The organism is Mesorhizobium sp. B2-4-19, from assembly GCF_006441315.1.
In the GTDB taxonomy this organism is placed as follows: Bacteria; Pseudomonadota; Alphaproteobacteria; order Rhizobiales; family Rhizobiaceae; genus Mesorhizobium.
In genome coordinates this window covers 1-173,792 of record NZ_VFUV01000014.1, presented here as the reverse complement: position 1 = coordinate 173,792, position 173,792 = coordinate 1, and the positions used below count along the sequence as shown (strand labels likewise).

Sequence of the window (173,792 nt, the reverse complement as noted above, 5' to 3'; positions counted from 1 at the left end):
GAGACGATCATCCTGCCGGACGTGCCGGAAATCATCTCGCCGATCATCTATGCGCTGCCGATCCAGATGCTGGCCTATTTCGCCGCCGTGTTCATGGGCACCGACGTCGACCAGCCGCGCAATCTGGCGAAGTCGGTTACGGTGGAGTGACGGCAACGTCGATGGCCGTCATCTCGTCGAAGGGACGATCGACAAGACCCGCAGTCACTATCAATGCCTGCGGGCTCGCTCGCGGCATCTCATAGGTTCTTGTTATGCCGCGGTCTGCATGGCCGCTCTCAGCAGCATGCCATAGAGGTCGCGCGGTTCGTCCGGATCGGCCAGCAGATCGAGCTCCTCGTAGAGGCCCGTTGCCTGCAGCTGATCGCGCACATAGCGCAGCGCCGAAAAGTCCTCGATGGCAAAGCCGACGGAATCGAACAGCGTGATCTGCTTGGCGTCCCGGCGGCCTAACACCTGGGCGGCGATGACTTGCCAGAGCTCGGTCACCGGATGGTCGGGATCAAGCTGTTGGATTTCACCCTCGATGCGTGTCTGCGGCGGGAACTCGACGAAAATGTCGGAGCGCAGCAGGATGTCCCTGTGCAGCTCGGTCTTGCCGGGGCAATCGCCGCCGACGGCGTTGATGTGGACGCCGGCGCCGACCATGTTGTCGGTGAGAATGGTGGCGCATTGCTTGTCGGCGGTAACGGTCGTGATGATCCCGGCCCCTTCGACCGCTTCCTGCCCGGTTTCGCAGATGGTGATGTCAAACCCCATGCCAGCCAGGTTCTTGGCGCATTTCAGCGAGGCGGATCGGTCGATGTCGTAGAGCCTGAGCCGGTCGACGCCGGTCAGCGCCTTGAAGGCGATCGCCTGGAATTCCGATTGGGCGCCATTACCGATGATGGCCATGGTGCGCGCGCCGCGCGGTGCCAGATATTTGGCCGCGACGGCGGATGTCGCGGCGGTGCGCAGCGCGGTGAGAATGGTCATTTCGGTGAGCAGCATCGGGTAGCCGCTGCCGACATCGGCAAGCACGCCGAACGCGGTGACCGTCTGCAAGCCCTGGCGCATGTTCTTGGGATGGCCGTTGACATACTTGAAGCCATAGAGCCGCCCGTCGCTCGTCGGCATCAGCTCGATGACGCCGTCATGGCTGTGTGATGCGATGCGAGGCGTCTTGTCGAAAAGCTCCCAGCGGCGGAAATCTTCCTCGATATAGCTGGCGAGCTCGGTCAGGAAGCGCTCGACGCCGATGGTGATCACCAGCTTCATCATCCGGTCGACGCTGACGAAGGGGACGATGTTCAGCTTTGCCGTGGTCATGATCAAAAGCTCCCGGAATGGCTGCGGGTCGGGCGGTCCATGATGCGGCGGCCCATCAGGCTCGCCGTCAGATCGACCATAAGCGTCGCGGTTCGGCCACGCTCGTCCAGAAAAGGATTCAGCTCGACCAGGTCGAGACTGGAGACGAGGCCGCTATCGGACAGCATCTCCATCACCAGATGCGCCTCGCGGAACGTCGCGCCGCCGGGAACCGTGGTGCCGACAGCCGGCGCAATCGAGGGGTCGAGAAAGTCAACGTCGAGACTGACATGCAGCAGCCCGTCTTCATCAGACACGCGCGCCAGGAAGGCGCGCAGCAGCGGCGCGATACCATGTTCATCGATGGCGCGCATGTCGTGCACGGTCACGCCCGCCCGGTTGAGCGCGCTGCGCTCGGCCGGGTCGACACTGCGCAGGCCCATGGTGCAGATGCGCTTGGGGTCCACCGCCGCCGGCAGGTCCGGGAAATAGCCGCTGAAACCCGGCTGGCCGCTGGCGTAGGCGAGCGGAACACCATGCAGATTGCCGCTGGCGGTGGTGTCCAGCGTGTGGAAATCCGGATGCGCGTCGAGCCACAGCACGAACAGCGGGCGCCCAGCCTCGGCGGCGCGGCGGGCGAGGCCCGACACGGTGCCGGCCGAGATCGAATGGTCGCCGCCGAGAAAGATCGGCATGGCATCCTCGCTCGCCGCATAGGCCGCCGCGGCAATGGCGGATGTCCAGGCCGATATTTCGGGCAGGGCCTTCAGCGCCAGATTGCCGTGCACGACGCGTCTCGCCGGCATTGGCTGGACGGCACCCATATCCTCGACGGTGTGGCCGAGGCCGGACAGCACCTCGGCAAGCCCTGCCGTCCTCAGCGCACTCGGCCCCATTTCGCAGCCCATTCTGCCGGCGCCGTCCTGTACCGGCGCCCCGACGATCTTGCAAAGCATTGTTTTTCCCGCGGCCAAAGTTCGAATGGGGAGAGGAGAACACGGCAAGCCGGCAACATGAACAGGTAGAATTGGCAATCCGAGATGCATAACCTATCATAATGGCGGCAAAATTTATCAAAATGGTAATCCCGATGGATGCTTTGGACGAACGGCTCGTAACCTTGCTGCGGCATGACGCCCGGCGCAGCGTGTCGGACCTCGCCGCCGATCTCGGCGTCTCGCGCGCCACGGTTCGGGCACGCATGGAGCGACTGGAACGGTTGGGCGACATCATCGGCTACACCGTGGTGCTACGCGCCGACGCCGTCGATCAGCGCATCCGCGGCATAATGCTCATCGAGATCGAAGGCCATGCCGCCGACCGCGTGGTGCGGGCGCTGGGCGGCTTCCCGGAAGTCTCGACCATCCATACCACCAACGGTCGCTGGGATCTGGTGGTCGAGCTCGGGACGGCATCACTGACCGATTTCGATGCGGTGCTACGGCGCATCCGATTGATTCCCGGCATAACGGGCAGCGAAACGAGCCTGCTCCTGGCGACGCCGCGCACGACGCGGGCACGACTGACGTAAGCACACCTTCAATGAAGTTCTGGCGGCCGAGGAAGTTCTCCCGACGAAGCCGAGGGGAATAGTGAGGATGTTGGCGCGGCTTATGACGGCGAGCACCTCCGCCAGACTGCGGCGTGGACGCGCTTGTATTCAGCGATCGCCTTAGCCTTCAGGCCGATACACAGTCCCATTCTTCGCATGGGCTGATCGTATCCGTTGCGATCGACGGCGAGCGTCAGCCGAGAAGCTCGGCGGCGACTTCGAGTGTGTTGCGGAACGACGTCTCGAGATGGTTCTCCATCGCTTGCGCGGCGCCCTCGGCGTCGTGTCGCTTCAGCGCGTCGAGAATGGCTTCATGCTGCTCGATCGTCTGTTCGCCATAGCCAGGCTTGGGGATGGCGAGATAGCGGCCGCGGTCCATCTGCGCCTTGGAGATGTCGACCGCCCGCCAGATCATCGGCAGGCCGCAGATCTCGGCAATGCTGCGATGGAAGACGTCGTCGAGCTGGATCGCGGTGGCATACCGGCCACGTGCTATGGCGAGCTTGTGCGCCGCCATATTGTCCTCCAGCAGTTCGGCGGACGCCGGCGTCAGCTTGGCGGCGGCGCGCCTGGCGCTTTCCATCTCGAGCGCCCGGCGGATGACATAGGCCTCTTCCAGGTCGGCGCGGCTGATCGGTGCGACATAGGTGCCGGTCTGCGCCAGGATTTTCACCAGGCCTTCGTCGCTGATGCGCTTGACCGCTTCCCGCACCGGGGTGCGCGATACGCCGAGCGCCTCGGCGATGGCCACCTCGTTGATGACTTCACCCGGTTTCAACTGGCCGACGACAATCAGATTGCGGATTTTGTGATAGATTTGATCGCGCAGCGGCAGCGCCCGATTGAGTGTCGAAGGATCCAGGTCCATGGCAAATCCGTATCTTCGTTCGCCTGAGACGGTCAATAGAATGTCAATGCACCAGGGACAAGGGGCCCAGGGTCCCCCCAACAACAACGCAATAGGTCAGCGCAGACCCCTCACCTTGGTCAGAATATCTTCCGACAGCGCCGAGACGAGCGCCCTGTCGGCGCCCTTGCTGGCTGTGGCACATGTTCTCGCTGCGCGACATCGCCGTGGTCGTTGTCGCCGACATGGTGCTGCTCGGCCTGGTGCTTGCGTTGACGACCAATGGCAGCCGGCTCCTCGGCTTCGACAGGGCCGACCAGATCACGATCACCTTCTGCGGTTCGAAGAAGAGCCTGGCGAGCGGCGTGCCGATGGCCAATGTGATCTTTGCCGGCCAGGGCGTCGGCGCGATCGTTCTGCCGCTGATGCTCTTCCACCAGATACAGCTCATGGTCTGCGCCATGATCGCCCAGAAATATGCCAAGGCGGCGCGCCGGCCCGCCGTACTGCAAGCCGAGCCGACGGCCTCGGTGGCTTAGTACTGTCGGGCGAAAGTCTCGGCGATCGCGAGGACCGCGGCATGAATCGGTCCCGCGGTGAGGTTGGGCATGATCGACGCGTCCACGACAAAAAGATTGTCGAGCGCCTTGAGCCGTAGATTTGCATCGACGACGGCGTCCGGGTCCTTGCCCATTCTGCAGGTGCCGCAGGGATGGTGATGCGTGATGACCGACCGCGCGATGAAGTCGTCCATCTCGGCCGCACTGTTCAGCGCGCCTGGCAGGAGTTCGCGCTCTCGCCAGCCGGCGAGTTCATCTCTGTGCCCGATGGTCCGTGCCGCCTCGAGTGCTCTGCGAAACCGCTCGCGGTCCCGGTCGGTTTGCAAGTATGCCGGGTCGATGATCAACCGATCGCCGAGCTCAGGCCCAGCTATGCGCACGCTGCCGCGGCTCGTCGGGTGGGTGATGCCGAACAGCAGCGAGTAGGCCGTGCCTGCGGCGGGTGCCTTGAAGCGTTCCGACACGATCGGCGCGACACCGCAGCCAACGACAATTTCAGGCTGCCCGGCGGCGGTGAAGCCGTCAGCGCGCATATAGGCCATCGATTCCGAATGCTGGAGGCGCGATGGCGGCACCGGCTTGCGGGCCGCGTAAAGGTTGCCGGCGCCGAGCAGGTGATCCTGAAGGTTTCGACCGATGTCAGGCATATCGATCAGGCAGCCGACGCCCGCCGCATCGAGCACTTCGCGCGGACCGATGCCCGAACGCATCAGCAAGGCCGGACTTTCCAGCGCTCCGGCACAAAGCACGATCTGATCCGCAAACACTTGGGCCGTACCCTGTCGCCCCACGACCTCAAGGCTGCGGACCTGATTGTCCTCCAGCTTGAGCCGCCGCACCCGGGTGCCCGTGAGGATGGTCAGGTTCTTGCGGCCTCGAACCGCCTTTGTGAGCCAGGCGTCCGCCGCCGTAACCCGGCGCCCGCCGCCAATGTTCAACGAGTTCGGGGTGACGCCGATCATCTCTCCGCTGTTGTGGCCTTCAAGGCGAGGCAGACCCAACGATGCGCCTGCCTCGATGAAGGCTCGAGCAAGCGGACTGACTTCGTCCGCCGGCAAATGGATCGGCAAAGGCCCGCCCTTGCCGTGAATGCCGTCGCCACCAAGCGGGTGGTCCTCGATAGCCTGGAAAACGGGCAGAAGTTCATCCCAACTCCATCGGCGATCCTCGGTCGCGTCAACCCAAGCCTGGAAGTCTGAGGGATGACCGCGCATATAGCCCATCGCGTGCAGGCAGCTCGAGCCGCCGATCAACCGCCCGCGCGCCCAATGATGCACCCGGCCCGCGGTGCCGGCTTGCGGCTCCGTGCGATAATCCCAATCGTAGCTGCGGCCCTGAAGCGCCGGCCAGGCAGCGGGGTTCCAGATGTCCGGGTCCGTCGGCTCCTCGCCGGCCTCGATCAGCAGAACGCGGCTGCCCGGATCTTCGCTCAGCCGTGCGGCGAGCAACGACCCGGCCGACCCGCCACCGACGATGACGATGTCGCAATTCGGTGCGTACTCAACATTGGCCCTGGTCATCGTCACTCCATCTGCCAATTGCCGGTTGCGATAGCCGTCATGTCTGACGCCGGCACGGAGAAACCCGGCGCATCGATCCGCGTTTGGCCAATCCGCAACGTCATGAAGGGCTTCGAGTCTTCAGACGGAACCTCAGTCCATCGAAGAACTCAAATCCCGTTGTCCATGGATATCTTCGCTGCCGCTTTCGCCCTCAAGACGTGCTGCTTCGAGGCTTTGCGGGCGGCTTTCTCGTCGCCGGCGGCGATGGATTCGAATATCTCCCTCATCTCCGCCAGGCTGCTTTGTGCTCTGCCCTCCAGGGACATCGATCGTCCTCGAAAGAAGCTGATCCGCGCCACCAGACCGCGGTGGACTTCCTCCAGGATCGGGTTGCCGCAATTGGCGAGTATGATCGAATAGAAATCCGCGGCGGTCATCACCTGCGCCAGGCTGTCATTGCTGGATGCCGCCTCTTCGAATGCGGAAAGCGATTTCTCGAGTTCACGCAACTGTTCCGGAGAGATCCTTAGCGCGCATCGTCCCGCGGCCTCGACTTCCAGCAACTCTCGAACTTCGTAGATGGCGGTTGCCACCTCCCAGGAAAGTGCCGGTATCGACGGCCCGCGGTTGGGTACGATTTCGATCAGGCGCTCGGCCTCGAGACTGCGCAAAGCCTCCCTCAGCGAGGGGCGGCTGATGCCGAGTTGTGTGCACAGTTGACTTTCGATGAGGCGGCTTCCCGGCTGAAACAACCCGGAGAAGATCGCCAGCCGTAACTTGTCGACGGTCTCCCGTTGCACTGTTCGTGGCGAAATTCGCAAATTCAAATCTGGGGGCATAGGTAACGTCTCATGGCCTTTGAGTCGCAAAACTGAAGCAGCATACGCCACGCCGCACAAATTTGACAGCAGGATAGCCAGATTGTCAAATATGAAGATTGTCAGACAATCGGCTTGACGTGACCCCGGTCTGTATGATCCTTTTGCAGGAGACGGGCAGCGAGGCGAGGATCCAAGGATCATGGACATGGCGGCAGAGATAGCTTCCGACCACTTCATCTCGCGACGCGTCGACATTGGCCGCATCACCTTGAACGTGCGCCAGAGGGGCAGCGGCCCCTTGATGCTGTTCTTCCACGGCATCACCTCCAACTCCGCCGTCTTCGAGCCGTTGATGGCTCGGCTCTCGGACCGGTTTACGACGATTGCGGTTGATCAGAGGGGGCATGGGCTCAGCGACAAGCCGGAAACCGGCTACGAGGCGAATGACTACGCGGACGATATCGCCGGCCTGATAAGCACGCTCGATCGCGGCCATGCCATCCTCGTCGGACATTCGCTTGGTGCTCGAAATTCGGTCACGGCCGCGGCTAAATACCCGGATCTGGTGCGATCGGTCGTCGCGATCGACTTTACGCCGTACATCGAGACAGACGCCTTGGACGCGTTGGAAGCGCGCGTGAACGCGGGGAGCCAGCTTTTCGAGGATGTGAGGGCCGTCGAAGCATACCTCGCCGGCCGCTATCCGAACATTCCCGCCGACGCCATCAAGATCAGGGCTGAAAGCGGCTATCAGCCGGTCGACGGCGGATTGCGTCCATTGGCATCGCCCGCGGCCATGGCGCAGACCGCCAAGGGCCTGCGATCGGATCTGGTGCCCGCCTACCGCGACGTGACGAAGCCCGTCCTCATCGTTCGGGGCGAAGCGAGCAAGTTGGTTTCGGCGGCGGCACTGGCGAAGACAAGCCGGCTGCGGCCTGACCTGCCCGTCGTCGTCGTGCCGGGCGCCGACCACTACGTCAACGAGGTATCTCCCGAGATCACGTTGAAAGCCATCACCAACTTCATAGACGCTTGACGGCCAAGCGCCGTCTTTCTTGCGCGCAGCATCAGGATAGAAAATGGCCAATGTAAACAAAACTCCGGGCAAAACGCGTCGTGCCGAGGTCGCCGGCGGCGGCTTTGCCGGCCTGACAGCCGCCATCGCTCTCAAGCAGAATGGCTGGGATGTCAGGCTGCACGAAAAGAGCTCGGAACTGCGGGCATTCGGCGCGGGCATCTATCTCTGGCATAATGGCCTTCGCGTGCTCGAAGGGCTGGGCGCCCTTGACGATGTTCTCCAGGGCTCGCACACGCCTCCGACCTACGAGACCTGGATGCACAACAAGTCCGTTTCCAAGGAGACGTTCAACGGTCTCCCCTGGCGCATCATGACCCGCAGCCACCTGCACGATGCGCTGGTCAACCGGGCCCGTGCCCTGGGTGTCGACATCCGCGTCAATTCCGAAGCGGTTGCCGCCGATCCGGAAGGGCGCTTGACCCTCCAGACCGACGAGGTTCTCGAAGCCGACTTGATCGTCGGCGCCGATGGCGTCGGCTCCAAGGTCAGGGATTCCATCGGCTTCAAACAGGATCGCTGGGTTTCGAAAGATGGTCTCATCCGGCTGATTGTCCCGCGCATGAAGAAAGAGCTCGGCCATGGCGAGTGGGACAACACCATCGACATGTGGAACTTCTGGCCGCGTGTTCAGCGGATTCTCTATTCGCCCTGCAATGAGAATGAACTCTATCTCGGCTTGATGGCTCCGGCCGCCGATCCTCGCGGATCGAGCGTGCCGATCGATCTTGAAGTTTGGGTCGAGATGTTTCCTTTCCTGGAGCCCTGCCTGATCGAGGCGGCCAAGCTGAAAACCGCCAGGTACGACAAGTACGAAACGACCAAGCTGGATAGCTGGACAAGAGGCAAGGTTGCCCTCGTGGGGGATGCCGCGCATGCCATGTGTCCGGCTCTTGCCCAGGGCGCCGGTTGCGCGATGGTCAACGCCTTCAGCCTTTCGCAGGACCTGGAAGAGGGCTCTTCGGTCGAAGATGCGCTTGTCGCATGGGAGACGCGCATTCGCCCGATCACGGATCGCTGCCAGGCCCTGTCTGGCGACTATGCGGCGAACCGCTCGCTCTCGAAGGGAAACATGTTCACGCCGGCGGCGCTTGAAGCCGCCCGCTACGACCCGCTGCGCCGTGTCTACTCATGGCCGCAGTAGCGTTGGGCGTGCCGGTCGAAGAATTAATCGGTGCGCGCGGAACGGCGCGCGCCTTTCAGGAGATAAAGATGAATTATTCCAGTGAAGTCGAAAGAGATTATGATGTCAGGGGATGGTACTCCTCGGTCCAGGAAAGCCGGCATGACGGCGGCACGCCTGGCGAAACCCTCGTCAAAGTCGCGACCGGCGTTGTCTTACGCAATCCCTTCGCCGGAAAGTTCGTCGCCGAACTGTCCGATCTGACCAATCCGAGTGCGGCGATCGGTCATGCGCTCGGAGAGAGGGCCGTGGCGCTGCTCGGCAACAGGCCGGTCGAAAGCTATGGCAAGGGCGGTATCGCGGGTACATCAGGCGAACAGGAACATGTCGTCGCCTGCATCACCACGGTGTTCGGAGATCCGCTGCGGCAGCAGGTGGGGGGCGGCAAGGCCTGGATCTCGTCGGTCAGCAAGGTCGCTGTCGCCGGCACGACCATCGATATCCCGCTTGCCCACAAGGACGAGCTCTACATTCGTTCCCACTACGATGCCGTCACCTTTTCCGTGCCGGATGCCCCGCGCCCGGACGAACTTCTGATCTGCGTCGCCGTCGCATCGGGTCCGCGCGTGCACCAGCGCGTCGGCGGCAAATCCGTCGCCGACCTCAAGGCCGGCGCCTAGTTCGATCGAATTGCTGAAAGGACGAAATCATGCCTCTGAACATCAAGGACCTCAAGATAACGTCAGCGGATTTCCAGCCGCTCGGGAAAATGCGAGACGAGCATGCCGGCGACAAGGGCAATGTAGTGCCCAGGCTGAGGGTCAGCGGCGTCCCGGCAGGGACGAAAGAGCTCGCGGTCATCTGCCACGATCCCGACGCGCCCTTGCCCCACGGCTTCACGCATTGGGTCGTCTACGGCATCGATCCGTCGACCACGGATCTTTCTGGAGCACAGGAAAAGTTCCGCGTGGGACCCAACGGCGCCGGCGGCAAGCAATATTACGGGCCTCAGCCGCCCGCTGGCCATGGAGAGCATCACTATTACTTCTGGGTCTACGCCCTGGACACGAAGGTCGAGGGGACGCCCACCAGGGAGGAGTTCCTGCAGAAATATGCCGGCAACATCATCGAGCAGAATCGGATCGTCGGCATCTACGAAAACAAGTGAAATCCGCGGCCCTGGCGACCGATAACAACAACAAGAATGGTCGCCATCGCCGCAATGGGAGAATTTGGAAATGACAGACAACAGCCCAGCACGTCAGAAGGTCTTCGAGGAACTCGTCACGGCAACGAAGATACTTCTGAACGAAGGTATCCTGGATACGTTCGGGCATATCAGTGCCCGTGACCCTGAGGATCCCCAGAGTTTCTTCCTGGCTCAGAAGCTTGCTCCGAGCCTGATAACGGTCGATGACATCCTGCGTTTCAACCTCGATGGCGAGACCTCGGACAACAGGCCGTCCTATCTGGAGCGTTATATTCACAGCGAGATCTACAAGGCGCGGCCGGACGTTCGGTGCGTGCTCCACAGCCATTCGCCGGCCGTCCTGCCCTATTGCTTCACCGACCAGCCGCTGCGGCCCGTGACCCATATGGGTGCTTTCCTTGGCGACGCCGTCCCGGTCTATGAGATACGCGACAAGCAGGGGGACGATACCGATCTTTTTGGCGGCAGCCGGAGCGTCTGCGGGGACATCGCCGAAAGCCTCGGGAACTATCCCGTCGTGCTCATGGCACGCCATGGCGTCGTGAATGTGGGCAATTCCGTCCGCGAGGTGGTCTTCCGGGCCTTCTATCTCGAACAGAACGCCGCGGCGCAGACAGCCGGCCTGCAGATCGGCAACATCAAATATCTGTCGCCGGGCGAGATCAAGACGGCGGGAAAACTCGTCGGCGCCCAGATCGATCGCGGGTGGGATCACTGGTCGCAGCGCCTCAGGCAAGCGGGTCTCGCCTGATGTCCATCGGGTTTTGAGCATCAGCTGGAAAAGCTTGGTGCCGGCCAGGCTTTTCCAGCGTCAATCGCAATAGTTATCTGACGCCGGGCGTCGGACGAAAGCAATGAAACCATGCCGCACGCGGAAAGTTACGATTACATCATCGTTGGAGCCGGATCGGCCGGTTGCGTGCTCGCCAACCGGCTGAGCGCCGATCCGAGATGTTCGGTTCTGCTGTTGGAGGCCGGCGGCTGGGACCGCGATCCGATGATCCACATTCCGCTTGGCTGGGGCAAAATCCTGACCGAGCGCCGCCATGACTGGATGTATTTCTGCGAGCCGGAAGACAATGTCGGCGGACGCAAGGTCGAGTGCGCGCGCGGAAAGGTCATTGGCGGATCATCGTCGACCAACGCCATGGCCTATGTGCGGGGAAATCGCGGCGACTACGATCGCTGGGCGGCCACGGGACTCAGCGACTGGTCGTACGACAAGGTGCTGCCGTATTTCCGCAAGCAGGAAAGCTGGGAAGGGGGTGCGGACCAGTATCGCGGCGGCAATGGCCCGGTCAGCACCCAGTTCTGCCGCTACAAGGACACGCTGATCGACGCCTTCGCGCAGGCGAGCGTGCAGGCAGGCTATGAGCAGACGAAGGACTACAATGGCGAGCGGCAGGAAGGTTTCGGCCGCCTCCAGATGACGATTTCGAAAGGTCGGCGCGCCTCGACCGCGTCAGCCTATCTGCGGCCGGTGCTGAAGCGGCCCAACCTGACCGTTCTGACGGAAGCGAGCGCAACCAGGATCGTGCTGGAGGGTGCGCGCGCCACCGGCGTCACCATCAACCATCGCGGCGGCGAGCGCACGATTGTCGCCCGCAAGGAAGTGCTGCTTTCCGGTGGCGTGATCAACACGCCGCAACTCATGATGCTGTCGGGTATCGGGGCGCAGGATGAGCTTGCCGCGCACGGTATCCGGACGCGGATCAACCTGCCGGCGGTCGGCAAGAACCTGCAGGATCACGTCTCGGTCATTCTCATGTACCGGCGCCGCGCTCCGGGCGGCCCTTTCCTGCGCAACATGCGTGCCGATCGGATCGGCTTCGATTTCGTCAAGACCTACCTGACGGGACGCGGTTTTTCCGGCGACGTACCCGGCGGGGTTGTCGCCTTCCTCAAGAGCGGTCCGGCGCGACCCTTGCCGGATGTGCAACTGCTCTTCACGGCGGCGCCGCTCGCGGCATGGCCATACTTCAAGCCGTTCAAGGCGCCGTTTGCGGACGGCTTCGCAACGCGCATCGTGGCGACACAGCCCGAAAGCCGGGGAGCGGTGAAACTGGCCTCGGCCGATCCTTCCGCGGCGCCCCTGATCCACCAGAATTTTCTCGCCTCGCCAAAGGATTGGGAGTCCCTGCGGGCCGGCTTCCGGGTGGCAAGGGATCTGGCCGCGCGGCCCTCCATGCGGCCCTTCATCGAGGCGGAGTTCTTTCCCGGTCCGAAGTGCCAGAGCGACGACGAGATCGACGAGCATATCCGCAAGACCTCCATCACCGTGCATCATCCGGCCGGGACCTGCCGGATGGGGGCCGATGCGGCCTCCGTCGTCGACCCGCAACTGCGGGTTCGCGGCGTCGACGGGCTTAGAGTGGTGGACGCTTCCGTCATGCCCGACCTGGTCTGCGGAAACATCAACGCGGCAGTGATCATGATTGCCGAAAAGGCCGCCGACCTCATCACGAGCTCAAAAGAAAGCAGGGCAGTGCAATGATCCGAAATATCGCCATCATCGGCCTGGGTACGATGGGACCGGGCATGGCCGCCCGGCTCGCCAGGGGCGGCCTGCAGGTGGTCGCCTACGATGTTGCCCCGGCAGCGATAGAGCGCGCGCGATCCATGCTGAGCGTGGCCGAGACCGTTCTCGACGCCTTGGGCATCGCGCCGCCGTCGGCCGGCGTCGGGACGGTTCGCTTCACCGATGATATCGGCGATGCGGTATCCGGCGCCGACCTCGTCATCGAGAACGTTCCTGAAAACATTTCGGTCAAGGCCGATGTCTATCGCACCATCGACAGCCTGATTGCCCCCGACACGATCGTCGCGTCCGACACGTCGGGTATCCCGATCACCAAGCTGCAGGCGCATATCTCGCATCCCGAGCGGATGGTCGGCATGCACTGGTCGAACCCGCCGCACATCATCCCGATGATCGAGGTGATCGCCGGCGAGAAGACCGCGCCGCAAACCGTGGCGACGATCCGCGACCTGATCCGCTCGATCGGCCTGCTGCCGGTGGTGGTGAAGAAGGATGTCCCCGGTTTCGTCGAAAACCGCGTGCTCTATGCGCTGCTTCGCGAGGCGGTCGACCTCGTCGAGCGCGGCGTCATCGATCCGGAAGATCTCGACACATGCGTGTCCTGGGGCATCGGCTACAAGATCGCCGTGATCGGGCCGATGGCGCTGCTCGATATGGCGGGGCTGGATATCTACAAGTCCGTCTCGTCCTTCCTCAACGCCGATCTCTCCAATCGCGACGATGTCGCGCCCATGGTGCTGGAAAAGACCAACGCGTCGAAGTTCGGCATCAAGTCCGGCGAGGGCATGTTCTCCTATACGCCCGAGCAGACCAAGGCGCTGCAAGGCGAAAGGGCGCGCAAACTCGTCGCGGTGCGACGCATCCTGGAAGGCCGGGAGTAGCCAATGGTTTATCGAGTTCACAAAGCCGGCTGGGTTGGGGAGGTCGTAACGGCGGCCGCTTGTGCCAAGGGCGCCTTCGCGGACCGGACGGTGCGGCTGCGGTTGACGCCAGCGCATGGGGTGGCAAGCCATGCGCGTTGAAACCATTCGAGCAGCCGGCGGCCGGCCCGCCCATATCCGTCATGACGACCTGATCTCCGCCAAGGGTATGTCGGTGGTCATGGCCAAGCAACTGGTTCTGCAGAATATCGATCTTTCGGTGCCGAAGGGGTCGTTTGTCTCCCTCATCGGTCCGTCCGGTTGCGGCAAGAGCACCTTGCTCAAGGTATTGGCCGGGCTTGTCAATCCGACGAGCGGCAGCGTTTCGATTGCCGGGCTTTCGCCTGTAGAAGCAGCGCGCAAGCGCATGATCGGCCTCGTCTTCCAGGACGCCAATTTGCTTCCCTGGAAGAACGCCGTCGACAACGCATCGATACTGCTCGGCATCGCCGACAAGTCGCTCTCGCGCGCTGAGTTGCGCGCGCGCGGCCAGGAGATGCTGGAGCTGGTGGGGTTGGGCGACAGCGCCCACAAGCGTCCCCATGAATTGTCCGGCGGCATGCGCCAGCGCGTCGCCATCGCGCGGGCCCTGGCGCTCGATCCGGCGGTGCTGCTGATGGACGAGCCGTTCGGCGCGCTCGACGCCATTACCCGCGATGCGATGGGCCAGTCGCTGCTGGAGATCTGGCAGCGCACCGGCAAGACCATCGTGCTTGTCACCCATTCGATAGATGAGGCCATTCACCTGTCGCGCCATGTCCACGTGCTGGGGATCAAGCCTGGGCGGATCACCGAAAGCCTCGACATTGGTCTGTCCTATCCGCGCGACCTGTCGGTCACCGAGGATCCGGAGTTCGTCAGGCTGGTGGTTCAACTGCGCACCATGCTGCGCGCCAGCCATCAACCGGGAGGTGCGTCGTGAGCGATCAACCCGTCACCAATTTCTCCGAGTCGCGGCCCGAGTCGCGGCTTGCCTCGAGCTGGGGCGCGGCGACCGGCAGCTGGCTTCCGGCGGTCATTCTTCTGCTGGCGACGATCGTGGTGTGGGAAGCCGTGGTGAGGATTTTCGCCATATCCGCCTTCATCATTCCCGCCCCGTCCGAGATCGCGCAATCGCTGGTCGCGCAATGGGGAACGCTGATGAAGGCGACGCTGGTGACGGCGGGCGAGATCCTGTTCGGCTTCCTTGTCTCTGTCGTGGTCGGCATTGCCATCGCGCTGGTCATCGTGCGTTTCGACTGGCTGGGGCGAGCGCTCTATCCGCTGGTGGTGCTGTTCCAGAACGTGCCCAAGGTGGCACTGGCGCCGATCTTCATCCTCTGGTTTGGCTATGGGCTCGCGCCCAAGATCGGCCTGATCCTTGTCATCGCCTTCTTCCCGGTGACATTGTCGATGCTGGCGGGCATGCAGTCGGTCGATCGCTCGCTGCTGTCGCTGATGAATTCGGTCGGCGCCAGCCGCACGCAGATCCTGTTCAGGATTCGCGTTCCGCATTCGCTGCCCAACCTGATGGCTGGAACCAAGATCGCCGCGACGCTCAGCGTCATCGGCGCCATCGTCGGCGAATTCGCCGGCGCCTCGGACGGGCTCGGCTACGTCATCCAGTTCGCCTCGACCCAGCTTGATACCGCGCTGGTCTTCGCTGCCCTGCTCCTCGTTTCGGTGTTGGGCATCGCCTTCTACTACGCGGCCGAAATTCTCGAACGCATCGTGGTGCCGTGGGCGCCGAAATTCAGCCAGTCCTAGGTCCGCTCTCAACCAACGAAAAAGGGAACAAAAATGCTCAGACGCTCACTCATCAAGGCAGCCGCGCTTGCGGCGTGTGTCGGGACACTCGGTTTCTCGAGCGTCGCCCTGGCGGCCGACAAGGTCAACGTTCAGCTCGACTGGGTGGTGCGCGGCAACCACGCCATGTTCTTCGTCGGCAAGGAGAAAGGCTTCTTCGCCAAGAACGACATCGACGTCGCAGAGATCCGCAAGGGGTCGGGCTCGCCGGACGCCATGCGGCTGGTGGGCAATGAGAACGCGGATTTCGGTTTCGGCGATCTTCCCACGCTCGCCGTGGCGCGGTCGCAGAATGTTCCCGTCGTGGCGCTGACGGCCGTCAACCAGCACTCGCCGCTGGCGATCATCTCGCTGGCGAAGACGACGAAGCTCACCAAGCCGGCGGATCTCAAGGGTCTCACCATCGGCATTCATCCAGCCGGTTCGACCTACATCTTCTTCAAGGGCTTCCTGGCGGCCAATGGCCTGACCGAGAAGGACATGACGCTGAACAGCGTTTCGCCGCCCTATGAAAGCTATCTGCTTCTGGGCCGGGTCCAGACGGTTGTCGGCTATGTCGACGCCGAGGTTCCCGAACTGGAGGCCAAGGCCGGCGGCCCCGGTTCGCTCAGCATCATGATGGGCTCGGACCATGGCTGGAAGGCCTATGGCTCGGGCCTGTTCACCTCGCAGACAATGATCAAGGACAAGCCCGAAATCGTCGCCCGCTTCGTCAAGGCCTACAGGGAGGCCTTCGACTATGTCGTGGCGCACCCCGAAGAGGCAGCCGAGATCACCGCCAAGGCCGCACCCGGCTACGCCGACAAGAAGGATGTGCTTCTGGCGCAGATCAACGCCGACATCGCGTCGACCTTCACCAGCCCGGACACCAAGGAACACGGCCTCGGCTGGATGACGAAGTCGCAGTGGGAGGAAACGCTGAAGACGCTCACCGATCAGGGCGTGCTCAAGGCGGCCTTGCCGGCGGACGACGTCTTCACCGACAAGTTCCTGGCCAAGGAATAGGCCGCGCCATGTCGCGGGCCAGCGGATCGACGAGCGCCTACCGGCAGGCCAGCGTGTCCTGCTCCACGCCGCAGGACACGGCGCGCGCTCCCTTGGCCGCGTCGGTGCGGTCAAGCGTGATCTGCACCCGGGTGGCGTATGCGCGGCCCGACAGGCCGCACCACAGCCGCTCGACCGGCAGGTTCTCGCGCTTGTCGTTGAGGATCGTGAACGTGCCGGTCTTGGCGTCGAACCAGAGATCGACGCGGGCGCTCTTGCCCGGCTCGACCGTCGCGATTCCTGCCGAATACCAGTGGGCGAAGTCGGCATTGCAGGACAGCCCTTCCTTGCCTGCATTCGAAATCGTCAACCGCACCATGTCGAGCCCGTCGGTGCCCTTGCGGACGATGACATGATGCAACTCGACCGCGTTGGCAAAGGATGTGAACGCCAGCGCCACAGGGAGAATGTAACGAATCTTCACTTTGCCTGAGCTCCATGGGTAAATTTTCTCAGGCAGTCTACCTCGCTCATGCGCAATAACAACAAGAATATTGATTGGCAAATCAACAGAGAGGGTAACATGTTAAAGATTCTTAAAAGCAGTGTAAGTGCAGTTATACTTAGCAGTATATTGATGGGTGGCGCCCTTGCCGGTGAAATCAAGTCGATCGCCATCCTGACGCCCGAAGAAGGCACCGACTACGGCTGGAACCAGCAAGGCATCGACGCCGCCAAGGCGGCTGGCAAGGCCGCCGGCGTCGAAGTGGTCGTGGCCCAGGGCCTCGGCTATGGCGATGTTCGTCCGACCTTGCGCGAACTTGCGTCAGACGGCGCCAGCCTGCTGATCGCCCACGCCAGCGGCTACAACACCTCGGCGCCTGAAATCGCCAAGGAGTTGAAGGTTGCGGTGGCGATCGTCGACACGCCGAACGGCCTGGAGAAGGGCCTCGTCGCCGATTACACGCTGAGCGGCCACCAGGGCGCCTATCTCGCCGGCCGTCTCGCCGCCAAGATGTCGCGTTCCAAGTCGGTCGGCATCGTCGTCTCGGGCGAACCGCCATCATGGAATTCGCAGTCGGCGGCGTTCGCGCAAGGCGTGAAGGCGGAAAACCCGGACGTCAAGATCACCTATGCGGTGATCGGACCGGCCGCCTACAGCGATGCGGCCGGCGGCAAGCGTGTCACGGAAAGCGTGATCGCGTCGGGCGCCGACATCATCTTCGGTCAGGGCAACGGTTCGAGCTTCGGCATGCTGCAGGCCGTCGAAACGACCAAGGCAGCGGATGGCGGCAAGGTCTATTTCATCGACGTCATCGGTGACAAATCGCCGATCGACAAGGGCTTCCTGCTGTCGTCGGTGGTGTGGAACATCGAGCCGGTCTATGCGGCGATGATCGCCGACATCAAGGCCGACACGTTCGGCACCAAGCACTACACGATCGGCCTCAAGGACGACTCGGTGAAGCTGCTGAAAACCGCTGCCATTCCGGACAATGTCTGGGCCGAAATCCAGACGCTGCGCGAAGATGTCATTTCCGGCAAAATCAAGGTCGAACCGGTCTATGACGCGGCCGCCGTCAGGGCGCTGATGACCAGCGTCGCCCAGTAAGGCGATCACGGGTCAGCCGCCGGAGGGGTGATCCATTCGCCCCTCCGGCCGATTACCATTCTTTGGTGCAGGGCTTTCATGAGCGGTTCTTCTTCCTCGTCCGTTGCCGGGCGCGACATCGTCGCGCTTGAAGGCGTGACCAAGCGGTTTCCCGGCATTGTCGCCAATGACAGCGTCGACCTGTCGATCCGTCCCGGCGAGGTGCATGTGCTGCTCGGCGAGAACGGCGCGGGAAAATCCACCTTGATCGGCATGCTGTCGGGCCTGCAGCAGCCGGACGAAGGGCGCATACTGGTCGACGGCAAGCCAACGCCGATCACATCGCCGCGCCATGCGCTGGCGCTGGGCATCGGCACCGTCTTCCAGCACATGATGCTGGTGCCGACGCTGACGGTGGCGGAAAACCTGTTGCTTGGCGGACCCTGGTGGCAACGCCCCAGGACCGAGGAGCTCGAAGCACGCGTCGCCGAGATCACCCGCAGTCTCGGCATCACGGTGAAGCTGCATGCCAAGGTGTCGGAGCTTTCGCTTGGCGAGCAGCAGCAGGTCGAAATCCTGCGCGCCATGGTGCGCAACAGCCGGCTGCTGATCCTCGACGAGTCCACCTCCATGTTGACGCCGCAAGGCATCGACGAACTTGGCGCGCTGATGCGTCGCCTTGTCGAGCAGGGCCTGGCCATCGTCTTCATCACCCACAAGCTCAAGGAGGCGGCGGCCTTCGGCGATCGCATCTCGGTGCTCAAGCTCGGCCGCAAGGTCGGCGAGATCCCACCCGAGCGGTTTCGCGCGCTGGGCGAACAGGCGATCATCTCGGAGATCGTGGAACTGATGTTCGGCAAGCAGAAGGACGATCCGGAAGCTGTCGAGCGTCCGGTCCGTACAGTCCAGGCCGAAGCGGCGCCGCTGCTTCAGGTCGCGGATCTGGCGGTCGCGCCGACGGACAATGCGCCGGGCCTGTCGTCGATCTCCTTCGACATCCGCCCGGGCGAGATCCTGGGCATCGCCGGCATCGACGGCAACGGGCAGAAGCAGCTGGCCGAAGCGCTGGCCGGCCAGCGCGCGGCGACCGGCGGTTCGGTGCGGCTGGAGGGTGTCGCCATCGAGGCGCTGAGCGTCGGCGAACGCCGTCGGCGCGGTCTGCGTTACCTGACCGACGACAGGCTCGGCGAAGGCACTGTCGGCATCTTCCCTGTCTCGATCAACTTCTTCCTCAAGCAGGTCGGCGCTGCGCCGTTCTGGCGCCACGGCGTCGAGCAGCGTGGCGAGATCGACGAGCGCGCCGCCCAGCTCGTGCGCGAATACGACGTGCGCACGCCGAGCCTGAAGACGCCGGTCGCCCGGCTGTCGGGCGGCAACATCCAGAAGGTGCTTCTGGCACGCGAACTGGCCGAAGGCGCCAAGGTGGTGATCTTCAACAAGCCGACCTATGGGCTCGATCTCGCCAACACATTGGCGTCGCGCCAACGCATCCGCGATACGGCGGCCCGCGGCCTTGCCGTGCTGCTCATCTCCACCGACCTCGAGGAGTTGCTGAGCATGTGCGACCGCGTCGCCGTCATCGCCAACGGAGCGCTCGTCGGCACGGTCGGGAACACCGACGACGCGCGCACCAGGATCGGCCGCCTGATGATCGGACTTGCCGCATGAGCATCGACACCGCCCCCACCGCCAGTGCCACCGCGCTCGATGCCACGAGCGCGGCGGCGACGCGTCGCGACATCCTGCATCGGCTGCTGATGACGCTCGGCCCGATCCTCATCGCTCTCGTCATAGCCGGCTGCATCCTGCTTGCCGTCGGCGTGGACCCGCTCGCCTATTACGGCTTCGTGCTGGAGAAAGGCCTGTTCTCTCCGCTCGGTATCCAGCAAACGCTGACGCGGATGGCGCCATTGCTGTTTCTTGCCGCCGGCCTGATCGTCGCCTTTCGCGCGGGCATGTGGAATCTCGGCGGCGACGGCCAGTTCCTGCTTGGCGCGGTGACGGCGGCGGCCAGCGCGCCCGTACTCGTTCAGATCATGCCGTCCTGGCTGGCGCTGACCTCTTCTTTCCTCATCGCCATGGCGGTGGCGATGATCTGGTCGCTGGTGCCGGCTCTGCTGCGTGCCTATCAGGGCGTCAACGAGATCATCACCACGCTGATGATGACGTTCCTGGGCACCTCGCTCGCCAATGTTCTGGTCAAACTGGTGTTTCGCGATCCCAGCACGACCGTGCCACAGACACGTACGCTGCCGGTGGAAGACCGGCTGCCGCGCCTGTTCGAAACGACCATCACCAGCGGCCTGCTGCTCGGCCTGGCGGCGATCATCATCGTGCATCTGGTGATGACGCGCACGGCGTTCGGGCTGAAGCTCCGGATCGTCGGCGCCAATCCGCGCGCCGCGGTCCATGCGGGGCTCGGCGTGTCTGGCCTGACCGTCGCTGTTTTCGCCATTTCGGCCGGGCTGGCCGGCCTTGCCGGCGCTGTCGACATCATCGGCGTCCAGGGCAATGTCCGCGCCGACTGGAATCCCGCCTACGGGCTGGCGGTCATTCCGGCCGTGTTCCTCGCCCGCATGAACGGCTTTGCCGCCATCGGTTTCGTGTTCCTGCTCTCGGTGCTGTCGATCGGCGGCGAGAGTGCGGCCCGGCGGCTCGGTGTGCCCAATCATTTCACGCTGGTGCTGGTCTCCATCGTGCTGATCGTGCTGGCGCTCGCCGAATATGTCGACCATCGCTACAACCAGTCGAGAAAGGCTTAGGGCATGACCGGGCTCTTCAGCGAAGTCTTTCTCAGCGCGCTGCTGTTCGGCGCCGTCACCGCGGCGATCCCGCTGCTGCTGGCCGGCCTCGGCGAGCAGATGTCGGAAAAAGCCGGCGTGCTCAACATCGGTATCGAAGGCATGATGCTGGCCGGCGCCTATCTCGGCTTCGTCGGCGCCTTCTATTCCGGGTCGTTGTGGCTGGGCTTCCTTACAGGTGCCGCCGGCGGCGTCGCGGTGGCGCTGATCATGGCGCTGCTGTGCGTGCGCATCGGGCTGAACCAGATCGTCATCGGCATCGCGCTGACGCTCGGTCTCGAAGGCCTGACGGCACTGCTTCATCATTTCCAATTCTCACGCAGCTATCCCCGCCTGCCGGCGGCGGACGCCACCGTCATTCCGCTGCTGTCGGATATCCCTGTCATCGGGCCCGCCTTCTTCAAACACCATCTGATCGTCTACCTGGCGGTCGCGCTGGTGTTCGGCATGGGCTACCTCTATCGGCGCACACAGCTCGGCCTCAATCTGCAGGCGGCCGGCGACAAGCCGGCAGCACTCGACGTCGCCGGTATCGACGTCATCAGGACCCGGACCATCGCGGTGCTGACGACCGGCGCGCTGGCCGGGCTCGGCGGCGCCTATCTCGCCAATGTCGGGGCCGGCCTGTTCATCCCGTTCATCACCAATGGCGCCGGCTTTCTCGGCATCGTGCTGGCCATGCTGGCGCGCGGCCGCCCGGTCTGGGTGCTGTTCGGCGCCCTGCTGTTCGGCGTCTGCCTGTCGCTGACGACGGCCATGCAGGTGGCCGGCATCAACATACCGACCGACATCATCCAGATGCTGCCGTTCCTGGCAGTGATGATCATGCTGGTGCTGTTCGGCCGGCGGGCCAGCCTGCCGGCGGCACTAGGCATTCCATACGAGCGCGGCGCGCGCTGACCACAATCAGATGCGCGGAAGGGAGCCGCGCCAAACAGGAGGCAAGAATGTCGGATACCAAGGTCTATCTGCTCGACGGCGGCTCGCTCGTTCTCGACGGCTATCACGTGTTCTGGAATCGCGGCCCCGGCGGCGAAGTGCGTTTCCCCGTCTATTCGATCCTGATCGAGCATGCCGAGGGCCGGTTCCTGATCGACACCGGCTACGACTACGATCACGTCATGAAGGTGCTGCCCTTCGAAAAGCCGATCCAGGAAAAGCACCAGACCGTCCCCGGCGCGCTTGCGCTGCTCGGGCTCGAACCCAGGGATATCGACGTCGTCGTCAACTCGCATTTCCATTTCGACCATTGCGGCGGCAATAAGTATTTTCCGCATGCCAAGAAGATCTGCCATCGCTCGGAGGTGCCGCAGGCCTGCAATCCGCAGCCCTTCGAACATCTCGGCTATTCGGACCTGAGTTTCTCGGCGGAGGCCGCCGAAGCGCGTGGCGTGACCGCGCAACTGCTGGAAGGCACGACGCGCGCCAACTCGACCTTCGAGGGCATCGACGGCGACGTCGATCTCGCCAAGGGCGTAAAGCTGATCTCGACACCAGGCCATTCGATCGGCCACTACAGCCTGCTGGTCGAATTTCCCAAGCGCAAGCCGATCCTATTCACCATCGACGCCGCCTACACCCAGAAGAGCCTGGAGACGCTGTGCCAGGCGGCTTTCCACATCGACCCGGTGGCGGGCGTCAATTCGATGCGCAAGGTGAAGAAGCTCGCCGAGGACCATGGCGCCGAGCTGATGTACTCGCACGACATGGACAACTTCAGGACCTATAGGACCGGCACGCAATTCTACGGCTGACCGCCGCCAATCCGGAGACAAGATGATGCGCTATCCCGAACACGCCGATCCGGTCATCACCCTGACCGCGGGACCGGTGAACGCCTATCCAGAAGTGCTGCGCGGCCTAGGCCGCACGGTGCTCTACGACTACGACCCGGCATTCCAGCTCTTCTACGAGCGTGTGGTCGACAAGGCGCAGAAGGCGATGCGGCTGTCGAACAAGCCGGTCATCCTGCATGGCGAACCGGTGCTCGGCCTCGAGGCGGCGGCGGCATCACTGATCGCGCCCAATGACGTCGTGCTCAACCTTGCCTCGGGCGTCTACGGCAAGGGCTTTGGCTATTGGGCGAAGCGGTACTCGCCGCATCTGCTCGAGATCGAGGTGCCCTACAATGAGGCGATCGATCCGCAGGCGGTCGCCGGCATGCTCAAGGCGCATCCGGAGATCACCATCGTCTCCGTCTGTCATCACGACACGCCGTCGGGCACCATCAATCCGATCGACGCCATCGGCGCGCTGGTTTCGGCGCATGGCGCCTATCTCATCGTTGACGCGGTATCGTCCTTTGGCGGCATGAAGACGCATCCAGAAGACTGCAAGGCCGATATCTATGTCACCGGCCCCAACAAATGCCTGGGCGCTCCTCCCGGCCTCACCATGATGGGCGTCAGCGAGCGGGCCTGGGCCAAGATGAAGGCCAATCCCCTGGCGCCGCGCGCATCGATGCTGAGCATCGTCGATTGGGAAAACGCCTGGTCGAGGGACAAGCCGTTTCCGTTCACGCCGTCGGTCTCGGAGATCAACGGGCTCGACATCGCGCTCGATCTCTACCTCAATGAGGGACCGGAGGCGGTGTGGGCGCGCCACGCGCTCACCGCCAGGGCCATGCGCGCGGGCGTCACCGCGATGGGCCTGTCGATCTGGGCCGCCAGCGACAGCATCGCGTCGCCAACGACCACCGCCGTCCGCACCCCCGAAGGTGTCGACGAGAAGGCGCTTCGCCAGGCCGCTCGCGCCCGCTACGGCGTGGTGTTTTCGTCGGGCCGCGGCGAGACATTGGGGAAGCTGACGCGCATCGGCCATATGGGGCCGACTGCCCAGCCGATCTATGCGATCGCGGCGCTGACGGCACTTGGCGGCGCCATGAATGCGGCCGGCCAGAAACTCGCGATCGGCAAAGGCATCGAGGCGGCGCTGGCTGTTGTCGACGCCGACGCCTGAACAGACATCACCAGATCACGGATTGAGGGAGCATTTTCATGACTGAACGGCTTGCGGGAAAGACGGCCCTGGTTACCGGCGCCGCACAGGGTATCGGCAAGGCGATCGCCGCGCGGCTTGCCGCCGACGGGGCAACCGTCATCCTCAGCGACATCAACGCCGAAGGCGCCAAGGCTGCCGCCGCGTCGATCGGCGGGAAGGCGAGGGCGATCGCCTCCGACATTTCCGATCCGGCCTCGGTCAAGGCACTCTTCGCCGAAATCCAGGCTCTGACCGGAGGGATCGATATCCTGGTCAACAACGCCAGCATCGTGCCGTTCGTCGCCTGGGACGACGTCGATCTCGACCATTGGCGCAAGATCATCGACGTCAATCTGACGGGGACCTTCATCGTCACACGCGCCGGCACGGACCAGATGCGCGCGGCAGGCAAGGCCGGGCGCGTGATCAGCATCGCCTCCAACACCTTCTTTGCCGGCACGCCGAACATGGCGGCCTATGTCGCGGCCAAGGGCGGCGTCATCGGGTTCACCCGGGCGCTGGCCACCGAACTCGGCAAGTACAACATCACCGCGAATGCGGTGACGCCCGGCCTGATCGAGAGCGATGGCGTCAAGGCGAGCCCGCACAACGAGGCGTTCGGCTTCGTCGAGATGCTGCAGGCGATGAAGGGCAAGGGGCAGCCGGAACATATCGCCGATGTGGTTTCGTTCCTGGCCTCCGACGACGCGCGCTGGATCACCGGCCAGACGCTGAACGTCGACGCCGGGATGGTCAGGCACTAAGTCTGACAGCGGCCGCTCAGCCCCGCAATGCAACGGGCGGCCACACTATGGCCGCCCGTCGCACTTGCCGGGCTCAGGCTGCAGACCTTGCAATCACGCCGGGTTGCCTCGACCATTGGGCATACCAGCTGTCGAACACTTTGAGCTGCGCCTCGGCGTAGCCGCGCTGGCTGTCGGTCAGGGCATCCGTGTCGTTGAAGTGCAGCAGGTACTCGGGATTACCCTTCTGCACCATCATGTGCTTGAAATAGAGCACCAGGTCTGGGCCTTCGTCGAAAGAGGACAGCACGGCGAGCGCGGCGTCCAGCTCCAGCGCGCGCTGGCGGGCCTCGGCGTCGCCCTTGGCTGCCGCCTGGCTCAAGCCCACAAGGTGCAGCACCTCCTTCGGCAGGACGTTGCCGATGCCGGTGATGGCGCCGGACGCGCCGCAATTGACGAAGCCGTGGAAGACGGCGGTGTCGACGCCGATCATCAGCGCGACCTCATCGTCGCGGCTGGTGATGTTTTCCGCCGCGTAGCGCAGATCCTGCGGGCCGCCGAACTCCTTGAAGCCGACCAGGTTCGGATGTTCGGCGCGCAGGGCGAAGAACAGGTCCGCACGTGTGGCAAAGCCGTAATAGGGGCTGTTGTAGATGACCGCCGGCAGGTCGGGCGCGGCGGCAAGAATTGCCTTGAAGTGATGGCGCTGCGCCGTCACCGAAGGCCCGCGCGACAAGACGCGCGGGATCACCATCAGGCCCCGCGCGCCGACCTTCTGGGCGTGCGCCGCATGCGCCACGGCCTTGGCGGTGTTGACCGCACCGGTGCCGACGATCACCGGCACGCCGGCCGTCACCAGGCGCTCGACGCCTTCCATGCGCTGCTCGTCGGTCAAGAGCGGCCAGTCGCCCATCGAGCCGCAATAGACGACAGCCGACATGCCGGCCGCGATCAGCTCTCGTCCCTTGCGCACCAGCGCGTCGAAGTCGGGCTGACGGTCCTGCGTGCATGGCGTCATCAACGCCGGCATGCAGCCGGAAAAAACATTGGAGGTCATTTCGGATTCTCCTTGAGGCTTGCGCGCGGATTGATCAGTTTGTCCCGAAGCGGCACGGCTTGCCAAGCAAAATAGTCGTGGCGCCAGGGACCAACGCAGGAACAGCAATGCGCAGCAAAACCAGCATTCGTGTCGTCGGCTGCCATGCCGAAGGTGAAGTCGGCGATGTCATCATCGGCGGTGTCCTGCCGCCGGCTGGCCGCACGATGATGGACAAGATGATCACAATGGAGCGCGACCATGACCATATCAGGCGCATGCTGATCTGCGAGCCGCGCGGAAGCGTCGCGCGCCACGTCAACCTGCTCGTTCCGTCGACGCGCGAGGATTGCGCCGCCGGCGCCATCATCATGGAGCCGACGGAATATCCGCCGATGTCCGGATCCAACACGATCTGCGTCGCCACGGTGCTGCTCGAGACCGGTATGGTGCCGATGCAGGAGCCCGAGACGCGCTTCAAGCTCGACATGCCGGGTGGCGTCATCGAGGTGCGCGCGCAATGCCGCGACGGCAAATGCGTCTCGATCACCTTACGCAACGCACCCGCCTTTGCCGAACGTCTCGACGCTGCCATCGAGGTCGAGGGGCTGGGCACGCTCATCGTCGATATCGCTTATGGCGGCATGTTCTACGCCATCGTCAATGCCAAGGCGCTCGGCTTCTCGGTCGCCCCCGACGAGGCGCGCGAACTGGCGGTGGCCGGCGAGAAGATCAGGCGGGCCGCGCGCGAACAGCTCGATGTCGTGCATCCGGAATTCGACCATGTGCTCGGCGTGTCGATCGTCCAGTTCGCCATGCCGTTCCAGGGGCCGGGCAATGTCACGCGTAACACCTGCATCGTCTCGCCGGGCCGCTCCGACCGCAGCCCGACCGGAACGGGTACGTCGGCCCGCATGGCCGTGCTGCAGGCGCGCGGCTTGATGGGCGTTGGCGACGTGTTGATCCACGAATCGATCATCGGCTCGCGCTTCACCGGCAGGATCGTGGAGCTGGCGGAAATTGCCGGGCGCAAGGCCATCGTTCCGGAGATCACCGGCCGGGCCTGGATTACAGGCGAGCACAGCTACTATCTCGATCCGACCGATCCCTATCCCCAAGGCTACGTGCTGTCGGATACCTGGGGCACCTCCACCTCGGTGAAGCAGTAGGTCGAAGCCGGCAATTCTCTGGACTGGCGGGTTCTCGCCAAGCCACAAGGCCTCAACGGCGGCATTGCCGTCATATCAGTATCTGGTGAGATTTCACGCATGAACATGGATGGTATCTGCGATCCGCGCTTTGGTGCCGTGCGCGCGGCGTTTGCCGAGTGTTTCGCCCAAGGGCTGGAACATGGCGGTGGCGTATCCGTCGTCGTCCACGGCAAGACTGTCGTTGACCTGTGGGGCGGTCATGCCGATGCCGCGCGAACCCGCCCGTGGCGGCAGGACACGCTGATCAATGTCTGGTCCTGCACCAAGGGCGTCGTGGCGCTGGCGATCGCAATGTTGGTGGAGCGCGGCAGGCTGGACTATGCCGCACCCATTGCCCGCTACTGGCCGGAATTCGCGGCCGGCGGCAAGGAGCGCATCACGCTTGACCAGGTGATGTCGCACCAGGCCGGGTTGAATGGTCTTGCCGTGCCGATGGACGAGGCGGGTATGTTCGCCTGGACGCCCTTTGTCGACGCGCTTGCGGCCATGCCGCCACTCTGGGAGCCCGGCAGCCGCTGCATCTATCACGCGCTTACCTACGGCCATCTTGCTGGCGAAGTGCTGCGACGCGTCGACGGACGAAGCATCGGCCGCTTCATCGGCGAAGAGATCGCAGGCCCGCTCGGAGCCGATTTTCATGTCGGTCTGCCGGACGGTGAGGATTCCAGGGTCGCCGAGATGATCGAAGGCCCCGGTGCCTCGGACTGGGTCGACTTTGTCCGCGCCTCGCCCTTTCCCCACGCAGCCGACAATCCAGCGCCCCGTGCATTGGCCCCCAACGACCGCGTCTGGCGCGCCGCCGAGGTGCCAGGCGGCAATGGTCAGTCGACGGCTCACGCACTGGCTCGTATTTACGGCATGATGGCAGCTGGTGGCGTCTGGGAGGGCCATCCAATGATCGGCCGCGCGGCAATCGAAGCGGCGGCGCGTCAACGTGTTCGCGGCATGGATGAAAGCTTTGCCGCACCCACCGCCTTCGCCGCCGGCTATCAGATGGAAGATCCGGTCTATGCCGGCCGTGCGTCGCCGCATACGTTCGGCCACACTGGCTGGGGCGGCGCCATCGGTTTTGCCGATCCCGGCGCCGGCGTCGGTTTCGGCTACGTCACCAATCGCATGCTGGGTTTTGACGACATGGACCCGCGCCGCAAGATCTTGATCGATGCCGTATACGACTCGCTCTGACTGAATGGCCGAAGGCCAGCCTGGTCGTTCGGCAGGCCGGAAGCGGTGCGCGTTCGGCGGAGCGAAAAGTGACCCTGGTTCGCGCCGGCGGCTTGCCGGCTTCGGGCCGTTCGGAATTATAGGCCTGCCTTCCGATGGAGGACACATAGTTCCTTCGCTATCCCTGGCGTTCCAACAAAAGCTGTGGCTAATCCCTCTCCTGCGCCTTCGCAAATATCCGCATCACACCACCATCTGTAGTAGTCTCGTCCTGAAACCCCGGCTGAGAATCAGCCGGGGCGGCGGGTGGTTGATTGTGGCGACATTCAACGCGCAGGTTCTGGATTTTTTCGACTGGTGGCTCGATGAGCTGCGAGGGGTCTGGATGCGGGTTGTTCCCAGGAAAGAACAATCTTCCACCAGCGACTGGATCGTCAGCCTGGCGGATGACGGCATTCGTGTGCGCGAGGCCAAGGCGCCGGAGTTCCAGTCGATCCCGCTGGCGCTGACGGCTTCCTCCGACGAGATACTGGCACTGCTCCAAGGCGGGTCTCGGCGCAGGCGGCCGAGCTTCGATATCAGCGTCCAGCCCGGCCTGTTCCTGACCCGCCATCTCGCGGCGCGGCGGCTGCCGGTTCGGCAGGCACGCGACATGGCCGAACTCGACCTTATGGCTTCGACGCCGATCGACCCAGCGCAGGTGCATGTCGTCGTCGCCGCGACGGCGGAACAGGACAGCGCCTACCATGTCGTCAAGGCCAAGACGCTTGCCGCCGTGCTGGACGCGGTCCGCCGGGCCGGCGGGTGCGTTCGCTGCCTGTCGCTGTCGCACCCGGCCGGCACGCTGCGCGCCGATCCGCTGAGCCTCGCCGCCATCTGGCCGCCGACAGCGCGCGACCGCCGTGCCAGGACCGCCTGGATTGCGGCCCTTTCGGTGCTGGCCGGTGCCGTGCTGGTGACCCTTGCGCATGCGCATTGGCGCGCCTGGCAGGCCGAGGCTGAACTGGATGCGCAGATCGCCGATGCGCAGGTGCTGGCCAAGGCGGCGCGCACCTCGCTGCAGAAGCGCCAGGCCGGCATCGAGCGGATCGAAAAGATCCGCCAGGAAAAGAAGACGACGGCGTCGCTGGTGCGCGTCTGGGCCGAACTGACGCATCTGCTGCCCGACACGGCCTGGCTGACCGATCTCTCGTCCAAGGGCGACGACCTGACCATTTCAGGCTTTTCCACCTCGGCCGCCGAACTGATCCAGCCGATCGACGCCTCGCCACTGTTTTCGGCACCCGAATTCGCCTCGCCGGTGGTCAAGGTTCCCGGTCAGGACGGCGAGCACTTCACCATTTCGGCCAAGATCGGGGCGCTCTGACGATGCTCTCCGCCATCCTCAACACGAGGCCGACGATCCGCCGCCTGATCGCGCTGGCGATCGCCGCGGTCACGGCCTGTGTGCTTGCCTGGCTGGTGTTCGCGTCCTTCGACAGCGTCGCCTCCGCACAGGCCGGGATCGAGGAAAAGCGCGAGCTTCTCGGCCAGCTGCAGAGCGTGGCCGCCCTGGCAAAGCGCCTCGACAGCGCCGCCAGTCCGGAAGCCGCGGCCAATCCCGAGTTTCTCACCGGCGGCAGCGAGGCCATCATTCGCGGCGGACTGCAGACCCGGCTGAACGCGATTGCCGCCGCCAATGGGGTCAGCGTGCTGTCTGCCGGCAATGCACCGGTGCTCAGCGAAGCCGGCGTCGATTTCATCGGGCTGCGGGCCAACCTTTCGGGGCCGCTGGAAGGCATCCACAACGCCATTCTCGCCATCGAGACCTCGCTGCCAGTGCTGTTCATCCGCGAAGCCACCTTGCGCACCACCGATGTCAGGCCGGCGGCGGGACGGACCGGCGACCCCGAGCTTTTCGCCGAGATCCTGTTTTACGGGCCTTTGCAAATGCAGATGGCGCCCGCCGGGGTCAAGCCATGACCGGGAAATTCACCGGCCTGGCGATTGCGGCGGTGATCGCGGCCCTCGCTTTGGTCAATGTCGCGCTTTACGACACGCCTGTCGACATTACACCCGTGGCCTCCGGCAAGGGGCATGATGGCGGCCCAACCTCGGTGGCGGGATCGCTGCAATTTCCCGAAGCCGGCGATTTCAGCGAGACGTTCCAGCGCCCGCTGTTCACGCCGACGCGCCGGAAATTCGTGCTCCCGCCAGTCGCGCCGTCGCCGGAGGTTGCCGTTGCTCCTGTCGAGCCGGCGCCCGCCCCGGCGCCACCCGAGGCCCCACCGGCCGTCGCCCCATCGCTGCTGGGCATCAGCATTCACGGCGGCGCCGCGAAGGCGCTGTTGCGCGTCGCCGGCAGCGAAGCCGCGGTCTGGTATGGTAGTGGCGACACTGTCGACGGTTGGAGGGTGTCGGCGATCGACAAGGATCAGGCCGTGCTGGAGCGAGATGGCAAGCTGGCGCGCATCCCGCTTTATCCGCCATGGAAGAATGCGCCGCCGCCGCCCCCGAGCGAACCGCAACTATGAGCGACCGCGCTCCCCATGACAGCGCGGGCACCAGCTCGCGGGATGAAAGCACCCGCAGCGGCTTTTCGCTGGTTGCCGTGCTGGTATTCATGCTGATCGTCTCGGCGATCGTCGTCCCCTTTGCCGTGACGGCCAAAACACGGTTGATGATCGCCAACAGCGAGGTCGAACAGGAGCGCCTGTCGCTGCTGGCCGAAGGCCTCGGCAATGTGGTCGCGAGCATGTTGACCAGCGCCTCCGGCCGGCAAAAGTTTCCGCTGGATTCCACGCCGGCATCATGCCGGTCGGGAGGGTTCAGTTTCACCGTGCGCGTCCAGGATCATGGCGGACTGATCGATCTCAATGCCGCGGATGACCGCCTGCTGGAGCTTGGCTTTGCGGCGCTCGGCTTCGAGCAGCAGGCATCGACCGAACTGGCCAAGGCCGCGATCCGGTTTCGCGACAACGCCAAGCTGTTCGCCGGCCTGCCGCAGTCGAGAAGCGCCGTCGGGCCGCCCGAGGACAAGCAGGCGCCGTTCGAATCCGTATCCGAACTGCAGGAGTTTTCGGCACTGTCGTCAATACCCCTGCGGACCTTGAATGGTGTTTTCACGGTCAACTCGAAGCGTGGCACGATCAGCGCCGACCGCGCGCCAGACCGTCTGCGCGCCGCCCTTGCTGGTGGCTCTAGTGCTTCGGTCGTTCAGGCGGTGGCCGATGCGTCCGCCTATACGGTCGACGTGGTGGTGAGGCGGGACGGTTCCGGCATCGCGGGCGAGGCCGGGTTCATCATCGAAAAATCTCCGACGGGCGCGGCATTCTCGCGCGTCTCCCGGAGCCCGGCCGCCGAAGCCGGTGCATTGCCGCCGGTCGCCGGCACCGCCGGCTGCGAAGTGCTTTTCGGCACTGAGGCGGCACAGATCCTGCGGGGGTGGAACTCATGAACGCTGCCGTCCAGACGAAGGAGATCGAGGCGTTTCTCGCCTTTCTCGAGGGCGAGAAAGTGCTGACCGCGCATGCCGCCCAACGCGCCTTGGGGGCATCGCGAACTTCGGGACATCCGTTCGATACGGTGATGACGGAACTTGGGCTGATCGGCGAGCAGGAGCTTGCCAGCAGCCTCAGCCGCTACCTCGAAGCACCGATGCAGGTCGAGATCCCCGAACAGGTCAGCCCCGAAATGCTGGCAAGCGTGCCGCTGGCCTATCTCAGGGAAAACGCCATCCTGCCGCTGCAGATGGACGCCGAACGGCTGGTCGTCGCCGTGGCGGATCCTTTCTCTTCGGCCACCATCGACGCACTGGCCTTCCACTATGAGCGGACCCTGGCGCTGCGCATCTTGCCAAGGCGCATGATCGCCGAATGCATCGACCGCATCGAGCAATCGGCGCTGGCTGCCGTTTCGAATGGCGGCGGCAGCGGTGAAATCCTGGATTTCGGCCCTGACGACCTCGAGCGCTTGAAGGATTTTGCCCGTGAGGCGCCGATCGTGCGCTTCGTCGCCGAGACCATCCACAAGGCGGTCGATGCGAGAGCCACCGACATCCACATCGAGCCGCTCGAGGACCATGTCCGCATCCGCTTCAGGCATGACGGCATGCTGTCCACCGTCGACACCGCGTCGATCGCGATGCTGTCCGGCATCTCCACCCGCATCAAGATCCTGTCGCGGCTCAACATCGCCGAACGGCGCCTGCCGCAGGACGGACGCATGCGTATTGCCGTGCGCGGCCGCGATGTCGACCTGCGCGTCTCGGTCATTCCGTCCATTCATGGCGAGGCCATCGTACTGCGCATTCTCGATCGCGCCGGCGTCGAACTGAAGTTGGAGAAGCTTGGCTTCGATGGTGCCGCGCAGGCCAAGATCCGCAACATGTCGCAAGCGGCCAATGGCATCGTGCTGATCACCGGGCCGACCGGCAGCGGCAAGACGACGACGCTCTACTCGATCCTGGCCGAGCGTTCGCGGCCGGACGTCAAGATTTTCACCGTCGAGGATCCGGTCGAGTACCGCATGGCCGGCATCACCCAGTTGCAGGTCAATCCCGCGATCGACCTCGACTTCGCCGCTGCCTTGCGCTCGATCCTGCGCCAGGATCCCGACATCATCCTGCTCGGGGAAATTCGTGATCGCGAGACGGCGCAGGTCGCGGTCCAGGCAGCCTTGACCGGCCATCTGGTGTTCTCGACATTGCACACCAACAGTGCCGCCGGCGCGCTGACGCGGCTGCGCGACATGGGCATCGACGGCTATCTGCTCGGCGCGACGATCCGCGGCGTCATCGCGCAGCGGCTGTTGCGCCGTATCTGCCCGACCTGCCGGGGCGCGGAACAGACCGGTCCGGCCTGCCGCACCTGCAACGGCTCCGGCTACAGCGGCCGTACCGTGACCTATGAAATGCTGCAGGTGTCGCCGCGCATCGCCGAGCTTATCGATCAGGGTGCCGGCGAAATGGAGATCGGCCGCATTGCCGCCGAGGACGACCTCGTGCCGATGTCGGTCCACGCAACCGCGCTTGCTCGATCGCAGGTCACCACGATGGACGAGGTCCGCCGTGTCATCGATCTCGCGGGAGGTGACTGATGCCGGCATTCGCCTATCGCGCCTACCTGGCCGACGGCTCGACCGAGGCCGGCGTTCTCGATGCGTCGACCAAACAGGACGCCGCCCGAAAATTGGCGCAGCAGGGCCGCCGGTCCTACCATCTTGCGCCCGTGAACAGCGAAGCGCCGCAGCTTCGCCTGCCGGGGCGCAGCGCGCTGATGCTGACTCGCAGGGTCGACCTCAGCCGACTGTTTTCCGAGCTTGCGGTGTTGCTGAACGCCGGCTTCACGGTCGACCGCGCCCTGGGTGCGGTCATTTCCGGCGAAGCCAACCGGCAGCGGCGCCAGCAACTGCAATCGGTGCTCGACCTGACGACCGGCGGCCGGCCGATCGCCGAAGCCTTTGCCGCCCTGTCCGGCATCACCCCGGACGTTGCCGCCTTGCTTGCCAGCGGCGAGCGCAGCGGCAAGATGGCCTTTATCTGCCAGCGGCTGGCGGACACGTTCGAGACGACGGCCAAGCGCCGCGCCGCGATCATCGAGGCGCTGGCCTATCCGGCCTTCCTGCTCATGGTCATGAGCGGGGCGCTGGTCATTCTGGCGACGGTCCTGGTGCCGGCGCTGGAACCGATCTTCGAGGGCTCATCGGCCCCCAAGCCGTTCACCATGACCATGCTTTCCGCCTTCGGCACGGTGTTCCGCGACTACCCCTTCATTTTCCCGCTGGCTGCGGTGCTTGGCCTGCTTGGTTATCTCCTGCTGTCCCGTTCCGCCGGCGCCAGAAGACAGCTTTCGCGCTGGCTGTTGAAGATCCCGCTGATCGGTGCGCTGGTCAGGGACGCCGTGATCGCGCGTTATCTCGAAACGCTTGCGCTGCTGCTCGGCAATGGCGTGACGATGACCGAGGCGCTTGGCCTTGCCGCCAATGTTTCCAGGCAGAGTTCGCTGGCGGCAAGCTTTGCATCGATCGAAGACACTGTCGCCAATGGCGCCCGCCTGCACGGCGCGATCGTCAAGGCGGGGATTTTCGACCACGCGACAATGTCGCTGGTCTCCCTTGGCGAAGAGGCCAATGCGCTTCCCGTGGTGCTGGATCGCGCCGCCAGGATGCTTCAGCTGACGCTGACGCGGCGGATCGACACCGTGCTGAAGCTGTTGACGCCGGCGCTGACGATTTCGCTTGGTTTTCTCGTCGGCAGCCTGGTCATTTCGGTGATGACGACGATCCTCAGCATCAACGATCTGGCGCTGCGATGACCGCCGCCCCCGCAGCCAACACGCAGGGACAGGCAACGGCAGGATTCACCCTGGTCGAGATGCTGGTGGTGCTGGCGATCATGGCGCTTGTCGCCGCCATCGCCGCACCGGGGCTGGTCAGCCACTATCGCACCAAGAGCCTGGAGACGGTGGCCGGCGAGATCACCATGCGGTTGCGCCTGTCGCGCACATTGGCCATCGCCACCGCCCGGCCGAAGCAGGTCCTTGTCGATCTGGGTAGCCGTCTCATCCGTTTCGGCGAACGAGACAGCCTGGCCTTGCCGGACGATGTCAAAATGACCGTCATCACCGGCCGGGAGACTGTCGTCGCCGACCGGCAGACCGTGCTGACCTTCCTTCCCGACGGCCGCGCTTCCGGCATGGACATCACGCTGCAGCAAAAAGGCCGGACGGCGCGCATCGCGGTCAACTGGCTGACAGGGCTTCCGACATGGCGAACCCTGCCGTGACCGGGCCATTGCCCCAATCCTCATCAGAAGATGGCTTCTCGATCCTGGAGATGATCGTCGCCATGACGATCCTGGCGCTCGTTCTGGGCATCGCCAGCCAGTCGATCGTGCTGGCCAGCCGCAGCATTGCCGCCGCCAAGCGCCAGGTCGAAGCGGCCAGAACGGTTCGCATGATGCTGGCCGACTACGAGGCCCGGGCACAAACCGCGGCGCAACCCGGCTGGACCCTGAAGACCCGCACGATAGACGTCGCGAAAGCGAAGGTAACCGCTGTTCTTATCGAAAAGCAGGGCGGCGCGTTTCCAAGCGCGCCGTTTCTGACCTTTGTGCCGGCGCAAGGCCCGGCCGCGCCGTGAGTTGGCCGCTCTCCCGCACTCGGACGAAGGCCCGCGCCGTTCGCCGCAATCTTGCGGGTGCTGCTTCATCAGGCGTCGATGCGCATCCGGGAGCCTCGGCACCGGTGGCGGGTTTTGCGCTCATCGATGTGTTGGTGGGGCTGGCGCTGATCGGCGTCATCACATCGCTGATGATGGTCTTTCTCGGCCAGGCGCGAACGATGATGCGCATCGAAAAGGCGACCGAGTTCCAGATGGAGGTCGATGCCGCATCGCGGTTTCTCGAGACGGCGATAAGTCATGCCGAGCCTTTGCCCTTGTCGAAATCGTCGCCGGACCAGGTGCTCTATCTCAGCGGCGATGCTGCCCGGATCGAGTTCAATGCCGTTCAGGCGATCGGTTTCAAATCCTCCGCATTGCGCGAGATTACCGTGTCGCTTGGCGACGGAGGCCAGACGGGGGCCGCGCTGGCCATCATCCAGAAAACGCGGCGTGGCGGCAAACCCGGCGCAGCGGTTCCCGGCGAACCGGTGCGGCTGATCGGCGGCCTGAGTGCCATGAAATTCGAATATCTCGACAACGCGCTGGCGCCGCCATCGTGGCTGCCGGGCTGGAATGCGCCGCGGCGACTGCCCGCCGCCGTGCGCTTCACCCTTTCGGTGGTACGCGATGGCGCGGCCTATTCATCGCGAGGGTTTGCCCGCCTCGATCTGGCCGGCCCCCCTCGCACGAATTGAGCACGCTCTCTCCGGCCGCCGTCAGTTGGTGACGTCCTGATCCTCGCCGGTGCCGTCGGGCTTGCCGTCCTTGCCAAGGCTGCGGATGACCACGCCACCGGCATCGGCCTTCACTTCGTAGGAGTAGGGCCTGCCCCATGGATCCTTAAGGCCGGTGCTTCCCTTGAGATAAGGCCCGTTCCAGCGCGTTTCACCGGCCGGCTGCGCGACCAGGGCGTTGAGCCCCTCTTCGTCGGTCGGGTATTTCGCATTGTCGACATAGTAGAGTTCGAGCGCGCTTTCGATGTTGCGTATCTGCGCCTTGGCCGCATTGGTCCTGGCCGCGCCGAGATAGCGCAGCACCTGCGGCGCCGCCAGCGTGGCGATCAGCGCAATGATGGCGAGCACGACCAGAAGCTCGACCAGGGTGAAGCCGCCTTCGCGATCATGGCGGTTGCGGCCCGTTTTTTCCGAGGATTGAAGCTTTTCGGAGGGTTGAAGAAAGCGCATCATCACAGCAGTCCCATGTCTAGACCTGCAAATTGCTCCAGCGCCCAGCTTGCGCCGAGGCCGATGGCGATGAACGGGCCGAAGGCGACGCGGACCCGCGCCGCCGCCGGCCCCGTCGCGACCACCTGTCCGCCGACGAACAGCAAAGCGCTGGCGCTGGCGATGAACAGCAGCACCGGCAACAGCAGCGGACTGATCCAGCATGAAGCAGCCGTCAGCATCTTGACGTCGCCGAGGCCGAGGCCGATCCGGCCGGTCATGAGGAAATGGCCGCGCCGCAGCAGCCAGGCAGCGGCGAAAGTCGCGGCGGCGAAGAGGATCTGCACCGGCACCCCCTCGGCGTCCGCCGCCAGCTGATAGGACAGGCCGATGCCGGCGAGCGCCAGGTTGAGCCCGTCCGGAATGATCTGCCGGCGGAAATCGGTGATCGAAATGGCGGCGAGAACGGCCGCCAGGGCGACCGTGGCGGCAAGCACGAGAGAGGGGTGCGTGACCATCGTCAATACGCCAGCCTCTTCAGATCCTGCTGCAGCTTGGTGCCGCCCCGCCGCTTCTGGATCGGCGTCTGCAGGCTGATCTTGCCGCGGAATTCGTCGGTCACCTCGCGGGCCTCGTTGATGTCGCGCACGACATGCGGCCGGATGAAGATGATCAATTCGGTCCGCCTGATGGTGTCGTTCTTTTGCTTGAACGCATTGCCGAAAATCGGGATGTCGCCGAGGATCGGCACCTGGCTGCGGTCGACACTGTTGTTCTGCTGGATGAGGCCGCCCAGCGCCAGGCTCTCGCCGTCATTGACCAGCACGCGCGTCTGGATCTTGCGCTGCTGGATGGTTGGCGAGTCGATATCGGAACTGTCCGTCTTGGTGACGTTGCTGACCTCCTGCTGGATGTCGAGCATGACCCTGCCGGCATTGTTGATGCGCGGCGTCACCGTCAGGATGACGCCGGTGTCCTTCATCTGGACCGAATTGATGATCGGCGCGCTGCCATTGCCGGTGTCCTGCGACTGCTGGGTCAGGATCGGCACCTGGTCGCCGACCTGCAAGATCGCCTTCTGGTTGTTGAGCGCCATGATGGTGGGCGCCGAAATGACGTTGACGTCGGTGATCTTGGAAAGCGCGCTGAGCGTCACCTGGATGTTGTCGGTTGCGTAGCTCCAGTTGAAGCCGGGCAGGGTGGCCGCCGCGGCGGCCTTGGCCACGTCGGTCACGGACACCTTGGTGCCGCCATTCTCGAAGAACCAGCGCAGGCCGTATTTCAGGTCGTCGTTGAGCGTGACCTCGGCGATCACCGCTTCCAGCATGACTTGCGTCGGCAGCACGTCGACCTTGGTCAGGATCTGCTCGATGCGTTGGTAGTCGCGCGCCGTGGTCTGGATCAGCAGCGCATTGTTCTCGACATCGGCGACGACAGTGGCGTGGGCGGGCGCCTCATTGTCTTGCTGGGGCAGCGAGGGCGAGGGCCCGGTCAGCGGCGCCGGCGTGACGCCGTCCGACTGCATGGCGATCGGCGTCTGGTCGGGCGACACGTTAGAGCCGCCCGATTGGCCTTCGGTCTTCACCGTGGTGCCGAGAACCGAACTCAGCACCGATGCCAGTTCTTTGGCCGGCCGATTCTGGATCTGGTAGACGAAGAGCTGGCTTTCATTGGTCTCGGCCAGCCTGTCGAGCTTGTTGATCCAGGTCGCGGCGCGCGCCAGATAGGCCGGGCGCGAGGTGATCACCAGCACCGAATTCAGCCTGTCATTGGGGATGAACTGGATGAGCTTGGCGCCTGGCCCTTCCTTGGTGCCGAAGATCGAATCGAGCTCGGCGGCGACCGCTTCCGGCTTGGAGGTCTTCAAGGGATGCAGCGCCACCGACATGCCGCGCATCCAGTCGACATCGAACACCGAAACCGCTTCCCGGATGGCATTGAGGTCGCTGTCGCTGCCGGCGACGGTGATGATGTTGCGGGTGGAATCGACGCGCAGCACCGAGCCCTGGCGGGTGATCGGTTCCAGAATGGTCTTCATCTCGTCGGCGGCGATGAATTGCAGCTGCAGCACCTGCACCTTGACGCCGGGGCCGGACGGCGAGGTCGACGGCACGCTGACCGGCGGCGTGCTGGCCATGATCTCCGACAGCGGCACGATCTGGTAGGTGCCGCCGCGGCTGGTGATGCCGGCGGCGTTCACCGCCAGCGCCGACTGCAGGATATCGACCAGCGCATCCTGCGACACCGGCTGCGAGGTCTGCAGCGTGACGGTGCCTTGCACGCGCGGGTCGACGATGTAGTTGAGGTGCAGCGCATCGCCCAGCACCGCCTTGGCCGCGTCGGCGATCGGCGCATTGACCAGATTGAGCTCGAACTTGCCGGAACCGTCGCCCGTCACCTTGGTGACCGGGGCGCCCGACGACACGAACTGGCCGGTGCCCTGATACTGCGCGCCGTTGAAGCGCTGCGCCGCGTTCGAAGCCGAAGTGACGGCGGCAGGCCCGCTATAGCCCGCCCGCAGCGGCGAAGTCTTGGCATGCAGGCTGTCGATGGTCTCGGTGAAGAAGTCCTTGCCCGGCGAAGACGTGCAGCCGGCAACAGCCAGCAGCGTGAACAACACGACGCAACGACTCGGCTTGCTCGACATCCACCCGATTCCCCAAGAGCTTCAGTCTAGGGCTTCTTGCTGGCGGATGTCGGGAATGATGGCGCTGTTTGGGGTCTATCCACAGGGTAGGTGGGGGAGGGTTAGGACGGGAGCGTCAGCGATCTGGATATAGATGGACGACGGCTGCTGCTTCGGCAGAGAAGCGCAAACTCGATCGGGCTGCCTTGGCCTCTAGGGTTGGCATGGCCTTCGCAGTCTAGGCGGCCAAGCCGACGTGGCAAAAGTGCACTGTTACCGTAATTTGTGGATGTTCATTCGGACCCTCCGACGAGTGCTGAAGCCCGGTAACTCCAGTCTCCTCGATCCGGTCCGAATGGACAACCTCCCGAAAGCTCACAGCTAGGCGAACAGGGTAAAAAGCCACTGTCACCGTAATTCCAAAATTATCAATCGTCGTGTTGTTGCTTATTCCATACTCCATCGGCAAATTCAGCAAGCCATCCAGGTTTCAGCTCCCCAATAAGTAGTATATTTTGTTGGCGGTCAATTATGTGATTTAATCCAACTACCTCGAAGTCTGACAGATCATGCGGATGATCGTACTGCCCACATGTAAGTTGCCACCCGCCATCTGCATGGCGGACTACTAGAGTTACCGGCCTTTCATCTCGAAAAACGTGGCCGCAGACCAGAGCTTGAATCTCCATCACTCTCCCCTGTACCTTGTTGGCGACCATTCTGTTCCTAGGTCTTTTTGCGCCTTTTGAGCCGTTACACGGGAATTACGGTGACAGTGCACTAATTTTGCCCCGCCGGCCCCGCTTTTCCTTTCACAGCTTTTCCGGTTTGCGCGGCAATCCGGCTGAGAAGCGCCTCGCCGCCCACCGGTCGGCCGATGGTCTCGGCTTCGCGTAGGGCGTCGAAGGCCACGGCATCCGTCTCGACCAGGTCGAACAGCCCGCTCGACGATGGCAGGCGGTGCCTCATTGGCTGCCGATCGGTAACGCCATCAGGCTCACCTGTCATATCAGATGCGCCTGAGCGCTTGACCAGGGCCAACCGGCCGCCTGTTTCACCAGCCCTGCGCGCACCGGATTCAGTTCGACATAACGCACCGCCGACAACAGGTAATCCGCGTCCATCGCGACGGCGCCGAAGCGGCCTTGCCAGAAATGTCCGGTTTTCTTCTGCCGCGCCTGGATGATGCCGGCAATAGGCCCGGTGCACCTTGGCGAGCGCGCGCCGCAGGCCGTCCGGGTCGGCCGGCGTCAGGACCAGGTGCACATGGTTCGGCATCAGGCACCATGCCCAGACGCCGACATTGGTGGCACGGCAATGCTCGACCAGCAGGGTCTTGTAGAGCGAGTAGTCCTCTGGCGTGAAGAACACTTTGGCGCGACCATTGCCGCGTTGTGTCATGTGGCGTGGCAGACCGGGAACGACGATGCGGGCAAGGCGAGCCAAGTGGTCAATCTGCACGCGGCGATAGCCATGCGAACAGGGTAAAAAGTGCACTGTCACCGCAATTCGCATGTCACCGTAGTCAGAATGGTAAATAGAAATTATATCACCGCCGCAACAGCTGGTTTTCTATGAAGCATAAAATCGCGCAGAGAACTCGGCTCTTTCCGTCCACAGGCGCAAAGGTCCGGATAGATCATTTAATTCTGGAGAGGATAGAGTAAAATAGATTTGTACTATTGAATACTCTATCAATGTTGATTTAAGTTTACAATTGCAGCTAAAGCTTTCATGGGTTTCTAGATTCGTCAATATGCCTGGAAAAATCAGATCTCTCTCCGGAAATTTTCCATGACCGTTATCTATTTGGATGTCGGCGGTCTTCATTCGAAAGCATCCCGAATTTCGGCGTCACGAAGTTGGTCGTATGTCCCGAAACGCGCCGGCCCTATGCCATCCAATCGGTCCCATGACTGCATCTGGACCGATTGATCCACGCGAACTCTTGCCTCGACAACTCCGACGCCAGCAGGGCCCTTTTTTATACGTAAACCCCTCCCGGCACAGCAACTTCGACAGGTTCGACGGGGCCGCCCTGACGCCGTGCTCGTCTTCAAGCCACGCACCAAGCTCAGGCATCGTGATGTCCGGCCTAGCCATCACTTTGTCGACAATGGCCTGACGATACGCGCCGAGTTTGCCGGACCCGGCAGGACGCCCCTGACGGGCCGGTTCGACGGAACCCGTCGCCGCATAGCGTGCCTGAACGCGCACCGCCGTCGAAGGCGCCACCTCAAACTGCGCCGCAACTGCCCACCGCGACTTGCCCTCGGCAATGCCGCGAACAAGTCGAAGCCTCAAATCCTGCGAAACCGCTTTGCCCATGGTGCACCTCCGCACCCATAGGAATCAGACTTCAGTCGAAAAGGGAATCCCCAACGATTCACCCTATTCGCCCGATGCTCTAGTGCACTGTCACCGTAATTCCGATCTGGATATTAATGGACGACGCTTGCTGCTTCAGATGAGAAGCGCAATCTCACGTAGACTTAACCGTAAACAAAGTATTAACGTCAGTAATCCTAATTTTTTTCAGAGTTTCTGGATATAATACCCTGCCAGAAAGCATACTCTGTGTGTTTGTAGTTTTTAAGATATGAAATCTGTACCTCGTCAGATAAAAATCGCCCTCCATAAGAGATTATCTTTTTTAGCGCACTCGACGTAATTGGCAATTGCTGCAAAGTAAAGCGGGCTTGCTCCTCCGTATGTCGTATTGGGATTGCCGTTATACTTCAAAAGTAGTTCGACAATAGAAATATCTTTTCCGTTAACTGCTGCCAATAGCGGAGTAACTCCGTCAGTTGTCGTACAATTCGCGTCATAGCCACTTTTTAGCGCGGCTTCCGCTTTATCTGTATTTTTAGAGATTATAGCGTCAAATAAATCACCCCCTCTATCGCAGTATCCGCTAATTATGGCTGTGATAGAGATCACAGAAAATATCTTGATAATCCTCATTGCGAATATCCAATTCTTGAAAGGGGAATTACGGTGACAGCGCACTAATTTTGCCCCGCCGGCCCCGCTTTCCTGGTTTCACAGCTTTTCCGGTTTGCGCGGCAATCCGGCTAAGAAACGCCTCGCTGCCCACCGGTCGGCCGATGCTCTCAGCCTTGCGCAGCGCGTCGAAGGCCACGGCATCCGTCTCGACCAGGTCGAACAGCCCGCTTGATGATGGCAGACGGTCCCTCATTGGCTGCAGATCGGCAACGCCATCGAACTCACCTGTCAGATGCGCTCGGGCGCTTGACCAGGGCCAATCGTCTACCTGCTTCACCAGCCCCGCCCGCACGGGATTCAAATCCGACATAGCGCACTGCTGCCAAGAGGTGATCTTCGTCCATCGCGACAGCGCCGAAGCAGCCTTGCCAGAAATGTCCGGTTTTCTTCTGCCGCGCATGGATGATGCCGGCATAGGCGCGGTGCACTTTGGCGAGCGCGCGCCGCAGGCCGTCCGGGTCGGCCGGCGTCAGGATCAGGTGAACATGGTTCGGCATCAGTCACCATGCCCAGATGCCGACATTGGCGGCGCGGCAATGCTCGACCAGCAGGGTCTTGTAGAGCGCGTAGTCCTCGGGCGTGAAAAACACCTTGGCGCCCCCGTTGCCGCGTTGCGTCACGTGGCGTGGCAGACCGGGAACGACGATGCGGCGAGGCGAGTCATGCGGTCAGTCTATACGCGGCGATGGCCTAGCGAACATGGCAAAAAGTGCACCGTCACCGTAATCCTGCTTTGGACTAAAGAGGTGGCGTGGCTTTGGCGGCTCGGGCGGTCAAGACGGTCTGGCAATAAGTGCACTGTCAATCCCAGGCGATCAGGATAAAAAGTGCACTGTCACCGTAATCTCGAGCGCAATAAGCGCACTGTCACCGTAATTCCGTAATTCTGCTATGACAGAGTGGATGCAATTTTTGCAATCTTTTGTTCATTCTCGCTCAAGAAGTTTCTAAAATCTTCCAGCCATTTCGCGAAGCCATTTTCGAAGCTCTCTCCGCTGACAACAAGAACGCTTGCGGGACCATCAGCGAGGACGAGCCCCGTGTCTAAGCCAATATCGGACTTCACATTTAAGCCATTCGCCATAGTTTCAAAATCAGCGACAATCGCCAACTCGTCTCCCCGGGTATTAGTCAAAAATGATAAATAGCACCTAATGGGAAAATGTTCATTAGAGCTGTAGCCAATATTATACAAAATATTTTGCGACAGTTCTTTGACAATTTCGGCATGCCCTATGAGAATTGGCCTGACTCTCGTCCATATATATTCAGAGACGTCTTCCATTTCGGATCTCACTTTTTAACCCTAACTTCGCCTACAATATCGGCCTGTACTTCCGCTGTAAATTCGTGAACTGCGGCGTTAATGTTGTCGAGAGTGTCGCGACTATCAATCCAACCCTGCATGAGGCTTTTATCGATTGGGGCAATAGAGACATGTCCGGTAACGGCGTTATCGCAGACTGCACATAGGTTCTCAAACTTTGCTGGGTCGATGACTTGGTTTTTCCCTGGTACTGGAGCCATTCTTGCCGACAGGCCTGTGTCTATATCCTTGGCCTTCGGGGTTAGATTAGCCAAAGTCGCAGAGCCATCACGGTAAACAACCGCTCCCTCGACCTTTCCAAGTTTATAGGTTTCTTTTAGGGCAGTAAATTCTGGCTTCAGCTCAGGAGCCAGCGTCACGGCGAGACCAATTGCCCCTATCGCAATTTTCCCTTATCTTTGTCTCTTATACCTTCATATATCGATTGGACATCGCCAACCGGCGTAGCCGAGACAATCGCCTTTCCTGTGTTGATGGCCGCATCAACGCCTGCATGTCCAGAAATGTCGGCCTGATTGCCAATGTAACCTCGGGCGGCAACAGCTCCAGGGCCTCCGTTGAAAATGCCGCCTCCGCCAAATAAGCCTCCTAAGAAGTCGTGCCCATTTTGATCGCTCTTGTTGACCGGATCGTTCTGGGCATAGGCATACCGGTTGGTACCGACGCCCTCCTTCGTCGGATCCCAATCATCCGGCGAGATGAACCTCCCCAGTACCGGATCCATGTACCGTGCGTTGAGATACAGCAGCCCGGTCTCGGGATCGAAGCGTTCGCCGATGTAGCTCTTCTGGGTCTGGAAGCCGGTGTTGAGGCGCTCGCCGTAAGTGGCGTAGTTGGTCTGCTCGACGATGGCTCCCGAGGCATCAGTGACCATGCGCACCGAGGCCAGGTGGTCGCGGTGCAGGAAATATTTGACGCCGTTGACGACCTTGATGTCGGGATGGGGGTAGCGCGTGTAGATCTCCGCGCCCGGCGTTGCCGGATCGATCTCGACATCGGCGTCGGGATAGACCGTGGTGGCGAACGCGGAGCTCTTCTTCGCCCGCGCGCCATCGGGACCGTAGGTGAGATTGACGGTGTTGGAGGCTAGCGTGACGGTCTTCAGCCGGTTGGCCGAGTCCCAGGCCAGCGTTCTGGTGCCGTCTGAGATCATGTTGCCATTGGCGTCATAGGCGAGCGTCTTACTGCCGACCGCGGTTGGCGCATGCGGACGAGCCGCGCCCGCCGAGGGATAAACATAGGTGCCGGCGACACGGCTGCGTGAGATCAGATTGTCGTTGGCGGCATACGCGAATTGCTCGCTGAGCACGGCGTTGCCCAGGTTGGTGCTCCAGATCAGCCGGTCGGCATCGTCATAGCCATAATTCCAGCTGTCGGAGGCAGTAAGCCCCGTGGTGCCGGTGATGCGGCCGAGATTGGTGCACTTTGGCGAGCGCGCCGCAGGCCGTCGGGATCGGCCGGCGTCAGGATCAAATGCACATGGTTCGGCATAAGGCACCACGCCCAGACGCCGACATTGGCGGCGCGGCAATGCTCGACCAGCAGGGTCTTGTAGAGCGCGTAGTCGTTGGGCGTGAAGAAGACCTTGGCGCGACCATTGCCCCGCTGCGTGACTTGATGCGGCAAATCGGGAACGACGATGCGAGCGAGGCGAGCCGTGCGGTCAATCTATACGCGGCGATGGCCTAGCGAACAGGGTGAAAAGTGCACTGTCACCGTAATTCAGATGCCCACATCGGCGGCATGGCAACGCTCGACCAGAAGATTCTTGTAGAGTTCATATTCCTTGGGGGTGAAAAACACCTTGGCGCGGCCATTGCCCCGCTGCGTCACGTGATGCGGCAGACCGGGGACGACAATACGGGCAGGGCGAGCCATGTACTCAATCCAGGAGTGACGGACTTCCATAGCGAGCATGACAGGCAATTAGTGCACTGTCGCCGTAATTCCAGCAGTATCACCGTAATTCCCTTAACATTCATTTTACAGTCTCAACAATTATCTGGCCGTCGCTGTCGTGGTATACAAATATCTCAGGGGAGGAGATCAGCTTTTCGTCCAACAATATATCGATGAATGAATTTTCATTGAATGTTATGGTGATTTTGTCCTCTTTATTTTGGACTGATACTACTTTGAGTGTAATCGGTTCGCTGTCAATACGACAACATATCGCCGTATATACCGTGAAAGCGCTACCATCAGAGAACTGGATTTCGCAAGTATCTCCCGATTTCACCACCGCCTTTAGCTCTTTCCCAAGCAATTTTTCGCCAAGAAGGTTCATGTTCAAAGACCTCACTTAATTTGATATATGGGCGAAAGGGTTGTCCCGAGATATTGTCTTGCCCGTGTAGGGATCGACAGTTTGCAGAGCGCCATTTGTCTGTGGCGCAGAATATGTTGAATATCCGTTTGGATAGCCAGGACTTCTGCCCTTGGCAGGTGTTGGATCCATCATTCGTAAATTCATAGGTTTCGCTGTAGGGCCCACACCATCGACAAAAGCGCTCCCTGTTGTCGCTCCCGAACGATTTACGAAAGGTTGAGGCACAGGCGCAGAGCCTTTGGGAACTGGCATAGCCACACCCTTGGAGTTTACGATGAAGTCAGATGCGGCCGGCAGGTTTTCAGGCACCGGCGCGTTCATTTTCATGCCGACAGCGTCCTGAGCGTAGTATCCCGGTCCTCCAAAATCACCGGGTGCCGCGCAAGCGCCGCCGCAGATTGGTGCCGAGGTTGGGCCGAGTTTTCCTGCGGTCACAGGCTCATACCCGAAATCGCCGAAGTCGTCCTGAACTACATGATCGCCTACCGCGGCCTTGTTTTTCCCTTTGAATCCCAGATCGGACAGGTCATTGGCTGCCTTGTCTGCAGTTGCTTTCATATCTTTAGAGTTGGCGCTGCTGTCTGCTACCTTGTTCCCCCCGCCTGCCTCGTTTGCCAATGGAGCCTTACCTTCGTTTGGATCGATGGCGTGACCATTTGGATCGCCTTTATTGACCGGATCGTTGTGCGCATAGGCATACCGGTTGGTTCCAACCCCCGGCAGCGTCGGATCCCAAATCGGGCGAAACAAACCGCCCCAGCACCGGATCCATGTAGCGCGCGTTGAGATACAGCAGCCCGGTCTCGGGATCGAAGCGTTCGCCGATGTAGCTCTTCTGGGTCTGGAAGCCGGTGTTGAGGCGCTCGCCGTAAGTGGCGTAGTTGGTCTGCTCGACGATGGCTCCCGAGGCATCAGTGACCATGCGCACCGAGGCCAGGTGGTCGCGATGGAGGAAATATTTGACGCCGTTGACGACCTTGATGTCGGGATGCGGATAGCGGGTGTAGATTTCCGCGCCCGGCGTCGCCGGATCGATCTCGACGGACGCGTCGGGATAGACCGTGGTGGCGAACGCGGAGCTCTTCTTCGCCCGCGCGCCATCGGGACCGTAGGTGAGATTGACGGTGTTGGATGAAAGCGTGACGGTCTTCAGCCGGTTGGCCGAGTCCCAGGCCAGCGTTCTGGTGCCATCGGAGATCATGTTGCCATTGGCGTCATAGGCCAGCGTCTTGGTGCCGACCGCAGTTGGCGCATGCGGACGAGCCGCGCCCGCCGGGGGATAGACATAGGTGCCGGCCACACGACTGCGTGAGATCAGATTGTCGTTGGCGGCATACGCGAATTGCTCGCTGAGCGCGGCGTTGCCCAGGTTGGTGCTCCAGATCAGCCGGTCGGCATCGTCATAGCCATAATTCCAGCTGTCGGAGGGTGTCCGCCCCGTGATGGTGGTGATGCGGCCGAGAGCGTCGCGCGCATACTGGTCGTCGAGCAGGATGGTGGCGCCCTTGGAGGTGGTGACGCGCGTCAGCCAGCGGCGCGTCGGCGAATAGGTGAATGACGTCTTCACGCCATTGGCGTAGGTGATCTGCATTCCGGTGACAGCTAATTTTGCCCCGCCGGTCCCGCTTCCCAGGCGAATAGGTTAAAAAGTGCACTGTCACCGTAATTCATATCGTAAGAAATCTACGTCAGTTGACTATCCGTCGACCTAACGTTGGGACTTGTTCTGGCCGAAAAAACATACTCGATTCGCCTGTTTCAGCTAGAGCATCTCTCAATTGATCGGAAACTACTATGTGGTTTAATTGCTGTTCGTCGCGAGCTAAATGAATATTTCCTAAACAATTTTCATAGTGAATATAATGATTGCATGAAATTATTAAGGTAATTCCTGGTTTCTCTATCTTGCTCGTCACATCTGATCGGTTTGGATCTATACAGCGCACTCTGCTGAGTGGAAGAACCCAAGAGAATTTCTGCGTTTCGCCGTTCCTGGCGACCAACGTTATTGGGAAAAATTGAACAAGCTCCTGTGGGACGAAACGCAAAATTATTTCTTGCCACAAGAGGTCAACGGCTGGAGGATCGCCAGTGGGGGGGCAATGGAGTTTTTCGAAATTCTCAAGCTTTGACTTGGCTCGAAATAACGGTCGCCCCAATGCTATATCGATTGGAAGCGAAGATAGCGTATCTGCTATCCTTACAGGTGAATTATAGTCGAATTGTGCTGGCTCAAAGTCAGTGTCAATTCTATCATACCAAACCCAAGCCATGCGTTTTCCTAATCTACTTATTTTGAGCCGAATCGTTCACATTCGAAGTGATATTGCCATCAGATTTTTCTGACTTTGTGTCGGTATCTTTTGCCGTTTCGGACTTTGTCTTAGATAGGGCGTCAGGGTTTTTTTCAATGTAATCCTTCATCCGGGATCGAAGGGCCGCGTATTCTTGGCGCGCTTTCTCTGGCGTAATTTGATGAGTCTCCAGCAAGTGATTTATCGTATCTAGCTGACGACGCACATCTACATTGTATTCTCTATGAGAGGCTGTAAATCCTCTCTGTAGAGCTGGCATGAGGTTTTCCTTGGCGTCTAGGTCAATGTCCAAGGCTTTTATCAAAGGATGGTTTCTGAAACTATTAGCTATGATGTGGTGATTTTCCAATTTTGCCAACCACCCCATCCTAGCGGAAACCGCGGTGGTTGCGGCATATTTCCCGAGCGCAGCGGCTGTGTCATCGAAAGCGGTTGGTGTGGTGTTCGAGAAATTTGTGACTGCGTCCGCGTACGGTTCATATGCAGCGCCCACCTCAACGACAGGACCAGCGACCATGTTCATCGCAGACGCAAGTGAATTGAGCGCTACATCTGCATTGCGATAGCCGGTGTCGAATGGCCCAATTGGGCCTTCGCCCCAGTACCCTGGATCGCCATCCGCATGCCCATTCCTATCAGCCTTATTGACCGGATCATTCTGCGCATAGGCATACCGATTGGTCCCAACACCCGGCAATGTCGGATCCCAATCATCCGGCGAGATGAACCGCCCCAGCACCGGATCCATGTACCGCGCATTGAGATACATCAGCCCGGTCTCGGGATCGAAGCGTTCGCCGATGTAGCTCTTCTGCGTCTGGAAGCCGGTGTTGAGGCGCTCGCCGTAGGTGGCGTAGTTGGTTTGCTCGACGATGGCGCCCGAGGCATCAGTGACCATGCGCACCGAGGCCAGGTGGTCGCGATGGAGGAAATATTTGACGCCGTTGACGACCTTGATGTCGGGATGGGGGTAGCGGGTGTAGATTTCCGCGCCCGGTGTCGCCGGGTCGATCTCGACGGACGCGTCGGGATAGAGCGTCGTCGCGAAGCTTGATGTTTTCTTCGCGCGCGCTCCGTCCGGTCCATAGGCAAGGTTGACGGTGTTGGAGGCAAGGCTGACGGTCTTCAGCCGGTTGGCCGAGTCCCAGGCCAGCGTTCTGGTGCCATCGGAGATCATGTTGCCATTGGCGTCATAGGCGAGCGTCTTACTGCCGACCGCGGTTGGCGCATGCGGACGAGCCGCGCCCGCCGAGGGATAGACATAGGTGCCGGCCACACGGCTGCGTGAGATCAGATTGTCGTTGGCGGCATACGCGAATTGCTCGCTGAGCACGGCGTTGCCCAAATTGGTGCTCCAGATCAGCCGGTCGGCATCGTCATAGCCATAATTCCAGCTGTCGGAGGGTGTCCGCCCCGTGATGGTGGTGATGCGGCCGAGAGCGTCGCGCGCATACTGGTCGTCGAGCAGGATGGTGGCGCCCTTGGACGTGGTGATGCGCGTCAGTCAGCGGCGGGTCTGCGAATAACTGAAGCTTGTCTTCACGCCATTGGCGTAGGTGATCTCCTTCGTCTGGCCATCGGCTTCGTAGACGGTCGAGGTGATGTAGCCGGGAGCCGAGTAGAGCCTGTTGCCGGCGGTGTATTGCAGCGGGTCGTCCCAAGTGCCGAACCACAGGTCCGACGGCGCCTGATAATTCTTCAGGATCGTTTGGCCGGAGCGATCGTGGATGTCGACCGTGGTGTGTGTCAGGCCGGCAATGGTCGTGTCATGCCGGCCAAGCTTGCCAAGCCCGTCATAATTGTAGCTGTGCGTCGCCGTCGCATTGGTCGAGGTGGTGAGCTGGCCGATATTGTACCAATAGCTTGGAGCCGCCTGGTCATAGGTGTTCTGGGTGAGCACAACCGGGCTGCCGCCAGGTGCGGTTGCCGTCTTCAGCGTCAGCCGGTCCATCTGGTCGTAGCTGAGATTGGTGACTACGCCCCTGGCATCGGTCTGTTTGATAAGCCGGTTGGCGGCATCGTAGGTGTAGGTCCAGGTGCCGAGATCGGGATCGGTCGCCGACAGCCGGTTGCCGAGCATGTCGTAGGTGTAGGTCCAGGTCGAGCCGCTGGTGTCGGTAAGGCCGACCAACCGGCCAAGCACGTCGAAGGTACGGGTTTGCGCCAGCTGAAGACCGGCGAAGTCACGAACCACGCCCGCGACATCGCCGCGCGTCGACCATGCCGTTCGGGTCTGGTGGCCGAGCTCGTCGGTCATTGTCGTGCCATGCAGTCGCGGGGTGGTGGTGGGCGCGGTGGCCAGGTCGTTGAGATAGCTGCGCTGGCTGCCATCCGGATTGACGGTCTTCGTCAGCCGGTCGGCCCAGTCGTAGCTGTTGGTGGTCCACCGCGCGGTCTCGCCGACGAAGCGGGTGAAATCCGTGCGCAAGATATTGCCGCGTGGATCGTAGTCGGTGTCGGCAATGCGCCGTGGCCCGGCAGCCGTCTCTCCGGGCATTTCCACGTGGTAGGCCCGGCCAAGCCCATCGTACCACGAGATGGTAAAATCCTCCCCCGCTCCATTGGGCAGGGGCGTGTATTTGATCAGCGCCTGCGCCCCGGGATTGCCCTCGCTGACAAACTGGTTCCTGACATAGACGCCGGTGACGCTCTGCGAGATCTGGTACGGACGGCAGAACGGATCGTAGGTGAAGGTTTTCACCAGGCCGTTGAAGTCGGTCCTGGTCGCCGGCAGGCCGCAGACAGAATTGTAGGTGGCGGTCGAGACGAAGCGCGTATCGGCACTCTGCCCGCCCGTCGCGAAGTAACGCGGCGCCCGCTCGGTTACGGGGTAGATGTGATAGGTGGCGTCATAGTCCCATTCGGTCTTGTGGCCGAGGCCATTGGTGGCCGAGATCTTGTTGCCATAGCTGTCATAGGTAAAGTACTGACTCACCGACTTTTGCGGCGTCGAGGTGACATCGCTGGAGGTCAGCACCCAGGTCAGATTGCCCTTAGTCGGCACCGCCCAGACGTCGGTATTCCCGTCATAGTAATTGTGCCTGTAGCCGACAGGGATCGGTGCTGGTCAGGCCGGCATGCGTCCGCTCGGCAATCAGGGCGGAGACGATGTAGGCCGAGGTGTTAGGCGAGAAGAAGCGCTCGGTCCAGGTCTCGTCGCCGCTGGCGTCAGTACGGCCATAGTCCTTCAGGCTGACGACATTGTTGTAGGCATCGAAGCCGCGCTCGACCCGGAGCGTGTACGTGACGTTCTCGATGAACGTAGTGTCGGTCGCCGTGTTTTGCACGGTGTAGGGCTTGCTCGCCGTGTTGACCGCATAGGTCTCGGCCACCTGTTTGTGCACGGTGCCCGCGCCATCCTTCCAAACTGTCAGCGACGGCAGGCCGTAGCTCGCCAGATCCTGGCGATAGGTGGTCGTCACCGTCGAGGGCGCCGTCTCGCCATTGGCGAGCGGTTTTGTCTCGACGATCGAGGCGAAGCCCAGGAACTTGCGCGCCGCCGGGTCATACTTGCCGCCGGCATACTGATAGCTGCTCACCGCCGTCTGGCCCCGGCCGTCGCTGACGGAGAGCTTCGTCACCGCATGCACCAGCTGCGGCAGGTAGTTGTTGGTCCAGGTCGACGACGGCGAGTACTCGGCCGCAACCGTGCCGCCGAGTTCCGTGGTGATCTGCTTCAACAGGTTTGGATTGCCGGTGCCAGCGTTCGAGATGAACATGTGGCTGTAGTCGGTGAAGTCGGGCAGGCCGTCGCCGTTGAAGTCGCCGACGACAGAGCTCGCATTGAGCGCAACCGGCAGCGCGAACTCTACGGGGGTGATCGCCGTCGACGACGGCTGCAGCGAATAGATCTTCACCCCAGCCACTCTCTGCGGCTGCCTCACCTCGTTTCCGGCGATGGTGATGGCGTCCATCCTGCCATCGTTGTCGAAGTCGCGGAGCACAAGGGATGCGCCAGAAAGTGACGGGACCGAATAGAATTTGAAACCCGTGCCGGTCGATAGCCAAATCGCGATAGTGCTGGATCCGGGGTTGAAGCTAACGAGGTCCGAGGCGCCATCGCCGTTGACATCGGCGAACGCGCAAATGCCGCCCTGGGTATCGTTCGGGCAGCCGGCGCCAAACGTTGATCCTGTCGGCTGCCACTTGCCGCTTACAAGGACACTTTTTTGTATTCCACCGTTGGCCCAGAATGCCGGTTGCTGATGGCCATTGCCGAGGAAATCGCCAATGCCCAACATTTTGGGGGCATTGCCACCAGGCGTCACAAATTCCAGCGTATCAAGCCCATCACCATTTGTGTCGGCCACGAACGACGGACCTGGAAGACGCGTGACCACATCGCTGTAGGACGGCAGGGCAGCGCATACGGCCTCGTAACCAGCCGGAGGCGACGGAAGACAATTGGCGCTTGTTAGGGCAAGCTGCGGATCAGACAGGATTAGAGAGCTGGAGGCCGTATATTTGTATGAGGTAGTGCCCTTATTTCCATTATAGGTTGACTGCGTCGAGAAGAGAGATACAGGAAAATCCACCGTGTTTTTCGTTGCCAGAAAACGACCTGCACCATAGTCGATGAATTCGGAAGTCGCGGGTGAATAGGGATCGGTAGAGGGTGACGTCGGTCCCATGAATAATGATTTAATATCATAGGACGCGGCGTTGCCGAAGAACTTTATTATTCGCTTATATGCGCGGTAGTAAGTTGTGAATTCACCCCGATCAGTTCTTACCTGTTTCGATTCTACATAGTTGCCGAATATCTCATCTCTACCGTCGAAATCGAGATCCCCAACCTCATTTGGCTTGTTGGCGGCGAAATCTCCCCATACCAGTGGCTGATTATAAATATCCGACGTCACGGTCGAATAAACCCCATCGGTGTTCTGATAGGTCATCTGAGCAATGACCTTCGACGTCCCGCCGGTGATGGTGCCGTCTGCGGTGCCGGTGGCATCGGTGCCGAAGCGGGTGACCTGGGTCAGCCGGGAGGTGTTGGAGAACGGCGCCTGATCATAGGTCAGTTTGTAGGCGCCGCGCACGGCACCGTTGACGAGCACGCCGATCGTCTTGATGCGCCGGCTGGTTTCGGAGATGTCGCGGCCATTGCCCATCAGGATCATGTCCGGACGGGTCTCGTAGTAGAATTTCACGACATTGCCGTTGTAGACGACGCTGTCGGAGTAGCAGACCGGGCTTGCCGGGCAGCTATAGTTGTAGATGACCGTGTTGCCATTGGTGTCGGTCACCGAGGTCAGCAGCCAGCGATAGCTGTAGGCCAGATCATAGGCCGGCGTGCCGGCGGTCGGCGTCAAATTGGCAACCGCCGCCACCGGGCGGAAGGTCGAGACGGTGCCCGTCGCGATCCGTCACCTTCCATTCATTGGTGGCGCTGTTCAGCGCGATACGGCGATAGGATTCGTTCTCGGTCGCATGCGTGCCGCCGGTCGCGCAGGAGGGCGAAACCATGCCGGCGGTGCAGGCCACCATCGCCTGGCCGTCGAGCAGATAGATGTCGTTGGCGTCATAGGCCGGCATGCCATAGCCCGGACTCGCCCGTTCGATGACGTCGAAACCATCGAGACCCCAGGCATAGCCGAGCCAGCCCTGGTAGAGGCCGCCGAGCTTGGTCTTGCGCGAGGAATTGTAGTTGAGCGCGATCTGCGGCTCGATGCCGTGGAAGGCGGGAACGTCGATGCCGATGGCATAGCCGAGATTGCCGTTGCCGGCGGCCTTGGGCAAATCCACCTTCGGTGTGCCGATCGCTTCGGGATCGCCGCTGTCGGTCGTCGTGGTCGCGGCAGCCATTGCCTGCGCCGCCGGCTCCTCGGGGGCGGCCTCTGTGTCCGTGGTCTTGGCCGTCTCGGCGTCGCCCGCCTTGGTGCCATCTGTACTGCTGCTGCCGTCGCCGGCTTTGGCGTCGGCCGGCTTGGCGCCGACTTTCGCCGCCGCGTCCGGGCTGCCAGACCCTGATGAACCATCTCCGGTTGACTGCGCCGACGAAGAACTCGACGGGCTGCCCGCGGCCTGTCCGCCGGCTCCCAGCGCTGCCCCGCCATTGCCGTAACCGGCGGCAGAGTTTCCTGCAGTCGCCGAAGAGCTTTGGTTCTCCTGCGCGAGTGCTGCCATTCCTGCACTTCGGCTAATATAAGAGACAGCAGAAATATCCGCGCCGACGACACTCGCGGCAAGCACTGCCGCGCCAAAAAGCAACCGTTTCATGAGTCCCCCGAGCCAAGTTGCTTATCGTTACGCACCTTTCATTTGGTGGATACGACACGCTCTCGTCGAAAAGCCAATATCCACAGACTTATTTTCGGGGGAGAAATAAGAACACTGCGCAAGCTCAGTGAATGTCAGACGGATCGAGCGTCTTTCGAATGATGCGATCCATCGCGCTGCATAGCCGGCACAGAAAGGCGGCGGAGAATTTCATGGTGACGGGCGCTGCACTTGTCATCCGCCAAGGATGGGCACGGACAACTCTTCGCCAGCTCTATCGCCTTCGACGGCAATGATCCATGCGCGCGCCTGTCGTGCGCTTCATCGGTTCGTGACAGCTCCGGCTGGCGGTCGAGCCCGGCAGGCTCTACACCCGTTCCATCTCGTCCATCATCTGCTTCACCGCATCCGCCGCCCTGCGCATGCTCGCTTCGTCCGTGGCCCAGCCGGCGAAGCGTTCCAGCAGGGTGGCGAACGTCACCAGCTCCTGCTCGTCCCATTGCGCCAGTGCCTCGGCGAAAATCCGCCATTTGGTCTGGCGCACCGCGCTCACCAGGCGCTCGCCCCTGGCGGTGAGCCTGAGGCAAATGCGGCGGGCATCGAGTTGCGATGCGACGCGCAAGGCGTAGCCGCGCTCGACGATATCGGCCGAGATGCGGCTGGCGCGGGACGGGTCGATGCCCAGGCGCTCGGCGATGTTGCCGACCGTCACCTCGTCCGGCGGTGCGTCGCCGACGGCCGGATTGTGCGCGATGGCGATGATCACATCGAGATGGCTCACCTCCAGCGAAGGGTCGATGCGGGCCAGGATCAAACGGCCGAAGTCCCGGCGCTGTATGGAGCGGCGTACCTTGTTCAACACCGCATCGATGGCGGCGACGGCGTCGGCCGCCGCGTCCGACAGGCCGTTGCTGCGCGCCAGATCGGCGAGATCCTGATCGCCATGCGTCTGGCACACGCCGGAAAATCGGTCGGCCTTGCCCGGCCCGGTATCGTTGCTGCTCATGTCACAGCGCGCTAGCAAAAATACATGCCGATGTCAATTGCATGCTTATAGCATATATTTGATGTTGACATATATCTGCCCGCGGGCACATAAACCGGCCCCGAACGTCGGAGACACCCCATGAGCATCGACTCGACCCTCCCGGATGCGTCGCCCGTAGAGGCCGCAGCCAAGCCCGACATGACGACGCTGGTCGTCTATTGCGGCGCGCTGATCGCCATGTTCATGGCCACCATCGACATGCAGATCGTCGTCACCGCCTTGCCCACCATTGCCGGCGAACTCGGCAATTTGCATCTGTTCGGCTGGGTCGGCGCCGCCTATCTGCTGTCCACCGCCGCCGTCGCGCCCTTCTATGGCAAGCTCGGCGACATGTATGGCCGCAAGAACGTGGTGTTGACGGCGATCGCCTTGTTCCTGCTGGGTTCGCTGGTCTGCGGCATGGCCTGGTCTATGGAGAGCCTGATCGCGGCGCGTGTCCTGCAAGGCATCGGCGGCGGCGGCCTGATGGTCTCGGCCTTCGCCATGATCGGCGAACTGTTCGGGCCGCGCGACCGCGCCAAATACCAGGGCTACAGTTCGGCTGTGTTCGCGCTGTCGTCGGTCCTCGGCCCCTTGGCCGGCGGCTATATCACCAGCCTGTTCGGCTGGCGCTGGGTGTTCCTGGTCAATCTGCCGATCGGCATCGTCGTGCTGGCGATCCTGGCATTCGCCATGCGCAGCCGGTTCAACGAGAAGAGGCACCGCATCGACTATCTGGGCGGCTTGCTGCTGGCCATCGGCACCACGGCAATCGTCTATTGGGGCTATCATGTGCTCGACCCCGCCGGGCCGGACCTGCTGACCTTCGTGCTGCCGGTCGTCGCGCTGGCGGCAATCGCCTCGTTCATCCTGGTCGAGCGGCGGGCGGAGGAGCCGATCGTGCCCTTGCGGCTGTTCGGCTCCTCGACGGTGCGCATCGTCTCGGGCGTGTCGGTGGTCGCCGGATCGGTGACGCTCGGCATGTTCTTCTACTTCGCGCTTTACATGCAGACGTTGACCGGGCTCAGTCCGGCCGAAGTCGGCTTCCTGTTCCTGCCGGCTTCCCTGACCTCGATGGTCGTCTCGATCGTGGCCGGGCGGGTGATTGCCGCGACCGGCCGCTACAAATGGATGCCGGTGGTGGCGATGGGTATTGGCGGGCTGCTGATGATAGGCTTTGTCTTCATCAATTCGCACACGCCGATCTGGGTGCTGGCGGTGATGATGGGCATGTTCGGCATCAGCATGGGCCTGCAATTCCAGGTGCTGATCGTGGCGATCCAGGCCGCCGCACCGCTGCAGGATATCGGCGCGGTGACGTCGCTGATCACCCAGGCGCGCACGATCGGGGCATCGCTGGGACTGGCGCTGAACGGCGCGGTGATGAGCTGGGCCCTGAACCGGCAGACTTCGCAGCTTCCCGCCGATGCCGCCGCTCTGCTGCCGGATGGCTTGACCGGGCTGGACCCGCATCTGGCGTCAAGCCTGCCGGCCGCGGTCCGCGACGTGGTGCTCGCCCATTATTCGAGTGGGTTCAACGTGATGTTCATCTGGGTGGCGGCGCTCTATTTCGTCGCCATGGCGCTGACGCTTCTGCTCGAGGATATCCAGATCCCGAAGCGGGGCTAGAGCAATTCCAGGAAAAGTGTAAGCGGTTTTCCCGGGAAAAGCGCGTAGCGCTTTCCCTTGGGAATTGCGTCAAAACAAAGAGTTAGAGCGATTCGTCGTTTCCATGAAACGGTGAAACGCTCTAGTCGGGCTGACGGTCCGCGGCCGGACGGCGCCTGTCGATCCACAGGGCCAGCAATGTGCAGGCAGCGCCCGACAGCAGATAGGCGCCGGCGGCGATGAGGCCGAAATTGCCGGCCAGCAGCAGGGCTGCGAGCGGGGCGAAGCCGGCGCCGAACATCCACGCCAGATCCGAGGTGATCGCCGAGCCGGTATAGCGATATTGCCGCGAAAAGCTCGAGGCGACGGCGCCCGACGATTGCCCGAAGCTCAGCCCCAGCAGGATGAAGCCCAGCACCATGAACAGCGCCTCGCCGACGGCGCCGCCATCCAGGAGCTGTGGGGCAAAGCCGCTGAAGGTCGCGATGGCGATCGCCGAACCGCCGAGCAGCGCACGGCGTCCGACGCGATCGGCCAGTGGCCCCGAGGCGACGATGGCCGCAATGCCGAACAGCGCGCTCACCGCCTCGATCATCAGGAAGCGTGCCGGCCCCTCATTGGTGAACAGGAACACCCAGGAAAGCGGAAACACCGTGACCATGTGGAACAGGGCGAAACTCGCCAGCGGCGCGAAGGCGCCGATCACGACGTTTTGGCCCTCGGCCCTGATCGTGTCCCTGATGCGCGTCGGCTGCAGGTCACCGCTCTCGTACAATTTCGAGAATTCAGGCGTGACGACAATGCGCAGCCTGGCGAACAGGGCCACGACATTGATGGCGAAGGCGACGAAGAAGGGATAGCGCCAGCCCCAGGAGAAGAAGTCGTCGGCCGACAGGTTGGCGACGAAGAAGGCGAAGAGGGAGCTTGCCACGATAAGGCCGATCGGCGCGCCCAGCTGCGGGATCATGGCATAGAAGCCGCGTCGGTTCTGCGGCGCGTTCAGCGCCAGCAGCGAGGGCAGTCCGTCCCATGTTCCGCCGAGCGCCAGCCCCTGGCCGATGCGGGCAAGCGCCAAAAGCCACACCGCGACCGCACCGATGTCGCCATAGGCCGGCAGAAACGCGATGGCGACGGTCGACGTGCCGAGCAGGAACAGCGCGATCGTCAGTTTCGCGCCGCGGCCATAGGCGCGGTCGATGGCCATGAACAGCACGGAGCCGAACGGACGCGCGACGAAGGCCAGCGCGAAGATGCAGAAGGAATAGAGCGTGCCGACGAGCGGATCGTGGGTCGGAAACACCAGCTTGGGAAACACGATGACGGAGGCGATCGCATAGACGAAGAAGTCGAAGAACTCCGAGGTCCTGCCGACGATCACGCCGACCGCGATATCGCCCGCGCTGACCTGGCCATGCTGCGAGCCGATCAGCTCGCTGTTCGTTTCGGCAGTCGAAGTCTGAGCCATCTTATCCGTCGCCACCGCGTGGAATGAAGTGTCCGGAACCCAATTCCGGGGATTCCTCAAGGGTTCCATTGTGCACTGCACACTGCGCCAGAGCCAGGCCTGCTGGGCATTGGACAAATTGTCCAATGTCACCACAGCGCCGCGAGCAGTAGCCCTTGGATCGATACCGCACTGCAACATGAACGGTTGCGGCGGTCCATCGAGGGCAGCGTTTGATGAAACGATTTGGAGCCTTGCTTCTGTTCCCCCTGGCCGGGCTGTTGAGCGGCTGCGATCTGGTCGTGCTTGCGCCCGCCGGCGATGTCGCGGCCCAGCAGCGCGACCTGCTCGTGGTCTCGACCTTGTTGATGCTGGTCATCATCATCCCGGTCATGGCGCTGACGGTCTTCTTCGCCTGGCGCTATCGGCAATCCAACGCCGCGGCGACCTATGCTCCCGACTGGGATCATTCGACGAAGCTGGAGCTGGTGATCTGGGCGGCGCCCCTGCTCATCATCATCTGCCTTGGCGCGTTGACCTGGCTCGGCACGCATCTGCTCGATCCCTACCGCCGGATCGACCGCATCGAGCCCGGCCAGCCGGTCACTGAAGCGCACAAGCCGCTCCGGGTCGAGGTCGTGGCGCTCGACTGGAAATGGCTCTTCATCTATCCGGATTACGGCATCGCCTCCGTCAACGAGCTGGCGGCGCCGGTCAACCAGCCGATCGACTTCCGCATCACCTCGTCGGCGGTGATGAATTCCTTCTACATTCCAGCCCTTGCCGGGCAGATCTATGCCATGCCGGCGATGGAGACCAAGCTGCACGCCGTCATCAACCGGCCGGGCACCTATAGCGGCTTCTCGGCCAATTACAGCGGCGCCGGCTTTTCGGGGATGCGCTTTGCCTTCCACGGCCTGTCCGACCAGGCTTTCGACCAGTGGGTGGCGCAGGCCAGGGCCGCGACGGCGGCGCTCAGCCGCGACAACTATCTCGAACTTGAAAAGCCGAGCGAGAACGAGCCGGTCCGCCATTATGCCTCCGTCGATCCCGATCTTTATGGCGCCATCCTCAATCTGTGCGTCGAGCGCGGCAAGATGTGCATGAACGAGATGATGTCGATCGACGCCAAGGGCGGTCTCGGTCTTGCCGGTGTGCGCAACACGCTGCCGCTGCAATACGACAAGCTCGTCCGGCGTGGTGCGGTGTTCGGCAACGATCCCTCTTATGTCGCCAGCATCTGCACGGCGGAGGAGGCGGCTGCCGCGGCGCGCGCGGCCAGCGATGCGACGCCAAAGGATTGGCCGGCCAGGAATCTTTCCCCGCTGCGCGGGGCAGGGCTGCTGAGGCCCGGGACCGAGAGCCGTCGCGCCGAGGCGGATACGCCGTCGCTCGGCCTGCTGCGGCGCGAATTGTGAGAGACAGCCGATGCCCGATACGCTGACCAAATTCATTTTCGGCCGTCTCACCTGGGACTCGCTGCCGCTGCATGAGCCGATCGTCGTCGCCACCTTCGTCGCGGTGGCGCTCGGCGGCATCGCTCTTCTTGGAGCGATCACCTATTTCAAGCTGTGGACCTATCTCTGGCGCGAGTGGTTCACCAGCGTCGACCACAAGAAGATCGGCATCATGTACATGGTGCTCGGTCTCGTCATGCTGCTGCGCGGCTTCTCCGACGCCATCATGATGCGCCTGCAGCAGGCCATCGCCTTCAACGGTTCCGAAGGCTACCTCAATTCGCATCACTACGACCAGATATTCACCGCGCACGGCGTGATCATGATCTTCTTCGTGGCGATGCCCTTCGTCACTGGCCTGATGAACTTCGTCGTGCCGCTGCAGATCGGCGCGCGCGATGTCTCCTTCCCGTTCCTCAACAATTTCAGCTTCTGGATGACGGTTGGCGGCGCCATCCTGGTCATGGCCTCGCTGTTCGTCGGCGAATTCGCCCGCACCGGCTGGCTCGCCTATCCGCCGCTCTCCGGCATCGGCTACAGTCCGGATGTCGGCGTCGATTATTACATCTGGGCGCTGCAGGTGGCGGGCGTCGGCACCACGCTGTCGGGCATCAACCTGCTCTGCACGATCATCAAGATGCGCGCGCCCGGCATGACCATGATGCGCATGCCTATCTTCACCTGGACGTCGCTATGCACCAACGTGCTGATCGTGGCGTCCTTCCCGGTGCTGACGGCGGTGCTCTCGCTCTTGGCGCTCGACCGGTATGTCGGCACCAACTTCTTCACCAACGACTTTGGCGGCAATCCGATGATGTACGTGAATCTCATCTGGATATGGGGTCACCCGGAAGTCTACATCCTCATCCTGCCGCTGTTCGGCGTCTTTTCCGAGGTCACTTCCACCTTCTCCGGCAAGCGCCTGTTCGGCTACACCTCGATGGTCTACGCCACGGTGGTCATCACCATCCTGTCGTATCTGGTCTGGCTGCACCACTTCTTCACCATGGGCTCCGGCGCCAGCGTCAATTCCTTCTTCGGCATCACCACGATGATCATCTCGATCCCGACGGGAGCGAAAATATTCAACTGGCTGTTCACCATGTATCGCGGCCGCATCCGCTTCGAACTGCCGATGATGTGGACGATGGCCTTCATGCTCACCTTCGTCGTCGGCGGCATGACCGGCGTGCTGCTTGCCGTGCCGCCGGCGGACTTCGTGCTGCACAACAGCCTGTTCCTGATCGCGCATTTCCACAACGTCATCATCGGTGGTGTGCTGTTTGGCCTGTTCGCCGGCATCGCCTACTGGTGGCCCAAGGCCTTCGGCTTCAAGCTCGATCCGTTCTGGGGCAAGGTGTCCTTCTGGTGCTGGGTGGTCGGCTTCTGGTTCGCCTTCATGCCGCTCTACATACTCGGCCTGATGGGCGTGACGCGCCGCATGCGTGTCTTCGACGATCCCTCGCTGCAGATATGGTTCGTCATCGCCGCCTTCGGCGCGGTGCTGATCGCTGCCGGCATCGCGGCGTTCCTGATCCAGATCTTCGTCTCCATCCGCAAGCGCGAGGCCTTGACCGATCCGACCGGCGATCCCTGGGACGGCCGCACGCTCGAATGGTCGACCTCCTCGCCGCCGCCCGCCTACAACTTCGCCTTCACGCCGCTCGTGCGCGACAACGACGCCTGGTGGGACATGAAGAAGGCCGGCTACGTCAGGCCGCTCTCCGGCTTCAAGCCGATTCATATGCCTGAAAACACCGGCACCGGCGTCGTCCTGGCCGCCTTCAGCGTGGCGCTCGGCTTCGGCCTGATCTGGTACATCTGGTGGCTGGCGGCGCTGAGCTTCGTCTGCCTGATCACCACTGCGATCGGCCACACTTTCAACTATCACCGCGATTTCCACATTCCGGCTGCCGAGGTCACGCAGACGGAGGAGGCGAGGACGACGCTCCTTGCCGCCCAGGGCTAGGGTTTGAGCATGGATTCGAGTACAACCACGGCCGGCACCGGACCGGTCTTCCACCTGGAAGAAGAGCATGCGCACGCCGAAGGCAGCAGCACCATGCTCGGCTTCTGGCTCTATCTGATGAGCGACTGCCTGATCTTCGCCATGCTGTTCGCGGCCTATGGCGTGCTCGGCGGCAACTACGCGGCGGGGCCAGCTCCAAAGGACCTGTTCGATCTCGATCTGGTCGCGGTCAACACCACCATGCTGCTCTTGTCCTCGATCACCTATGGCTTTGCCATGCTGACCATGGACAAGGGCCGCGTCGCGGCGACGCAAGCGTGGCTTGCCGTGACCGGCCTATTCGGCCTGGCGTTCCTGTCGATCGAGCTCTACGAATTCGCACACATGATCCATGAAGGCGCCACGCCGCAGCGCAGCGCCTTCCTGTCGTCCTTCTTCACGCTGGTCGGAACGCACGGGCTGCACGTCACCTTCGGCATCGTCTGGCTGGTGACGCTGATGACGCAGGTCGCCCGTTTCGGCCTCATCGAGGCCAACCGCCGCCGGCTGATGTGCCTCTCGATGTTCTGGCATTTCCTCGACGTCGTCTGGATCGGCGTCTTCACCTTCGTCTATCTGATGGGGATGTTGCGATGAGCGCTCGTGATCATGCCGAGAGTCACGGCCACGCCAATGGCGGAGCCGCGCATGGATCGTTCAAGGGCTATCTGATCGGCTTCGTCCTGTCGGTGATCCTGACCGCCATTCCGTTCTGGCTGGTCATGAGCGGCGCCATCGACAACAAGCAGGCCACGGCTATCGTCGTCATGGCCTTCGCGGTGGTGCAGATCGTCGTCCATATGGTCTTCTTCCTGCATATGAACACCGCCTCTGAAGGCGGATGGTCGATGCTGGCACTGATCTTCACGCTGATCCTGGTCGTCATCGTGCTGACCGGCTCGCTCTGGGTCATGTACCACCTCAACGCCAACATGATGCCCGGGCTTCACGACATGCGCGAGATGCCATGAGCCCGGCGCCGGGCGCGGGGAGGACGACTGTCGAAGTAAGGATCGGGCGGGCCGGCATCAGCTTGCCCGCCGCGCCGGGAAAGGACGCCGGCAGATCATCCGCGTCGCGGCTTTTTCTCGCCTTGCTTGGGCTCCTCGGCGTGCTGGTGTTTGTTGGGCTCGGCATTTGGCAGCTGGAAAGGCGGGTCTGGAAGCTCGACCTGATCGCCCGCGTCGACCAGCGCATCCATGCGCCGGTTGTCGATGCGCCAGGTCCGGCGACATGGGGTGGCATGACCGCGGCCGGCGACGAGTATAGCCATGTGCGATTGGCCGGACGTTTTTTGGACGGCAAGAACACGCTCGTGCAGGCGGTGACGGAGCTTGGCGGCTATTGGGTGCTGACGCCGATGCGGACCGACCGTGGCTTCGTCGTGCTGGTCAACCGCGGCTTCATCCCCCAGGAGCGCAAGGCCGAGTTCGAACAGGAAAGCGGCGGCCTCGGTTCGGCGACCGTCATCGACGGCCTGTTGCGCATGAGCGAGCCGGGCGGCGGCTTCCTGCGCAGCAACGATGCGGCGGGCAATCGCTGGTATTCGCGCGAAGTCGCCGCCATCGCAGCCGCGCGCGGGCTGACGAACGACATCGCCCCTTATTTCGTCGATGCGGAAGCATCCGCGGGCTGGCCGCGCGGCGGCCTGACGGTCGTGGCTTTCCGCAACAGCCACCTCGTCTATGCTTTGACCTGGTTCACGCTCGCTGCGATACTTGCCGCAGCCCTGGCCGCGCCGATGATCGGCGCCCGCCGTCGGCGAGGACCGGCATGATGAGCGTCCTGACGCAAACGCTTCGCAACGACAAATCCTTCGCGGCCGCATCGCTTGCGGGCAGGAACGGCGCGGTCCCCGATCCCGACGCGGCGAACAGGAAGAATCTGCTCCTGCTCATCCAGCTGCGTTGGCTGGCGGTGGCGGGTCAGGTGCTCACCATTCTGGTGACGCAATACTGGTTCGACATCCCGCTGCCGCTGGGGGAGATGGCCGGGGTGGTGTTTTTCCTGGTCGGGCTGAACGTCTTCAGTCTGCTCGCTTCGCGCGGCGAGCGGCCGATCAGCAACGCGCAGCTGTTCGTCGCGCTCATCTTCGACATGGCGGCGCTGACGACCCAGCTTTATCTCAGCGGCGGTGCCTCGAACCCGTTCGTGTCGCTCTACCTGTTGCAGATCACGCTTGGCGCCGCGCTTTTGACACCCTGGTCCACCTGGAGCCTGGTGGCCGCCGCTTCCGCCTGCTTCGTCTTCCTCACCTTCCAGTTCCAGCCGATCGCCATCCCGCATCACGGCGGCAGCGACCTGCTGGCCCTGCATATCAGGGGCATGTTCATCTGCTTCGTGCTGGCGGCTGGCCTGATCGTCATCTTCATGACGCGTATCAACCGCAATCTGCGCGAGCGCGACGCCTATCTCGCCGATCTGCGCCAGCACTCGGCCGAGGAGGATCACATCGTTCGCATGGGCCTGCTGGCCTCCGGTGCCGCGCATGAATTGGGCACGCCGCTGTCGACCATCTCCGTCATTCTCTCCGACTGGCGCCAGATCCGCAGCGTCACGCGCAACCGCGAACTGGCCGGGGACGTCGCCGAAATGCAGGCGCAGATCGAACGCTGCAAGAGCATCGTGTCTGGCATCCTGATGTCGTCGGGGCAGGCACGGGGCGAGGGCACGATCCGCACCAGCATTCGCCATTTCCTCGACGATCTGGTCCAGGAATGGCGTGTCAGCCGCCAGCCGCTCAATCTGGAGTACAAGAACGATTTCGAACCTGACGAGCAGATCGTCTCCGACACGGCGCTGAAGCAGGTCATCTTCAACGTGTTCGACAATGCTCTGGAGGCATCGCAGGATTGGGTCGGCGTCGCCGCTGAGCGGCAGGGCGAGAAACTGGTGATTTCGGTGCGTGACCGCGGGCCGGGCTTTGACCAGGGTATTCTGGCCGCACTCGGTCAGCCCTATATGTCGAGCAAGGGACGGCCTGGCGGCGGCCTCGGCCTTTTCCTCGTCGTCAACGTGGTTCGAAAGCTGGGAGGCGACTTTTCGGCGCGCAACATGGAGCAGGGCGCCTGTGTTACGCTTTCGCTGCCGCTCGCGGCGCTGACCGATGGAGATGATCATGAGGCCTGATCGATCCCTGTTTATCGTCGAGGACGACGCCACCTTCGCGAAGACGCTGAAGCGCTCCTTCGAAAAGCGTGACTACGACGTCGTGGTCTGCCACGGCAGGGAAGACCTGCTCGGCGCCCTCGAAACAGCGGTTCCGGCCTACGCCGTCGTCGATCTCAAACTTGGCGCCGGCGGCTCCGGGCTGGAATGCGTCAAGCTGCTCAGCGCCCGTGACACGTCGATGAGGATCGTCGTGCTGACCGGTTTCGCCAGCATCGCCACGGCGGTCGAGGCGATCAAGCTTGGCGCATGTCATTACCTGGCCAAGCCCGCCAACACAGACGACATCGAAGCCGCCTTCGGCAGGGCCGAGGGCGATGTTTCCGTCTCGTTGAGCAGCCGTCCCACCTCGATCAAGAACCTCGAATGGGAGCGTATCCACGAAACGCTCGTCGAGACCGGCTTCAACATCTCCGAAACCGCGCGCCGGCTCGGCCTGCACCGACGCACTTTGGCCCGCAAGCTCGAGAAACGCGTGGTGAGGTAGGCTCAACCATCGTTCTTCAGTGTCGTGGTGCGGCAGGACTATTCCGCAGCAAACCCCCAGATAAGCCGCTGGCTTGATCCATAATTGCAGTGGGGCTGTAACGAGGCCGGATCGTCGAACGTGCCGACATGCGTCGCTCCTTGGTTGAGCGATGCGTCGTAGGTCGGGCTGAGCGGCGATCCACAGGCTGAACGCGTCGATCAATCGCGTTGGTTGCCGCCGGTTCACTCAGGAACGAGTCCTGGCTTATGGCGTTCCCATGTCCTGCGCAGCAATGGGAGAAGTCCATGAGAAGACACCGCCAGCCGAATATTCTTTGATGTCGGTGCCGGGCTTGGCATATGGGCCGTTGGGTCACGGGTGCATGCATGTCTGCGTGGATATGCAGCGGCTGTTTGCGGAACCGTCGCCGTGGGCGACGCCCTGGATCACGCGTGTCCTCCCCCAGATTGTGAGGCTCGTTGAAAGACGGGCAGAACAAACGGTCTTCACGCGCTTCCTGCCCGCGCAAAGGGCGGGGCAGGGCGTCGGGACTTGGAGGCGCTACTATGAGCGCTGGTCTTCGATGGCGATCGACAGTATCGGTCCGGAAATGGTCGAGCTGTTGCCGGCGTTGGCCGCTTACTGCCCGCCGGCGGCGGTCATCGACAAGCATATCTATTCGCCCTGGTTTGAAGGCCGTCTGCGAGCCTTTCTGATGGATCATGAGATCGATACGCTGGTCATCACCGGCGGGGAAACCGACGTGTGCGTTCTGGCCACGGTGCTCGGCGCGATCGATTTCGGCTATCGCGTGGTTCTCGTCACGGACGCGCTGTGCAGTTCTTCCGATGCAACGCACGACGCCCTGCTCACCGTCTATCGCCAACGTTTCGCGCAGCAGGTCGAAACGGTCGAGATGGAGACGGTTCTTTCGAACTGGACTTGATGTCACCAGGTGTCGAAGAGGCAGAAGCATCAGGTGCTTCTTCGCGCGGGTTCGGATACCTATCTGTCGAGACAGGACAGACATCGGAACAGGCAACGGAATTGGCGCAACGATCGGGCAGTGCTGATCTTCCACTTCACGGCGGTCGCGTGCCGAAATGGCTCGGCGACCGCATGACGCGCCTTGGCGCCGTGATGTGCGAGGCGATCATCCATCACTACGGCCGCAACGAGCTGCTGCGGCGTCTGGCGCATCCCTTCTGGTTCCAGTCCTTCGGTGCCGTCATGGGCATGGACTGGCATTCGTCCGGCATCACGACCAGCGTCGTCGGCGCCTTGAAACGCGGTCTGACGCCGCTGTCGGGCGAACTCGGCATTCATGTCTGCGGCGGCCGTGGCGCCCATTCGCGCAAAACTCCGCATGAACTGGCCGCCATCGGCGAGCGCATCGGCTTCGACGGACAGCGCCTGGCAGCCGTCAGCCGGCTTGTCGCCAAGGTGGACAGTGCCGCCGTCCAGGATGGGTTCGACCTCTATCTGCACGGCTTCATCGTCACCGACGACGGCGACTGGGTGGTGGTGCAGCAAGGCATGAACGGCGACAGCAAGGTGGCGCGCCGCTACCATTGGCTGTCCGAAGGTTTGAAGAGTTTCGTCGATCAGCCGCACGCCGCCATCGAGGGCGCCAACCAGGGCGAGATCGTCAACCTGACCGATCATCGTGCCGAGGCCTCGCGCCAGGGACAGCTGGACCTGCTCAAGGACCTCGGCCCGGACCGCATCCTGCGCGAATTCGCTGCCCTGGATGCCGGCACGGCAGCGGCTCCGGAACAGCCGATGCTGCCGCATCTGATCATGCCAGCTCACCATGATGTGCGCGAAAGCGATATCGTCATGCACCGCCTGCATGGCAACATGGCCGCTGCCGCCGAACGTGGCCCGGCGGACTTTTCCGAGCTTCTCCTGGTTCCTGGCGTGGGCGCGCGCACGGTGCGCGCGCTGGCGCTGGTCGCCGAAGTGGTGCATGGCGCGCCGTGCCGGTTTTCGGATCCGGGCCGGTTCTCACTCGCCCATGGCGGCAAGGACAGGCACCCGTTCCCCGTTCCGCTCAAGGTCTATGACGAGACGATCGGCGTGCTGAAGTCCGCGGTGCAGAAAGCCAGGCTTGGCCGCGACGAGGAAATCGGCGCGCTGCGGCGGCTCGACGATCAGTCGCGGCAGGTCGAACGATATGTCACCGGCCCCAGCCTGAAGGAAATCGTCGCCGGCGAATTCGACCAGTCGCACCTGCTTGGCGGCCGCAGTGTCTTTGGCTGGGAGCCGCCGCCGGACAAGGCACAGACGCAGTTGGACAAGAAGGCATGACAGGGGCAGGCTGAACTCCGCAGTCAGGCTCGAAATCAACCGTCCAGATCGATCAACGCAACGCCCAATTCCGGACGCCTGCTACGGCGCAGATGGCCGGGCGCCTCCACCAGGGTCACTTCCAGCGTCGGTCGCACCATGGCCTCAAGCAGGTGTCCGCCCCGGGTCGTGCCGTCGCTCAATCCCAACACCGTATGAACGTGGAGGCTGGGCTTGCCGTCATCGCCCAGCGCCACATCGCCGATGGCGCTCAAAACCTCGCATTGTTCGTCGATCGGGATTTTGCGGTAGGTCTTCGCATTGGGGTCGAACCAGCCCACGATCGCTCTTTCAAAGGCGCCGATCGCTGTCAGGGAAGCACTATCGACTCCTTGGTCGATCGCGAAGGCGGTCAGCGTGGCGAACGCTTCTTCGCCGGGGTCGAGCACCACGACAAATGTTCGCTGTCCGCTGGCCTCGTTGACGAGCCGCGATTTCATGCTTGTGCCCTCATCATGTTGGTCTTTCAGGACAGACCAAAGGGGTGTTTGTCGACGTCAATGGGCATGGTGCTCGGCATTCCGCTTGCGCGTTGCCGCGGCCTTCCTCGCCGATTCCGACCGACTTGCAGCTGGGCGTGCGGCTGACGCCTTGCCGCCGCTCTTGCCGCCCTTGTGTGCCGCCGGGTGGCCGGTGTGCTTGCCGCGCCCGGAGCCGCCTTCCTTCTTGCCGCCGCCATCATCCTTGTTGACCGTGGCCCAGGCGCGGCGTTCGGCCTCCTTGTCGGAGATGCCGCGCTTCTCATAGCCTTCCGCAATGTGGTCGGCTTTGCGCTCCTGCTTGTCGGTGTACTTCGATTTGTCGCCTCGTGGCATGGCCGTATCTCCTGTTGAACAGGGTCTGAACGTGAAGCCGCCGGATGAGTTCCAGCTGATGCCTGAAAAGCTCATGAACAGACAAAGCAGACGCGTGCGCTAGTCTTCCGGTGCTGTGGCGGGAGCCGTGTAGCGGCGGCGCACTGCATCAAGCACACGCTCGCGGCTCTCCTCGGCGGAGAGCTTTTTATCGTTCTCCGCCTCGGCGGTTTCGCGCGCCAGATCCTTGTCCCTGATCTGGTTGCGGAACCATTTGGAATAGTCGCCGGCACGCAGGTGGAACTCCCAGGTCTTGTCGTCGATGCCCTCGGCGATCTGAGCGAAAATCATCAGATTATGGGCCCTGAGGTTCATCGCATGGTCGGGGCCGTGGAAATAGAAACTGCCCGCCTCGTCGAGTTGCCCCTCGGCATATTTGCGGCTATGCCGCTTGAGGGATTGACGCGGCTCGATGACCTTGACCGTGGCGATCTTCTTGCGTTTCTGCGGTCGCCAGAACAGTACGCGCTCGCCCTTGGGCGAGGCCATGTCCCTTGGCAGGTGGATGCCGGTCTCGCTGCAGTAGGCCTTGAGGACATCCTTCGCCTTGGGGCCAAGGGCGATGATGGCGGTCACCAGGCGCAGCGCGTCGGTCGAGATCGCTTCGGGATGCACTGTGATCAGCACCGTGCCCGGCAATTCCAGGGACAGGATCGCGCGCGTATCATCACGCCGCTTGGGCAGAAGATGGTGCGCTTCGTCGATGATAAGCCAGTGCGGCCTGGCCGTTCGGCGTCGAAAACTGCCTAGGCCGGGCAGCAGGTCGGCAAAGAAATCTGGGCGTTCATTGACGCGCAGCGCCAATCCATTGATGACGACATTGCCATCGGCTTTCTCGATGAGGTCCAGCACTTGCGCCTTGGTCGGCGCGCTCGAGCCGTCGCCCAGACGCACGGCGCCTTCGAGGCCGTCATAATCGCCTTCGGGGTCGAAGATGCAGAATTGAAACCCGCTCTCGACGAAGCGTTCCGTCAGCGCGGTGGCCAGGGTGGACTTGCCGATGCCGGAGCTGCCGGCGATGAGGACCGTTTCGGTTGGCGACAGGTATATCTCGTCGCCGCCGGCGGAACCCAGGACGATGCCGTCATGCCGCCTCGGCAGGATGTCGTGATCGCGTTTGATCAGCCTGTCGACCAGTTCCTCCACGCCTTTCCCGCGTGCGCCACGCGTGACCAGATCCGCCGTGGTCTTGACCGCGGGAATCGCATTGTCGACGGCGACGCTGCAGCCGCAGGCCTTCAGAAAGGCATGGTCGTTCTCGGCGTCGCCGACACCGACCACATTGTGTGGCGAAAGCCGGAGATCCTGCAGCGCCGCGGCCAGCCCGGTGGCCTTGTTGATGCCGCTCGGCAGGATCATCACCGCGCCCTTGTTGAAGATGATTTCGAGTTCGAGCCCCATCGTCTTGATGGTTTCGAGGACGGTCGCCTGATGCGGCTCCCAGGTCGCGACGATCGACCGGCCGACGGACAGGGGCTTGACGCCCTGCTTCTTCAGTCTGGAGACGAATTCGACTTCCGGCGAAGGTGAGATGACCCGCTCTTCCTCACTGGCCGGCGTGTAGATCAGCGCTCCGTTTTCGGCGACCACCTTGTCGAAAAGGCCGATCTCGGGAAAGACGCGCTTGAGGTCGGGCAGCTCGCGCCCCGTGACGAGCACCAGCTTGCGGCCGCTTTTCTTGAACCGCTCCAGCGCGGCAAGGGTCTTCTTCGAGACGATCCCGTCATGCGCCAGCGTGCCGTCGTAGTCCGTCGCCAATGCGATGAAATACATTGCACTGGACCTCAGTAGCCGCCGACCACGGGCAATATCTCGCCGGTGATGTAGCTCGAGCAATGTGGCGAGGCGAGAAACACATAGGCCGGTGCGAGTTCCTCCGGCTGCGCCGGCCGCTTCATCGGTGTGTCCGCGCCGAATTTTGAAACGTCGCCGGCCTCCTTGTCCGAAGGGTTGAGCGGGGTCCACACCGGACCCGGTGCAACCGCGTTCACCCGGATGCCCTTGCCGAGGAGATTGCCGGAGAGGGCGCGGGTGAAGGCATGGATGCCCCCCTTGGTCATGGAGTAGTCGATCAGCGCCTTCGACCCGTCTATGCCGGTGACTGAACCGGTGTTGATGATGGCCGAGCCCGGCTTCATATGCGGGACGGCTTCCTGTGCCATATGGAAATAGCCGTAGAGGTTGGTCTTCAGCGTCGTGTCGAAATGCTCTTCGGTCAGTTCGGCGAACTCGCTTGAATGAATCTGGAATGCCGCATTGTTGACCAGCACGTCGATGCGGCCGAATGCCTTGACCGTTTGGGCCACCGCGTTGCGGCATTCGTCGCGGTCGCTGACGTCGGCCTTCACCAGCATACAGCGCCGTCCCTCTGCCTCAACGGCGGACTTTGTCGCCTTGGCATCCCTGTCCTCGGCCAGATAGACGATCGCAATGTCGGCGCCCTCGCGGGCGAACAGAACCGCCACCGAACGGCCGATGCCGGAATCGCCGCCGGTGATGAGAGCGACTTTGTCTTCGAGCTTTTTCGATCCGAGGTAGAAGGGCGCATCGTAGAGCGGCGCCGGTTCGATCGCCCATTCCTCCCCCGGCTTGGGATGATGTTGCTCGGGAAAGGGTGGCTCCGGATATTTTCGGGCGCCGGCCTGCATGGCGTGCTGGCCCTTGCCGTTGCCTTTGGATTTGTCCCCGGCATCGATGCCACGCTGGATGTGACGCTGCTTGGCGGCTTCGCTGGCTGTCTTGCTCTGCATGGCTGTCTCCTGGGCTTCGAGGAGGAACAACGCGCGTCGGACGAAAAGGTTTGCGCAAAAAAGATGATCATGCCGCCCGCGTCATGCCACGCGGCGGTAGCTGTAGTGATCCCTGATGAATTCATTGAAGAAGCGGCCTTTCGAGGCGGCCTTCCGGAAAGCGGCATAGGTTGCCGGGGCAACGTCCGCATAGTCGTAGCGATGGCCGCTCGGCACGAACCAGACGGAGAGGGTTCTGGTCGCGGGATCGTATTGTGTGCTTCGGATCGCGGTCGATGGCATGTTGGCAACCTGACTGCTCAGCCGGATAAATCCGCCAGGCGTAGTCCGGTTCCCAGTCGTCATTCATCGCATCATCTTTCGAGCACGGAGGCGCCGCTCCGTATTGCCCTGCTGCTCCGACCTCACCATCTAGGCGGGATGTCGCGCCTCAAATCGAAAGCAACCGGCCGCGCCCTGGCATTCCAGCATGACCTCTTTGGTGACGCCGAGGATTTGCCGGAGGGCTTTGCCTACCAGCCCGGATTCATCACGCCGCAGGAACAGACAGAGCTTGCCCGGCATCTCGAGGGACTGCCGTTCCAGGCGTTCGATTTCCATGGCCATCTGGCAAACCGGCGTGTCGTCGGGTTTGGTCTGCGCTACGATTATGACCGGCGCGAAGTGGTCGAGGCGCTGCCGATCCCCGACTTCCTGCTGCCTGTGCGCGACAAGGTCGCGGCCCTTGCGCGCCGGCCTGCCGAGGCTTTCGCGCAGGTGCTGGTCAATGAATACCGGCCTGGCGCCGGTATTGGCTGGCATCGCGACAAGCCGCATTTCGAGGATGTCGCCGGCATCTCGCTGCTGGCGCCCTGCAGTTTCCGGCTGCGGCGAAAGAGCGGCGACGGGTGGGAGCGCCGGACCATCGTCGTCGAGCCAAGATCGGCCTATCTCATGACGGGACCTTCGCGCACGGAGTGGGAGCACAGCATCCCGCCGCTTGCCGAGCATCGCTACTCGATCACCTTGCGGACACTGCGCTCTCAAAACCCCTGAGGGTCAAGCCGATCGCCGCGGCTCTACTTGACGCCAATGCCAGCGGTCAGGCCGCCGTCGATCCTGTAATCGGCACCGGTGCAGAAGCCGGCTTTTGACGAGCACAGGAAAGCGATGAGCTCAGCCACTTCCTCCGGCTCGCCGATGCGGCCAAGCGGATGGGCCGCGCCAAAGCGCCTGTAAGCTTCCTCGACATCGGCGTCGCTGCCGTGGTCGCCACGCGCGGCCTTCTCCAGGATCGGCGTGCGGATCGAGCCCGGGCTGACCGAATTCACCCTTATGCCTGCTGCCGCGTAATCGAGCGCCAGCGAGCGCGTCAGCGTGTGGATGGCGCCCTTGGTCGTGGCATAGGCGGCGACGTTCTGCTGACAGGCGAAGCCCTGCACCGAGGCGACGTTGACGATGGCGCCGCCGCCGCGCTTGATCATTTCCGGAATGCCGAAATGGGCGGTCAGGTAGATCGAGCCGACATTGACCGTCATCGCCCGGTTCCAGCTTTCCCAATCGGTTGTCGTCGCGGTTCCGTAGGGATGAACCGCGGCGGAATTGACGATGATGTCGATGCCGCCGAATTTCACGACGCCGGCGGCGACCGCGTCGCGAACCTGATCGGAAACGGACACGTCGACCGTTTGCACCAGTGCATCCGCTCCGGCCTTGGCGAGGCTCTCCTGCATGGCGGCATTGGCTGCCTGATCGATGCCGCAGGCGACGATCGCCGCACCTCCCTGCGCCAGCCGCCTTGCGGTGGCGAGCGCGATGCCGGTCGTCCCCGTCACCAATGCCACCTTGCCGTCGAAATCCTTCATCGCAGGAGCTCCTTCATGCGCAACAAAAACCGGATCTGAGTTTGACACTCATCGTAGTCAAACAATAGGTTGCCGGTCTCTCGCAAAAAGGAAAGTTGCAATGGAACAGTGCTGGCGCTGGTATGGTCCGGATGATCCGGTGACACTCGATCATGTCAGGCAGGCTGGTGCCACCGGCGTGGTTTCGGCGCTGCACCACATCTACGATGGCAGGGCCTGGCCCGAAGCCGATGTGCTCGAGCGCAAACGGATCATCGAGGCCGCCGGCCTGACATGGTCGGTGGTCGAGAGCATCCCGGTCCACAATTCCTTCAAGATCGGCGCGCCGGAACGCGAGCGCTATGCCGGCTACTATCGCGACAGCATCCGCACGCTCGCCCGGGCCGGCATCAAGACGATCTGCTACAATTTCATGCCGGTGGTGGACTGGACGCGCACCGATCTCATGTATCGCCTGCCGACAACCGGCTATGCCTTGCGTTTCGACGCCATCGATTTTGCCGCCTATGACCTTTTCGTGCTGCAGCGCAAGAACGGCGCCGCCAGCTACACGCCGGCGCGGATCGCCGAAGCCGAGAAGCGGCTGAAGGCGTTGACGCCAGAGCAGGTCGATCAGATCGAGCGCAACCTCATCGCCGGCCTGCCGGCAACCGAGCGCAAGTATGATCGCGACAGCTTCCGCGAGGCTTTGACGGAGTATGATGGGATTGGGCCTAAGGAGTTGCGCGACAACCTCGCCTGGTTCCTGCGCGAGATCATTCCGGTCGCCGAAGAGGAAGGGGCACGCATGTGCATCCATCCCGACGACCCGCCCTTTTCGCTCTATGGCCTGCCGCGCGTCGTTTCGACCGCGCAGGATGCTCGCTTCATCCTCGGCGCCGTCGACAGCCCGGCCAATGGGCTGACCTTCTGCATCGGCTCCTACGGCACGCGCGCCGACAACGATATCGTCGCCATGGTCAAGGAATTCGCCGACCGCATCCACTTCGTCCATCTGCGCAACATCACGATCGAGGAGGACGGCTCGTTCTATGAAGCCGAGCATCTCGAGGGCGGCACCGACATGGCGCATGTCATCCTGGCTCTGATGCAGGAGGAGGCACGCCGTCGCAAGGAGGGCCGTGCCGACTGGCGCATCCCGATGCGGCCGGACCATGGCCACTTGCTCGCCGACGACATCGGCAAGAAGAAGATCAATCCCGGCTACTCGCTGATCGGCCGGCTGAAAGGCCTCGCCGAGTTGCGTGGCATCATGCGTGCCGTGGAGCAGTTCGGGCTGGCCTGACCAGCCAGGCGCCTCAATGCAGGTGCCTGAGCTTGTCGGGATTGCGCACGACGTAGATCGTCGCGATCTTCCCATCCTCGATGTCGAGTGCGGTGGTCTGGAGTTCGCCATCGGCTTCCAGGGTGACGAACCCCGGCAATCCGTTGATGAAACCGACGCGGACAAGCTTCGAGCCATGCGTGCGCAACCAGGCCGCGACCTGTTCATACTGTCTCATGACGGCATCGAAGCCCAGGGCCGGCTGCGTGGCAGCCGGGCGCTTGCCGCCACCGTCGGCATGGGCGATGACATCGGTCGCCAGCATCGCGCCAAGCGCCTTCATGTCGCCGCTGCGCGAGGCCGTGAAGAAGGCCTCGGCGAGCGCCAGGCCGCGTTGCCTTTCTACCGTGAAACGGGGCCGCGCCTCGCGGACATGGCTACGCGCCCGGGCCGCGAGCTGGCGGCAGGCCCCCGGGTCGCGCTCGATGGCGGCCGCGACCTCGTCGAACCCGAGCCCGAACACATCGTGCAGCAGGAAGGCCGCACGCTCGAGCGGAGACAGGCGCTCCAGCACCAGCATCAGCGGCAAGGTTACGTCCTCCACCTCGTCCTCTTCCACAACGGGGTCGGGAAGCCAGGGGCCGACATAGGTCTCGCGTTTGTGCCGCGCGGATTTGAGCTGGTCGAGACACAGCCGCGTCACCGTGCGGCGCAGGAATGCCCCGGGGTCGCGGACGGCACTGCGGTCGGCCTTCATCCAGCGGATGAAGGCCTCCTGCACGGCATCCTCGGCGTCCGACACCGAGCCCAGCATGCGGTAGGCGACGCGCATGAGCTTTGGACGCAGCGCGCCGAAGCCCGCCGCGGCGTCGTCGGGCGCTGAGCTGGTCATCAGACCGCGCCCACCCGGGCGGCCTTCACGGCAGCTGGGTCGGCATACAGGCCGAAACCGACGGCGATGCGGTTCCAAGCGTTGATGATGTTGATCGTCAAGGTAAGCTTGATCTGCTCCTCCTCCGTGAAATGCGCTTTCAACGCATCATAGGCGCTTGCATGGCTGGTACCTTCCGAGAGCCGGGTCAAGGCCTCAGTCCAGCCGAGTGCGGCGCGTTCGCGGTCGCTGTAGCAGGGCGCCTCGCGCCAGGCCGGCAAAAGGTAGATGCGCTGCTCGGTTTCCCCGTTCTCACGCGCTTCGGTGGCGTGAAGATTGATGCAGTTGGCGCAGCCATTGATCTGCGAGGCACGCAGCTTCACCAGTTCGGTGAGGCTGTGCTCGAGACTGGCGGCGGCGGAGAGCTCGATCGAGGATCGCTGCCAGTTCTTCATCAGCGAGGGGGCGGCGGCGAAGAGGTTGATTTTTGCGGTCATGGTGGGCTTCCTTCTGTTGGTGCCGACCACATGACGAGGCAGCATCTGCCAGTGTGACATGCCCGCCAGGATTTTTGTCCGCCATGCACCGCTCCCGTCAGTTGCTCCAGCATGCTTCGTGGCGTCGACCAAATCACCTCGACCGTTCGCGATGCAAACCGTTCGGCGGCCCGCCGTCTAACTTGCGCGATATCTAATATAAGAGCAGAATTGAAGGCGTTTGAAGGAGATCGGCTCATAAGCAAATCGGGAGGAAACCATGAACACCATGAGCCTCACCACGCTTGATCGCGGCAAGACGACAGTCGACGCCGCAACCATCGAAGCGCTTTCGGCACAATTGCGCGGCACGCTGCTTCAGCAGGGGGACGCAGCCTACGACGAGGCCCGCACCGTCTGGAATGCCACGGTCGACCGGCGGCCCGGGCTGATCGTGTGTTGCGTCGGCGCCTCCGACGTCATCCGTGCCGTGAATTTCGCCAGGGAAAACAGACTTCTCGTCTCCGTGCGCGGCGGCGGCCACAACATTGCCGGCAGCGCCGTCTGCGACGGCGGCCTGATGATCGATCTTTCGCCGATGAAGTCGGTGCGGGTCGATCCCGTCGCAAGGCGAGCATGGGTCGGACCCGGCGCCACGCTCGCCGATGTCGACCGCGAAACGCAGGCCTTTGGGCTGGCGGTGCCGACCGGCATCAATTCGACCACCGGCATATCAGGCCTGACCCTGGGCGGTGGCTTTGGCTGGATCACCCGCAAATTCGGCCTGACCATCGACAATCTTGTCTCCGCCGATGTCGTCACCGCCGACGGCAACTTGCTGCGCGCCAGCCAGACGGAAAATCCGGACCTGTTCTGGGCACTGCGTGGCGGCGGCGGCAATTTCGGCATTGTCACGGCATTCGAGTTTCAGCTCCACCAGATGGGTCCGCAGGTTCTGTCGGGACTTGTCGTGCATCCCTTCGCCGATGCCGAAAAGGTGCTGAAGGAGTATCGCAACGCGCTCGAAACAGCGCCCGACGAACTGACCTGCTGGGTGGTCATGCGGCAAGCGCCGCCACTGCCCTTCCTGCCGGCCGAGTGGCATGGCAAGGATGTTCTGGTGCTGGCCATGTGCTATTGCGGTGATCTCCAGGCGGGTGAAAAGGCGACGAAGAAGCTTCGCGCCATCGGCTCGCCGATTGCCGATGTCGTCGGCGCCAACCCGTTCGCCGGCTGGCAGCAGGCATTCGACCCATTGCTCGCTCCCGGCGCCCGCAACTACTGGAAGAGCCATGACTTCACCGAGCTCTCCGACAGGGCAGTTGAGGTCGTCACCGAAGCGATACGTGAGCTTCCTGGCCCGGAATGCGAGATATTCATCGGCCATGTTGGCGGTGCGGCGGGCCGTGTGGCGCAGAACGCGACGGCGTTTCCGCAACGCAGCTCGCACTTCGTCATGAATGTCCATGCCCGCTGGCGCGAACCGGCAATGGACAGAGCCTGCATCGGCTGGGCGCGCGGCCTCTATGAGGCGGCCAAGCCCTATGCCGCCGGCACAGCCTATGTGAACTTCATGCCTGAGGACGAGGTCGACCGGGTGGAAGCGGCCTATGGCGGCAATTACCAGCGGCTTCTGGAGATCAAGCAGCTCTACGACCCGCTGAACCTGTTCCGCATGAACCAGAATTTGTGGCCGAAACAAAGCCGGCGGGCCGCCTGAGCCGCCCCGCATGGCAGTGACGAAAGCCCGCGCCTCCGCCACAGGCGTGGGCTTTCGCATGGCCATGGGTCTGGCTCCTCCGCGGCTCAGTTCACATCGGCTGCCACCGCGTCAGGCGCTGGTCGTCACGAAACCGTCTCCGTCTCGTGCGCGGGCAGCGCCGCCGCCAGCCGGTTCGCCCACTCCTCAATGCCGGCCCGGTTCGCCAGCAAATCCTGCCGGATCTCGACGAGGACAGCGGGAATGCCGCGATCGTCGCCATGGACAGGCACGGCGTAGTCGGCGTCGCGGCTGATCACATAGGGCACGTTGGCCGCGACGTTGAGCGCCGCGTCCGTGCGCAGGCCCGAAAGGATAGCTTTGGCGAGATCGGCCGCATGCGCATGCAGCACGCCCGCGTGCCATGGCCTGGCGGCACCGAGGAACACCGGCGTGAAGGAGTGGATCGTCAGGATCCGCGTCGGCCTGCCAGCGGCCACGCGTTGATCGAGGTGCGCTGCCACTCGCTCATGGAACGGTGAAAACATGATTTTGGCGCGCCGCTCCCGTTCCGCCGCATCGATGCCGACATTGCCGGGAATGTCGGTGTCTTCCGACAGCACAGGAATGCTGCTGGGAGCGTCCAGCGGCCGGTTGAGGTCGATCAGCAGCCGCGAATAGCCGCTGAGGAAGGCCGGCGCATCGAGCCGTGCCGACAGCAGGCGCGTCACCTCGGCGGCGCCGATATCCCAGGCGATGTGGCGCTGCAGATGGCCGGCATCGAGGCCGAGTTGGCGATATTCCGCCGGCATGTGGTTGGAAGCATGCTCGCACAACAGGACGATATCGCTGCGGCCGTGCTCGTTGAGAACCTCGACGGCGTCGGGCCAATCTTGTTGACGGAGCAAGCCGCTGCCAGTCTGCATGGCCATCAATAAAGCGTCCGGTAGAGATCGCAGATGGCGGCCGGATCGAGGCCGGCCAGCCGCTCGGCCTCATGTCGCTTCAGGCCGACGAAGGTCTCGATGAAGATTGGCGCGAACCATCCCGTCACGGTCTTGTCGGCCAGAAGCGCATCCAGCGCCGCCGGCAAGGTCTCCGGCAGCCGCACCAGGCCGAGTTCTGCCCGTTCCGCCTCGTTCATCATCGTTGGGTCACCGGTGACCAGCGGCGGCGATGGCAGGTCGGCCTTCAGCCCTTCCAGCCCCGCGCGGATGATCGCCGCCAGCGACAGGTAAGGGTTGCCGGTGGCGTCGGCCGCCCGGTATTCGATATTGTACTGCCGTGCCGGATCGCGTCCGCCGATCGTCACCGTCGGGCAGATGCGCAGCGATGCTTCACGGTCGCGGTCGGCGAGCCAGGTGTAGGACGAACTCCAGCTGTGCGGTTTCAGCCGGTAGAAGGACGACACGCTCGACGCCGTCATGGCGGTGATACCAGGCAGATGACGCAGCACGCCGGCACAGAAGGTGCCGGCCTTGCTGGACAGGCCGCCAGGTTGCGCCGCATCGTATGTCACCGGCTTGCCGGCCTGGTTGACGAAGCTGAAATGGATGTGCACGCCATTGCCGACGGCATTTGGCGCGGTCTTGGGCGCGAAGCTCGCGCGCCAGCCGGCATTGCGCGCCACTTCACGCGTGATTTCGCGGATGGCCACGGCGCGGTCGGCCGCCGTCAGCGCGTCGGCTGGCTCATGCGTCACTTCGAACTGCTCGTCGCCGAATTCGGCGATGACCACTTCGGGGCCGACGCCCGCTTCCTCCAGCGCCGCCATCAGATTGGGGGCGAACGGATCGGTGCGGCGCAGCGCCGCGAAGGACATCGAATGCGCCGGCGCGAAACCGCCATCGGCGATCTGGAATTCATGCTCGAAGGCAGCGATGACGGAAAGGCCGGTCGCGGCTTTCAGCTCCGCCAGCGCGTCGCTGAGCATGGTGCGTGTGCAGCCGAGCCATGGGCTGCCGTCGAGCTCGACAATGTCGCCTGCCACCATGTCGAACGGTGTCGCCGATCCGGTCCGTCTGGTGCGGAAGCGCGCCTTGAGGTCGGGGATCAGCCGCAGATCGCCCGACGAGCCCCAGGGGTTGGGAACGACGATCGAATTGAACGGCGTCATCGACAGATTGGCCTGCAGCCAGCCGACACCTGTCGCGGCGGTCTTCTGCAATCGGCTTTCGACAACGAAGCGGCCCCGCGTGATTGCGCAGAGATCCGTGGTGACGACGGCAACGAGCGGCTCGACGGTCGATGTCATGCAGTTTTTCCCAAAGCATTGAAACGGTCGACGACGGTGTCGGTGTCGGTGACCCAGCAATAGCCGCCGAAGGCCTTCAGCGCGGTGTCGTGGCGCTCCTGGGTGATGGTGGCGCAGGCGTCCGACACGCAGGTGACGAGATAGCCACGGTCGGCGCCGTCGCGCACTGTCATGTCGACACATTGATCGGTCAGCACGCCGACCACGACGAGGTAGCGGATGCCGAGGTTCTTCAGGAGATAGTCGACATTGGTCGAGTTGAAGATGCCGGACGAGGTCTTCGGCAGCATGATCTCGTCGCCGACCGGCGCCAGCGATGCCACCGGCAGCCCTTCGGGGAGGCTCGGCGCGACATGGATCGGTGTCAGCTTGTGGTCGAGCGAGCGGTCGCGACCGTCCTCGGTCAGGCTCTGGATGATGGTGTGCAGCACCTCGACGCCATTGGCGCGCGCCGCCGCCAGCAGCCGCTCCTGGTTGGGGATCGTCTGCGAGGATGTCTGCCGGTAGAAATAATGGTCGGGCCCGCGCTCCGGGTGCGAGGGATCGGCGCCCGGCTCCAGCCAGATGCGCTGCATGTCGACGAGCAGCAGCGCCGTCTCGCCGGCACGGAAGGCTTCGTCTCGCTTGGGTAAGGCCTGCTTCGGTAAGGTTTGCGTCATGCCTGGCCGTCCTGCTTTGCTGATTTGGGTCCGGGTGTCTTGCGCCGCCCGGATGTTTGGCGCGCGCCGTTCGCTTGCGGGTCGCTGTCGAGCGTCACCGCATTGGCGTGCCGCACTTTCTCGATCCTCTCGATGCGCGCCCGGGCGTTCTCGCCCAGCGTCGAGACGATGTGGGCGGTCAGCGCTTCCATCTGCGCGATCGCCGGCGCCAGCGTGTCGTAGGGCGAGGCGACTTCCAACGGACTGACGATGGTGACTTCGGCGAGATCCGATATCGGCGACAGCCATTGGTCGGTGAAAAGCAGGATGCGCACGTCGAGTGCCGCCGCCTGGCTTGCATAGGCCATCACGTCGAGCTGGTAGCGGCGATAGTCGAAGACGACGAGCACGTCGCGACGGCCAAGATCGGCCAGCGTGTCGAATGCCTGGGGCGAGAGCACGCCGAGATCGCGGACGCCGGTGCGGAACTGCCCGAGATATCCGGTCAGCATGCCGGCGATGTGGCGGCTGAATCGGCCGCCGACCAGCACGATCTCGCCCTTGGCCTCCATCAGCAGGCGGGCGGCCCGCTCATAGGTCTGCACCGGCGTCGCGGCGGTGGCTTTCTGCAGCGCCGCGGTGACGGAATCGAGATAGGCTAGCACGGCGCTGTCGCTGGAGCCGCTTTGCCGCTTCGCCTCCATCATCAGCAAAGGCGAATGCAGTCTGGCCTCGACCTCGGCCAGCAGCTTTGCCTGGAAATCCGGAAAGCCTTCATAGCCGAGCTTGACGACCAGCCGGACCACGGTCGGATCGCTCACCCCGGCGCGCCGCGCGAGCGAAGAGGCAGTGCCAAGGCCAGAGGTCGGATAGTCCGTCAAGAGCAACCGGACGATCTTCTCTTCCGACGGCGTCAGCGCCAGATCCCCACGCATCAGAACATCGCGTATCGCCATCGGCCTCCCCGAAATCCATAGTCTCCCGTGCTGTGGAGTTTATTACAGAAATATAAATTTTAGTCAACAATGAAGAGATGATTACATCACCGATCGCTGGGCTTTTCATAGTGTTTGATAATGCGGCGGACTGTTGCCGTGACGTGGCCCAATCAAATCGCCGAACGACTGGCACGATTTCGCCCTTCCGCCTTGTACTTGCGGGCTGAAAGGACGGTGCTATCGAAGCAGCCGCCGAGCGAGGCGGAGCCGCTCCGCTTCGCCTGAATTCCCTCGGACCCGATCATCGTCCGCTTGTCCCTGCGAATGGAAAAATTGTTCGTCACGGCCGCGCTGAAGGGCCGATCGTTCCTTTCCAGGCCATCCGAAGTCGATAAGACTAGCGCGCAATGATGGCGGCTATGGTCGCGCAAAAGTGCCTGCATGTTCAATCGGCTGGGTTTTTCGGACAGAAATTTCAAGCAACATCCGGAAAGCACTGGGAAAGGAGCTTGATATGCCCAGAATAGTGCCTGTGCTCGATCTGAGCCGTCTTGAACAAGGCGCGTCGGAACGCCGGACATTTCTGGAAGATCTTCGTTCCGCCTCGCGCGACATCGGCTTTTTCTATCTGGCCGGGCATGGCATCTCCTGGGCGGAGATCAGCGAGGTGCTCACCGCGTCGCGCCAGTTCTTTGCCTTGCCGGAGGCCGACAAGATGGTGATCGAGATGGTCAAGTCCTCGCAGTTTCGCGGCTACACCCGCGCCGGCGGCGAACTGACCAAGGGCAAGGAGGACTGGCGCGAGCAACTCGACATCGGCGTCGAACGCCAGGCAATCGCGCAAGGGCCGGGAATTCCCGCCTGGACGCGGCTTCAGGGACCGAACCAGTGGCCCGCGGCGCTGCCGGATCTCAAACCGGCTCTGCTTGCCTGGCAGAGCAAGGTGACGGCCGTGGCGATCCGGCTGCTGAAAGCCTTCGCACAATCGCTCGATCAGCCCGAGGATACCTTCGATTCGATCTACAGCAGCGAGCCCAACCATCGCATGAAGATCGTGCGCTACCCCGGCCGTGATGCAACCGGCGGCGACCAGGGTGTCGGCGCGCACAAGGATGGTGGCTTCCTGACGCTGCTGCTCCAGGATGACAATAAGGGGCTGCAGGTCGATTATGACGGCAGCTGGGTGGATGTAGACCCCATCCCCGGCACGCTCGTCGTCAACATCGGCGAATTGCTCGAACTGGCCTCCAACGGCTATTTGCGCGCGACCGTGCATCGCGTGGTGACGCCGCCCGCCGGCGTCGAGCGCATTTCGGTGCCGTTCTTCTTCAGTGCCAGGCTCGATGCGACGATCCCGCTGCTTGGCCTTTCCGAGGAACTGGCGGCGCAGGCGCGCGGGCCGGCCAGCGATCCGGACAATCCGCTGTTTCGCGATGTCGGAACCAATGTGCTGAAAAGCCGGCTGCGTTCGCATCCCGACGTCGCGCGACGCCACTATGCGGATCTACTCGAAGGGGAAAGCCGGGTTGGCTGAGCTTCTGTAAGAAAGGACAGGATTTTCGCCATTCTGCCCGATCTTTGGAAAACAATTCGTCGTATCCGTCCGCGAATCGGTTCAAAAGAGCAAAATCCGTTCGGTGTTTTCCTCCCATTTCGCCGAGCGGTGTTCCCCTCTGAAGGTTATGACCTTCTTTTTGGCCGGGCCGGTTTCGCGCCCGGCCTTTTTCTAGCCACGTTGCGCGTTGCCGTCGCCGCGCTGATCCGGCAAGTTTCACCACAGTCATTCGCCAGCCATCGACCGCGGTCCGTGAAAAGAAGGAGAGGTTTCATGACATCCAATGTCGCAATTATCGCCGGTGCGGGTTCCGGTTTGAGCGCCTCGCTGGCGCGCCTCCTCGCGAAGGATGGGTTCAGCGTCGTTCTGGCCGCCCGCAACATTGAGAAGCTTGGTGCCTTGCAGGCCGAGACCGGCGCGCAGGCCGTGGCAACGGATGTTTCCAATGCCGCGTCGGTGGAGCACCTGTTCGATGTCGCCGACAAGGCCGGTCCGCTCTCGCTGGTGATTTTCAACGCCAGCGGACGCGCCCGCGGACCAATAGCCGAACTCGATCCCGAGGCCGTCCGTCAGGCTTTGCTGGTTGGCGCCTATGGCGGCTTCCTGGTTGGCCAGCAGGCGGCTCGCCGGCTTGTCGCGCGAGGATCGGGCTCGATCCTTTTCACCGGCGCGACGGCCAGCGTGAAGGGGTTCGCCGGCTCCGCCGGTTTTGCCATGCCAAAATTCGGCTTGCGCGGGCTGGCCCAGTCCATGGCCCGTGAACTGGCGCCGAAGAACATCCACGTCGCGCATTTCATCATCGATGGCACCATTGCTTCGGCCGCGTCCGGACAGGAGCCTGGGCCGCAGGATCGCCGGCTGTCCCCGGACGCGATCGCCGAGGCCTATCTCTCCATCCATCGCCAGCACCGCAGCGCCTGGACCTGGGAAATGGAGCTCAGGCCCTGGGTTGAGACCTTCTGATGGTGCTGGAGAGTGCGACTTTCCGCATCCCGCGCGCAAGATAGACGGGCAAGATCGACGGGAGTCGACATTGCATGGGGATATCACTATATAGCGGCGGCTTCGACCGGCGCGCCCAGCGCAGCCGCTGCGGAGCGGCTGTAAAAATATGTTACGCATTGCGCCATCATTTGTGACGAAAAATCGGCTGGAAAACCGGAAAAGCAAATAGAAACAGTGGCGCGAAGCTGGGTTGATCCAGCTCACGGAAGCAACCCTCCAGAATCAGAAATGTGCTTGAACCCTCGATTTCCTTCGGCTCTGTGGACCCTGCACGGCATTGACTTGCCGGCTGGCCGCGACTCGGCTGGAATGGGAGGGTGCATCCTTTGCGGGATGCCGACGTTTATGATGACCAACCGGCTTTGCCGCCAGGAAACAGCAGTATGAGTGAACACGCGATCGAGTTCTTGCGGGGATGGATCGGCGAAAAGGTCCATTGCCAGTCCCAGGCCAGGATCGACAAGCAGGCCGAGACCTTGGCCAGGGAATGTGCCGCCAAGGCTGCGGAAGTCGGTATTCCCCTGGAGGATATCCAGGAAGAAGTCGGCGACATCCAGGAACTCATTGCCTCCCGGCTCGAGGAAGCCGCCGAGGCCGACGAGCACCAGCATGCGGCCAGCAAGGCCGCGGAATAGATCTTACCCGGAACTCTCTGTTTGTGTTTGTCTGAATGCGCGGGCCCTTCGGCCCGCGTTGTCGTCTCAGCCGAACGTTTCTTTCAGCCCGAATTTCTCTTTGACCCACGCCTTCGGCAGCGCCGGCACGAAATTGCCGTCGCGCCCGGTCATGTCGTCATTGGCGGCCAGGGCGTTAAGGATCGATTCCTCCACCGTCTGGATCACCGCATCGAAGAATGGATCGATGTCTGTATCGGGAATGAAATCGGCCTTGGCGATCCGGCCCGACGGCGCCAGTGCGGCGGCAGGATTGGCTGTCGAGAAGGCGAGAAAGATGTCGCCCGAACTGTGATAGCCAAAGCCGCCGGTCATCGCGACGCCCAGCGGCACCCGGCGTGCCAGCCGCTTCATCTGGTGCGGCAGGAACGGCGCATCGGTGGCGACAACGGCGATGATCGAACCCTTTTCGGCGCGTGGCGTGCCTTCGCGGATCGCGGGCTCCGCGAGTTCGGATCCTGCGCGCAGGCCACGAAGGGTGAAATTGCGCCGCTTGCCGAAATTCGACTGCACGAAGGCGCCGACCGTGTAGGAATTTCCCTGCCACCCTATGATGCGCGACGCCGTGCCCGAGCCGGCCTTGAAGCCGAAAGTGATCATGCCGGTGCCGCCGCCGACGCTGCCTTCCTCGATCGGGCCGCCGGTTGCGCCATCGAGTGCCTGGGCAACGTGCTCTGATGTCAAATGGTGGCCATTGATGTCGTTGAGAAACCCATCATAGGTCTCCGCCGCCACCGGCAGGCCCCAGGCGCTGTCGACCGCGGCAGGCAGTACGCGTTGCATCCAGCGCAGTGTGCCGTCACGCGAAACACCGCAGGAATGCGTGTTGGTGATGGTGATCGGGAAGTTGAAAGCGCCGGTTTCCTCGATGATGTGCGAGCCGGTCAGCTCACCATTGCCGTTCTGGCTGAAGATGCCGGCGAAGACCGGTGTAGCCAGGTCGGCGCGCGGTCTGGGCAGGATCGCCGTGACACCGGTGCGCACGGGCCCCTTGCCGATGACGAGCGGTCCGTCGCCTGAAATCAGCGTCGCATAGCCGACCGTGACGCCGGGCACGTCGGTGATTGCGTTGAACGGCCCGGGCGTTCCGTCGAAACCGATGCTGAAGCTGCGTGCGCGCGGCTTGCCGCTCGGCGTGGCCAGATGGTGCGGATTGTCGGTCATGGTCAGAACAGCGATCCCTGATTGCCGGGTTCTTTCGCCTTGGCTGCCGGCCTGGCAGCCGGCTTTGGCCGCGCCGCGCCGCTGGTCGCCACCGCGTCCGCCGTCCCGTCGGCGAACTCCAGCGAAAGCGCCATCCCCGATGCCACGTCAGCCGCCTGCTTGATGACGGCGCCGTCGGCATCCTTCACCAGAGCGAAGCCGCGCGCGAGCACGGCCTTGTGCGAAAGCGTGGTCAAGAGGCGTTCGGCCTGGCTCAACTGGCCGCGCAGGCGCTCAAGCCGCAGCGAGATGACCCGATCCTGCCGCCTGGCGAGCGCCGCCAGCGTGTCGGCCTGCAATTTTTGCCGGCGCGCGATCGGCGCCGGCGACAGCCGCGTCGCGGTGCGCGAAAATCGTGCGCGCCGTTCGCGCACAATGGCAAAGAACGCCGCCTGCGCGCGGGCAAGGTCACGCCCGGTCAGCGTGCGCGCCTCGTTGATGCGCCGCGACAGCGTGGCCGGAGTCAGCCTTTGGCCCTGGAGACGCGCCCGCTTGCGATCGACGCTGACGGACAGGCCGCGGCCGAGCCTGGATGTCGCCTCGTCGAGGCGCCGGCGCGGCAGCGCCAGCAATTGATCGGGCGAGGGCAGGGCGCGTGCCGCCGCACGCGCGGCCTGCCGTTTGCGTTCGAAATTGCGCAGCACCGCCGCCTTGAGCCGCGCGCCAAGGCTGGCCAGCGTCGCTTCGAGGTCGGCCTTCACCGGCACGGCGATTTCGGCCGCGCCCGTCGGTGTCGGCGCTCGCACATCGGCGACGAGGTCGATCAATGTCCAGTCGGTTTCGTGGCCGACAGCGGAAATCACCGGAATGCCTGAGGTCGCAACGGCGCGGGCCAGCGCCTCGTCGTTGAAGCCCCAGAGGTCCTCGAGGCTGCCGCCGCCGCGCGCCACGATCAAGAGATCGGGGCGCTGGATGGAACCGTCCCAGGTCAGCGCGTTGAAGCCGGTGACGGCATTGGTCACTTCCGCACTCGCGGTATCGCCCTGCACGCGCACCGGCCAGACCAGTACATGCAGCGGAAAGCGGTCCTTGATGCGGTGGATGATGTCGCGGATGACGGAGCCGGTCGGCGAGGTGACGACGCCGATGACGCGCGGCATGAAGGGCAGCCGGCGTTTGCGGCCGGCATCGAAAAGCCCCTCCGCCTGCAGCCGGCGCTTGCGCTCCTCCAGCAGCGCCATCAGCGCGCCTGCGCCGGCAGGCTCCAGATTGTCGATGACGATCTGGTAGTTGGATTTGCCGGGATAGGTGGTGAGCTTGCCGGTGGCGATCACCTCCATCCCTTCCTCGGGGCGGAATTTCAGCCGACTCATCGTGCCTTTCCACACCACGGCGTCGAGCCGGGCACGGTCGTCCTTCAGCGCGAAATAGGCATGGCCGGAGGAATGCGGGCCGCGATAGCCCGAGATTTCGCCGCGCACCCGCACATTGCCGAAGACGTCCTCGACCGTGCGCTTCAGCGCGCCGGAGATCTCGCTCACCGTGTATTCGGTGGCGTTGGTGCGTGATTCGGATGCTGCTTCGCTCATCGGCCGATTGGGGGCTGGTTGGCGCCCCGCGTCAAGTCGCCACGATCCTTCCTACCAGCCCGGCAGGATCTGGTTCGCCTTGGTACGCCTGATCTTGGCGTAGGCAAGTGCCGCAAAATCGAATGTCCCGGCCTCTTCGACGAGCGGCACCGAGATGTTGTCCAGGCTCTCCGAGATGTGGCGGGCGAGCGCATCGACGATCTCCGGCCGCGAGGTCTGGCCGCGCATGATGCCGATGCGGCAGTCGGGCAGGGTTCCGAAGCCGTCGGCTTCGCCCAGCACCCGCATGCCGGGCCGGAGCGCGCATTCCGGCAACACCGAGATCGCCAGGCCCGACAGAACGGCGGCGGTGATGACGGTCGCAGAGAAGCTGGTGAACAGGATGCGATAGTCGCGGTTCTGCTGGTCCAACACATCGACGGCGGCGCGCCGCCAGATGCAATTCGGCCGGCCAAAGGCCATCGGCAGCGTCTCCTGTTCATGCGTCGCATGATTGGCCGAGGTGACCCACAGCAGCGGTTCGCGCCGCACCACTTCCGACTGGCCGCGCACGTCATTGTGCGTCACCAGCGCGAGGTCGAGATTGCCGCGCTTGATGTGCTCGACCAGGCCTGGTGTCGGCTCGCAGATGACCGTCAGTTCGACGCGTGGATTGGAGCGCGTGAAACGCGCCATGATCTCGGGCAGGAAGCGGTCGGCATAGTCGTCCGGCGTGCCGATGCGGATCGTGCCTTCTAGCCGCTGGTCGTCGAAGGCGGCGAGCGTTTCGCGGTTGAGGTAGAGCAGCCGTCTTGCATAGGAGAGCAGCTTGTCGCCTTCCTCCGTCAGCCTGTTGGAGCGCCCCTCCTTCTCGAACAGCGGCTTGCCGATCCGCTCCTCCAGCCGGCGCATCTGCATCGACACCGCCGACTGGGTCCGGTGCACCTCTTCTGCCGCCCGCGTAAAGCTGCCGGTGTCGGCGATCGAAATGAAGGTTTGCAACTGATCGAGATCGAGCGGCGCTTTCATCGGGTGATCCATCACTGGTGTTGATGGTAAAGATTAAAAACATTCGTTGGATTAATCAATCGGCCGATGGCAAATTGCTGACATCCACATGAAGGCATGTGAATCGAAGCCGGAACGGCCGCTGTCGCCAGCGTCTGTTGCTTGGTTTCGTCCGCTCGACTCCGAAGGAGACAGACATGACCACGATCGATTTCGCCACCGAGACCTCGCGCATCACCTCGCGTCCGGCCGTTGCGATGCGCGTGGCCAATACCGTCTTCAATCTCTACCGCGCCTGGAAAAACCGTCGCGCCTTCTACCGCCTTGGCGAGATGTCGGACGCCGAACTCGCCGATATCGGCCTGACGCGCGCCGACCTGCATGTCGCCATCGACGTGCCGTTCGGCCGCGACCCGACGGCGATCCTGCGCGAAATCGCCAGCGATCGCGTCGAAACGATCGAGGACATCGCCCGCAAGGTGGCCTGATCGGCTGATTTCGGTCCTGCTGAACCTTTTCAGGGCTCAGCGCGACCAAGGATTATGCAGGCTCCCCACTCCCTGCCGGTTCCCCGCCGGCCTGCCTGCACGTTGCCCGGTCCTCCCAAGGATCGGGCTTTTCTTTTCTGGCTTGCTCAGAAGGGGCCGCAGGTTTTGGCATCTACCGCCTGTCCATGTCCCGCTTGAACTGGTCGAAGATCGTTTCCACGCCCTTCTGGTAGTCGTCACGCTGCTGGGCGCCGTGCTCGAACATCTTGCCGAACAGATCGTCGAACGGGTTTCTTGGCCGGCCGCTCGGATTGGTCTGCGGCGGCGGCGCCTGGCGCTGCTGCGGTGCCTGCGGCTGCGGCGCCGGCTGTCCGCCGCCAAATCCGCCCCCGCCGCCTTGCCGCAGCATCTCCTCGAAGATTCTTCCCAGCGGATTGTCGCCGTAGGGGCTTTGCGTCTGCTGCGGCTGCGCCCGGCCCTGCGGCTGCGGCGCGCCGCCACCAAACATATCCTGCAGCACCTTCCCCAGCGGATTGTCGCCATAGGGATTGGGTGCCGGCTGCGGCTGGCTTTGCCCGCCGAACATGTCCTGCAAGACCTTGCCGAGCGGGTTGTCCATCGGGGTCTGGGGCTGCGGTGCCTGGCGCTGCTGTGGCGCCGGCGCCTGCATGCCGCCCTGCCGCATCATCTGCTCTATGATCTCGCCGAGCGGATTGTTGCCGCCGCCGAAACCGCCGGCGGCCTGCATCTGGTTTGTCGTCTGCTTGAACAGTCCACCCATCACCATCGAGGCGATCGCCGGCAGCATCTGCTGCAGGATCTGCTGGCTGACGCCGCTCGCCTGCGCCGCCTGGCTGGCGACGGCGCGCGACAGGTCCTTCGAGCCGAACAAATGTCCAAGAATGCCGTTGCCTTCGTCGACGCCCTGCGGCGAGAAGGCGCGGGTGGCGTCCTCGAAATATTTGGCGTGCTGGCCGCTTGCCATCGCCGTCATGAAGGCGCCAAGCCCGTAAGGATCGGCGGTGTTGCGTTGCAACCCCTGCGAAAAGGCCGGCAGCAGGGCGGCGACCGCAGCCTGTGTCTGCTGCATCGAAAGCCCATATTGCTGGGCAAGCGCCTGCATGCCGTTGCCGTTCTGGACCTGCGCCAGCATGTCGAACAAGGTAGGCATCGGCGTCTCCTCCTGAATTCCTCGGAAGGGAGCCTAATTCGTTTCAATGCTCGATTGAAGCGGCTTTTGCCGCCGGCTTAATAGGCGTATTCCATGAACACTGGCTCGATCGAACCACCCCAGCGCGTGTGGTAGGCCGAAAGCATCTCCTCGGCGCTGGTCGTGCCGCGCGCGACCACCTCATCCAAAGTGTTGAGGAACGAGGTCTCGTCATAGCCGTCGCGGTTTTTCTTGCCGCGGTTCTTCAGCCCGGTGCGCGAAATGGCCAGCACATCGCGCGCGATCTCGCGCAGCGTGGCGTTGCGGAAGGGCGCAGCAATGCCGAGCTCGGGCACGGCGTTGCGCATCGCCAGCACTTCCTTGTAGGTCCAGCTCGCGGTCAACGCCTCGGCTGCATCGAGTGCCGCCTCGTCATAGAGCAGCCCGACCCAGAAGGCCGGCAGCGCGCAGATGCGCCGCCACGGGCCGCCATCGGCGCCGCGCATCTCGAGAAAACGCTTCAGCCGTACGTCGGGGAACAGCGTCGACAGGTGGTTCGCCCAGTCGCCCATGGTCGGCAGGCCATCCGGCACTTCGTTGCGCGCGCCGCCGGCCATGAACTGGCGGAAGGTGATGTGCGTCATGTCGTGATAGTGGCCGTCGCGGATGACGAAATACATCGGCACGTCGAGCGCCCATTCGACATAGTCGGCGAAACCGAAATCGGGCGAGAAGCAGAATTCGAGCAGGCCCGAGCGCTGGTTGTCGGTGTCGCGCCAGATGTCGCCGCGCCAGCTCTGCAAACCGTTCGGCCGGCTTTCGGTGAAGGGCGAGTTGGCGAACAGCGCCGTCGACAGCGGCTGCAGCTTCAGCGACACCTGCATCTTGCGGCGCATGTCGGCTTCGCTCTCGAAGTCGAGGTTCACCTGGATCGTGCAGGTGCGGTACATCATGTCGAGGCCCTTGGTGCCGACCTTGGGCATGTAACGCGTCATGATCTCATAGCGCGACTTCGGCATTTTCGGTGTTTCGGCCAGCGACCATTTCGGGCTGCCGCCGAGCCCGAGGAAGCGGATGCCCATCGGCTCGGCGATCTCGCGCACCTGCGCCAGATGCGCATTGCCCTCGCGGCAGGTCTGATGGATGGTCTCCAGCGGCGCGCCGGAAAGCTCGAACTGGCCGCCGGGCTCGAGCGAAATCGCGCCCTGGCCGGTCGGTTCGACCAGGCCGATGATGCGGCCGTCGTCGATGATCGGATCCCAGCCAAGCTTTGACTGCATGCCTTCGAGGATGGCGCGGATGCCACGCTCGCCGCCATAGGGCACGGGCGCGTTGCCGTCGACATAGAAGGGGAACTTCTCGTGCTCGGTGCCGATGCGCCACTTGTCGCGCGGCTTGTTGCCCTCGGCCAGGTGGTCGACGAGTTCGTCGACGCCTTCGATCGGCCGGAAATCGGTTGTGTCGCGCGCCATGATCAAGCCCTCAGAAGGCGGTCGGGCGACCGCCGGCGGTAAATGGACGAAATGTCAGTAGCCGATCAAGCGAAAAATCCTGAGCCACAGGTCAAGAGGAATTGAAGGCCACGAACCGGGCGGCCTCTTGCAAGACATCGCGTCCTACCAGTCTCCGACGGTTGCCTGCATCACCGCAAGTGCGGCCACCGCCGCCGTGTCGGCGCGCAGGATACGCGGACCGAGCGGAATGGCGGTCACGAAGGGCAGGGCGCGCAGCATCTTGCGCTCGTCATCCGAAAAGCCGCCTTCCGGCCCGACCAGCAGCGCGAGCTTCTTCTCTTTTACGGCCCGCAAGGCAGGCAGCGGGTTGTTGGTCGAGGCGTCCTCGTCGCAGAAGACCAGCCGCCTTTCCTTGTCCCAGCCGGTCAGCAGGCGTTCGAATTTTTCTGCCTCGCGCACTTCCGGCACCGCCAGGATGCCGCATTGTTCGGCGGCCTCGACGACATTGGCGCGCAGCCGATCGATGGACGGCTTGGCCACTTGCGTGTGCTGCGTGATGACGGGCTGCAGGACGCCGGCGCCCATCTCGACCGCTTTCTGCACGAGATAATCGAGCCGGCCTTGCTTCAGCGGCGCGAAACAATAGATGAGGTCGGGGAGGGGTGGCTGTGGCCGTTGCAGCGCCAAGACCTTGAGTTTGATTGCCTTCTTCGACTTCGCCGCGATGGCCGCCGACCATTCGCCGTCGCGGCCATTGAACAGCAGGATTTCGGCGCCTTCGCCAAGCCGCAGCACATGCATGAGATAATGGCTCTGCTGCTGGTCGGCGTCGAACTCGGCATCCAGCTCGAGGTCGTCGGGCACGAACAGACGTTGCATCTTGTAGTTGGCGCGCATCGCCGAGGAATGAGCGAGCCGGCGGCTGGCGTCAAGCCTCGGCCGACGGATGCCACACCGGACGAAAGCCATGCTTCAGGACGGCAAGCGTTGTCTCCGGGGTCAGCAGCATAAGCGCCTTGTCTTCCAGCTGGCCAAGACCGGCGGGTGGGCCATATCCGGCGAAGGACCAACGCAACGCCTTGCCGTGACGCAAGGCATAGGCGTTGCCGCCAGTGGCGACCACCGCGCCGTCGGGCAGGCTGGACAGCTCATGCATCGCCACAGCAGGGCGTTTGCCACCCGACGCCAGCCGCTCCTTGTGCAGCCTTTTGTCGACCTGTGGCGCGCGGGGCTCGGCAATGCCGAAGGCTTCGCCGAAGCGGCCGACAAAATCCCTGGCCCGTTCGCGCTGGCAAAAGAAGCAGGGCCGATGACCGGCGGCCATCGCCGTCACCTCGTCGAGGAAGAACAACTCGGTCCAGCCGGCCTTGCCGCCAGGACGGTTTTTGCCCATCGGCTCGCGCCGGACATTGCGGAATTGGCATACGCAGATGATCCAGGCCTGAAGCGCCCAGCGCTTCCTCAGCAGCGTCTTGGTTGCGGGATCGTGGATGATGCCGCGATTGCCGGTGAACAGCCCGCGCTCGGGCACGGCGTGGATGGCGCCGAACGGATCGACCCGGTTCTGCAGTGGCATAGTTCTCTCCCAGAATACGATCTTGGCTGCAATGCGGGCGGCATGATATCGCTCGTGGCATCTTTTTCATGTCAGCAGGGTTTTGCGATGCGGGTGCTGGTGGTCCAGAACTACGACAATACCGGCCTCGGCCAGGTCGGTGCCGCCCTTGCGGAAGCCGGCGCCGATCTCGACGTGCGCCTCCCTTACAAGGGTGATCCCCTTCCCGAAGATGCGAACGGGCACGATGCGATGGTCGTGCTCGGCGGCGGCCAGAATGCGCTGGCCGATGATGAATATCCCTATTTCCCCGCACTGCTCGAACTTACCCGCGATTTCGCCGGCAAGGACCGTGCCGTGCTCGGCATCTGCCTTGGCAGCCAATTGGTCGCCCGCGCCTTCGGCGGCGAGAACCGCATCGGCGGCGCCAATGAATTCGGTTGGCGCGGCGTGTCGCTGACGTCGGACGCCAAGGCCGACCCGGTGCTGGGCGCCCTGCCGGAAAAATTCCCGATCTTCCAGTGGCACGACGACACGTTCGAACTGCCGCAAGACGCCGTGCGGCTGGCCGGCAACGAAGTCGCCGAAAACCAGGCGTTCCGTGTCGGCCGCGCCATCTATGGCTTCCAGTTCCATTTCGAGGCCGACCGGCCGATGGTGAAGGACTGGAGCACCTCCTTCGCGTCGACCATCGCTTCGCGGCATCCCGATTGGGCCGACAAGCTCGATGGCGAAATGGCCCTTAACGGACCCGACGCCGATGCCGCCGGCATGGCGATTGCCCGCGCCTGGGTGGCCACGATCTACACGATCTAAGAGCCTGCCCCTGGCGCTCCGCGTGACATAATTGGCACGCAGCCGTGAAACCGGCTGGGAAAAACCCCTTTCATCCTTGGCTTGTGTCCGACCGCCATCCTAGAAGGCGCGCGCTCTGCATCGGCTGTGCAACCGGGATGAACCTTTTGTGTGACCCGTGCGACACACCTCCGATACAGAACGCGCCTAGAAGCGCGAAATCGTCGAAACTTTGAAGCGAATTCTCCGTTTCAACGCATTGGTAACCGCCTGGTGCACAGATGCAGGAAGCTCAACAAGAGATGACGTCCGTGAAAGCAGCGCTTCTGTCCTTTGCCATGTTGTCCGCCATCGTGCTGTGCGGTCTCGGCATCTATTCCGCCGATGCCGCCAACAACCACAACGCCGTCGACGGCTACGGCGTCACCGCCTCGCTTCGCTAAAAAAGCCGGCCCTCTCGCGACGCATCCCTGCGACGTAGCTGGGCTCAAGCTCCCTTTATAGCCATTTCCAGGATGCGTTTGTCCGCCTCGTCGACGACGAGGGCGGTCAGCATGCCTGATTGCCAGGCAAGCGTGTCGACATTGACGCGGTTGGCCATCACTTCGGCCTCGGGGACGGGTGTGTGGCCGTGCACCACGATTTTTGAGAACAGGCCGGTGTGATCGTGGAAAACGTCGCGGATCCAGATCAGGTCCTGCGGGTTCTGCTTGTCCAGCGGAATGCCTGGCCGGATGCCGGCATGGCAGAAGAAGAAATCGCCGAACGTTAGCGAGAACGGCAGCGAGCGCAGGAAATCGACATGGCCCGGCGGTGTGGCCTCGAGCAGGGCCTGATGTCCGCGCTTCATAGTCTCCATCTTGCCGAACCAGCTGGCGTCGGTGGTCAGCGACACGCCATAGGACAGTGCCGTCTGGACGCCGCCATAGCGCATGAAAAGCCCTTCCGGGTCGGGGGTCCTGAGGAAATCGAGAAAGCCGATGTCGTGGTTGCCCGCCAGCATCAGATGGCGCGGATCGCGTTCCCGCGCCGCGATCAGGAAATCGATGACGCCCTTGGAGTCCGGTCCGCGGTCGACATAGTCGCCGAGATGGATCACCCGCCAGTCGCGAACCGGTTGCCGCTCCAGCTCGCTCTCGATCCGCTGGTGCATGGCTGCCAGCAGGTCGAGCCGGCCATGCACGTCGCCGATTGCGTAAAGTCGCACACCCTCCGGCCCATGCGCGTCGAGAAAATGGATGCCGGGTTCCGCCAACGCGTCGTGGTCTCCGTGGTCAGGCTGTCACCGGACCCTAGCGCCGGAGCTGGTCCTTGCCCATGTCGGTGACCAGACGTTTTCCGCACAGAGCCAGCGTGATGTCCATCTCCTTGCGGATGATTTCCAACGCTTTGGTAACCCCTTCCTTGCCGAGCGCGCCCAGGCCGTAAAGGAATGGGCGGCCGATATAGGTGCCCTTGGCGCCGAGGCAGAGCGCTTTCAGCACGTCCTGGCCGGAGCGGATGCCGCCGTCCATATGCACTTCTATTCTGTCGCCGACCGCGTCCGCGATTTCTTCCAGCGCCATGATCGAGGACGATGCGCCGTCGAGCTGGCGCCCGCCATGGTTGGAGACCACGATCGCGTCGGCGCCGGTCTTGGCCGCCATCAGCGCGTCCTCCTTGTCGAGGATGCCTTTGAGGATCAGCTTGCCGCCCCAGCGTTCCTTGATCCAGGCGACATCCTTCCACGACAGCTGCGGGTCGAACTGCTCGTTTGTCCAGGACGACAGCGAAGAGACGTCGCCGACACCCTTGGCGTGGCCGACGATGTTGCGAAAGGTGCGGCGCTTGGTGCCGGCGATACCCAAGCACCAGCGCGGCTTGCTGGCTAGGTCGATGATGTTGGCCAGCGTCATCTTGGGCGGCGCCGAAAGCCCGTTGCGCACGTCCTTGTGGCGCTGGCCGAGGATCTGCAGGTCGAGTGTCAGCACCAGTGCCGAGCATTTCGCCGCCTTGGCGCGGTCGATCAAATCGAGCACGAAATCCTTGTCGCGCAGCACATAGAGCTGGAACCAGAATGGTTTCGTCGTCGCAGAGGCGACATCCTCGATCGAGCAGATGCTCATCGTCGACAGGGTGAAAGGCACGCCGAATTCCTCTGCCGCCTGCGCCGCCAGCATCTCGCCATCGGCGTGCTGCATGCCGGTCAGGCCGGTCGGCGCCAGCGCCACCGGCATCGAAACTTTCTGGCCGATCATGGTCGATTCCAGCGAGCGGTTGCTCATGTCGACCATGACGCGCTGGCGGAACTTGATCTTCTGGAAGTCTTCCTCGTTGGCCCGATAGGTGCTCTCGGTCCAGGCGCCGGAATCGGCATAGTCGAAGAACATCTTGGGCACGCGCCGGCGGGCGAGATCCTTGAGGTCCGCGATGGTGAGAATGTCGCTCATGATGGTCCCCGCTTGATCTTATTCACTAGGAGCGTCTGCGCGCCGGTTCGGCATCGCCGGCTTCCGAACGCTGCCGCAGCCGCAGCCGTGACACGCGTTGCCAGTCGCCGCTGCGCTCGGCTTCGGCCATCGACCGCTCGACATAGGTCATGTGGTCCATTGCCGCGTGCCGGGCAGCGTTGGGATCGCCGGCCTTGACCGCGGCGTGGATTGCCTTGTGTTGCGCCAGCAGCGCCTCGCGCGCGCCAGGCACGGTGAACACCAAGAGCCGGTTCTGGAAGACGCCTTCCGACAAAAGCCGGTAGCAGGAGCGCAGCGTGTGCAAGAGCAGGATGTTGTGCGCGCATTCGCAGATCGCTTGATGGAACTCGACGTCGATCTCGGCCTCGTCGTCGAAATCGCCGATGCGATGCGCCTCGTCCATGCGCGCCATGATGCGGTCGAGCAGCGCCAGGTCTTCCGGGGTGGCGCGCCGCGCCGCGTATTCGGCGGCTATGCCTTCGATCTCGCGGCGGTATTCCAGATAATCGGTCACCGCCTTGCGATGCATGGAGATCAGGTCGGCCACCGGCTTGGTGAACAGCTGGCCGATGATGTCGGCGACATGCGTGCCGCCACCGGCCTTGGTCGTCAGCAGCCCGCGCCCTTCCAGCGCCTTCAGCGCGTCGCGCAGGATCGGCCGCGATACGTCGAACTGGCGTGCCAGTTCGCGCTCGCCCGGCAGCCGGTCGCCGGTGCGCAGCACGCCTTCGAGAATGAGGCTCTCGATCTGCTGCACCACCTCGTCGGCTGTGCGCGAATGCTCGATCCTGGAAAAAATATCGCTCAACAGCTGTGCCTGGGAATTGAACCGGTGTCGCGCAGGATAAAGCCTGCGTCGCCAACTGGTCAAATTATTTATCCAATTGGTCGAAGCGTGTCGGTTTCGCCGCCCGGCGCAATATCATCTCTGGCTAAACTTTGTTGTTTGCGTCGTCAGCCTATTGGCTCTAGAGGACGCGACTGCAAGAGGGTCTAGAGAACCCCCAGGGGACAAGCCGTGTCAGACGACCCGTCCAATCTCGAATTCCAGCCGCGCGCCAAGGGCAGCGTCATGGGTTTCCCCGCGCATGAGGGCCGGCCCGGCGCGCTGGGCGAGGTCCATGCCAGGCCGCATCCGCTCATCGAAAAGCCGCGCGTCCTGGTGCAACTCGCCTTCATGACCGAGGGTGGCTCCGGCGTCGACCATGCCGTGCTTTCCGAACTGTCGCGGCGTCTTGGCATCGCCGCGCCCGACCGTCAGGCCCGCCATCACGCCATGAAATGGGGCAAGGGCTCGCTGCGCTGGGAACGGCATACGGAGTTCTCGACCTATCTGTGGGAAGGCCCGCTTTCCGAAAGCGGCAGGGCGCAGGAGGACACACCCTTCGGCAACGGCTTTTCGCCGCCGGGCACCGTCATTTCTGGTATCCGGCTCGAGATCCGCAAATGGACGCAGGCGAGCGAGCGGCTGATCGCCGCTTTCGACCCGACCAGCCTGTGCTACTCGCTGGTCGAGCGCGGCAATGCGGCCATCGTCACGGATTTCCGCCAGGATGGCGACGGCATGACCCGCATATTGGTGCTTGACCGCGGCCTGACGCCGGCGCGCACCGGGGCGCTGTCGCAGCGGCTGATCGACATCGAAACCTACCGGACGCTCGCCATGCTCGGCCTGCCGCTGGCGCTGACCTTGTCCGGCCGCGCCCGCCGCATCGAGGACAGGCTCGCCCAGACCACGCTGGAAATGAAGGTTGCCGAGACCCGTGACAGCCAGACTTTGCTCGCCGACCTGACCGAACTTGCCGCCGAACTGGAGGCCGACGCCGCCTCCAGCCTCTACCGCTTCGGCGCCAGCCGCGCCTATGACGGCATCGTCGTCGAGCGGCTGGAAGCGCTCGAGGAAGAGGCCGTGCCCGGCTATGACACCTGGGGCGGGTTCCTGCAGCGCCGGGTCGCACCTGCCATGCGCACCTGCCGTTCTGTCGAGGAGCGGCAGGCCAATCTGTCGCGCAAATTGACCCGCGCCACGACGCTGCTGCGCACCTGGGTCGATGTCGAGGTCGAGAAGCAGAACCGCGATCTGCTCGCCTCGATGAACAACCGCGCGCGGCTGCAGCTGCGCCTGCAGCAGACCGTCGAAGGACTCTCGGTCGCCGCCGTCTCCTATTACGTCGTCGGCCTCATCGGTTATGTCGCCAAGGGTGCCTCGATCTTCGGCCATGCTTTCGCGCCGGAAGTCGTCACCGCCGCCTCAGTGCCGGTCGCCATCCTGCTGGTCTGGTGGGGCGTGCGTCGCGTGCGCCGGATGCATTCCGAGCCGGCCAAGCACCCGGGCGAATAGCGGCAGATTGCCGCTGCGGAAGCCCGTCCTGGCCCGACGCGGGAGCCTCCCATCACCACGGCATTTGCAACCAGCGCGCTTCACTGGTAAAAGATTTTGACCAGTCAAGCAAAATGAGGCTGCTGATGTCCGGCCTGGCCATGCCGAAACCAGACGACGCCACGAAGCGCCGGCGCGACGAGATCGTCGCCGACATGCGCATCATCGTGCCGGGCGAGGGCGTGGTCGACGCGGCCAATGCCATGCGCGCCTTTGAGAGCGATGGCCTGACCGCCTATCGGCAATTGCCGCTGGTCGTCGTTCTGCCCGAGACCGTGGCGCAGGTCTCCCGCGTGCTGAAATACTGCAACGACCGCAACATCCGCGTCGTGCCGCGCGGTTCCGGCACCTCGCTGTCGGGTGGCGCGCTGCCGCTGGAAGACGCGGTGCTTCTGGTGATGAGCCGCTTCAACCGCATCCTGGCGATCGATTTTCCAAATCGCATCGTCGTCGCCCAGCCGGGCGTCACCAACCTCGGCATCACCACCGCCGTCGAGCAGGAGGGCTTTTACTATGCCCCCGATCCATCCTCCCAGATCGCCTGCTCGATCGGCGGCAATGTCGCGGAGAATTCCGGCGGCGTGCACTGCCTGAAATACGGCCTCACCGCCAACAATGTGCTCGGCATCGAGATGGTGCTGATGAATGGCGAGGTGGTGCGGCTCGGCGGCAGCCATCTCGATGCGGAAGGCTACGATCTGCTTGGCGTGATGACCGGTTCCGAAGGCCTTCTCGGCGTCGTCACCGAAGTCACGGTCCGCATATTGAAGAAACCGGAAACGGCGCGCGCGCTGCTGATCGGCTTTCCGACCAGCGAGCAGGGCGGCCAGTGCGTCGCCGACATTATCGGCGCCGCCATCATTCCCGGCGGCATGGAAATGATGGACCGGCCGGCGATCCACGCGGCGGAGGATTTCGTCCACGCCGGCTATCCCCTCGATGTCGAGGCGTTGCTGATCGTCGAGCTCGACGGGCCGGGCGTCGAGGTTGATCACCTCATCACCGCTGTCGAGGCGATCGCCATAAGCAACGGCTCGACCACCTGCCGCATCTCGCAATCCGAGCAGGAGCGGCTGAGCTTCTGGGCCGGCCGCAAGGCGGCCTTCCCGGCGGTCGGCCGCATCTCGCCCGACTATTACTGCATGGATGGCACCATCCCCCGCAAGGAACTGCCGCGCGTGCTCGCCGGCATGCGCGAGCTGTCGGAAAAATACGGTCTCGGCGTCGCCAATGTCTTTCACGCCGGCGACGGCAATCTGCATCCGCTGATCCTCTACGATGCCAATGTTCCCGGCGAACTCGACAAGGCCGAAAGTTTTGGCGCCGACATATTGCGCCTCTGCGTCAAGGTCGGCGGCGTGCTGACGGGGGAACATGGGGTCGGGGTCGAGAAGCGCGACCTGATGTCGGAAATGTTCAACCAGGTCGATCTCGACCAGCAGATGCGCGTCAAATGCGCCTTCGACCCCAATCACCTGCTCAACCCGGGAAAAGTCTTCCCGCAACTGCGCCGCTGCGCCGAGCTTGGGCGCATGCATGTGCACAGGGGGCAGGTGGCGTTTCCGGATATTCCGAGGTTTTGAGAGGATGCTGTTCCGGGACCAGATCCTTGCGGCCATTGCGTCGGGCGAAGTGACGCTCGCCTTTCGCCGCTGGCGGCGGCCGACGGTCAAGGCTGGTGGGCGGGTGAGAACGGCGTCGGGCGTCGTGCTGATCGGCGATGTCACGGTCGTCGACATGTCCGCACTGACGGAAAAGGACGCGAGCGCGGCTGGCTTTCCGACACTCGCGGCCCTGCGGGAGATGCTTGGGCCTGATGACGGCACCCTGGTCTATCGCATCGAACTCACCGGTCTTGAGCCCGACGAGCGGGTTGCCTTGCGCGCCGAGGCCTCCTTGTCAGATGCGGATTGGCACGCCCTGACCCTGCGCTTTGCCCGCTGGGACAAGACGGCGCCTGGCTATTTCCCGTCGATCCTGCGGGCAATCGACGCCCATCCGGAAGTGCGGGCGGCGGACCTGGCGGCCAAGGCCGGCATCGAGACGCTGAAGTTCAAACAGGATGTCCGCAAGCTCAAGGAACTCGGGCTCACCGAGAGCCTCGAGATCGGTTACCGGCTGTCGCCAAGGGGCGAAGCCGTGCTCGAGAAGCTCAGGGAGCACAGGCTTTGACGACTTTGACCCCGACCACGTCAGGCGAAGTCCTGTCCACCATTGCCTGGGCGGTGGCGGAAGAGACGCCGCTCGAAATTATCGGCCACGGCTCCAAGCGCGGCATCGGCCGTCCGTTGCAGACGGAGCACACGCTCGACCTGTCGAAACTCACCGGCGTCACTCTTTATGAACCCGCCGAGCTGGTGCTGTCGGCAAAGGCCGGCACGCCTTTGGCCGAGATCGAAAAGCTGCTGGCGGACAACGGCCAGCAGCTTGCCTTCGAGCCGATGGACTACAACCCGCTGCTCGGCGGCGAGCCGGGCAAGGGCACGATCGGCGGCGTGCTTGGTGCGAACCTTTCCGGTCCGCGCCGGCTGAAAGCGGGCGGGGCGCGCGATCATATTCTCGGCATCAACGTCGTGTCAGGCCGGGGCGAAGCTTTCAAATCCGGCGGCCGCGTGGTCAAGAATGTCACCGGCTATGACATGTCGAAGCTGATGGCCAACAGCTGGGGCACGCTGGCCGTTTTCACCGACGTCACCTTCAAGGTGCTTCCTGCCGCCGAGACCGAGGTGACGCTCGCGGTTCGTGGCCTGCTTGACGACGCCGCGGCGAGCGCCATGGCGCTGGCACTCGGCTCCAGCGCGGAAGTGTCGAGTGCCGCCCATCTGCCGGAGCGGATCGCCGCACGCGTAGCCGGCGGCGCGCTCGGCAGCGACGCTGCCACGCTGCTTAGGGTCGAGGGCTTTGGCCCTTCCGTCGTCTATCGCATCGCTGCGCTGAAGACGCTGCTCGGCAAGGCCGGGCCGCTGGAGGAGATTGCCGGCGAGGCTTCGCGGCTGATCTGGCGCGACGTGCGCGATATCAGGCCTTTCGCCGACAGCAGCGAAAAACCGGTCTGGCGCGTGTCGATGACACCTTCCCAGGGCCACCAGATGGTGCTGACCTTGCGCATGCAGGCCGCCGTCAGCGCCTTCTATGACTGGCAGGGCGGGCTGGTGTGGTTGCGTATGGAGGAGGGCGGTCCGGAAGCCGCTCTGCTGCGCGGGCTGTTGCGAAAACATGGCGGCGGCCATGCGACGCTGGTGCGCGCCGCCCCCGCCCATCGCGCCGCGCTGCCGGTGTTCGAGCCGCAGCCGCCGGCGCTGGCAGCGCTCAGCCAGCGGCTGAAGCAGGAATTCGACCCGAAGAACGTCCTCAATCCCGGCCGCATGGCCTAGGACATCAGCGATGCAGACGAATTTCTCATCCGACCAGCTCGCCGACCCGCATGTCGCGGAATCGGAAAAGATCCTGCGCAAATGCGTGCATTGCGGCTTCTGCACCGCCACTTGCCCGACTTATGTGACGCTCGGCAACGAGCTCGATTCACCGCGCGGGCGCATCTACCTGATCAAGGACATGCTGGAGAACGGCCGTCCGGCCGACAAGGAGATCGTCACCCATATCGACCGCTGCCTGTCGTGCCTTGCCTGCATGACTACATGCCCCTCGGGCGTCAACTACATGCACCTGGTCGATCACGCCCGCGCCCACATCCAGGAGACCTATCACAGGCCGCTGCTCGACCGCCTGACGCGCGCCATGCTGGCCTTCGTGCTGCCCTATCCCCAACGTTTTCGCGCCGCTCTCAAGCTGGCGAAACTCGGCAAGCCCTTCATCGGCCTGTTCGAGAAGGTCCCGGCCCTAAGACCGCTTGGCGCGATGCTCAAGCTCGCGCCGGCATCGATCCCGGCAGCCTCGCCGATGGCCTCGCCGGGCATCCATGCCGCGCAGGGGGCCAAAAAGGGTCGCGTCGCCATTCTCACCGGCTGCGCGCAGTCGGTGCTTGATCCCGCCATCAACGACACGACGATTTCGCTGCTGACGCGCCTCGGCGTCGAGGTGGTGGTGCCGCCCGGCGAGGTCTGCTGCGGCGCATTGGTCCATCATATGGGGCGCGAAGAGGCCGCACTGGCCTCGGCAAGACAGAATGTCGATGCTTGGACACGCGCCATGGACCAGGGCGGGCTCGACGCCATCATCATCACCGCGTCCGGTTGCGGCACGACGATCAAGGACTATGGCTTCATGCTGCGGCTCGATCCGGCCTATGCCGGCAAGGCCGCGCGCGTCTCGGCGCTGGCCAAGGACGTCACCGAATATCTGGCCGCTTTCGACATGCCCGAGCCGGTGCGCAGGCCGGGCACGGTCGTCGCCTATCACTCCGCCTGTTCGATGCAGCACGGCCAGAAGATCATCCGCCAGCCGAAGGAGTTGCTGGCCAAGGCCGGCTTCATCGTACGCGAGCCGCGCGAGGGCCATCTGTGCTGCGGCTCGGCCGGCACCTACAACATCCTGCAGTCCGAGATTTCGGCAAAGCTGCGCGACCGTAAGGTCAGAAATATCGAGGCGACGGGCGCCTCGATCGTCGCCACCGGCAACATCGGCTGCATCACCCAGATCGGGTCGGCCGCCAGCATGCCGGTGGTGCACACCATCAAACTGCTCGACTGGGCCTATGGCGGGCCGAAGCCGGATGGCGTTCAGGACGAGAGCCTGATCGCGGCGGAGTAGGGACCGGCGCCTACTCCGCAGCCAGCCTGTCCGCGGTGCCGTAGGTGGCCTCATACAGCGCGCGCTGGCGGCTGAGCGCCACCATCGTGTTGCGCAGCAGGATCGCCACTGTGATTGGGCCGACGCCGCCCGGCACCGGCGTGATCCAGGAGGCCACGTCTTTCACACTGTCGGTGTCGACGTCGCCGACGATGCGGCTCGTCCCATCGGGTCCGATCTCGGAATTGATGCCGATATCGATGACGGCAGCCCCAGGCTTCACCATGTCGGCCTTGATCAGCCGCGGCTTGCCCACGGCGACGAACAGCGCGTCGGCGCGGCGCGCATGGGCTGCGACCGATCGCGTCATGTGATGGCAGACCGTGACCGTCGCGCCCTCGCTCATCAGCAAGAAGGCGATCGGCTTGCCGACGATTTCCGAATGGCCGACGATGACGACTTCCAGCCCCTTGAGGTCGAGGCCGGTCTCCTTGAGCAGTTCGACGGAGGCAGCCGCCGTGCAGGGCGCCAGATCAAGCTGGTTATAGACGATGTTGCCGATCGAGGCCGGGTGCATGCCTTCGACATCCTTGAGCGGATGCACCGCCGCCTGCAGCGTCTTGACCGGAATATGCGCGGGCACCGGCCGCTGGATGATGATGCCGGTGACGCGTGGATCGGCGTTCAGCCCGTGGATGGCCGCTTCCAGTTCGCCCGAGGTGATGGTGGCGGGAAAACGCCGTTCCTCGAAATCGATGCCGGCAAGCTGCGCCTTGGCGCGTTGGTTGCGCACATAGACATCCACGGCATCGGTATCGCCGACGGTGATCGAGATCAGCTTGGGCGGAAAACCCTCGGCCTTGGCGATCGCCGCATCCTCGCGCACGGCGGCGATGATGCGCTGGGCAACCGGGCCGCCCTTGAGATAACGGCTGTCGTCGGGCAGGGACATGGCTGGGACTCTTTTCTTGCGTTGACGCCGACATAGCAAAAGACCATCGAAAATGGCAGCATGAAAGCGAAGCGCCATGCCTTCTGCGCGACGCAACGACGCGGGCTTGTCGCAGGTGCGGCACGCCGATCAAAGAAGAAGGGCAGCGCGGTTTCCCGTGCTGCCCTTCCTGACTGACCGCATCCCCATACGGCCCGTCCCCCGTTATTCCTTCCGACTTCAGGAAACGATGTGCTTCCCGACCAGCTGATTCGCTGCGGCTATCATATCACCTCGACCGTGGTTCCGACATTGACCCGTTCATAAAGGTCGACCACGTCCTCGTTGCGCATGCGGATGCAGCCTGACGACACCGCGCCGCCGATCGTCCATGGCTGGTTGGTGCCGTGGATGCGGTATTCGGTCGTGCCGAGGTAGAGTGCGCGGGCGCCGAGCGGGTTCTCGATGCCGCCGGCCAGATAGGTCGGCAGATAGCGGCCCTTGGCGGCTTCGCGCTTGATCATCTGCGCCGGCGGGCGCCAGTCCGGCCACTCGCGCTTGTTGGTGATCTTGTGCGTGCCCGACCATTCGAAGCCTGGCTTGCCGGTGCCGACGCCGTAGCGCCGCGCCTTGCCGTTCTTCTCGACCAGATAGAGGAAATTCTGCGTCGTATCGATGACGATCGTGCCCGGCTTCTGCGGGCCGTCATAGGCGACTTCCTGCGGCAGGTAGACCGGGTTGATCTGTTGGCGCATGACCATGCGTTTCGCCGGCGCCTGCACGGCCGCCGTCTGCACGCGGTCTGGCTGTGCCGGTTGCGCGGTGCGCAGGCGCGGCTGCTGGCGGTTCTGCCGCACGATGCCGGGCGCATTGCCGAGCTGCAGCACCCAGGGGGCGGAAAGGTCGGGGCTCACCATCACCGGCGGCCTGTCGGCATAGCGGTCGCCAGCGGCCGAGGGTGTGACGCCGGCAAACACAGCCACGGCGCCGAGCACGGAAAACACAACTCTCTTCATCGGGAACGCACCTTAGATCGTCTGATACACCGGGTGGAAACGCTCCCCCGGTCCAGCGATCATTGGCGCGCAAGCAGCAACCGAAACATGAATCGGAATGCGTAAAATGCGGTTCTGTCAGTAAACCTTTTGGTGTGGTTACCGCCGGGTTCAGGAATCTGGTAAAGCCACGGTAAAAGCTGCGCCAGAGCGCGTTAACGGATGGACTTTTCGCAATGAGCAATGAAAACACCGGCCTGCTTGCCGGCCCCGACGGGGTCGCGCGCTGCTTCTGGCACGGCAATCTGCCCGACTATCTGCACTATCATGATCATGAATGGGGCCGGCCGGTGGCCGACGACCGCAGGCTGTTCGAAAAGATCTGCCTCGAAGGGTTCCAGTCCGGCCTGTCCTGGCTGACCATCCTGCGCAAACGCGAGAATTTCCGCGAGGCCTTCGCCGGCTTCGATTTCGACAAGGTCGCCGCCTTCACCGACAAGGATGTCGAACGCCTGCTTGGCAATGCCGGCATCATCCGCCATCGCGGCAAGATCGTCTCGACCATCAACAATGCCAAGCGCGCCCGCGAAATGGTCGACGAGTTCGGATCGCTCGCCGCCTGGTTCTGGAAGTTCGAACCCGGCAAGGCGGAACGGCCCGAAATCGTCGACCTCGCCCATCTGCGCGCCAACCCGACGACGGCGGTCTCGGTGCGGATTTCGAAGGAATTGAAGAAGCGCGGCTGGAGTTTTGTCGGCCCGACCACGGTCTATGCCTTCATGCAGGCCATGGGCTTGGTCAACGACCATCTCGAGGGCTGTGTCTGCCGCAAGCAGGTGGAGAAGGAACGTAAGGCGTTCAAACGGCCGACGTAGCTCCCTTCTCCTCGTTCACGGGGAGAAGCCCAGCCGCATGCCCAACCCCGCGATCAAGAAAATATGGAACCAACGAAGCGGGCGGTTTCAGGTGCCGTTGGCGCTGGCCAGGAACAGTCCGGCGACGATCGCCACCACCGTGGCCACCGTCGGATAGATCACCAGCAGGCCGGTCACCAGGGCGTCGCGCAGGGTGGGGGCCTTGCCGGCGTCGGCGGGCACCTCGAACGGTCCGGCAGCCTGGCCAACCGGTTTCGGCACATGGGTGCCGGCCGGGCGCAGCCGCGCTGGCAATTCGCCGGCATCGCCGTTGGCATGGAATTTCACTGCGCTGGTCATGTCCCCAACCCCTTCGTGTCGATGCGTCATATCGGCTCCGATTGTGTCGGCACGATGCCGCGCCCATGGCGGGATTGTTTCATTCTCGATGCGTTTCTGTTTCAGGGCGGTTCGGTTCCTCCTTTCTCTCAGCAGGAGAGGCAAGGCTGCAAACCCTTGCCGCACAAAGCTGCATCGGTTAGGACACGCGCGCTGCGGAAATAGGAGATTTCCTATCGCTCAGCGCCACGAAACACCGAGTACCCTTCCCATGGCCGACAAATCGGAAAAGACGAAAGCGCGGCTGCCGCGCGGTTTTGCCGACCGCAGCGCCGAGGACATCCGCGCCGTCGAAAAGATGATGGCGACGATCCGCTCGGTCTATGAACTCTACGGTTTCGAACCGGCCGACCAGCCGCTGATCGAATACACCGATGCGCTCGGAAAATTCCTGCCCGACCAGGACCGGCCGAACGAGGGCGTGTTCTCTTTCCAGGACGATGACGAGCAGTGGCTGTCGCTGCGCTACGACCTGACCGCGCCGACGGCGCGTTTCGTCGCCGAGAATTACGAGCGCCTGCCAAAGCCCTACCGCAGCTACCGCTCCGGCTGGGTGTTCCGCAACGAGAAGCCCGGCCCCGGCCGCTTCCGCCAGTTCATGCAGTTTGACGCCGACACGATCGGCACGCCGGGCGTCGCCGCCGACGCCGAGATGGCGATGATGATGGCCGACGTCATGGAAGCGCTCGGCGTCAAGCGCGGCGACTACGTCATCCGCGTCAACAACCGCAAGGTGCTCGACGGCGTGCTGGAGGCGATCGGCCTTGGCGGCGACGAGAACGCCGGACGCCGGCTGACCGTGCTGCGCGCGATCGACAAGCTGGACAAGCTCGGGCCGGAAGGGGTGAAGTTGCTACTAGGTGCCGGCCGCAGGGACGAGAGCGGAGATTTTACGAAGGGGGCCGGATTAGACAAGCAAGGTATAGAGTTGGTGATGAACTGTGTCGCAGCAGTTGCCGAGATGCGCTCCAGCAACCATGCCATCCTACAAGATCTGAAAGTCTCCCTCGACAACATATCGGCCTGTGAGGCAGGCTTGAACGAACTCGAACAAATTGCATTGCTTTGCGACGCGGCAGGATATGGGCCGGCGCGAGTTAAAATAGACCCCTCCGTCGTCCGCGGCCTCGAATATTACACCGGCCCGGTCTTCGAAGCCGAACTTCTGGCCGAAATCCCCAACGAGGACGGCCAGATCGTGCGCTTCGGCTCAGTCGGCGGCGGCGGGCGCTATGACGGCCTGGTCTCGCGCTTCCGCGGCGAGCCGGTGCCGGCGACCGGCTTCTCCATAGGTGTCAGCAGGCTGATGACGGCGCTGAAGAACCTCGGCAAGCTCGACAGCGCCGACGTGATCGCGCCGGTCGTGGTCCTGGTCATGGACAAGGACACCGAAAGCCTCGGCCGCTACCAGAAGATGGTGAGCGAATTGCGCGCCGCCGGCATCCGTTCCGAAATGTATCTCGGCGGGGCCGGCATGAAGGCGCAGCTGAAGTATGCCGACCGGCGCGGTTGCCCGGTCGCCATTATCCAGGGCGGCGACGAGCGCGCCAAGGGCGAGCTGCAGATCAAGGATCTGATCGAAGGCGCGCGCATGTCGGCCGAAATCACCGACAACGCCGAATGGCGCGCCGCACGCCCGGCGCAGGTGACGGTGGCGGAGGATGAATTGGTCGCGGAAGTGAAGAAGATCCTGGCGGCGCAGGCCGAGGAGAGGGCGCGTGGCAAGTAGAGGCCGCCCCGCTGGTCCCAAATCACCTGGTCGTGCGATACGGAGTCCAAATTGACCTCCCGCTTCCCCGCCATCGCAGCCGACATCACCGGCCTCTTCGCCACCCGCGACACGCATGCGGTAGAGGTCGCCATATTGCAGCCGGCGGACCCGTTCCTCGACATGGCCGGCGAGGATCTGCGCCGCCGCATCTTCCTCACCGAGAGCGAGACCGGGCAGACACTGTGCCTGCGGCCGGAATTCACCATTCCGGTCTGCCTCGACCATATAAGCTCGCAGGCCGGAACGCCGCGCCGCTATTCCTATCTCGGCGAAGTCTTTCGCCAGCGCCGCGAAGGCGGCAACGAGTTCTTCCAGGCCGGCATTGAGGATCTCGGCGACAGTGACACCGCCGAGGCCGACGCCCGCTCGGTGGCCGATGCGCATGCGCTGCTGTCGCTGGTGCTGCCTGGGCGGTCGCTTGCGGCCACGCTGGGCGATCAGGGCATCTTCGAAGCGGTGCTGGCGGCGCTCGGCCTGCCGCGCGGCTGGCGCATGCGGCTGGCCCGTGCCTTCGGCTCGGCGCCGATGCTGCAGGCGGCATTGGGCGACCTTGCCAACCCGCCGCGCAATGGCCAGCTTTCCGGCGACGTCGCTGCCCTTGTCCTTGACGGGGATCTTGAAGGTCTTTCGGCGCACATCGCCGGCGGCATGGAAGAGGCCGGCCTGTCGGCATCGGCCGGCCGCGCGCCCTCCGACATTGCGCGGCGGCTGATCGAGAAGGCCGAATTGCGCAGCGTGCGGCTGTCGAACGAGGCCTTCGCGGCGCTGAAGAATTTTCTGGCGATCGACGTGCCGCTCGATGGCGCGGCGCAAGCGCTGGAAGGCTTTGCCGCCGGCGCCGGGCTGTCGCTGGGCGCCGCGCTGGAGAAATTCGCTGCCCGTGCCAAGGCGATCGAGGCGCATGGCCTGCCGGCGGAAAAAATCCGCTACGATGCCGCCTTCGGCCGTCCGCTCGATTATTACACCGGTGTGGTCTTCGAAATCGCGGCGCAAGGCGGCGGGAGCCCCCTGGCCGGTGGCGGCCGCTATGATCGGCTGCTGACCTTGCTTGGCGCCAAGACGGCGATCCCCGGCGTCGGCTTTTCCGTCTGGCTCGACCGCATCGAGGCGTTGCGGGAGACGGCACCATGATCACGCTGGCGATCCCATCGAAAGGCCGGCTCAAGGAACAGGCGCTGGAGGTGCTGGCCAAGGCCGGCCTCGCCATCAGCCGGCCCGGCGACGACCGCAAATATCATGCCCGTGTCGAGGGCCTGGACAATGTCGAGGTCGCCTTCCTGTCGGCTTCCGAGATTGCAGGCGAGATCGGCCAGGGCGCGGTCGATCTCGGCATCACCGGCGAAGATCTGGTGCGGGAAAACCTCGCCGATTGGGAAGCCCGCGCCGAAATCGTCGCCCGCCTCGGCTTCGGCCATGCCGATGTCGTGGTGGCGGTGCCCGAAATCTGGCTCGATGTCGACACCATGGCCGATCTCGACGACGTCGCCGCCGATTTCCGCCAGCGCCACGGCCGGCGGCTGCGCATTGCCACCAAATACTGGCGGCTGACACAGCAGTTCTTTTCGCAGAAACACGGCATCCAGGTCTATCGCATCGTCGAAAGCCTGGGTGCCACCGAAGGCGCGCCGGCGGCCGGGCTGGCCGATGTCATCGTCGACATCACCACCACCGGCTCGACGCTGCGCGCCAACCATCTCAAGGTGCTGGGCGACGGCGTGGTCTTGAAGTCGCAGGCCTGTCTGGTCGCGTCGAAAAAGGCGCGTACCGCAGGCGATGAAGCCACCTTGCGCGACATCGCGGCGAAGATGGCGGTGGCGGTCGGATAGCCAAACCGCCCCTCCGAGGGACCAGAACTCCTCGACTATCGACAGGATTTCCACTGCCACGCCGGGCTGATAGACTCGGCGCGGCCTGGGGAGGAAACAGCGATGCCGGTCAATCTCGACGAGCTGAAGAACGCCACCAATCTGCGCGGCCGCGCTGGGCGCGCCGGCAGCGTCTTTATCGCACCCGTCGACGGCAGGGCGCATGTCTCGGGGGAGCGCAAGGTGCCGCTGCTCGACAAGACCATTCCCGCCCTTTTCTCCGACACGGCCGGCAAATACGCCACGCAGGATGCCGCCGTTTTCGTCGGACAGGACAAGCGCTTCACCTGGAGCGAACTGTCCGACACGGTGGATGCGCTGGCTGCCGGCTTCCTGGCACTGGGTCTCGAAAAGGGCGACCGCGTCGGCATCTGGTCGCCCAACCGCTGGGAATGGCTGGTGACGCAGTTCGCCACCGCCCGCATCGGCCTGATCCTGGTTAATATCAACCCGGCCTACCGGCTGACCGAGCTGGAATATGCGCTGAACAAGGTCGGCTGCAAGGCTTTGGTCACGGCCGCCAGTTTCAAGACCTCGGACTATCTCGGCATGATCGAGACGCTGGCGCCGGAGATCGCGAAGGCCGCGCCGGGCAAGCTGAAGGCGCAAAAATTGCCTGATCTGAAGATCGTCATCCGCATGGGCGAGGACAATTCGCCGGGCATGTTCAATTTCGCCGACGTGCTGGCCATGGCCGGCCGCGACGAGCATGACAGTCTCGACCGCATTTCCGAGGGGCTGAAGCCCGGCGATGCGATCAATATCCAGTTCACCTCGGGCACGACGGGCGCGCCCAAGGGCGCGACGCTCACGCACCACAACATTGTCAACAACGGCAATTTCGTCACCTCCGCGATCAAGCTCACCGTTGACGACCGGCTCTGCATCCCGGTGCCGCTCTATCATTGCTTCGGCATGTCGATGGGCACGATGGGCTGCGTCACCAAGGGCGCGACCATGGTGTTTCCGGGCGAGGGCTTCGACCCGGGCGCCACGCTGAAGGCGGTGGCGCAGGAGCGCTGCACCGGCCTCTATGGCGTGCCGACCATGTTCGTCGGCATGCTCGACCATGCGGATTTCGCGACCTTCGACCTCTCTAGCCTGCGCACCGGCATCATGGCCGGTTCGCCATGCCCGATCGAGGTGATGAAGAAGGTGGTGTCGCTGATGCATATGTCCGAGGTGACCATCGCCTACGGCATGACCGAAACCAGCCCGGTCTCCTTCCAGAGCGGCGTCGACGACCCGCTGGAAAAGCGCGTTTCCACCGTCGGGCGCATCCACCCTCATGTCGAGGTCAAGGCCATCGACGCCGACGGCGCCACCGTCGCGGTCGGCGCGCCGGGCGAGCTCTGCACACGCGGCTATTCCGTGATGAAGGGCTATTGGGACGACGCCGAAAAGACCCGCGAGGCGATCGACGCCGACGGCTGGATGCACACCGGCGACCTCGCCACCATCGACGCGGAGGGCTATTGCAACATCGTCGGCCGGGTCAAGGACATGGTCATCCGCGGCGGCGAGAACGTCTATCCCAGGGAGGTCGAGGAATTCCTCTACCGCCATCCCAAGGTCAGGGAGGTGCAGGTCTTCGGCATTCCCGACCAGAAATATGGAGAGGAGCTGTGCGCCTGGATCGTGCTCAAGCCCGGCCAGATCGCCACCGAGCAGGAGATCAAGACCTTCTGTGCCGGCCAGATCGCCCACTACAAGATCCCGCGCCACATCCGCTTTCGCACCGAATTGCCGATGACGGTGACCGGCAAGCCGCAGAAGTTCCTGATGCGTCAGGCGATGATCGAGGAACTGGGGCTGGTGGCGCAGAAGACGGCGTGAACGGGTCAACGCTTCGATCTGTCGGTGCGCGAATGCAGCCAAGGTTCGCAGAAGCACGCAGGGGCTTGGATGAGCGGTTTCGGACGATCGATGACTTCCTATGCGATGCCGCTGGCCGCCTTGGTGATGGCCGTCGCGGTCAGAGCGAGCGGGCTGTCGGTGGACCAGGGTTCGCTGAACGCCAGGATCCTTGTCGGTGCGATGTCGAGTGCGATCATGTTCGTCACCATTTTCGTGGTGCTCGACCACGCCGAGGCGGTGGCTCGGCGGGTGGGGGAGCCGTACGGCACGCTGGTGCTGACCTTTGCCGTCACGGCAATCGAAGTGTCGATCATCGTCTCCATGATGCTGCATGGAGAGAACAACCCGACGCTGGCACGGGAGTCCGTCTTCTCGACGGTGATGATCACATCCACCGGCGTTGTCGGCATGTGTCTCGCGCTTGGCGGCTGGCGTCATCGCAAGCAGGCCATCGTGCGGCAAGGGACCAGTGCCTATCTGGCGGTTCTGATCGCGCTGACCGTGATGACGCTTATTCTGCCGACTTACACCCAGGCCACGGATCCCGGCACGTTTTCGGCAGCCCAACTTGGTCTCGTCAGCGTCCTTTCAGTGCTGCTCTATGCAAGCTTCGTGTTCGCGCAGACCATCCGGCACCGGGAAGACTTTATCCAGGGACAACAACACGACGTTTCGGTGCGCGCTGCCCCTCACGAGAACATCTCTGCCAGCGCTCTGCTGCTGATGGCCGGGCTGATCGGAATAGTCATGCTCGCCGAGCAGGTCGCGGCAAGCGTCGAAGATACCCTCGTTGCCTATCAGGTGACCCAGGCTGACAGCATTGTGGGGGCAATGATCGCGGGGCTGGTGTTGATGCCGGAGGCCATTTCGGCGGTGCGCGCTTCACTCAACAACGAGCTGCAGCGCGGTTTGAATGTCGCGATGGGTTCGGCCTGCGCCACGATCGGCCTGACCATACCGGGAGTCGCAGCCGCCAGCCTGCTGACGGGGAGAGGACTGACCCTGGGGCTGCCGGCTGCTGACGCGGTCCTTTTGGTCTTGGCGCTTTTCATATGCAATGTAAGCTTCAGCACTGAAAGAACGACGTTCTTGACCGGAATGGTCCATCTTGTAGTATTTTTTACTTATGTATTTCTGATATTTGTACCATGAAATCTCTGATGCAAGTGAGCGATCAGATGCGGGATGACGCACCCGCTGATCAGGAAACCGTTGCCGACCGGGTTATCGAGAGAGCAGTCATCCGCTTCCGCAACGAACTGCCGATGACGCCGAGGGGGGCGGCCCTCTTGATTGCCTCAGATCGCGGATTTGAGGTGATCGATGAAGGCGCGCAGTTTCGGCAGGATCTGGCGCTTGCCGGGGTGATAGAGGAAGACGCCCGGCGTCGTCGCCGCGATGGTGTCCAGCACGGGCTCGAGTTTTCCCTGTTCTATCGGACCTTCGGCGACCGGTCGTGGGATCTGCGCCAGCCCAATCCCTCGCATCGCGGTTCCGAGCAATGTCGGATAGTCGTGGGCGATCAGCGGGCCTGAGACCATCGCCTCGATCGCTTCGTTGCCGTCGACGAACGTCCACGGCGCGATGGCGCCGTTGGAACGGCGCAGGCGCAGGCAGGCATGCTGGCGCAAATCGTCGATACGCTCAGGGTGGCCATGGCGATCGAGATAGTCGGGACTGCCGACGACCACGAACGAGAAGGACGGCGTCAGCCGCACCGCCACCATGTCGGTGGCAATGAACTGCCCGAGGCGGATGCCGGCATCGAACCCGCCTGTCGCCAGATCGACCATCTCGTCGCTCGCGGCGATCTCCAGTTCGACTTCGGGATAGGCCTGGCAGAACGACGCGATCACCGGCTCCAGGATCAACGGCACGACGGCGCGCGGCACCGACAGGCGCAGCAGGCCGGTCGGCCGCTGGCCGACGTCACGCGCGGCCTCGCCCGCGGCGACGATCTCCTCGAAGCCGGGGCCGGCACGGTCGAGGAAGCGCTGACCGGCCTCGGTCAGGCCGACACTGCGTGTCGTGCGGACAAACAGCGCCGCGCCGATGCGGGCTTCCAGCGCGCGCACCGCCTGGCTCACGGCCGACGGCGTCACGCCGAGATCGGCGGCGGCGCGGCGGAAGTTGCGGTGTCTGGCGACAGCCAGGAACACCTCGACGCCCTCCAGCGCCCCGTGCCGGATTGTGTAGTTCTGCTTCATGGGTTGTTGTGATTACACCGGATAGTCGAACGATGGAAGCGGGTTTAGGTAAGAGCTTGAGACAGGAGCATCTTGCCATGACCGATGAACTTGATGGAGTGCGCGACCACTATCGCGCGACCGGCCTGACTGAACGGTTGAGGACGGTACTGGCTGAGTTCGGCCCGGAGCATCAGCTTCTCACGCCGCAGCAACTGGGCACCCTCGACCAGTTTCACACCCGTGGGCTTGCGGCCACCGCCGAGCTTGCCCAATTGGCTGACATCACCGCCGGCATGTCGGTTCTGGACGTTGGCTCGGGCGTCGGCGGGCCGGCGCGCTTCCTGGCTGCGACCTATGGCTGCCTGGTTGCCGGCGTGGACCTCAGCGAGCCTTTCGTGGATGCCGCGCGCTATCTGACCGAGCGCACGGGGCAAGGCGGGCAATTGTCGTTCCAGACCGCCAACGCCCTGGAGCTTCCGTTCGATGACGGCCGTTTCGACATCGTGCTGCTGCAGCATGTGGCGATGAACATCTCCGACCGGGGGCGGCTCTATCGCGAGATTCGCCGCGTGCTGAAATCAGGCGGCAGGTTTGCCACCTTCGACGTGGTGCTGTGCGGCGGCCAGCCGCACTATCCGCTTCCCTGGGCGCGAACACCGGCGACGAGCTTCCTCATGACAATCGATGCGACGCGTGAGGCGATCGACCCGGCGGGCTTCCATATGCTGGCATGGCAAGACGACACCGAGGCGGCCAAGGCCTGGTTCGCACAGTTGCGGGCATCGGGTCCGCCGCCTTCGCCAAATCTCGGCGTGGTGATGGGGCCGGACTTCGCCGAGCTTGCAGCCAATTTGGGACGAAATCTCATGGAAGGCCGGCTCGGCATCCTGACCGCGGTGTTCGAGGCCGCGCCGACCAACAGCTGACGGGAGACCACAATGTCGACGGAAATGCTTTTCCAGATCCAGCTCGTACTCGGCTATGTCGCATGGCTGCTGTGCTTCGGTGCCTACATCTGGCCCTGGCTGAGCTCGATGGAGGGGGTCGCGGCGCAACGCGCCATTGCCACCCTGCACAGTTTCCGCTTCTTCGGGCTCGTCTTCATCCTTCCGGGCGTCGTCAGCCCTGACCTGCCCGCCAGCTTCGCCACCTTTGCCGCCTATGGCGACTTCGCAACCGGGGTGTTGGCCATGCTGGCACTGTTTAGCGTAAGGATACGCCCGCTTTTCTGGCTATTCGTCGTTGCCTTCAATGTCGTCGGGACCATCGACCTTATCGTCGATTATTATCAAGCCATCCAGGCCGATCTTCCCGCCCATGCCGGATTGCTGGGTGCGACCTATGCGATCCCGGTCATCTACGTGCCGCTGCTGATGATCACGCACCTCGTCGCGTTCTATTTTCTGGTGCGTCCCCACCAGAACGCGACTCGCGCCATGGCAGGTGATGCGGCTGCTTCCTAGATCCTCGGAGGCCCGCTGGACGCACCGCGGCCCGCTATTGCCGGCACGCCATCTATCGCCGTCCGCTCTGGATCTCCGACGGCCGCGGCGCCGAGCCTGGCTCCTGCACCAGCGGTCCGAGCAGGACCTCTCCGAACAGCGGCTGGTAGCTCCTGCGCACCGCCGGGTCCTCCTTGAAGGACAGCGCGTACTGGCCGATCTGGTGGAAATAGGTGATGCGTGCCCTGACCAGGCTTTCGTCCTCGGGATAGCCCATGGCGCGGAAGGAGCGGATCAACAGCGCGATGCGCAGATCGTCCATGTCCTTGACCTCCTGCGCCAGCTTCTTCGACGTTCGCGACCAGTCGCGCACGGCCAGATCAAGCAGCGGGCTGAACGGTGCTTCATCCACCCAGACATGCACGATGTCGGTGAAGAACTGCAGGCCGTCTATGTCGTGCATGTCGCGCATGGCCCAGAACGGCGCGCAATTGGTGTTTCGCCATTCCTGCAGCAGGCCGTCGCGAAGGTCGGCCAGGCTGGCGAAGTGGAAGTAGAAACTGCCGCGCGTCACCTTGAACTGGCGCGCCAGGCGGTCGATCTTGACCTCGCCGATGCCGCGCTTCTCCAGCACCTTGCGCGCGGCCGTGATCCAGGCCTCGCGGCTGAGCGTCTGCCGCGCCGCTTTCGCAGGCGGAGCAGCTTTGGACGGTCTCTTGCTTCTGGCCGGGGTACTTTCGGCTTTCATCTGATCAGGACCTTCATCGCCATGCGCGACGCCTGCAAGCCGTTCGTCGGCTTCGATGCGCTTCGCGACTCATCAAGTGTCCATCTATCGCGGACGGCGCAACTCAGGGCAATGCGCTGATCCGCTCCAGCATCAACTCGAAGAACGGCGCCGGGTCGATGCGTCGCAGGACATTGCAGTTCTTGCGCCGGCCGGTCACATGCCACCAGTCGACCACGGTCATGCCGATCGTCTCCGGCGACACGATGTCGACCGTCACCGCGCATTGGCGCTGCTCATAGATTTGCGGCGCCAGCAGATAGCCGGTGACGCAGGCATCGTGGATGGGGCGGGCCGGCGTTTCGAATTTGTGCGTGCCGTACTGGCGGTAGAAATCGGCCAGATTGGCGGCCTCGATCGCCGCCCGGCTGCCGGTTGCCCGCAGTCGGTCGAGCCATTCCGGCGTCATCAGCGCGGTGTAAGTGCAGTCTATACCAGCCATGGTCACCGGCACGCCGCTGTCGAATACCTTATGCGCGGCATGCGGATCGACGAAGATGTTGAATTCCGCCGCCGGCGTGGCGTTGCCGCCCTGGAAGAAGCCGCCGCCCATCAGCACGACTTCGCGCAGCCGGGGCACGATCCTCGGCTCCATGGTCATGGCCATTGCGAAATTGGTCATCGGCCCGAGCGTGCAGACGGTCAACTCACCCTCCGGCGCGTCCATGATGGTGCGCACCAGATAATTCACTGCGTGTTCACTTTGCAGAGGCGTCACCGGTTCGGGAAGATCGGCGCCGTCGAGGCCGGTTTCGCCGTGAACATATTCGGCGGTGATCAGCTTGCGCACCATCGGCGCCGGACATCCGGCATGCACCGGCACATCAGGCCGTCCGGCAAGCTCCACCACCTTGAGCGCATTCTTCGACGTCAGGGCAAGCGGCACGTTGCCGCCGACCGTGGTGATGCCGACCACGTCGAGTTCGGCCGGCGACCCCAGCGCGAAGAGGATGGCGAAGGCGTCGTCCTGGCCCGGATCGGTGTCGATGATGATCTTGCGTGGTGCCATGTTTGAGCGCTCTTCCTTTTGCGATCGAAAGCCTATTGATGAGGCCGTTCGGATGTGTAGAAATACAGTACTGTATCTTATGTTCAAGACAGGGTGTTCGAAAATGGATGCACAAGAGCGCGGCGATTTTTCCGAAATTCCGATCCTCGACGTTTCGGCGCTCTATGGCGACGATGAGGGTGCCGTCCGGGCAACGGCGGCGACGCTGCGCCGCTATCTCGAGACGATCGGCTTCCTCTATGTCACCGGGCACCCCATTCCGCGCGCCGATGTCGAAGCCGTGCGCGAAGCCAGCAAGCGCTTCTTTGCCTTGCCCGAGGAGGAAAAGGCGAAGCTGAAGATCGACAAGAATTTCCGCGGGTATCTGCCCTTTGCCGGCTCGACCATCGTGACCTCGTCGGTGGCAACCGTCAGCAAGCCCAACCAGAGCGAATCGATCTTCTTCATGCACGAGGTCGGCGCCGACGATCCAAGGGCCCTGGCCGAAAAGCCGCTGCAAGGCCCCAACCAATGGCCCGACGAAACGGCACTTGCCGGTTTCCGGGAGACGATAGAGCGTTATGTCGACGAGATGGGGACGCTCGCGCGCAAGATGGTTCGCGCCATCGCGCTCTCGCTCGGACTGCCCTCCGACAGCCTCGACCGCTATTTCGAGCAGCCGACGACCTTCCTGCGGCTGCTGCACTATCCGACGCAGCCCCAGGAAGAAGGGCTCTTCGGCTCGGCGCCGCACACCGACTACGGCTTCATCACCTTGCTGGCGCAGGACAATGTCGGCGGCCTCGAGGTCAAGAACAAGGCCGGCGACTGGGTTCCGGCACCTCCCGTTCCGGATTCCTTCGTGATGAATGTCGGCGACATACTGGCGCGCTGGTCGAACGACCAGTTCGTCTCGACGCCGCACCGGGTCATCAACCGGTCGGGACGCGAGCGCTATTCGCAGCCCTTCTTCTTCGATCCGTCCATGGACGAGACGATCGAGGCGCTGTCGGTCTGCGTGCCGGCCGGTACGCAGCCGAAATACGGGCCGGTGCTCTACGGCGACTATCTGATGGAGCGCATCGACAAGAACTACCACTATCGCAAGAAGAAGGCGGCGGAAGCCGCCGGCGCATAACGGCAAACAAGCAAAAGAAAGGGGAACAGCAATGAATGCATATCTGCGAATGACCGGCCTTGCGCTGGCGATATCCACCATGGCCTGGGGCGAGGTTTCCCAGGCCGCCGAGGTTGCGAAATCCACCGACGTCAAGCAGAGCGGAACGCTCGCCGTCGCCAACACGCTGGACTATGCGCCGTTCGAATATCTCGATGCCGACGGCAAGCAGACCGGCATCATCATCGAACTGGCCGGCGAAGTGGCCAAGCTCGTAGACGCCAAGCTCGACGTGCAGCGCACGCCCTTTCCCTCGATGATCCCAGGCCTTGCGGCCGGACGCTTCAAGATCGCCTGGGAGACGTTCTCGGCGACGCCCGAGCGGCTGAAGCAGGTCGATTTCGTCATGTTCCTCAAGGCCGGGCTCGCGGTCTCGACATCGCCCGACAAGAAGGCGAGCTTCAGCGGCGACACCCCGGTCTGCGGCAAGCGCATCGGCGTCTCGGCCGGTAGCGCCTCGGACTTCCTCGTCGACAAGCTGAGCAAGGAGTGTACCGACAAGGGCCAGGCGGCCATCGAGAAGTCGGTCTTCAACTCCTCGACCGATATCGTCCAGGCCGTGCTGTCGGATCGCGTTGATGCCCGCATGGACGATGCCACCGCTTCGAGCTATTTCGAAGTGACGAGCAAGGGCCAGCTGGTGGTGCTGCCGACGCTTTACGAGGTCGCGCCGCTCGGCATGGCGATTGCCAAGGACGACAAGGAGACCGCCGATATGATGGTGGGCGCGCTTGCCGAACTGTTCAAGAACGGCACCTACAAGGCTATCCTCGACAGATACGGCATGGGCGCCTACGCGATCAAGGAACCCTATTTCGTCGGCACCATGGACGCGCTTCGCGCCGAATAGGAATTACCCGGCGCCTGATCCTGGGTCAGGCGCCGGCCAGCAACCAGGAGACCATTGATGGGCGTGGCCCACCCGACCGAGATCGGCGTCGAGCCCGGCATTGCCGCCGCCGTGTCACGACTGACCGTCGTGCCGCAGCGCCGCTATGGCATCTGGATCGGCACGGCGTTCGCCTTGCTGCTGGCCTTCCTGATCGTCCGCGCTTTCGCCAGCAACCCAGCCTTCGCGTGGGGCACGGCCGCCGGCTACCTGTTCCATCCCTCGATCATGCGCGGCCTTGGCAACACGCTGGTGCTCACCGTCATCATCATGGCGCTGGCGATCGTGGTCGGCACCGTCATCGCCATCATGCGGGTGTCGCCAAGTCCGGTGCTGCGCGCCTTCGCGGGCGTCTATGTCTGGTTCTTCCGGGGTGTCCCGGCGCTGATTCAGCTCATCTTCTGGTTCAACCTGTCGCTGCTGGTGCGCGAAATCTCGCTCACTCTGCCCTTCCTGGGCACGCTGTTTTCCGTGCGCACCAACGATTTCATGACCCCGTTCTTCTCCGCGGTCGTCGCGCTTTCGCTGTGCGAGGCCGGCTACATGGCCGAAATCATCCGCGCCGGCATAAAGTCGGTGCCGTCGGGCCAGGCGGAAGCGGCGAGCGCGCTCGGCATGCCCTACCGCATGATCCTGAAGCGCATCACCCTGCCGCAAGCCATGCGCTTCGTGCTGCCGCCGACCGGCAACGAGGCGATCAACCTCCTGAAGATGACGTCGCTGGTGACCTTCATTGCGGTCGACGACCTGTTCTACACCGCGCAAAGCATCTATGCCCGCACCTTCGAGACCATCCCGCTCTTGATCGTGGTCGCCTTCTGGTACCTCGCCGTGGTCAGCATCCTGTCGGTTGGGCAGCATTTCCTGGAGCGCCATTTCGGCCGCAGCGACACGCGCCGTGAACCTCTGACGATGCGCGCCTTGCGCAACGTGATCAGCCTGCGCGGCGTTGCCCGATGAGCGATGTGAAGTCCGATAATCGCGCCCGCTTCGGCGTGCCGGCCGATTCCATGGTGTTCGCGCGCGGCGTGCGCAAAACCTATGGCTCGCTCGAGGTCCTCAAGGGTGTCGACTTCGACGTGCCCGAGGGCTCGGTGGCCTGCATCATCGGCCCGTCGGGATCCGGCAAGAGCACGTTCCTGCGCTGCATCAACCATCTGGAAAAACTCAGCGGCGGGATCCTGTTGGTGGACAGCCAGTTCGTCGGCTACGACCTCCAGGGCGACAGGCTCTACGAGGTCAAGGACGATCTCCTGTGCCAACGCCGGGCCGAGATCGGCATGCTGTTCCAGTCGTTCAATCTGTTCTCGCACATGACGGTGATGGAGAACCTGATCGAGGCGCCGACACAGGTGCGGCGCATCCCGGTCGACCAGGCCAAGGCCGAGGCGGAAGTCCTGCTAAGGCGCGTCGGACTTGCCGACAAGGTCGACCGCTATCCGCGCGAACTGTCCGGCGGCCAGCAGCAGCGTGTGGCGATCGCGCGCGCCATGGCGATGAAGCCGAAGGTGCTGTTGTTCGACGAGCCGACATCGGCACTCGACCCGGAACTGGTCGGCGAGGTGCTGCAGGTGATGCGCGATCTGGCCGAGAGCGGCATGACGATGGTCGTCGTCACTCACGAGATCGGCTTTGCCCGCGAGATCGGCGATCAGCTCGTCTTCATGGATGGCGGTGTGATCGTCGAACGCGGTGCACCGCGCGAGATGATCGCCAACCCGAAATCGCCGCGCACCCGCGAGTTTCTGTCCCGCGTTCTCTGACGTCCGGTTGATAATTTCTCACGCGGCCAAGACCGCCGCGCCGAGGCTGCGGATGATCTTGGCCAGTTCGACGCATTCGCCATGCCTTGCATTGTTCCGCCGCCAGGCAAGGCAGATCATGCGCTCCGGCATCGGTTCCTGGAACGGCACGATCTTGAGGTCGGGGATGGTGCCGGCTGGGCCGGTCGCCATTTCGGGGATCAGCGTGACGCCGAGCCCATGCGCCACCATCTGCAACAGCGTGGTCAGGCTGGTGGCGCCGTAGCTGGCCATCGCCACCGGCCGCACATTGCCGCAGACCGCCAGCGCCTGTTCGCGCAGGCAATGGCCCTCTTCCAGCAGCATCAGCCTTTCCAGCGCTGGGCTTTCGGGCGGAACCGGCGGCGAGGCGAAGGCCGGGTCGCCCGCCGGGACGGCAAGGAAGAACCGGTCCGAAAACAGCGCCTCGGTGATCAGGCCCGGATGATCGAGTGGAAGCGCCGCGATGAAGGCGTCGAGCTTGCGCGATGCGATGTCGTCGACCAGCGTGGCGGTCACCGCCTCGCGCAATTCGAGCAACAGGGCCGGAAAATGCTTTTTCAGTTCCGGCAAAGCGCGCGGCAGGAGATAGGGCGCGACCGTCGGGATGATGCCCAGCCGGAAGCGTCCCTCCATGGCAGTGCGGCCGCGCCTTGCCGTCGTTTCGACGTCGCGTATGTCGGCCAGGATGCGTTCGATGCGCGGTAAAAGCGCGATCGCTTCGTCGGTCATGCGCACCGACTTGCCGCCGCGTTCGAACAGCCGGCAGTTCAGCCTCTGTTCCATCTCCGCGATCTGCGAGGACAGCGCCGGCTGGCTGACACCGGCCAGTTTTGCCGCGCGTCCGAAATGCAGCGTCTGCGCCAGAGCGTCGAAATAATGCATCTGGCGAACTGTCAATCCGATCATAGGAAAATCCTATCGAAATGAACAGGAAAGGCAATTTGTTTTTATCGCCAATGCGGCCTAGTCTGGAATCATTCCAAGATGGTGCGGCCGACGAGCCGCCCCCAAAATCCTGGCAAAGATCAAGACTCGGCAAAAATCGGAGACTGAAGATGGACGCGAATACCGATGACAAAAGCGCGGGCAAATGCCCGGTCGCGCACGGAGCCGTTGGCAGGACCAATCGTGACTGGTGGCCGAACCAGCTTGACCTCGGCGTTCTCCACCAGCAGTCGAACCTGTCCGACCCGATGGGCGACGACTTCGACTATGCCAAGGAATTCGCGAGCCTAGATCTCGATGCTGTCATCAAGGACCTGCACCATGTGATGACGGATTCGCAGGATTGGTGGCCGGCCGACTTTGGTCACTACGGGCCGTTGTTCATCCGCATGGCCTGGCACAGTGCCGGCACCTATCGCATCGGTGACGGTCGCGGCGGCGCCGGCGCGGGCCAGCAGCGTTTCGCGCCGCTCAACAGCTGGCCGGACAACGCCAATCTCGACAAGGCACGCCGGCTCTTGTGGCCGATCAAGCAGAAATATGGCCGCAAGATTTCCTGGGCCGATCTGCTGATCCTCACCGGCAATGTCGCGCTGGAATCGATGGGCTTCAAGACCTTCGGTTTCGCCGGCGGCCGCGCCGATGTCTGGGAGCCCGAGCAGGACGTCGACTGGGGTTCCGAAGCCAAATGGCTCGGCGACGAGCGCTACTCCGGTGACCGTGAGCTTCGGGGCCATCTCGGCGCCGTGCAGATGGGCCTGATCTACGTCAATCCGGAAGGGCCGAACGGCAAGCCCGATCCGCTGGCCTCGGCACGCGACATCAGGGAAACCTTTGGCCGCATGGCCATGAACGACGAGGAGACGGTGGCGCTGATCGCCGGCGGTCACACCTTCGGCAAGACCCATGGCGCCGGCGATGCGTCGCTGGTGGGCGCTGAGCCGGAAGGCGCAGGCATCGAGACTCAAGGCCTAGGCTGGTCGAGCAAATATGCGTCAGGCATTGCCGGCGACGCCATCACCTCGGGCCTCGAGGTCATCTGGACCACGACGCCGACCAAATGGAGCAACAACTTCTTCGACAATCTGTTCAACTATGAATGGGAACTGACGAAGAGCCCGGCAGGTGCCCATCAGTGGACGCCGAAGGGCGGCGCCGGTGCCGGTACCGTGCCGGACGCGCACAATTCCTCCAAGCGCCACGCGCCTTCCATGCTGACCACCGACCTGGCGCTGCGGGTCGACCCGGCTTACGAGAAAATCTCGCGGCGTTTCCATGAGCATCCCGACCAGTTCGCCGATGCCTTTGCCCGCGCCTGGTTCAAGCTGACCCATCGCGACATGGGTCCGGTCGTGCGCTACCTCGGCCCGCTCGTGCCGAAGGAGGAACTGATCTGGCAGGATCCGATCCCTGCAATCGACCACGAACTGGTCGGCGAACAGGATATCGCGTCGCTGAAGGCAAAGATCCTGGCGTCGGGTCTGTCCGTTTCCGAGCTGGTTTCGACCGCCTGGGCATCGGCCTCGACCTTCCGCAACTCCGACAAGCGTGGCGGCGCCAATGGCGCACGCATCCGGCTGGCGCCGCAGAAAGACTGGGACGTCAACCAGCCGGCCGAATTGTCGAAGGTGCTTGCCAAGCTCGAAGGCATCCAAAAGCAGTTCAATGCGGCACAGACAGGCGGCAAGAAGGTCTCGCTTGCCGACCTGATCGTGCTCGGCGGCGTCGCCGCGGTCGAGAAAGCGGCAAAGGATGGCGGCAACGACGTCAAGGTGCCGTTCACGCCAGGCCGCATGGACGCCTCGCAGGAACAGACCGATATCGCCTCCTTTGCAGCACTCGAGCCGAAAGTCGACGGCTTCCGCAACTATGTCAGGGGCAAGCAGCCAATGTCGGTCGAAGCCATGCTGGTCGACCGGGCGCAGTTGCTGGGCCTGACGGCGCCGGAGCTTACAGTGCTCGTCGGCGGTCTGCGGGTGCTTGGCGCCAACACCGGCAAGTCCAGGCACGGCGTGTTCACCGACAGGCCGGGCACGCTGACCAACGACTTCTTCGTCAACCTGCTCGGCATGAACACGGTCTGGGATCCGGCCGCCGGTTCCGAGCCGGGTTCGGATGAAGTCTACGAAGCGCGCGACCGCAAGACCAAGGCAGTCAAGTGGACCGGCACCCGCGCCGACCTGATCTTCGGCTCGCACGCGCAGCTGCGTGCGCTGGCCGAGGTCTACGGATCGGCGGACGCCAAGGCGAAATTCACGAGGGATTTCGTCAAGGCGTGGACCAAGGTGATGAACGCCGACCGCTTCGAGGTCTTCGCGAAGTAAGGTCCATCCTCCCAACAAAAAAGGCGCGGGCCGTGGCCCGCGCCTTCAGACTGCTGACAAACCTCCGCACGTCTCGAAATCACCCAAGATTCACGGAACGTCTCAGATTCAGATCGCGAACAAACCGGAATCAAAACCCCTCGATTTTGACTGCTGTCAAAAACCGAGGGGTTTGTAATCAATCTGAAGGCGCGGGCCGTGGCCCGCGCCTTTTGCATGCAGGCTTTCGGGATCAATCCTTCTCGAAGATGCGTGCCTTGGCGACGACACCGGCGATGGCGCCGCCGATCAGCGGGGCGACGATGAACAGCCAGAGCTGGCTGAGCGCCGCACCGCCGGTGAACAGCGCAGGGCCGATGGAGCGGGCGGGATTGACCGAGGTGCCGGTGACCGGGATCATGGCGAAGTGAATGCCCGCCAGCGTCAGGCCGATGACCAGACCGGCAAACGCCGTCGAGTGCTTTTCAGCGGTCACGCCGAGGATCACCGTGACGAAGGTGAAGGTGCCGATCAGCTCCCACAGGAAAGCCGAGCTCATGCCCCATTTCGCCACGTCCCAGCCATTGGCGCCGAAGTTGGTGATGGGTTCGCCGGCCTTGCCGGAGACGATGATCCACAGTGCCAGCGAAGCCAGGATGGCGCCGATGATCTGCGCGATCCAGTAGGGGATGACGTCCTTTGCCGGCAGCCGACCGGCGAGGAAGACGCCGAGCGTCACCGCCGGATTGAGATGTGCGCCCGAAATCGGGCCGATCGCATAGGCCGCGGCGATGAGGCCGATGCCGAATGCCAGACCGATGCCTTCCTGACCGAGCGGCAGCGCGCCGCCGAAGCCGCCCGTCACCACCGACGCCGTGCCGATGAATACCAACAGAAATGTGCCTAGAACTTCCGCCAGATAAGTTTTCATTGCCCTCTCCTCTTAGCGATCCGCCGGTTCGCGTTTTCCGCGCCGCGAATCATGGTGTGAAGAGTATTCCCAACGGAAAAACTTGGAAAGCAGAGCAGTTGCGCCAAAGGCCGTGCTTGCAGTCGCCAGTTGCGAACATTAGAGATCTTGCATCTATTGATCGATCTGCTGTTGCCGGCCCGCGATATTTATCGACCGGACAGATTTCAGGTGACCTCTTCGTAGCGTGGCGGAGCGGGGTTCAATCCGAACGCGAAAGGCTCTAAGAGCAGGCGATAAATTTCGATTTGATGGAATGATCAATGCGACTGGGCGGACGGCTGGCTGCGGCCATCGAAGTGCTGGAGGACATTGGCCGGCGTCACCGCCCGGTGGCCGATGCGCTGAAAGATTGGGGCCTGTCACACCGCTTCGCCGGTGGCGGCGATCGCGCGGCGATCGGCAACATCGTCTACGACGCGCTGCGCCGCAAACGTTCCGCCGGCTGGCTGCTCGGCGAAGACACGCCGCGCGCCGTCGGCTTCGGCGCGTTGCTGCTCGAATGGGGCCAGACGGCGCAGTCGCTCAACGACGCGCTCGACGGCGACAAGTTCGCGCCGCCGCTGCTCAGCGCCACCGAACTGCAGACGATTGCCGGTCGCCGGCTTGCCGACGCGCCGCCCGCGGTGCGTGCCGACATACCAGATTGGTGTGAACCGCTTTTCGAACGGGCTTTTGGCGAGGCATGGGTCGGGGAGGGTGCGGCGCTGGCGACCCGCCCGCCGCTCGACATAAGGGTCAACACGCTGCAGGCCGATCGCGCCAGGGTGCTCAAGGAACTGGCCGATACAGGGGCGCAGACCGCGCCGATCGCGCCGCTCGGCATCCGCATTCCGCCCATCGACGGCGACGGCAGGCACCCGAACGTGCAGGTCGAGCCCGCCTTCCAGAAAGGCTGGTTCGAGGTCCAGGACGAGGGCTCGCAAATAGCGGCAGCACTTGCCGGCGCCGAGGCCGGCATGCAGGTGCTCGACTTCTGTGCCGGCGCCGGCGGCAAGACATTGGCGCTGTCGGCTGCGATGGACAATCGCGGCCAGATCTTTGCCCATGATGCCGAAAAGGCCCGCGTTGCGCCAATCTTCGACCGGATCCGCCGCTCGGAAAACCGCAACGTGCAGGTCGTCACCAAGCCGGCCGAACTCACTCCGCTCTCCAATCACATGGACATCGTGCTGGTCGACGCGCCTTGCACCGGCAGCGGCACCTGGCGGCGCCGTCCCGATGCAAAATGGCGGCTGACGCAAAGGCAGCTCGATGCCCGCAAGGGCGAGCAGTCGGCGATCCTCGATGCCGCACAAGCCTATGTCAAACCCGGCGGCCTGCTGGTCTACATCACCTGCTCGGTATTCTCCGAGGAGAATGGCGAGCAGATCGCCGCGTTCCGCGAGCGCAACAGCCGTTTTGTTCCGATTGACCACCGCGCACTGTGGGAGAGCCATTTCCCCGGCCACGAGGCCGCCGCACGGATCGGTTCCGCCGGCGATATCTCACTGTCGCCGTTGCTGAGCGCAACGGACGGGTTCTATTTCTGCGCGCTGCGCCGGACCAACTGAGCCAGCCGGATCTCCGGCCACTCAACCCATGACGGCCGACGGGACGAATTGTTGCAGTGCAGCAATTGAGATTGCCTGCCGCCCATCCCTCTGCAATAAGCTTTGCCAGACAAACGAAGGCAATTGCGATGGCAGCAAAGATCGTACCGGCCCCGGACTATGAGGATCGCGTCAGGGCGTCTTTCGCGCGCCAGCAGGCAATGGCGACGATCGGCGCCGAACTGACGCTGGTGACGCCCGGCATCATCGAGATCGAGATGCCTTATTCGGCGGCGCTCACCCAGCAGCATGGTTTCCTGCATGCCGGCGTGATTTCGACAGCGCTGGACTCGGCCTGCGGCTACGCCGCCTTCTCGCTGATGCCTGAGAATTCCGGCGTGCTGACCATCGAATTCAAGGTCAATCTTCTGGCGCCGGGCAGGGGCGAACGCTTCCTGTTCCGCGGCTCGGTAACCAAACCCGGCCGCACCATCATCGTCGCCGACGGTCAGGCCTATGCCTTCGCCGCCGACGGCGAGGCCAAGCTGATCGCCACCATGACCGGAACGATGATGACGGTGGTTGGGCGTGACGGGATTGCTGGGTGATGGCCAACGTTACGAGAATTGGCGGCAAGGACGTCCTCTTCGTCATGGCGGCGCTGGCCGAATATGGCTCGCATCTGCAAAAACTGTTCACACCGCTGATGACGGGCGTCGGTCCGGTCGAGGCAGCAGTCACGCTGGGCGCCGAACTGTCCTGGCTGAAGTCGCAGCAGGCGTTGCCGGACCTTGTCGTCTCGCTCGGCTCAGCCGGCAGCCGGACGCTGGAGCAGACGGAAATCTATCAGGCCGTCTCCGTCAGCTATCGCGACATCGACGCCTCGCCCTTGGGTTTCGAAAAGGGCGCGACCCCTTTTCTCGATCTGCCGGTCACCGTGCCGCTGCCGTTTCGTATTCCTGAAATCAGGCAAGCCACACTGTCGACCGGTGGTGCGATCATCACCGGCGCTGCCTATGATGCGATCGCGGCCGATATGGTCGATATGGAGACCTTCGCCTGCCTGCGCGCCTGCCAGCAGTTCGATGTGCCCCTGATCGGGCTGCGCGGTATTTCCGACGGGGCTGCCGAGCTCAGGCATGTCGGCGACTGGACCGAATATCTGCACGTCATCGACGAAAAGCTGGCCGACGCCGTCATGCGCCTTGAACGGGCGATCGGCACGGGTCTGCTGCGGACGGCTCCGTCCAACGACCAGGCCAGATCCGTCTGAAAGTCAGGCTACGCAACCCATTGCGTCGACTCATTTCTTTCTCTAAACGCTCGCCATGAAAACAGCCAATCATCCCGACACCGTCCTGATTGTCGATTTCGGCAGCCAGTTTACGCAGCTCATCGCCCGCCGCATCCGTGAGGCCGGCGTGTTTTCCGAGATCGTGCCGTTCCAATCGGCTGAAGCCGCGTTCAAGCGCATCAATCCCAAAGCCGTCATCCTGTCGGGCGGCCCGGCTTCGACGTCGGATATCGGCAGCCCGCGCGCGCCGCAGATCGTCTTCGATGCCGGCGTGCCGGTGCTTGGCATCTGCTACGGCCAAATGGCCATGTGCGTGCAGATGGGCGGTGTCGCCGAAAGCTCCAACCATCGCGAGTTCGGACGCGCTTTCGTCGAGATCGAGAAGGACAGCCCGCTGTTCGAGGGGCTGTGGGCGACCGGCCAGCGCCACCAGGTGTGGATGAGCCATGGCGACCGCGTCATCGCCTTGCCGCCGGGTTTTCAGGTGTTCGGCAAGTCGGAAAGCTCGCCTTTCGCCATTTTCGGCAATGTCGAGCGCAAGATGTACGGCATCATGTTCCACCCCGAGGTGGTGCACACGCCTGATGGCGCCAGGCTGCTCCGGAATTTCGTCTGCGACATCGCCGGCATCGAGGGCGACTGGACGATGCGCGCCTACCGTGAACACGCGGTCGAGGCGATCCGCAAGCAGGTCGGCAAGGGTAAGGTCATCTGCGCGCTGTCGGGCGGTGTGGATTCTTCCGTCGCGGCGCTGCTGATCCACGAGGCGGTCGGCGACCAGCTCACCTGCATCCTCGTCGACCATGGCCTGATGCGCAAGGACGAGGCGGCGGGCGTGGTGGCGATGTTCCGTCAGCATTACAATCTGCCGCTGATCCTGGTCGATGCCTCGGAGAAATTCATCTCGGCGCTGGAAGGCGAGGTTGACCCCGAGAAGAAGCGCAAGACCATCGGCCGGCTGTTCATCGAGGTGTTCGAGGAAGAGGCCAAAAAGCTCGGCGGCGCCGATTTCCTGGCACAGGGCACGCTCTATCCCGACGTCATCGAAAGCGTCTCCTTCACCGGCGGCCCGTCGGTGACCATCAAGTCGCACCACAATGTCGGCGGCCTGCCCGAGCGCATGAACATGCAGCTGGTCGAGCCGCTGCGCGAACTGTTCAAGGACGAGGTGCGGGCGCTGGGCAAGGAGCTCGGCCTGCCCGAAAGCTTCATCGGCCGCCACCCGTTCCCCGGTCCCGGCCTTGCCATCCGCTGCCCCGGCGGCATCACCCGCGAGAAACTGGAAATCCTGCGTGAGGCCGACGCCATCTATCTCGACGAGATCCGTAAGGCCGGGCTCTACGACGCCATCTGGCAAGCCTTCGCCGTGCTCTTGCCGGTGCAGACAGTCGGTGTGATGGGCGATGGCCGCACCTACGAGTTCGTCTGCGCGTTGCGCGCCGTCACCTCGGTCGACGGTATGACGGCGGATTTCTACCACTACGACATGGCCTTCCTGGGCGCCGCCGCCACGCGCATCATCAACGAGGTCCGCGGCATCAACCGCGTTGTCTACGACGTGACGTCGAAGCCGCCTGGCACAATCGAGTGGGAATAAAGCGAGGGCATTCGCCAGCGTTTGAGATCTATCGGAAATAGACGACCAACGCGTTGAATTACAATAGATTTCCGCTCTGGGACTATCGCTGACTATCGCCTCTAAGCGGAATCTTTTGGCGGTAAAACTGACGGCATGCCTTTCCGCGTCATCCTCGCTTTTGACTAATACCGTCACAGCGTCGTTCCAAAGCGCGCCGAATGATATTGCGGTAAGCTATTGAATATGTAGCGTTCTTCGCGAAGCTTGACGGTAAAATGAATGACGGTGAAATGGCGCTAAATATTTGGATAGGCGCTTTGATACTGTTCTCCGCATGCTCACTGATATCGCACTTAAGAAGCTGAAACCAAAAGGAAAAATATATAAGGTTGCCGACCGTGACGGTATGTACGCGACGGTGTCTCCCGCAGGGCAGATTTCGTTCCGGTACGACTACCGCATGAATGGTCGGCGCGAGACGGTGACGCTAGGCCGCTATGGCGAAGGAGGCATCTCTCTAGCTGAGGCGCGTGACCGATGCCTTGCCGCTCGGAAAATGGTGCAGCCGGAAAATCGCCTGCGCAGGAAAAGCAGCGCGACAAGCGGCCTGTCTGCGATGGCCACCTTCGGCGATGCCGGCAGGGGCTGGTTTAAGGAGGCCAAGATGGCCGACAGCACGCGCTCAATGCGCAAAGCCATCTTCGATCGAGACATCTTGCCGATTTGGGACAAAAGGCTCCTCACAGAAGTAACAGCTGACGACTTGCGCTCGCTCTGCGCAAAGGTGAGGGACCGCGGCGCGCCGCAACCGCCATTCATGTCCGGGATATCGTTAAGCAGGTCTATGGTTATGCCATTTTGCGCGGTGAGAAGATTGCCAATCCCGCGGACGAGATAGCACCAGCCTCGATAGCCACGTTCGAGGCGAAAGACCGGGCGTTGTCGCCCGCAGAAATCCGAATCGTGCTGACAGAGTTGGAAAATGTGCCGACGCTGCCAACCATTCGGCTCGGCCTAAGGCTGATCCTGCTCACGATGGTTCGAAAAGGTGAGCTGCTGGACGCCACGTGGGATGAGATCGATTTCGAGAACGCTGTTTGGAGCATTCCCAAAGAGCGAATGAAGCGGAAGAAGCCACACAACGTCTATCTGTCCCGCCAGTGCCTCGATATGATGATTGCGCTCAAGACTTGCGCAGCGAGCTCGCGATATGTGCTGCCATCTCGCTACGACGCCGACGAACCCATGTCGCGCGCGAAAAAACGCGGAGCCGCGAGACTACTATCTGCTTCCCCGTTTGGACATGCATACGGCCGTCTTGCGTCTTTGCGAGCACAACGGGCTATCCCTCGATGCATACCGTTTCGAGACGCTCGAAGCCTTTTACGCAATGTCGGAACGAACTCCTATAGAGGAGGCAGCATGATGACAGCGATGCCGGCTCAGCGGGTTGAAATGATTCCCGTCGACAGGATTGCAGTCGTCAATCCCAGAATACGCAACAAGCGGAGCTTCAGAGATATCGTCGACAACATTTTCCGAGATCGGTCTGAAACGGCCTATAGCCGTTGCCCGTCGCGCCGAGGCGGGAGGACCTTACTACGATCTGGTTTGCGGATAGGGCAGGCTGGAGGCCTACAAGGCGCTTGGTCAACAGGAGGTCCCCGCTCTTGTCGTCGCAGCCGATCCTGAAGACTGCCTCGTAGCCAGCCTAGTGGAGAACTGCGCTCGTCGCAAACACCAGGCGATCGATCTTCTCAACGACATCGAATTCATCAAGATGATTGCCAAGACGGTTACAGTTTTCAACCGTGGCGAGGTTCTCATGGAAGACACCATCGGCAAGGTTTTGGCCGACCAGCGTGTCAAGGACGTCTATCTCGGGATGCAGGTCGGAGGGGTAACCCTATGATCCTCAAGATTTCCGATTTGGGGTCCGGATACGGACAGATACCGATCCTGTACGGGATCAGCTTCCATGTCGATCAGGGAGAATGCGTTGGCACCACAACGGCATGGGCAAGACGACCCTTCCTTCCGCGATCGTTGAATATCTGCCCGCGACCTCCGGCAAGATCGAGTTCGATGGCGGCGACCTGACTAAAACGGCACCCACATCCGCGCGCGAAAGGGGCTGGGACTCGTTCCGCAAGGGCGGCAGATATTCCCGGCGCTCACCGTGCATGAAAACCTTCGCATGGGCAGCGCCGTGCTCGGCAATGGTGACCAGAAGATCATGGACAGGTGATTGAGCTTTTCCCGCGCCTGAAGCCGTTGCTGGCGAGGGTCGGGGGCTGCTGTCCGGCGGCGAGCAACAGTTGCTGGCCTTGGCGCGATGTCTGTGCGGCAAGCCGAAGCTGATCATGCTTGACGAGCCGACGGAAGGCATCCAGCCGTCAATCAACGAGGAAATCGCTGAAACCCTTGGACGGCTGCGCACAGAAGCAACTGACGATGATCCTCGTTGAACAGCGCCGTGAGTTCATCGCGGCTCTGGCCAATCGTGTCTTGGTTATGCAGAAGGGCCAGATTTCCAAGGCGATGGCACCAAGGGATCTGCTGGAACTGGAAGAAATCCACTGAGCCCCTTTTGCGGCAGGCGCAAGCCAGAAGGAAGCACCTGTGCGTGAGGTCCAAGAGCACGCTCGCCACTCCCTTGCTCGACGGCACCCCGACTGCGTGCGGATTTGGACCGACCGCGACGAGAACATCAAAGCCTGGTCGGACCTGGGGTATCTGGACAGATTATTCGTCGAGCATGAGTGACCGCCAGACGAACTCTTTACCGCCAGCCGATCGGACCGCTTCTGTCGGATTCTGGCCGGTAACAACGACTTGGGGGTAAGCCTCGGGACCTTGGCCCACATTCATCAACAAACAGAACCGCCACAGAAGAACTGGACGAAACGACAACTCACGCGGCAAGCAGGACGAGCAGTGAAAAAATCGGGGAGGCCGTATCCGTATCGAGCGGGACTGCCAAAGGCCCTCGCTCTTGTCTCACCGTTCTTCCCAACAATTCCCGCGATGGCGGACTGGTCCGTTAGGAATTGTTGTTCAAGCTTCCCGGCTCATGATCTGGTCATTCTTTACCTTTGCGACTGCTTCACGGATACGCTTTTCCTGGCCGCCGAGTTCATCGTCGGCAAGAAATCCCTCGGCCACTAACGTCTCCTGGGCGGCTCCAAGCCAACTGTCAAAATAATGCTGATTGATCGCTTGGTTCGAATGCGCGACCGTTTCTGAGAGATGTTCTCTCAGGTGCGAGACAAGACGTGCCTGAAACGTCCCCCACGCAACTTGCTTGTTTTCGACCAAGGCAATGATCAGACCAAAGACCCGCGCGTGCCAGGCGCACGGGAAGAGAGGCCCCTCTTCGCCGTCGTGGGGTAAGCCCGCCTCAGCCAAACGGCGCAGAGCTGCATCTTCATCAAAGGTGGTCAATGTAAGTCTCCGCCAAGTCTAGGTAAAAGCGGTCGCCGGCCCTTTCGGCGCCGTTGCCCCACAGCGTGCCTGCGGTGAATTCGACCGTGTAACAATGCTGCGGATGCGGTCCTGATCCGGCCGCGACGGTGTCGGCGAATTGGAATACGCCCATGTCGGCAACGATACTGCCGACCTTGCCGCGCACATAGCGCGGCACCCGCGTATGGCCCGAAGCGTGGTTGACCGACACGCGGATGGTTTCGCCCACCACAAACTGTGGCCGGCTGGTCTCGGGCGGGAAGTCCAGCTTCGCGCCGCTCTTCATCACTTCGACCAGTCCCTCCGGAGTGGCAGGCGTGTTTCTGGTCAGGTCGACATCAAACACTTTCTTGCCTGAGGACAGCTCCGCTTCGCTGACCAGTCCAGCATCCTTGAGCAATTCCGACGTCGCGACGGCCCATTTCTCGAAGTAGTCCATTTGCAGATAGTCGATTGCCAGCAATTTCTCGATCTTGAACCGGTGCATGTCGGCGCAATAAGGCGTCGTCCCCGCCAGCGCCTGGGTAAGGCCGAAAGACCGGCGCTGCCACTCGTGCTTGAAGACGTAATCGTCCTTGTCTACCGGCACCGGGCCGAAGCCGTGCATGCCTCCGAGGTCGTGAATGCCGTCCATCGTCTCCTCCCATAAGGCGGTCATGCCTCAAACCAGCGCCGTCCCAATCATGCCATTGCGCGTAACGAGGCTCGCAAGCCTTTCAGGCGAGAAGCCCTCGGTTCCGGCGGGCCGTTGCGGCAGGACCATGAAGCGGATTTCGGCGGTACTGTCCCAGACCCGCACCTCGGTTTCCGCAGGGATGTCGAGACCAAATTCCTTCAGCACGGCCCTTGGCTCTCGCACGACCCGCGAGCGGTAGGCGGCGCCCTTGTACCACGCAGGTGGCAGGCCGAGCACCGCCCACGGATAGCAGGAGCACAGCGTGCAGACGATGACGTTGTGGACGCTGGACGTGTTCTCTACGACCCGCATGTGCTCGCCCTGATAGCCCTGAAAGCCCATCGAATGGATGGCAGCGGTACTATCCTGAAGCAGCCATTCCCTGAATGCCGGGTCCGTCCATGCACGCGCCACGACGGCGGCGCCGTTTCGCGGACCAGTCTGCCGTTCGTAGTATTCGACGACGCGATCTACAGCCTCCGGGTCGACGAGGCCCTTGGCGATCATCAGTTCCTCAAGTGCCCTGACACGCAACATCGCACCGTCTTCGATCGGGTCATGCTCATGATGATGGTCGTCGCCGTCGTGACCATGATGGCCGTTGTTGGTCGCTGACATGGCTGCTCCTCCTAGACGATCGCTGCACGAAAATTATGGACCTCCGCCGCCTGCCCAGCAACGATCGCCGCATAGTCGACCTCGACCGCGAGCAGGCGCTCGATGCGATGGGCGAGCATCAACAGTTCGGCGTCGCCATCTCGCCTGCCGACAAGTTGGATGCTGAGTGCCCTGCCATCCGGCAACAGTGTCGCTGGCATCGAAATCACCGGGTGTCCCGATTGATTGAACAACGACGTGTACCGGATTGTCGCTTCGAGTTTCGGGACTATCTTGCCGGCAAGTTCGATCGCGTCAACGCTCCGCAGCGGCGCGTCGATTGGCAGAGTTGGCAATATCAGCGCATCGATGCCGACAAGCGCAGCGTCGACCATCGCACGGGCATCCCTTCGACGCCTGTCGGCCGACTCATATTCCACCGCGGAGATCGACTTGCCTTTCTCCACGGTCAGCCGCGCCACGTCGGGATAGCGCGGCCACTCGTCTGGAAATTGCGCAGCATGATAGGCGGCCGCTTCCCACGGCAGGTTGATCATGTGGAATGCGAGTACGTCGTCAGGCGCCGGCAACGAGACGTCGTACAATCGCGCCTGAGAGTGTCGACGAAGTTTGCAAACAACCTCGACCATCGCCTGTTTCACGATATTGTTGGCGTCGGCGAAATATGCCTCGCTGATACCCAAGGAGAACGTCGATGGCTGCTCGCGCATCCCATCGATTGTGGGATCCAGGACAGTTTGAACGATCCTCAGATCGGCAACGCTGCAGGCGAGCACCCCAACATGATCCAGCGATGGTGCAAGCGGTCGCACACCCGTCGTGTCGAGTCTGCCCCAGCTCGGTTTGAAGCCGTAGACGGAGCAGCACGCGGCCGGAATGCGGACACTGCCTCCCGTGTCGGTACCGAGTGCAGCATATGCAAGTCCGGCCGCCACTGCTGCACCCGAGCCGCCACTTGATCCACCGGCCGATCGCATCTGCGCGAGTGGATTGATCACCTGCGGCGTCTCGGTCGAGAAGGCGCCAGGGTCAGTCTCCGTGACCCCAAGGATGACGGCACCGGCATTACGCAACAGCCTGACCATGGTGGCGTCCGATGCGGGCCGATAGGCGGAGAGATGGTCGAGGCCGGCCTTGCAGACCGCAGGAGTGGTATCGATTATGTCCTTCACGGCGACTGGAATGCCGTCAAGCGGACCACGGCACCGCCCTTCGGCGCGGCGCGCATCGGAGGCTGCCGCCTCAGAGAGAGCCGTCTCTTCGAGGATATCGCTATACGCCCCAAGGGTGGGATTATCTCTGTGAATTTCGATGAGAAGATCCTTGCAGAGCTCTACTGAAGACACTGCCTTGTCGCTAAGTCGATTGAGCGCGCCTGCGATAGTCTCAAAATACCTCATGATGTAGACTTTGTTCCTTGCTGCCCAAAAGCCGAATGCCGTTCCGCAGGCAAGCTAGGTGGAGGAAAAGGCGCATGAAATCTCAATCGGGCAATATTCAGATTGACGGCTCTAAACGTGTGAAGCGGCCGATTGGGACTCGCTGAGGTGGCAGGCGGAACAGGATCGCCAGTCAGCGATCGATGCTGCACAGCATTCCCGTGCCGCGATGGCAATTGAAATAGTCGAAGGACTGGTCGTGCGCCTTTAACACCACCAACTCATGATAGAGCCGCAGCCTGGCTTCATCGCCCGCCAGCTTGAAATGTTTGATACCGGCCGCCCAGATCGCCAGATGCGTGTCCGCCTTCACCCAGGACTCGAGATGGCCTAGTGAATGCCACGCGCTGACGCTGTAGGTCTTCTCGACCGGACCGTCGGTGCTTTCGATCATCATGTAGCGATTGAAGTAGCACCCCAGGGACAATCCCGAGCCGCTTATCTCCGCCATGCCCTTTTCGAGCATCGGCCTGACCTTTTGCAGATAGAAGGCGCGCTCTTCTCCGCGCGTTTCGCTCCAGTCTTGTCCAGAGCGCAACACACACAGGTTGCCGTGAGGTACAATCTCGATGCGGCGGCCGCGCGTCTCAGCACCCGAAGCGATGTATGGCGCACGAGGTCGTCCATCCGGCAGCAGCGTCTCGGTCTGAGCCCGGGGGATGCGGTCACGTGCAGACCCCCAATATTCATGTGTATCGGTCTTGCCGCTCATGCCGGCAGCAATCGTAGAGTAGCCTTCCGGATAAGGATGGGAGAAGGTCGTTTCTGTGTCGACGATGGCCGGCGTGTAAGCTTCCCGGAAAGCACCGACCTCACCAGTCAATGGGAGTTCCCGATGCCACCAGCCGGTTGGCAGCGACCCAGCCCACCGGTCGTAGATGGCTCTGTCGTCCCAATAGCCAACAAAGACGGCATTCACATATCCACTTTCGTCGACGAATCGAGCCTCGTCGAAAAAGCCCGGGGCAGAAGGGCCGCTCAACCCGGATCTTAAGTTGGCGATCGATGCGGCGGCACTTGCGCCAGGCCTGAACTGGATTCCGAGGTAAATCATCGGGAGATGCTTAACGCGAGGGTGAAACCGCGCAGAGTATGAGGCATGCTGTGGCGTGAACCCCGCTGGTGCTCTCAGCGGCGTAGTTCGTTCCACCCGCAAATGGGGAGGGATTGCCGGCTCGAGCATTACCGTAGGATTTGGCAAAGCACATCTCCCTGCTGACGATCCACGTGGGCCCAGATTCACGGAAGCTGTCGTGACACCAGACCTGTCGCTGTCGAGGGCCGCCGGCGGCGAAAAAAGCTTGAAATTGCCGCCAAAGCACCACCAGCGGCACCGACGATTCCCCTCGGCATGAACACGACGAAGAGGACAAGGATGATGCCGACCGCTGTGTTGCGAACGTCGCCCACGCTCTTGGCGAATTCGACGAGCAACGTCATCGCCATTGCTCCGAAGATCGGGCCCCAAGTCGACCGCAAGCCACCGACGATCACCATGGACAGGATGAAGACCAGCGTCGGCAGTTCGAAGAGGCTGGGGCCGGCAAACCGAAAATGCGTCGCGTAGACTGACCCGGAAAGCCCGGTGAAGAACGCCGTTGTGACAAAGGCGATGATGTGGAACTTTGTCCTGTTCAAGCCACGGCTTGCTGCATAGATAGAGCTGTCGCGCAGCGCGCGGAATGCCAGGCCGAGCCGGCCATGGATTACGAGAATGGAGGCAACCAGCGAGAGGCCCAGCGAGGCGAGGACGACGAAATAGTTGCCGACAATCCAGCTGCCTTTGAGCAACTGCCTGAAGCCGAAATCCTCGATGCCCGAAAAGCCGTTGCCGCCACCGAAGAGAGGCTGACACATGCCGCCGCTCATGACGAAACAGCCGGCGTCGGTGATGATCAGCGTATGGACCATGTAGGCGATCGCAAAGGTGAGCAGCGCCACATAGGCGGTTGCCAATCGAAGACAGGCAATGCCGATGAGGAGAGCTGCCACGGCAGCGATGGCGGCGCCAATGGGCATGGACAGCCAAGGTGAGAGATCGAGATAGGCCCCAGTCATGCCAACCGTATAGGCGCCGATGGCGAAAAACAGCATCTGCCCCAAAGAAAAGACGCCGGCATGCCCCATCAGGACATTCCACTGAACGGCGACCGATGCCCACAGCATGAACACGATCATTTCGCCGAGCAGATAGCGCTGCGAGATAACGAAGGGGGGTATGCTCATGACCAGCATCAGCAGGACCGCGCCGACAAGGTGTTTTTTGATGTCGCCAAACCTGTTCACGAGCGGACAACCTCTTGCCTGCCGAACACACCTGCCGGCTTGAAAATCAGAACCAGGACAACCAGCCCGAGCATCACGGGCAGTCCATAGCGAACGCCGAAGTAGTAGCCGATGGCCGCTTCGAAGAGCCCAAGCGCGATGGCAGAGAGTCCCGCGCCGGTTACACTGCCGAGCCCCGCCACCACACAGATAATGAAGGCCCGGATGAGCGGATTGGAGCCCATGGCCGGAGACAATCCGGCCAGAGATGAGATCAAGATGCCAGCGGCTGCGGCGAGCGCACCAGAGATGATGATGACTTGAAGGTAGATGCGCTCCGTGCGCACGCCCATCAGCTGGGCCGCATCCTGGTTCATGGCGGTCGCCCGTATAGCGAGGCCGAAGCGCGTGCGGGTCAGTAGCCACGCCATCGCGCCGATCAGTGCTGCGGCGATAGCGAGGATCAGCACCGACTGGTATGTCACCGCGATGCCGGCAAGCCGAAAGGATCCTTCGATCTGAACCGGCTGCTTGAAGGGATAAGCGCCGTATCGCTTCAGGATGAGATCCTGAAGCAGGATTGCAACGCCGGCTGTCGCCACCATGACGGTCGTCTGAAAATCCTCCGTATCCAACATGAAACGGACGATGAGTGTGTGGAGCAACAGACCGCTCACGCCGCCCGCCAACAGGCCGACAAGCAGGCCGACAGGAAGCGGCGCGCCCCATAGAGTCGTTACAGAATAGGCGGCATAGGCGCCAATTGTCATGAAGAGGCCATGTGCCATGTTGAACATGCCCATGGTGCCATAAGTCAGCGCCAGGCCTACGGAGGCCAACGCATACATGGAGCCGAGTGTCAGGCCCGTGACGATGATCTGGAGGATGGCGTCCAAGGCGATCAGCCTCCCAGGTAGGTCTTGAGCACGTTGCCCGACTTGATCATCTCGTCGGACGATCCGCTCCACGCAAACCGACCTCCGTCCATCAGGTGGAAGGCGGATGCGACACGGGCGACACGGCTCGGATTTTCCTCGACGACGAGGATAGACTGACCAGCTTTTGCCAATTGGGCCAAAGCCTCATAGATCTGGTCGATGATCAGCGGCGCCAACCCCAGCGATGGTTCGTCGATCATCATCAATCTGCCTTTTGCCATCATGCCGCGGCCAATGCCGACCATCCGCCGCTCACCGCCAGACAGGGAGTTCGCGCGCTGTGTGCGCCGCTCGAGCAATCTCGGAAAAAGGGTGTAGACCTCGTCGAGGGTTTGCCGCACACCGCCGAAATCCGAACGGGCGAACGCACCCATCATCAGGTTCTCCTGAACGGTCATGCCCATGAAGAGCTGATCGCCCTGAGGCACCAGGGTCAGACCGGCTCTTGCCCGATCGGGAGCTCCGGCCGGCTGTCTCACTCCATCGAACTCGACTTCGCCGGCCCAACTGGGCAGCAGGCCCGAAATGGCCTTCAGCAGAGTCGATTTTCCGTGGCCGTTCGGCCCGATGATGGCGGTGATCGTTCCTTGCCCGACCGCAAGATCTACATCGTGAAGCACACGCAAATGGCGATAGCCGGAAACCAGTCCACGCACAGCGAGAAACGGGGTCATGCCACCTTCTCCGCCACCGCGTGGGCCGCTGAGCCAAGATACACAGACCGCACCAGTGCATCCTCGGCGATCTTCTGGGGGTTGCCGTCATAGATCAGCTTCCCCTGGTGGATGATGAGAGCGCGGTCGGCGACCGTCGTCAGGAAGCGCATGACATGCTCGATGAACACGATGCATATGCCGCTGCTGCGCAATCCGAACATGAGATCGATGAATTCATCGATCTCGCCGGGCATCAGTCCGCCAACCGGCTCGTCGAGCAGCAGCACCTTTGGATTGTGAACCACAGCGGAAGCGACCATCAGCTTTTTGCGTGACAGAACGGGGATGCCCGAAACGATCTGGTGAGCAATGTCGGCCAGCCCATATTTTTCCAGGCACGCCATCGACTGGTCGCGGTGTGCACAGGCGATGTGCAGTCCCGGTCGCCCGCTTCCTGTTCCGTAGACGACCGCCGCCAGCATATTCTCCAGCACCGTCAGGCTGCCGAAGCCGCTCGTAACCTGAAACGTCCGTGCCATGCCCATATGAAAGAGCCGGTATGGTGGGATGCCGGTAATCTCGCGTCCTAGGAACAGGACCTGACCGCCTGTCACAGCGGTCAGGCCTGAGATGAGGTCGAAGAAGGTCGTCTTCCCTGCTCCGTTGGGTCCGCCAATGCCGATAGTCTCACCATCCGCGATCGCGAGATCGATCCCGTCGACTGCGGCGAGTGCGCCGTAGTGCTTCTTGACGTTTCGGCATTCTAGGAGCGGCGCGGCCGACATGAAACGACCTCAAGCTTTCATCCATTTGGGTAGTTCGAACGCGGCCGTCTCGTAAGGCGTCGGCGAGATGATGTAGCCGTTCTCTCCCTTCTTCTTGATCTGGCTGAAGATGTGCGCCATGCCCAGCGACGGATCCTTAGTCTGCACCGGGTAGGAGAATGCCTGCTGGGCCTTCTGGTCGAAGCGAATGGCGCCCGTTGGTCCGCGATAGATGGTCGACCTCAATCGTCCGGCGATCTTCCGGTTCTGCTCTTCCTCGTAGGCAGTCCCGACGCCGCCGGCCATTGCTGCGGCCTGTGCGAACAAATGCAGGGCCTCGTAAGTCTGCGCACCACCGTTCGGAGAGGCCTTGGCACCGTACCTGGCGGTGTACTTGTCGGCGAAGTCTTTGCTGACGTCACCGGACAGCACGCCGATATTGGTGGCATAGAGCACGCCCTCAGAGGCGTCGCCCGCAATGTCGCGGAAGGCAGCCAGCGACGCACCGTACTGCAGATAGACCAGGCTATTCGTCGGATTGGTCAGGAACTGGATCATGAACTGGGCCTGATCCTGCGGGAAGAAGTGGGTGACCGCAATGAAGCCAGGCTGGTCGGCCCGCAGTTTGGCGAGTGTCGGCCCCCACTCCGAGGTCGGTGCCTGTACGGTCTCGAAGAGTGATATCTCGTACCCGTATTTGGCAGCCTCATCCTTGATGGAATTGGCGATGTTGATCGAGTAGACGAGCGGGCCGGTAATCAGGGCAATCTTCTTGTTTTGCGCCTTGAGTTGGCCAGTGTCCTCCAGCTTCTTGATGAAGTTTAGAAAGGCAAAGCCGTAGTAGAGCTCGGAGGGACAATACATGAATGAGCCCCAGAACCGCTTCGGATCTCCGCTTACCAGTTCCGTATGCGCGCGGGCTGTATCTGCGTGCATATAGACGATCGACGCATCCGCTGCCACGTTCTGCAGGGCCGTCTGCGAACCAAAATTGTAGCCCGAAATCAATGCGCACGCACCGCCATGATCGATCAGCCTCTGGCCTGCACTGGTGATCAGATCATCGCCGCCGGACTCCGTATCCTCGACGACGATTTTGACTTCACGGCCCAGGATGCCGCCGAGGGCGTTGATTTCCTCGGCCGCCATCTCCAGTCCCTGCTTGAACTCGATGCCGTCCGCTGCACCCGCTCCGGTGAGCTGCAGCGGCGCCCCGATAACGGCCGGCTGGGAGGACTCAGCTGAAGCATTGCTATTGAGGCCTGCGAGAACGGCAGCCGAAGCCAGGCCACCAAAGCCTGCGTTCTTCAGAAAGTTGCGGCGTGATGCCCCTTGCCGGATTTCCAGTTTGTCGCTCATTTGGAATCTCCCATTGGATGGATAGCTGATCCACCATTGCCAATTTCGAAGCGGCCTTTGCCTTGCCTGGGGTCTCTTGGTGAACCCTCAATTTCGTTTGTTGGCCGTTCCCTTGTGGTCACCCATTCTTTGGACGACCTCGCGGAGAGCTTGGCAGACTAAGCCAGCTTGAAAAATCGAAATGTAACAATATTCAGTTAGATCTATCTCTATGAATCGACGCTGGTCCGAACGAGGTGTCACCCTTCGGTGGTCAGCAGCTCGAAAAACTTCTTCTCTGCAGGCGTCCGCCCGGCCGACTTTCGCCGAATGATCTCGTACTGTGACGAGTATGCGTATTCCAACGGGAGCAATGATCGCATCTGACCTTGGGAAACCCAGTTCCGGGCATAGTGAACCGGCAGGAACGCCAGGTACTGCCCCGATAGGATAAGATGAGCGAGCCCTTCTATGGCTTGCGCGCGGGCTGTGAAATTGAAGTGCTTTTCATTCTCAGGCAGTTGATCGTAGGAAACATAGCCACGTTGGGCGTGCCTGTATTGCGATATTAGCTGAGGGCTGAGTTTGTCCTCGGGCACGTCGAAGAGCGGGTGCTGACTTCCACAGTAGACCTCCATGTCGGCGGTGAAGGCAGGATCATACTCCAGCTGCGATAACCTGCGGGGAAAGAAGCCAATCCCGATATGGGCCTGACTGCCGAGCACCATCTGCTCCAACTGGTTCGGCGGCGCCACGTGGACCGTAATGTCGACATTGTGGTCCAACAGCCCGAAGGCGCGGATGACCCGGCCAAGTTGGAATGTCGGGTGATATACCGAATTGTCGATGACCGCGATTTGAAGTTCGCCGACCAGGCGTTCGTAGCCAAGGACGAGGCTGCGAAAATCCTCGATGTGGTTGAAGAGGGCGTTCGATGCGTCGTACACGCGCTGTCCGTCCTCTGTTAGAGCGAAACCACTTCGTCCTCGCTGGCACAGTGTCAGCCCCAGACGGGTCTCAAGGTTCTTGATGTGGATGCTGATGGTGGCCTGGCTCACGTTTAGGGCTGCCTGCGCAAGCGAGAACCCGCCACTGCGCGCAACCGTCCTGAAGACGCTGAGCAGCTTGAGATCGACATTACTGATCACCGGCAAGGACATCGGGCACTTCCTGATACTTAGAGCTCTCTCTAAGTGAAAATTGTTACATCGAAATTTCTGTAACAGCCAGCGTCTGCTAACTCGACGGCTGGCGCTCTTTCCCTGCGCAGAGACGACTGTCCTACAAAGGCTGGCTGCATATGACCAACGCACTCGAAATCGACGGTAGGCGGCTTTGGGATACCTTGATGGTGTCCGCAACCATCGGCGCAGGCATGAAGGGAGGCCTGTGCCGCCTGGCGCTGACCGACCAAGACAAAACCATGCGCGATCTCTTTGTCCGCTGGTGCCGGGAGGCCGGTTGTTCCGTCGAAATCGATAAGGTCGGCAACATCTTCGCGCGACGCATCGGGCTCGATCCGGCACTCAAGCCTGTATTGATAGGCAGCCATCTGGACACGCAAATAGCCGGGGGCAGGTTCGACGGCATCCTCGGTGTCCTCGCCGGACTGGAGGTCGTGCGTACCCTCAATGACAAGGGGGTGCAGACCAGACGGTCGATCGAGGTGGTTTGCTGGACGAATGAGGAAGGTGTGCGTTTCCAGCCGCCGATGATGGGTGCCGGCGCCTTCGCTGGCGTCCACGATGTCGACTGGGTCCTGGCGCAGCCGGACGATGCCGGCACGCTGCTGGGAGCCGAACTCGCACGCATTGGCTATAGAGGCGAGCAGGATCGCGACCGCACGGACATCGATTGTTATTTCGAGTTGCACATTGAGCAAGGCCCTGTCCTCGAGGAAGAGGGCGTGGACGTCGGCATCGTCACAGGCGGCTTCACGTCCTTCGGCGCCGAAATACACTTCACCGGAGAGAACGCCCATTGCGGCCCGACACCGATGAAGGCCCGCAAGGATCCCCTGGTTGCGGCCGCAATCTTGATAGCCAAGGCCAATGAAATCGGCTGGGGGTACGAACCCAACGGGCGAGCGACCTGCGCCCGCATCGAGGTTTCACCAAACCGATATGGCATTATCGCCGATAGCGCCGACGTCATAGTCGACGTTCGCCACCCCGATGCCGGTACGGCGGCGGAAATGTACCGCGAGGTTCTCGACACGATCGCGATTGCGACCAAGCAGGCGCGTGTCGTAGGGGCAGTCGTCAAGGAATGGTCGTTCGGAAACATCGCCTTCGATGCGGGGCTGATCAACCTCATCCGCACGGTGTCGGCCGACCTCGGTGTCTCGCACAAGCACATGCTGAGTGCGGCAGGGCATGATGCCTACCATGTCTCAAAAGTCGCGCCTGCAGCCATGATTTTCACTCCCTGCAGGAATGGGATCACCCACAACGAGGCGGAGCACATCGAACTCGAATACACCGTCCCTGGTGTCAACGTGCTTCTGAATGCCGTCGTCCGTCGAGCAAACACGTAGGCTGAGGCCGATCGGGACCTGCAATGCGCACACTCATCGACCCCGGCCTGCTCAAATCACAGGCCTATTTCAACGGCGCCTTCGTAGGCGAAGCCAGTGTGGTGGTGACCAATCCGGCCAATGGCGACGTCGTTGGCAAGGTGCCCAACCATGGTGCGAGTGAGGCGACTGAAGCTGTCGAGGCTGCTGCCGAAGCGTTCCACCCGTGGGCGGCCAAGACAGCCAAGGAGCGCAGCCCAGTGCTGCGCAAATGGTTCGATCTAATCCTTGCCAACAAGTGGGACCTCGCCACAATCCTCACAAGCGAGCAGGGCAAGCCTCGCAGAGGCGCTCGGCGAGATTGACTACGCGGCGTCCTATGTCGAGTTCTATGCCGAAGAGGCCAAGCGCATCGCTGGAGAATTGCTGCCGTCCCACCGAGCCGACGCCCGTATCATGGTGTTGCGTCACGGACGAGCTAGATGCCGAGTTTGGGCAGTCCCTGAACAACGTCTCGGCCGAACCTCAGCGCCTAGAACGCTGGCTCGATGCTATACGGATCGTATCCTCAGATCCCGGCATCGGCGATATCGGCGTTGAGGCCATGTTCCTACCCGCGCATTCGTGGCCGGAGAGGAATAGCCTTGCTCCCTCTCCCTGTGCCTGAGATCGATCACCGGTCGCTATTTGATGATTGCGTCGCCCAGACACAAAGGACTGCCGACCGCGCTACCCTTGTGAACCTCGGCGACCGAATAGTGGATGCCGGTGCGATCTTTGTTGGCGCGGCTGCGGGCGGCGGGCTGGCCGGTCTTGCTCCGATCGACCTCACGGCCCCCGAGGAAAAACTTGTCCGCCCCCTCTACGACAACCGTCTTGTGGACAAGGAGGGTCGTGGTCGTTGGGCATGCGACATGATTCGAAACTCGGCACGCTACTGTCCTTATTGCACTTTCGGCGAAGTCTATGAGGTCGATCACTTCTTGCCCAAGATGGACTACCGGGAACTGAACATCTGCCCGGCCAACCTCGTCCCAATCTGCCATGCCTGCAATCACATTAAACTAGCCGAACAGCCGCAGGCTGCGGACCGCTATCTGCTGCACCCTTATTTTGATGCACTGCCGGCAATCCGCTGGCTCTTCGCCGAACTTGGCTATGAGGCTGGCGGCCCTGTGCTGCGCTACCGGGTGGCGCTAGCTGTTTGATCCCAGGCTTTGATGGGGTTTCTTCATCGAAGACGCTGGCAGCCGCACTTAACCTAGGCGCCGTCTTGACAAATTAACGTAAGCGTTGTCGCCTTCACCCTCGACAATATAAACGCCGTGACTTGGGCGGTTTTGTGTTCGGTGGTCATGTGGATCTCTCCCTTTGGTTTCGCCGGCGCGACCATCGCGAGGCCGACCGGCCCGGAACAAGACTCAACGAAGGCGTCGTCGCGCCGGACGGCTCGTTGTGGGTCGGCACGATGGCCAACAGTATCGGGCCGGACGACGCGCCGATGGCGATCGCAAGCGACGAAGGCCGGCTCTGCCGGGTCGGCCCCGACGGCAGGGTGACATCGCTGAGTGAGGACCGTTTCGGCATCACCAACACCATGACATGGCTGCCTGACGGACGCTTCGTCACCGCCGACACCATGAAGAACGCGCTCTACAGCTATGGCTGGGACAAGAAGAGGCGGGGCTCGGCGAAGCACGCCCCTTCTTCACTGGTTTCGGGCGCGGCCTGCCGGACGGCTCGTGTCTCGACGCCGAGGACCATGTCTGGAACTGCCGGGTGGTGGGCGGGAGCTGCCTCGCCCGCATCGCACCCGACGGCAGGTTGGACCGGATCGTCGAACTGCCCTGCAACTGGCCGACGAGTTGTGCCTTCGGCGGCGCAGGTCTCGACACGCTGTTCGTGACCTCCGCGCGCTTCACGATGAGCGAGGAGTATCTTGCCGCCAATCCCTCCGAGGGCGGCCTGTTCGTGCTCAAGCCCGACGTGCGCGGCCTGCTGGCCAACCGCTTCGGCTAGAGAGCCGGTAGTGGAGCGAATAATCTCCCCTTGAGGATCTCTAAAGGGGAGGCGGGTCTCCCCGCAGAAGGGTCGGCCGAGACCTTGGCTCGGCCGCAAGAGAAGGCCTTCCCCTCATGCCCATTTCCGGATCGCGGTTCAGAGACTTTCCGACATACAGGTCCTTGACTTCCAATTGTCTGCGTCATGGTTCCAATTTTCCGGGATTGGAGATGGGTGCAACGAATGGCGGGAGAGCGCCACAGCGCTCGCTTCCTAATAGACCACCAAAAGGGTCCATTACATGATACAAAACCTCGGAGCTTAAGATCCCCTTCAGAAGCGCTCTAAGAGTTCCTGGCAATGAGGAGGTGCAAATGCTCATCTTTGGCTTCAAACAGTTTCTGCATTTCGGAGAATGGATCGCCGTCGAGTCCCAGAACCTTTGCAAACGCCGGTTCGGTCTTTAATCCTTCCAATCGCTCCGCAAAAACGCGCTGCCGCAGCGTCTCGCCACCAAGATTGAGAAGGCGCTGCTCGACGACAAAATGCCGCCAGGCTGACTGGTCGACGATAGCTCGACAATCTCCAAAAACCTGGAATTCCCAGCCATCGAAGAAGAAATCGCAGACAACGCATCGTCCGCCGGAAGTCCATTGTCTCAACGAGAAATTGAGACAGTAGCCAAACGAACCCCAAACGACTTTCGCAAACCGCTCATAATCTGAAGCGTGGCAAATGATGTCGATGTCGCTGTTCGCGGTCGCGATACCGAGTGGCGGCGTTCCAACAATGCGCCAATCGAAATCTTTCAGGTGTTCGGCTACGCGGACACCTGCAACAGCGTCCGCGTAGTCTGGCCGAAATCCTTCGGTAGCAGCTCTCATTCAATGATTACCCCGCAACGGATCATTGAACGCCTTAAACTTCGATGCGGCTCAGGAACATTTCCCGGAAGCGTTCGCGGTCGACATCACGAAGAACCTTTGTCAAAGGCGTGTCAGCCCACTGACGATCTCCGCCATTGGCCCCGTTTGTCCGACGGTCAGCAACTGTCATTCCACGAGTAATCGAGCCTTTGAGTTCGACTTGAACCGGCAGCTTTTCCGAAGCCGTGACGATGTTCGGGTCGGCAACGACGGCAACCGTCAAAGCCGAGTGAGCCGCACAAGCGTAGCGGCCAAGTTTTTTTGAATAGAAGTTCATATAGAACGGCATCATCGCCGCCAGGTAACGGCCCTGCCCGCTGCCAGCCTTCAGCCTCTCGAGATCTTTTTCATCGAGCAGGGTGTCGTCGGTCACGTCGAGGCCAACCATTTCGACCTCCCAGCCGGACTGCTGCAGCACCATCTGAGCGCTTTCCGGGTCATGCCACGCGTCGGCTTCCGCCACGGGAGTGACGTTGCCGGGCACATAAACCGCTCCTCCCATCCAAACGACTTTCTTGAGGTAAGTTGGAAGGTCAGGATCGATCGCCAGTGCAAGGGCCAGATTGGTCAGTGGCCCGAGCGCGATGTAGGTGATTTCTCCTGGATTGGCGCGCGCAAGATCTACCGTAAGTGCTGCCGCGGACGCTTTGACCGGCTTGACCTTGCTTGCCTTTTCGAAACCCGCGTTCCCAACGCCGTCGTCGCCATGAACAAATGGCGTGAAGCTTGGGCTGCCGACCAGACCACGGCCAGCTCCTTTGGCAAGCGGAATGTCTGTCCGATCAAAAACCTCCATCAAGTATGCGGTGTTTTCTGTCGTGAGCTCGACGCTGACATTTCCGAAGACCGACGTGAAGGCCACAACGTCCAGTTCCGGCGACCTGAGCGCGAGCGCGCATCCCATCGCGTCGTCCACGCCCGTGTCGGTATCGACAATTACTTTCGTCTTCATCGTATTTCCCTTTTACGCGTTCATGAGATTCCGCGAAAACCGCGTTCGGCAGACCCGTTGGTTATGTCTGTTCAGCGTTCGCCCTTGACATAGGGCCTGCCAGCGGCTGCGGGCCCTTCCGCCCGGCCGACAACCCCGGCGAGCAAGAGGATCGTGAGCAAATAGGGCAGCGCCTGAATCAATTGCGTCGGCACTTCGAAGCCGGCGAGCACGGAGCCTTGAAGTCGCCCCTGGATTGCGTCGGCGAAAGCGAACAGAAGGCAGGCGGCAAGCACCCTGCCTGGACGCCAGTTGCCGAAGATCAACGCCGCGAGCGCCATGAACCCTTGCCCGGCGGTCATGTCCCGATAGAAGGCGCCGCCCTGGACGATCGCAAGATAGGCACCAGCGGCGCCGCAAAGCGCGCCGTTGACGATCAGTGCCGAATAGCGAAGCCCGATGACCGAAACGCCCGCCGTGTCGACGGCTTCCGGTTTGTCACCGCAAGCCCTTAGCCGCAGCCCGTAGCTGCTGCGATACAGAATGAACCAGGTGGCAAGCACCACCGCAAAAGCGAGGTAGCCAAGGATTGTGTGGCCGCTCAACACCACATTGTAGAGAGGCCCCACCACCGGAACGTGAGCGACGCTCTCGGCGAAGGGAAGTTTCAGGGAGGGAAATCTGGCGGCATCGGCGAGCGGCGGCGTCTGGCCGCCCCTCTGGTACCAAGCTATGCCCAGGAAGACGGTCAGCCCGCTCGCGATGATGTTGATGGCCAGTCCGATCACCAACTGATTGCCGCGCAACGTGATGGAGGCGAAGCCTTGCGCCATGGCAATGACGATTGCCATGGCCATCGCCCCAGCCAATCCAATCCAAGGATCTCCGGACAGCGAGGCGAATGCGCCGGCGGCGAAGGCTCCTACCAGCATTTTGCCCTCCATGCCGATATCGATCAGGCCGGATGTTTCCGCGTAGAGGCCCGCAATGGCTGCAAGCACAACAGGGACAGCGAGGCGAAGTGCTGAGGCGGTAATCAGGAGCAAAGCGAGATAGTCCATCAGATGCGTTCCCCGGCGATACCCATCCGGACCAGAAAGGCCTCGACCACGTTTGTGGCGAGTGGGCGCAACACATGCACCAGCCCGCCGGCGAACAGGATCACCAGCCCTTGGAGGACAATGACGACGTCTCTTGAAACCGATGGAAACAGGAACGAAAGCGAGGCGCCACCCTGATAGAGCGCACCGAACAGGATCGACGCCGGGATGATGCCTGCTGGATGGTTGGCGCCGATGAGGGCGACGGCAATTCCGGTGAACCCATACCCAAAGGCAAAGTCGAGCATCAGACGATGCTGCGCCCCCATGATCTCGTTGACGCCGATCAGTCCGGCAAGCCCGCCAGAGATGCATATCGCCTGGATAATCACGCGATTGACCGGAATGCCCGCGAACGCCGCAGCTTCGGAGTTGGCGCCGACCGCACGCAATTCGTAGCCCCATCGCGTGTGCCAGATCAGATAGGTCGCAAGAACACAGCAAGCCAGCGCCACGAGAATGGTTACATTGAGAGGAGACTCCGGAACCTGAATTCCCACGGCGGCGAGGATCTGGTCGAAGCGAAGCAGTTCAAGAGAAGATGAGATTGCCGCGCTTGCCGGGATCATGGAACCGGCTTCCCGGAATTGATTGACGATCAGGTAGATCATCAACAGGGAGGCCAGGAAGTTGAACATGATCGTCGTGATGACGAGATGGCTGCCCCGTCGCGCGACCATGTAGGCGGGAACGGCGACCCAGATAGCGCCAAAAACCATCGCGGCGACGATCCCGAAGGGCAAGGCGACATACCAGGGAAAGCCCGGCATCGCGAAGCACAGCAGTGTTACCCCAAGGCCGCCGAGATAGGCCTGCCCCTCGCCGCCGATGTTGAACTGGTTGGCCTGCGCCGCGATTGCCACGGCCAGACCGGCGAAGATGAAGTTCGTGGCATAGTGCAAGGTGTAGCTTAGTCCGTCCAAGCTTCCGAAGGCGCCCTGAAGCACGACATCGAGTGCGGCGATCGGATCTTCGCCCACTGCCAGAATCAAGATGCCGCCAAGTGCGACAGCGATGAAGATGTTGATGAAAGCGGCGAGGACGCCGCCGACGACAGTTGACATGCGGCGCATCAGCCTTCTCCTCCCCCTATCTGTTCGATAGCGCTGTCGCGCTGCGAGCCGGCCATCATGAGGCCGATCACACGTTCGTCGAATTCATCGCGATTCAGTTCACCCATCGAACGGCCTTCAAACATGACCAGGATACGATCCGAAAGATCCATCACCTCTTCGAGTTCGACGGACACAAGAAGGATGGCCTTGCCGGCCTGCCGCTGCGCGAGAAGCTTGCGGTGGATGCTCTCGATGGCGCCGATGTCGACGCCCCGCGTCGGCTGGCCGATCAGAATGATCTCGGGGTCGAGCGCCAGTTCCCGCCCGATCACCAGCTTCTGCTGATTGCCGCCGGAAAAAACACGGATCGGCCGATGCGGATCCGGAGGCCTGACATCGTGCGCGATCATTAACTCGCGGCACCATTCAGCAATTTTCGACCGCACGATCCAGTTACCCAACCCGGCGACCTTTCCGGATCGCTGCAGTCCAAGGACACTATTCTCCAATGCGCTCCATTTCGGCACGAGACCATGTCGCAATCGATCCTCGGGCACATGAGCGACACCGCTGGCCCGCACTTTGATCGGAGACGTCGGCTGGCTTGGCGTGACGGTTAGAGACCCGAGTTGGATATTGCCATCCGATGGGCTCACGAGACCTGCAAGCATCGAAAGCAATTCGGTCTGGCCGTTTCCAGAAACGCCGGCAATTCCAAGGATCTCTCCGCCATGAACGTCGAACGACAGGCCATTGACCCTCACCGTTTCCGACGGATCACGGAACGTTAAATCCCGAACGTCGATCTTTACGTCGCCCGTGGCAGGTGCTCTGGCATCCGAGATACGCCCGACTTTTCTCCCAACCATCATCTCCGCGAGGGAGGCGCGGGTGACCGAGTTTGTTGGTGTCGTGACAATGCAGCGCCCTTGTCTCAGCACCGTCACATTGTCTGTCACGTCCAAGACTTCCTGGAGCTTGTGCGTGATCAGGATGATTGTCTTGCCCTCGGCGGCAAGGCTGCGAAAGACGTGGAACAGGCCTTTGACTTCGTCGGGCGTCAGAACGCTGGTGGGCTCGTCGAGGATCAGGATTTCGGCGTCCCGGTAGAGTGATTTGACAATCTCGACACGCTGCTGGACGCCGACCGGGAGGGATCGGATCGTCGCGTCGAGCGGGAACGCGAGGCCATAGCGCTGCTGGATGGCCGTCACCTTTTCACGGCAGGCGCTGGTCTTTCCACCAAGCCAGAACCGGCCCTCGGAGCCAACGATCACGTTTTGCAGCGCGGTCAGGCGGTCCACGAGCACGAAATGCTGATGGACCATGCCAACGCCGCGCTGGATGGCGGCGGAAGGGCTTCTGATCGAAACTGCCTTCCCGTTGAGCCTGATTTCGCCGGCATCCGGTTTGTATAGGCCGAAAAGCGTACTCATGAGCGTCGATTTTCCGGCGCCATTTTCACCCACGATGCCGTGGATCGTTCCCGCGCTGATCGCGAAACTGACGTTGTCGTTGGCGAGAAGCGACCCGAACTTCTTGGTCAGGCCGATGAACTCGATGGCGGGCGGCACTGCCTGCAAGATTGACTCTGGCTTTGTGATCAGCATGCCGCCCACCCTTCGGCTGATATGGTCCCACGTCTCAACGCGGCGTCTTCAAGCAGGTCGCGCAACGCGGCCTCGGTCACCGATGCAACGTGCATTTTGTCGTCGGGGTCCAGAAGCCCGTTCGTCCAGCGGATGGAGCCGACGGAAAAAATCTGGCCGCCGCCCTCATGCCGAAAAAGCACGATGTCTCCCCTGACCATGGCGCGCAGTGCGGCACTGTGATCAACGATCAGGACGTCGAGGCCGGTAAGCTCCTCGACGGTCGGCACATAGCCGGATGGCATGCTTTCGGCATGCGCAAGAATGATCGCGTCGGTGGGCGAACCGAGCTCCGGAGCGTATCGGTCGAGTTCCAGACCAGCCACACCGAACCGGCGGTCTCCGATCTGTCGAAATGCCGCCGCCAGGTGTCGGGGAAGATTTTCCGGCCTCAGCGACGGCTCGACCCTGTAGATTCCGTCGCCTGAAAAACCGTGTGCGCAGAAGCCAACGCCGAACAGCCTGTTCGGCGCGCGGCCCAGCCCGCGCCAGATACCGCCCTCGCGACCGTCAAGCTGCTGACGCCGTTCGCCTTGACCCGCCGACCAGGTTCGCCCGCCTTCCGCCCTGCGCACCTCGATCAGCTCGGGTACGTCCGCATTCAGCCCGATCGACCAGTAAAAGCCGTTGCCGCCCAGATACATGATGGACCCGCCCGTCGCAGCGAAATCCTCGTAGGCATCAAGCAGGGCGGCGCTGGCATATTCGGGGTGGGAACCTGTCAAGATCACGTCGTACGGGGCGAGTATGGGATGTCCGCCGTCATGCAACATCTCGTCGGTGAGGATGTCGAAGTCGACCTTCAGGTCATGAAGCCATCCAATGATCGCGAGGTCCGCCGAGAACTGATGTGGAAAACCCTGCAATTGGGAATCGAAGTCGGCCCTGGTGGTGACCTGCGGCCGTTTCAGTGAAGCCAGACACACGCCAGATCCGTCGCTGTGGAGGCTGTAGAGCGATTTCAGATCGTGATCGATCGCATAGTCGTACAGTGGCTTCGAAACCGAGGCCTTCTTCAGCTGGAACACCTTTGGATCGGCTTCTTCCGCAAAGGTGTTGTTGGTGTAGGCTCGATAAGAGAAAGTTGGCAAAACCAGCGCGACGCGCGAATTCGACGTCAAAGGCGGCCGCACAAACAGAGGCAACGCATCGAAACTGGCGCGATCCGCCCAGTCGACGTCCTCTGAAGCGGAAAGGATGATCGAGCAGGCGCCCGTAGCACTTGCCGGGACAGTCAGCTCAAAATCGACAGGCCATCCGGCATCGCCTAGGTCGTCGCGGTGAAACCAGGCTGCATCATATTGCGAACCGCATTCGCGAAAATCGTTGTTTCTCCCATCCCAGGACGATGACGTAACCGCTCGGGTGGGGCTGTTGAAAAATTGGCCGGGCCGACAATTGCCCCATTCGTCCGGCGCACGGAATGATCCTTGTTCGAACCCGAAATCCCAGCGCGCGATGCGCTCCGATGTTTCCTGAAAAGCCAGCACCTGCGTTAGCGGCCGCACAGTCCCAAACAAGGAAGGCGATGCGACCTTGCCGTCAAAGTCGCCACGCATCCCATCGGTTGTGGATCGGCCGGCGAGTGCAAACCCTGTCAGCGAAGTGCTGGGAGAAGCACCGCCTACGCGAACAGACTCGAATTGCGCTGACGAACCGACAACGGAAGTATCAAGCATTCCATTGGAGAGATCCAGCCGGACAGCTACCCCTTGCCATCTCAGAGGATGGAGTTTGAGGAGGTCAAATTTCCTGATTTCCTGAGCATCCAGATTTCCGGCGACCACGAAAAGCGCGCCTGATGGATCATGGCGCAGGCTGAGTTGCCACTGCCCGAAATCAATCGTAGCGACGGTCCCGCCGTCCGTGCCGAAGTGGGTCGGGAAAAGATCGAAGATCAGAACCAAGGCGACTTGGTTGAACTGATGGGTGACGTCGACCTTGAAGAAAGAGCCGAGTTTCAGCGGCCGCTCGGTCGCCGGATGTGGCCCGCTTCGCGCTTCGTCGATTTCCACTGTTTTCGATGACCAGTGTTGGGGATTTTCGATCGCTCCGAGGTGGCGCACAAACCGCGCGTGGAACGATGGATGGCGGGACGATACCCGAACACCGACCTTCTCACCGGGCGAAACCACCCATTGATCCGTATATCCAGCGATTTGAAGCATCTGCCTTATGAACCCGTCACTGTGCTTTAGGGCAGGAGTTGGTCGCGATGTATTCTGGGACCTTGACCTTGCCACTCGCGATGTCGGCTTCGATTGCCTTGACTTTGACGATGTCATCATCAGTCAGAAGCGGACGGTTGTTTTCATCGACAAACCAACCCACGCCGCCCTCCTTGACGCCGAGCCGCAGCACTCCCGCCTTCCATTTTCCGTCGGACGCATCAGACAGCGTCCGGTAAACGGCAACGTCGATCCCGGCGGTTGCAGAGGTGAGGACATGGCCTGGGTGCACGCCGTTTTGGTTCGTGCCGACGCCTATCGCCAGTTTGTCGGCATCGGCGGCCGCCTGAAGAACACCCATGGTGGTGCCACCGGCAGCCGCGAAAACGATATCCGCACCTCGATCATATTGACCTAGAGCGAGCTCGCGACCGCGGGCCGGATCCGTCCAGGCAGACGGCGTCGTCCCGGTCATGTTCTGAATGACCTTGATGTCGGGACGGGTGTGACGGGCGCCGGTTTCGTACCCGCATTCGAAGCTGCGAATGATGGGAATGTCCATGCCCCCGACGAAGCCGATGGTTCCGGTATTGGTCTTGAGGCCTGCGAGCGCGCCGACGATGAAAGCGCCTTCGTTGTAGGCGAATTCGATCGACTGCACGTTCGGAAGGTCGACCTTATTGTCGATAATGACGAAGCGCGTGTCGGGATATTGGGGAGCGACCTTCTCCAGCGCTAGCGCCCATGTGAAGCCCACCGTGACGATGGGACTTGCGCCCTGGTTTGCAAAGGTCCGTAGTGCCTGTTCGCGCTGGGCGTCGTTGTTCGGTTCGAACTCGAGGAAGGAGATGCCTTTCTCGGTCTTGAACTTCTCGGCGCCGTTAAATGCGTTCTCGTTGAAGGAGCGGTCGAACTTGCCACCGAGATCGTAAAGCAGAGCCGGCTTGATGTCGGCAGCAAGAGAAAAGGTCGTTAAGTCCAGTGCTATAACGGCGGCAGAGAGAATTGTAGAAAGCTGGCGTGTCATTTCGATTCTCCTATCGAAGACGGGCAGACAAGGACTGCCCGATAGCGCGCGATTTCACGGCTGCCGTCGGCGCTGGGCGGAGGGGGCAACGGTGAAGATGCTCAGGCTCGGAGATGACCAAGACTACGACATGGACAGCTCAGTACCCGGCCGACCCTCCTTGACACCTCGGCGTCAGCGGGCAGGGCACGAGTTGGTTTGTGCGTACTCAGGCACCTTGACCTTGCCACTGACGATATCATTTTTGACGGCGTCCACCTTCGCAATGTCGTCATCGGTCAACAGCGGGCGATTGTTCTCGTCGATGACCCAGTTGACGCCACCTTCCTTGACACCAAGGCTCGTGGCCCCAGCCTTCCAGGTTCCATCGGCGGCCTCAGAGAGCGCCGTGTAGACAGCAACGTCCGTCGCCGACATTGCCGAGGTCAGCACGTGGCCCGGGTGTATACCGTTCTGATTGGAGTCGACACCGATGGCGAGCTTGTTGGCGTCGGCCGCAGCCTGCAGAATGCCCATTGTGGTACCTCCCGCTGCCCCGAAGATTATGTCGGCGCCTCGATCGAACTGCCCCAACGCCAATTCGCGGCCGCGCGCCGGATCAGTCCATGCCGACGGAGTGGTTCCCGTCATGTTCTGCAGAACAGTGACTTTGGGATTCGTGTGACGCGCACCCGTCTCGTAGCCGCACTCGTAATCACGAATTAGCGGAATATCCATGCCGCCAACGAACCCGACAGTACCCGTCTTGGTCTTGATGCCCGCCAACGCTCCGACCAGGAACGCGAGTTCGTTGTAGCGGAATTCGATGGATTTCACGTTCGGCAGATCGACGGTGTTGTCGATGGTCACGAAACGGGTCTTTGGATATTGCGGAGCGATCTTCTTGAGCGCCAGCGCCCATGTGAAGCCGACGGTAACGATGGGATCGGCACCTCGCTGGGCGAACGTCCGCAAGGCTTGTTCACGCTGAGCGTCGTTGCTGGGCTCGAATTCCGAGAAGGAGATTCCTTTCTCCTTCTTGAATTTCTCCGCGCCGTTGAACGCGCTCTCGTTGAAGGAGTGATCATACTTACCGCCAAGATCGTAAAGGAGGGCGGGCTTGATGTCGGCCGCGAACGACGCCGTTGATCCGAATGCTGTCGCAGCAGCGCATGTAAGTGCGCATAGGTAGCTTCTCATAATCGTTCCCCGGTCTCTTGGTTGGCCGCTTTTTGTAGCGATCTTCATCACTGACATTGTCATAATGTATACATTCTAACAAATCAAGAGGGCTGGATCGAGATACACGTTCAGGCACGCGCTACAGGTCAATCAGGAAGACGATGGGCACGGACCCGGCGCCCCATATGCCACGACGTAGCCGCTGTGATCGGTGTCACCCAAGCCTTGAGCGACCAGAGCCTCGAAAACATCCAGGGCCTTGTTCGCGTGCCACAAATGACAAAACGTCTCTGAGTTCCCGCCCTTGGCCAAACGAAGATCCTTGAGATGAAGCCGCATCGCTCCGGCTGCCGAAAAGTCGCGAGCGGCCATGCGCGGGCCGTGCTGACGCAACACCGCGCTGTCGGCGAAGCCTCCCTTGAGCGCCTCGATCAACCTGACAGCGTCGAGGCCGTGTCCTTCGGCGAACGTCAGCCCTTCGGCGAGCGCCGCGATCGAAACGGCCACGATGATCTGGTTCGCTAGTTTTGCGGTCTGCCCGGCGCCTACCGGACCGAGGTGATGCGGTGTTCCCATCGTGTCCAGGATCGACTTCACCCGTTCGAAATCCCGGAACTCGCCTCCCGCAAAGATGGTGAGAGAGGCGTTCATGGCGCCGGCGACGCCGCCGGAAACCGGAGCATCCAGATAAGCGCAGCCCTGCATCGCAAACCTTTGGCTATGCACGCTGGCCACTTCGGGTCCGGAGGTACCCATGTCGACAATGATCGTCCCCGGTGACAGCCTGTCGGCGACCCCCGAGCCGAAAAGCGCGGCATCGGTGGCATTGCCATCAGCAAGCATCGCAACAACGGCGGCGGCATCGTTCACCGCCGCAAGCGGTGATGGGAGGAATTCCACCGCTTCTGCGAGAGCGTCGGGTCTTCGCTGGGATCTTGTCCATGATCGAACGCGAAACCCTGCCTTTGCAATCGCATTGGCCATCGGCACGCCCATCTTGCCCAAGCCAAGAAAGGCGACATGCGCAGGAGGTCGTAGGGTGTCGCTGGCCATCGCCTATGCCGCCCGAGCTTGAGGGGCGTCTGGATGCAGGAGGCCGAGAGACATTAATTCTTGCCAGAACTCCTCCGGGATTCTGACGTCCAGCAAGCGCGCGTTCTCGGTTGCCTGGGCAGGCGTTCCGGCCCCCGACACGACGCTCGCAACGATTGGATGGCGAAGCGGAAACTGGAACGCGGCCGCTTTGAGTGGAACGTCGTATCGTGTGCAGACGGCCTCTATCCGCCTTGTTTTCTCAAGAACCGTCCGGGTAGCCGGCAGGTAGTTATAGTATGGATCGGGGGTGTTTGTGCCCGTTGCCAGGATTCCGGACGCGTAGGGAGAGCCTACGACGATCCCAACACCTCGCTCTCGGCAAAGCGGGAATTCCTCGTTGAGCACCTCCTGATCGAGAAGCGTGTAAGGCATCGCCACCAGGAAAAAGTTGAGGTCGAAGCGTCGGAGAAATTCCGGGATTGTGCCAAGGATGTTGACGCCCGCTCCGATGGCCGAGATTTCGCCCGAATGGCGAAGCGCCTCCAGGGCACGCCATCCCGATCGCTCCATATCCCTGAAGTGATGTTTCACCAGGTCTTCGGATCCGATTTCAGCGACGTCGAGATCATGGATAAGCAGGAGGTCGATGGTGTTGAGCCCCAGCCGCATCAGGCTCTGATCATATGAGCGCATGATCCCATCATAAGTGTAGTCGAACCGATGTTCGAACGGCAGGCCGCCAGCCCAGAACTCCCCCTTGAAAGACGACGGATCGCTCGGCCGGTGAAACGTACGGCCAACTTTCGTCGACAGCACGAATTCGCCGCGCGGTTTTTGCCGCAGCAAGCTGCCGAAGCGCAGTTCGCTCAATCCCCGCCCGTACCAAGGCGACGTGTCGTAGTAGCGTATGCCCGCTTCCCACGCCGCTGACATCGTTTCCTGAGCAACAGTCTCGTTTACACGAGCATAGATTTCGCCAAGTGGAACTCCTCCCAAACCGACCGGCGATAGCGAGACGCCGCTGCGGCCCAGCTTTCTCGATGAAACGATCATTGGGCTTTCATCTTCTGCGCTTCCGACTGCACCTCGCGATGCTGTTTTAGATATCCCATGATGTGACGCTCGATCTCCTGATCAAGGGCGCCTCTCTTGCGGTCGCGGATCATCTGGACGAGCAGTTCGTGGTCGCGGATCGACGCTTCGTAGTCGAAGGCGACATTTCTCTCCTGCATCAGGAAAACCAGAACACCACGAGCGAGCGAATCCCAGATCGGCTTGAGTACTGGACTCTGCGAGAGTTCGACCATCCGGCTGTGAAACCCAAGATCAGCGCGGCAATACGCAAGCTGGTCCGACAGTTTCGCTGCCCGCCGCATTTCGTCGATCGAATCCTGCAATTCGCTGATGATTTCGGGCCGGGCGGCGACCTGTTTCAGCAGACGCCGAAGTGCGATGCGCTCGACGCTCAGGCGCACCTCAAGCATCTCCGATGTCTCATCCGAACCGAACTCGGTGATGAAGGTTCCACGATTGGGTTCCGTGGTGACGACGCCCTGCGTCTGAAGGATGCGAAGGGCTTCGCGAACCGGAATCCGACTGACGCCCAAAAGCTGACAGATATCCTTCTCGAACAACCGCTGTCCCGGTTGCAGATCACCATTCGCCAGCAAAACAACAATATGTTCTGCGACCTGGTCGGGAAGATTGCGGTGTTTGAAATGGGGTTCGAATGTCATGGCCCACCCAGAATTGCTGCTGTCGATCTCAAATTGTCGCATCAATCAGCGGCTTTCGCCGCTGCAGGAATCCGGCCACCGCCGTCACTATCGTATCGTGGTCTTCAAGCGTCATCGGCAAGCTGAGATTGATTTGCCCCCTGCGCGCCGCGTAAACGCCCGCCTCGAGGAGATCGAAATGAAACAGCTTCATGAGATCCTTCGATTCGTGCGCGACATCCTCGGGGCAACTGATCTCACCGCGAACGAAATGGATATTCATCACGGATCCGCAGCCCGTGAATTGAACCGCCGGCGATATCGCATTGGCGGTCTTGTTCAGTCGATCTCGCAGATTTTCCCCTTCATCGAAAAGCGTCTGGGATTGCTGCTTCGTAAATACCCCCTTCAAGCCTACCGCACCAGCCGACATTGAATACACGTTGTTGTTGAATGTGCCGGCATGAGGAAGTGCATCGGAACGCGTGGGATTCATCAGATCCATTATGCGGGCACGACCACCAAAGGCGCCGAACGAAAAGCCAGCACCAAGGTACTTTCCCAGCGTTGTCAAATCAGGGAGGACTCCGTGGATCTCCTGTAGCCCACCCGGACCCATCCTGGACGTGACCACTTCGTCGAAAATCAGCAGCGCTCCAACGGCAGTGCATCTTTCCCGCAGCATACGTAAGAAGTCTGGTCGGGCTGCGATGCAGCCGCCATTGCTCATCATCGGTTCAATGATCACCGCTGCCAGATCCAACCCCAACCGATCGATCGTTTCGCCGGCCCCTCTCTCGTCATTGTAGCGACACACGGTCCAATCGAACGGGACATTCATTACGCTGCCACCGCCGCCGAACACGAAGACCCCGCCGTGGTAAGCGCCTGAGAAACACAGCAGCTTTTGACGTCCCGTGGCGATTCTCGCCAAGGTTAGTGCGTATAGATTGGCTTCCGTCCCGGAATTGCAGAACCGAACGGTCTCTATTGCGGGAAACCGTTCACAGACAAGTTCAGCAAGTTCAATCTCCGCGGCGCCTGGGGCTCCGTTGGAGGCTCCCCGCTCAGTGGCTTTGACTACCGCCCTCGCGATGCGATCGTCCCTGTGGCCGTAAAGACCGGCTGTGAACTCTCCTAGGACGTCGAGATATCGGTGACCGTCGACGTCTCGGATATATGCACCGGCACTGTCGCTGACATAGAGGGGGAACGGATCGAAATGAAGCGCGCTCCTTGTGTTTCCGCCCGGCATGGAATTTTGAGCACGCTCGAAAAGCTCCCGGCTGGCGCGGTTGTTTGCGGTGTATGTTTGTACGGCCTGCTCGACCGCGTTGACCAGAATGCTGTTCCTGATGTCGTGGAGACTTGCGGATTGCGCCATCTGTCCCGCCAGGGTTTCAACTGCGTGCATTGGATTCCTCAACTGCATTGTATTAATGTATACATTATATGAACACGAAAGCCCTGTCGAGGCATCCTTACAACAAAAGCTCGAGGATAAGCCGCAATTAAGGGAAGCGAATGGCGCGGGGTCGCTGCGGTGGATCGCCCAAACCCGCGGCTTCTGACTTCGGCCGCTCGATCTACGTAGCGACTCGGGCCAGCAGGTGACCCAATGCAGTCACGGAGGCGGGCGAAGGCTACTACCTCGGGCCTGTCGCGGTGATGCCTGGGCACCGGGCCGGCGTCGGAAAGCTTCCCGGGGAAGGGGTACCTTAAGAGATCGAGATCGTTTCGGGTTAATGGGGATTTGAGCGTTCGTCGATGCCCATCAGCGTCGTGACGACACGGTTCCCACTTCCCTACTTCCAACCACGAGCGCGCATCAGAGCCTGAGCAAAGCGCTCACGCGCGGCCGGACCGTATGACCCAGAGGGCGTGAGGGTGAGGTCCGGTTGCGGCAGGGGCGGCAGTCTTTCGACGCCCGAGCCCAGCATCGCCATGCGGGCAGTGCCGAGCGCGGTCAGATCCTTTGAGGATGGCACCGAAACCGTCTTCGCCGTCACGTCGGCCAGCACCCGCAGAAGGTAGGCGTTCCTCGCCATGCCACCGTCCACGGATATGCTCTCCCCGATTGATACCAGCCCATTCATGGCCTCAATTACCTCGGCCGTGCGAAGCGCCACCCCCTCGATCAGGCTTTGCATCATATCCGCCCTGGTGGTGTCGAGGCCGAGGCCAATCCACATGCCCGACGCCCTGCGGTCCCAGTGCGGGCATCCTAGGCCTGAAAGGGCAGGGACAAAGGCCAGATCGCGCAGAATGGCGGGCTCAGCGTCAAAGCCTCTTATCTCCTCGTACGACGAAAAGAGACCGAGACCCCTTGCCCAGTTTACCGCCGACGCAGCGTTGTAGACGCCACCCTCCACCGCGAAACACGGCGAGGACTGCGAGATCTTCCATGCTATGGTCGGCAAGATCCCAAAGCGGCTGCCGTCGACACGGTTGGGCCCGGCGACAGACAGGGCAAAGGCGCCGGTGCCGAAAGTGATCTTGGTATCGCCGGGCTTGGCACAACCATGGCCGAAGAGTGCGGCCTGCTGGTCGACCACGCTTGCCGCGACTGGGATGCCTTGGTGTTCGCCGAACGGACCAGCCGTGGCTCGAATTTCCGGCAGGCAGGAGGCCGGAACGCCGAAGAGCGTGCAGAGTCCTTCGTCCCATTGCAACGTAGCAAGTGACATAAGGCTGGTTCGCGAGGCGGTCGTAACGTCCGTTGCGAACGTGCCGGTCAGGCGCGATATGAGAAACGACTCGGACGTTCCAAGCCGCAGCCTATTGGCTCTCAGAAGTTCCTGGGCGACCGGCACATGGTCGATAATCCACCGAAGCTTCGATGCTGAGAAATAAGGATCGAGCGGAAGACCGGCCACCCTCAGCGTCAACTCCTCGGCACCCTCCGATTTGAGCTGCGCCGTGAATGCGTTGGTTCGGTTGTCTTGCCACACGATAGCGTTGTGGATCGGTCGACCTGTCGCCGCGTCCCAGGCAATGATCGTCTCGCCTTGGTTAGCGATGCCTATAGCGTCGACTTGCCCAGCGGCGGCGATCGCATCCGTCACATGGCGCAGCAGTTCTTCTGGATCGTGCTCCACCCAGCCGGCCTGTGGATAGACCTGACGGTGCTCGAAGCCCGTGACAGCCACGAACTGCCCATCATCGGACAGCGTGTAGGACTTGGTACCCGTTGTACCCTGATCGACGGCGACGACCTTCATTTGAGGCTCCATGCGATCTTCTGAGCCGCGACCGAGCCTTCGCGCCAGCACCGTCCCGAGGTTTTGACCGCGCCATGAACGTTTCCGGCGAGCACCACCTCCGGCGATGTCACCAGTAGCGACGTCTCGGGCACGAACAGTCCGGTTACGATCACACCGTCGCAGGCAATCCGCATCCGCCGGCCACCGCGTAAGATCTCTACCGCCTCGACTTGCTCACGGCCTTCGATAGTTAGAAGGCGTGAGTGCGTCCACACCGGCACGCCAAAGACCAGGCGAGCCACGAGATCGCCCGGCCAAGGTGCCGTGGTGCTTGCATTCTCCTCGATCATAGCCACCGGCCTGATGCCCACATGACGGCAGGTGAGAATGGCGGAGAACGATACCAACTCGGTGCCGACGATTAGCGGACGCCCGAAGGGCTTGTAGTTATGCATATAGACATGCGCCTGGAGGGCACCAGTGTTCATCACGCTCTTAGGTCGGGATCCTCCGATCAGTCGGGCCGACCGCGGCGTCTCCCGAGTGCCGGTGGCAAGCAGGATTTGCTTGGCGGCGATTTCGACTATCCCGTCGCGGTTCTGGACCCGCAACACACCATCGCCTATACCCAAAACCGTATGGCCGGTGCGGACATCGAGCCCCTCGACGTCGCGGCGTAGCGCCGCAGCATACTCCGGTCCGGTCCAGATACGGCGGTGGCTCTCCCAGCCGAAGCCGGCGTGACCGCAATGGCGGGGAATGCCGCCGGCCTCCTGCTCGCGTTCAAGTACTGTCACGGATACAACGCCGAGATCGGCAAGACGACGCGCCGCCGCTAGACCGGCCGGACCGCCTCCGACGATGACGACGTCACGCCGCTCCACGCTGCTTCTCCCGTATGATGGCTTCGATATGGGCTGAGCAGTTGAACCCCTGGCAGCGACCCATCATAGCGCGCGTGCGCCTTTTAAGGCCGCCGAGGTCCTCGGCCGGCAGCGGGCCTTCGAGCGCACCCTCGATCTCGTCGCGCGTAACCCACTCGCAGTGGCAGACGATCTGCCCACCATCCATATAGGGCCGACGACGCCCCTCTGTTAAATTGAGCACTGGCGTCCAGATTGGTTCCCCCTCATTCGGCAACTCGCCGAAGTGCTCGGCGTAAAGCCGCCCTACGTGGCGGGCTATCCCCAGGGACGCCGTGAGGCCGGTGGATCTGATGCCGGCCACCGTTATCCAGTTGCTGTCTGACAATGCCTCTATCACATAATCCTTGAACTGACTGGCAGGTCTCAGGCCGGCATAGGTAGCGTTCACGCCGACGTTCGCCAGGTCAGGCACCATTTCGATGGCGCGGGCCTTGAGCCGCTCCAAGGTTACGGAATCGGTTGTCGCGACCTCGCGCTCCTCCACATCCTCGGCAGTCGGGCCGATCGCCAGGTTGCCGAAGCAGGTACGGAAAAGCACAACACCCTTGGTGCGCTCCGTAGGCACAGGCAGGATAATCGCGTTGACAAACTTCGATGCCGGCTTGTCAAAAACGACGAACTGGCCCTTTCGCGGTGTGATCCGGAAAGGCGGCGGCCTTGCTATCTTCTCGACCAGATCGCCGAAGTTTCCGGCGGCATTGACCACGATTCGCGCCTCAACCGTTCCAGTGGCGCATTGCAGCAGCCAGCCCTCCGGAATCCGCTCTCCGCCGGTCACCTCCGCAGCACGCAGAATTGCCGCACCATGGGCGATCGCCTGGTGCGCATAAGCCAAAGGCGCCGACCATGGATCGATGATGTGCTCGCCGGGAACCAGTACGGCTTCCCGCGCCGCCGTCGACAGCGCGGGTTCAAGCTTGATGAGTTCAGCCCGGCCCACAAGGCGTACGTCGCCGATCCCATTCTCGTGCGCCCTGCCCACTATGCGGCAGAGCTTCGAGCACTCTTCATCGGACCAGCCCACGACAAGGGCCGAACTCCTCACTAATGGAAGGTTGAGCTTCTCGTGGATGTCGAGATACTCAGCATAGCCTGCCTTGATGCATGCAAGCTCGAGACTTCCCGACGGCGCGTCAAATCCGGTGTGGAGCAGCGCACTGTTGCCCTTTGAAGCGCCCGACAAAATGTCGGCGCCGCGTTCGAGCAATACGCATTTCAGCCCCGCCATCGAAAAATGGCGGAGTATGGCAAGTCCGACAACGCCGCCGCCGATGACCGCCACGTCGAACTTATGTCCGGCAATGGCCGACACGGGGTTGTTCGGCGCGTCCATATCGGATGTTGTTTTGTTACCGAACATTCAATTAAGATGCAAAACTTTGACTTCTGATGACCGTTCGGTCATTAGTAGCGTAGGTCCGTCGGTCAGGCAAGCCCCTTGTCGAGTTCGGAATTCCGTTTGTTGCTGCTGTTTGCCTGGAGAGATTAATGGGCCGATGAGATAGAAGCACAACTGGCCGGCTTGCCTCGATGGTAGCCCGCGCTTGAAAACCGAATGAGGACAGTGAATGGAACCGGATCAAAGACGAGCTGCAATGCTGGAGCTGGCTCATACGGCGGGCGAGTTGAAGGTAGAGGAGTTGGCGCAGCGTTTCGAAGTGTCTCGAGAGACTGTCCGACGAGACCTAGCCCAACTTGATTCCGCCGGCCTTTTGCGCCGCGTGCATGGCGGGGCGCAGAAGTCGAAACTGTCCGTCGAAGCGCCGTTCGTTCAGCGGTTGACGGAGAATGCCTACCCGAAGGAAAGGATAGCCAGGCGAGCTGCCGCATTGTTCGAAGACAATGAGACTGTGATGATCGATGCCGGTACAACGACGGAATTTTTCGCCGCGGCGCTGGCTGGGGCAGTCCGCTGTACCGTGGTGACCAACTCCATCGGGGTGGCGCTCAAGGTTCAAGAGGGCGGCAGCCGGAGCAAGGTCTATCTGCTGGGCGGCGAATGCCATGCGGACACCAAAGAGGTGGTCGGCTCCATTACCCTGGAACAGGTAACGCGGTTCAGGGCGGATCATGCCGTGCTGACCATCGGCGCGATCGATAGCAGCCTTGGTCTCATGGATTTCGACGTGGAGGAGGCGATGGTGGCTCGCGCCATGATCGCCCAGGCACAGAAGCTCACCATACTTGCAGATCACTCGAAGTTTGACTGCGTGGGAATGGCGCAGGTTTGTCAGTTCGAGGCCGTAGACAGGATTGTGACCGATCGGATGCCCTCAGAGTCAATCATGGAGGCAATTCGCTATCACGGCGTCGAATTGTTCATTGCGGAATAGAGCGTGCACAAAAAGTGGCTTGACTGAACGGGCATTGCTGCTCTACCGTTCGTGCATGACCTGCAGCTCGGTGGTTCCCCTTGTTGCGGGCAGGGAGCAACGGGAGGAGAACGAAATGACGAACCGTAGAGATGTGCTCAAAACCGCCGTGGCCTTGTCGGCGGCCGCGAGCTTCGGTTGTATTGATCCGATTGGGTTTAGGCAGGCACGCGCCGCCGACAAGAAGTCGCTCAAGCTGGCGTCGATGGGCCCGGTTACGGGCAACTGGGATCCGACGTCTCATACGACCATCGGTCAGCTCAACGTGGAGGCGCTGATTTTCGGGCGCCTGACCAGCTGTCCCATGAAGGAGGATAACCCGACTGAAGTGTTACCGGACCTCGCCACGAGTTGGAAGCTTATCGATCCAGGCACCTTGGAGTTCGAGCTCAGGAAGGATGTGAAGTTTCACGACGGCAAGCCCTTCGCCGCTGAGGACGTGAAGGCCACTTTCGAATATGCCTCCGATCCCAAGCGCCCCGCGGCCGCCTGGTATCCGGGACGCGTCGACGTTGAAATCCTCGACACGCACAAAATCCAACTCAAGACAGGCAAATACGGCTATCCCGCGTCGGCTTTCTGGTTCGTTGCAAGCTTCCTTCCGATCCTTTCGGCCAAGGATGTCGCCGATCCGAGCGCTCTGCAGAAGCGCCCGAACGGCACCGGTCCATTCAGGCACGTCTCCACCGATGGCGACCGCAACACGCTGGCGGCCTTCGATGACTATTATGGCGGTCGTCCCAAGATCGACGAAATCCTCCACAATTACGTGCCGGACGCCAACACGCGCGTGCTGGGCCTGCTCAACGGCGAGTATCACCTTGCCGAGCGCCTCGAACCGGAGCAGTACGCTTCGCTCAGCTCACACGCCGATTTGGCGACCTATCGCGGGCTTTCGACCGAGAACAAATATCTTCACTTCCGGTGCAACAAGCCGCCATTCAGCGACGAACGCCTGCGCCGCGCTGTTTGTCACGCGATCGACCGGTCGCAGATCCTTGCTCTCATGGGGGACGCCGGCGTCGCATCGAGCTGCTACGTCTCGCCGATGAAATTCGGCTATGTCGACGTGCCGGACTATCCCGACTATAATCCCGAAGAAACGCAGAAGTTGCTGGCTGAGGCAGGATTCCCGAAAGGGCAGGGCCTGCCCGAACTGGAATACATCACCTCTGTCGGCTTCTATGCCAAGACGAAGGAATATGGCGAGCTCATCACAGCCATGCTCCAGGATCAGGGCTTCAACGTGAAGCTGACGGTCCTTGAACCTGCCGCCTGGGAGCAGGCGATCTATCGTTCGAAGGACGGTCAGGGCCCTGGACATCTGGTGGATGTGGGGTGGCTCACAGGCTCGCCTGAGCCTGACCTCGTACTGCGGCCGAACTTCCATTCTTCAGCAGCGCTTATCAACGGGGTGAATGACCCGGAAATCAATGCCTCGCTCGACAAAGAGCGCAACACGGCCGATCCGAAGGAGCGCGAAAAGATCCTGCAGACTGAGACCTTCCCGCTGCTGGCGAAGAAGGTTCCGAGCTTCTCGCTGTTTGCCGCGGTCAATTTCCATGCAATGAGCAAGAAGCTCCAGGGGGTTTATTTCCTCCCAAATGGCCCGCTTGATCTTCGCAACGCCGATCTTGTCTGAGCAGTCGGCCGCTCATTGTCACGGCAGGTCCGGCGAAAATTGGCCGGACCTGCCGTTTCGGCGCAAGCATGAGCTGATCGAAAACGCAACGGAGTGCCATCAATGATATTCGCGCTCAACTTCCTTCTGCGCCGGATAACACAAGGGCTCGTCATCGTTGTCCTGGTCACGCTGCTGATCTTCACGCTTCTGCGGGTGGTTCCCGGTGATCCAGTTCGCATCATGTTGGGTCCCATGGTCGCACCTTCGGTCATGGAGGAGACCGCTCAGAAGCTCGGTCTGCGCGATCCGATACTGGTGCAGTTCGGGCGCTATATCGGCAACGTTCTCCACGGTGAGCTCGGCCGCTCGTTCATCCGCAATGCGCAAGGCGGCAGCACGGGTGGTTCGCGCGGCGGCAACACCTTCGACACAGAGAACCGAGCTCCCGTGGCCGAGCTGATCGCCAACACGCTTCCCTATAGCCTGTTACTGGGTGCTGTGGCTGTCCTGTTCGCCGTACTTGTGTCGTTTCCTGTCGGCATCGCCGCGGGCCTGTATTCAGGTCGATGGCCGGACCGGCTGTCGTTGTATTCCAGCTCCATCCTGGTGTCGCTGCCCAACGTCTGGCTAGGCATCGTGCTGATCTTGTTTCTCTCGGCCAAGACTGGATGGCTGCCCGCCATCGGATATAAGGGGCCTGCGTACGCCATTCTTCCGGCAATCGTGTTGGCGATCGAGCTGGCGCCGGTAATGATCCGATCGATTGCCGTTTCGGTCGCTAACAATCTACAGGACGGCTATGTCACGGTCGGCGAAGTGCGCGGCATTCCACGCTGGCGCATGATCACCCATCACGTCTTCCGCAACTCGGCAATCCCACTACTCAATCTTTTTGGGATTCAGATCGTGGGAATGCTGCTCGGCAGCCTGTTTGTCGTCGAGTACATCTTCAATTATCCCGGCGTTGGGCTGCTGATGATAAACGCAGTGTTCCAGCGTGATTTTCCGATCATTCAAGCCATAGCGATGCTGTGCAGCACAGTTCTGGTTTGCGTGAACATCGCCGTCGATTTCACCGCGACTAATATCGACAGAAGGCTGCAATATTGATGAGCACGGTCGTGGCGCAAAACATTCCAGAGAAAACACCTACGGCAAAGGCGCGCGGCGTCAGCGTCCAGATGCTCGCGATCGCCGCCAGGGCCATGGACTTCCGCATCGGCGCTATAGTGATGGCCATCCTGGTCCTTGCCTCTCTATTGGCACCAACCATGTTGGGGCTTTCGCCGACCAAGATGGATATCGTGAGCAAGTTCACGCCTCCTGCGGTTTTCGACGGCGGCACCTGGAAGCACCTGTTCGGCACCGACCAGTTGGGTCGCGATCTTCTGGCTCGCTCCCTCATCGGTCTGCGCAACGCCCTGATGATCGGCGTCGTGAGTGTCGCCGGGATATTCGCGGTTGGCGCCACCGTAGGCATGGTGGCCGGCTATTTCGGCAAATGGGTCGATCTGGTGCTGATGCGGCTGACCGACGTTCAGATGGCTGTCCCCGTGATCATTCTGGCGATCACCATTCTCGGTGTGTCACGGCCGACGCCGGCGAGCATCATTTTCGTTCTGGTGCTCGCTGGCTGGCCGTCTTATGCGCGCGTCGTTCGAAGCGTTGCGATCTCGGAGCGACGCAAGGAATACGTCCGCGCCGCCGCGATCCTTGGGGCCTCGGATATCAGAATCATGCTTCGCCACATCGCTCCGAACATCCTGCCGCCGGTGGCCTTCGTCGCGATCCTTGACGTCGCGCGTATGATGATCTTTGAAGCCATCTTCGGCTTCATCGGCATCGGCATTCAGCCGCCGACCCCCACCTTCGGGACGATCATCGCCGACGGCACCAAATACCTCCTCAATGCATGGTGGATCACGACCGTGCCCGGCCTGTTGCTGGCGCTTTGCCTATGCAGCATCAACCTCATGGGTGGCGCCATGGAGCGCGCCCGCAATCAGCTTTTGCGGGGGCAGCAATGAGCGAAGCAGCCAAGATTGTTGAAGTGTCGCATCTTTCGGTGACGCTGAACCAGCGCGTGCCACGCCGATTGCTTCATGACGTGTCCTTCGAGCTTCATACCGAGGAGGTAGTAGGGATCATCGGCCAGAGCGGATCGGGAAAGACAGTTCTTTCGCGCGCTCTCGTCAACTGGCTTCGCCCCCCGCTTGCGATCTCCAGCGGAGCGATACGCTTCCGCGGCCGTGACCTTGCGAGCCTCGACGCGACTGAGATGCAAAGGCTGCGCGGCCGCGAGATCGCATATATCGGTTCCGACCCCGGAAGCGCGCTCGACCCGACACTGTCGGTCGGAGCGCAGATCGTCGAGAAGCTCAAATCGGTCGAACCCGGCATCTCGGAATCGGCGGCGCGTGCCCGCGTACTGCAGATGCTCGACGCGGTACGTATGCCGTCCAGCACAAAGCGTTTCGCCGAGTTCCCGTTCCAGTTCAGCGGCGGCATGATGCAGCGCCTGATGATCGTCGACGCGCTCGTTACCAGTCCGGCGCTTCTGGTAGCGGACAATATCACCCAGCCGCTCGACGTCACGGTCGCCGCGCAGATCCTGCGGCTCCTGAGAGAACTGCGACGCGACTTCAGGACGGCCGTTGCCTTCATCTCCAGCTCCTTGGGCATCGTCAACGAAATCGCCGATCGTGTACTGGTACTGGCGGAAGGCAAGGTCGTCGAGCAGCAGTCGAAGGACGCCCTCATTGCCCAACCAGTCCACGACTACACCAAGCGGCTCATCCGCGAGATGCCGAGGATCTGGAGCGAGGATGCCGAGCGATATCCGCCTGCGGCCCCTGTAGACCGCCAGGCGGTCGTGCTTTCCGTCAAGGATGTGGTCAAGACCTATTCGACCCGCGACCGCAATACGCTGTTTGGTCGCCAGCATGTCCAGGCGGTCAGAGGCGTGTCCTTCGACGTTTTCCGCGGCGAGAACCTCGGCATTATTGGGGAATCCGGCTGCGGAAAATCGACCTTGTCGCGGCTTCTGAGCTGCGTCGAGCCGCCCGATCATGGACGGATCGAATTTCTCGGTCAGGACCTCGCGCACATGGGAAGATCGCAGCTTCTGGGTCTCAGGCGAAGGTTTCAGTTGCTCTTACAGGATCCGTTCAGCGCCATCCCCCCGCATTTCACCATCGGCCGCACGATCGCCGAGCCGCTGCATATCCATGGCGGCCTCAACTCCGCGCAGATCGCGGCGAAGGTACGTGCGACAATGGCGGAGGTGGGGTTGTCGGCCGATATCCACGATAGCCTTCCGGTGGGCCTCAGCGCCGGCCAACGTCAACGGGTCAACATCGCGCGTGCGCTCGTGCTGGAGCCTGAGCTGCTCATCCTCGATGAGACGCTTTCAGCGCTCGATCAAGTGGAACAATTGCGACTGGTCGAGCTCTTCGGCGATCTTCAGGCACGCAGGGGTATTACTTATATCTATATTTCGCATGATCTGAGTCTGGTGCGCCGCGTGTGCGACCGCATTGCAGTCATGTATCTCGGGCGGATCATGGAGCTGGCAGCCAATCACAAGATTTTCTTCGACCCCAGCCATCCCTACACGCGTGCGCTGCTGAGCGCCGTCCCGGCGATTGAGGAGCGCCGGTTCAAGCCCCAGAACTATCTTCTTGAGGGCGAGCCGCCGAGTCCGATCGAAATTCCTCCGGGTTGCAGCTTTCGCACGCGCTGCCCCTTCGCCATGGACATCTGCCGGTCGACGGATCCTCTTCTCACGGATCGGGACGGCAAGGGTTCCGCTGCGTGCCACCTTCCCGACACCAGTGTTTTTGCAAGGAGGGCCGGCTCCCTTGCTCTGGCCGCCGATGCCTGAGGCAGCGGACGAGTGGAACCAAGTCGAGGAGTGACGGCAATGGCTGAAAAAGAGCGCGCCAAACGCGAACTGACTGCGGAAGAAATCGCCGCCATTGAGGAGTTCCGCAGAAAACCCGTCGGCCAGCATTCTCCCTTTCTTCAGCAGCGCATCAACATCATGCGCAGCGAGCCGGTGGAAGGCAAATACGTCCTTCTCTGCACAAAGCCCCACAAAGAATGGGTTCTTGCCCAGATGAACGGTCGTAAGAAGCCGATGACTGTACATAGCAACGTGGTGTTCCACGACATAGTGGAGGCGGAGTACGAGATTTTCCGTCGCCGCTGGGAGAGGCATTTCGGGACTCGGATTCCGCAAGATCTCCTGCCGGGCATCGAGTCACGCGACGGATAGATCAGGGGTCTGAGATGCTGAAAGTGACGGCGTATGGGGATCGCGTGAGCCTGTTCCCCGGCGAGACGCTTAACGTGATGGTGAATTGCGAAGCTCCCTCCTACAGGGCCCGCGTGGTTCGCATCATCCACGGCGACAACAATCCTATCGGCCCGGGCGTTAAGCTCGATCCGGTCAAGTCGGACATCGAAGCGACTTACAAGGGGCGGCCTCAGACTATTCACGCCGGCTCCTTCGGCATCGTCGGCCCGCACGAGGCTTTGGATGAGCTGGAGGAACTGACGCTGACAGCTATCGTCCAACCCACGCTTGTCTCGCAGGGCGAGCAGGGGATCGTCACCAAATGGGACGAGAGCAAGGGTGCCGGTTTTGCTCTCTATGTAGACGACAAAGGTTGTCTTGCTTTCAGAGCCGGTGACGGCTCGGGAAAGGAGTTGCGGATTGCAGCACGCACGCCGTTGATGAACAAAGCATGGTATAAGGTTGCAGTGTCGATTTCGCGCGACCAAGCGATACTCGTTCAGACGCCAGTCGATCCCTACAGCGGGCAGCGGCAGATCGTCGAAACGATGCCTTCGCGTGGTTTCCAATGTGCTGCCTGCCCCGAAACACCGCTCTTGTTTGCCGCTTTTCTTGAGCGCTTCGAGCGCGAACGGCCGATCGGAAGGGCCTGTTTCAACGGCAAGATCGAAGCCCCCGCGATCCTGCGCGGCGCGCTCTCCACAGACGAACTCAAGGACATTCATGCCTCGCGCGCAACGATGGAGGGAATGAGCGGCCCTGTTGCGTGCTGGGATTTTTCCAGGGACATCTCCTCAACCAAACTGACCGATGTTTCCCTTAGCGGCCTGCATGGTTCAGTGGTCAACATGCCGACGCGCGCCGTCGTTGGGCATCGGCTGCCGCTCGACACGAATGACTGGCGTCAGGCGCCGCAGTATTGGGGCGCGATCCATTTTCATGACGACGATGTCTACGACGCCGGCTGGCAGGTTGATTTTTCCTGGACGGTTCCGACCGACCTGCGCAGCGGCATCTATGGTATCGAACTGACGGCGGAGGAACAGACGCAGTTCGTCGTGTGCGTGGTTCGCGCCGCGCCTGAGGCGAGAAAATCCAGGCTGCTCTATCTGTTCCCGCTGGCCACCTACATGGCCTATGCGAACGAGCATTTCGGCACGAACTCGGCGCTGGTGGAGTTGCACCTCAACCGCGCCACCGTGCTGCATCCGCATCAGGTGTTTCTCAACGAGCACCGCGAATATGGCCACTCGATGTATGACCTGCACTCCGATGGCAGCGGCGTCTACTATTCGTCGCGCCTTCGTCCGGTCCTGAACATGCAGCCTTACATTGAGTCCAACCACGGTGCGAGGCCGTCAAATCTGTGGCAGTTCAATGCCGACACCCACATCACCGATTGGCTGGAGGCACAAGGCTTCGAATTTGACGTTGCAACCGACGAAGACCTCCACAGGGAGGGGCTCGGGCTGTTGCAGCAATATTCGGCGGTCATGACGAGCACGCATCCGGAATACTATTCAGCTCGCATGTGGGACGCGCTTTACGATTTCATCCATACCGGCGGACGGCTTATTTACATGGGAGGCAATGGATTCTATTGGCGCGTTGCCTTCCACGATGAGATCGATGGCATCATGGAGGTGAGGCGGGCCGAAGGCGGCAGCCGCGCCTGGGAGCCGCCGACGGGCGAATATTATCATAGCTTCACCGGGGAATACGGCGGCATGTGGCGGCGGCAGGGGAACCGGGCGCCGAATGCGATCTGCGGCGTGGGCTTCATCGCGCAAGGTTTCGATGAATCCGCCCACTACTTACGCAAGCCCGGAAGTTACGACGCTCGGGCCGCCTTCATATTCGAAGGGATAGGGGACGAGAAGATCGGTGACTTCGGCCTGATCGGAGGAGGCGCGGCAGGCATGGAGGTGGATTCCTACAATCCTGAAATAGGCTCTCCCGTGCATGCGCTCGTCCTCGCTTCATCCGACACGATGACTGAGGCCCATGTTCTGGTAGTCGAAGAAATGCTGTTCAATTTCATGGGCACGACCGGCAACCTCTGCCCGCAGGTGAAATCGGATCTCGTCTTCTACGAGACGGTTGGCGGCGGGGCTGTGTTCAGTGCAGGGTCGATCGCCTGGGCGGGTGCTCTGTCACACAATAGTTATGACAACAACGTGAGCCGTCTGGTGGGCAACGTTGTGCGCCGCTTCATCGATTCCGAGGTGTTTGGCTTTCCTGAGCCGAACTCGAGTTCTTGATGCGGCGGCGCGACGGTAGTGTGCTGAAGCTTGGCCTGAGGCTGATAAGGGAAGCGAATGGCGCGGGGTCGCTGCGGTGGTAACAGTTATCGAGATTTGGAATACGGGCCCGCTCGTATGATGGCACTAGCCCCGTAGCCACATGATGCAGGGTTGCGGTGCGTTCATCGACGGTCTTCTGTCGGGGATCGAGCGCAAGACTGGCTGGCTGATGGCTGAGCAAGCC

169 protein-coding genes and 7 pseudogenes are annotated in these 173,792 nt (G+C 62.2%); 88 read left to right on the top strand and 88 right to left on the bottom strand.

All coding sequences use genetic code 11. From position 1 onward, the window contains the following. Nucleotides 1-252: 252 nt before the first annotated feature. Nucleotides 253-1,308 carry an ornithine cyclodeaminase gene (locus tag FJ546_RS22510; protein WP_140891333.1) on the bottom strand — a complete coding sequence of 352 codons (1,056 nt, stop codon included), beginning with the start codon at nt 1,306-1,308 and terminating at the stop codon, nt 253-255. 2 nt (nt 1,309-1,310) lie between these two features. Then, entirely contained in the window at nt 1,311-2,243 is a 933-nt protein-coding gene (gene rocF, locus FJ546_RS22505) for an arginase (protein WP_140891332.1), read from the bottom strand. A gap of 134 nt (nt 2,244-2,377) precedes the next feature. Between rocF and FJ546_RS22500 the strand changes: the two genes are divergently transcribed. Continuing rightward, entirely contained in the window at nt 2,378-2,818 is a 441-nt protein-coding gene (locus FJ546_RS22500; RefSeq protein WP_140891331.1) for an Lrp/AsnC family transcriptional regulator, read from the top strand. A gap of 66 nt (nt 2,819-2,884) precedes the next feature. Here FJ546_RS22500 and FJ546_RS31700 read toward each other — a convergent pair. Then, nucleotides 2,885-2,997, bottom strand: a pseudogene (locus FJ546_RS31700) (L-rhamnose mutarotase); the annotation flags it as partial. Between the two features lie 35 nt (nt 2,998-3,032). Next, on the bottom strand, nt 3,033-3,707 hold the full coding sequence (locus FJ546_RS22490) for a GntR family transcriptional regulator (protein ID WP_140891330.1): 675 nt from the start codon (nt 3,705-3,707) through the stop codon (nt 3,033-3,035). 173 nt (nt 3,708-3,880) lie between these two features. Here FJ546_RS22490 and FJ546_RS22485 point away from each other — a divergent pair. Continuing rightward, nucleotides 3,881-4,225, top strand: a pseudogene (locus tag FJ546_RS22485) (bile acid:sodium symporter); the annotation flags it as partial. Here FJ546_RS22485 and FJ546_RS22480 read toward each other — a convergent pair. Together FJ546_RS22480 and FJ546_RS22475 are read right to left on the bottom strand one after the other, a co-directional pair. Beyond that, nucleotides 4,222-5,766, bottom strand: coding sequence for a GMC family oxidoreductase (locus tag FJ546_RS22480; RefSeq protein WP_181168044.1), 1,545 nt, complete (start codon nt 5,764-5,766; stop codon nt 4,222-4,224). The pseudogene FJ546_RS22485 and the gene FJ546_RS22480 overlap by 4 nt on opposite strands. Nucleotides 5,767-5,915: 149 nt before the next feature. Continuing rightward, entirely contained in the window at nt 5,916-6,587 is a 672-nt protein-coding gene (locus FJ546_RS22475) for a GntR family transcriptional regulator (protein ID WP_010914325.1), read from the bottom strand. Between the two features lie 181 nt (nt 6,588-6,768). On the opposite strand from FJ546_RS22475, the gene FJ546_RS22470 reads away from it, so the two are divergent. The 10 genes from FJ546_RS22470 (at nt 6,769) to FJ546_RS22425 (ending at nt 16,226) form a co-directional block, all read left to right on the top strand. Continuing rightward, nucleotides 6,769-7,605, top strand: a complete 837-nt coding sequence (locus tag FJ546_RS22470; protein WP_140891328.1) for a 2-(acetamidomethylene)succinate hydrolase — start codon at nt 6,769-6,771, stop codon at nt 7,603-7,605. Between the two features lie 43 nt (nt 7,606-7,648). Continuing rightward, the gene (locus FJ546_RS22465) at nt 7,649-8,788 is read left to right on the top strand and encodes an NAD(P)/FAD-dependent oxidoreductase (RefSeq protein ID WP_140891327.1); all 1,140 of its coding nucleotides are present in this window, start codon (nt 7,649-7,651) and stop codon (nt 8,786-8,788) included. 68 nt (nt 8,789-8,856) lie between these two features. Then, on the top strand, nt 8,857-9,447 hold the full coding sequence (locus FJ546_RS22460) for an amino acid synthesis family protein (protein WP_140891326.1): 591 nt from the start codon (nt 8,857-8,859) through the stop codon (nt 9,445-9,447). Between the two features lie 29 nt (nt 9,448-9,476). Beyond that, complete coding sequence (locus FJ546_RS22455; protein WP_140891325.1) at nt 9,477-9,935, top strand: YbhB/YbcL family Raf kinase inhibitor-like protein; 459 nt, start codon at nt 9,477-9,479, stop codon at nt 9,933-9,935. Nucleotides 9,936-10,005: 70 nt separating this feature from the next. Next, nucleotides 10,006-10,728, top strand: coding sequence for a class II aldolase/adducin family protein (locus FJ546_RS22450; RefSeq protein WP_140891324.1), 723 nt, complete (start codon nt 10,006-10,008; stop codon nt 10,726-10,728). A gap of 111 nt (nt 10,729-10,839) precedes the next feature. Next, nucleotides 10,840-12,471 carry a choline dehydrogenase gene (locus tag FJ546_RS22445; RefSeq protein ID WP_140891323.1) on the top strand — a complete coding sequence of 544 codons (1,632 nt, stop codon included), beginning with the start codon at nt 10,840-10,842 and terminating at the stop codon, nt 12,469-12,471. After that, nucleotides 12,468-13,397, top strand: a complete 930-nt coding sequence (gene fhmpcd1, locus FJ546_RS22440) for a 5-formyl-3-hydroxy-2-methylpyridine 4-carboxylate 5-dehydrogenase (RefSeq protein WP_140891322.1) — start codon at nt 12,468-12,470, stop codon at nt 13,395-13,397. The genes FJ546_RS22445 and fhmpcd1 overlap by 4 nt, the downstream gene beginning before the upstream one ends. A gap of 130 nt (nt 13,398-13,527) precedes the next feature. Next, the gene (locus FJ546_RS22435) at nt 13,528-14,358 is read left to right on the top strand and encodes an ABC transporter ATP-binding protein (RefSeq protein WP_140891321.1); all 831 of its coding nucleotides are present in this window, start codon (nt 13,528-13,530) and stop codon (nt 14,356-14,358) included. Then, on the top strand, nt 14,355-15,182 hold the full coding sequence (locus tag FJ546_RS22430) for an ABC transporter permease (RefSeq protein WP_140891320.1): 828 nt from the start codon (nt 14,355-14,357) through the stop codon (nt 15,180-15,182). Before FJ546_RS22435 ends, FJ546_RS22430 begins: the two co-directional genes overlap by 4 nt. 33 nt (nt 15,183-15,215) lie before the next feature. Next, a complete protein-coding gene (locus tag FJ546_RS22425; protein WP_140891319.1) occupies nt 15,216-16,226 on the top strand; it encodes an ABC transporter substrate-binding protein in 1,011 nt (336 codons plus the stop codon). A 37-nt stretch (nt 16,227-16,263) separates the two neighbouring features. Here the strand turns inward: FJ546_RS22425 and FJ546_RS22420 are convergent, their stop codons facing one another. Further along, a complete protein-coding gene (locus tag FJ546_RS22420) occupies nt 16,264-16,689 on the bottom strand; it encodes a hypothetical protein (RefSeq protein ID WP_140891318.1) in 426 nt (141 codons plus the stop codon). A gap of 153 nt (nt 16,690-16,842) precedes the next feature. On the opposite strand from FJ546_RS22420, the gene FJ546_RS22415 reads away from it, so the two are divergent. From FJ546_RS22415 to FJ546_RS22385, 7 genes are all read left to right on the top strand, one after another. Continuing rightward, on the top strand, nt 16,843-17,817 hold the full coding sequence (locus tag FJ546_RS22415; RefSeq protein ID WP_246686921.1) for a BMP family protein: 975 nt from the start codon (nt 16,843-16,845) through the stop codon (nt 17,815-17,817). 78 nt (nt 17,818-17,895) lie between these two features. After that, nucleotides 17,896-19,464, top strand: coding sequence for an ABC transporter ATP-binding protein (locus FJ546_RS22410; RefSeq protein WP_140891316.1), 1,569 nt, complete (start codon nt 17,896-17,898; stop codon nt 19,462-19,464). Then, nucleotides 19,461-20,558 carry an ABC transporter permease gene (locus tag FJ546_RS22405; RefSeq protein ID WP_140891315.1) on the top strand — a complete coding sequence of 366 codons (1,098 nt, stop codon included), beginning with the start codon at nt 19,461-19,463 and terminating at the stop codon, nt 20,556-20,558. The genes FJ546_RS22410 and FJ546_RS22405 overlap by 4 nt, the downstream gene beginning before the upstream one ends. Nucleotides 20,559-20,561: 3 nt before the next feature. After that, nucleotides 20,562-21,497 (top strand): ABC transporter permease, encoded by a 936-nt coding sequence (locus tag FJ546_RS22400; protein WP_140891314.1) that lies wholly within the window; start codon nt 20,562-20,564, stop codon nt 21,495-21,497. A 47-nt stretch (nt 21,498-21,544) separates the two neighbouring features. Next, complete coding sequence (locus FJ546_RS22395; RefSeq protein WP_140891313.1) at nt 21,545-22,351, top strand: 4-pyridoxolactonase; 807 nt, start codon at nt 21,545-21,547, stop codon at nt 22,349-22,351. 25 nt (nt 22,352-22,376) lie between these two features. After that, on the top strand, nt 22,377-23,555 hold the full coding sequence (locus FJ546_RS22390; RefSeq protein WP_140891348.1) for an alanine--glyoxylate aminotransferase family protein: 1,179 nt from the start codon (nt 22,377-22,379) through the stop codon (nt 23,553-23,555). 38 nt (nt 23,556-23,593) lie between these two features. Further along, the gene (locus FJ546_RS22385; RefSeq protein ID WP_095771394.1) at nt 23,594-24,340 is read left to right on the top strand and encodes an SDR family NAD(P)-dependent oxidoreductase; all 747 of its coding nucleotides are present in this window, start codon (nt 23,594-23,596) and stop codon (nt 24,338-24,340) included. Between the two features lie 73 nt (nt 24,341-24,413). On the opposite strand, the gene FJ546_RS22380 is transcribed toward FJ546_RS22385, so the two are convergent. Then, nucleotides 24,414-25,376, bottom strand: coding sequence for a dihydrodipicolinate synthase family protein (locus tag FJ546_RS22380; protein WP_140891312.1), 963 nt, complete (start codon nt 25,374-25,376; stop codon nt 24,414-24,416). Nucleotides 25,377-25,483: 107 nt separating this feature from the next. Between FJ546_RS22380 and FJ546_RS22375 the strand changes: the two genes are divergently transcribed. The 11 genes from FJ546_RS22375 to FJ546_RS22325 all read left to right on the top strand — a co-directional run bounded on the left by FJ546_RS22375 (nt 25,484) and on the right by FJ546_RS22325 (nt 35,565). Next, nucleotides 25,484-26,524 (top strand): proline racemase family protein, encoded by a 1,041-nt coding sequence (locus FJ546_RS22375; protein WP_140891311.1) that lies wholly within the window; start codon nt 25,484-25,486, stop codon nt 26,522-26,524. Nucleotides 26,525-26,623: 99 nt separating this feature from the next. Then, a complete protein-coding gene (locus FJ546_RS22370; protein ID WP_140891310.1) occupies nt 26,624-27,751 on the top strand; it encodes a serine hydrolase domain-containing protein in 1,128 nt (375 codons plus the stop codon). 295 nt (nt 27,752-28,046) lie between these two features. Next, nucleotides 28,047-29,096 (top strand): PilN domain-containing protein, encoded by a 1,050-nt coding sequence (locus FJ546_RS22365; RefSeq protein ID WP_140891309.1) that lies wholly within the window; start codon nt 28,047-28,049, stop codon nt 29,094-29,096. A gap of 2 nt (nt 29,097-29,098) precedes the next feature. Then, on the top strand, nt 29,099-29,692 hold the full coding sequence (gene gspM, locus FJ546_RS22360; protein WP_140891308.1) for a type II secretion system protein GspM: 594 nt from the start codon (nt 29,099-29,101) through the stop codon (nt 29,690-29,692). Then, nucleotides 29,689-30,243: a hypothetical protein gene (locus FJ546_RS22355; RefSeq protein ID WP_140891307.1), complete on the top strand. Its 555-nt coding sequence runs from the start codon at nt 29,689-29,691 to the stop codon at nt 30,241-30,243. Before gspM ends, FJ546_RS22355 begins: the two co-directional genes overlap by 4 nt. Then, nucleotides 30,240-31,166 (top strand): general secretion pathway protein GspK, encoded by a 927-nt coding sequence (locus FJ546_RS22350; protein ID WP_140891306.1) that lies wholly within the window; start codon nt 30,240-30,242, stop codon nt 31,164-31,166. Before FJ546_RS22355 ends, FJ546_RS22350 begins: the two co-directional genes overlap by 4 nt. Then, nucleotides 31,163-32,806: a GspE/PulE family protein gene (locus tag FJ546_RS22345; protein WP_140891305.1), complete on the top strand. Its 1,644-nt coding sequence runs from the start codon at nt 31,163-31,165 to the stop codon at nt 32,804-32,806. The genes FJ546_RS22350 and FJ546_RS22345 overlap by 4 nt, the downstream gene beginning before the upstream one ends. Then, entirely contained in the window at nt 32,806-34,023 is a 1,218-nt protein-coding gene (locus tag FJ546_RS22340; RefSeq protein WP_140891304.1) for a type II secretion system F family protein, read from the top strand. The genes FJ546_RS22345 and FJ546_RS22340 overlap by 1 nt, the downstream gene beginning before the upstream one ends. Continuing rightward, a complete protein-coding gene (locus FJ546_RS22335; RefSeq protein ID WP_140891303.1) occupies nt 34,020-34,493 on the top strand; it encodes a GspH/FimT family pseudopilin in 474 nt (157 codons plus the stop codon). Before FJ546_RS22340 ends, FJ546_RS22335 begins: the two co-directional genes overlap by 4 nt. Further along, nucleotides 34,475-34,849 (top strand): prepilin-type N-terminal cleavage/methylation domain-containing protein, encoded by a 375-nt coding sequence (locus tag FJ546_RS22330; protein WP_181168043.1) that lies wholly within the window; start codon nt 34,475-34,477, stop codon nt 34,847-34,849. The genes FJ546_RS22335 and FJ546_RS22330 overlap by 19 nt, the downstream gene beginning before the upstream one ends. Nucleotides 34,850-34,953: 104 nt before the next feature. Beyond that, entirely contained in the window at nt 34,954-35,565 is a 612-nt protein-coding gene (locus FJ546_RS22325; RefSeq protein WP_140891302.1) for a general secretion pathway protein GspJ, read from the top strand. Nucleotides 35,566-35,586: 21 nt separating this feature from the next. Here FJ546_RS22325 and gspG read toward each other — a convergent pair whose 3' ends face one another. From gspG to FJ546_RS22225, 22 genes and pseudogenes are all read right to left on the bottom strand, one after another. Further along, a complete protein-coding gene (gene gspG, locus FJ546_RS22320) occupies nt 35,587-36,057 on the bottom strand; it encodes a type II secretion system major pseudopilin GspG (protein ID WP_181168042.1) in 471 nt (156 codons plus the stop codon). Further along, nucleotides 36,057-36,551, bottom strand: a complete 495-nt coding sequence (locus tag FJ546_RS22315) for an A24 family peptidase (RefSeq protein ID WP_140891345.1) — start codon at nt 36,549-36,551, stop codon at nt 36,057-36,059. The genes gspG and FJ546_RS22315 overlap by 1 nt, the downstream gene beginning before the upstream one ends. Nucleotides 36,552-36,553: 2 nt before the next feature. Next, nucleotides 36,554-38,680 carry a type II secretion system secretin GspD gene (gspD, locus tag FJ546_RS22310; protein WP_140891301.1) on the bottom strand — a complete coding sequence of 709 codons (2,127 nt, stop codon included), beginning with the start codon at nt 38,678-38,680 and terminating at the stop codon, nt 36,554-36,556. 407 nt (nt 38,681-39,087) lie between these two features. Beyond that, nucleotides 39,088-39,378 (bottom strand): hypothetical protein, encoded by a 291-nt coding sequence (locus tag FJ546_RS22305; RefSeq protein WP_181168041.1) that lies wholly within the window; start codon nt 39,376-39,378, stop codon nt 39,088-39,090. A gap of 61 nt (nt 39,379-39,439) precedes the next feature. Further along, a complete protein-coding gene (locus tag FJ546_RS22300; RefSeq protein WP_246686918.1) occupies nt 39,440-40,120 on the bottom strand; it encodes a transposase in 681 nt (226 codons plus the stop codon). 1,155 nt (nt 40,121-41,275) lie between these two features. Next, nucleotides 41,276-41,623: an ankyrin repeat domain-containing protein gene (locus tag FJ546_RS22295; RefSeq protein ID WP_140891299.1), complete on the bottom strand. Its 348-nt coding sequence runs from the start codon at nt 41,621-41,623 to the stop codon at nt 41,276-41,278. A 28-nt stretch (nt 41,624-41,651) separates the two neighbouring features. After that, a complete protein-coding gene (locus tag FJ546_RS31695) occupies nt 41,652-41,942 on the bottom strand; it encodes a hypothetical protein (RefSeq protein ID WP_246686917.1) in 291 nt (96 codons plus the stop codon). Continuing rightward, on the bottom strand, nt 41,887-42,162 hold the full coding sequence (locus FJ546_RS31690; protein ID WP_246686916.1) for a transposase: 276 nt from the start codon (nt 42,160-42,162) through the stop codon (nt 41,887-41,889). Before FJ546_RS31690 ends, FJ546_RS31695 begins: the two co-directional genes overlap by 56 nt. Nucleotides 42,163-42,554: 392 nt before the next feature. Beyond that, nucleotides 42,555-42,950, bottom strand: coding sequence for a hypothetical protein (locus FJ546_RS22285; protein ID WP_140891298.1), 396 nt, complete (start codon nt 42,948-42,950; stop codon nt 42,555-42,557). A gap of 8 nt (nt 42,951-42,958) precedes the next feature. Next, complete coding sequence (locus FJ546_RS22280) at nt 42,959-43,351, bottom strand: hypothetical protein (protein WP_140891297.1); 393 nt, start codon at nt 43,349-43,351, stop codon at nt 42,959-42,961. 17 nt (nt 43,352-43,368) lie between these two features. Next, complete coding sequence (locus FJ546_RS31300) at nt 43,369-44,493, bottom strand: RHS repeat-associated core domain-containing protein (RefSeq protein WP_181168040.1); 1,125 nt, start codon at nt 44,491-44,493, stop codon at nt 43,369-43,371. Nucleotides 44,494-44,510: 17 nt separating this feature from the next. Continuing rightward, nucleotides 44,511-44,618 (bottom strand): annotated as a pseudogene (locus FJ546_RS31685) (transposase); the annotation flags it as partial. A gap of 96 nt (nt 44,619-44,714) precedes the next feature. Beyond that, nucleotides 44,715-44,870, bottom strand: coding sequence for a hypothetical protein (locus tag FJ546_RS22265; protein WP_246686915.1), 156 nt, complete (start codon nt 44,868-44,870; stop codon nt 44,715-44,717). A gap of 100 nt (nt 44,871-44,970) precedes the next feature. Beyond that, a complete protein-coding gene (locus tag FJ546_RS22260; RefSeq protein ID WP_140891296.1) occupies nt 44,971-45,279 on the bottom strand; it encodes a hypothetical protein in 309 nt (102 codons plus the stop codon). A 15-nt stretch (nt 45,280-45,294) separates the two neighbouring features. After that, a complete protein-coding gene (locus FJ546_RS31425; protein WP_210243118.1) occupies nt 45,295-45,939 on the bottom strand; it encodes a hypothetical protein in 645 nt (214 codons plus the stop codon). Nucleotides 45,940-45,988: 49 nt separating this feature from the next. Then, complete coding sequence (locus FJ546_RS31295; protein WP_181168039.1) at nt 45,989-46,912, bottom strand: RHS repeat protein; 924 nt, start codon at nt 46,910-46,912, stop codon at nt 45,989-45,991. A 97-nt stretch (nt 46,913-47,009) separates the two neighbouring features. Continuing rightward, complete coding sequence (locus FJ546_RS22245; RefSeq protein WP_140891295.1) at nt 47,010-47,594, bottom strand: DUF1629 domain-containing protein; 585 nt, start codon at nt 47,592-47,594, stop codon at nt 47,010-47,012. Nucleotides 47,595-47,607: 13 nt separating this feature from the next. Continuing rightward, entirely contained in the window at nt 47,608-48,981 is a 1,374-nt protein-coding gene (locus tag FJ546_RS22240; RefSeq protein WP_140891294.1) for an RHS repeat-associated core domain-containing protein, read from the bottom strand. Nucleotides 48,982-49,140: 159 nt separating this feature from the next. Continuing rightward, the gene (locus tag FJ546_RS22235; protein WP_140891293.1) at nt 49,141-50,640 is read right to left on the bottom strand and encodes an RHS repeat protein; all 1,500 of its coding nucleotides are present in this window, start codon (nt 50,638-50,640) and stop codon (nt 49,141-49,143) included. Nucleotides 50,641-50,662: 22 nt separating this feature from the next. After that, on the bottom strand, nt 50,663-52,951 hold the full coding sequence (locus FJ546_RS22230; protein WP_181168038.1) for a toxin TcdB middle/N-terminal domain-containing protein: 2,289 nt from the start codon (nt 52,949-52,951) through the stop codon (nt 50,663-50,665). Then, a complete protein-coding gene (locus FJ546_RS31290) occupies nt 52,920-53,765 on the bottom strand; it encodes a hypothetical protein (RefSeq protein WP_181168037.1) in 846 nt (281 codons plus the stop codon). The genes FJ546_RS22230 and FJ546_RS31290 overlap by 32 nt, the downstream gene beginning before the upstream one ends. 460 nt (nt 53,766-54,225) lie before the next feature. Next, a complete protein-coding gene (locus FJ546_RS22225) occupies nt 54,226-54,864 on the bottom strand; it encodes a MarR family winged helix-turn-helix transcriptional regulator (protein WP_140891292.1) in 639 nt (212 codons plus the stop codon). A gap of 120 nt (nt 54,865-54,984) precedes the next feature. Here FJ546_RS22225 and FJ546_RS22220 point away from each other — a divergent pair, with 120 nt between their 5' ends. Beyond that, nucleotides 54,985-56,514 (top strand): MDR family MFS transporter, encoded by a 1,530-nt coding sequence (locus tag FJ546_RS22220; protein ID WP_140891291.1) that lies wholly within the window; start codon nt 54,985-54,987, stop codon nt 56,512-56,514. Between the two features lie 121 nt (nt 56,515-56,635). Here the strand turns inward: FJ546_RS22220 and FJ546_RS22215 are convergent, their stop codons facing one another. Beyond that, on the bottom strand, nt 56,636-57,958 hold the full coding sequence (locus tag FJ546_RS22215) for an MFS transporter (RefSeq protein WP_140891290.1): 1,323 nt from the start codon (nt 57,956-57,958) through the stop codon (nt 56,636-56,638). Between the two features lie 215 nt (nt 57,959-58,173). Here FJ546_RS22215 and cyoA point away from each other — a divergent pair, with 215 nt between their 5' ends. The 9 genes from cyoA (at nt 58,174) to FJ546_RS22170 (ending at nt 67,349) form a co-directional block, all read left to right on the top strand. Continuing rightward, nucleotides 58,174-59,355, top strand: a complete 1,182-nt coding sequence (gene cyoA / locus FJ546_RS22210) for a ubiquinol oxidase subunit II (protein ID WP_140891289.1) — start codon at nt 58,174-58,176, stop codon at nt 59,353-59,355. A gap of 10 nt (nt 59,356-59,365) precedes the next feature. Next, nucleotides 59,366-61,363 carry a cytochrome o ubiquinol oxidase subunit I gene (gene cyoB / locus FJ546_RS22205; protein ID WP_140891288.1) on the top strand — a complete coding sequence of 666 codons (1,998 nt, stop codon included), beginning with the start codon at nt 59,366-59,368 and terminating at the stop codon, nt 61,361-61,363. Nucleotides 61,364-61,366: 3 nt separating this feature from the next. Further along, nucleotides 61,367-61,999: a cytochrome o ubiquinol oxidase subunit III gene (cyoC, locus tag FJ546_RS22200; RefSeq protein WP_210243117.1), complete on the top strand. Its 633-nt coding sequence runs from the start codon at nt 61,367-61,369 to the stop codon at nt 61,997-61,999. Next, complete coding sequence (gene cyoD, locus FJ546_RS22195) at nt 61,996-62,373, top strand: cytochrome o ubiquinol oxidase subunit IV (RefSeq protein ID WP_140891286.1); 378 nt, start codon at nt 61,996-61,998, stop codon at nt 62,371-62,373. Before cyoC ends, cyoD begins: the two co-directional genes overlap by 4 nt. Beyond that, complete coding sequence (locus FJ546_RS22190) at nt 62,370-63,179, top strand: SURF1 family protein (protein ID WP_246686914.1); 810 nt, start codon at nt 62,370-62,372, stop codon at nt 63,177-63,179. Before cyoD ends, FJ546_RS22190 begins: the two co-directional genes overlap by 4 nt. Then, nucleotides 63,179-64,531 carry an ATP-binding protein gene (locus FJ546_RS22185; protein ID WP_140891285.1) on the top strand — a complete coding sequence of 451 codons (1,353 nt, stop codon included), beginning with the start codon at nt 63,179-63,181 and terminating at the stop codon, nt 64,529-64,531. The genes FJ546_RS22190 and FJ546_RS22185 overlap by 1 nt, the downstream gene beginning before the upstream one ends. Then, on the top strand, nt 64,521-65,057 hold the full coding sequence (locus FJ546_RS22180; protein WP_032933110.1) for a response regulator transcription factor: 537 nt from the start codon (nt 64,521-64,523) through the stop codon (nt 65,055-65,057). Before FJ546_RS22185 ends, FJ546_RS22180 begins: the two co-directional genes overlap by 11 nt. A gap of 319 nt (nt 65,058-65,376) precedes the next feature. Next, nucleotides 65,377-65,985, top strand: coding sequence for an isochorismatase family cysteine hydrolase (locus FJ546_RS22175; RefSeq protein WP_140891342.1), 609 nt, complete (start codon nt 65,377-65,379; stop codon nt 65,983-65,985). Nucleotides 65,986-66,086: 101 nt separating this feature from the next. Continuing rightward, complete coding sequence (locus FJ546_RS22170) at nt 66,087-67,349, top strand: DUF763 domain-containing protein (protein ID WP_140891284.1); 1,263 nt, start codon at nt 66,087-66,089, stop codon at nt 67,347-67,349. A gap of 35 nt (nt 67,350-67,384) precedes the next feature. On the opposite strand, the gene FJ546_RS22165 is transcribed toward FJ546_RS22170, so the two are convergent. From FJ546_RS22165 to FJ546_RS22145, 5 genes are all read right to left on the bottom strand, one after another. Then, nucleotides 67,385-67,828 carry a PPC domain-containing DNA-binding protein gene (locus FJ546_RS22165; RefSeq protein ID WP_140891283.1) on the bottom strand — a complete coding sequence of 148 codons (444 nt, stop codon included), beginning with the start codon at nt 67,826-67,828 and terminating at the stop codon, nt 67,385-67,387. A 57-nt stretch (nt 67,829-67,885) separates the two neighbouring features. Then, nucleotides 67,886-68,203, bottom strand: a complete 318-nt coding sequence (locus tag FJ546_RS22160) for a plasmid stabilization protein (RefSeq protein WP_140891282.1) — start codon at nt 68,201-68,203, stop codon at nt 67,886-67,888. A gap of 99 nt (nt 68,204-68,302) precedes the next feature. After that, nucleotides 68,303-70,015 (bottom strand): HAD-IIB family hydrolase, encoded by a 1,713-nt coding sequence (locus tag FJ546_RS22155; RefSeq protein ID WP_140891281.1) that lies wholly within the window; start codon nt 70,013-70,015, stop codon nt 68,303-68,305. Between the two features lie 11 nt (nt 70,016-70,026). Then, entirely contained in the window at nt 70,027-70,992 is a 966-nt protein-coding gene (locus tag FJ546_RS22150) for an SDR family oxidoreductase (protein ID WP_140891280.1), read from the bottom strand. A gap of 81 nt (nt 70,993-71,073) precedes the next feature. After that, nucleotides 71,074-71,274, bottom strand: coding sequence for a KTSC domain-containing protein (locus tag FJ546_RS22145; RefSeq protein WP_140891279.1), 201 nt, complete (start codon nt 71,272-71,274; stop codon nt 71,074-71,076). 138 nt (nt 71,275-71,412) lie between these two features. Between FJ546_RS22145 and FJ546_RS22140 the strand changes: the two genes are divergently transcribed. Next, nucleotides 71,413-72,027, top strand: a complete 615-nt coding sequence (locus tag FJ546_RS22140; protein ID WP_140891278.1) for an alpha-ketoglutarate-dependent dioxygenase AlkB — start codon at nt 71,413-71,415, stop codon at nt 72,025-72,027. Between the two features lie 23 nt (nt 72,028-72,050). Here FJ546_RS22140 and FJ546_RS22135 read toward each other — a convergent pair whose 3' ends face one another. Further along, nucleotides 72,051-72,836, bottom strand: a complete 786-nt coding sequence (locus FJ546_RS22135; RefSeq protein ID WP_140891277.1) for an SDR family oxidoreductase — start codon at nt 72,834-72,836, stop codon at nt 72,051-72,053. Between the two features lie 100 nt (nt 72,837-72,936). Between FJ546_RS22135 and uxuA the strand changes: the two genes are divergently transcribed. Beyond that, a complete protein-coding gene (uxuA, locus tag FJ546_RS22130) occupies nt 72,937-74,121 on the top strand; it encodes a mannonate dehydratase (RefSeq protein ID WP_140891276.1) in 1,185 nt (394 codons plus the stop codon). Nucleotides 74,122-74,134: 13 nt separating this feature from the next. Here the strand turns inward: uxuA and FJ546_RS22125 are convergent, their stop codons facing one another. Both FJ546_RS22125 and FJ546_RS22120 read right to left on the bottom strand, forming a co-directional pair. Further along, nucleotides 74,135-74,992 carry a sigma-70 family RNA polymerase sigma factor gene (locus FJ546_RS22125; protein ID WP_140891275.1) on the bottom strand — a complete coding sequence of 286 codons (858 nt, stop codon included), beginning with the start codon at nt 74,990-74,992 and terminating at the stop codon, nt 74,135-74,137. Further along, nucleotides 74,992-75,468, bottom strand: a complete 477-nt coding sequence (locus FJ546_RS22120) for a carboxymuconolactone decarboxylase family protein (protein ID WP_140891341.1) — start codon at nt 75,466-75,468, stop codon at nt 74,992-74,994. The genes FJ546_RS22125 and FJ546_RS22120 overlap by 1 nt, the downstream gene beginning before the upstream one ends. 259 nt (nt 75,469-75,727) lie before the next feature. Here FJ546_RS22120 and FJ546_RS22115 point away from each other — a divergent pair, with 259 nt between their 5' ends. After that, entirely contained in the window at nt 75,728-77,167 is a 1,440-nt protein-coding gene (locus FJ546_RS22115) for an FAD-binding oxidoreductase (protein WP_140891274.1), read from the top strand. A 125-nt stretch (nt 77,168-77,292) separates the two neighbouring features. Here FJ546_RS22115 and FJ546_RS22110 read toward each other — a convergent pair whose 3' ends face one another. From FJ546_RS22110 to FJ546_RS22090, 5 genes are all read right to left on the bottom strand, one after another. Continuing rightward, complete coding sequence (locus FJ546_RS22110; RefSeq protein WP_181168036.1) at nt 77,293-78,078, bottom strand: N-formylglutamate amidohydrolase; 786 nt, start codon at nt 78,076-78,078, stop codon at nt 77,293-77,295. After that, a complete protein-coding gene (locus FJ546_RS22105; protein WP_140891273.1) occupies nt 78,078-79,400 on the bottom strand; it encodes a glutamine synthetase in 1,323 nt (440 codons plus the stop codon). Before FJ546_RS22105 ends, FJ546_RS22110 begins: the two co-directional genes overlap by 1 nt. Beyond that, entirely contained in the window at nt 79,397-80,059 is a 663-nt protein-coding gene (locus FJ546_RS22100) for an isochorismatase family cysteine hydrolase (RefSeq protein ID WP_140891272.1), read from the bottom strand. Before FJ546_RS22100 ends, FJ546_RS22105 begins: the two co-directional genes overlap by 4 nt. After that, entirely contained in the window at nt 80,056-80,994 is a 939-nt protein-coding gene (locus FJ546_RS22095) for a MurR/RpiR family transcriptional regulator (protein WP_140891271.1), read from the bottom strand. Before FJ546_RS22095 ends, FJ546_RS22100 begins: the two co-directional genes overlap by 4 nt. Before the next feature lie 152 nt (nt 80,995-81,146). Continuing rightward, a complete protein-coding gene (locus FJ546_RS22090) occupies nt 81,147-81,455 on the bottom strand; it encodes a hypothetical protein (protein ID WP_140891270.1) in 309 nt (102 codons plus the stop codon). A 35-nt stretch (nt 81,456-81,490) separates the two neighbouring features. Here FJ546_RS22090 and FJ546_RS22085 point away from each other — a divergent pair, with 35 nt between their 5' ends. From FJ546_RS22085 to FJ546_RS22075, 3 genes are all read left to right on the top strand, one after another. Continuing rightward, nucleotides 81,491-82,510, top strand: coding sequence for an isopenicillin N synthase family oxygenase (locus FJ546_RS22085; RefSeq protein ID WP_140891269.1), 1,020 nt, complete (start codon nt 81,491-81,493; stop codon nt 82,508-82,510). 294 nt (nt 82,511-82,804) lie between these two features. Then, entirely contained in the window at nt 82,805-83,494 is a 690-nt protein-coding gene (locus tag FJ546_RS22080) for an SDR family NAD(P)-dependent oxidoreductase (RefSeq protein ID WP_140891268.1), read from the top strand. 425 nt (nt 83,495-83,919) lie between these two features. Continuing rightward, on the top strand, nt 83,920-84,171 hold the full coding sequence (locus FJ546_RS22075) for a DUF768 domain-containing protein (RefSeq protein WP_044549455.1): 252 nt from the start codon (nt 83,920-83,922) through the stop codon (nt 84,169-84,171). A 66-nt stretch (nt 84,172-84,237) separates the two neighbouring features. Here FJ546_RS22075 and FJ546_RS22070 read toward each other — a convergent pair whose 3' ends face one another. Genes FJ546_RS22070 through FJ546_RS22060 form a run of 3 tightly spaced genes read right to left on the bottom strand, consistent with a single transcriptional unit; the run spans nt 84,238 to nt 87,950 of the window. Next, nucleotides 84,238-85,374 carry a P1 family peptidase gene (locus FJ546_RS22070; protein WP_140891267.1) on the bottom strand — a complete coding sequence of 379 codons (1,137 nt, stop codon included), beginning with the start codon at nt 85,372-85,374 and terminating at the stop codon, nt 84,238-84,240. A gap of 2 nt (nt 85,375-85,376) precedes the next feature. After that, nucleotides 85,377-86,942 (bottom strand): exodeoxyribonuclease VII large subunit, encoded by a 1,566-nt coding sequence (xseA, locus tag FJ546_RS22065; RefSeq protein ID WP_140891266.1) that lies wholly within the window; start codon nt 86,940-86,942, stop codon nt 85,377-85,379. Between the two features lie 51 nt (nt 86,943-86,993). Continuing rightward, nucleotides 86,994-87,950, bottom strand: a complete 957-nt coding sequence (locus tag FJ546_RS22060; RefSeq protein WP_095771355.1) for a LysR substrate-binding domain-containing protein — start codon at nt 87,948-87,950, stop codon at nt 86,994-86,996. 176 nt (nt 87,951-88,126) lie between these two features. Here FJ546_RS22060 and FJ546_RS22055 point away from each other — a divergent pair, with 176 nt between their 5' ends. Continuing rightward, entirely contained in the window at nt 88,127-88,417 is a 291-nt protein-coding gene (locus FJ546_RS22055) for a DUF1127 domain-containing protein (protein ID WP_140891265.1), read from the top strand. A 172-nt stretch (nt 88,418-88,589) separates the two neighbouring features. Here the strand turns inward: FJ546_RS22055 and FJ546_RS22050 are convergent, their stop codons facing one another. The 4 genes from FJ546_RS22050 to FJ546_RS22035 form a co-directional block, all read right to left on the bottom strand. After that, a complete protein-coding gene (locus tag FJ546_RS22050) occupies nt 88,590-89,588 on the bottom strand; it encodes a DUF937 domain-containing protein (protein WP_140891264.1) in 999 nt (332 codons plus the stop codon). A 77-nt stretch (nt 89,589-89,665) separates the two neighbouring features. Then, nucleotides 89,666-91,039, bottom strand: coding sequence for a glutamate--cysteine ligase (locus FJ546_RS22045; protein ID WP_140891263.1), 1,374 nt, complete (start codon nt 91,037-91,039; stop codon nt 89,666-89,668). Between the two features lie 144 nt (nt 91,040-91,183). Beyond that, complete coding sequence (locus tag FJ546_RS22040; RefSeq protein WP_140891338.1) at nt 91,184-91,918, bottom strand: 16S rRNA (uracil(1498)-N(3))-methyltransferase; 735 nt, start codon at nt 91,916-91,918, stop codon at nt 91,184-91,186. Nucleotides 91,919-91,949: 31 nt separating this feature from the next. Then, complete coding sequence (locus FJ546_RS22035) at nt 91,950-92,597, bottom strand: hypothetical protein (RefSeq protein WP_140891262.1); 648 nt, start codon at nt 92,595-92,597, stop codon at nt 91,950-91,952. Between the two features lie 87 nt (nt 92,598-92,684). Here FJ546_RS22035 and FJ546_RS22030 point away from each other — a divergent pair, with 87 nt between their 5' ends. Together FJ546_RS22030 and FJ546_RS22025 are read left to right on the top strand one after the other, a co-directional pair. Continuing rightward, nucleotides 92,685-93,392, top strand: coding sequence for a type 1 glutamine amidotransferase (locus FJ546_RS22030; protein WP_140891339.1), 708 nt, complete (start codon nt 92,685-92,687; stop codon nt 93,390-93,392). Nucleotides 93,393-93,673: 281 nt separating this feature from the next. Next, nucleotides 93,674-93,814: a hypothetical protein gene (locus tag FJ546_RS22025; protein ID WP_162034344.1), complete on the top strand. Its 141-nt coding sequence runs from the start codon at nt 93,674-93,676 to the stop codon at nt 93,812-93,814. 44 nt (nt 93,815-93,858) lie between these two features. Here the strand turns inward: FJ546_RS22025 and FJ546_RS22020 are convergent, their stop codons facing one another. The 3 genes from FJ546_RS22020 to FJ546_RS22010 are packed head-to-tail and all read right to left on the bottom strand — an operon-like array spanning nt 93,859 to nt 96,629. Then, on the bottom strand, nt 93,859-94,626 hold the full coding sequence (locus FJ546_RS22020; protein ID WP_140891261.1) for a metallophosphoesterase family protein: 768 nt from the start codon (nt 94,624-94,626) through the stop codon (nt 93,859-93,861). Nucleotides 94,627-94,663: 37 nt separating this feature from the next. Next, nucleotides 94,664-95,800, bottom strand: a complete 1,137-nt coding sequence (locus FJ546_RS22015; protein WP_140891260.1) for an alpha-hydroxy acid oxidase — start codon at nt 95,798-95,800, stop codon at nt 94,664-94,666. A 25-nt stretch (nt 95,801-95,825) separates the two neighbouring features. After that, nucleotides 95,826-96,629, bottom strand: coding sequence for an FCD domain-containing protein (locus tag FJ546_RS22010; protein WP_140891259.1), 804 nt, complete (start codon nt 96,627-96,629; stop codon nt 95,826-95,828). Nucleotides 96,630-96,839: 210 nt separating this feature from the next. Between FJ546_RS22010 and FJ546_RS22005 the strand changes: the two genes are divergently transcribed. The 5 genes from FJ546_RS22005 to glcF all read left to right on the top strand — a co-directional run bounded on the left by FJ546_RS22005 (nt 96,840) and on the right by glcF (nt 102,911). Beyond that, nucleotides 96,840-98,162, top strand: coding sequence for a DUF3422 family protein (locus tag FJ546_RS22005; protein WP_140891258.1), 1,323 nt, complete (start codon nt 96,840-96,842; stop codon nt 98,160-98,162). Nucleotides 98,163-98,287: 125 nt separating this feature from the next. After that, nucleotides 98,288-99,784, top strand: a complete 1,497-nt coding sequence (locus tag FJ546_RS22000; RefSeq protein ID WP_140891257.1) for an FAD-linked oxidase C-terminal domain-containing protein — start codon at nt 98,288-98,290, stop codon at nt 99,782-99,784. A 4-nt stretch (nt 99,785-99,788) separates the two neighbouring features. Then, nucleotides 99,789-100,373: an ASCH domain-containing protein gene (locus FJ546_RS21995; RefSeq protein WP_140891256.1), complete on the top strand. Its 585-nt coding sequence runs from the start codon at nt 99,789-99,791 to the stop codon at nt 100,371-100,373. Then, nucleotides 100,370-101,575, top strand: coding sequence for an FAD-binding protein (locus tag FJ546_RS21990; RefSeq protein ID WP_140891255.1), 1,206 nt, complete (start codon nt 100,370-100,372; stop codon nt 101,573-101,575). Before FJ546_RS21995 ends, FJ546_RS21990 begins: the two co-directional genes overlap by 4 nt. A gap of 10 nt (nt 101,576-101,585) precedes the next feature. Next, complete coding sequence (gene glcF / locus FJ546_RS21985) at nt 101,586-102,911, top strand: glycolate oxidase subunit GlcF (RefSeq protein WP_140891254.1); 1,326 nt, start codon at nt 101,586-101,588, stop codon at nt 102,909-102,911. Between the two features lie 10 nt (nt 102,912-102,921). On the opposite strand, the gene FJ546_RS21980 is transcribed toward glcF, so the two are convergent. Both FJ546_RS21980 and FJ546_RS21975 read right to left on the bottom strand, forming a co-directional pair. Further along, nucleotides 102,922-103,842: a bifunctional 5,10-methylenetetrahydrofolate dehydrogenase/5,10-methenyltetrahydrofolate cyclohydrolase gene (locus FJ546_RS21980; RefSeq protein WP_140891253.1), complete on the bottom strand. Its 921-nt coding sequence runs from the start codon at nt 103,840-103,842 to the stop codon at nt 102,922-102,924. 263 nt (nt 103,843-104,105) lie between these two features. Next, on the bottom strand, nt 104,106-104,837 hold the full coding sequence (locus tag FJ546_RS21975) for a L,D-transpeptidase (RefSeq protein WP_140891252.1): 732 nt from the start codon (nt 104,835-104,837) through the stop codon (nt 104,106-104,108). Nucleotides 104,838-105,052: 215 nt separating this feature from the next. Here FJ546_RS21975 and FJ546_RS21970 point away from each other — a divergent pair, with 215 nt between their 5' ends. Then, nucleotides 105,053-105,691: a DNA-3-methyladenine glycosylase I gene (locus tag FJ546_RS21970; protein WP_095786844.1), complete on the top strand. Its 639-nt coding sequence runs from the start codon at nt 105,053-105,055 to the stop codon at nt 105,689-105,691. Between the two features lie 87 nt (nt 105,692-105,778). Here FJ546_RS21970 and FJ546_RS21965 read toward each other — a convergent pair whose 3' ends face one another. After that, nucleotides 105,779-106,030, bottom strand: a complete 252-nt coding sequence (locus tag FJ546_RS21965; protein ID WP_140891251.1) for a hypothetical protein — start codon at nt 106,028-106,030, stop codon at nt 105,779-105,781. Between the two features lie 250 nt (nt 106,031-106,280). On the opposite strand from FJ546_RS21965, the gene hisS reads away from it, so the two are divergent. The 5 genes from hisS to FJ546_RS21940 all read left to right on the top strand — a co-directional run bounded on the left by hisS (nt 106,281) and on the right by FJ546_RS21940 (nt 112,714). Beyond that, nucleotides 106,281-107,798, top strand: coding sequence for a histidine--tRNA ligase (gene hisS / locus FJ546_RS21960; protein ID WP_140891250.1), 1,518 nt, complete (start codon nt 106,281-106,283; stop codon nt 107,796-107,798). Nucleotides 107,799-107,849: 51 nt separating this feature from the next. Beyond that, nucleotides 107,850-108,971 (top strand): ATP phosphoribosyltransferase regulatory subunit, encoded by a 1,122-nt coding sequence (locus FJ546_RS21955; protein ID WP_140891249.1) that lies wholly within the window; start codon nt 107,850-107,852, stop codon nt 108,969-108,971. Further along, complete coding sequence (hisG, locus tag FJ546_RS21950) at nt 108,968-109,666, top strand: ATP phosphoribosyltransferase (protein WP_140891248.1); 699 nt, start codon at nt 108,968-108,970, stop codon at nt 109,664-109,666. The genes FJ546_RS21955 and hisG overlap by 4 nt, the downstream gene beginning before the upstream one ends. Nucleotides 109,667-109,768: 102 nt before the next feature. Then, on the top strand, nt 109,769-111,541 hold the full coding sequence (locus FJ546_RS21945; protein WP_140891247.1) for an AMP-binding protein: 1,773 nt from the start codon (nt 109,769-109,771) through the stop codon (nt 111,539-111,541). Between the two features lie 69 nt (nt 111,542-111,610). After that, the gene (locus FJ546_RS21940; protein WP_140891246.1) at nt 111,611-112,714 is read left to right on the top strand and encodes a calcium:proton antiporter; all 1,104 of its coding nucleotides are present in this window, start codon (nt 111,611-111,613) and stop codon (nt 112,712-112,714) included. Nucleotides 112,715-112,860: 146 nt separating this feature from the next. Here the strand turns inward: FJ546_RS21940 and FJ546_RS21935 are convergent, their stop codons facing one another. Continuing rightward, nucleotides 112,861-113,769 carry a LysR family transcriptional regulator gene (locus FJ546_RS21935; protein ID WP_140891245.1) on the bottom strand — a complete coding sequence of 303 codons (909 nt, stop codon included), beginning with the start codon at nt 113,767-113,769 and terminating at the stop codon, nt 112,861-112,863. A 32-nt stretch (nt 113,770-113,801) separates the two neighbouring features. Between FJ546_RS21935 and FJ546_RS21930 the strand changes: the two genes are divergently transcribed. Both FJ546_RS21930 and FJ546_RS21925 read left to right on the top strand, forming a co-directional pair. Then, complete coding sequence (locus FJ546_RS21930) at nt 113,802-114,677, top strand: methyltransferase domain-containing protein (RefSeq protein ID WP_246686912.1); 876 nt, start codon at nt 113,802-113,804, stop codon at nt 114,675-114,677. A gap of 12 nt (nt 114,678-114,689) precedes the next feature. Then, nucleotides 114,690-115,214: a hypothetical protein gene (locus FJ546_RS21925; protein ID WP_140891244.1), complete on the top strand. Its 525-nt coding sequence runs from the start codon at nt 114,690-114,692 to the stop codon at nt 115,212-115,214. A 52-nt stretch (nt 115,215-115,266) separates the two neighbouring features. Here the strand turns inward: FJ546_RS21925 and FJ546_RS21920 are convergent, their stop codons facing one another. Both FJ546_RS21920 and FJ546_RS21915 read right to left on the bottom strand, forming a co-directional pair. Then, a complete protein-coding gene (locus FJ546_RS21920; RefSeq protein ID WP_140891243.1) occupies nt 115,267-115,941 on the bottom strand; it encodes a TetR/AcrR family transcriptional regulator in 675 nt (224 codons plus the stop codon). Between the two features lie 103 nt (nt 115,942-116,044). Next, nucleotides 116,045-116,989, bottom strand: coding sequence for a nucleoside hydrolase (locus FJ546_RS21915; RefSeq protein WP_140891242.1), 945 nt, complete (start codon nt 116,987-116,989; stop codon nt 116,045-116,047). 103 nt (nt 116,990-117,092) lie between these two features. On the opposite strand from FJ546_RS21915, the gene FJ546_RS21910 reads away from it, so the two are divergent. Genes FJ546_RS21910 through FJ546_RS21895 form a run of 4 tightly spaced genes read left to right on the top strand, consistent with a single transcriptional unit; the run spans nt 117,093 to nt 120,797 of the window. After that, nucleotides 117,093-118,106, top strand: a complete 1,014-nt coding sequence (locus FJ546_RS21910; protein WP_140891241.1) for a 2OG-Fe(II) oxygenase family protein — start codon at nt 117,093-117,095, stop codon at nt 118,104-118,106. A 31-nt stretch (nt 118,107-118,137) separates the two neighbouring features. Further along, complete coding sequence (locus FJ546_RS21905) at nt 118,138-118,995, top strand: ABC transporter substrate-binding protein (protein WP_140891240.1); 858 nt, start codon at nt 118,138-118,140, stop codon at nt 118,993-118,995. A 57-nt stretch (nt 118,996-119,052) separates the two neighbouring features. After that, the gene (locus FJ546_RS21900; RefSeq protein ID WP_140891239.1) at nt 119,053-119,994 is read left to right on the top strand and encodes an amino acid ABC transporter permease; all 942 of its coding nucleotides are present in this window, start codon (nt 119,053-119,055) and stop codon (nt 119,992-119,994) included. Beyond that, a complete protein-coding gene (locus FJ546_RS21895; RefSeq protein ID WP_019860003.1) occupies nt 119,991-120,797 on the top strand; it encodes an amino acid ABC transporter ATP-binding protein in 807 nt (268 codons plus the stop codon). The genes FJ546_RS21900 and FJ546_RS21895 overlap by 4 nt, the downstream gene beginning before the upstream one ends. Before the next feature lie 18 nt (nt 120,798-120,815). Here the strand turns inward: FJ546_RS21895 and FJ546_RS21890 are convergent, their stop codons facing one another. After that, nucleotides 120,816-121,724 carry a hydrogen peroxide-inducible genes activator gene (locus FJ546_RS21890; RefSeq protein ID WP_140891238.1) on the bottom strand — a complete coding sequence of 303 codons (909 nt, stop codon included), beginning with the start codon at nt 121,722-121,724 and terminating at the stop codon, nt 120,816-120,818. 149 nt (nt 121,725-121,873) lie between these two features. Between FJ546_RS21890 and katG the strand changes: the two genes are divergently transcribed. After that, a complete protein-coding gene (katG, locus tag FJ546_RS21885) occupies nt 121,874-124,087 on the top strand; it encodes a catalase/peroxidase HPI (protein ID WP_140891237.1) in 2,214 nt (737 codons plus the stop codon). Between the two features lie 232 nt (nt 124,088-124,319). Here the strand turns inward: katG and FJ546_RS21875 are convergent, their stop codons facing one another. Further along, nucleotides 124,320-124,997, bottom strand: coding sequence for an MIP family channel protein (locus FJ546_RS21875; RefSeq protein ID WP_140891235.1), 678 nt, complete (start codon nt 124,995-124,997; stop codon nt 124,320-124,322). A 302-nt stretch (nt 124,998-125,299) separates the two neighbouring features. Here FJ546_RS21875 and FJ546_RS21870 point away from each other — a divergent pair, with 302 nt between their 5' ends. The 9 genes and pseudogenes from FJ546_RS21870 (at nt 125,300) to FJ546_RS32005 (ending at nt 132,024) form a co-directional block, all read left to right on the top strand. Beyond that, nucleotides 125,300-126,589, top strand: coding sequence for an RsmB/NOP family class I SAM-dependent RNA methyltransferase (locus FJ546_RS21870; RefSeq protein ID WP_140891234.1), 1,290 nt, complete (start codon nt 125,300-125,302; stop codon nt 126,587-126,589). A gap of 128 nt (nt 126,590-126,717) precedes the next feature. Next, nucleotides 126,718-127,176 carry a PaaI family thioesterase gene (locus tag FJ546_RS21865; protein WP_023686843.1) on the top strand — a complete coding sequence of 153 codons (459 nt, stop codon included), beginning with the start codon at nt 126,718-126,720 and terminating at the stop codon, nt 127,174-127,176. After that, nucleotides 127,176-127,841 (top strand): 5'-methylthioadenosine/S-adenosylhomocysteine nucleosidase, encoded by a 666-nt coding sequence (locus FJ546_RS21860; protein ID WP_140891233.1) that lies wholly within the window; start codon nt 127,176-127,178, stop codon nt 127,839-127,841. The genes FJ546_RS21865 and FJ546_RS21860 overlap by 1 nt, the downstream gene beginning before the upstream one ends. Before the next feature lie 55 nt (nt 127,842-127,896). Continuing rightward, nucleotides 127,897-129,459 (top strand): glutamine-hydrolyzing GMP synthase, encoded by a 1,563-nt coding sequence (gene guaA, locus FJ546_RS21855; RefSeq protein WP_140891232.1) that lies wholly within the window; start codon nt 127,897-127,899, stop codon nt 129,457-129,459. Between the two features lie 316 nt (nt 129,460-129,775). Then, nucleotides 129,776-130,698, top strand: a pseudogene (locus FJ546_RS21850) (integrase arm-type DNA-binding domain-containing protein); the annotation flags it as partial. A gap of 523 nt (nt 130,699-131,221) precedes the next feature. After that, complete coding sequence (locus FJ546_RS31930; protein WP_281405658.1) at nt 131,222-131,353, top strand: hypothetical protein; 132 nt, start codon at nt 131,222-131,224, stop codon at nt 131,351-131,353. A 103-nt stretch (nt 131,354-131,456) separates the two neighbouring features. Continuing rightward, on the top strand, nt 131,457-131,693 hold the full coding sequence (locus FJ546_RS32015; RefSeq protein ID WP_348641994.1) for a hypothetical protein: 237 nt from the start codon (nt 131,457-131,459) through the stop codon (nt 131,691-131,693). A gap of 66 nt (nt 131,694-131,759) precedes the next feature. After that, nucleotides 131,760-131,909, top strand: coding sequence for a hypothetical protein (locus tag FJ546_RS32010; protein WP_348641993.1), 150 nt, complete (start codon nt 131,760-131,762; stop codon nt 131,907-131,909). Then, nucleotides 131,896-132,024 carry a hypothetical protein gene (locus FJ546_RS32005; protein WP_348641992.1) on the top strand — a complete coding sequence of 43 codons (129 nt, stop codon included), beginning with the start codon at nt 131,896-131,898 and terminating at the stop codon, nt 132,022-132,024. The genes FJ546_RS32010 and FJ546_RS32005 overlap by 14 nt, the downstream gene beginning before the upstream one ends. Nucleotides 132,025-132,498: 474 nt before the next feature. On the opposite strand, the gene FJ546_RS21830 is transcribed toward FJ546_RS32005, so the two are convergent. The 11 genes from FJ546_RS21830 to FJ546_RS21780 form a co-directional block, all read right to left on the bottom strand. Further along, a complete protein-coding gene (locus FJ546_RS21830; protein WP_140891231.1) occupies nt 132,499-132,885 on the bottom strand; it encodes a nitrile hydratase accessory protein in 387 nt (128 codons plus the stop codon). Continuing rightward, nucleotides 132,872-133,540, bottom strand: a complete 669-nt coding sequence (gene nthB, locus FJ546_RS21825) for a nitrile hydratase subunit beta (RefSeq protein ID WP_181168035.1) — start codon at nt 133,538-133,540, stop codon at nt 132,872-132,874. The genes FJ546_RS21830 and nthB overlap by 14 nt, the downstream gene beginning before the upstream one ends. A 27-nt stretch (nt 133,541-133,567) precedes the next feature. After that, the gene (nthA, locus tag FJ546_RS21820; RefSeq protein ID WP_140891229.1) at nt 133,568-134,200 is read right to left on the bottom strand and encodes a nitrile hydratase subunit alpha; all 633 of its coding nucleotides are present in this window, start codon (nt 134,198-134,200) and stop codon (nt 133,568-133,570) included. An 11-nt stretch (nt 134,201-134,211) separates the two neighbouring features. Further along, nucleotides 134,212-135,600, bottom strand: coding sequence for an amidase (locus FJ546_RS21815; protein WP_140891228.1), 1,389 nt, complete (start codon nt 135,598-135,600; stop codon nt 134,212-134,214). Nucleotides 135,601-135,772: 172 nt separating this feature from the next. Further along, nucleotides 135,773-136,693, bottom strand: a complete 921-nt coding sequence (locus tag FJ546_RS21810) for a phenylacetaldoxime dehydratase family protein (RefSeq protein ID WP_181168034.1) — start codon at nt 136,691-136,693, stop codon at nt 135,773-135,775. Between the two features lie 185 nt (nt 136,694-136,878). Further along, nucleotides 136,879-137,865, bottom strand: coding sequence for a branched-chain amino acid ABC transporter permease (locus tag FJ546_RS21805; RefSeq protein WP_210243116.1), 987 nt, complete (start codon nt 137,863-137,865; stop codon nt 136,879-136,881). 56 nt (nt 137,866-137,921) lie between these two features. Beyond that, nucleotides 137,922-138,800: a branched-chain amino acid ABC transporter permease gene (locus FJ546_RS21800; protein WP_140891226.1), complete on the bottom strand. Its 879-nt coding sequence runs from the start codon at nt 138,798-138,800 to the stop codon at nt 137,922-137,924. 5 nt (nt 138,801-138,805) lie between these two features. Further along, complete coding sequence (locus tag FJ546_RS21795; RefSeq protein WP_140891225.1) at nt 138,806-139,516, bottom strand: ABC transporter ATP-binding protein; 711 nt, start codon at nt 139,514-139,516, stop codon at nt 138,806-138,808. Further along, a complete protein-coding gene (locus tag FJ546_RS21790; RefSeq protein WP_140891224.1) occupies nt 139,513-140,283 on the bottom strand; it encodes an ATP-binding cassette domain-containing protein in 771 nt (256 codons plus the stop codon). Before FJ546_RS21790 ends, FJ546_RS21795 begins: the two co-directional genes overlap by 4 nt. Before the next feature lie 9 nt (nt 140,284-140,292). Next, nucleotides 140,293-141,621: an ABC transporter substrate-binding protein gene (locus tag FJ546_RS21785; RefSeq protein WP_140891223.1), complete on the bottom strand. Its 1,329-nt coding sequence runs from the start codon at nt 141,619-141,621 to the stop codon at nt 140,293-140,295. Nucleotides 141,622-141,860: 239 nt separating this feature from the next. Next, on the bottom strand, nt 141,861-142,760 hold the full coding sequence (locus FJ546_RS21780; RefSeq protein ID WP_140891222.1) for a LysR family transcriptional regulator: 900 nt from the start codon (nt 142,758-142,760) through the stop codon (nt 141,861-141,863). Between the two features lie 140 nt (nt 142,761-142,900). Here FJ546_RS21780 and FJ546_RS21775 point away from each other — a divergent pair, with 140 nt between their 5' ends. The 5 genes and pseudogenes from FJ546_RS21775 to FJ546_RS31670 all read left to right on the top strand — a co-directional run. Continuing rightward, nucleotides 142,901-144,136, top strand: a complete 1,236-nt coding sequence (locus FJ546_RS21775) for a Zn-dependent hydrolase (protein ID WP_140891221.1) — start codon at nt 142,901-142,903, stop codon at nt 144,134-144,136. A 23-nt stretch (nt 144,137-144,159) separates the two neighbouring features. Further along, nucleotides 144,160-144,583: pseudogene (locus FJ546_RS21770) on the top strand (aldehyde dehydrogenase family protein); the annotation flags it as partial. Between the two features lie 269 nt (nt 144,584-144,852). Beyond that, nucleotides 144,853-145,323, top strand: a complete 471-nt coding sequence (locus FJ546_RS21765; RefSeq protein WP_140891220.1) for an HNH endonuclease signature motif containing protein — start codon at nt 144,853-144,855, stop codon at nt 145,321-145,323. A 134-nt stretch (nt 145,324-145,457) separates the two neighbouring features. Then, nucleotides 145,458-145,739 (top strand): annotated as a pseudogene (locus FJ546_RS31675) (SMP-30/gluconolactonase/LRE family protein); the annotation flags it as partial. A gap of 41 nt (nt 145,740-145,780) precedes the next feature. Further along, nucleotides 145,781-145,972 (top strand): annotated as a pseudogene (locus tag FJ546_RS31670) (SMP-30/gluconolactonase/LRE family protein); the annotation flags it as partial. A 488-nt stretch (nt 145,973-146,460) separates the two neighbouring features. Here the strand turns inward: FJ546_RS31670 and FJ546_RS21755 are convergent. The 15 genes from FJ546_RS21755 to FJ546_RS21685 form a co-directional block, all read right to left on the bottom strand. Then, nucleotides 146,461-147,000: a DUF4269 domain-containing protein gene (locus FJ546_RS21755; protein WP_140891219.1), complete on the bottom strand. Its 540-nt coding sequence runs from the start codon at nt 146,998-147,000 to the stop codon at nt 146,461-146,463. Between the two features lie 34 nt (nt 147,001-147,034). Continuing rightward, nucleotides 147,035-147,994 (bottom strand): nucleoside hydrolase, encoded by a 960-nt coding sequence (locus tag FJ546_RS21750; protein ID WP_140891218.1) that lies wholly within the window; start codon nt 147,992-147,994, stop codon nt 147,035-147,037. A 71-nt stretch (nt 147,995-148,065) separates the two neighbouring features. Beyond that, nucleotides 148,066-149,034 (bottom strand): ABC transporter permease, encoded by a 969-nt coding sequence (locus FJ546_RS21745; RefSeq protein WP_140891217.1) that lies wholly within the window; start codon nt 149,032-149,034, stop codon nt 148,066-148,068. Further along, nucleotides 149,034-150,146: an ABC transporter permease gene (locus tag FJ546_RS21740; protein ID WP_140891216.1), complete on the bottom strand. Its 1,113-nt coding sequence runs from the start codon at nt 150,144-150,146 to the stop codon at nt 149,034-149,036. Before FJ546_RS21740 ends, FJ546_RS21745 begins: the two co-directional genes overlap by 1 nt. Continuing rightward, nucleotides 150,146-151,738, bottom strand: a complete 1,593-nt coding sequence (locus FJ546_RS21735) for an ABC transporter ATP-binding protein (protein ID WP_140891215.1) — start codon at nt 151,736-151,738, stop codon at nt 150,146-150,148. Before FJ546_RS21735 ends, FJ546_RS21740 begins: the two co-directional genes overlap by 1 nt. Next, on the bottom strand, nt 151,732-153,945 hold the full coding sequence (locus FJ546_RS21730; RefSeq protein ID WP_140891214.1) for a N,N-dimethylformamidase beta subunit family domain-containing protein: 2,214 nt from the start codon (nt 153,943-153,945) through the stop codon (nt 151,732-151,734). The genes FJ546_RS21735 and FJ546_RS21730 overlap by 7 nt, the downstream gene beginning before the upstream one ends. 16 nt (nt 153,946-153,961) lie before the next feature. Continuing rightward, entirely contained in the window at nt 153,962-154,972 is a 1,011-nt protein-coding gene (locus tag FJ546_RS21725; RefSeq protein ID WP_140891213.1) for a BMP family ABC transporter substrate-binding protein, read from the bottom strand. 174 nt (nt 154,973-155,146) lie between these two features. Further along, entirely contained in the window at nt 155,147-156,151 is a 1,005-nt protein-coding gene (locus FJ546_RS21720) for a BMP family ABC transporter substrate-binding protein (protein WP_140891335.1), read from the bottom strand. 132 nt (nt 156,152-156,283) lie between these two features. After that, nucleotides 156,284-157,186 carry an NAD(P)-dependent oxidoreductase gene (locus FJ546_RS21715; RefSeq protein ID WP_140891212.1) on the bottom strand — a complete coding sequence of 301 codons (903 nt, stop codon included), beginning with the start codon at nt 157,184-157,186 and terminating at the stop codon, nt 156,284-156,286. 3 nt (nt 157,187-157,189) lie between these two features. After that, the gene (locus FJ546_RS21710; protein WP_140891211.1) at nt 157,190-158,221 is read right to left on the bottom strand and encodes an aldo/keto reductase; all 1,032 of its coding nucleotides are present in this window, start codon (nt 158,219-158,221) and stop codon (nt 157,190-157,192) included. Further along, nucleotides 158,218-158,904, bottom strand: coding sequence for a GntR family transcriptional regulator (locus FJ546_RS21705; RefSeq protein WP_181168033.1), 687 nt, complete (start codon nt 158,902-158,904; stop codon nt 158,218-158,220). The genes FJ546_RS21710 and FJ546_RS21705 overlap by 4 nt, the downstream gene beginning before the upstream one ends. 28 nt (nt 158,905-158,932) lie before the next feature. Beyond that, a complete protein-coding gene (locus tag FJ546_RS21700; protein ID WP_181168032.1) occupies nt 158,933-160,297 on the bottom strand; it encodes an aminotransferase class III-fold pyridoxal phosphate-dependent enzyme in 1,365 nt (454 codons plus the stop codon). Between the two features lie 391 nt (nt 160,298-160,688). After that, entirely contained in the window at nt 160,689-162,104 is a 1,416-nt protein-coding gene (locus FJ546_RS21695) for an FGGY family carbohydrate kinase (protein ID WP_140891208.1), read from the bottom strand. Further along, the gene (locus FJ546_RS21690) at nt 162,101-162,970 is read right to left on the bottom strand and encodes an FAD-dependent oxidoreductase (RefSeq protein ID WP_181168031.1); all 870 of its coding nucleotides are present in this window, start codon (nt 162,968-162,970) and stop codon (nt 162,101-162,103) included. The genes FJ546_RS21695 and FJ546_RS21690 overlap by 4 nt, the downstream gene beginning before the upstream one ends. After that, a complete protein-coding gene (locus tag FJ546_RS21685; protein WP_246686911.1) occupies nt 162,957-164,372 on the bottom strand; it encodes an NAD(P)/FAD-dependent oxidoreductase in 1,416 nt (471 codons plus the stop codon). The genes FJ546_RS21690 and FJ546_RS21685 overlap by 14 nt, the downstream gene beginning before the upstream one ends. A 208-nt stretch (nt 164,373-164,580) precedes the next feature. On the opposite strand from FJ546_RS21685, the gene FJ546_RS21680 reads away from it, so the two are divergent. The 7 genes from FJ546_RS21680 (at nt 164,581) to FJ546_RS21650 (ending at nt 173,566) form a co-directional block, all read left to right on the top strand. Continuing rightward, on the top strand, nt 164,581-165,345 hold the full coding sequence (locus tag FJ546_RS21680) for a DeoR/GlpR family DNA-binding transcription regulator (protein ID WP_140891206.1): 765 nt from the start codon (nt 164,581-164,583) through the stop codon (nt 165,343-165,345). A 115-nt stretch (nt 165,346-165,460) separates the two neighbouring features. After that, nucleotides 165,461-167,026, top strand: a complete 1,566-nt coding sequence (locus FJ546_RS21675; protein WP_140891205.1) for an ABC transporter substrate-binding protein — start codon at nt 165,461-165,463, stop codon at nt 167,024-167,026. Nucleotides 167,027-167,131: 105 nt separating this feature from the next. After that, complete coding sequence (locus FJ546_RS21670; protein ID WP_181168046.1) at nt 167,132-168,118, top strand: ABC transporter permease; 987 nt, start codon at nt 167,132-167,134, stop codon at nt 168,116-168,118. Then, nucleotides 168,118-169,035, top strand: a complete 918-nt coding sequence (locus FJ546_RS21665; RefSeq protein WP_140891203.1) for an ABC transporter permease — start codon at nt 168,118-168,120, stop codon at nt 169,033-169,035. The genes FJ546_RS21670 and FJ546_RS21665 overlap by 1 nt, the downstream gene beginning before the upstream one ends. Beyond that, nucleotides 169,032-170,891 (top strand): ABC transporter ATP-binding protein, encoded by a 1,860-nt coding sequence (locus tag FJ546_RS21660; RefSeq protein ID WP_140891202.1) that lies wholly within the window; start codon nt 169,032-169,034, stop codon nt 170,889-170,891. Before FJ546_RS21665 ends, FJ546_RS21660 begins: the two co-directional genes overlap by 4 nt. Before the next feature lie 39 nt (nt 170,892-170,930). Next, nucleotides 170,931-171,284: an ABC transporter permease gene (locus FJ546_RS21655; protein WP_140891201.1), complete on the top strand. Its 354-nt coding sequence runs from the start codon at nt 170,931-170,933 to the stop codon at nt 171,282-171,284. Nucleotides 171,285-171,298: 14 nt separating this feature from the next. Beyond that, complete coding sequence (locus FJ546_RS21650; RefSeq protein WP_140891200.1) at nt 171,299-173,566, top strand: N,N-dimethylformamidase beta subunit family domain-containing protein; 2,268 nt, start codon at nt 171,299-171,301, stop codon at nt 173,564-173,566. Nucleotides 173,567-173,792 lie beyond the last annotated feature (226 nt).

Coding starts and splice junctions, on each gene's coding strand:
- FJ546_RS22510 (WP_140891333.1), bottom strand. CDS start 1,308: ATGACCACGGCAAAGCTGAACATCGTCCCCTTCGTCAGCGTCGACCGG.
- rocF (WP_140891332.1), bottom strand. CDS start 2,243: ATGCTTTGCAAGATCGTCGGGGCGCCGGTACAGGACGGCGCCGGCAGA.
- FJ546_RS22500 (WP_140891331.1), top strand. CDS start 2,378: ATGGATGCTTTGGACGAACGGCTCGTAACCTTGCTGCGGCATGACGCC.
- FJ546_RS22490 (WP_140891330.1), bottom strand. CDS start 3,707: ATGGACCTGGATCCTTCGACACTCAATCGGGCGCTGCCGCTGCGCGAT.
- FJ546_RS22480 (WP_181168044.1), bottom strand. CDS start 5,766: ATGACCAGGGCCAATGTTGAGTACGCACCGAATTGCGACATCGTCATC.
- FJ546_RS22475 (WP_010914325.1), bottom strand. CDS start 6,587: ATGCCCCCAGATTTGAATTTGCGAATTTCGCCACGAACAGTGCAACGG.
- FJ546_RS22470 (WP_140891328.1), top strand. CDS start 6,769: ATGGACATGGCGGCAGAGATAGCTTCCGACCACTTCATCTCGCGACGC.
- FJ546_RS22465 (WP_140891327.1), top strand. CDS start 7,649: ATGGCCAATGTAAACAAAACTCCGGGCAAAACGCGTCGTGCCGAGGTC.
- FJ546_RS22460 (WP_140891326.1), top strand. CDS start 8,857: ATGAATTATTCCAGTGAAGTCGAAAGAGATTATGATGTCAGGGGATGG.
- FJ546_RS22455 (WP_140891325.1), top strand. CDS start 9,477: ATGCCTCTGAACATCAAGGACCTCAAGATAACGTCAGCGGATTTCCAG.
- FJ546_RS22450 (WP_140891324.1), top strand. CDS start 10,006: ATGACAGACAACAGCCCAGCACGTCAGAAGGTCTTCGAGGAACTCGTC.
- FJ546_RS22445 (WP_140891323.1), top strand. CDS start 10,840: ATGCCGCACGCGGAAAGTTACGATTACATCATCGTTGGAGCCGGATCG.
- fhmpcd1 (WP_140891322.1), top strand. CDS start 12,468: ATGATCCGAAATATCGCCATCATCGGCCTGGGTACGATGGGACCGGGC.
- FJ546_RS22435 (WP_140891321.1), top strand. CDS start 13,528: ATGCGCGTTGAAACCATTCGAGCAGCCGGCGGCCGGCCCGCCCATATC.
- FJ546_RS22425 (WP_140891319.1), top strand. CDS start 15,216: ATGCTCAGACGCTCACTCATCAAGGCAGCCGCGCTTGCGGCGTGTGTC.
- FJ546_RS22415 (WP_246686921.1), top strand. CDS start 16,843: ATGGGTGGCGCCCTTGCCGGTGAAATCAAGTCGATCGCCATCCTGACG.
- FJ546_RS22410 (WP_140891316.1), top strand. CDS start 17,896: ATGAGCGGTTCTTCTTCCTCGTCCGTTGCCGGGCGCGACATCGTCGCG.
- FJ546_RS22405 (WP_140891315.1), top strand. CDS start 19,461: ATGAGCATCGACACCGCCCCCACCGCCAGTGCCACCGCGCTCGATGCC.
- FJ546_RS22400 (WP_140891314.1), top strand. CDS start 20,562: ATGACCGGGCTCTTCAGCGAAGTCTTTCTCAGCGCGCTGCTGTTCGGC.
- FJ546_RS22395 (WP_140891313.1), top strand. CDS start 21,545: ATGTCGGATACCAAGGTCTATCTGCTCGACGGCGGCTCGCTCGTTCTC.
- FJ546_RS22390 (WP_140891348.1), top strand. CDS start 22,377: ATGCGCTATCCCGAACACGCCGATCCGGTCATCACCCTGACCGCGGGA.
- FJ546_RS22385 (WP_095771394.1), top strand. CDS start 23,594: ATGACTGAACGGCTTGCGGGAAAGACGGCCCTGGTTACCGGCGCCGCA.
- FJ546_RS22380 (WP_140891312.1), bottom strand. CDS start 25,376: ATGACCTCCAATGTTTTTTCCGGCTGCATGCCGGCGTTGATGACGCCA.
- FJ546_RS22375 (WP_140891311.1), top strand. CDS start 25,484: ATGCGCAGCAAAACCAGCATTCGTGTCGTCGGCTGCCATGCCGAAGGT.
- FJ546_RS22370 (WP_140891310.1), top strand. CDS start 26,624: ATGAACATGGATGGTATCTGCGATCCGCGCTTTGGTGCCGTGCGCGCG.
- gspM (WP_140891308.1), top strand. CDS start 29,099: ATGCTCTCCGCCATCCTCAACACGAGGCCGACGATCCGCCGCCTGATC.
- FJ546_RS22355 (WP_140891307.1), top strand. CDS start 29,689: ATGACCGGGAAATTCACCGGCCTGGCGATTGCGGCGGTGATCGCGGCC.
- FJ546_RS22350 (WP_140891306.1), top strand. CDS start 30,240: ATGAGCGACCGCGCTCCCCATGACAGCGCGGGCACCAGCTCGCGGGAT.
- FJ546_RS22345 (WP_140891305.1), top strand. CDS start 31,163: ATGAACGCTGCCGTCCAGACGAAGGAGATCGAGGCGTTTCTCGCCTTT.
- FJ546_RS22340 (WP_140891304.1), top strand. CDS start 32,806: ATGCCGGCATTCGCCTATCGCGCCTACCTGGCCGACGGCTCGACCGAG.
- FJ546_RS22335 (WP_140891303.1), top strand. CDS start 34,020: ATGACCGCCGCCCCCGCAGCCAACACGCAGGGACAGGCAACGGCAGGA.
- FJ546_RS22330 (WP_181168043.1), top strand. CDS start 34,475: ATGGCGAACCCTGCCGTGACCGGGCCATTGCCCCAATCCTCATCAGAA.
- gspG (WP_181168042.1), bottom strand. CDS start 36,057: ATGATGCGCTTTCTTCAACCCTCCGAAAAGCTTCAATCCTCGGAAAAA.
- FJ546_RS22315 (WP_140891345.1), bottom strand. CDS start 36,551: ATGGTCACGCACCCCTCTCTCGTGCTTGCCGCCACGGTCGCCCTGGCG.
- gspD (WP_140891301.1), bottom strand. CDS start 38,680: ATGTCGAGCAAGCCGAGTCGTTGCGTCGTGTTGTTCACGCTGCTGGCT.
- FJ546_RS22305 (WP_181168041.1), bottom strand. CDS start 39,378: ATGGTCGCCAACAAGGTACAGGGGAGAGTGATGGAGATTCAAGCTCTG.
- FJ546_RS22295 (WP_140891299.1), bottom strand. CDS start 41,623: ATGAGGATTATCAAGATATTTTCTGTGATCTCTATCACAGCCATAATT.
- FJ546_RS31690 (WP_246686916.1), bottom strand. CDS start 42,162: ATGCCGAACCATGTTCACCTGATCCTGACGCCGGCCGACCCGGACGGC.
- FJ546_RS22285 (WP_140891298.1), bottom strand. CDS start 42,950: ATGGAAGACGTCTCTGAATATATATGGACGAGAGTCAGGCCAATTCTC.
- FJ546_RS22265 (WP_246686915.1), bottom strand. CDS start 44,870: ATGGCTCGCCCTGCCCGTATTGTCGTCCCCGGTCTGCCGCATCACGTG.
- FJ546_RS22260 (WP_140891296.1), bottom strand. CDS start 45,279: ATGAACCTTCTTGGCGAAAAATTGCTTGGGAAAGAGCTAAAGGCGGTG.
- FJ546_RS31295 (WP_181168039.1), bottom strand. CDS start 46,912: ATGCAGATCACCTACGCCAATGGCGTGAAGACGTCATTCACCTATTCG.
- FJ546_RS22245 (WP_140891295.1), bottom strand. CDS start 47,594: ATGGCTTGGGTTTGGTATGATAGAATTGACACTGACTTTGAGCCAGCA.
- FJ546_RS31290 (WP_181168037.1), bottom strand. CDS start 53,765: ATGGCAGCACTCGCGCAGGAGAACCAAAGCTCTTCGGCGACTGCAGGA.
- FJ546_RS22225 (WP_140891292.1), bottom strand. CDS start 54,864: ATGAGCAGCAACGATACCGGGCCGGGCAAGGCCGACCGATTTTCCGGC.
- FJ546_RS22220 (WP_140891291.1), top strand. CDS start 54,985: ATGAGCATCGACTCGACCCTCCCGGATGCGTCGCCCGTAGAGGCCGCA.
- FJ546_RS22215 (WP_140891290.1), bottom strand. CDS start 57,958: ATGGCTCAGACTTCGACTGCCGAAACGAACAGCGAGCTGATCGGCTCG.
- cyoA (WP_140891289.1), top strand. CDS start 58,174: ATGAAACGATTTGGAGCCTTGCTTCTGTTCCCCCTGGCCGGGCTGTTG.
- cyoB (WP_140891288.1), top strand. CDS start 59,366: ATGCCCGATACGCTGACCAAATTCATTTTCGGCCGTCTCACCTGGGAC.
- cyoD (WP_140891286.1), top strand. CDS start 61,996: ATGAGCGCTCGTGATCATGCCGAGAGTCACGGCCACGCCAATGGCGGA.
- FJ546_RS22190 (WP_246686914.1), top strand. CDS start 62,370: ATGAGCCCGGCGCCGGGCGCGGGGAGGACGACTGTCGAAGTAAGGATC.
- FJ546_RS22185 (WP_140891285.1), top strand. CDS start 63,179: ATGAGCGTCCTGACGCAAACGCTTCGCAACGACAAATCCTTCGCGGCC.
- FJ546_RS22180 (WP_032933110.1), top strand. CDS start 64,521: ATGAGGCCTGATCGATCCCTGTTTATCGTCGAGGACGACGCCACCTTC.
- FJ546_RS22175 (WP_140891342.1), top strand. CDS start 65,377: ATGTCGGTGCCGGGCTTGGCATATGGGCCGTTGGGTCACGGGTGCATG.
- FJ546_RS22165 (WP_140891283.1), bottom strand. CDS start 67,828: ATGAAATCGCGGCTCGTCAACGAGGCCAGCGGACAGCGAACATTTGTC.
- FJ546_RS22160 (WP_140891282.1), bottom strand. CDS start 68,203: ATGCCACGAGGCGACAAATCGAAGTACACCGACAAGCAGGAGCGCAAA.
- FJ546_RS22155 (WP_140891281.1), bottom strand. CDS start 70,015: ATGTATTTCATCGCATTGGCGACGGACTACGACGGCACGCTGGCGCAT.
- FJ546_RS22150 (WP_140891280.1), bottom strand. CDS start 70,992: ATGCAGAGCAAGACAGCCAGCGAAGCCGCCAAGCAGCGTCACATCCAG.
- FJ546_RS22145 (WP_140891279.1), bottom strand. CDS start 71,274: ATGCCATCGACCGCGATCCGAAGCACACAATACGATCCCGCGACCAGA.
- FJ546_RS22140 (WP_140891278.1), top strand. CDS start 71,413: ATGTCGCGCCTCAAATCGAAAGCAACCGGCCGCGCCCTGGCATTCCAG.
- FJ546_RS22135 (WP_140891277.1), bottom strand. CDS start 72,836: ATGAAGGATTTCGACGGCAAGGTGGCATTGGTGACGGGGACGACCGGC.
- uxuA (WP_140891276.1), top strand. CDS start 72,937: ATGGAACAGTGCTGGCGCTGGTATGGTCCGGATGATCCGGTGACACTC.
- FJ546_RS22125 (WP_140891275.1), bottom strand. CDS start 74,992: ATGACCAGCTCAGCGCCCGACGACGCCGCGGCGGGCTTCGGCGCGCTG.
- FJ546_RS22120 (WP_140891341.1), bottom strand. CDS start 75,468: ATGACCGCAAAAATCAACCTCTTCGCCGCCGCCCCCTCGCTGATGAAG.
- FJ546_RS22115 (WP_140891274.1), top strand. CDS start 75,728: ATGAACACCATGAGCCTCACCACGCTTGATCGCGGCAAGACGACAGTC.
- FJ546_RS22110 (WP_181168036.1), bottom strand. CDS start 78,078: ATGGCCATGCAGACTGGCAGCGGCTTGCTCCGTCAACAAGATTGGCCC.
- FJ546_RS22105 (WP_140891273.1), bottom strand. CDS start 79,400: ATGACATCGACCGTCGAGCCGCTCGTTGCCGTCGTCACCACGGATCTC.
- FJ546_RS22100 (WP_140891272.1), bottom strand. CDS start 80,059: ATGACGCAAACCTTACCGAAGCAGGCCTTACCCAAGCGAGACGAAGCC.
- FJ546_RS22095 (WP_140891271.1), bottom strand. CDS start 80,994: ATGGCGATACGCGATGTTCTGATGCGTGGGGATCTGGCGCTGACGCCG.
- FJ546_RS22085 (WP_140891269.1), top strand. CDS start 81,491: ATGCCCAGAATAGTGCCTGTGCTCGATCTGAGCCGTCTTGAACAAGGC.
- FJ546_RS22080 (WP_140891268.1), top strand. CDS start 82,805: ATGACATCCAATGTCGCAATTATCGCCGGTGCGGGTTCCGGTTTGAGC.
- FJ546_RS22075 (WP_044549455.1), top strand. CDS start 83,920: ATGAGTGAACACGCGATCGAGTTCTTGCGGGGATGGATCGGCGAAAAG.
- FJ546_RS22070 (WP_140891267.1), bottom strand. CDS start 85,374: ATGACCGACAATCCGCACCATCTGGCCACGCCGAGCGGCAAGCCGCGC.
- xseA (WP_140891266.1), bottom strand. CDS start 86,942: ATGAGCGAAGCAGCATCCGAATCACGCACCAACGCCACCGAATACACG.
- FJ546_RS22060 (WP_095771355.1), bottom strand. CDS start 87,950: ATGAAAGCGCCGCTCGATCTCGATCAGTTGCAAACCTTCATTTCGATC.
- FJ546_RS22055 (WP_140891265.1), top strand. CDS start 88,127: ATGACCACGATCGATTTCGCCACCGAGACCTCGCGCATCACCTCGCGT.
- FJ546_RS22050 (WP_140891264.1), bottom strand. CDS start 89,588: ATGCCTACCTTGTTCGACATGCTGGCGCAGGTCCAGAACGGCAACGGC.
- FJ546_RS22045 (WP_140891263.1), bottom strand. CDS start 91,039: ATGGCGCGCGACACAACCGATTTCCGGCCGATCGAAGGCGTCGACGAA.
- FJ546_RS22040 (WP_140891338.1), bottom strand. CDS start 91,918: ATGCGCGCCAACTACAAGATGCAACGTCTGTTCGTGCCCGACGACCTC.
- FJ546_RS22035 (WP_140891262.1), bottom strand. CDS start 92,597: ATGCCACTGCAGAACCGGGTCGATCCGTTCGGCGCCATCCACGCCGTG.
- FJ546_RS22030 (WP_140891339.1), top strand. CDS start 92,685: ATGCGGGTGCTGGTGGTCCAGAACTACGACAATACCGGCCTCGGCCAG.
- FJ546_RS22025 (WP_162034344.1), top strand. CDS start 93,674: ATGACGTCCGTGAAAGCAGCGCTTCTGTCCTTTGCCATGTTGTCCGCC.
- FJ546_RS22015 (WP_140891260.1), bottom strand. CDS start 95,800: ATGAGCGACATTCTCACCATCGCGGACCTCAAGGATCTCGCCCGCCGG.
- FJ546_RS22000 (WP_140891257.1), top strand. CDS start 98,288: ATGTCCGGCCTGGCCATGCCGAAACCAGACGACGCCACGAAGCGCCGG.
- FJ546_RS21995 (WP_140891256.1), top strand. CDS start 99,789: ATGCTGTTCCGGGACCAGATCCTTGCGGCCATTGCGTCGGGCGAAGTG.
- glcF (WP_140891254.1), top strand. CDS start 101,586: ATGCAGACGAATTTCTCATCCGACCAGCTCGCCGACCCGCATGTCGCG.
- FJ546_RS21980 (WP_140891253.1), bottom strand. CDS start 103,842: ATGTCCCTGCCCGACGACAGCCGTTATCTCAAGGGCGGCCCGGTTGCC.
- FJ546_RS21975 (WP_140891252.1), bottom strand. CDS start 104,837: ATGAAGAGAGTTGTGTTTTCCGTGCTCGGCGCCGTGGCTGTGTTTGCC.
- FJ546_RS21970 (WP_095786844.1), top strand. CDS start 105,053: ATGAGCAATGAAAACACCGGCCTGCTTGCCGGCCCCGACGGGGTCGCG.
- FJ546_RS21965 (WP_140891251.1), bottom strand. CDS start 106,030: ATGACCAGCGCAGTGAAATTCCATGCCAACGGCGATGCCGGCGAATTG.
- hisS (WP_140891250.1), top strand. CDS start 106,281: ATGGCCGACAAATCGGAAAAGACGAAAGCGCGGCTGCCGCGCGGTTTT.
- hisG (WP_140891248.1), top strand. CDS start 108,968: ATGATCACGCTGGCGATCCCATCGAAAGGCCGGCTCAAGGAACAGGCG.
- FJ546_RS21945 (WP_140891247.1), top strand. CDS start 109,769: ATGCCGGTCAATCTCGACGAGCTGAAGAACGCCACCAATCTGCGCGGC.
- FJ546_RS21940 (WP_140891246.1), top strand. CDS start 111,611: ATGAGCGGTTTCGGACGATCGATGACTTCCTATGCGATGCCGCTGGCC.
- FJ546_RS21935 (WP_140891245.1), bottom strand. CDS start 113,769: ATGAAGCAGAACTACACAATCCGGCACGGGGCGCTGGAGGGCGTCGAG.
- FJ546_RS21930 (WP_246686912.1), top strand. CDS start 113,802: ATGGAAGCGGGTTTAGGTAAGAGCTTGAGACAGGAGCATCTTGCCATG.
- FJ546_RS21925 (WP_140891244.1), top strand. CDS start 114,690: ATGTCGACGGAAATGCTTTTCCAGATCCAGCTCGTACTCGGCTATGTC.
- FJ546_RS21920 (WP_140891243.1), bottom strand. CDS start 115,941: ATGAAAGCCGAAAGTACCCCGGCCAGAAGCAAGAGACCGTCCAAAGCT.
- FJ546_RS21915 (WP_140891242.1), bottom strand. CDS start 116,989: ATGGCACCACGCAAGATCATCATCGACACCGATCCGGGCCAGGACGAC.
- FJ546_RS21910 (WP_140891241.1), top strand. CDS start 117,093: ATGGATGCACAAGAGCGCGGCGATTTTTCCGAAATTCCGATCCTCGAC.
- FJ546_RS21905 (WP_140891240.1), top strand. CDS start 118,138: ATGAATGCATATCTGCGAATGACCGGCCTTGCGCTGGCGATATCCACC.
- FJ546_RS21900 (WP_140891239.1), top strand. CDS start 119,053: ATGGGCGTGGCCCACCCGACCGAGATCGGCGTCGAGCCCGGCATTGCC.
- FJ546_RS21895 (WP_019860003.1), top strand. CDS start 119,991: ATGAGCGATGTGAAGTCCGATAATCGCGCCCGCTTCGGCGTGCCGGCC.
- FJ546_RS21890 (WP_140891238.1), bottom strand. CDS start 121,724: ATGATCGGATTGACAGTTCGCCAGATGCATTATTTCGACGCTCTGGCG.
- katG (WP_140891237.1), top strand. CDS start 121,874: ATGGACGCGAATACCGATGACAAAAGCGCGGGCAAATGCCCGGTCGCG.
- FJ546_RS21875 (WP_140891235.1), bottom strand. CDS start 124,997: ATGAAAACTTATCTGGCGGAAGTTCTAGGCACATTTCTGTTGGTATTC.
- FJ546_RS21870 (WP_140891234.1), top strand. CDS start 125,300: ATGCGACTGGGCGGACGGCTGGCTGCGGCCATCGAAGTGCTGGAGGAC.
- FJ546_RS21865 (WP_023686843.1), top strand. CDS start 126,718: ATGGCAGCAAAGATCGTACCGGCCCCGGACTATGAGGATCGCGTCAGG.
- FJ546_RS21860 (WP_140891233.1), top strand. CDS start 127,176: ATGGCCAACGTTACGAGAATTGGCGGCAAGGACGTCCTCTTCGTCATG.
- guaA (WP_140891232.1), top strand. CDS start 127,897: ATGAAAACAGCCAATCATCCCGACACCGTCCTGATTGTCGATTTCGGC.
- FJ546_RS31930 (WP_281405658.1), top strand. CDS start 131,222: ATGATTGCCAAGACGGTTACAGTTTTCAACCGTGGCGAGGTTCTCATG.
- FJ546_RS32015 (WP_348641994.1), top strand. CDS start 131,457: ATGGGCAAGACGACCCTTCCTTCCGCGATCGTTGAATATCTGCCCGCG.
- FJ546_RS32005 (WP_348641992.1), top strand. CDS start 131,896: ATGATCCTCGTTGAACAGCGCCGTGAGTTCATCGCGGCTCTGGCCAAT.
- nthB (WP_181168035.1), bottom strand. CDS start 133,540: ATGGACGGCATTCACGACCTCGGAGGCATGCACGGCTTCGGCCCGGTG.
- nthA (WP_140891229.1), bottom strand. CDS start 134,200: ATGTCAGCGACCAACAACGGCCATCATGGTCACGACGGCGACGACCAT.
- FJ546_RS21815 (WP_140891228.1), bottom strand. CDS start 135,600: ATGAGGTATTTTGAGACTATCGCAGGCGCGCTCAATCGACTTAGCGAC.
- FJ546_RS21810 (WP_181168034.1), bottom strand. CDS start 136,693: ATGATTTACCTCGGAATCCAGTTCAGGCCTGGCGCAAGTGCCGCCGCA.
- FJ546_RS21805 (WP_210243116.1), bottom strand. CDS start 137,865: ATGAGCATACCCCCCTTCGTTATCTCGCAGCGCTATCTGCTCGGCGAA.
- FJ546_RS21795 (WP_140891225.1), bottom strand. CDS start 139,516: ATGACCCCGTTTCTCGCTGTGCGTGGACTGGTTTCCGGCTATCGCCAT.
- FJ546_RS21790 (WP_140891224.1), bottom strand. CDS start 140,283: ATGTCGGCCGCGCCGCTCCTAGAATGCCGAAACGTCAAGAAGCACTAC.
- FJ546_RS21785 (WP_140891223.1), bottom strand. CDS start 141,621: ATGAGCGACAAACTGGAAATCCGGCAAGGGGCATCACGCCGCAACTTT.
- FJ546_RS21780 (WP_140891222.1), bottom strand. CDS start 142,760: ATGTCCTTGCCGGTGATCAGTAATGTCGATCTCAAGCTGCTCAGCGTC.
- FJ546_RS21775 (WP_140891221.1), top strand. CDS start 142,901: ATGACCAACGCACTCGAAATCGACGGTAGGCGGCTTTGGGATACCTTG.
- FJ546_RS21755 (WP_140891219.1), bottom strand. CDS start 147,000: ATGAGAGCTGCTACCGAAGGATTTCGGCCAGACTACGCGGACGCTGTT.
- FJ546_RS21750 (WP_140891218.1), bottom strand. CDS start 147,994: ATGAAGACGAAAGTAATTGTCGATACCGACACGGGCGTGGACGACGCG.
- FJ546_RS21745 (WP_140891217.1), bottom strand. CDS start 149,034: ATGGACTATCTCGCTTTGCTCCTGATTACCGCCTCAGCACTTCGCCTC.
- FJ546_RS21740 (WP_140891216.1), bottom strand. CDS start 150,146: ATGCGCCGCATGTCAACTGTCGTCGGCGGCGTCCTCGCCGCTTTCATC.
- FJ546_RS21735 (WP_140891215.1), bottom strand. CDS start 151,738: ATGCTGATCACAAAGCCAGAGTCAATCTTGCAGGCAGTGCCGCCCGCC.
- FJ546_RS21730 (WP_140891214.1), bottom strand. CDS start 153,945: ATGCTTCAAATCGCTGGATATACGGATCAATGGGTGGTTTCGCCCGGT.
- FJ546_RS21725 (WP_140891213.1), bottom strand. CDS start 154,972: ATGACACGCCAGCTTTCTACAATTCTCTCTGCCGCCGTTATAGCACTG.
- FJ546_RS21720 (WP_140891335.1), bottom strand. CDS start 156,151: ATGAGAAGCTACCTATGCGCACTTACATGCGCTGCTGCGACAGCATTC.
- FJ546_RS21715 (WP_140891212.1), bottom strand. CDS start 157,186: ATGGCCAGCGACACCCTACGACCTCCTGCGCATGTCGCCTTTCTTGGC.
- FJ546_RS21710 (WP_140891211.1), bottom strand. CDS start 158,221: ATGATCGTTTCATCGAGAAAGCTGGGCCGCAGCGGCGTCTCGCTATCG.
- FJ546_RS21705 (WP_181168033.1), bottom strand. CDS start 158,904: ATGACATTCGAACCCCATTTCAAACACCGCAATCTTCCCGACCAGGTC.
- FJ546_RS21700 (WP_181168032.1), bottom strand. CDS start 160,297: ATGCACGCAGTTGAAACCCTGGCGGGACAGATGGCGCAATCCGCAAGT.
- FJ546_RS21695 (WP_140891208.1), bottom strand. CDS start 162,104: ATGAAGGTCGTCGCCGTCGATCAGGGTACAACGGGTACCAAGTCCTAC.
- FJ546_RS21685 (WP_246686911.1), bottom strand. CDS start 164,372: ATGTTCGGTAACAAAACAACATCCGATATGGACGCGCCGAACAACCCC.
- FJ546_RS21680 (WP_140891206.1), top strand. CDS start 164,581: ATGGAACCGGATCAAAGACGAGCTGCAATGCTGGAGCTGGCTCATACG.
- FJ546_RS21675 (WP_140891205.1), top strand. CDS start 165,461: ATGACGAACCGTAGAGATGTGCTCAAAACCGCCGTGGCCTTGTCGGCG.
- FJ546_RS21665 (WP_140891203.1), top strand. CDS start 168,118: ATGAGCACGGTCGTGGCGCAAAACATTCCAGAGAAAACACCTACGGCA.
- FJ546_RS21660 (WP_140891202.1), top strand. CDS start 169,032: ATGAGCGAAGCAGCCAAGATTGTTGAAGTGTCGCATCTTTCGGTGACG.
- FJ546_RS21655 (WP_140891201.1), top strand. CDS start 170,931: ATGGCTGAAAAAGAGCGCGCCAAACGCGAACTGACTGCGGAAGAAATC.
- FJ546_RS21650 (WP_140891200.1), top strand. CDS start 171,299: ATGCTGAAAGTGACGGCGTATGGGGATCGCGTGAGCCTGTTCCCCGGC.